190 protein-coding genes and 18 pseudogenes (1 of these 208 cut by a window edge) are annotated in these 230,686 nt (G+C 60.6%); 103 read left to right on the forward strand and 105 right to left on the reverse strand.

Going from position 1 to position 230,686, the window contains the following annotated elements; genetic code table 11:
- Positions 1–566: 566 nt before the first annotated feature.
- The 5 genes and pseudogenes from AC3A4Z_RS12570 to AC3A4Z_RS12590 form a co-directional block, all read right to left on the reverse strand.
- A pseudogene (locus AC3A4Z_RS12570) lies at positions 567–767 on the reverse strand (acetyl-CoA C-acyltransferase); the annotation flags it as partial.
- 190 nt (positions 768–957) lie between these two features.
- Entirely contained in the window at positions 958–2,574 is a 1,617-nt protein-coding gene (locus AC3A4Z_RS12575; protein ID WP_498711844.1) for an AMP-binding protein, read from the reverse strand.
- A gap of 9 nt (positions 2,575–2,583) precedes the next feature.
- Positions 2,584–3,765, reverse strand: a complete 1,182-nt coding sequence (locus AC3A4Z_RS12580; RefSeq protein ID WP_498711845.1) for an acyl-CoA dehydrogenase family protein — start codon at positions 3,763–3,765, stop codon at positions 2,584–2,586.
- A 34-nt stretch (positions 3,766–3,799) separates the two neighbouring features.
- Complete coding sequence (locus AC3A4Z_RS12585) at positions 3,800–4,033, reverse strand: hypothetical protein (protein WP_498711846.1); 234 nt, start codon at positions 4,031–4,033, stop codon at positions 3,800–3,802.
- Positions 4,034–4,121: 88 nt separating this feature from the next.
- Positions 4,122–4,880, reverse strand: coding sequence for an SDR family oxidoreductase (locus AC3A4Z_RS12590; RefSeq protein ID WP_498711847.1), 759 nt, complete (start codon positions 4,878–4,880; stop codon positions 4,122–4,124).
- Between the two features lie 324 nt (positions 4,881–5,204).
- Between AC3A4Z_RS12590 and AC3A4Z_RS12595 the strand changes: the two genes are divergently transcribed.
- From AC3A4Z_RS12595 to AC3A4Z_RS12615, 5 genes are all read left to right on the forward strand, one after another.
- Positions 5,205–6,704 (forward strand): CoA-acylating methylmalonate-semialdehyde dehydrogenase, encoded by a 1,500-nt coding sequence (locus AC3A4Z_RS12595; RefSeq protein WP_498711848.1) that lies wholly within the window; start codon positions 5,205–5,207, stop codon positions 6,702–6,704.
- Between the two features lie 2 nt (positions 6,705–6,706).
- Entirely contained in the window at positions 6,707–7,786 is a 1,080-nt protein-coding gene (locus AC3A4Z_RS12600) for an enoyl-CoA hydratase/isomerase family protein (RefSeq protein ID WP_498711850.1), read from the forward strand.
- On the forward strand, positions 7,779–8,726 hold the full coding sequence (gene mmsB, locus AC3A4Z_RS12605) for a 3-hydroxyisobutyrate dehydrogenase (RefSeq protein ID WP_498711851.1): 948 nt from the start codon (positions 7,779–7,781) through the stop codon (positions 8,724–8,726). Before AC3A4Z_RS12600 ends, mmsB begins: the two co-directional genes overlap by 8 nt.
- A gap of 61 nt (positions 8,727–8,787) precedes the next feature.
- Positions 8,788–9,567 carry an enoyl-CoA hydratase gene (locus AC3A4Z_RS12610; RefSeq protein ID WP_498711852.1) on the forward strand — a complete coding sequence of 260 codons (780 nt, stop codon included), beginning with the start codon at positions 8,788–8,790 and terminating at the stop codon, positions 9,565–9,567.
- A 426-nt stretch (positions 9,568–9,993) separates the two neighbouring features.
- The gene (locus tag AC3A4Z_RS12615) at positions 9,994–11,397 is read left to right on the forward strand and encodes an MFS transporter (protein WP_498711853.1); all 1,404 of its coding nucleotides are present in this window, start codon (positions 9,994–9,996) and stop codon (positions 11,395–11,397) included.
- Positions 11,398–11,453: 56 nt separating this feature from the next.
- On the opposite strand, the gene AC3A4Z_RS12620 is transcribed toward AC3A4Z_RS12615, so the two are convergent.
- The 3 genes from AC3A4Z_RS12620 to AC3A4Z_RS12630 form a co-directional block, all read right to left on the reverse strand.
- Entirely contained in the window at positions 11,454–12,308 is an 855-nt protein-coding gene (locus AC3A4Z_RS12620; RefSeq protein WP_498711854.1) for a LuxR C-terminal-related transcriptional regulator, read from the reverse strand.
- 83 nt (positions 12,309–12,391) lie between these two features.
- Positions 12,392–12,898, reverse strand: a complete 507-nt coding sequence (locus tag AC3A4Z_RS12625; RefSeq protein WP_498711855.1) for a MarR family winged helix-turn-helix transcriptional regulator — start codon at positions 12,896–12,898, stop codon at positions 12,392–12,394.
- Positions 12,899–12,939: 41 nt separating this feature from the next.
- A complete protein-coding gene (locus AC3A4Z_RS12630) occupies positions 12,940–14,664 on the reverse strand; it encodes an AMP-binding protein (RefSeq protein WP_498711856.1) in 1,725 nt (574 codons plus the stop codon).
- 304 nt (positions 14,665–14,968) lie between these two features.
- Between AC3A4Z_RS12630 and AC3A4Z_RS12635 the strand changes: the two genes are divergently transcribed.
- The 4 genes from AC3A4Z_RS12635 to AC3A4Z_RS12650 all read left to right on the forward strand — a co-directional run bounded on the left by AC3A4Z_RS12635 (position 14,969) and on the right by AC3A4Z_RS12650 (position 19,953).
- Entirely contained in the window at positions 14,969–16,102 is a 1,134-nt protein-coding gene (locus AC3A4Z_RS12635) for an acyl-CoA dehydrogenase family protein (protein ID WP_498712062.1), read from the forward strand.
- Positions 16,103–16,360: 258 nt separating this feature from the next.
- Complete coding sequence (locus tag AC3A4Z_RS12640) at positions 16,361–17,881, forward strand: MmgE/PrpD family protein (protein ID WP_498711857.1); 1,521 nt, start codon at positions 16,361–16,363, stop codon at positions 17,879–17,881.
- Positions 17,882–18,787 carry a methylisocitrate lyase gene (gene prpB / locus AC3A4Z_RS12645; RefSeq protein ID WP_498711858.1) on the forward strand — a complete coding sequence of 302 codons (906 nt, stop codon included), beginning with the start codon at positions 17,882–17,884 and terminating at the stop codon, positions 18,785–18,787.
- A 29-nt stretch (positions 18,788–18,816) separates the two neighbouring features.
- Complete coding sequence (locus tag AC3A4Z_RS12650; protein ID WP_498711859.1) at positions 18,817–19,953, forward strand: bifunctional 2-methylcitrate synthase/citrate synthase; 1,137 nt, start codon at positions 18,817–18,819, stop codon at positions 19,951–19,953.
- A 568-nt stretch (positions 19,954–20,521) separates the two neighbouring features.
- On the opposite strand, the gene AC3A4Z_RS12655 is transcribed toward AC3A4Z_RS12650, so the two are convergent.
- The 4 genes and pseudogenes from AC3A4Z_RS12655 to AC3A4Z_RS12670 all read right to left on the reverse strand — a co-directional run.
- Positions 20,522–22,108 (reverse strand): rhamnulokinase, encoded by a 1,587-nt coding sequence (locus AC3A4Z_RS12655; protein ID WP_498711860.1) that lies wholly within the window; start codon positions 22,106–22,108, stop codon positions 20,522–20,524.
- A complete protein-coding gene (locus AC3A4Z_RS12660) occupies positions 22,105–24,144 on the reverse strand; it encodes a bifunctional aldolase/short-chain dehydrogenase (protein WP_498711861.1) in 2,040 nt (679 codons plus the stop codon). Before AC3A4Z_RS12660 ends, AC3A4Z_RS12655 begins: the two co-directional genes overlap by 4 nt.
- A 4-nt stretch (positions 24,145–24,148) precedes the next feature.
- Positions 24,149–25,315 carry an L-rhamnose isomerase gene (gene rhaI / locus AC3A4Z_RS12665; protein ID WP_498711862.1) on the reverse strand — a complete coding sequence of 389 codons (1,167 nt, stop codon included), beginning with the start codon at positions 25,313–25,315 and terminating at the stop codon, positions 24,149–24,151.
- A 102-nt stretch (positions 25,316–25,417) separates the two neighbouring features.
- A pseudogene (locus tag AC3A4Z_RS12670) lies at positions 25,418–25,663 on the reverse strand (L-rhamnose mutarotase); the annotation flags it as partial.
- A 320-nt stretch (positions 25,664–25,983) separates the two neighbouring features.
- Between AC3A4Z_RS12670 and AC3A4Z_RS12675 the strand changes: the two are divergent.
- Entirely contained in the window at positions 25,984–27,933 is a 1,950-nt protein-coding gene (locus tag AC3A4Z_RS12675) for a CocE/NonD family hydrolase (RefSeq protein WP_498711863.1), read from the forward strand.
- Positions 27,934–28,219: 286 nt separating this feature from the next.
- On the opposite strand, the gene AC3A4Z_RS12680 is transcribed toward AC3A4Z_RS12675, so the two are convergent.
- Positions 28,220–28,801 carry a TetR/AcrR family transcriptional regulator gene (locus tag AC3A4Z_RS12680; RefSeq protein ID WP_498711864.1) on the reverse strand — a complete coding sequence of 194 codons (582 nt, stop codon included), beginning with the start codon at positions 28,799–28,801 and terminating at the stop codon, positions 28,220–28,222.
- Positions 28,802–28,990: 189 nt separating this feature from the next.
- On the opposite strand from AC3A4Z_RS12680, the gene AC3A4Z_RS12685 reads away from it, so the two are divergent.
- Positions 28,991–30,136 (forward strand): alpha/beta hydrolase, encoded by a 1,146-nt coding sequence (locus AC3A4Z_RS12685; protein ID WP_498711865.1) that lies wholly within the window; start codon positions 28,991–28,993, stop codon positions 30,134–30,136.
- Positions 30,137–30,511: 375 nt separating this feature from the next.
- Positions 30,512–31,801, forward strand: coding sequence for an MFS transporter (locus AC3A4Z_RS12690; protein ID WP_498711866.1), 1,290 nt, complete (start codon positions 30,512–30,514; stop codon positions 31,799–31,801).
- Between the two features lie 848 nt (positions 31,802–32,649).
- Here AC3A4Z_RS12690 and AC3A4Z_RS12695 read toward each other — a convergent pair.
- The 3 genes from AC3A4Z_RS12695 to AC3A4Z_RS12705 form a co-directional block, all read right to left on the reverse strand.
- Complete coding sequence (locus AC3A4Z_RS12695; RefSeq protein ID WP_498711867.1) at positions 32,650–33,906, reverse strand: lipase family protein; 1,257 nt, start codon at positions 33,904–33,906, stop codon at positions 32,650–32,652.
- A gap of 9 nt (positions 33,907–33,915) precedes the next feature.
- On the reverse strand, positions 33,916–36,282 hold the full coding sequence (locus AC3A4Z_RS12700; RefSeq protein WP_498711868.1) for an alpha-L-rhamnosidase: 2,367 nt from the start codon (positions 36,280–36,282) through the stop codon (positions 33,916–33,918).
- A gap of 408 nt (positions 36,283–36,690) precedes the next feature.
- On the reverse strand, positions 36,691–38,952 hold the full coding sequence (locus tag AC3A4Z_RS12705; protein ID WP_498711869.1) for a glycoside hydrolase family 3 C-terminal domain-containing protein: 2,262 nt from the start codon (positions 38,950–38,952) through the stop codon (positions 36,691–36,693).
- 169 nt (positions 38,953–39,121) lie between these two features.
- On the opposite strand from AC3A4Z_RS12705, the gene AC3A4Z_RS12710 reads away from it, so the two are divergent.
- The 3 genes from AC3A4Z_RS12710 to AC3A4Z_RS12720 all read left to right on the forward strand — a co-directional run bounded on the left by AC3A4Z_RS12710 (position 39,122) and on the right by AC3A4Z_RS12720 (position 42,178).
- Positions 39,122–40,078, forward strand: coding sequence for an alpha/beta hydrolase (locus tag AC3A4Z_RS12710; RefSeq protein WP_498711870.1), 957 nt, complete (start codon positions 39,122–39,124; stop codon positions 40,076–40,078).
- Positions 40,075–41,001 (forward strand): alpha/beta hydrolase, encoded by a 927-nt coding sequence (locus tag AC3A4Z_RS12715; protein ID WP_498711871.1) that lies wholly within the window; start codon positions 40,075–40,077, stop codon positions 40,999–41,001. Before AC3A4Z_RS12710 ends, AC3A4Z_RS12715 begins: the two co-directional genes overlap by 4 nt.
- Before the next feature lie 175 nt (positions 41,002–41,176).
- Positions 41,177–42,178 carry a LacI family DNA-binding transcriptional regulator gene (locus tag AC3A4Z_RS12720; protein WP_498711872.1) on the forward strand — a complete coding sequence of 334 codons (1,002 nt, stop codon included), beginning with the start codon at positions 41,177–41,179 and terminating at the stop codon, positions 42,176–42,178.
- 477 nt (positions 42,179–42,655) lie between these two features.
- Here AC3A4Z_RS12720 and AC3A4Z_RS12725 read toward each other — a convergent pair whose 3' ends face one another.
- The 6 genes from AC3A4Z_RS12725 to AC3A4Z_RS12750 form a co-directional block, all read right to left on the reverse strand.
- Entirely contained in the window at positions 42,656–44,278 is a 1,623-nt protein-coding gene (locus AC3A4Z_RS12725) for a long-chain-fatty-acid--CoA ligase (protein WP_498711873.1), read from the reverse strand.
- A gap of 20 nt (positions 44,279–44,298) precedes the next feature.
- A complete protein-coding gene (locus tag AC3A4Z_RS12730) occupies positions 44,299–45,492 on the reverse strand; it encodes an acetyl-CoA C-acetyltransferase (protein WP_498711874.1) in 1,194 nt (397 codons plus the stop codon).
- Between the two features lie 88 nt (positions 45,493–45,580).
- A complete protein-coding gene (locus AC3A4Z_RS12735) occupies positions 45,581–47,218 on the reverse strand; it encodes a GMC family oxidoreductase (RefSeq protein WP_498711875.1) in 1,638 nt (545 codons plus the stop codon).
- 80 nt (positions 47,219–47,298) lie between these two features.
- Positions 47,299–49,374 carry a 3-hydroxyacyl-CoA dehydrogenase NAD-binding domain-containing protein gene (locus AC3A4Z_RS12740; RefSeq protein ID WP_498711876.1) on the reverse strand — a complete coding sequence of 692 codons (2,076 nt, stop codon included), beginning with the start codon at positions 49,372–49,374 and terminating at the stop codon, positions 47,299–47,301.
- A gap of 109 nt (positions 49,375–49,483) precedes the next feature.
- On the reverse strand, positions 49,484–50,671 hold the full coding sequence (locus AC3A4Z_RS12745; RefSeq protein ID WP_498712064.1) for an acyl-CoA dehydrogenase family protein: 1,188 nt from the start codon (positions 50,669–50,671) through the stop codon (positions 49,484–49,486).
- Positions 50,672–50,788: 117 nt separating this feature from the next.
- Entirely contained in the window at positions 50,789–52,672 is a 1,884-nt protein-coding gene (locus AC3A4Z_RS12750; protein WP_498711877.1) for an aldehyde dehydrogenase family protein, read from the reverse strand.
- Between the two features lie 234 nt (positions 52,673–52,906).
- On the opposite strand from AC3A4Z_RS12750, the gene AC3A4Z_RS12755 reads away from it, so the two are divergent.
- The 6 genes from AC3A4Z_RS12755 to AC3A4Z_RS12780 all read left to right on the forward strand — a co-directional run bounded on the left by AC3A4Z_RS12755 (position 52,907) and on the right by AC3A4Z_RS12780 (position 60,740).
- Positions 52,907–53,830 carry an alpha/beta hydrolase gene (locus AC3A4Z_RS12755; protein WP_498711878.1) on the forward strand — a complete coding sequence of 308 codons (924 nt, stop codon included), beginning with the start codon at positions 52,907–52,909 and terminating at the stop codon, positions 53,828–53,830.
- Positions 53,831–54,481: 651 nt separating this feature from the next.
- Positions 54,482–55,771: an ABC transporter substrate-binding protein gene (locus tag AC3A4Z_RS12760; RefSeq protein WP_498711879.1), complete on the forward strand. Its 1,290-nt coding sequence runs from the start codon at positions 54,482–54,484 to the stop codon at positions 55,769–55,771.
- A complete protein-coding gene (locus tag AC3A4Z_RS12765; RefSeq protein ID WP_498711880.1) occupies positions 55,765–56,706 on the forward strand; it encodes a carbohydrate ABC transporter permease in 942 nt (313 codons plus the stop codon). Before AC3A4Z_RS12760 ends, AC3A4Z_RS12765 begins: the two co-directional genes overlap by 7 nt.
- Complete coding sequence (locus AC3A4Z_RS12770) at positions 56,703–57,614, forward strand: carbohydrate ABC transporter permease (protein ID WP_498711881.1); 912 nt, start codon at positions 56,703–56,705, stop codon at positions 57,612–57,614. The genes AC3A4Z_RS12765 and AC3A4Z_RS12770 overlap by 4 nt, the downstream gene beginning before the upstream one ends.
- A 701-nt stretch (positions 57,615–58,315) precedes the next feature.
- Complete coding sequence (locus AC3A4Z_RS12775; RefSeq protein ID WP_498711882.1) at positions 58,316–59,434, forward strand: Pycsar system effector family protein; 1,119 nt, start codon at positions 58,316–58,318, stop codon at positions 59,432–59,434.
- A gap of 406 nt (positions 59,435–59,840) precedes the next feature.
- Positions 59,841–60,740, forward strand: a complete 900-nt coding sequence (locus AC3A4Z_RS12780) for an inositol monophosphatase family protein (RefSeq protein ID WP_498711883.1) — start codon at positions 59,841–59,843, stop codon at positions 60,738–60,740.
- A 172-nt stretch (positions 60,741–60,912) separates the two neighbouring features.
- On the opposite strand, the gene AC3A4Z_RS12785 is transcribed toward AC3A4Z_RS12780, so the two are convergent.
- The 7 genes from AC3A4Z_RS12785 to AC3A4Z_RS12815 form a co-directional block, all read right to left on the reverse strand.
- A complete protein-coding gene (locus tag AC3A4Z_RS12785; protein WP_498711884.1) occupies positions 60,913–61,602 on the reverse strand; it encodes a class I SAM-dependent methyltransferase in 690 nt (229 codons plus the stop codon).
- Between the two features lie 24 nt (positions 61,603–61,626).
- A complete protein-coding gene (locus tag AC3A4Z_RS12790; RefSeq protein ID WP_498711885.1) occupies positions 61,627–62,664 on the reverse strand; it encodes a Gfo/Idh/MocA family protein in 1,038 nt (345 codons plus the stop codon).
- The gene (locus tag AC3A4Z_RS12795; RefSeq protein ID WP_498711886.1) at positions 62,615–63,592 is read right to left on the reverse strand and encodes a class I SAM-dependent methyltransferase; all 978 of its coding nucleotides are present in this window, start codon (positions 63,590–63,592) and stop codon (positions 62,615–62,617) included. The genes AC3A4Z_RS12790 and AC3A4Z_RS12795 overlap by 50 nt, the downstream gene beginning before the upstream one ends.
- Positions 63,589–64,872, reverse strand: a complete 1,284-nt coding sequence (locus AC3A4Z_RS12800; RefSeq protein WP_498711887.1) for an aminotransferase class III-fold pyridoxal phosphate-dependent enzyme — start codon at positions 64,870–64,872, stop codon at positions 63,589–63,591. The genes AC3A4Z_RS12795 and AC3A4Z_RS12800 overlap by 4 nt, the downstream gene beginning before the upstream one ends.
- Positions 64,869–65,990: a thiamine-phosphate kinase gene (locus tag AC3A4Z_RS12805; RefSeq protein ID WP_498711888.1), complete on the reverse strand. Its 1,122-nt coding sequence runs from the start codon at positions 65,988–65,990 to the stop codon at positions 64,869–64,871. Before AC3A4Z_RS12805 ends, AC3A4Z_RS12800 begins: the two co-directional genes overlap by 4 nt.
- Before the next feature lie 661 nt (positions 65,991–66,651).
- Positions 66,652–67,290 (reverse strand): metallophosphoesterase, encoded by a 639-nt coding sequence (locus AC3A4Z_RS12810; RefSeq protein ID WP_498711889.1) that lies wholly within the window; start codon positions 67,288–67,290, stop codon positions 66,652–66,654.
- Between the two features lie 112 nt (positions 67,291–67,402).
- Entirely contained in the window at positions 67,403–67,972 is a 570-nt protein-coding gene (locus AC3A4Z_RS12815; protein WP_498711890.1) for an NUDIX domain-containing protein, read from the reverse strand.
- 843 nt (positions 67,973–68,815) lie between these two features.
- Between AC3A4Z_RS12815 and AC3A4Z_RS12820 the strand changes: the two genes are divergently transcribed.
- Positions 68,816–69,148, forward strand: coding sequence for a histone-like nucleoid-structuring protein Lsr2 (locus AC3A4Z_RS12820; RefSeq protein ID WP_498711891.1), 333 nt, complete (start codon positions 68,816–68,818; stop codon positions 69,146–69,148).
- Between the two features lie 89 nt (positions 69,149–69,237).
- Here AC3A4Z_RS12820 and AC3A4Z_RS12825 read toward each other — a convergent pair whose 3' ends face one another.
- Genes AC3A4Z_RS12825 through AC3A4Z_RS12875 form a run of 11 tightly spaced genes read right to left on the reverse strand, consistent with a single transcriptional unit; the run spans position 69,238 to position 80,577 of the window.
- Positions 69,238–69,675, reverse strand: coding sequence for a DUF4913 domain-containing protein (locus tag AC3A4Z_RS12825; protein ID WP_498711892.1), 438 nt, complete (start codon positions 69,673–69,675; stop codon positions 69,238–69,240).
- A gap of 14 nt (positions 69,676–69,689) precedes the next feature.
- Complete coding sequence (locus AC3A4Z_RS12830; protein WP_498711893.1) at positions 69,690–71,459, reverse strand: type IV secretory system conjugative DNA transfer family protein; 1,770 nt, start codon at positions 71,457–71,459, stop codon at positions 69,690–69,692.
- Positions 71,456–73,018, reverse strand: a complete 1,563-nt coding sequence (locus AC3A4Z_RS12835; RefSeq protein WP_498711894.1) for a helicase HerA domain-containing protein — start codon at positions 73,016–73,018, stop codon at positions 71,456–71,458. The genes AC3A4Z_RS12830 and AC3A4Z_RS12835 overlap by 4 nt, the downstream gene beginning before the upstream one ends.
- A 44-nt stretch (positions 73,019–73,062) precedes the next feature.
- Positions 73,063–74,571 (reverse strand): SCO6880 family protein, encoded by a 1,509-nt coding sequence (locus AC3A4Z_RS12840; protein ID WP_498711895.1) that lies wholly within the window; start codon positions 74,569–74,571, stop codon positions 73,063–73,065.
- The gene (locus AC3A4Z_RS12845; RefSeq protein WP_498711896.1) at positions 74,558–75,820 is read right to left on the reverse strand and encodes a TrbL/VirB6 family protein; all 1,263 of its coding nucleotides are present in this window, start codon (positions 75,818–75,820) and stop codon (positions 74,558–74,560) included. The genes AC3A4Z_RS12840 and AC3A4Z_RS12845 overlap by 14 nt, the downstream gene beginning before the upstream one ends.
- Positions 75,817–76,554: a DUF8175 domain-containg protein gene (locus AC3A4Z_RS12850; RefSeq protein ID WP_498711897.1), complete on the reverse strand. Its 738-nt coding sequence runs from the start codon at positions 76,552–76,554 to the stop codon at positions 75,817–75,819. Before AC3A4Z_RS12850 ends, AC3A4Z_RS12845 begins: the two co-directional genes overlap by 4 nt.
- A gap of 27 nt (positions 76,555–76,581) precedes the next feature.
- Complete coding sequence (locus tag AC3A4Z_RS12855; protein WP_498711898.1) at positions 76,582–76,851, reverse strand: hypothetical protein; 270 nt, start codon at positions 76,849–76,851, stop codon at positions 76,582–76,584.
- Positions 76,852–76,862: 11 nt separating this feature from the next.
- Positions 76,863–77,465 carry a DUF6668 family protein gene (locus AC3A4Z_RS12860; RefSeq protein ID WP_498711899.1) on the reverse strand — a complete coding sequence of 201 codons (603 nt, stop codon included), beginning with the start codon at positions 77,463–77,465 and terminating at the stop codon, positions 76,863–76,865.
- Positions 77,466–77,500: 35 nt separating this feature from the next.
- The gene (locus AC3A4Z_RS12865) at positions 77,501–78,961 is read right to left on the reverse strand and encodes a MinD/ParA family ATP-binding protein (RefSeq protein WP_498711900.1); all 1,461 of its coding nucleotides are present in this window, start codon (positions 78,959–78,961) and stop codon (positions 77,501–77,503) included.
- 39 nt (positions 78,962–79,000) lie between these two features.
- Positions 79,001–79,510 carry a hypothetical protein gene (locus AC3A4Z_RS12870; protein ID WP_498711901.1) on the reverse strand — a complete coding sequence of 170 codons (510 nt, stop codon included), beginning with the start codon at positions 79,508–79,510 and terminating at the stop codon, positions 79,001–79,003.
- Positions 79,510–80,577 (reverse strand): CHAP domain-containing protein, encoded by a 1,068-nt coding sequence (locus AC3A4Z_RS12875; RefSeq protein WP_498711902.1) that lies wholly within the window; start codon positions 80,575–80,577, stop codon positions 79,510–79,512. Before AC3A4Z_RS12875 ends, AC3A4Z_RS12870 begins: the two co-directional genes overlap by 1 nt.
- Positions 80,578–80,861: 284 nt before the next feature.
- Between AC3A4Z_RS12875 and AC3A4Z_RS12880 the strand changes: the two genes are divergently transcribed.
- Positions 80,862–81,119 carry an ArsR/SmtB family transcription factor gene (locus tag AC3A4Z_RS12880; protein ID WP_498712066.1) on the forward strand — a complete coding sequence of 86 codons (258 nt, stop codon included), beginning with the start codon at positions 80,862–80,864 and terminating at the stop codon, positions 81,117–81,119.
- Between the two features lie 205 nt (positions 81,120–81,324).
- On the opposite strand, the gene AC3A4Z_RS12885 is transcribed toward AC3A4Z_RS12880, so the two are convergent.
- On the reverse strand, positions 81,325–81,771 hold the full coding sequence (locus AC3A4Z_RS12885; RefSeq protein ID WP_498711903.1) for a hypothetical protein: 447 nt from the start codon (positions 81,769–81,771) through the stop codon (positions 81,325–81,327).
- A gap of 522 nt (positions 81,772–82,293) precedes the next feature.
- Positions 82,294–83,295, reverse strand: coding sequence for a hypothetical protein (locus AC3A4Z_RS12890; protein WP_498711904.1), 1,002 nt, complete (start codon positions 83,293–83,295; stop codon positions 82,294–82,296).
- 987 nt (positions 83,296–84,282) lie between these two features.
- Between AC3A4Z_RS12890 and AC3A4Z_RS12895 the strand changes: the two genes are divergently transcribed.
- Together AC3A4Z_RS12895 and AC3A4Z_RS12900 are read left to right on the forward strand one after the other, a co-directional pair.
- The gene (locus AC3A4Z_RS12895; protein ID WP_028272859.1) at positions 84,283–84,519 is read left to right on the forward strand and encodes a hypothetical protein; all 237 of its coding nucleotides are present in this window, start codon (positions 84,283–84,285) and stop codon (positions 84,517–84,519) included.
- A gap of 120 nt (positions 84,520–84,639) precedes the next feature.
- Positions 84,640–86,565, forward strand: a complete 1,926-nt coding sequence (locus AC3A4Z_RS12900; RefSeq protein ID WP_498711905.1) for a MarR family transcriptional regulator — start codon at positions 84,640–84,642, stop codon at positions 86,563–86,565.
- A gap of 184 nt (positions 86,566–86,749) precedes the next feature.
- Here the strand turns inward: AC3A4Z_RS12900 and AC3A4Z_RS12905 are convergent, their stop codons facing one another.
- From AC3A4Z_RS12905 to AC3A4Z_RS12925, 5 genes and pseudogenes are all read right to left on the reverse strand, one after another.
- Positions 86,750–87,325, reverse strand: a complete 576-nt coding sequence (locus AC3A4Z_RS12905) for a hypothetical protein (RefSeq protein ID WP_498711906.1) — start codon at positions 87,323–87,325, stop codon at positions 86,750–86,752.
- A 158-nt stretch (positions 87,326–87,483) separates the two neighbouring features.
- Positions 87,484–88,425, reverse strand: coding sequence for a ParA family protein (locus tag AC3A4Z_RS12910; protein WP_108598292.1), 942 nt, complete (start codon positions 88,423–88,425; stop codon positions 87,484–87,486).
- Between the two features lie 581 nt (positions 88,426–89,006).
- Positions 89,007–89,330, reverse strand: a pseudogene (locus tag AC3A4Z_RS12915) (recombinase family protein); the annotation flags it as partial.
- Between the two features lie 719 nt (positions 89,331–90,049).
- Positions 90,050–90,745: a uracil-DNA glycosylase gene (locus tag AC3A4Z_RS12920; protein ID WP_498711908.1), complete on the reverse strand. Its 696-nt coding sequence runs from the start codon at positions 90,743–90,745 to the stop codon at positions 90,050–90,052.
- Positions 90,746–90,760: 15 nt separating this feature from the next.
- Entirely contained in the window at positions 90,761–92,281 is a 1,521-nt protein-coding gene (locus tag AC3A4Z_RS12925) for a competence protein CoiA (RefSeq protein ID WP_498711909.1), read from the reverse strand.
- Positions 92,282–92,516: 235 nt separating this feature from the next.
- Here AC3A4Z_RS12925 and AC3A4Z_RS12930 point away from each other — a divergent pair, with 235 nt between their 5' ends.
- The 3 genes from AC3A4Z_RS12930 to AC3A4Z_RS12940 all read left to right on the forward strand — a co-directional run bounded on the left by AC3A4Z_RS12930 (position 92,517) and on the right by AC3A4Z_RS12940 (position 95,698).
- Entirely contained in the window at positions 92,517–93,293 is a 777-nt protein-coding gene (locus AC3A4Z_RS12930) for a DUF4145 domain-containing protein (protein WP_498711910.1), read from the forward strand.
- Between the two features lie 116 nt (positions 93,294–93,409).
- Entirely contained in the window at positions 93,410–94,708 is a 1,299-nt protein-coding gene (locus tag AC3A4Z_RS12935; protein ID WP_498711911.1) for a hypothetical protein, read from the forward strand.
- 429 nt (positions 94,709–95,137) lie between these two features.
- Positions 95,138–95,698 carry a recombinase family protein gene (locus AC3A4Z_RS12940; RefSeq protein ID WP_498711912.1) on the forward strand — a complete coding sequence of 187 codons (561 nt, stop codon included), beginning with the start codon at positions 95,138–95,140 and terminating at the stop codon, positions 95,696–95,698.
- A gap of 687 nt (positions 95,699–96,385) precedes the next feature.
- Here the strand turns inward: AC3A4Z_RS12940 and AC3A4Z_RS12945 are convergent.
- From AC3A4Z_RS12945 to AC3A4Z_RS12975, 7 genes and pseudogenes are all read right to left on the reverse strand, one after another.
- Entirely contained in the window at positions 96,386–98,794 is a 2,409-nt protein-coding gene (locus AC3A4Z_RS12945) for an N-6 DNA methylase (protein ID WP_498711913.1), read from the reverse strand.
- Positions 98,795–98,878: 84 nt separating this feature from the next.
- Positions 98,879–99,193 carry a hypothetical protein gene (locus tag AC3A4Z_RS12950; RefSeq protein WP_498711914.1) on the reverse strand — a complete coding sequence of 105 codons (315 nt, stop codon included), beginning with the start codon at positions 99,191–99,193 and terminating at the stop codon, positions 98,879–98,881.
- A 36-nt stretch (positions 99,194–99,229) separates the two neighbouring features.
- A pseudogene (locus AC3A4Z_RS12955) lies at positions 99,230–100,526 on the reverse strand (Y-family DNA polymerase).
- Between the two features lie 9 nt (positions 100,527–100,535).
- A complete protein-coding gene (locus AC3A4Z_RS12960; protein WP_498711915.1) occupies positions 100,536–100,967 on the reverse strand; it encodes a LexA family protein in 432 nt (143 codons plus the stop codon).
- Between the two features lie 261 nt (positions 100,968–101,228).
- Positions 101,229–101,372, reverse strand: a complete 144-nt coding sequence (locus AC3A4Z_RS12965) for a hypothetical protein (RefSeq protein WP_237430637.1) — start codon at positions 101,370–101,372, stop codon at positions 101,229–101,231.
- Positions 101,373–101,451: 79 nt separating this feature from the next.
- The gene (locus AC3A4Z_RS12970) at positions 101,452–102,120 is read right to left on the reverse strand and encodes a helicase associated domain-containing protein (RefSeq protein WP_498711916.1); all 669 of its coding nucleotides are present in this window, start codon (positions 102,118–102,120) and stop codon (positions 101,452–101,454) included.
- On the reverse strand, positions 102,117–102,287 hold the full coding sequence (locus AC3A4Z_RS12975) for a hypothetical protein (RefSeq protein ID WP_498711917.1): 171 nt from the start codon (positions 102,285–102,287) through the stop codon (positions 102,117–102,119). Before AC3A4Z_RS12975 ends, AC3A4Z_RS12970 begins: the two co-directional genes overlap by 4 nt.
- A 708-nt stretch (positions 102,288–102,995) precedes the next feature.
- Between AC3A4Z_RS12975 and AC3A4Z_RS12980 the strand changes: the two are divergent.
- Positions 102,996–104,039 (forward strand): annotated as a pseudogene (locus AC3A4Z_RS12980) (IS110 family RNA-guided transposase); the annotation flags it as partial.
- 90 nt (positions 104,040–104,129) lie between these two features.
- Here the strand turns inward: AC3A4Z_RS12980 and AC3A4Z_RS12985 are convergent.
- From AC3A4Z_RS12985 to AC3A4Z_RS13005, 5 genes are all read right to left on the reverse strand, one after another.
- The gene (locus AC3A4Z_RS12985) at positions 104,130–104,411 is read right to left on the reverse strand and encodes a winged helix-turn-helix transcriptional regulator (RefSeq protein ID WP_498711918.1); all 282 of its coding nucleotides are present in this window, start codon (positions 104,409–104,411) and stop codon (positions 104,130–104,132) included.
- Positions 104,408–104,812, reverse strand: a complete 405-nt coding sequence (locus AC3A4Z_RS12990) for a VOC family protein (protein ID WP_493969087.1) — start codon at positions 104,810–104,812, stop codon at positions 104,408–104,410. Before AC3A4Z_RS12990 ends, AC3A4Z_RS12985 begins: the two co-directional genes overlap by 4 nt.
- Positions 104,813–104,970: 158 nt before the next feature.
- On the reverse strand, positions 104,971–105,903 hold the full coding sequence (locus tag AC3A4Z_RS12995) for a hypothetical protein (protein ID WP_498711919.1): 933 nt from the start codon (positions 105,901–105,903) through the stop codon (positions 104,971–104,973).
- Between the two features lie 72 nt (positions 105,904–105,975).
- Positions 105,976–107,022, reverse strand: a complete 1,047-nt coding sequence (locus tag AC3A4Z_RS13000) for a LysM peptidoglycan-binding domain-containing protein (RefSeq protein WP_498711920.1) — start codon at positions 107,020–107,022, stop codon at positions 105,976–105,978.
- A gap of 436 nt (positions 107,023–107,458) precedes the next feature.
- Positions 107,459–107,605, reverse strand: a complete 147-nt coding sequence (locus AC3A4Z_RS13005; RefSeq protein WP_498711922.1) for a hypothetical protein — start codon at positions 107,603–107,605, stop codon at positions 107,459–107,461.
- 110 nt (positions 107,606–107,715) lie between these two features.
- On the opposite strand from AC3A4Z_RS13005, the gene AC3A4Z_RS13010 reads away from it, so the two are divergent.
- The 3 genes from AC3A4Z_RS13010 (at position 107,716) to AC3A4Z_RS13020 (ending at position 110,228) form a co-directional block, all read left to right on the forward strand.
- Complete coding sequence (locus tag AC3A4Z_RS13010; RefSeq protein ID WP_498711923.1) at positions 107,716–108,561, forward strand: hypothetical protein; 846 nt, start codon at positions 107,716–107,718, stop codon at positions 108,559–108,561.
- Between the two features lie 174 nt (positions 108,562–108,735).
- The gene (locus AC3A4Z_RS13015) at positions 108,736–109,425 is read left to right on the forward strand and encodes a hypothetical protein (protein ID WP_498711924.1); all 690 of its coding nucleotides are present in this window, start codon (positions 108,736–108,738) and stop codon (positions 109,423–109,425) included.
- Positions 109,426–109,781: 356 nt separating this feature from the next.
- Positions 109,782–110,228, forward strand: a complete 447-nt coding sequence (locus AC3A4Z_RS13020) for a hypothetical protein (RefSeq protein WP_498711925.1) — start codon at positions 109,782–109,784, stop codon at positions 110,226–110,228.
- A 357-nt stretch (positions 110,229–110,585) separates the two neighbouring features.
- Here the strand turns inward: AC3A4Z_RS13020 and AC3A4Z_RS13025 are convergent, their stop codons facing one another.
- Both AC3A4Z_RS13025 and AC3A4Z_RS13030 read right to left on the reverse strand, forming a co-directional pair.
- Positions 110,586–110,873 carry a hypothetical protein gene (locus AC3A4Z_RS13025; RefSeq protein ID WP_498711926.1) on the reverse strand — a complete coding sequence of 96 codons (288 nt, stop codon included), beginning with the start codon at positions 110,871–110,873 and terminating at the stop codon, positions 110,586–110,588.
- A 353-nt stretch (positions 110,874–111,226) separates the two neighbouring features.
- A complete protein-coding gene (locus tag AC3A4Z_RS13030; protein ID WP_498711927.1) occupies positions 111,227–112,078 on the reverse strand; it encodes a glycoside hydrolase family 25 domain-containing protein in 852 nt (283 codons plus the stop codon).
- 483 nt (positions 112,079–112,561) lie between these two features.
- Here AC3A4Z_RS13030 and AC3A4Z_RS13035 point away from each other — a divergent pair, with 483 nt between their 5' ends.
- Both AC3A4Z_RS13035 and AC3A4Z_RS13040 read left to right on the forward strand, forming a co-directional pair.
- Positions 112,562–113,350 (forward strand): DUF2382 domain-containing protein, encoded by a 789-nt coding sequence (locus tag AC3A4Z_RS13035; protein WP_498711928.1) that lies wholly within the window; start codon positions 112,562–112,564, stop codon positions 113,348–113,350.
- A 360-nt stretch (positions 113,351–113,710) separates the two neighbouring features.
- Positions 113,711–114,115 carry a response regulator transcription factor gene (locus AC3A4Z_RS13040; RefSeq protein ID WP_498711929.1) on the forward strand — a complete coding sequence of 135 codons (405 nt, stop codon included), beginning with the start codon at positions 113,711–113,713 and terminating at the stop codon, positions 114,113–114,115.
- A gap of 61 nt (positions 114,116–114,176) precedes the next feature.
- On the opposite strand, the gene AC3A4Z_RS13045 is transcribed toward AC3A4Z_RS13040, so the two are convergent.
- A complete protein-coding gene (locus AC3A4Z_RS13045; protein ID WP_498711930.1) occupies positions 114,177–114,614 on the reverse strand; it encodes a hypothetical protein in 438 nt (145 codons plus the stop codon).
- 1,103 nt (positions 114,615–115,717) lie between these two features.
- Between AC3A4Z_RS13045 and AC3A4Z_RS13050 the strand changes: the two genes are divergently transcribed.
- The 4 genes from AC3A4Z_RS13050 to AC3A4Z_RS13065 all read left to right on the forward strand — a co-directional run bounded on the left by AC3A4Z_RS13050 (position 115,718) and on the right by AC3A4Z_RS13065 (position 119,565).
- A complete protein-coding gene (locus tag AC3A4Z_RS13050; protein WP_498711931.1) occupies positions 115,718–116,314 on the forward strand; it encodes a recombinase family protein in 597 nt (198 codons plus the stop codon).
- Positions 116,315–116,727: 413 nt separating this feature from the next.
- Positions 116,728–117,636: a DNA-processing protein DprA gene (dprA, locus tag AC3A4Z_RS13055; protein ID WP_498711932.1), complete on the forward strand. Its 909-nt coding sequence runs from the start codon at positions 116,728–116,730 to the stop codon at positions 117,634–117,636.
- 564 nt (positions 117,637–118,200) lie between these two features.
- Positions 118,201–119,226 carry a DUF4192 domain-containing protein gene (locus AC3A4Z_RS13060; protein WP_498711933.1) on the forward strand — a complete coding sequence of 342 codons (1,026 nt, stop codon included), beginning with the start codon at positions 118,201–118,203 and terminating at the stop codon, positions 119,224–119,226.
- A gap of 186 nt (positions 119,227–119,412) precedes the next feature.
- A complete protein-coding gene (locus tag AC3A4Z_RS13065; RefSeq protein WP_498711934.1) occupies positions 119,413–119,565 on the forward strand; it encodes a hypothetical protein in 153 nt (50 codons plus the stop codon).
- Between the two features lie 163 nt (positions 119,566–119,728).
- Here AC3A4Z_RS13065 and AC3A4Z_RS13070 read toward each other — a convergent pair whose 3' ends face one another.
- Positions 119,729–119,899, reverse strand: coding sequence for a hypothetical protein (locus AC3A4Z_RS13070; RefSeq protein ID WP_498711935.1), 171 nt, complete (start codon positions 119,897–119,899; stop codon positions 119,729–119,731).
- A gap of 753 nt (positions 119,900–120,652) precedes the next feature.
- Here AC3A4Z_RS13070 and AC3A4Z_RS13075 point away from each other — a divergent pair.
- Complete coding sequence (locus tag AC3A4Z_RS13075) at positions 120,653–121,999, forward strand: ParB/RepB/Spo0J family partition protein (protein WP_498711936.1); 1,347 nt, start codon at positions 120,653–120,655, stop codon at positions 121,997–121,999.
- Between the two features lie 342 nt (positions 122,000–122,341).
- On the opposite strand, the gene AC3A4Z_RS13080 is transcribed toward AC3A4Z_RS13075, so the two are convergent.
- Positions 122,342–122,569, reverse strand: coding sequence for a DUF2188 domain-containing protein (locus AC3A4Z_RS13080; RefSeq protein WP_498711937.1), 228 nt, complete (start codon positions 122,567–122,569; stop codon positions 122,342–122,344).
- A gap of 230 nt (positions 122,570–122,799) precedes the next feature.
- On the opposite strand from AC3A4Z_RS13080, the gene AC3A4Z_RS13085 reads away from it, so the two are divergent.
- The 6 genes from AC3A4Z_RS13085 (at position 122,800) to AC3A4Z_RS13110 (ending at position 125,868) form a co-directional block, all read left to right on the forward strand.
- Positions 122,800–123,186: a hypothetical protein gene (locus tag AC3A4Z_RS13085; RefSeq protein ID WP_498711938.1), complete on the forward strand. Its 387-nt coding sequence runs from the start codon at positions 122,800–122,802 to the stop codon at positions 123,184–123,186.
- Between the two features lie 395 nt (positions 123,187–123,581).
- A complete protein-coding gene (locus AC3A4Z_RS13090) occupies positions 123,582–123,848 on the forward strand; it encodes a glutaredoxin family protein (RefSeq protein WP_498711939.1) in 267 nt (88 codons plus the stop codon).
- A 5-nt stretch (positions 123,849–123,853) separates the two neighbouring features.
- A complete protein-coding gene (locus AC3A4Z_RS13095) occupies positions 123,854–124,756 on the forward strand; it encodes a single-stranded DNA-binding protein (RefSeq protein ID WP_498711940.1) in 903 nt (300 codons plus the stop codon).
- Between the two features lie 84 nt (positions 124,757–124,840).
- Positions 124,841–125,293 (forward strand): P-loop NTPase family protein, encoded by a 453-nt coding sequence (locus AC3A4Z_RS13100; protein WP_498711941.1) that lies wholly within the window; start codon positions 124,841–124,843, stop codon positions 125,291–125,293.
- 15 nt (positions 125,294–125,308) lie between these two features.
- Positions 125,309–125,578 (forward strand): ParB family protein, encoded by a 270-nt coding sequence (locus AC3A4Z_RS13105; RefSeq protein ID WP_498712068.1) that lies wholly within the window; start codon positions 125,309–125,311, stop codon positions 125,576–125,578.
- A 23-nt stretch (positions 125,579–125,601) separates the two neighbouring features.
- Positions 125,602–125,868: a helix-turn-helix domain-containing protein gene (locus AC3A4Z_RS13110; RefSeq protein ID WP_498711942.1), complete on the forward strand. Its 267-nt coding sequence runs from the start codon at positions 125,602–125,604 to the stop codon at positions 125,866–125,868.
- A gap of 531 nt (positions 125,869–126,399) precedes the next feature.
- On the opposite strand, the gene AC3A4Z_RS13115 is transcribed toward AC3A4Z_RS13110, so the two are convergent.
- Positions 126,400–126,714, reverse strand: coding sequence for a hypothetical protein (locus tag AC3A4Z_RS13115; protein ID WP_498711943.1), 315 nt, complete (start codon positions 126,712–126,714; stop codon positions 126,400–126,402).
- A gap of 30 nt (positions 126,715–126,744) precedes the next feature.
- Positions 126,745–127,458, reverse strand: coding sequence for a hypothetical protein (locus AC3A4Z_RS13120; protein WP_498711944.1), 714 nt, complete (start codon positions 127,456–127,458; stop codon positions 126,745–126,747).
- A 227-nt stretch (positions 127,459–127,685) separates the two neighbouring features.
- Here AC3A4Z_RS13120 and AC3A4Z_RS13125 point away from each other — a divergent pair, with 227 nt between their 5' ends.
- From AC3A4Z_RS13125 to AC3A4Z_RS13150, 6 genes are all read left to right on the forward strand, one after another.
- Positions 127,686–128,111, forward strand: coding sequence for a MobC family plasmid mobilization relaxosome protein (locus AC3A4Z_RS13125; protein WP_498711945.1), 426 nt, complete (start codon positions 127,686–127,688; stop codon positions 128,109–128,111).
- Between the two features lie 2 nt (positions 128,112–128,113).
- Positions 128,114–129,745 (forward strand): relaxase/mobilization nuclease domain-containing protein, encoded by a 1,632-nt coding sequence (locus AC3A4Z_RS13130; protein ID WP_498711946.1) that lies wholly within the window; start codon positions 128,114–128,116, stop codon positions 129,743–129,745.
- A gap of 30 nt (positions 129,746–129,775) precedes the next feature.
- Positions 129,776–131,008 (forward strand): hypothetical protein, encoded by a 1,233-nt coding sequence (locus AC3A4Z_RS13135; protein WP_498711947.1) that lies wholly within the window; start codon positions 129,776–129,778, stop codon positions 131,006–131,008.
- 57 nt (positions 131,009–131,065) lie between these two features.
- Entirely contained in the window at positions 131,066–132,133 is a 1,068-nt protein-coding gene (locus AC3A4Z_RS13140; RefSeq protein WP_498711948.1) for a PDDEXK nuclease domain-containing protein, read from the forward strand.
- 195 nt (positions 132,134–132,328) lie between these two features.
- The gene (locus AC3A4Z_RS13145) at positions 132,329–134,710 is read left to right on the forward strand and encodes an SEL1-like repeat protein (protein WP_498711949.1); all 2,382 of its coding nucleotides are present in this window, start codon (positions 132,329–132,331) and stop codon (positions 134,708–134,710) included.
- A gap of 17 nt (positions 134,711–134,727) precedes the next feature.
- Entirely contained in the window at positions 134,728–135,918 is a 1,191-nt protein-coding gene (locus AC3A4Z_RS13150; RefSeq protein WP_498711950.1) for a hypothetical protein, read from the forward strand.
- Positions 135,919–136,241: 323 nt separating this feature from the next.
- Here AC3A4Z_RS13150 and AC3A4Z_RS13155 read toward each other — a convergent pair whose 3' ends face one another.
- From AC3A4Z_RS13155 to AC3A4Z_RS13170, 4 genes and pseudogenes are all read right to left on the reverse strand, one after another.
- The gene (locus AC3A4Z_RS13155; protein ID WP_498711951.1) at positions 136,242–136,655 is read right to left on the reverse strand and encodes a DUF6069 family protein; all 414 of its coding nucleotides are present in this window, start codon (positions 136,653–136,655) and stop codon (positions 136,242–136,244) included.
- Positions 136,656–136,710: 55 nt separating this feature from the next.
- A pseudogene (locus tag AC3A4Z_RS13160) lies at positions 136,711–137,307 on the reverse strand (NADPH-dependent F420 reductase); the annotation flags it as partial.
- On the reverse strand, positions 137,294–137,419 hold the full coding sequence (locus AC3A4Z_RS13165) for a hypothetical protein (protein ID WP_498711952.1): 126 nt from the start codon (positions 137,417–137,419) through the stop codon (positions 137,294–137,296). The gene AC3A4Z_RS13165 and the pseudogene AC3A4Z_RS13160, both read right to left, overlap by 14 nt.
- A 213-nt stretch (positions 137,420–137,632) precedes the next feature.
- Positions 137,633–138,483 (reverse strand): annotated as a pseudogene (locus AC3A4Z_RS13170) (VOC family protein).
- A gap of 242 nt (positions 138,484–138,725) precedes the next feature.
- On the opposite strand from AC3A4Z_RS13170, the gene AC3A4Z_RS13175 reads away from it, so the two are divergent.
- A complete protein-coding gene (locus AC3A4Z_RS13175; protein WP_498711953.1) occupies positions 138,726–139,253 on the forward strand; it encodes a MarR family winged helix-turn-helix transcriptional regulator in 528 nt (175 codons plus the stop codon).
- Positions 139,254–140,396: 1,143 nt separating this feature from the next.
- On the opposite strand, the gene AC3A4Z_RS13180 is transcribed toward AC3A4Z_RS13175, so the two are convergent.
- From AC3A4Z_RS13180 to AC3A4Z_RS13195, 4 genes are all read right to left on the reverse strand, one after another.
- Positions 140,397–141,494, reverse strand: coding sequence for an alcohol dehydrogenase catalytic domain-containing protein (locus AC3A4Z_RS13180; protein WP_498711954.1), 1,098 nt, complete (start codon positions 141,492–141,494; stop codon positions 140,397–140,399).
- Between the two features lie 46 nt (positions 141,495–141,540).
- The gene (gene purU / locus AC3A4Z_RS13185) at positions 141,541–142,458 is read right to left on the reverse strand and encodes a formyltetrahydrofolate deformylase (protein WP_498711955.1); all 918 of its coding nucleotides are present in this window, start codon (positions 142,456–142,458) and stop codon (positions 141,541–141,543) included.
- Between the two features lie 262 nt (positions 142,459–142,720).
- Entirely contained in the window at positions 142,721–143,953 is a 1,233-nt protein-coding gene (locus AC3A4Z_RS13190; protein WP_498711956.1) for an acyl-CoA dehydrogenase family protein, read from the reverse strand.
- Positions 143,954–143,981: 28 nt separating this feature from the next.
- The gene (locus AC3A4Z_RS13195) at positions 143,982–145,274 is read right to left on the reverse strand and encodes a hypothetical protein (RefSeq protein ID WP_498711957.1); all 1,293 of its coding nucleotides are present in this window, start codon (positions 145,272–145,274) and stop codon (positions 143,982–143,984) included.
- A gap of 262 nt (positions 145,275–145,536) precedes the next feature.
- On the opposite strand from AC3A4Z_RS13195, the pseudogene AC3A4Z_RS13200 reads away from it, so the two are divergent.
- Together AC3A4Z_RS13200 and AC3A4Z_RS13205 are read left to right on the forward strand one after the other, a co-directional pair.
- A pseudogene (locus tag AC3A4Z_RS13200) lies at positions 145,537–145,662 on the forward strand (AAA family ATPase); the annotation flags it as partial.
- Between the two features lie 591 nt (positions 145,663–146,253).
- Positions 146,254–147,705 carry a LuxR C-terminal-related transcriptional regulator gene (locus tag AC3A4Z_RS13205; RefSeq protein WP_498712070.1) on the forward strand — a complete coding sequence of 484 codons (1,452 nt, stop codon included), beginning with the start codon at positions 146,254–146,256 and terminating at the stop codon, positions 147,703–147,705.
- 219 nt (positions 147,706–147,924) lie between these two features.
- On the opposite strand, the gene AC3A4Z_RS13210 is transcribed toward AC3A4Z_RS13205, so the two are convergent.
- The 7 genes and pseudogenes from AC3A4Z_RS13210 to AC3A4Z_RS13240 all read right to left on the reverse strand — a co-directional run bounded on the left by AC3A4Z_RS13210 (position 147,925) and on the right by AC3A4Z_RS13240 (position 155,261).
- The gene (locus AC3A4Z_RS13210; protein ID WP_498711958.1) at positions 147,925–148,647 is read right to left on the reverse strand and encodes a GntR family transcriptional regulator; all 723 of its coding nucleotides are present in this window, start codon (positions 148,645–148,647) and stop codon (positions 147,925–147,927) included.
- A gap of 47 nt (positions 148,648–148,694) precedes the next feature.
- Positions 148,695–150,191, reverse strand: a pseudogene (locus AC3A4Z_RS13215) (molybdopterin dinucleotide binding domain-containing protein); the annotation flags it as partial.
- Positions 150,191–151,088 (reverse strand): annotated as a pseudogene (locus AC3A4Z_RS13220) (bifunctional methylenetetrahydrofolate dehydrogenase/methenyltetrahydrofolate cyclohydrolase). The pseudogenes AC3A4Z_RS13220 and AC3A4Z_RS13215, both read right to left, overlap by 1 nt.
- A 188-nt stretch (positions 151,089–151,276) precedes the next feature.
- A complete protein-coding gene (locus AC3A4Z_RS13225; RefSeq protein WP_498711959.1) occupies positions 151,277–152,182 on the reverse strand; it encodes a dioxygenase family protein in 906 nt (301 codons plus the stop codon).
- Between the two features lie 10 nt (positions 152,183–152,192).
- Positions 152,193–153,269 carry a maleylacetate reductase gene (locus tag AC3A4Z_RS13230; RefSeq protein ID WP_498711960.1) on the reverse strand — a complete coding sequence of 359 codons (1,077 nt, stop codon included), beginning with the start codon at positions 153,267–153,269 and terminating at the stop codon, positions 152,193–152,195.
- A gap of 75 nt (positions 153,270–153,344) precedes the next feature.
- Positions 153,345–154,025: an alpha/beta hydrolase gene (locus AC3A4Z_RS13235; protein ID WP_498711961.1), complete on the reverse strand. Its 681-nt coding sequence runs from the start codon at positions 154,023–154,025 to the stop codon at positions 153,345–153,347.
- Positions 154,026–154,106: 81 nt separating this feature from the next.
- Positions 154,107–155,261 carry a flavin reductase gene (locus AC3A4Z_RS13240; protein WP_498711962.1) on the reverse strand — a complete coding sequence of 385 codons (1,155 nt, stop codon included), beginning with the start codon at positions 155,259–155,261 and terminating at the stop codon, positions 154,107–154,109.
- 236 nt (positions 155,262–155,497) lie between these two features.
- Between AC3A4Z_RS13240 and AC3A4Z_RS13245 the strand changes: the two genes are divergently transcribed.
- The 4 genes from AC3A4Z_RS13245 to AC3A4Z_RS13260 all read left to right on the forward strand — a co-directional run bounded on the left by AC3A4Z_RS13245 (position 155,498) and on the right by AC3A4Z_RS13260 (position 161,092).
- Entirely contained in the window at positions 155,498–155,797 is a 300-nt protein-coding gene (locus tag AC3A4Z_RS13245; protein ID WP_498711963.1) for a hypothetical protein, read from the forward strand.
- Positions 155,784–157,820 carry a hydantoinase/oxoprolinase family protein gene (locus tag AC3A4Z_RS13250; protein ID WP_498711965.1) on the forward strand — a complete coding sequence of 679 codons (2,037 nt, stop codon included), beginning with the start codon at positions 155,784–155,786 and terminating at the stop codon, positions 157,818–157,820. Before AC3A4Z_RS13245 ends, AC3A4Z_RS13250 begins: the two co-directional genes overlap by 14 nt.
- The gene (locus AC3A4Z_RS13255) at positions 157,817–159,772 is read left to right on the forward strand and encodes a hydantoinase B/oxoprolinase family protein (RefSeq protein WP_498711966.1); all 1,956 of its coding nucleotides are present in this window, start codon (positions 157,817–157,819) and stop codon (positions 159,770–159,772) included. Before AC3A4Z_RS13250 ends, AC3A4Z_RS13255 begins: the two co-directional genes overlap by 4 nt.
- Before the next feature lie 69 nt (positions 159,773–159,841).
- Complete coding sequence (locus tag AC3A4Z_RS13260; protein WP_498711967.1) at positions 159,842–161,092, forward strand: acyl-CoA dehydrogenase family protein; 1,251 nt, start codon at positions 159,842–159,844, stop codon at positions 161,090–161,092.
- A 529-nt stretch (positions 161,093–161,621) separates the two neighbouring features.
- Here the strand turns inward: AC3A4Z_RS13260 and AC3A4Z_RS13265 are convergent.
- Positions 161,622–162,110, reverse strand: a complete 489-nt coding sequence (locus tag AC3A4Z_RS13265; RefSeq protein WP_498712072.1) for a DMT family transporter — start codon at positions 162,108–162,110, stop codon at positions 161,622–161,624.
- Positions 162,111–162,119: 9 nt separating this feature from the next.
- Positions 162,120–162,599: pseudogene (locus AC3A4Z_RS13270) on the reverse strand (DMT family transporter); the annotation flags it as partial.
- Positions 162,600–162,916: 317 nt separating this feature from the next.
- On the opposite strand from AC3A4Z_RS13270, the gene AC3A4Z_RS13275 reads away from it, so the two are divergent.
- The 16 genes and pseudogenes from AC3A4Z_RS13275 (at position 162,917) to AC3A4Z_RS13350 (ending at position 175,021) form a co-directional block, all read left to right on the forward strand.
- Positions 162,917–164,197 (forward strand): hypothetical protein, encoded by a 1,281-nt coding sequence (locus AC3A4Z_RS13275; protein WP_498711968.1) that lies wholly within the window; start codon positions 162,917–162,919, stop codon positions 164,195–164,197.
- A 97-nt stretch (positions 164,198–164,294) separates the two neighbouring features.
- Positions 164,295–165,179, forward strand: a complete 885-nt coding sequence (gene purU / locus AC3A4Z_RS13280) for a formyltetrahydrofolate deformylase (RefSeq protein WP_498712074.1) — start codon at positions 164,295–164,297, stop codon at positions 165,177–165,179.
- Between the two features lie 135 nt (positions 165,180–165,314).
- Positions 165,315–166,400, forward strand: a complete 1,086-nt coding sequence (locus tag AC3A4Z_RS13285; RefSeq protein ID WP_498711969.1) for a zinc-binding dehydrogenase — start codon at positions 165,315–165,317, stop codon at positions 166,398–166,400.
- Between the two features lie 84 nt (positions 166,401–166,484).
- Positions 166,485–167,510: an ABC transporter substrate-binding protein gene (locus AC3A4Z_RS13290; protein ID WP_498711970.1), complete on the forward strand. Its 1,026-nt coding sequence runs from the start codon at positions 166,485–166,487 to the stop codon at positions 167,508–167,510.
- 39 nt (positions 167,511–167,549) lie between these two features.
- Positions 167,550–168,425 (forward strand): ABC transporter permease, encoded by an 876-nt coding sequence (locus tag AC3A4Z_RS13295; protein WP_498711971.1) that lies wholly within the window; start codon positions 167,550–167,552, stop codon positions 168,423–168,425.
- A gap of 3 nt (positions 168,426–168,428) precedes the next feature.
- Positions 168,429–169,271 (forward strand): ABC transporter permease, encoded by an 843-nt coding sequence (locus AC3A4Z_RS13300; protein WP_498711972.1) that lies wholly within the window; start codon positions 168,429–168,431, stop codon positions 169,269–169,271.
- Between the two features lie 12 nt (positions 169,272–169,283).
- On the forward strand, positions 169,284–170,123 hold the full coding sequence (locus tag AC3A4Z_RS13305; RefSeq protein ID WP_498711973.1) for an ABC transporter ATP-binding protein: 840 nt from the start codon (positions 169,284–169,286) through the stop codon (positions 170,121–170,123).
- A 300-nt stretch (positions 170,124–170,423) separates the two neighbouring features.
- Positions 170,424–171,644 carry a thiolase family protein gene (locus AC3A4Z_RS13310; protein WP_498711974.1) on the forward strand — a complete coding sequence of 407 codons (1,221 nt, stop codon included), beginning with the start codon at positions 170,424–170,426 and terminating at the stop codon, positions 171,642–171,644.
- Positions 171,645–171,648: 4 nt separating this feature from the next.
- Positions 171,649–172,347 (forward strand): 3-oxoacid CoA-transferase subunit A, encoded by a 699-nt coding sequence (locus AC3A4Z_RS13315; RefSeq protein WP_498711975.1) that lies wholly within the window; start codon positions 171,649–171,651, stop codon positions 172,345–172,347.
- A 1-nt stretch (position 172,348) separates the two neighbouring features.
- Positions 172,349–173,032 (forward strand): 3-oxoacid CoA-transferase subunit B, encoded by a 684-nt coding sequence (locus AC3A4Z_RS13320; protein WP_498711976.1) that lies wholly within the window; start codon positions 172,349–172,351, stop codon positions 173,030–173,032.
- 490 nt (positions 173,033–173,522) lie between these two features.
- Positions 173,523–173,759, forward strand: coding sequence for a helix-turn-helix domain-containing protein (locus AC3A4Z_RS13325; RefSeq protein ID WP_498712076.1), 237 nt, complete (start codon positions 173,523–173,525; stop codon positions 173,757–173,759).
- Positions 173,669–174,010: pseudogene (locus tag AC3A4Z_RS13330) on the forward strand (IclR family transcriptional regulator domain-containing protein); the annotation flags it as partial. The gene AC3A4Z_RS13325 and the pseudogene AC3A4Z_RS13330, both read left to right, overlap by 91 nt.
- A 19-nt stretch (positions 174,011–174,029) precedes the next feature.
- Positions 174,030–174,212: a hypothetical protein gene (locus tag AC3A4Z_RS13335; protein ID WP_498712080.1), complete on the forward strand. Its 183-nt coding sequence runs from the start codon at positions 174,030–174,032 to the stop codon at positions 174,210–174,212.
- Positions 174,205–174,612, forward strand: a complete 408-nt coding sequence (locus AC3A4Z_RS13340) for a helix-turn-helix domain-containing protein (RefSeq protein WP_498711977.1) — start codon at positions 174,205–174,207, stop codon at positions 174,610–174,612. The genes AC3A4Z_RS13335 and AC3A4Z_RS13340 overlap by 8 nt, the downstream gene beginning before the upstream one ends.
- Positions 174,594–174,830: a hypothetical protein gene (locus AC3A4Z_RS13345; RefSeq protein WP_498711978.1), complete on the forward strand. Its 237-nt coding sequence runs from the start codon at positions 174,594–174,596 to the stop codon at positions 174,828–174,830. The genes AC3A4Z_RS13340 and AC3A4Z_RS13345 overlap by 19 nt, the downstream gene beginning before the upstream one ends.
- Entirely contained in the window at positions 174,770–175,021 is a 252-nt protein-coding gene (locus tag AC3A4Z_RS13350) for an IclR family transcriptional regulator domain-containing protein (protein ID WP_498712078.1), read from the forward strand. The genes AC3A4Z_RS13345 and AC3A4Z_RS13350 overlap by 61 nt, the downstream gene beginning before the upstream one ends.
- A gap of 217 nt (positions 175,022–175,238) precedes the next feature.
- Here AC3A4Z_RS13350 and AC3A4Z_RS13355 read toward each other — a convergent pair whose 3' ends face one another.
- Positions 175,239–176,084, reverse strand: coding sequence for an SDR family NAD(P)-dependent oxidoreductase (locus AC3A4Z_RS13355; RefSeq protein WP_498711979.1), 846 nt, complete (start codon positions 176,082–176,084; stop codon positions 175,239–175,241).
- A 954-nt stretch (positions 176,085–177,038) separates the two neighbouring features.
- Here AC3A4Z_RS13355 and AC3A4Z_RS13360 point away from each other — a divergent pair.
- From AC3A4Z_RS13360 to AC3A4Z_RS13420, 13 genes and pseudogenes are all read left to right on the forward strand, one after another.
- Positions 177,039–177,656, forward strand: a pseudogene (locus AC3A4Z_RS13360) (MFS transporter); the annotation flags it as partial.
- Between the two features lie 34 nt (positions 177,657–177,690).
- Positions 177,691–178,137: pseudogene (locus AC3A4Z_RS13365) on the forward strand (hypothetical protein); the annotation flags it as partial.
- A gap of 8 nt (positions 178,138–178,145) precedes the next feature.
- Complete coding sequence (locus AC3A4Z_RS13370; RefSeq protein WP_498711980.1) at positions 178,146–178,964, forward strand: N-acyl homoserine lactonase family protein; 819 nt, start codon at positions 178,146–178,148, stop codon at positions 178,962–178,964.
- 353 nt (positions 178,965–179,317) lie between these two features.
- Positions 179,318–180,241, forward strand: coding sequence for an NAD(P)-dependent oxidoreductase (locus AC3A4Z_RS13375; RefSeq protein WP_498711981.1), 924 nt, complete (start codon positions 179,318–179,320; stop codon positions 180,239–180,241).
- Entirely contained in the window at positions 180,238–180,642 is a 405-nt protein-coding gene (locus tag AC3A4Z_RS13380; RefSeq protein ID WP_498711982.1) for a cupin domain-containing protein, read from the forward strand. The genes AC3A4Z_RS13375 and AC3A4Z_RS13380 overlap by 4 nt, the downstream gene beginning before the upstream one ends.
- 2 nt (positions 180,643–180,644) lie before the next feature.
- A complete protein-coding gene (locus AC3A4Z_RS13385) occupies positions 180,645–181,049 on the forward strand; it encodes a carboxymuconolactone decarboxylase family protein (RefSeq protein WP_498711983.1) in 405 nt (134 codons plus the stop codon).
- Positions 181,046–181,936 (forward strand): NAD(P)-dependent oxidoreductase, encoded by an 891-nt coding sequence (locus AC3A4Z_RS13390; RefSeq protein WP_498711984.1) that lies wholly within the window; start codon positions 181,046–181,048, stop codon positions 181,934–181,936. The genes AC3A4Z_RS13385 and AC3A4Z_RS13390 overlap by 4 nt, the downstream gene beginning before the upstream one ends.
- 33 nt (positions 181,937–181,969) lie before the next feature.
- Entirely contained in the window at positions 181,970–182,392 is a 423-nt protein-coding gene (locus tag AC3A4Z_RS13395; protein ID WP_498711985.1) for a GntR family transcriptional regulator, read from the forward strand.
- A 61-nt stretch (positions 182,393–182,453) separates the two neighbouring features.
- The gene (locus tag AC3A4Z_RS13400) at positions 182,454–182,585 is read left to right on the forward strand and encodes a hypothetical protein (RefSeq protein ID WP_498711986.1); all 132 of its coding nucleotides are present in this window, start codon (positions 182,454–182,456) and stop codon (positions 182,583–182,585) included.
- Positions 182,586–182,702: 117 nt separating this feature from the next.
- Positions 182,703–183,473, forward strand: a complete 771-nt coding sequence (locus AC3A4Z_RS13405) for a carboxymuconolactone decarboxylase family protein (protein WP_498711987.1) — start codon at positions 182,703–182,705, stop codon at positions 183,471–183,473.
- Positions 183,470–184,984: an NAD-dependent succinate-semialdehyde dehydrogenase gene (locus tag AC3A4Z_RS13410; protein ID WP_498711988.1), complete on the forward strand. Its 1,515-nt coding sequence runs from the start codon at positions 183,470–183,472 to the stop codon at positions 184,982–184,984. The genes AC3A4Z_RS13405 and AC3A4Z_RS13410 overlap by 4 nt, the downstream gene beginning before the upstream one ends.
- 780 nt (positions 184,985–185,764) lie before the next feature.
- Entirely contained in the window at positions 185,765–186,718 is a 954-nt protein-coding gene (locus AC3A4Z_RS13415; RefSeq protein WP_498711989.1) for a VOC family protein, read from the forward strand.
- Between the two features lie 382 nt (positions 186,719–187,100).
- The gene (locus tag AC3A4Z_RS13420; protein WP_498711990.1) at positions 187,101–187,853 is read left to right on the forward strand and encodes an SDR family NAD(P)-dependent oxidoreductase; all 753 of its coding nucleotides are present in this window, start codon (positions 187,101–187,103) and stop codon (positions 187,851–187,853) included.
- A gap of 581 nt (positions 187,854–188,434) precedes the next feature.
- On the opposite strand, the pseudogene AC3A4Z_RS13425 reads toward AC3A4Z_RS13420, so the two are convergent.
- Positions 188,435–189,114, reverse strand: a pseudogene (locus tag AC3A4Z_RS13425) (DDE-type integrase/transposase/recombinase); the annotation flags it as partial.
- 243 nt (positions 189,115–189,357) lie between these two features.
- Here AC3A4Z_RS13425 and AC3A4Z_RS13430 point away from each other — a divergent pair.
- Positions 189,358–190,479 (forward strand): annotated as a pseudogene (locus tag AC3A4Z_RS13430) (IS30 family transposase).
- Positions 190,480–190,568: 89 nt separating this feature from the next.
- On the opposite strand, the gene AC3A4Z_RS13435 reads toward AC3A4Z_RS13430, so the two are convergent.
- Positions 190,569–191,495 (reverse strand): LysR substrate-binding domain-containing protein, encoded by a 927-nt coding sequence (locus tag AC3A4Z_RS13435; protein WP_498711992.1) that lies wholly within the window; start codon positions 191,493–191,495, stop codon positions 190,569–190,571.
- Positions 191,496–191,631: 136 nt separating this feature from the next.
- Between AC3A4Z_RS13435 and AC3A4Z_RS13440 the strand changes: the two genes are divergently transcribed.
- A complete protein-coding gene (locus AC3A4Z_RS13440; RefSeq protein WP_498711993.1) occupies positions 191,632–193,812 on the forward strand; it encodes a cytochrome P450/oxidoreductase in 2,181 nt (726 codons plus the stop codon).
- A 403-nt stretch (positions 193,813–194,215) separates the two neighbouring features.
- On the forward strand, positions 194,216–195,088 hold the full coding sequence (locus AC3A4Z_RS13445; protein WP_498711994.1) for an SDR family NAD(P)-dependent oxidoreductase: 873 nt from the start codon (positions 194,216–194,218) through the stop codon (positions 195,086–195,088).
- Between the two features lie 532 nt (positions 195,089–195,620).
- Here the strand turns inward: AC3A4Z_RS13445 and AC3A4Z_RS13450 are convergent.
- From AC3A4Z_RS13450 to AC3A4Z_RS13460, 3 genes and pseudogenes are all read right to left on the reverse strand, one after another.
- Positions 195,621–195,869 carry a hypothetical protein gene (locus AC3A4Z_RS13450; protein ID WP_498711996.1) on the reverse strand — a complete coding sequence of 83 codons (249 nt, stop codon included), beginning with the start codon at positions 195,867–195,869 and terminating at the stop codon, positions 195,621–195,623.
- A gap of 31 nt (positions 195,870–195,900) precedes the next feature.
- The gene (locus AC3A4Z_RS13455) at positions 195,901–196,338 is read right to left on the reverse strand and encodes a hypothetical protein (protein WP_498711997.1); all 438 of its coding nucleotides are present in this window, start codon (positions 196,336–196,338) and stop codon (positions 195,901–195,903) included.
- Between the two features lie 302 nt (positions 196,339–196,640).
- Positions 196,641–197,390: pseudogene (locus AC3A4Z_RS13460) on the reverse strand (NAD(P)-dependent oxidoreductase); the annotation flags it as partial.
- Positions 197,391–197,986: 596 nt separating this feature from the next.
- On the opposite strand from AC3A4Z_RS13460, the gene AC3A4Z_RS13465 reads away from it, so the two are divergent.
- The 3 genes from AC3A4Z_RS13465 (at position 197,987) to AC3A4Z_RS13475 (ending at position 199,874) form a co-directional block, all read left to right on the forward strand.
- Positions 197,987–198,844 (forward strand): alpha/beta hydrolase fold domain-containing protein, encoded by an 858-nt coding sequence (locus AC3A4Z_RS13465; RefSeq protein WP_498711998.1) that lies wholly within the window; start codon positions 197,987–197,989, stop codon positions 198,842–198,844.
- Positions 198,841–199,173 carry a hypothetical protein gene (locus AC3A4Z_RS13470; protein WP_498711999.1) on the forward strand — a complete coding sequence of 111 codons (333 nt, stop codon included), beginning with the start codon at positions 198,841–198,843 and terminating at the stop codon, positions 199,171–199,173. Before AC3A4Z_RS13465 ends, AC3A4Z_RS13470 begins: the two co-directional genes overlap by 4 nt.
- A gap of 530 nt (positions 199,174–199,703) precedes the next feature.
- A complete protein-coding gene (locus AC3A4Z_RS13475; protein WP_498712000.1) occupies positions 199,704–199,874 on the forward strand; it encodes a hypothetical protein in 171 nt (56 codons plus the stop codon).
- 720 nt (positions 199,875–200,594) lie between these two features.
- Here AC3A4Z_RS13475 and AC3A4Z_RS13480 read toward each other — a convergent pair.
- Positions 200,595–201,338, reverse strand: coding sequence for a hypothetical protein (locus AC3A4Z_RS13480; RefSeq protein WP_498712001.1), 744 nt, complete (start codon positions 201,336–201,338; stop codon positions 200,595–200,597).
- A gap of 128 nt (positions 201,339–201,466) precedes the next feature.
- Here AC3A4Z_RS13480 and AC3A4Z_RS13485 point away from each other — a divergent pair, with 128 nt between their 5' ends.
- From AC3A4Z_RS13485 to cspE, 3 genes are all read left to right on the forward strand, one after another.
- Complete coding sequence (locus AC3A4Z_RS13485; RefSeq protein ID WP_498712002.1) at positions 201,467–202,552, forward strand: DUF8462 domain-containing protein; 1,086 nt, start codon at positions 201,467–201,469, stop codon at positions 202,550–202,552.
- Positions 202,553–202,907: 355 nt separating this feature from the next.
- The gene (locus tag AC3A4Z_RS13490; protein WP_498712003.1) at positions 202,908–204,269 is read left to right on the forward strand and encodes a plasmid pRiA4b ORF-3 family protein; all 1,362 of its coding nucleotides are present in this window, start codon (positions 202,908–202,910) and stop codon (positions 204,267–204,269) included.
- Positions 204,270–204,654: 385 nt separating this feature from the next.
- Entirely contained in the window at positions 204,655–204,858 is a 204-nt protein-coding gene (gene cspE / locus AC3A4Z_RS13495; RefSeq protein WP_104046164.1) for a transcription antiterminator/RNA stability regulator CspE, read from the forward strand.
- Positions 204,859–205,055: 197 nt separating this feature from the next.
- On the opposite strand, the gene AC3A4Z_RS13500 is transcribed toward cspE, so the two are convergent.
- The 3 genes from AC3A4Z_RS13500 to AC3A4Z_RS13510 all read right to left on the reverse strand — a co-directional run bounded on the left by AC3A4Z_RS13500 (position 205,056) and on the right by AC3A4Z_RS13510 (position 207,604).
- Positions 205,056–205,607 carry a DUF6036 family nucleotidyltransferase gene (locus AC3A4Z_RS13500; protein ID WP_498712004.1) on the reverse strand — a complete coding sequence of 184 codons (552 nt, stop codon included), beginning with the start codon at positions 205,605–205,607 and terminating at the stop codon, positions 205,056–205,058.
- The gene (locus tag AC3A4Z_RS13505) at positions 205,604–206,335 is read right to left on the reverse strand and encodes a helix-turn-helix transcriptional regulator (RefSeq protein ID WP_498712005.1); all 732 of its coding nucleotides are present in this window, start codon (positions 206,333–206,335) and stop codon (positions 205,604–205,606) included. The genes AC3A4Z_RS13500 and AC3A4Z_RS13505 overlap by 4 nt, the downstream gene beginning before the upstream one ends.
- A 135-nt stretch (positions 206,336–206,470) precedes the next feature.
- Positions 206,471–207,604: a tyrosine-type recombinase/integrase gene (locus tag AC3A4Z_RS13510; RefSeq protein WP_498712006.1), complete on the reverse strand. Its 1,134-nt coding sequence runs from the start codon at positions 207,602–207,604 to the stop codon at positions 206,471–206,473.
- 60 nt (positions 207,605–207,664) lie between these two features.
- Between AC3A4Z_RS13510 and AC3A4Z_RS13515 the strand changes: the two genes are divergently transcribed.
- Positions 207,665–207,859: a hypothetical protein gene (locus AC3A4Z_RS13515; protein ID WP_498712007.1), complete on the forward strand. Its 195-nt coding sequence runs from the start codon at positions 207,665–207,667 to the stop codon at positions 207,857–207,859.
- A 660-nt stretch (positions 207,860–208,519) separates the two neighbouring features.
- Here AC3A4Z_RS13515 and AC3A4Z_RS13520 read toward each other — a convergent pair.
- The 6 genes from AC3A4Z_RS13520 to AC3A4Z_RS13545 form a co-directional block, all read right to left on the reverse strand.
- A complete protein-coding gene (locus AC3A4Z_RS13520) occupies positions 208,520–208,798 on the reverse strand; it encodes a hypothetical protein (protein WP_498712008.1) in 279 nt (92 codons plus the stop codon).
- An 814-nt stretch (positions 208,799–209,612) separates the two neighbouring features.
- Positions 209,613–210,338, reverse strand: a complete 726-nt coding sequence (locus AC3A4Z_RS13525; RefSeq protein WP_498712009.1) for a GntR family transcriptional regulator — start codon at positions 210,336–210,338, stop codon at positions 209,613–209,615.
- Between the two features lie 94 nt (positions 210,339–210,432).
- Entirely contained in the window at positions 210,433–211,878 is a 1,446-nt protein-coding gene (locus tag AC3A4Z_RS13530; RefSeq protein ID WP_498712010.1) for an aldehyde dehydrogenase family protein, read from the reverse strand.
- A gap of 9 nt (positions 211,879–211,887) precedes the next feature.
- Entirely contained in the window at positions 211,888–213,522 is a 1,635-nt protein-coding gene (locus AC3A4Z_RS13535) for a thiamine pyrophosphate-binding protein (RefSeq protein ID WP_498712011.1), read from the reverse strand.
- Positions 213,523–213,542: 20 nt separating this feature from the next.
- Positions 213,543–214,949: a CitMHS family transporter gene (locus tag AC3A4Z_RS13540; RefSeq protein ID WP_498712012.1), complete on the reverse strand. Its 1,407-nt coding sequence runs from the start codon at positions 214,947–214,949 to the stop codon at positions 213,543–213,545.
- 58 nt (positions 214,950–215,007) lie between these two features.
- Positions 215,008–216,108 (reverse strand): Ldh family oxidoreductase, encoded by a 1,101-nt coding sequence (locus AC3A4Z_RS13545; protein ID WP_498712013.1) that lies wholly within the window; start codon positions 216,106–216,108, stop codon positions 215,008–215,010.
- Positions 216,109–216,844: 736 nt separating this feature from the next.
- Between AC3A4Z_RS13545 and AC3A4Z_RS13550 the strand changes: the two genes are divergently transcribed.
- The 5 genes from AC3A4Z_RS13550 (at position 216,845) to AC3A4Z_RS13570 (ending at position 222,277) form a co-directional block, all read left to right on the forward strand.
- Positions 216,845–218,200: an ABC transporter substrate-binding protein gene (locus AC3A4Z_RS13550; protein ID WP_498712014.1), complete on the forward strand. Its 1,356-nt coding sequence runs from the start codon at positions 216,845–216,847 to the stop codon at positions 218,198–218,200.
- 6 nt (positions 218,201–218,206) lie between these two features.
- Positions 218,207–219,160 carry an ABC transporter permease gene (locus AC3A4Z_RS13555; RefSeq protein ID WP_498712016.1) on the forward strand — a complete coding sequence of 318 codons (954 nt, stop codon included), beginning with the start codon at positions 218,207–218,209 and terminating at the stop codon, positions 219,158–219,160.
- A gap of 66 nt (positions 219,161–219,226) precedes the next feature.
- Positions 219,227–220,255 carry an ABC transporter permease gene (locus AC3A4Z_RS13560; protein WP_498712017.1) on the forward strand — a complete coding sequence of 343 codons (1,029 nt, stop codon included), beginning with the start codon at positions 219,227–219,229 and terminating at the stop codon, positions 220,253–220,255.
- Entirely contained in the window at positions 220,255–221,250 is a 996-nt protein-coding gene (locus tag AC3A4Z_RS13565; RefSeq protein WP_498712018.1) for an ABC transporter ATP-binding protein, read from the forward strand. The genes AC3A4Z_RS13560 and AC3A4Z_RS13565 overlap by 1 nt, the downstream gene beginning before the upstream one ends.
- Complete coding sequence (locus tag AC3A4Z_RS13570) at positions 221,243–222,277, forward strand: ABC transporter ATP-binding protein (RefSeq protein ID WP_498712019.1); 1,035 nt, start codon at positions 221,243–221,245, stop codon at positions 222,275–222,277. Before AC3A4Z_RS13565 ends, AC3A4Z_RS13570 begins: the two co-directional genes overlap by 8 nt.
- A gap of 161 nt (positions 222,278–222,438) precedes the next feature.
- On the opposite strand, the gene AC3A4Z_RS13575 is transcribed toward AC3A4Z_RS13570, so the two are convergent.
- The 4 genes and pseudogenes from AC3A4Z_RS13575 to AC3A4Z_RS13590 all read right to left on the reverse strand — a co-directional run bounded on the left by AC3A4Z_RS13575 (position 222,439) and on the right by AC3A4Z_RS13590 (position 227,717).
- Positions 222,439–223,182, reverse strand: a complete 744-nt coding sequence (locus AC3A4Z_RS13575; RefSeq protein WP_498712022.1) for an IclR family transcriptional regulator — start codon at positions 223,180–223,182, stop codon at positions 222,439–222,441.
- A gap of 226 nt (positions 223,183–223,408) precedes the next feature.
- The gene (locus AC3A4Z_RS13580) at positions 223,409–224,659 is read right to left on the reverse strand and encodes an MFS transporter (RefSeq protein WP_498712024.1); all 1,251 of its coding nucleotides are present in this window, start codon (positions 224,657–224,659) and stop codon (positions 223,409–223,411) included.
- A 1,127-nt stretch (positions 224,660–225,786) separates the two neighbouring features.
- Positions 225,787–226,352 (reverse strand): annotated as a pseudogene (locus AC3A4Z_RS13585) (recombinase family protein).
- A gap of 414 nt (positions 226,353–226,766) precedes the next feature.
- Complete coding sequence (locus tag AC3A4Z_RS13590) at positions 226,767–227,717, reverse strand: LysR family transcriptional regulator (RefSeq protein WP_498712026.1); 951 nt, start codon at positions 227,715–227,717, stop codon at positions 226,767–226,769.
- 136 nt (positions 227,718–227,853) lie between these two features.
- Between AC3A4Z_RS13590 and AC3A4Z_RS13595 the strand changes: the two genes are divergently transcribed.
- The gene (locus AC3A4Z_RS13595; RefSeq protein ID WP_498712027.1) at positions 227,854–228,375 is read left to right on the forward strand and encodes an SRPBCC family protein; all 522 of its coding nucleotides are present in this window, start codon (positions 227,854–227,856) and stop codon (positions 228,373–228,375) included.
- Between the two features lie 156 nt (positions 228,376–228,531).
- On the opposite strand, the gene AC3A4Z_RS13600 is transcribed toward AC3A4Z_RS13595, so the two are convergent.
- Both AC3A4Z_RS13600 and AC3A4Z_RS13605 read right to left on the reverse strand, forming a co-directional pair.
- Entirely contained in the window at positions 228,532–228,855 is a 324-nt protein-coding gene (locus tag AC3A4Z_RS13600; protein WP_498712029.1) for a hypothetical protein, read from the reverse strand.
- Between the two features lie 878 nt (positions 228,856–229,733).
- A protein-coding gene (locus tag AC3A4Z_RS13605) for an MFS transporter (protein ID WP_498712032.1) crosses the window boundary here: on the reverse strand, positions 229,734–230,686 show its 3' portion. It continues 373 nt past the right edge of the window; only the last 953 of its 1,326 coding nucleotides appear in the window; the start codon falls outside the window, past its right edge — the gene reads right to left on this strand; the stop codon is at positions 229,734–229,736.

Raw genomic sequence — 230,686 nt, forward strand, 5'->3', positions numbered from 1 at the left:
ATTGCAGAACGTCCTGCGTTCCGCGGCGAAAATTGTGATCCGCAGACTTTGTCCCGCGCCACAGGTTGACGGAATCTCCATTATCGGCGAACAGTAAATAGGCGGGGGAGGGCCTGCAAAAAGGGCTGGTCCGCCCATTGTTCGTGGTGGTTTTTACCTCATTCCAGCAGTCGGAAGTGCGGACAATGCCGCCTTCGGCAAGCGGGCTTCACTTCTTTAGGCCCCTGTGACAGCTGGTCAAGCCCCGGCGATGGCGGTTTTCGAATAATCTCATGGCCTCCACACGTAACAGGGGCCCTGCTGAGGCAGCGCCAAGCGGAAAACCGCACTCCTCATGCATGACAAAAGAACAGATGGGGAAGTTGCCTTCCTCCCGCCTCAGGCGAACGGTTGCGACGGTGGCCCTACCGACCCGAGCCGCCATTTGCTGACTGCGGCAGGAGGACTGCCACAAAATCTTGGTGATTCCCCGACTCGGTTCGGTAGGACACTTTGACCTCGCTATATGGGCAGGGCAGTACCCAGAAGCAGCCACCCATTGTTTCCACTGTAGGAAGGTCGCCCCTCTATAGTGACCGGAGTACGACGGCGCTCCCTTGCCCGCCCCCGCCGCAGATCCCAGCTGCGCCGAGAGTTCCTGGGCCCTGTTCGGCCAGTTGCCGGGCCAAGGTTCCGACGATACGGGCTCCGGAGGCTCCGATCGGGTGGCCAAGTGCGATCGCCCCGCCACGGGTATTCACCCGGTCGCCGTCCACGCCGAGAGCGCGAAGCGCACGCTGGTTGGATCGTAGCCCGCCACGGTAAACAGTTCTAGAGCCGCTACGGCAACGTCGGAGCGAAAGTCAGCCATGGATGCCATCCCGGTACCTTAGCAGCGGATTACTTCCGTGCCTGCGCAGTCGCGGTCGATAAGGCACATCGCTGCCCCTGCGTTGAGTTTTCCACCTTTTTGCCAATTCAAGAGCGTTCGCTTATATCAATGGAGCGCAATTCCGCCTTGAGTATCTTGCCAGTGGAGTTATGTGGGAGTTCCTCTGCGAACAGGATTTTGTCGGGGATTTTGAATCCGGCGATCTGGCCTTTGATGTGGGAGCGGATTGCCTCAGCTGTCAGCGCGCTGTTGGTGCTGCGGACGACAAAGGCAACAGGACGCTCGCCCCACTTTTCGTGCGGGACGCCGATTACCGCCACGTCCGTCACGTCAGGATGGCTGAAGATTGCCTGCTCCACCTCGATAGTGGAGATGTTTTCGCCGCCGGAGATGATGATGTCCTTCGCACGATCCTTCAGTTGAATGTAACCGTCGGGGTGCATCACCCCGAGGTCGCCCGTGTGGAACCAGCCACCGCGGAAGGCTTCGGCCGTTGCCTCATCATTCTTGAAGTAGCCAATCATGACGTTGTTGCCGCGCAGCACGATTTCACCCATGGTCTTGCCGTCGGCAGGGACGTCAATCATGTCCGGATCGACAATGCGAGCCGATTCCGCCTGAAGCATTCCTACGCCCTGCCGGGAAATCTTGCGGGCCCTGTCCTGGGGGGCAAGTTCATCCCATTCGGTTTGGTATTCACAAATGGTGTACGGCCCGTACACCTCGGTGAGGCCGTAGACGTGCGTCACGCGGATGCCGAAGGATTCCATGGCCGAAATGATGGCAGGTGATGGAGGGGAACCGGCGGTCGTGACTTGCAGGGGTCGTTCCAGTTTGTGGGCCTGCGGCGCATCAGCGATCACACTGCAGACTGTGGGTGCACCACAGAGATGGGTTACACCTTGGGTATCAATGGCACTCCAGACGCTCTCCGGGCGTACCGCACGCAGGCAGAGATGGACACCGGCGACAGCTGTGATCGCCCAGGTGGTGCACCAGCCGTTGCAGTGGAACATCGGCAGGGTCCAGAGGTAGCGGGTCTCCGCGTTGAACTGATTGTGGATGGTTTCCCCGAGCGCATTGAGGTAGGCGCCCCGGTGGGAGTAGAGTACGCCCTTCGGTTTGCCTGTAGTGCCAGAGGTGTAGTTGAGCGCGATCGGGGCCCGTTCGTCATGGACAAGCCAGGGAAGATCAGCGTCATCGGATGCCTTGTCGGCAATGAAGTCGCCGTATTGCAGCGTGGCCACGCCAACGACGGGCTTGGCCACGGTGTTGGTGCTGTCCGGGATTTCAATGATGTCCTGCAGCTGAGCCAGCTGCTCCCGATCTATTCCTTCCACTGAGCCCAGCAGTTCGGAATCAACAAACAGCAGCCTGGACTCGGAATGCTCCAGTATGTACTGCAGTTCCCTGGCGGTGAGGCGCGTGTTTAGTGCCACGAGGACCCCGCCGGCTAGCGGGACTGCGAAATGGGCGATGAGCAGTTCGGGGACATTAGGGCTTAGGAACGCGACGCGGTCTCCGGGCCGGATGCGGCTTTTGATCACCTTGGCGAGGCGCTGGGTTTCGGTCGCGAACTGCTGGTAGCTGTAGGAGCGGGTGCCGTGGATTATTGCCGTTTTGTGCCCGAATACTTCGGCCGAGCGCTGCAGGAACCGCAGTGGGCTCAGGGGTGTGTCGTTGGCGAAATCAGTTGTGGTCATGATGAGTCCTTAAGCGAAGGCGCTTTGCCCGGTGATGTCGCGCCCGATGAGTAGAGCCTGGATACTTTGGGTGCCTTCGTAGGTGTGAATGGATTCGATGTCCAGCAGGTGGCGGATGACGTGGTTTTCGAGCAGGATTCCATTTCCGCCCAGCATGTCCCGGGCGATGGATGCCAGTTCCCGGGCCTTGCGGGTGTTGTGGTATTTCGCCATCGAGGCCTGGGTGGGTTGCAACTGGCCGGCAGCATCCAGTGCCGCAAGGTGAACGCAGTGCAACTGCATGCTGGTCAGTTCAGCTAGCATGTACGCGAGTCGGTCCTGAACCAGCTGGAATTTGGCGAGCGGCTTGCCGAACTGCGTCCGCTGTGTGGCGTAGTTCAGTGCGGCTTCATATACCGCTGTGGCGTGGCCCAGGGCGGACCAGGCTACGCCCAGTCGGGTGGCGACCAGCACCTTGGAGGTGTCCTTGAAGGTTTGGGTGCCGGGAAGGACGTTTGCGGCTGGAATGCGGACGTTGTTGAGGCGGATGCGGGCTTGATGCATGGCTCGGAGGGAGGCTTTCCCCTGAATTGGTTCGGCTTCATAACCCTCCCGGTCCTGTTCGACCAGAAAGCCTCGGACGTTTTCCGCTTCGTCGCGGGCCCAGACGACCGTTATGTCTCCCCCGCAGCCATTGCCAATCCACTTCTTCTCACCGTTGAGTACATACTCGTCCCCCTCACGCCTGGCGCTCGTCTCCAGCGCGACGGAGTCGGACCCGTGCGCCGGCTCAGTGAGGGCAAAAGCGCCAAGCTTTTCACCGCGGGCCAGCGGGCCCAGCCACGTGCGGCGCTGCTCAGGGGAACCGTAAAGGGCTATTGACCGCATCGTCAGTCCACCTTGAACCGCAATGATAGTGCCCAAAGAACCATCGCCCCGCGAGACCTCCATGTTGACCAGGCCCGCCGCCAGCGGCGACAAGGGCTCAACGCCATCTATTTCGAGGCCGTCCGAGAGTAGATTCATCTCCCCCATCACTTTGACCAGATGGGCCGGAAATTCGCCGCGTTCCCAGTAGTCGTTCATTTGTGCCGCATTTTGCTCGACAAAGCTCCGGGCCCGGGCCCAGGCCGCGCGGTCCGCTTCGGGCATGTCTGCCAGTGCGGAATAGTAGTCCGTGTCGAGTGCTTCAGTAATGTCGTAGTCCACCATTGGGTAGTGTTCCTTAGAGAGGGTTTGTCAGAAGTTAGGTTGTGAAGGTCAGCATCTGGGCGGCGTCAGTTTCGGGCTCTTCCCTGAAGCTGAGTGTGGGATGAAAATTCTTTCCCCACGCTTTTTGTGATGCGCCCGTCAGGTCAAGCAGCGGCGTAAGGCCGCCTTGATGCTGAGGGAAGTTGGCGCCAAGGATAATGCAGAGATCAATCTCTGCAGGACTGTCCACTACTCCTTCAGCCAAGATCAAACCGACTTCTTCAGCCAAAGCGCTGAGGACTTTCGCCGTGATCTGCCGGGCCTACATAGGCGCGCTGAACACGCCTACTTCCTTTTTAGGGCTCCGTCTGCTGCGGTCACTGCGGCGCCATGCGAAGGGCACCATCCATGCGTATCGTCTCGCCATTTAGGTAGTCATGCTCAGCGAGCATAATCACGAGCTGTGCGTATTCGTTGGGCTGTGCCAAGCGCTTAGGGAAGGGGATGTTTTGCGCCAGGGCTTTGGTGACCTCTGTGCCCAGTGAAGCGAGCATCGGCGTATCAACGATTCCGGGGGCAATGGTATTGACGCGGATTCCTGACCTGGCCAAGTCCCTTGCTGCCGGTATGGTCATGGCGACGACGCCGCCCTTTGAGGCCGCATACGCGATTTGGCCGATTTGTCCTTCATACGCCGCGACTGATGCCGTGTTGATAATGAGTCCGCGTTGCCCGTTCTCGTCTGCTGCCTGCTTTGAGATCAGCTCCGAGGAAAGTCGCAGGACATTGAAGGTCCCCAGGAGGTTTACTTCAAGAGTCTTGCGGAAGATTCCCAGGTCATGGGTCCCCCGCGAAGAGAGAACGCGCGCAGCCGGAGCGATGCCCGCACAATTGACCACAAGCCGTAACGGCGGCTCGATAGCGCTGATAGTGCCCAAGGCGCTGCGGATCTGACTCTCATCCGTGACATCGGCTGCCACATAACGGACATTGTGCACCTCTGCGGCTTTTTCGATGGATGAAGCCAAATCAATACCCAGGACCGAAACGCCCTCGCCGGTCAAGGCGGCAGCGGTCGCAGCGCCTAATCCCGATGCGGCCCCGGTAACTAATGCCGTAATTCCATTGAGGTCCATGGTGCTCCTTTTGCGTGATGGCCGCCCCTCCGGTCTAGAGCGGCGGTACTTACATGTGTTCAGTCGTACTGACGGCGGTTACCACGTGTCTCGGGCCAGCAATCTGCACAAGCATGCTGCTGCTCGGACCGGCCGAAAGGGGCTGTACCGAACTCCGGTCAACGCCAACCAGTCGGTCTCCCAAGCGCTGGGCAGACCCGAACAGCCCCAACGCTCTAGAATTTACTAGGAAGTCCGAGTATATTCGGTTCGGAAGAAACTGTCGCGGCTCATCGCGGCCGAGTTACGACTTCAAAATCGCACGGTGCAAAGGAGCATTCCATTATGGTTCAAGAGCTATCCCATTACATTGACGGACAGCACGTTCAGGGCACCTCGGGACGCTTCAGCGATGTCTACGATCCATGCACCGGCAAGGTCCAGGCTAGGGTGCCGCTGGCCAGCACCGAGGAAGTCCGCAACGTTGTTTCTAACGCGGAGAAGGGCCAGCTGGAATGGGCGGCCATGAACCCTCAGCGCCGAGGGCGAATCCTGCTGAAATTCGTTGACCTGGTCAACCAGAATTTGGATGAACTCGCTACCTTGTTGTCCTCGGAACACGGCAAGACCTTCCTGGACGCGAAGGGGGACATCCAGCGCGGTATCGAAGTCGTGGAATTCGCCGCGGGCGCCCCGCACCTGCTCAAAGGCGAATTCTCGGACAACGCCGGGACTGGCATTGATGTCCACTCGCTCCGCCAGCCGCTCGGCGTCGTCGCCGGAATCACGCCCTTCAATTTTCCCGCCATGATCCCCCTGTGGAAGTCCGGCCCGGCACTGGCCGCGGGCAACTCCTTCGTACTCAAACCCTCCGAACGGGACCCGTCCGTGCCGTTGCGCCTGGCCGAACTCTTTACCGAGGCCGGCCTGCCTGACGGCGTCTTCAACGTCGTCAATGGCGATAAGGAAGCGGTGGATGCCCTGTTGGAGGATCCTCGTGTCCAAGCCATCGGCTTTGTCGGCTCCACGCCCATCGCGCAGTACATCTATGCCACCGCCGCCGCAAACGGCAAGCGCGCCCAATGCTTCGGCGGAGCCAAAAACCACATGGTCATCATGCCCGACGCTGACCTGGACATGGCAGCGGATGCCCTGATGGGTGCCGGCTTCGGCTCCGCCGGGGAACGCTGTATGGCTATCTCGGTGGCTGTGCCGGTCGGTAAAGCCACCGGTGACGCCCTCGTCGCCAAGCTCGAGGAACGCATCGCTGAACTCAAGGTTGGCCACAGTCTTGCCAAGGACTCGGACTTCGGCCCGGTTGTAGCGGCTTCGGCCAAGGAACGGATCGAAGGCTACATTCAGGCCGGTGTAGACGAGGGAGCGACCCTGTTGACAGACGGCCGCGGCCTCCAGGTAGAGGGCTACGAAGGTGGCTTCTGGGTCGGGCCCACCCTTTTCGACAACGTCACCAAGGACATGACGATTTACAAGGAAGAGATTTTCGGCCCGGTACTCAGCGTGCTCCGGGCCGATGACTACGATGAGGCCCTGCGTCTATGCAGCGAGCACGAGTTTGGCAACGGCGTGGCAATCTTCACCCGCGACGGTGACTCCGCCCGCGACTTCGCAAGCCGGGTCCAGGTGGGCATGGTCGGCATCAACGTCCCCATCCCTGTGCCCATCGCCTACTACACCTTTGGGGGCTGGAAGGCCTCCGGCTTCGGGGACCTTAACCAGCACGGTACCGACGCCTTCCGCTTCTATACCAAGACCAAGACGGTCACCACCCGGTGGCCCTCCGGGATACGCACCGGTGCCAGCTTTGTGATGCCGGAAGGCAGCTGACGATGGTGGAACACTCCATCGAGTCCCCATCAGCGGAGGTCTTGTTCGAACGGCGCGGCCGTCTCGGTGTCGTAACGCTCAACCGGCCCCGGGCCGTCAATGCGCTCAGCGCGGGAATGGCCTCGGCCATGCTGGCGCAACTCAGAGTCTGGGCTGATGACGATGCCGTTGCTGCCGTGCTTGTCCGCGGTGCCGGTGACCGCGGGTTATGCGCAGGTGGAGACATAGTCGCTATCTACCGGGACATACTCGAGGGCGGTAAGGCAACACCTGCCTTCTGGGCTGAGGAATATGAAATGAACTCCCTCATCTCGAACTACCCCAAGCCATATGTGGCCTTCATGGATGGGCTGGTCCTCGGCGGCGGAGTGGGTATCTCCGCGCACGGCTCGGTCCGAATTGTCACCGAACGCACCCGGATGGGCATGCCCGAAACCACCATAGGTTTCGTGCCCGACGTGGGCGGGACACTGCTGCTCTCCCGCGCTCCCGGGGAATTCGGCACCCACGCCGCGCTGACAGGCGCGCATGTGAGCGGTGCCGACGCCTTGTTCTTGGGGCTCGCAGACCACTTCGTTCCATCCGCGAAGCTGGCAGACCTTGCCCAGGCCCTTGAGAGCGAGCCGGCTGACGCCGCCGTCGCCCGCTTCGCCGAGCAGGCCCCGCCCTCCGAACTCGCACGGCAGGAATGGATCAACGCCTGCTACTCCAGCGATGACGCAGAGGAAATCGTGCGTCGACTGCGGGCCGTTGACGGAGAGACAGTACGGGAAGCAGCTAAGACTGCCGAGACAATAGAAGCCAAGTCACCGACCGCAGTGAAAGTGGCACTGGAATCGTTGCGCCGGGCCAGGGGGCTAAGCCTGGAAGAAGCCTTGGAGCAGGAATACCGGGTAGGACTACGGCTCCTCGCCGGACCCGACTTCAGGGAGGGCATCCGGGCCCAGGTGGTCGATAAGGACCGCAACCCGCGCTGGAAGCCCGCCACATTGGCAGAGGTCGGTAGCGACGACGTCGATGCCTACTTTGCCTCCCTGGGTGACCGTGAACTGCTGCTTGCAAAGGAGCGAAATAATGTCTGAAACAGCAACTTCAGAGCTGAATCAACCCACGCGGACCGCCCCGGTAGCCTTCCTGGGCCTGGGTCACATGGGCGGACCGATGGCTATCAACCTTGTGAAAGCCGGCTACACCGTGACCGGCTTCGATGTCATGCCAGCCGCACTTGAAACTGCTCAAGCGCACGGTATAGCCACCGCGGACAGCGCCACCAATGCTGTGGCTGACGCCGCCATAGTCCTCACGATGTTGCCCAGCGGCAAACACCTGCTCGATGCATACCGAGGCACCGACGGCCAGCCGGGCCTGCTCGCGACCGCCGCACCGGGCACCCTCTTCCTGGACTGCTCTACCATCAACGTAGATGAAGCCAGGGAAGCTGCCGAACTTGCCGTAGCCGCCGGCCACCGGGCCTTGGACGCCCCCGTTTCCGGCGGCGTCATAGGTGCTGAGGCGGGCACTCTGACATTCATGGTCGGGGCACGTTCCGAGGACTTCGAGGCGGTCAAGCCGCTGCTGGAGGTCATGGGCAAGCGCGTTGTTCGTTGCGGGGAAAACGGTGCAGGTCAGGCCGCGAAGATCTGCAACAACATGATTCTCGGCATCTCGATGATCGCCGTCAGCGAAGCCTTTGTCCTGGGGGAAAAGCTGGGCCTGACCCATCAGTCGCTGTTCGACGTCGCCTCTGCCGCCTCGGGTCAGTGCTGGGCGCTGACCACAAATTGTCCCGTGCCGGGACCAGTGCCGGCAAGCCCCGCCAACCGCGACTATCAGCCCGGTTTCGCCGGGGCCCTGATGGCGAAGGACCTGAAGCTGGCACTGAACGCAATCGAGAGTACCGGCGTTGCCTCCAAGCTGGGTCCGCTCGCATCCGAAATCTACCAAAGCTTCGTTACGGACGGCGGAGCCGCCCGGGACTTCTCCGGCATCATCACCAACATTCGGGACAACTCGAAATTCTAACCGAAGAACCAACAGCGACCAGCGGATTTCAACTGGAGCAACAGTAACCGAAGGCAGACACATGGCGGAGCAGTACACAAACATACTGGTGGAGTGCCGGGAGCGCGTTGGGCTCGTCACACTCAACCGGCCCGAGGCGCTGAACGCGCTTAACGAGGCCACTATGGAGGAAATTTACGCGGCAGTCGCGCAGATGGATGCTGACCCGGGGACAGGCGCGGTCGTAATCACCGGCTCTGCCAAGGCTTTCGCTGCGGGGGCAGACATCAAGGAAATGCAGTCAAAGGGCTACATGGACATGTATGCGGCGGACTGGTTCCGTCGCTGGGAAGACCTCGCGCGGCTCCGGACCCCCCTGGTCGCTGCCGTCTCCGGCTTCGCCCTGGGTGGTGGCTGCGAACTGGCGATGATGTGCGACTTCATCATCGCCGGGGACAACGCCAAATTCGGCCAACCGGAAATCAACCTCGGCGTGCTTCCCGGCATGGGCGGCTCCCAACGCCTAACCCGCGCCGTAGGCAAATCCAAGGCGATGGACATGATCCTAACGGGGCGCTATATGGACGCCCAGGAAGCCGAACGCGCAGGGCTCGTCTCACGAGTGGTGCCGGCCGCGGACGTGATAAACGAAGCGCTGCAGACCGCCGCGGTTATTGCCTCCAAATCCAAGCCAGCAGCGATGATGGCCAAGGAAGCAGTGAACGCCGCGTTCGAGACAGGGCTGTCCCAGGGGGTGCTGTTTGAACGGAGACTGTTCCATTCGCTGTTCGCCACCGAAGACCAAAAGGAAGGCATGTCAGCCTTCGCAGAAAAACGCCAGCCGGACTTCACACACCGCTGAACGGGAACCTCCAACACTTCCTGCAAGCGGCCTGCCCGGGCATGCGGAAAGTCCTTCCGCGAGGCAGTACTCCGTGGCCGCAGGCACCGGATGCGTTGACGCCACATTCTTGCCGCGCCGCGCACCCACGCGCCAACTAACATTCCTGTGCCAGTTGGCTGCCAGTCACCATGGGCTCTTCCATGTCCCATACCGAACATAGAGGCAACACCACGCGGACGTGGCGCTTCGTACCGCCAGACCCACGCCGCCGCGAACATTTGACCCCCAGAATATTTGGCCGGATCTCTGAGCAGGGATTGGAACAGGCAGCATGAACCATCGCAGAACTACCTCCTTTCGGAGGTAGTTGGACGTCCATGCTTTTTGCTACGGTGATCTGCATCACCCCCATACCAGCCGAGGCTCACTTCAAAGGAAATCGTCATGACCTCAAATCCGCGGATTCCGCCCGCAGCACTGCAAGCGCCACCCAGCCCCAAAACTTTGCGCAAGGTCGCCTTCGCAAGCGCCGCCGGTACAACAATTGAGTTTTACGACTTCTTCATATACGGCACCGCCGCCGCCCTGGTCTTCCCCGTCGTCTTCTTTCCAGCCCTCGGCACCGCGGCCGGCACCGTTGCCTCCTTCGGCACGTTCGCCGTCGCCTTCCTTGCCCGTCCCATCGGGGCGATAATCTTCGGCCACTTCGGAGACCGGCTCGGACGGAAAAAAACCCTCATCACCACACTGCTGATGATGGGCATCGCCACGGTGATGATTGGTCTCATTCCTGACGCCAGCACCATCGGCGTGATCGCTCCTATCCTGCTGGTCGCTTTGCGCTTCGTCCAAGGCCTCGCCGTTGGCGGTGAATGGGCCGGGGCTACGCTCCTCGTGGCCGAATACGCCCCCACGGGAAAGCGTGGATTGTTCGGGTCCTTCCCGCAGCTCGGTCCGTCCGTCGCCTTCGCCTTGGCTAGCGGCACATTCCTCATCACCAACCTGACACTGGGGGACAAGTCCGAAGCCTTCATCACGCTGGGCTGGAGGATCCCGTTCATTCTCAGCGCTGTGCTCGTACTCGTAGGCCTGTGGGTGCGATTGAGCATCGAGGAAACCCCAGTTTTCAAAAATGCAGCCAAGGACGCCGATACCAGCACCAAGCTGCCGATCCTTGAATCGATTAAGCGCCAACCGCGCGAAATCCTCCTCGCCGGCGGATCCTTGACGCTCCTTTTCGCATTTTTCTACCTTGGCACCGCCTTCCTCACCAGCTACGCCACCAGCTCCACAGGTATGCAGTTGAGCCGGGTGGAAGTGTTGAGCACCGGCATTGTCGCCTCCTTGTTTGTCGCTGCCGCAACCCTGGCCTCAGGTGTGCTCTCCGACCGCTACGGCCGGAAAAAGGTCATCGCCATCTCGTGCATCCTGGCCGTACCCTGGTCCCTCGTGCTGTTCCCGATCCTTAGCGCCAACACCGTATTCGCGTTTGGTCTCGGCCTCACCGGCACCCTGGTCATTTTCGCCATCGCCTACGGCCCGGCCGGCGCGCTGCTTCCGGAGCTCTTCGACACCCGGTACCGCTACACAGGCGCCGGAATGGGCTACAACCTGGCCGGCGTCATCGGTGGAGGTATTGTCCCGCTCGTGGCGGCACAGCTGGCCGGCACGTCCGGTGCGTGGTCGATAGGGTTACTGCTCGCCGGGATCGGCGTGTTCAGTGTGCTTTGCACGCTGGCGCTGCCGAACAAGGAAAAGCAGGGCCTGGAAAAGGGCGAACCGAACAGCGGGACCAAGCCCCGGCTGGCCGAAGAGTCACCGATCACGGCTCCTGATCCTACACAATAACCCACTGCAGCGAAGACAAATAGGCGGGGCCGTCGGACGAATCCGGCGGCCCCACCCTAGGGAATCAATCCCAGCCGGCGGGCCACTGACACCGCTTCGAGCCGATTGTGCGCCGACAGCTTCACCATCGCGTTCTGCAAATAGCTCTTCACCGTCACCGCTTTCAGACCAAGGCGCTCTGCCGTTTCCTGATAAGAACACCCAAGCGCCACGTGGGCCAGCACATCCAGTTCACGACGGGCCAACCGGACTGTCTGATCCATGCCGACAGGGGAAGCCGGTGCCAGATGACTGCCAATAATCTCCAACTGCTCAGCCAAATGCGGGTCAGACACCCTGCCGGCCAGCGACCGCAGCTCAGCGTGGGCTTCGCGCACGTGCTCGAGCCAGCTCCGCTCCAGTACCAGGGCAGGTTCGACTGCTGCGGCATCGATCATCGCGACCCGCAGATCGACTTCGTCCCGAATCCGCAGTTCCTCAGAGATACCCGCAGCGGCCGCCGTAGCCTCCCGAACAGCCATTTCGCCCATCAGGACGCCTTCCCTGCCCGCGACATACAGCACCGCCCGCGGCCTGCCCTGGACCATCACAGGCACCGCCGCCATCGAGGTCAAACCTTCCCGTCGTACGGCGAGATCATATTCGTGCGTGATGCCTTCGGAACCGATGTAATCCGCGACGAGGAACGGCCTCTGCTCTCTTATGACGCGGCCACCCAGGCCAGCGCCGGAAACGACCACGACCTGGTCCAGGCTTGAGGTGACCGTCCCAAGAAACTCCGTCAACTGCAGCAATTCGCCGTTGCCCAGTCCGGCAAAGATCACCGCGGGCCGGAACCTGTTGGAGAGCAGGCGCAGGGAGGCGCGGAGCAGCTCCCGGTCATCCGGACGGGAATAGGCGTTCGGCTGCATGAGGGGTCTCCTAGTGCCGTGGAACACACCTCACGGCGCTGCGACGGAAAGTTAGTGGAGGACGGGCTTTCGGGTGCCCAGGATCAACCGCTGAAATCGCCGGCATTACGGCGGAAGGAGCCGAGAATGCGGTTCAGCTGGTCAACATCCTCCTCCCCGAATCCAGACTGTGCGAACACCTCTGAGTTCAGCGCCCCAGTCGCCCGCTTGGCCAATGTCCGCCCGTCCGTGGTGAGCTCAATCAGAGTTGTGCGCCCGTCGGTAGGATGCGGCGAGCGGATTACCAGGCCCGCGTCCTGCAGGCGGTCGACGGCGTTCGTCACCGAGGTGGGGTGCACCTGCAGCAGCGCGCTGGCTTTGTTCATAGGCAGCGCGCCGCTGCGGGCAAAACTCAACAAAGCGAGGAGTTCGTACCGGGCAAAGGTCAGCCCGAACGGCTTCAAGACCCCCTCGATCCGGGACAGCAGGATCTGTTGGGTGCGCATGATGGCGGTGATGGCAGCCATCGGCGCGGCGACATCGGACCAGCCGTGCCGTTCCCAATTCAGCCGGGCGTCCGCAATCGGATCACGTGGCAGCGGCGTTCCCACGGCACCCCCGGCTTCCCATCCTGAATCTCATAGGCTCAAGCCTAGCTTTTCAAGCCCGGAAAGTCGGCTTCGGAGTACTCCTTGCGAAGGCCGTCCGGAACCGTCCCGCCACCGTGGCGCAGTTCTTCACTGCGCCGCAGCTCCACGCGCCGGATTTTTCCGGAAATGGTTTTCGGCAGTTCGGCGAATTCCAGTCGGCGGATCCGCTTGAACGGTGCCAGGTGGTTGCGGCAATAAAGCAGAATGTCCTCAGCCAGTTCAGGGCTGGCCTCGTGGCCAGCGGCAAGTACCACAAATGCCTTGGGTACGGACAGCTTAATCGGGTCCGGGGACGGGACAACGGCGGCCTCTGCCACGGCCGGGTGCTCGATCAGTACGCTTTCCAGTTCGAACGGTGACAACCGGTAGTCCGAGGACTTGAAAACGTCATCGCCACGGCCCACGTAGGTGATGATGCCGCGCTCGTCCCGGCTTGCCATGTCGCCGGTGTGATAGTAGCCGTCACGGAACGCTGCTGCAGTCTTTTCAGGATCACCGTAGTACGCCTTCATCAGTCCGACCGGGCGGGGGTCAAGACGCAGGCAGAGTTCGCCGTCGGATCCCTCCTCGCCGGTTGCCGGATCCACGAGCACGACATCGTACCCAGGCAGAGGCTTGCCCATGGCGCCGATCGTGATCGGCTGCCCGGGGGTGTTGGCGATCTGCACAGTACTTTCGGTTTGGCCGAAACCGTCCCGGATGGTCTGTCCCCAGGCACGCTGGACCTGGTCGATCACCTCAGCGTTCAACGGTTCGCCAGCGGAGACCACCTTGGAGGGTGGATTCCTAAGCAGGGTCAGGTCAGCCTGGATGAGCATGCGCCAGACTGTCGGAGGGGCACAGAAACTCGTGACAGATTCACGGTCCATCTGCTCCATGAGCGCCTTGGCATCGAAACGCTCGTAGTTGTAAACAAATACGCATGCCTCAGCGATCCAGGGGGTGAACACGTTTGACCAAGCGTGCTTGGCCCAGCCGGGAGAGGCCACATTGAGATGTACGTCCCCGGGCTCCATCCCAATCCAGAACATGGTGGACAGATGGCCCACCGGGTATGAAGTGTGGGTGTGCTCGACGAGCTTGGCCCTGGAGGTGGTACCGGAGGTGAAGTAGAGCAGCAGAGTTTCATCAGCCCGGGTCGGCGCGTCCGGGACGAAGTCCTGACCCGCGCCGGCGGACTCAACGTACTGCAGGGCCTGCGGACTAACGGCGGTGCCATCTCCGCCAACTTCGATCAGGGTGTAGTCACCCCCGACCTCATCGAACTTCCCGATATTGGTACTGCCGGCCACGACCCAGCTCACCCCGCCGCGCTCCACCCGGTCGTTGAGGTCCGCGGACCCCATCAGAGTCGTGGTGGGAATCATGACGACACCGAGCTTGATTCCAGCGAGCATCAGTTCCCACAGTTCCACCTGATTGCCGAGCATGATGATCATGCGGTCACCGCGCCCCACGCCCTGTCCCCGCAACCAGTTGGCCACCTGGGCTGAGCGAAGGGACAGGTCACGGAAGCTGCGGCGTGTGGCAGTTCCGTCCTGCTCAACAATGACAAGGGCGGGGTTGTCCGCTTTGGCCGGGTCTGCCGCAATCTGGTCGAACCAGTCCAGTGCGAAGTTGAAGTGCTCAAAGCGAGGCCACTGGAATTCGCTGCGCGCAGCGTCATAATCCTTGCGGAGGTCAAGCAGACGATCGCGTGCCGCGCGGAATTCCTCAGTGACTGTCATAGTGCACCTCTCAATTGGATGGCGCCGCCGTTGAGGCCCGGCGCCTTGGCCGAAAAATTCGGTGGGATGGTGATCCCTATCACCATGCAATATACTAGGACATCCAAGGGTTTGGAAGAGCCGATCCTGTTCGTACCGGATCACTACGAAGGGATGCTTGCCCGTGCAGCCACATAGACGTGCCACCGGTCAAAACCTCGCAGAAGAAATTATCGAGGGGAAACCGGAAGGCAAAACAGGGGCCATAACAGGTTCACCGAACGCGGCCGACGTGGCCGCCCCGCCTTTCCCCGACGCCGATCTCATGTACATCGTTGACCTGCTTTCCCCTGAGGAGCAGTCCCGCTACCAAGAGACTCGTGACTTCCTTCAGTCAAGGATTCGGGCGGCATCAATCGACTACTGGAACCGTGAGGAGTTCCCCTTCGGGCTACTTGCCGAGCTCGGGAAGTATGGGCTTGGCGCCTTGGAGACGGATGGAACTTCGAGGCTGTTTAAAGGCCTTATGTATACGGAAGTGGCACGGGCGGATGTATCCCTTTCTGCCCTCGTCGGGATCCACAACGAGCTGATCGTCGGCATGATTGATGCGCTCGGATCTGAGGAGCAGAAGTCCCGCTGGCTCCCGGGGCTTACTGCGCTGACGCAGCTCGGAGCCTTTGCCCTTACGGAGCCAGACCATGGGTCAGACATAGCGGGCGGATTGGCCACCACCGCACGGCTGGAGCGTGGCGAATGGGTGATTAATGGCGCGAAGCGCTGGATCGGTGCCGGAACCATTGCGGACTTTGCCCTTGTCTGGGCCCGCGACACCGCAGACGACCAGATCAAAGCCTTCATCGTTGAAACCGACCGCCCCGGCTACACCGCCACAAAAATTGCCAACAAAATCGGGCTGCGCATCATGCAAAACGCCGACATCGTGCTCGACGAGATCCGCATCCCCGAATCCAACCTGCTGCCCGGAGCCACCGACTTCTCCAAGGCCAACACGCTACTGCGCAATTCCCGCGCCTGGGTTGGCTGGCAAGCAGCCGGCATCCAGCTGGCAGCGTTTGATATCGCACGTTCCTACGCCCTGGAGCGAAAACAGTTCGGCAAGGAACTGGCGCGCTTTCAACTCATCGCGCAGCAGCTGGCTGAAATCCTGGGCAACGCTTCCACCTCGCTGGCACTGATGGCACAACTGGCCCGTGTCCAGGAAGAGGGCAAGTTTGAAATGGTCCAGGCAGCTATGGCCAAGTCCACCACCACCCGGTTGGCCCGCGGCTCTGTAGCAATGGGCCGGTCACTCATGGGAGGCAACGGGATCAGCAGCGACTACGAAATGGGCAAACTCTTCGGCGACGCCGAAATCCTCTACACCTACGAAGGCAGCTACGAGATCAATTCATTGATCGTAGCTCGGGCTGTCACCGGCAAGTCGGCGTTCGTTTAGCGGGCAGCCGGGTAGACCGGCGCTCCGTGGAGGCGTCTGAGTCGCTGGGATCAGCAAATCCATCACGTTGATGTGGCGGCCCAACACGTGCCTCAGCTTTTACTGCCACATCCACTCCTTAAAACCCTGCAGCCGCAGAACATGAGGCGATTGCTGAATCCATAGCAGACACCAAGCCGAGCCTCGCAGAAGCTGCCTCTGCCCGTGCATGCACCGCAGTCCGTCCCTATCTCAAGGCCACACCCAGAAAGGAACCACATGGTTAAGGAACACCACGTCCGGGTATACAAAAGCGAGGAAAACCTCGCCCGCGAGGACCAGCTGGCCCACCGAATTGCCGAAGTGGCGGCCGACCCGGTCGCCGTCACGGACGACGTCACCGAGATGGTCATCAACCGCATCATCGACAACGCCTCCGTGGCTATCGCCTCTCTTAACCGCGCCCCGATCGTAGCTGCCCGTGCCCAAGCCCTCGCCCACAGGCCTTCCACCGGAGGCCAGGGCGCGAAGGTGTTTGGCGTCGATGAGCGCGTCTCCCCGGAATGGGTTGCGTGGGCCAACGGCGTGGCGGTGCGTGAGCTGGACTACCACGACACGTTCCTGGCTGCCGATTACTCCCACCCTGGCGATAACATTCCGCCGATTCTCGCTGTGGGCCAGCATGTGGGGTCTACCGGCCGGGACCTGGTTCGGGCGATCGCCACGGGGTATGAGATTCAGGTGAATTTGGTGAAGGCGATTTGCCTGCACAAGCACAAGATCGACCACGTGGCGCACCTTGGCCCCTCCGCGGCGGCGGGCATCGGCACCCTGCTGGGGCTCGACGTCGAGACCATTTTCCAGTCGGTCGGCCAGGCGCTGCACACCACGACCGCAACGAGGCAGTCCCGCAAGGGCGAAATTTCCACCTGGAAGGCGCACGCCCCGGCGTTTGCGGGGAAGATGGCCGTTGAGGCCGCGGACCGGGCCATGCGCGGACAGACGTCCCCCGTGCCCATCTACGAAGGTGAAGACGGTGTCATTGCCTGGATGCTGGACGGCCCGGACGCCTCCTATCTGGTCCCGCTGCCGGAGGCCGGGGAAGCCAAGCGCGCCATCCTGGACACCTACACGAAGGAACATTCCGCCGAGTACCAGGCGCAGGCCTGGATTGACCTGGCCCGGAAACTCAGCCGTGAGCACCCCGAAGCCACGGACGCGGCCAACGTGAAATCGGTCCTCATCAAGACCAGCCACCACACGCACTACGTCATCGGCTCCGGCGCCAACGACCCCCAGAAGTATGATCCCAAGGCCAGCCGGGAGACGCTGGACCACTCCATCCCGTACATCTTCACGGTGGCCCTGCAGGACGGGGCCTGGCACCATGTGGACTCCTACTCCCCTGCCCGGGCAGCAAGACCGGACACTGCGGACCTGTGGCAGAAGGTCAGCACGGAGGAGGATCCCGAGTGGACCCGCCGCTACCATTCCCTGGACATCGCGGAGAAAGCCTTCGGCGGTTCAGTGGAGATCACCCTGACGGACGGCACCGTGATCACGGACCAGATTGCCGTGGCCGACGCCCACCCGCTGGGCGCCCGTCCCTTCGGACGCGAGCAGTACATCAACAAGTTCCGCACCCTGGCCGCCGGTCTCGTTGAAGAGGCTGAAATCGAAAGGTTCCTGTCCGCCGTCGAACGCCTCCCGGAACTGGCCGCCGGCGAGCTGGACCAGCTGAACATCACCGCCGCCCCCGGCGTCATCGACCTGGGTGCTGCACCGAAGGGGCTCTTCTAGATGCTGTACTCCAAGACCACACCCGAGCAGAAACGGCTCCGGTTCCGGGAGCTCCTGGCATCCGGCACCGTCCAGCAGTTCCCCGGCGCCTTCAACCCGCTCTCGGCCCGGCTCATCGAGGAAAAGGGGTTCGCAGGGGTCTACATCTCCGGAGCAGTGCTGGCGAACGACCTCGGGCTGCCGGACATCGGCCTGACCACCCTCACCGAGGTGGCCACCCGGGCCGGGCAGATCGCCCGCATGACGGACCTGCCCGCCATCGTCGACGCCGACACCGGCTTCGGCGAACCGATGAACGTGGCCCGTACCGTCCAGGAGATCGAGAACGCCGGCCTGGCCGGGCTGCATATCGAGGACCAGTTCAACCCCAAGCGCTGCGGCCATCTGGACGGCAAGAACGTGGTGGACCTGGACACCGCCACCAAGCGCATCCGTGCGGCCGCGGATGCGCGCCGCGACCCGAACTTCCTGATCATGGCCCGCACCGACATCCGCGCGACCGACGGACTGGCAGCGGCGCAGGACCGGGCCAAGGCACTGGTGGAGGCCGGCGCGGACGCCATCTTCCCCGAGGCGATGGCCACCCTGGACGAGTTCCAGGCCATCCGCGACGCCGTGGACGTGCCCATCCTGGCCAACATGACAGAGTTCGGAAAGAGCGACCTCTTCACGGTGGACCAGCTCCAGTCAGTAGGCGTGAACATGGTGATCTACCCCGTCACCCTCCTCCGAAGTGCCATGGGAGCTGCTGAACGGGTCCTGGACACGCTCAAAAGCCTGGGAACCCAGCAGGTACGCGTGCCCGAAATGCTCACCCGCGCCCGCCTTTATGACCTCGTGGACTACGAGGCCTACAACAAATTTGATTCCGGCATCTTCAACTTCCAGATCCCCCCCACCCGCTAGTACAAGGAACTGCAACGAAGGAGTTCAGCATGGCTGACACAGAAATCAAAAAGGGCCTCGCCGGCGTCGTGGTGGACTACACCGCCGTCTCCAAGGTCAACCCCGACACGAACTCGCTTCTGTACCGGGGGTACCCGGTCCAGGAACTGGCAGCACGGTGCAGCTTCGAGGAAGTCGCCTACCTGCTCTGGAACGGCGAACTCCCCAACCCCGAGGAACTGGCCGCATTTACCGAGCAGGAGCGGGCCGGCCGCGCCCTGGACCCCGCGGTGAAACAAGTGGTGGACGCCCTGCCACTCACGGCACACCCCATGGACGTATGCCGGACTGCAGCCTCGGTTATGGGCGCACGACACCCGCTGGCCGAAGACTCCACCCCCGAGGCCAACATGGCCAAGGCAATCGACCTGTTCGCGGCTATGCCCGCCGTCGTCGCCTACGATCAGCGCCGCCGGCGGGGGCAGAACCTGGTGGAGCCCCGCGCTGACCTTGGCTACTCCGCTAACTTCCTGTGGATGTCCTTCGGTGAAGAAGCCGCACCCGAGGTTGTCGAGGCCTTCAACGTCTCGATGATCCTTTACGCCGAGCACTCCTTCAACGCCTCCACCTTCACGGCTCGAGTGGTGACGTCAACGTTGTCCGACCTTCATTCAGCCGTGACGGCGGCCATTGGCGCGCTCAAGGGTCCCCTTCACGGCGGCGCCAACGAAGCCGTCATGCACACCTTCGATGAAATCGGCATCCGCCCGGAGGAATCCCTCGAAGAAGCCGCCACCCGCGCCCGTGCCTGGATGGAAGACGCTCTGGCCCAGAAGAAGAAGGTCATGGGCTTCGGACACCGCGTCTACAAGCACGGCGACTCACGGGTACCCACGATGAAAGCTGCCCTGGACAAAATGATCGCCCACTACGGCCGGCCCGAACTGCTGGGACTCTACAACGGGCTGGAGGCCGCGATGGACGAGGCCAAAGCCATCAAAGCGAACCTCGACTACCCCGCCGGACCCACGTACCATCTCATGGGCTTCGACACCCAAATGTTCACCCCCATCTTCGTTGCCAGCCGCATCACAGGCTGGACCGCACACATCATGGAACAGGCCGCATCCAACTCCCTGATCCGGCCGCTGAGCGCCTACAACGGCGTAGAGCAGCGATCCCTTTAGCCGGCAATCCTGCTGGCCCTAAAGCTGCGGTGAGGCGCCCGATGGTCATCCGGTTCATCAACTATCGCAACGTTTTCGCACCTCACCGCTTCACCACCAGTACTTTCGGCGATACCGAAACGACAGGAAATCCGTGTGGATCTTCACTTCCAGCCAGACTGGCAGCGCAAATTGGGGCAATATCTGGAAGTGCGACGTCACGGTGACGTCGTTCGAACAGGAACGGTTGTGGCCGTTATGCCAGACATTCCATACTTCGGACCTCAGCAGATGGAGTATCCCCGCTCCAGATGGTGGAGAGAGTCGAGGGATACCAGATCTACTCCCGCTACCCGCGGGACCCAGCGCCTCCCCCGCAGCCGTTGACTATCGCCACACGACCCCACGGGGCGGCCTATTGGTTGGCGAAACGTCAATTATCGGCGTTCAAAGCGTGGGAGCGGGTGACGGCGACGAGAATTCAAGTTCTTGTACTGTCATGTCGGGTCCAGGGCTGTGAGGACGGCGTCCATTGTGAGTGGGGATACCGGCCCGGAGCCAGGTGCGGTGTTGCTTTTCAGTGCCGGTTTCAAACGCCGTGATTCAGTAAGCCGTTCGATTCAGCACTCGTGGCGCGACGGCTGGTTTGATTTGCGCCGGGCAAGTACGTTTCCAGTCTGGTGCCGGCTGCAACCAACTTTCGTAGGTCGCAGAGCCCACCGGTGACTGATCCTGCTGCCAGGGCCTGGACGAGGACGTTGCCCAGGGCTGTGGCTTCCACAGGTCCGGCGATGACGGGTTTGCCGGTGGCGTCGGCGGTGAGCTGGCAGAGCAGCTTGTTCTGGGAGCCGCCGCCTACGATGTGAACCTTTTTCACCGTGTGGCCGGAGAGGTTTCCGGCGGCGCTAATGGCTTTCGCGTAGCCGGCGGCGAGGCTGTCCATGATGCAGCGGGTGATGGCGGCAGGATCGTTGGGCAGTACGTCTCCGGTGCGTCGGACCGCACCCCGGATACGTTCGGGCATGTTGTCCGGAGCGATGAAGTAGGGGTCATCCGCGTTGATCTGCGGCCCGCCCGGAGGCAGGGCGGCCGCCGCGGTGAGCAGGGCGGGAAGCTCGGGCCGGAACCCTTCCTGCGCCCAGCTCCGCTGGCATTCGCTCAGCAGCCAGAGGCCGCCCATGTTGCGGAGGTAGCGGATGGTGCCGTCCACGCCGCGTTCGTTGGTGAAGTTCGCCTCGCGGCTGGCCTCGGTGAGGACCGGATGCTTGAGTTCGAGCCCCACCAGGGACCAGGTGCCGGAGGAGATGTAGGCAAAGTCCTCTTCCTGTGCCGGGACAGCGGCGACGGCCGAGGCGGTGTCGTGCGAGCCGACGGCCACCACCTTGGTGCCCTGGGGCAGTCCCACCTGCGAGGCGATGGTGGGCAGGAGGGTGCCGACGGTTTCGCCGGGCTGGACCAGCGGCGGAAACAGGTCCTTCCGCAGGCCCAGGGCGGTGAGGAATTCTGTTGCCCACTCCCCCGCCACGGCGTCGAAGAGCCCGGTGGTGGAGGCGTTGGTGGCCTCCGTCCGGCGCTGCCCGGTGAGGAGGAATGCGATTAGGTCCGGGATCAGGAGCGCCTGCACACCGTCCAGGTCCGGCTCGGCAGCGAGCTGGTAGATGGTGTTGAACTGCAGGAACTGCAGGCCCGTGGTCCCGTACAGGCGCGCGGGGTCCAGTTTCCGGTGGACGGGCTCGATGGCGGGGCGGCTGCGGTCGTCCCGGTAGCTGAACGGCTGGGCGGTCAGCTCGCCAGCGGCGTTGACCAGTCCGTAGTCCACGGCCCAGGTGTCGATGCCGATACTGGCCACCTGTTCGCCCTGCAAGGCGGCGGCGGTGGCCGCCGCCGAAAGTCCCGTGAGCACCTCTGTGAAGAGGGCGTTGAAGTCCCAGCGGAGGCCGCCGTTGATCTCCACCACTCCGTTCGGGAAGCGGTGCACCACTTCCAGCGCGACGCTGTTTCCGCCGCCGGTCCCGGCGACGGTTTCGTCGGCGGTGACCCGGCCCAGGATGACCCGGCCGGAGGAGGCGCCGATATCGACAGCGGCGAAAACACTGCCGGCGAAGACCTTGGAGGGCCCTGCGGAAACTGCCCCGGCCTGGGCCGGGGCAGTTTCGTTGGTGCGTTCGGTGCTCATCGGAGGAAGGCTGCGGCCACTCCGGCGTCCACGGGGATGTGCAGGCCGGTGGTGTGGGACAGTTCGTTGCTGGTGAGGACCGCGGCGGCGTTGGCCACGTGCTCGGGCAGGACTTCGCGCTTGAGCAGGGTCCGCTGGGCGTAGTACTCGCCCAGCTTTTCCTCGTCCACCCCGTACACGGCGGCGCGTTTGGCGCCCCAGCCGCCGGCGAAGATGCCGGAGCCGCGGACCACGCCGTCGGGGTTGATGCCGTTGACGCGGATGCCGTGCTCACCCAGTTCCGCGGCCAGCAGGCGCACCTGGTGCGCCTGGTCTGCCTTGGTGGCGGAGTAGGCGATGTTGTTCGGGCCGGCGAACACAGAGTTCTTCGAAGAGATGTAGATGATGTCCCCGCCCAGGCCCTGGGCGATCATGACCTTCGCCGCGGCCTTGGCCACCAGGAACGAGCCCTTGGCCATGACGTTGTGCTGCAGGTCCCAGTCCTTTTCGGTGGTTTCCAGCAGCGGCTTGGAGATGGACAGGCCGGCGTTGTTGACTACCAGGTCCACGCCGCCGAATGCCAGGACGGCGGCGTCGATGGCGGCCGCGACCTGGGTCTCGTCCGTGACGTCAGCCTGCACACCGATGGCAACATCCGGGCCGCCGAGCTCCGTGGCGACCTTTTCGGCGTTTTCCAGGTTCAGGTCAGCGATCACCACGCACGCGCCCTCGGCGGCGAGGCGGGTGGCGATGGCCTTGCCGATGCCGGACGCTGCGCCGGTGACCAGGGCGATGCGGGTGGCGTGGGACTTGGGCTTGGGCATGCGTGCCAGCTTGGCTTCCTCCAGTGCCCAGTACTCGATGCGGAACTTCTCGGATTCCTCGATCGGGGCGTAGGTGGAAATCGCCTCGGCCCCACGCATCACGTTGATCGCGTTGATGTAGAACTCCCCGGCAACCCGGGCGGTCTGCTTGTTCGCGCCGTAGGAGAACATGCCCACGCCCGGGATCAGCACGATGGCCGGGTCAGCGCCGCGCAGCGCCGGGGACTCAGCGTCTGCGTGGCGGTCGTAGTAGGCCTGGTAGTCCTCGCGGTAGGCAGTGTGGAGTTCAGTGAGCCGTGAGATCGAGTCCTCGACCGAAGCGTCGGCGGGCAGGTCCAGGATCAGCGGCTTGACCTTGGTGCGCAGGAAGTGGTCCGGGCAGGAGGTGCCCAGGGCGCCCAGGCGCGGGTGTTCTGCGACTTCGAGGAAGTCCAGGACGACGGCGTCATCGCTGAAGTGCCCCAGCTGCGGCTTGTCCGTGGAGGCCAGGCCGCGGATCACGGGTGCCAGGGCGGCGGCCTTGGCTTTCCGCTCTGCCTCCGGCAGGGCTGCGTAGCCGGGGAGCTTGCGTCCGAAGGGCTCGGCTTTGCCGTTGTCCTTGATGTACTTCTCGGCCTGCTCAATGATCCACAGCGAGTTCTGCTCGGCTTCTTCGGACGTGGCGCCCCAGGCGGTGATGCCGTGCCCGCCCAGGATGGTGCCGATGGCCTGCGGGTTGGCGTCCTTGATCGCGGCGATGTCCAGGCCAAGCTGGAAACCGGGCCGGCGCCAGGGAACCCAGAGGACCTTGTTGCCAAAGATCTTGGTGGTCAGCGCCTCGCCGTCCACCGCAGTCGCGATCGCGATGCCGGAATCCGGGTGCAGGTGGTCAACGTGCGCCGCGTCCACCAGGCCGTGCATGGCGGTGTCGATCGAGGGAGCCGCGCCGCCCTTGCCATGCAGACAGTAATCGAACGCAGCCACCATCTCGTCTTCACGCTCAACACCGGGGTAGACATTCTTCAGCGCGTTCAGCCGGTCCAGGCGCAGCACCGCGAGATTCTCCGCCTTCAGCGTGCCCAGGTCCCCGCCGGAACCCTTGACCCACAACAGCTGGACGTCCTCACCCGTCACCGGGTCCTTCTCGGTGCCCTTCGCGGAGGTGTTGCCGCCGGCGAAATTGGTGTTCCGCTTGTCCGCGCCCAGGCGGTTGGAACGCGAAATCAGGTCTTCAACAGTCTTATTCGTGCTCATGCTCTCAGGCGCCCCATCCGGCTTGCTGGCCGCCCACGCGGTCCTCGTTGATCTTCTTCTGGTAGCCGCTGGCCTTGTACGCGGCCATCGGGTCCGCGGGCAGGCCGCGGGATTCACGCCACTCGGCCAGGACCGGGCGGACATCGGTGTAGAAGGCATCGTTGAAGATGCCGTTGGCGGCCAGCACATCGCCGGTGCGCTGGGCTTCGGCCAGGGCTGCGGTGTCGATCAGCAGGGCGCGGGCGGTCATTTCCTGGACGTTCAGGACCGAGCGGATCTGGCCCGGGATTTTTTCCTCCAGGTTGTGGCACTGGTCAAGCATCAGCGCGACGCCGGAATCCTTGCCGTAGCCGCCGCCACGGATCACCTCAAACATGATACGGAACAGCTGGAACGGGTCCGCCGCGCCAACGATCAGGTCATCATCGGCGTAGAAGCGGGAGTTGAAGTCGAAGGAGCCGAGCTTGCCCAGGCGCAGCAGCTGCATCACGATGAACTCGATGTTGGTGCCCGGGGCGTGGTGGCCGGTGTCCAGGCAGACAAACGCCTTCTCGCCCAGCGCAAGGGTCTGGGCGTAGGAGGTACCCCAGTCCGGAACATCGGTGTGGTAGAAAGCCGGTTCGAAGAACTTGTACTCGAGCACCAGGCGCTGCTCATCCCCCAGGGCGGCGTAGATCTCCTGCAGGGACTCGGCCAGGCGGTCCTGGCGTCCGCGGATGTCGTCCTGGCCAGGGTAGTTCGTGCCGTCAGCGAGCCAGATCTTCAGGTCCTTTGACCCGGTGGCGTGCATGATCTCGATGCAGTCCAGGTGGTGCTCGATCGCCCGGCGGCGGACAGCCTCGTTGGAGGACGTCAGCGAACCGAACTTGTACTCATCATCCTGGAAGGTGTTGGAGTTGATGGTGCCCAGGCCCACGCCCAGACCCGCGGCGTATTCCTTCAAAGCGGCGTAGTCATCCACCTTGTCCCACGGAATGTGCAGCGCAACGGTGGGAGCCAGGCCGGTCAGCTCGTGGACCTTCGCCGCATCCGCAAGCTTCTCCTGCACGGTGCGCGGGGTGCCGGGCGTGCCGAACACCTTGAACCGCGTACCCGAATTTCCATAAGCCCACGAAGGGACCTCGATGGCAAGCTCCCCGAGCCTGCCCAGCGCCGTTGCTACGTCATTCATGATGGTGGTTCTTTCCGGTGTCTTGTCTTGCTGTGGTCTGGTTGGTGTTGCAGTGTCCGGTGTGGCCCCGCTGCTTGAGCGCACGGTGCCTGGCCTGCACTGTCAGCTTGCAGCGGATTCTGCCGCCTCGAACTGGCTGTCGAGGTTGAAGACTTCCTCGAGTACCTGGAACCCCTCGTCGGGCGCCTGGTCCGTGTCTTCGAAAAGCTTGGCCATTTCCGCCTGCCAGCGGGCGTTGACGTCCGCGAGGGCCATGCGCGCCCGGGCTGCGTCGAAGTCGTCGCATTCCAGGTAACCGTTCAGCAGCCCGTCCCCGCCGAGGAAAAGGGAGTAGTTGTTCCAGCCGGCGAGGTTCAGGTCCGAGTCTCCATTTTCACGGTTTGAATCAATTCATCGCTACCACTTAAATTCCATGGCCTTGAACTAACGGGCCACGGCTTGGGTCCGGGCCATCTGGTTATCAAATGGCAATGCCTCCTCGCCCTTTCATCATCGGGCTACTGAATCGATTAAGTAAGTTAGCAGTAACTTCTTGCATTGACAAGGGCCGGCACTCGTGAAGAACGTCTGCCATGCGGGGCAGCTTCCTCTGCCTTGGCTTCTCTGGTGAGCCGATCCGGCGGGCTGGGTCCCTAGGATGCCGTTGACTTCGCGAAGCCACGGTGACTATGGTGACCGAACGAGAATGGATTCGATTCAGTGAATCGAATCACCCGCTTGGCGGCGAGCAGATCAAGGAAGATTGCATGCGCAAATTATCGAAGACGCGAGGCGGAGCGGATCAGATTCGTCCACCGGCAAAGCGAGGGCTACTACGGGTCGGTGGCATTGTCGCCGCCGCTCTCGTTGCGGTCACCGGTGGAGGGCTGCCGGCTTCCCCCGCCCAGGCCGCCGGTGGCTACACCATGCAGACGCTTCACTTCAAGGTGGCGGTGGGCCCGGACGGCGGAACTGAGTGCGACATCGTAGGGGACCTTTACCTGCCCGTGGAAGCGAGCCCTGTTGAACGTGTGCCGGCTTTGCTGACGACGCATGGATGGGGTGCGACGAAGGATGAGCCCGCTGGCTTGGCTAAGGGATTTGCTGAGCGGGGATACGCGGTGCTCAGCTACTCAGGGCTCGGCTTCGGAGGCTCAAGTTGTAATGTCACCATCGATGACCGCGAGTACGACGGAAAAGCGGCGAGCCAACTGATCAGCTTCCTCGGGGGCGCTGAGGGCATCGCCTACACGGACGCGACGCACAGTACCGCAGTGCCACCGCTGGACGTGATCGTGCGGGACAAGAAGGATCACGACGGGATCGCGCGGGCGAATGACCCCCGGGTCGGTATGTTCGGAGGTTCCTATGGAGGCGGCATCCAATTTGCCGCGGCAAGTGTTGACCACCGGCTCGACACGATCATCCCCATGGTCACGTGGAATGATTTCAGCCAGGCGCTTGCACCCAATGACGGAACGCAGTCGTCCGTAACGGGAAGTACGCCAGGCGTGGCAAAAACCGTTTGGCTCAGTGCTCTCCTCGCCCTCCAGGCGAAGGCGTGGGCCACGAATCCCATCGATCCCCAGACCTTGGAGGGCTGTCCCGGATTGGAGGACTACTTCTGCCAAGCCGTCCTCTCAGGATTGACCACCGGACATTTCACGCCCCAACAGATTGATGAGCTACGGAAGGATTCGGTCGCGACCTACATCGGCACGATCAAGGTGCCGGTGCTGCTCAGCCACGGGCAACGGGACACTCCGTTCCACCTTAACCAGGCTGTCGCTACCTATGAGGCTCTCAAGCAGCAGGGGACCCCCGTCAAGATGATCTGGCATGAATGGGGCCACGACTCGGGAGCCGTTCCGGGTGAACTGAATTATGAAAACCCGGACTTCGCTAACGAGTATTTGCCGCAGCGGTACCTGAACTGGTTTGACTACTACCTCAAGGGAAAGCAGGTGAGCACGGGAGCCGGGTTCGAGTACTTCCGGGACTGGGTCAGCTATACCGGCTCGGCCGAGCCGGCCTATGTCCGCGCACCGTCCTACCCCGTGGTTAGCTCGACCAAGAAGCTGTACCTGTCCGGAGCGGGAGATCTGGTCGAGTCGCCCATTGGGGTCGCCCCGGGAGTCCAAGCACTGGTCACACCCGGAGCGGGCTTGCCGACATCAATCGAGCCGATCCACGCGCTTGCGCCGCTGTACCCCATTTCGCCGACGCCCGACGTTGACGCTCCGGGGACCGCCGTCGCCTGGTCCTCGGCACAATTGGACCGCCCAGTGGACGTGGTGGGTATCCCCCGCGCCGCCCTGAAGGTTGACGCTCCGTCAGCTCTACTCACCCAGGGTACCGGGCCGGACGGTCAGCTTGTGCTGTTCGTCAAGCTCATGGACGTCGCACCGGACGGCTCCGCCACCCTCATCAACGGTCTAGTCAGTCCTGTGCGGATCGCGAATGTTGCCGAGCCCGTCGAGGTGACTTTGCCAGGGATGGTGCATCGGTTCGCGCCAGGACATCAGATCCGGCTCGTCGTCGCGGGCGGATCCGTGAACTATCGGGGCGGTCTCCTGCCCACGCCCGTGACCGTTTCGTCCGGCATCACACAGACGCTGACGCTTCCCGTCGTGCCATAACTGGCTTCGGCAAGGAACCGCGCTGACCCTGCTCGTGCACCTGTCGCCGGGAAGCCTGGACGGGGTCCCTGGGGCCTGCCTACTCATGCAAGCCGAGTAGGCAGGCCCTTGCCCAGCTCCGCCTGCAGCTCCGGTGAAGAACGAGCATCCCTTTATATCCGTCCTCATCCTTTGGTCCCAGTGGGATGCAGTACGAAGAATGCCATCATTGGCTAGATCAGGCTTCCTCGCCGTTGCAAGAGGAAGCGAGGGTCAGTGGCAGGTTGGTCCTGATGACTAGGTCGATTCAGCCTGTGCGGGTGGGAGCTGCTAGTGGAGCGCCAGCTATCCGGGCGATGTGCTGGCGCGCTGTGGCTTGATCCGTGAATGCGTTGTAGTTCAAGACCAAGATCGAAAGAGCAGCTAACGCGCCTGTCACTGAGAGGCCGCGCTCTACGTCCATCGGAGCAGGCGGCGTCGGCAAATCGAACATCTGAAAAAGCGCATCACCGATGGGGCGGAGCATGACATCAAGTGCCTCGTCATGAAGGGTCGTCACACTCGCTACGACGAGGGAAATGAAGCCCGGCCGCGCCAGCCCGATATTAGTCAAAGCTTCAACGGCGAGGCGATCGCGTTCTGAGCCCGTCTCTGCCGTTTTGGCGACGGCCAGCGCCTGCTGACCAAGGGACACGCAGTGTTCGATTACGAGCGAGATCAAAAGATCCTTGGTTCCAAAGCGGGCAAACATTGCAGCTTTCGAATATCCAGTTGCTGCGGCCAGGGTTTGCATTGACGTGCCCCTAATCCCGTGACTGGCGAGGAGGCCGGCGGCCACATCAAGAATTTCCTCATGGGTCTCGTCTTTCGACTTCCGGATCGCGCGCATATTGGAATTTTACTGCACTGATCGGTTCGGTCTACAATTGACCGTATCGGTCAAGCTTACGCTTGTATCCTGCCCACGAAAGAGACGACGATGGTCGGAGAAATGACACCAGGAAGTACTAAGGCAGCCCAGCGTTCACCTGGGGAACGGAAAACCGCGACAAGGCTTGCCTGGCTGGCAGTCTTGTCGATGACGATACTGCTGGCCACGACCCTCGCAGTGACGGGCCTGGCCTCCCTGTTGCCGGGGCTGGGACTGCTCAGCATGGCCGCTGCCCTACTGGCTCCGACGGTCGCTCCGGTACTGGCGGTGCTCAGCCTGGCGCTAGTGGTCATCGGCCTCTTTGCGCTGCAAGGTGGCATGCGGCGCAGCGGAACAGCTGCTATCGTCCTCGGCGGCATTGGCACTATTGCGCACGCCGTGGTTACCGCAAGCCTAGTCGTCGCAGTCGTCACAGCCGGCGGCTCGGTCAACCTTCTCACGGCCACATTCGGGCTTTCTGCGATGGGGGCCGCTAAGCCGGATAGGACAGAGGCTTTTGATGCGACCAGTTCCGGGGAGCAGCTCTCCCTGTCAATCTACGAGCCCAATGGGGCGACTGGTTCTGCCCCTACAATCATGTTCGTTCATGGGGGCGGCTGGATCTCCGGAGAGCCGGACACGCTCAGCACCGAACTCCGCAGCCTCGCCGACGACGGCTATCTCGTCGTTTCGGTTGAATACGAACTCGCCACGCAGGCCAACCCGACATGGCAAAGCGCGCCGGCACAAGTTGCCTGCGCCGCGAGCTGGATAAGGGAACACGCCGACTCCATCGGAGCAGACCTGAACCGACTCGCGTTCTGGGGGGAGAGCGCTGGCGGCAACCTGGTCATCAATACCGCAGGCGCCGCGGCGCAAGGCATTGCCGTTTCCTCGTGCGGCGGCACGGTCCCCGTTCCCGCAGCGGTCGTAACCGACTTCCCTGCCGTAAACGTTACAAGCGTCTTTGACAACCCCTTTGACGTGGCAGGCATCAGCACCAGAAATTTCGCCACGAGTTTCACCGGCGGGTCCCCGGCACAGTACCCCGACCGTTACTCTGCTGCCAACTCCGCGACTTACCTCAGCGCCAAGACGCCGAAGACGCTAGTGATGACCCCCACCCGGGACGATCTCATCATCCCTGAAGACCAGTACGACTGGGCAGAATCGGCACGTGAACTGGGTGTCAGTGTGGAGGTAGTCGAAATCCCCTTCGCAAACCACGCCTACCCCCAGTTTGCAAAGAACTCCCTTGGGAGCCAAGGGCATCTCAGCATCGCCAAGGCCTACCTCGCCAAACAGCTCAAATAGCTCACCACTACCGGAGTCCACCTTGGCTGGAGTTCTTCGGTTCACAGATCCCAACCGGCAGCGGCTGCACCCTTGTGTGGCCGCTGCCGTTCCGCCGAGGGCAACTGTTCGAGGTCAACCCGCCAGGAAACGAAGAGCCCATCGATATGTACAGCTCCAAGGAGTGGCCGCAAGTATCTAGCAGTAATCGTTTGCTGACTTAATGCCACCCCCCACCCCGTTGTTGACGGTCATTCATCTGGACCTACTGCCTCTCCTACTCCGATACCTGCCGAGCTTGCGCTGCTAAGAAATGTCCCTTGACGACCAGCTAGTTATCTGCTTCACTGATTCGAGTCACTGATACGAATCAGTATCCACGTCGAAGAGGACATCATGTCACAAACAACCGCTCGTAAAGCGCCTCACATTTGGTACATCGCCATTGTGTGCGGCATGGCATCGTACTTGGATGCCGCTGCTCTCGTCTCAAGTGGTCTGGCCCTGGTGATCTACCAGCAAACAATTGGCATCACGGCGGATCAGATTGGGCTTTTGACCGCGCTTTTGACCTTCTTTGCGGCAGCCGGTGCAGCTACCGGGGGCCGCTTGGGAGACCGTTTTGGCCGCCGGCCGGTTTTCACAATCACCATGCTTTTTGTTATCGCCGGCGCTTCGCTGATGGCTTTCACCGATTCATTTGCTCTGTTGATCGCCGGGATCATCGTCCTCGGCTTTGGTGTGGGGGCGGATCTTCCCGTGGCCCTCGCTACCGTCTCGGAGGCATCTGCCAACGAGAATCGCGGGGGCACCGTCGTCCTTTCCCACGTGCTCTGGACTGTCGGCATCCTCGCGGCCTTGGCGATCTCGGTGGCGGTCGGTGGCATCGGCCGGATGGGTGCAACGATCCTGTTCGGCCAGGTAGCCGTGATCGGCCTAATCGTCCTCCTGCTGCGGCTGCGGATTCCCGAGTCAGATTTGTGGCTCAAGGCCCGGACCGAGCGGGCACAGGGCATCACTACGATCCGCGCCGACAGGGTCAAGTTCAAGGATCTCTTGCGCACCCCGTATGCCCTGCCGCTCGTGGTTCTGGGCGTTTCATACTCGCTGTTGGCTCTTGGGGCGAGCACCTTCGGGGGATTCGGTGCTTTTATCGCGGTGAACCTGGCGAACGTTGACGTGCCGACCTTCTCCCTCGTAGCCCTGGGGCTCACTGTCCTCAGCATCGGCGCAACCGTCTGGTTCATGAAGGCTGTTGACACCCGCTGGCGGATGACCTTCTTCGCTGTTGGTGCAGTCATGATCGTGGCAGGATACGGCGTCATTGCGGCGTTCGGCTTCAGCCTCATCACATTGGCGATCGGCATGTTCCTCAGCAACATCGGGATGTGCTTTGCCTTCGAGACCATTATCAAAGTCTGGATGCAGGAGTCGTTCCCAACCTTGCTGCGGACAAGCGCCCAGGGCACGATTATGGCGTTCGCCCGGTTGCTTCCCGTCCCCGTCCAGGCGGTGACACCGGCGCTGCTGCTGGCGAACGGACACCTGTTCTTTGCCGGTCTCGCCTTGGCGGCCGCAATTGCAGGGGCGCTGCTGTGGTTTACTTTCCGCAATAGGGCACGCAACCAGTTCGAGGTGGAAACGCAGAACGATCCGGAAGTTGCCGTGGCTGCTGCACCGCGCTGAACGGATCCACCTTTCACCTACGCACGAACCGTCATTGGTGCTGCAATAGGGCTGGGCGGGCGTCTTCGACGCCCGCCCAGCCCTATTTAAGGCGACACCTGCAGGCGGCCTCCTGTTTCGCGGGGACCGTTCGTCCAGACTGGTGCAGCAGCAAGGGGAAGACTAGAACGCAGGACTCCCGGCCAACTCAACCCCCGGCAGCCGCGGGTCTGCGGCCCCCGAGTCAGCCTCCCGTCCGGAGAAGAGTGCCGCAGGTCGGCGGCTCGGCGGCGGGACCACGGGAGGGGACTCTCCGCAGCAGCTGAGCATGTCTCTCGTCGCCTTTGGAGCGGTAACGGCGCCCGGATCGCCTGGCGAGAAGGGGAAGTTAAGCGCTTCGGTTTATGGGTGACCCTTCCCTCTGCAGGTGCTCGGACGGTCGGCGGCACCACCCATCGGCAGGGCGGTTCTATGCGAATGAGGTCCGCAGGTTTCGGCAGGATCCTGTGGCCAGCCCCTGGGTCTTGACGGAGGTGGACGCTCCGGCTCAATCGGGGGTCAGGTTAAGGGAAGTCCGCGCTTCTCAACGCCACCATAGCGAACAGCCGTGACGGGGCACTGTAGGAGCTGAGCCCTCAGCCGGTGCGTTGGGCCCAGCAGCCGTGCATCTACTACTTGCTGCGGATGCTGGTGATGGCTAATGCCGCAGGTAGGGCGGCTGGGATAAGAGCATGAAGCCGAAACAGATTCCCTTAACAAAAAGGGTTCCTGGATCTCGTGGTGAGATCCAAGAACCCGAGCCATTTAGCAAGGCTGGCTCAGCCTATGACTATGAACTTACGGGGCGTGTGGCTGCCCGCGCCTTCAGCTCAGAGCAAACATTGCCCGGCGACTGGGGCACCCGAAAGAACGTCCTTGAGCCACTGAGCAGCTACTGCCTCCGCCGAGTTGTCGGCGGTGACGTGTTCACCAGGGTACATATCTAGCCGTGTTGTCACGCCGCGGGCACACCAGCTCTTATGCAGGTCAATGCCTTGGGTGACGGGGACGACCTCATCAGCCAGTCCGTGGTACTGCAACACGGGCACCCTGGGCGCTGTTTGCCGTTGGAGCTGGTTCTGGTCTAGGACTGTTGTGACGCTGGGCTGTTGCAGGAATTGTGTAAGGGACAGGCCTGGCTTGAAGTAGCTGTCCAGGTTTCGAAGAGCGAAGGCGGGGAGCATGTCATCCCGGCATAGTTGCTTAATGCTGGCCACTGCGGCGAGTCCCTCCTCGTTCAGCGACTGGGTCAGGGGCACTTCTGCCGGGTACGCCTGCTCCAAGCCAACCAGGGCCGCTAACGCGAATGACGCACCGGCGCCGCCATTGAGGAACTGGATGAGCGCGTTGAGATCGGAAGGGATTCCGCCTGAAGCATCTGCCAGCACTTTCAGTTCGGGCGCGTATGTTGGCTGGACGGAGGTAGCCCAGCCTGAAGCGCGGCCACCCTGGGAGTAGCCCCAGATGACGAAGGGTGTTTCCGGCGTAATTCCTGATTCCGGAAGTTGTCGGGCGGTACGGGCAGCGTCGAGGGCGGCGTAGGCCATATCCTGGCCAACCAGGTAGCTTGGGGTGGCGTCCTTGGTGTAGCCGGCGTAGTCGGTGACGATGACTCCCCAGTTGTTCTGCAATGCCTTGGTGATCTTGCCGGCCTCGTTCAGTGTGCCCGCAACGATCTGCCGCGAAGGCGAGCAGTCTTGTCCCAGTCCCTGAGTTCCCACGGTGAGAATCACGAACGGTCGGGGTCCCCCGCCGGTCCAGCTGGTGGTTGGTGTCAGCACGGTGCCGGTTACGGGCACATCCTGTTGCCGTACGTTGCGTGAGTGGTACATCACGGTCCAGGCTTTCGCCGCAGGAGCCCCAAGGCCCAGTGCTGCGTTTGCCTCGGCGTACCGGATCAGTTTTCCGGGCGCTCCCTTCTGCAGGGGGCTGGGTGGACGGTAGAAGTCAAAATCTGCGGCAGGCGGGGCAGCTGCAGCCTTCTGGGGAGTTGGAGTCACGACGCCTCCGACGACGAGCAAGGCTGTCAGGAACGCGATCGGCCAGCGCAAAAGGTGCGCAGGCAGGGTCATTCTGGGTATCTTCATTGATTCTCCTTAGCGAACTGCTTTCCTTGTGGTGCTTTCATGTTTGGTGCCGGTCCCCGACGGCACGCCGGCGTCATAGCTGGGAGTGTGTCCTGTCGTTTCCTGCCATACCGGTGCCGTTGTTGTAAAAGTGTGGGTACCTCCTTGGATGGTTTGCGTGGGTGTTGACCGCAGGTCAATGTCGGCGCTCACGCCGTCCGGTACCGTGACGGTAAGTATCAGCTCCCCCTCCGGAGCCAGGTGCCATTCGCTTGCCACGATGCCGTGGGCAGTGGCGAGGGAGGTCTTGGCCCAGCTGATTCCGGGACCCGGCCGGGGTGCGAACAGGACCTTGGCGTAGCCGGGTTCGAGGGGCCGGATGCCGCCGACAACTTTGTGGAGCCAGTCGGCCACGGCGCCCAGGGCGTAGTGGTTGAAGCTGGTCATCTCACCTGGATTGATCGTTCCGTCGGGCAGCATCGAGTCCCAGCGTTCCCAGACGGTGGTTGCCCCCATGGCTACGGGGTAGAGCCAGGACGGGCACTGTTCTTCGAGGAGCAGCCGGTAGGCGTCCTCGATGTGCCCGGATTCGGAGAGCGCCCAGGTGATAAAGGGAGTTCCGGCAAATCCGGTGGACACCCGGTAGCCGTTCCTGGCGACGAGTTCGGCCAGGCGGTTCCCGGCAAATGCCCGCTTCTCCTCGTCGTCGAGGACCTCGAAGGCAAGTGCCAGGGCGTAGACGGTGGTGCAGTCGCTCAGGATGGTCCCGTCCGGGCCGATGTAATGGGCGTTGAACGCGGCACGGACGCGTCCGGCGAGGTCCCCGAAGTGGCGGGCATCATCGTCGTGGCCCAGGAGTGAGGCGGTTTGGGCTGTGATGCGAGCGGTGCGGTAGAGGCAGGCGGTGGCCACCACGCCCTTGTCGGCCTTTGAGTTCCACGGCTGGTCAGGGTCGGCATCCGGGTCCAGCCAGTCCCCGAACTGGAAGCCCTGGTCCCACAACCCGGTGTCGGAGAGCAGGCCCTCGACGCGCCGGGTGTGTTGTGCCATGGATTCGTATTGCCGTGCCAGTACGTCCTTGTCGCCGTAGGCTTCCCAGAGCGCCCAGGGGACCCAGACCGCGGCCTCGCTCCACAGCGCGGTGGATTCCGGGGCGGGAAATTCCTCTGGGTGCTCCTCATATTTGAGGATGTCCGGCACGGTGAAGGGCACCAGTCCATTAGCGGCTTTCTGCTCGGCCGCCAGGTCCTGGAGCCAGTCCTGCAGGAAGTCCTTGACGTCATACAGGTACGCGGCCGTGGGCGCGAAGACGGAGATGTCCCCGGTCCAGCCGAGCCGTTCATTGCGCTGCGGGCAGTCAGTGGGCAGGTCGAGGAAGTTGCCTTTCAGGCCCCAGACGATGTTCCGGTGCAGCTGGTTGACCGGCTCGCTGGAGCACTCGAAGTGTCCGGTGCGTTCCAGGGCTGAATGGACGACGACGGCCTCGAGGGCGTCCGCCGTCAAGTCACCGGGCCAGCCGGTCACCTCCGCGTAGCGGAAGCCGTGGAAGGTGAAGGTGGGTTCAAAGAAATCCTGGCCGCCGGAGAGGACGAGGGTGTCGGTGGCCTGTGCGGTGCGCAGTGGCCGGACGCCAAGTTCGCCGTGCTCGAGGACTTCTGCATGGCGAAGGGTAATGACATCCCCGCGTTGTCCCTGCACGCTGAAGCGGAGCCAGCCGACCAGGTTCTGGCCAAAATCCACGATGGTCCTGCCGCTGGGCGACGTGTGGATACTGACGGGTTTGGCCACGTCGTTCCGGACCACGGGCGGGCCGATCGGCTCCACGAGCCGAGACGTGTCGAACTCCAACGGATGGACTCCCGCCCAGGACCGCGCGTTGTAGCCGGGGCTTACCCATCCGCCATCAGCGCGGCGGGCGTCGATGGTTTGCCCGTTGTAGATGTCGTTCCGGGTGGTTGCCGAAGGGCCGGATTCCCACGACGAATCGGTGCTGACGGTCTGAACGAAGCCGTCCTCGAACTCGATGTCCAGCTGCCCGAAGAAGCCAAGCTCGTTCCCGTAAAACGCTGAATTGCCGTTCCAGGACAGGTTGCCCCGGTACCAGCCGTTCCCCAGTGCGGCGCCAACGGTGTTGGTCGGCTGCAGCAGTGCGGTCACGTCGTAGGTGCGGTACCGCAGCCGCCATTCGTACGCGCTCCAGCCCGGGCTCAGCACGTCATCCCCTACCCGCTGGCCGTTGAGGAAGGCTTCGAAGACGCCGAAGGATGTTGCGCGGAGGGTGGCCCTCTCCGTGGCTCCGTGACCGTCCGCCAGTGAGAACTGTTTGCGCAGCAGCGGTGCACCGTCGAAGTCCTCGTCGGGTCCGATCATCGTTGCGGACCAGGGCACTACTCTCATATGTCTTCTCTTCTGGGATAAGCGATGAGGCGGGGGCAGACTCAGCGGTAGCCGGCGGTGGGCTGACAATGCCGGCACGGACGCGTTGCTGTCATATACGCCTTACATCTCGTTTGGCCTTAGTAGCCATGGCATCCCCTTAGGTGAGCGCTGATTCGAATCAGTGAGTCGAATAAGTAGTCTATACGTGCTGCGGGTGTTGAGCAATGCTTTTCTGCCGGCGAAAGCCGTTAGGGGGGATTCGGTGGCCTACGCCTTTCGCCGGGGTCAGGGAGAAGCAGCACACGGCCAGACGACCTTCAGCTTCAGGCCGGTTTTTGTGTTGCCGCCTGCTGCAGAGACGGCCTGGACACCCGCATCCCCTCTGCCAAGTGCAATCCCTGTTGTGGGGCAGTACCGTAAATTCGGTCAGCGGATGGGCTGGTGACGCAGTTCGTCCGATGACCCGTGTACCTGCTCAAGGAGTTGGGCAACCACTACGCGTCCGTCGGCTCCGCCTGCCATGGACAGGAGGTTCGGCAGCGGCATCGACTCGATCAGCTTGATGGTGTCGGGGTTCATCAGGGGAGCGGCCGCGTCCCCCAGGCCATCCAAGAGTGTCTGAACAACGTGACTGCCCACAGGGTGGGCGGACCATTCTCGGAAGGTCGAATCATGCTGCAGCATGGGGGCCGGGGCCGGCACATTGAACGTGGCCAGGGTGCGCTGGCGTATGTCCCGGGATGAGGCACCGATTTCGATGCCGAATTCGCCTGGGTTGACGGTCCATCCTCCACGGCCCCAGTAGGCGAAAGCTCTCTCGTCCAGCTCGAAGGTTACGCGCCGGGATTCACCTGGACCAAGGTGCACTTTTTCGAATCCCTTCAATTCGCGCAGTGGCCGGTCGATCTCGGAGGCCGGATCGGAGATGTAGAGCTGAACCACCTCGGATCCGCTCCGGGGGCCGGTGTTGGTCACCGTCACCTCGACCGTGGCGGCGGCAACCGATGTGTCCGGGACACTAACGCCGAGATCGGTGTACTCGAAGTCTGTGTAGGTGAGCCCGAACCCGAAGGGAAAGAGGACTTCCCGCTCGGTTGCGTCATACCAGCGGTAGCCGACGTAGATCCGCTCGCCGTACAGCACCCGGCCGTCGTGGCCTGGCCAGTTGGTATGAGCGGGGGTGTCGCTGAGCTTGAACGGGATGGTTTCGGCAAGACGGCCGCCTGGCGCTGCGTGGCCGAACAGCAGGTCCGCGGCGGCACTGCCACAGGCCTGGCCGCCAAGCCACATTTCCAGGATCGCCGGGACACGGCCGGCCATCCGTGAGAGTGACACCACTCCCCCGTTGCTGAGCAGGACAACGACACATGCGTTGACCTCGAGCAGGGCGTCGAGGAGGTGAAGCTGCGCGTCCGGCAACTCCATGGTGTTCCGGTCAAAACCCTCGGATTCCTCTTCGGGAGGCAGGCCGAGGAAGGCGATGACAACATCGGCGCCGCGCGCTGCTTCGACGGCTGCTGTCTGCAGCGCGGAATCTGCACCGTCGAAGGTGAAGCCCGGCTCGAAAACTATCTCTCTGTCTGTGGCACCGCGGAGGGCCGAAAGCGCATCGTCCAGACGGGTGGGGTTGATGTGCGAACTGCCGGCACCTTGGTAGCGCGGAGTGCGCGCGAACTCCCCAATGACTGCGATCCGGCCTCCGGTGCCGGCATCCAGCGGCAGGAGGTGCCGGTCGTTGGCGAGCAGCACAGAGCCCTCGGCTGCCGCGCGCCGCGCAAGCTGATGGTGCGCATCGAAGTCCACAGGCCTGGCCTCTTCGCGGGAGGCGCGGATACGGTCGTGGGTCGAGATGAGGCGTGACACGGCGGTGTCCAGGTGCGATTCGTCCAGTGTTCCTTGGCGCACGGCGTCCGCCAGCAGGACCGGGCTGCGGTCCCCGGAGGAAGGCATTTCCAGATCCAGTCCGGCCCTGACGGCGGCGACGGGATCGACGACGGCACCCCAGTCTGAGACAACGTAGCCGTTGAAGCCCCAGTCATCCCGCAGTACCTCCGTGAGGAGCCAGCGGTTCTGTGCGGCATATGTTCCATTGATGCGGTTGTACGAGCACATCACCGTTGCCGGCATGGCCTCTTTCACCACAGCCTCAAATGCCGGGAGATAGATCTCGCGCAGGGTCCTCTCATCGACCTCGGTGCTCACCCGCATCCGGTCGGTTTCCTGGTTATTGGCCGCGAAGTGCTTTACCGATACGCCCACGCCCTGGGCCTGCACCCCGCGCGTCCACGCAACACCCAGCGCCCCCGAGAGGACCGGGTCCTCGGAGAAGTATTCAAAGTTGCGCCCGCACAGCGGGGACCGCTTGATGTTGACACCAGGCCCGAGCAGGACATCGACCCCGAGCTCGCGAGCTTCCGCACCAAGAGCCCACCCAACCTCCTCAATGAGCCTCCGGTCCCAGGACGAACCCAGCGTCGAGGCCGTGGGGAAAGAGGTGGAGGGCAGACTCGCGTTGATGCCCAGATGGTCCGCGGCCTCGGGCTGCATCCGCACCCCATGCGGCCCGTCAGTGAGAGTGACGGCTTCAATCCCAAGACGTTCAACCGATCGCGTCTTCCAAAAGGACGCACCAGACACCAGCCGGGCCTTCTCCTCAAGCGTGAGCAAGGAAACGAGTGGATGGATCATAGAGTTCTCCTTCTGGCGGCATGCTGGGTGGCCCAACGTTCGCAATGGTTGACCACCCAAGGCGGTCGCCGTAAGCTACTGATACGGGTCAGTGACTCGATTAAGTAAAATTAGCACATGCAGTGCCTGACCCGCCAGAATTCTTCGGTGCGCACAAGGAGAGGTTGATATGCCCTTGGATCCGATCCTCGAGCCGTTGCTGCGGGATTACCCGGAGACGCCACGTGTCATCGAGGACTACGACGCTCACCGCGCGGCTGCCCGGGAGAGCACGGACGCAATTCTCCCCGCGGTTGCCGAGCCCGGGCCTGATGTCTTCAGCGTTGAAGATTTCGCGATCCCGGTCGAGGGTGGAACTGTCGGGGTGCGCGTGTACCGCCCGTTCGCAGACGAACCCCGACCGGTTCATATCTATTTCCACGGCGGCGGATGGACGAGCGGTTCGGCTTTTGAACTGGTCACCGACATCACCTGCCGTGAGCGAGCCGCGATGGCTGGCCACGTCATTGTGTCTGTGGACTATCGAAAAGCGCCGGAACACAAATTTCCTGTCGCTTTGGAGGACGCGTACGCTTCGTTGCTCTGGGTGAAGGAACATGCGGACGAGGTTGGTGTACGTCCGGATATCATCACCGTCGGTGGAGCCTCGGCCGGTGGCAATATCGCGGCGGCCCTGGCGCTGAAAGCACGGGACGAGGGCGGCCCTTCGATCGCATTTCAGATTCTTGAGGTCCCCGCCCTCGATCTGACCTGCACGCTCCGCTCCCACGGCTTGTACGGTGCGGGCTACGCGTTGTCGACATGGGATATGGAGGCCGCCCGACGCAACTACCTCCGGTCCGCAGATGACCAGCTGCACCCGTACGCATCGCCGCTGCTGGCCCCTGACCTCCACGGCCTGCCTTCGGCGCTGATTATCGCCGCCGAATACGACATCCTGCGGGACGACGCCGCCGCCTATGCCGAACGGCTTGTCGCCGCAGGCGTACCAGCCCGGCTCTCGCTTAAGGCGGGCCAGGTGCACTTCTCAAACGTGATCACCAAGATCTCGCCGACGGCACGGGCCTGGCGGGACGAGGTCATCGGCGCCCTGAAGACTGTTGCCAGCACAGGTGTTGTGCGATGACCGCCGGCACGAAGCTCCGGACCCGGAACCTGCTCTTCAGCTATGTCCTCAAGCGCTTCCTTTCACCCAGGGTCGAACTCAGGTCCGCCGCCTACACTGACGTCCCGGTACGCGAACCCCGGGTCGTCAAGGTACCGACACGCCACGGCCTCGTCCGCTGTTACATCTACGATGCACATCCAGGGGCTCCTTTGGCCTTGGACGGGACTCCCCCGGTTCACGTCAACATCCACGGGGGTGCCTTCATCCTCACCAACCCCCGGCAGGATGACCACCTGTGCCAATTCATCGCCGCCGAGGTCGGCGCAACTGTGGTCAACATCGACTACAGCACCGCCCCGGAAGTCCGCTTCCCCGTCGCGGAAGAACAATGCTACGACGTGCTGAAATGGGTTTCGGTATCCGGCCATGGAATGGGCTGGGACAGTTCCCGGATCAGCCTTTCCGGTGGCAGCGCCGGCGCCAAGCTCGTCTTTTCGGCCCTCCATTTAGCCCACCAGGCTTTACGGCCCTCCGTCAGGGCAGCGGTAAGCATCGTTCCCGTCGTGGACCTGACGCTCGCACCCGAGACATACACCTCCACGCTTGATAAGCCCCTGGTCTCCCCGTGGCTCATCCGGCTTATGCAGGAGACCTACTTCGTGGAAGCTGAACGGTGGAAAGAACCCCTCGCTTCACCGGCGTTCGATGAACAGCTTGCCCGGTACACGCCCCCGCTTCTGATCATCGGGGGCGGTTACGACAGCCTCACCCCACAGATCGACCGCTTCGTCGAGCAACTGAAGGCACAGGGCGCCCCGGTCACGTACCGCAGCTTCAACGACCACGACCATAATTTCGTCGAAGCGGAGTCGACAGCGGATGATGTCATCGCAGAGTACCTTGACCTCGTCCGGGCGCACCTGCTGAAGCACCTGCGCTGACAATGGCCACGGCAGCCGGACGCTTCCAGTGACCCCAGCAGCCGTTTCCCATTCTCAAGCACCTAGGTCTGAGCGCGTGGCCAGCGGGGCGCACACAATGATACTTATCCGAATCAGTACAATGGGGAAGATGAGTACCCAGTGCTCGGCATCTAAGCAAAGGAGTGCCTCGTAGATGGCAAGTAAGGGTGGCCGCGTAACGGCTCTTGACGTCGCACGGGCGGCGAAAGTATCCAAGACGACAGTTAGCTACGTTCTCAATGACACCCCGCACCAGTCGATTCCGGAGGAAACCCGCCAACGGGTGCTCCAGGCCGTCAAGGAACTGAGCTACACGCCGCTTGCGACCGCCCGCGCACTGCGACGGGGCCACAACGACACGGTTCTCCTGGTGATGCCGGAATGGCCGCTGGGCCGTGTGCTCTCGCTCATCCTTGATGACCTCACGGGGGAACTTGCCAATCTTGGCCTGGCGCTGTTGATGCGGCGCATCCGGAAAGGGCAATCGCTGGCCGAGATCTGCCGGGAGGTGGCACCGGCGGCGGTGATCGCTCTGGGCCAAGTGGACGAGGCCGACCAGCAGGAAGTCCGCGGGGCCGGTATTTTCCTTTCGACAGCGGTCCTGAGCTACCCGTCCTCCACCCAGAATTCGGTCTCGATTCCGCAGGAGTTGATTGGCGCTCTTCAGGTTCAGCATCTGGCGGCCCGCGGGCACCGCCGCCTTGGCTATGCGGGACCGGCCGATTCCAGGTTCGAGATCTTCCGGGATCTTCGCGTTGCAGGCGTCCGCCAAGCCTGCCAGGAACTTGGGATTGATGACCCAGACGTGCTCAAATTTGATCTCACTCTTGAAGCCGCAACGGACGCTGTCCGTCACTGGCGCAACCACACTGCCCCGGTGACGGCCATCATGGCCTACAACGACGAGTTCGCGGCCGCCATCCTCGCAGCCATGCGGGCGGACGGACTCTCCGCACCGGAGGACCTTGCGGTGATCGGTGTGGACAACGAACCGCTTGCCAAGTTCACCGTCCCAGCGTTGACCACCATTGACCAGAAACCTGACGTAGTCGCAGCCCATTTGGCCCAAGTGGTTAAGAACGGAATTTCCGGCAAAGCAGCACCCAAAGCGCCCCGTACCGATGCCCTGGAGCTTGTTATCCGAGGATCGGCCTGAGCCCAACTTGGAGGACAGAGGAGTTTCCTCTTTTGAAACTGGCTGCGTGCTCTGAAATCCGGGTGTTTACCGTTCCGGCACAATCCTGGCGGACCGGCCCGGTAGGCGCTCCCAGAGACGTCGGGGATCCGCGCCTTCCTGTGCCAGCCAGAGGATTTGTCCATCACCCGTCGTCACCTCGACCCGACCACGGTCAACGAGTCTTCCGCGTTCATGTAGTTCAATCTTCTCGCCAGCGAGGCTGGTCCAGTCGTTGACCGGGTTCCAGGAATCTGGTGGTCGAGAAGTATCGGCATCCGTCTGGGACGAATTCATTAGGGACCTCCGGCGGTGGCATGGCAGTGTAGAAAGTCGTACCCAATACCCGGCATCCGCCTGCAAACCAGGGGTGCTGTTTGCGGATGCCGGGTGTTTTTTCAACGGCGGCGCTCTGCGGGGCAGGCGTCGGGATCATCAGTCCGGAGCGTGATGTGTTCTCTACCTCTCAGCCGCGGAAGTAAGCAGATCCGCTCTGCCGGGGCTGGTGTCCGGGCCGGCCGGGTGGGCGGTGGCCTGAAGTTCGCGCTTGAGGACCTTCCCGCTTGGCCCCAGCGGGAGGGTCGGGACGATTTGGATGAGGCGGGGATATTTGTACGCGGCCAAGCGCTGCTTGCCGTACTCGAGCAAGGCATCGGCGGTCGTGGCTGATCCCTCGTTGAGGACGATGGCGGCCGCAATTTCCTGTCCCAGCACCTCGTGCGGAACCCCGTAGACTGCGGCGCTGGAAATATCAGGGTGGTTTGCCAGGACTTCTTCAACTTCTCTGGGGTAGACGTTGTAGCCGTTTCGGATGATCATGTCTTTTTTGCGGTCAAGGATCCGCAGGTACCCGTCCTTGTCTTTGGTTCCCAGGTCCCCGGTCCGGAACCAGCCATCGACGATCGCTTCGGCGGTGGCCTCTGGCCGGTTGAGGTACCCCTTCATGAGCAGGTGTCCCCGGATGACGAGTTCGCCCAGTTCCCCGACCGGCAAAAGTTCTATCCGCTCGGTGACCTCCGGACGGGCGATCTCCACGTCCACACCCCAGATGGCGGTACCGATCGTGCCGGCGCGCGGCGGTACCCCCACATGGTTGAACGCGGCCACCGGGGAGGTTTCGGTCAGTCCGTACCCTTCGTAGATCTCTGCTCCGAAGACGTCGCGGAACCGAGACAGCACGGCAAGGGGCAGGGCTGCTCCCCCGGATATGCCATAGCGCAGGGCGGCGGGACGGGTGTCCAGTGTTTTTGCGGTTTCCAGCAGCGCCATGTACATGCTTGGCACACCCATGAAGACCGTGACGTCATGGGCGGCCATGAGTGTCAGTGCGGCCTGGCCGCTGAACCGCGGCAGCAGGACGATGGACGCTCCGGCCCGCAGACCGGTATTGAGGACTGCGGTCTGCCCGAACGTATGGAACAGCGGCAGCCCTCCGAACAGGACGTCGCCGCGGCTAAGGTCGAAGGTGTCCGTGAGCAGGACGCTGGTCTGCTCGACCAGGGCAAAGTGGGTCCCGAGCGCACCTTTGGGCTTACCGGTGGTGCCCGAGGTATAGAGGATGGTCGCAGTGTCTTCCGGCCGCATGGGCAGGTATGTCTGGACGGGTTCGGCAGAGGCTGCTTCGTCTTCAAGCCGGGGCAGCCGGCCCTGATCTGCCGGGGTAAGGACGGTGATGGCGGGGATACCTGCCTCAGATGCTGCCGGCGCTCCCTGTTCCAGCAAGGGGCCCGCGCAAATGAGTGCCTTGGCGCCGCTGTCGGCTAGGACATATTCGATTTCGTGCGCTTTGAGGAGGGCGTGGACCGGGACGACGACGCCGCCGAGGGCCAGGATGGCGTAGTAGACCCGGACGAAATCGGGGACGTTGGGGATCAGGACGGCTACCGGGTCCCCCGGGCCGATACCCCTGGCCCGGAGGGCACCGGCGTAGGCACGGGTCTGCGCCCACAACTCCGTGTAAGTGATCGTCTCCTGATCGATGATGAGGGCTGTGGAGTCCGGGTACCGTGCGGCTGATTCGGCAAGGATCGCTGCGACGGATACCGTTCCGAAGCCGCCGGGCTGCTCGTTGTTGGTAATCATGGTGTTATTCCCTGGGGTCGTTAAGCGCTGAGGATGAGTGCGTCGCCCTGGCCGCCGCCGCCGCACAGCGCGACAACGCCTGTGCCGCCGCCGCGCCGGTCCAGGGCTAAAGCCTGGTGGAGGACCAGCCGGGCCCCGGAAGCTCCGACCGGGTGGCCGAGAGCGATCGCTCCGCCGTCGGTGTTAATGGTGTCGATGTCGATGCCAAGGTCCCGGGCTGACTGGATGACAACGGAGGCGAACGCTTCGTTGATTTCGATCAGGTCCAGGTCCCCTGCGGTGATGCCTTCGCGTTTGAGGGCTTGTTCGATGGCGCGGGAGGGCTGTGAATGCAGCGATCCGTCCGGGCCGGCTGTCTGCCCGTGGGAGCGGATTTCGGCAAGCCATGTCAGTCCGGCCGCTACCGCGGCGCCCTTACTGGCGATGACGAGGGCAGCTGCGCCGTCGGAGAGGGGGGATGAAGAACCTGCTGTGACGGTAGCGGAACCGTCCTCGGAGAACACTGGACGGAGCCGGGAGAGGGCATCCAATGTGCTGTCCGGCCGGATTCCCTCATCAGCGCCGACAATAACGGCCGCTCCTTTGCGTTGCGGGACAGCCACGGGGACGATCTCCTCGGCGAGGATCCCTCCGGTCCGTGCGGCATCTGCGAGTCGGTGGGATCGGGCAGCTGTTTCGTCCTGTTCCTGTCGAGAGATGCCCAGGCGCTGGTTTCCCTCGTCCGTTGCGGTACCCATGAGCTTGCCGCTGACCGGGTCCTGGAGCCCGTCATGGTTCAGCGAGTCAATCAGGGACCCGTCTCCCATGGGCATCCCTGCCCGGAACCCCGGGACAAGGTGCGGGGCGTTCGTCATGGATTCCTGACCCCCGGCAACGACGAAGTCAGCCTCGCCGGCCCTGATCAGGCGGGCCGCGTCAATGACTGCCGTCAGTCCGGACAGGCACAGTTTGTTAATGGTCACGGTGGGGACGTCCCAGCCGATACCGGCCGCGAGGCTTGCCTGGCGGGCGGGCCCCTGTTTGGCGCCCGCCTGGATGACTTGGCCCATGATCACGGCTTCGATCTGTTCAGGCAGAACTCCTGAACAGCTCAGCGCGCCACGGATGGCGTGTGCGCCCAGTTCGGCGGCGGAGAAGGAGGCCAGGCCCCCACGGAAGCGGCCAAATGGCGTGCGGGCTCCGCCGATGATGACGGGGGTACGGTCGTGGCTCACTGGGGGCCTTTCTCATTCAGGTGGCGGAGGTGTCGGTGGCCGCTAGTTGGGCATTCTCGGACTGGAGCCAAGGGTTCCATGGCATGGCTCATCGGTGTGCTCCGGCTGCAGCAGTGCCACCGGCGCGCCGGGAAGAGTCAGTTGCCAACAGATCGGCTGCTTTTTCGCCGATCACGATGGATGGCGCGTTGGTGTGCCCCCGGATGATTTCAGGCATGACGGATGCGTCTGCGATGCGCAGGCCCTCCACACCGCGGACGCGGAGTTCGGGGTCAACCACGGAGCCTTCGTCCTGGCCCATTCGGGCGGTGCTTGTGGGGTGGTACAGGGTGTGGGCGTGGCGCAGGATGGTCTGCAGGTCCCGCTCGCCCGGCGCCATGGCTTCCCCGCCAGCGGGGGCGAGGTAGCGGCCGGTCAGGAGTTCGCGCAGCGGCCCGGTGGAAAGAATCTTTTCGCACGTGGCGAGCCCGGACAGCAATGCTGCCTGATCGTCCGGGTGGCTCAGGTAGCGGGGGTCGATGATGGGCTTGTCCGTCGGGTCGGCCGAGGCCAGGGTGATCGTGCCGTGGCTCTGCGGTTTCAGCAGGATCGTGCCGAGAGTAATGCCGTGGCCGGGTGTGGGGACCAGTCCTTCCCCGACGTAGGCGGCCGGGGCAAAGAGAAGTTCCAGGTCGGGTTCGGCCAGCGATGGGTCTGACCGGATAAAACCGTAGGCTTCGGCGACGTTGGAGGTGAGCATGCCCCGCCTGCGGAGGAGATAGTTCAGAACTTCCTTGGCTTTGGTTGCGGTGTACAGGGTTCCGCCCATAGCCTCGGGTACCAGACCCGCGATGAGGTGGTCGCGGAGGTTGAGGCCGACTTCCCTTGACGGGGCCACCACGTCGATCCCGAATTTCTTCAGCTCCTCCGGATCCCCGATCCCGGAAAGCTTGAGCAGCTGGGGGGTGTTGACCGCCCCGCCGCACAGGACGATTTCACGCCGCGCGGTAACGGTCGCGGGTATCCCGTCCCTGAGGTAGTCGACGGCGACTGCCCGGCGCCCTTCGAACAGCACCTTCCGGGCCAGGGCGTCGGTCCGGACTATGAGGTTTGACCGGCGCGCGGCGGGTGCCAGGTATGCGGTCGAGGTGCTGGCGCGGGCACCCTTCTTCTGCGTAACCATGGTCTGGGAAAAGCCGTCGGGCTGACGCGTGTTGGCTGGCTCGATCCGGTTCCCCGTGGCCTGGACAGAGCGGAGGAAGGCATCGGTGTGCGGCCGCGGATGCCGCTGGGGCTCGACGCTCATGGGTCCTGCTGTGCCATGGTCAGGGTCCGTGCTGTCCATGGTCCGCTCGATCCGCCGGAAGATAGGGAGCAGGGACTCCCAAGACCACCCATTTCCGGCAAGTTCCGCCCAGCGGTCATAGTCGGAGGCGAACCCCCGGACCCACATCATGGCGTTCATCGACGAACTCCCGCCAAGGGTCTTACCCCGGGGCCAGTAGACGGTGCGGCCGCCAAGTCCGGGCTGCGGCGTGGTTTCGTAATTCCAGTCCCGCTCCGATTTGAACAGCTGGGAAAAGGCTGCGGGAATCGAAACGGCCTGGTTTTTATCCGACGGGCCTGCCTCCAACAGAAGCACCGTGTGGGGGCCCGATGCGCTGAGCCGTCCGGCGAGGGCAGCCCCGGCCGAGCCTGCTCCGACGATGATGTAGTCGTAGGACTCGGGTGTTGGGTCGGTCTTCATAATGATCTCCTTTGATTCATCAGGGGATGGCTAAATCTTCGACTGGGAACTTAGCGGGGGGCGGGGACCCGGCATTGCCGTCAGGGGTGGAAGAGTGTCCCGGCGGCCCGTTCGGAGGATCCGGAGTAATCCAGCAGCGGGGTTAAGCCGCCCAAATAGAGGGGGTAGTTTGCCCCCAGAATCATGCAGAGATCTATGTCAGAGACGCCGCCCACGACCCCCTCGTCCAGCATTATTCGCGTTTCCTGTGTGAGGGCGTCGAGCACGTTCTCGGTCAGCGAGAGGGGCACCGGCAATGGCTGCTCGTGATTGGTCCGGGACCGGACGGCCATAAGAAGATCGCGTGCTTCTCCTGTCAGGGTGCCATCTGCGGACAGCACTCCCAGGAGTCCTTGGTCGACCACTGACCGGAGCCAGGCCGGGACTCCGAAGCGTTCCGGGTAGGCTGCGTGCATCGTTTCGCAGACGTGGAGCTGGACCGCGGGCCCAACAAAATCGAGCAGCCGCAGCGGACTCATGGGCAGCCCCAGACTGTCCAGGCACCGATCCGCATCTTCAGGTTCAGTTCCGGCGTCGATCGCATGAAGGATTACATCGAACATCCGGGTGAGCAGTCGGTTCACGGCAAAGCCTGGTTTGTCAGCGACCCGGACCGGGACGCGGTCAAGTTCGGCCGCGAATGACAGGGCACGATCGAGGGTTCCGGGATGTGTCACGTCGCCCGGGATGATTTCGACCAATCGGACGATTCCGACGGGATTGAAGACGTGGAATCCCACGACCCGCTCTGGGTGGCGGAGCCCGGATGCGATCTCGGAAATGGACAGGGAACTGGTATTAGTGGCCAGGACAGCCGTCGGGGAGATTACGTCCTCCAGATCGGCGAAGACGCGTCTCTTCACATCCAGTTTTTCGAAGACTGCTTCGATGATGAAGTCGCATTCCGCCAGATCGGACAGGTGCGGGGCCGCTGTAATCAGGGACGTCCACCGTTCGGCTTCTGCAGCCGTGATCGTTCCCTTACGCGCCTGGGCGGTAAACCCCGCGTGCACGCGGCTGACCCCCGCAGCCAGTCGCTCCTCGTTAATGTCGGTCAATCGGACAGGGATTCCGGCCTGGGCAGCGATCAGGGAGGCAAGCTGACCGGCCATGAGCCCTGCACCGATAACCGCCGCTGACTTGAACACACGTGGTGCCGCTGCGCCGCTCGCAGCGCGGGTTCTTTTCGTCGTTCCGGCGAGCAGTTCATGGGCGTAGAGCGAAGCGCAGGCCTGAGCGCTGATCGTCACCTTGCCAAAAGCCTTGACAGCAGCCTCCATGGCCTCTTCCGGGGTTGATTTCCCGGCCGCTTCGACGAGATCGATAGCTGCCAAAGGTGCAGGTGCTGCGCCGTGGAAGTATCGGTCGGCCTTCTGGCGGGCCTCCTTCACTGCGACAGCCCAGTCCGCGGCGGAGTCAACGCGCTGCCTGGCGGCTGGACCCTCCAGTCGCTCGGCTACCCAGGCGGGCCAGCGCTCGTCCCATGCCTCCGCGGCGATTACGTCGTCCACGATACCCAGGTCCCGGGCTTCGTACGGTGTGAGTGTCCGGCCGCCGCGAAGCGGGTCCAGGGCGATAATCTTTAGCGCTGTGGATGGGCCTATGAGGTGCGGCAGCAGGTACGTCCCGCCCCACCCAGGGACCAGTCCGAGCCTGGTTTCGGGAAGCCCGAGGGCTTTTGCATCGGCACGTGCGAGGCGGTGGCTGGCGTGGAGGGCAAGCTCGAGTCCCCCGCCCAGCGCTGTTCCGGTGATGAGCGCAAATGAGGGGATGGCGGAAGTGGAGACCTTGTTGAAGATTCGGTATCCATAACGGGCGAGATCTTCTGCTTCGGATGCGGTCATGGCGGCACGGACTGCGTCAAGGTCAGCTCCTGCCCCGAACGACGTATCCGAACCGATAAGGATCAGCGCCTCGGCATCCTGGGGATTCACACGATCCAGCGCCTCTTCAAGAGCGGCGAGCTCCGGGATACCCCAGATGACCGGCCTTTGGGGTTTTGCCGGAGCGAAGCTGATGACCGCGGCGGGCCGGCCACGTCCGGGCAAGGTTGGTGTCGTTACCTCGACCTTGACAGCGGAGGTGCGCATCTGGGCGGTGGCGGCGGTCGGGGTCATGGCAACTCCAAAATGAAGGCATCGGCTACAGGTTGGGCGGGAACTGCGCGGGTGTCCTGCCGGGCGGTCCGGAGCGCCCATATGCGGGTGCAGGCGTGGGTCTCGGAGGTCATGCGAACGCTGACACGCCTGTGATGGCACGGCCAATGATGAGGGCCTGCATGGTTTCGGTGCCCTCGTAGGTGTGGATGGCTTCGATATCTGCGAAGTGGCGGGCGACGCGGTTGGTCAGCAGGATGCCGTTGCCGCCCAGCAGGTCCCGGGCGTTGGCGGCGATGCTTCTGGCGGTGCGCGTGCAGGTGTATTTTGCGATGGACGCCTGTTCGGGGGTGAGGGTTCCGGCTTCTTCCAGGCGGGTCATCTGGACGACCAGGAGCTGCATTGTCCCGAGTTCGGTGTACATCCGGGCGAGGCGCTCCTGCACGATCTGGGAATGTGACAGCGGGCGGCCGAACTGGATCCGTTGCTGGGTGTACTGCACTGCGGTCTCGTAGCACGCTGTCGCGTGGCCGACGGCGGACCATGCGACGCCGAGGCGGGTGGCGAGCAGGACCCGGGCGGTGTCCTTGAATGTGCGGGCGCCCGGGAGTACGTTCTCTTGGGGAACGTGGACGTTTTCCAGACGGATGTGCGCCTGCCAGATGGCGCGCAGCGCGAGTTTTCCTTCGATCGTCGTGGCGTCATATCCGGGGGAGTCCTGGGGCACAATGTAGCCGTGGACCTGTGAGTCTTCCCCCCTGGCCCACACCACAGTGACGCCGCCGACCGAGCCGTTGCCGATCCATTTCTTCTCACCGTTGAGCAGGTATCCGTCATGCGTCCCTGTCGCTGTTGTTTCCAGCGCAACGGAATCTGAGCCGTGGGCGGGTTCGGTCAGGGCGAACGCAGCAAACTCTTCTCCCCTGGCAAGTACGGGCAGCCATTGCTGCTTCTGTTCCTCCGAACCGCATTCGGCTATGGAGCGCAGGGCCAGTCCTCCCTGAACGCCGATCATGGTGGCGACGGACCCATCGCCACGGCTGACCTCCATGGTCACGAGGCCGGCCGCCATCTTGCTCATGGGTTCGAAACCGGGGATGCCGACGCCGTCGCGCAGCAGGTCCAGGTCCCCCAAACGTTTGATGAGGTGTACCGGGTATTCCGAACGGTCCCAGCAACCATCGATCACAGGAAGTACTTCGTCCTGAACAAAGGAGCGTGCACGTTCCCAGTAGGCACGGTCCTCAGCATTGATGGAAGTGAAGATGCCTGCGGGGTCAGGGTCGAGGGGTTCGCTCAGCGTATAAGTGGGCTCCATCGTGCCTGAGGGGAAAGCCGGTACTGCGTCATTGGTGGCAGCGGGCGCTAGGTCGGATGCTGTGGTCGAGGTTGTGAGCATAAGATTTCCTGTGTTTTTAGCCGGAGATGGGTTGCGTCACGCGCGGAACGCAGACCAGAAGATCCGAGGCATTTTCAGCCATGACGGCGAGGCCGCGTAGGCGGCCAAGAGTTTGCCGGTTTCGGCCGCGCTGCGGGCACTGACGAACCACGGAGGCTTGGGGAACAGCGATAGTTCGCCATGGACTATTGATCGTGGGAAAGGCCGGAAGGGCCCGGTGACGACGGTGCGTTCCGGGTTCTCGATCAGCAACGCGTTATGTACAACACCGACGCCGCTCTCGACCGCCTCGGGCGTGTGGCCAGGAAAGGCACCCCACGAAGCTGTCGCAGTCAGGAAGCCAAGGCCGGTCCACGCATTAATAGCGACGGTTCCGTACCGTAGATCAGCGACCGCTTCATTGAAGGCCGCGCCCATCGCGCGGCGGTCCTTGGGATCGACGATGATGTTGGCCCCCAGGGTTCCCGTCAGTTCTGCGTTGGCAACTGACACAGCCTTGGTCATGAATTCCGAACCGGTGCCATCAATCTCAAGCACACCCAGGACCGGTCCGAAGCATTCCGTCTGAAGAAGATGCGTTGCCTCAGTAACCGAAGCCAGTTCAACGATGAGGTGCTCACCCGTCGGTCCCGCCTTGCTGGCATTCGGGTACGCATCGGCCGCGGAGCTGAGACGTTCTGTACTCCCGGGATACCACACTGGCCGTGCAGGTGAATGCCTGAAGGCCCTGTGGAGTTCTTGCAGGAAGGCGTCCTTCTGCTTCCAATCACGGCTAATCATGACCACCTGTGTAGCAACACAATTGTGGCCGGCATTGTGCAGGCGTTGGGTAGCAATATGCTCCGCCTGGAAGCGGAGGTCCCTTTTGGTCCATGCCCCCGGGACGACAATGGTCGGGGAAACGCCCCCAAGTTCACTCGTGATCGGTTTATCCAGCAAAGGAGTTCCCGCAACCTTCCGAGCGGCGCCCTCCTCACCCGTCCCGAACACAATCGCATCGTGAGTGGCCGAGCTGCCCGTCACGTGCACATGATCGATTCCGGGGTGATTCGCCAGGTATCCTCCCGTGGCCGCATCACCTTGTACGATGCGGACTACCCCGAAACGCACCAGAGGGTCCAAAGCATCCTGATAGACAGTGAGCATGGCCGACATGACCGGATTCAACTTAAGGAGTACCGCCCGGTTATTGGCAACGAGCTCATAGAGGACATCGAGCGGTGCGATTGAGGTGATGTTTCCGGCACCCAGAACGAGTCCCACCCCGCCGGACCTATTGCCCTTTGCGGCGAGACCCGCCCCCGCCCGAATCCCTGCCTCGTCTTCCCCGGGGGCCATCCAGACCTCGGCCCTGAACCCATGGAGCAGCACACGCTGCTGCAGATTGGCAGGGAACACCGGAACAACCTGCCTGCCTCCGGGAGCCGTCCCAAACTGAATGGAATCCAACGGACTACCTCCGCTGGCAATTTTCGCTAGTGTGTGCGCTAAAGCGCCGGCACCGGCCAGTGTCGCATAAGGTCCGGTAATCCACTCCTCACCAACAAGAGGTGAAGTCGGCGATACTCCCTTGATGTCTGAGGCGGTGCGTACCCACCGTGCAGACTGCCGATCAATGGCATCAACAACGTCGCCGAGCAAGCCCGCGCGATCCGCCGCGGTGGCGGCCGCCCATTTAGCCGAGCCGCCTAGCAATTCTTGAACAGCCTGATCGAGGGGTTGCCGTTCGATCGTGGCAATCAGGGGTGCAGCAGGAATCATTTCTCCTCGCTTCATGTAGTGATCCGAGTCACTGACTCGATTAAGCAACTTAGCAGTAACTTTCATCACTGACAAGGGGGTGAGTTCTTTTTGCTGTGACCGTCGCGGTTTGTTTTGGCCGTTTTCGTCGTTGACGACGTCGGCCCTTTCATGGTTCACTGAATCGATTCAGCTGGTCGGCTAAGTTGAGCCTTTAGTCCTCCAATAAACGGGAACCTGCGAAAGCCGTGATGCGAAAGCAGCCAAGTCGTCCCTGCGGCCCCTCCTCGACCGGCCGCTGTTCTAAGAGGTGCGGGCAGTCGGGCCGGTGGGCCTCAATTACCGGGCGCTCAATACTCGCTACTTAGGCTTGATTTGAGAACCTTCCCCAATTACTTCAGAGAGTAATCAACCATGACAGACAACACAGTCCACACCGAGAACCGTCGGCTCCCTGGGCCGCACGGGGAAATTCCGATCCGGATCTACACGCCATCTGCGTCCCTGTCCGAGCCGGTCGGCCTGGTGTGGTGCCACGGCGGAGCGTACGTCTACGGCGACCTCGACACGGCCGAAAGCGATTGGGTCGCCACCAGCTTGGCGGAGGCCGGGATCACTGTCGTCGCTGTCGACTACCGACTCGCCCCGGTTCCACAGTGGGCCATAAACCTTGGCGCCGAACCCGGGGTCGGAAACTCCTACTACCCCGTAGCGATCAACGAAATCGAGGCTGTTCTCGCTTGGGCAAACACAGAACTTCACTCGCAGAGTCCCGCCGGCTGGGCATTGGGCGGGGCAAGCGCAGGGGGAACCCTCACTGCAGGGTTGACTCATCGTCTGCGCGATCAGGGTCTCACCATGCCCTCCAGGCTGCTGCTCGCCTACCCGCTCCTGCACCCGAAATTGCCTCAGTTCAGCAGCGAACTGGCAACCAAGCTCGCCGCAATGAACCCGGGCCCTGGCATTCCTCTCACGCCGCAGGTCGTGGAGGGCCTGACCCTCAACTACGTAAATGGAGATCCCCAGCAGTTGGAGGACCCTCACGCGTTCCCTGGCGGGCATGATCTTTCCGGGTTTCCACCCACGTTCATTCTCAATTCCGATGTTGACACAATCCGCGCATCCGGTGACGCGTTTGCCGACGAACTCGCCACTGCGGGCGTCGACTTATTGGCGGTCAGGGAAGATGGCACAGTGCACGGACACCTGAGCGAACCGACAACAACCGGTGCCCAGCGCAGCATCCACCGCATGATCCAGTGGCTGACCTCACCGTTGGCCCACGGTCGTCGTTCCGCCGATAGCTCATCACCGGGCATAGGGGTGCCAGTACAGTGACCCACCGCCGCTGACCCGCTGAACCCTCGCTGAGAAACAAGCCCGGTGTCAGCGAGGGTCCAAAAGTGAGCCATTTCGCGGGCCGTCGCAAGGTTTCACTTGTCGACCGTCACCGATACTCGGCTTCACCGGTACGGGTAGACAGCCATCGTCAGCATCTTGAATGAACAGTGTTTGTTTCCAGTGCCGGTCATGCAACACGCCACGCAGCGCAGAAGCGGGTCTCAAGGTGCTTCCTGACGAACTGGACTACCTGTTTGCAGTGACGCCAGAAAAGCCTCCCGAGGCGCTCGTAAAGGCCAGCCCCGTTGTCCCCCCTCCTCGCAGCCAGCAGCTCCCACTGCCGCAGATGGGTAGCCATAAAACCCCTTCGCTTACCTCACCAGTCAGGTAACAATGGCGGTGATGGCAGCCATGGGTGCACCGCCAGGACCAGCCGTGCAGTTCAGGACGAACCCAGCGTCGAGGCCGTCGGAAGCTCTCCTTTGTGCGGCCGAATCTGAGTGGGCAACCTGGGCAATAATTGACCGCGCAACGCCCCGGCCGTAAACTGCTGAAACGAGTCAGTGACTCGATTAAGCGATTCTTTCTGAGAACCGTCTAGCTGATGTTTTTTCATCCCAAACCCAATGGATCCCAATGGAGCGTCCCATGAAATCACCCCGCCTTCTTGCGGCCTTGGCCATCGGCCTGGCAGCTGCGACAGTAGTCTCCGGCTGTTCTGCCCCAGAAGGTGGTAGCGGCAACGCAACCACCTTGACGATGTGGAACAACACGGCCGATTCACCGGCAATCCTTCAGCTCTACAAGGATTTCGAAGCCGAGACCGGCATCAAGATCGAACTCACCGGCATTCCGGCGGACGCGTTTGAGTCCACCGTCCTGACAAAGTTCGCCACCGGCGACCGTCCTGACCTCATGGAGTGGCACCCCACCCTTGCCGCGATGCTGCCGTTGAACCCCAAGGCCACCATGCAGGATCTCACTGACATGGAGTTCGTGAAGCACTCGGGAGATATCTACGAGTCAATGGGCACTGTCGACGGCAGGGTCTACGGGGCGATGACCGGCTTCCCGACAGTTTTCGGGATGTTCTACAACAAGAAAGTCCTGGCCGATAACGGGATTGAAGCACCCAAGACGTTCAGCGATCTCACGTCGCTGTGCACGAAACTGAAGCCAACCGGTGTTGCACCGATTTGGGAGTCCGGAGGCAGCGTCTGGCCGACGCAGGTTCTTCCAATGATGTACGTCTCCGAGGCCAACAAGGGCAACGAGTATGGGGCTGCGGTCAGCGAGAACAAGGACAAGCTCACCGATCCAGATGGTGCGTTCCTGAAGGGCCTGGAGGCGTATCAAACGCTCGGAACGGACGGCTGCTTTAATGCCAACGCCACGTCAGCAACATTCGAGGACGGACTGAGGGCGGTCTACGACGGCACCGCCGCCATGACGGCACTTCACTCGGATACGTATGCTGCTCTCCTGGCCGATGCCGGCGGAGATGCCGAACTCCTCGCCAAGACCGTAGGCTTCGTCCCGGTCTCTGCCAAGGCCCCGATTGGCGGCTGGGCTGGTGGACCATTGGGGACCTACTACGCGCCGAAGACAGGAGATTCGGAAAAGGAAGCAGCCGCGCGGAAGTTCATTGAGTACACCACCGGCGCCGGATACCAGAAACTCATTGACTCCGCCAAGGCATACCCCCTGATTGATACGGCTAAAACCCCTGAAGGCTTTACCGAACTGCAGTTGAGCTTCCAGTCCGCGTACCGGAACGATTCAGTGGTGGCATTCAACTCCAACATTGCCGGATTCACTGCCTTCGCAACCGAGACCTCGAAGCTGCTGGCCGGTCAGACATCTCCGAAAGACGCCGCAGCCACGATGCAGACTCAGGTCGAGCAGGCTTCCAAAGCTGCAGGAGTGCCCGGGTGGTAATTGACACCACCCAGGCTGCGAATGCTAAGAATGCTCCCCGGCGTGCAGGTGCACGCCGGGGGGCCGCCCCCCGGAGCTGGCGTTCCAGTTGGCTCTGGTTCGCCCTGCCATCAATCGTCCTCGTCACCGTCTTCTTCATCGTTCCGTTCCTACTGAACATCCCGTTCGCGTTCTCCTCCTGGAGCGGCTACTCGACCGACATCAAGTTCATCGGGGTCGACAACTGGAAACTGCTCTGGGAAGCTGGCATCCTCGGCCCGGCAGTCCTCGTAACGCTGATTTACGCCATCATCGCGATGGTCGTGCAGAATGTCGTGGCGCTCACCCTGGCCACGGCGCTGAGGGACACCACCCGGCTCAACAGCTTCTTCCGGTCGCTGTTCTTCCTCCCGGTGCTGATCTCCCCGCTGGCTGCCGGTTATATCTGGCGGGCCATCGTTGCCCCCAATGGTGTGCTGAACGGGTTCATCGGAATCTTCGCCCCCGGCTTTGACTTCGCCTGGCTGGGTGATCCGGTCTGGGCACTGGTCACGGTGGCATTCGTCGACGCATGGAAATGGTCCGGCATTGCCACACTCGTTTACATTGCAGGGCTCAACAGCATTCCCCGGTCGCTGAACGAAGCTGCCGCGCTCGATGGGGCAAATGCCTGGGCCCGGTTCTGGCGTGTCAACTTCCCGCTGCTGGCCCCCGCGTTCACCTTCAATGTGGTCACCACTCTTATCGGCGCGCTCAGCGCGTTCGACATCATCGCATCGACCACCGCAGGCGGGCCCGGTGTCGCGACCAGGGTGCTCAACGTTGCTATGCAGCAGCAATTCGGCCAGTCCTATTTCGGAACAGCCAGCGCCCTGAGCCTCACCGTCACCATCCTCGTTGTGGTCTTCGCCGTACCGCTGGTCGCCTGGCTTCGAAAGCGAGAGGTCGCATCATGAGCACCCCCGAAACCATCGTGGTCCCCGGCTCCACCGCTGGCCGCATACATAACAGGAAACGGCAACCGACGGGACGCTCCTGGCGTCGTCCGCTGACGGTCCTGAAATATGCAGCCATCGCGCTCTTTGCCCTTCCCTGGGCCGTCATTCCCGTCTGGCTGATGGTCGTCAATTCATTCAAGACTGTTGGTGAAGCCGCCGAGCTTTCACTGGGCCTGCCTGAGCAGTGGTCGCTCCTTGAGAACTACCGGGCGGTTTTCGTCACCGGCAATTACCTCACCGGGTTGAAAAACAGTGCCCTCATCGCGATCCCCACGATCATCGTCGTGCTCCTTTTCGGGGCAATGGCAGCCTGGGCCTACGCGCGCAGCACCAAAAAGTCGTTCCAGTTCTTCTTCTACCTGACTGCCCTGTCCATCCTGATTCCGCCCGCAGTCATCCCCACGGTCTACCTGCTGACAACGCTCAACCTTGATGGCTCTGTCGCCGGGTATGCACTGATGATGATGGGAACCAGGCTTGGGCTGATCGTTTTTCTGACCACAGGCTTTGTCCGGGGCCTGCCGCTAGAACTCGAAGAGGCAGCAGCAATCGATGGCGCGCACCGCACTCGCATCTTCTTCTCCATCATGCTCCCGCTGCTGCGGCCTACACTGTTCGTCGGCGCGGTCCTGCTGATCATTGGTGTGTGGAATGACTTCTTCTACGCATTGCTGCTCCTGAAAACCTCCGCGAACGCGACCTTGCCACTCACGCTCTACGCCTTCGCATCGGCTTCCACCACGTCCCTGAACTGGAACTTGGTCTTCGCACACGTGGTCATGACCAGCCTGCCGCTGGTCATCGTATACCTGATCGCCCAGCGCCGTGTGCTAGCCGGACTCACCGAAGGTGGCCTGAAGGGATGATCCTCACCCACCCGGTCTCCCGGCCATCCCCTGTCCGCTTCGAACAACTCGGGACCAACGTCCTTGGCATCGGAGAATCCACTCCGCGCCTGTCATGGACCCTCGCATTCGGCACGCCTGCGCCAATTGGGTACGACTGCGCATCCGGATCAATGGTCACGAACGCACCGAGCGGCGCCTCAGCACCGGGAACACTTACCAGCCATGGCGATTTCGCCGGCGCTCAAGCTCCACTCGACAGCGAGCTGGGGCATGCCAACACGAAAGCTAGGACCGTGCAGAGTCGAAAAGGTGGACGATCCGCTGATGACGCGGATCAGGGTCAGGCGCCCGGTGACTGGCTTTGCAGGCTACGGGACCGAGGCAGAGCTCCCTTAGCGAAAGAAACTTGCTCTACATATTCCCGGCTGGACTACACCCCAACCTGACGTCGAGCAGCAAGGAATGGAGCGTCAGAATAGCGTCCGAAAGGCTGTTCCTGCACATGCTCAGCGCACAGCCTTAGATTCAAACCTGACAGCTGGGCCCGCAGAGGAGCCGCGGAAGCATCCTTCAGCAATTGCGCAACGGCCTGTTGGGACTACCCTCGGTCCTGTTGGCTCCTTGACCTAGCGTTCATTCGCGGACGGCCAACATTTAGGACTGTCAGTGGGGGTTAGTAAGGTTGAACCTTCACTGGATCAAGGATTGGGGCATTGGTCATGACGCTCAAGGCAGACGTCGATCAAGCGGTAGACGAACTAACGAGGACGTGGTCGACAACGCAGTGGGGAGTGACACGAAAGGACGTTCCTGATCCGGACGGTATGGGGTATTCGGACGGAAAGCTAGTAAATGCCACGTTCCTCTACGCAGACATGGTGAACTCATCTGGGCTTGTGGCCGCCACGAAAAACAAAGAAGTGGTAGCTAGCGTGGTCTCCGCTTTCCTAAAGACGTGCGTGCGGATTATCAGGTCCCACGATGGCCACATACGAAGCTTCGACGGTGACCGTGTTATGGGTGTTTTTAGCGGCCCGAGTAAGGAAACGCGCGCTGCTGTAGCTGCTCTCCAGATCCACCACGCCGTTACGTTTCTTCTTGACCCCAAGATCCAGAGCAGTTTTGCAGATATCAAGGCAGCTGGCTGGCACCTTTCGCATGCTTCTGGAATCGCGACTAGCCCGACGTTGATGGTGAGGTCCGGTATCAGGAACAACAGCGACCTCGTGTCCATTGGAGTCGGCCCAAACCTGGCTGCCAAGCTGAGTGACATCCGAACGAGCAAGTACAAGACATACATAGGCGCTGGAACATACAGCGAATTGGAAGAACGAGCGCTAATCGGCTCTGACAAGTTGAACATGTGGACAGGACCGCACAGTCTTTCCATGGGTGGGGGAAGCTACTCCTATTACTCGTCTTCTGCCTTCGCCGTGGAGTCGGCCATCATTGCAACCACCGTGGCGCTCTCGGCTGACGGACGACTCTTCTCAGATCTCAAGGGCTGGCTTGACGTCCTGTTTTACTGGATCGGCATACTGTCGTTGATGGCAGGAGCCTTCTTTGCTATTGTCGTCGTCACACCGCGCCTTAAAGCCGCTATCGTCAAGAAAATGGCAGGTGACAACTTCATCTACTTCGGCCACGCCCAGTATTGGGAAAGTGATGACCTGGCTACGGCACTCAGGGAACGGGACATCCTCCCCGTGATCACGCGGCAGATCGTCGTGATGGCTGATATCGCGTGGCAGAAGCACAGGTGGGTGCAGTTGTCGATGACACTAGGTGGCGTAGGCGGCGCGCTACTCGTGGCGTGTGGGCTGATTCAAAACTTCTAGATGCCGGGAGTATCTGGATCGTCTTTAGGGAACTGTCGCTCAAAACGACTGATTTCTTCATCGTCAGGATTGCGGAGCTGTCCCCGTTTAATATCGTCCGCGATTCGGTGCACGAAGTCCACGAGGACATCGTAGTCAGGATCCTCTTAGTACCCAACCGATAACAGCGTGGGCCTCAACCGGTATCGGCGGGGGCCTACGCTACGTTCACTTAGTCTTGTGATTTTTTTCGAAGCGGTCTGCCGCGGGTTCATAGGAACGGGGGTGCCCGGGTGAGGTAGCGAAAGCACTCCTTGCTCCCATGCGGCCCGCCAGATGGCCGCCACTTAGGGCCGGATTAGTTGAAGTAAAGAGAGAACAAGCCGCCCGTAACAACGAAGTAAGGAGCACTTGCTACTCTGAAGATATGAATGAAGGTAATGGCAACTCCGCGGTATCGTCCGATGATCTGCATCGCTATAATTTTGCCTTAGCTGCGATTCGACAATTAGGTGACTATGCGGTTACAACTTTTCGCAGTGGAAAAGTACATGTTCAGATCAAGCCCGATGGTACGCCAGTCACCAATATCGACAGGGACATCGAAGAGAAGTTCATCCAGCTCGTAGAAAAAGAATATGGCGATGAAGACGTGGTTCTTGGCGAAGAGCTATCAAACCCGGAAGATGGAGTGCCCGAGGACAAACGCATCTGGAAGCTCGACCCGCTCGACGGAACTGGATGGGTGCAGCGCCTCCTAGAGTCCGGAAGCGCGGACCATGGCGAGCTCCGCGCGCTGATACTCGCCGCACACTTCAGGCATCAAGAAAAGATTCCAGTTTTTGGAATATGTCATAGTCCATTCTTCAGCAATAGACCTACAACGCTGTCGGCGATCGATAATGGAACCTATTATCAGACTGTAAATCGAGCGCCTACTCGTCTCATCAGCGCCGCCTTAGGCGCGCCCACTGATGTCCGTCTCGTGACGCGCTACGAGAAAAACGGCCTCAACGCTGCCACTCAAGATGTGAGCGAAGAAGAGTTGAAAAAGCTTATGCCCAAGGCTAGGCGAGTCAAGGCACCTTTATTCATGGGTAATATTCCACTGAATAAAGTAGAAGTTTCTATCTTCCCTGGCCCTTCCCAGCCGCATGACGTTGCCGCGGGTGCACTAGCCGTCATCAATGCAGGGGGTGTAGTGAAGGACTTCGACGGTAACAGTTACAACGATATCGACTGGAGGCGTTACCCGATAAATGGTGTCATAGGAGGAGTCAATGAGAAGTTAGTCGATCAGATCATTGCACATTACAAGCGTCAATAGCGGCCCTTCAAACTGTTGACGCCTTTGTGGGTGCACGATCTCCTGTCACATTGCTGCTTGCCGTTACCTCTGTGAAGAACGGCGCCGTGAGGTAGGAAGGAGTTGGCACGGTCACTCGAAACACAGGTTCCCGACGATGTGTTGGTTTTCAGAGGACATGAGCCAGGTCTTGCTACTTAGCGACCCACTGCTCTAAGAGTGCCTTCGGTCGCTCAACTGTGGACGAACCCGAAAAGTGCCAAGCATTCTGTCGCCAGAATCCCGCCGTGTCAGCCAAAGTTTGGAGCTCGCGGGAAGATGGAATGTGCGTGAGATAAGAGCTCAGAGAAATCTCCCCTTGGCTCGCGGCCCCGGTTATCCGGAGGTCACCAAACTCCGCTCGGCCCAAGTTCTGTACAAAATATGTGAATTGCTCACGCAAGCGGTAATTTCTTCTAACATGATGACTAATAAACAACAATCCTCCGTCGCGTAACACTCGCCTGGCTTCGCGAAGCGTGTCGAGCCTTCGCCTTCGTGGAAGAATCGCTTCAATAACATGGAATGAAAGCATTGCGACGTCGGCGGAAGAATCCTCCCATGGAAGCTGGCAGGCATCTGCCACGGAGACGTCGGCTTCGGGGTGTCTCTTTCTAAAGGCGTGAATTTGTCCGGGGGCTATGTCGCTCCCCCTATACTCGGCTCCGGTTGCCAGAACTGATTCGTAGAGCCTTCCAGAACCGCACCCTATGTCGACTACCATCGGACCTTCCGATTGTCGAAGCTTAGCCAAAATGGCGTCTTCGCCCTCGAAAACCGGAAGTCCGGCCAACCAGTCGGCCGTTTCTTTTTGATTGTAAAATTCCAAGTTGTTTTCGCTCATGCAAATCTTTCTTTTGATCGGAGTTCAGTAAACTGTTATTTGTTCATAAGTATCAAATATGGCCATATGCGTGGCCTTTGTGCCTTCCAAATCGGTTCTGTACTTCGTAGCACTGTGATCTAGGAGGGATTCGACTACGTCCCTTAGAAGTTCGGCGTGACCGGGACCGTACTGGTCAGGAAGTCTGGAGAGCCGCGCGATTTCCCCTTCAATATCATCCGTGACCACTGACCATGAAGGACGCTCAGAACCTACGACTAGCAGGGTCTTATCGATCAGATCGATACGAATAATTTGGCGTTCCTCGATTGACGCATTCGTGGTTGCGGTGACTCGAAGGACGCGGTCAGTATCCGTTCGGAAGGCAGCAGTAAGATAGTCCTCAACCCCCAGGGAGCGGCTATCAATTCCCTTGGCGTCTACGAGGCGCAATTTGAAATCGGTCAGGAATATAGCCAAGTCGATGGCATGAATCGCCTGGTTTACTCCTACTCCTCCGCCGCAATGCTCCCGCGACCCTTTCCATGAGTCATAGTAGTCTCGGTCACGTCGTAAACTTTGAAAGCAATGCACTTGTTGGACGTTCTCGCGTTCGGATACCAAGTACTGTCGGCAAAGTTCCATGTCATTGTTGCATCGCTGTGTAAAGCCGCAAAAGACGCGACCTCCTGTAACGGCGGCTACCTGCGTTATCCGCTGCCAGTCCAGCCGCGTCAGTACGAGCGGCTTGTCACAGACGACATCGGCGCCGGATTTGAGAGCGCGGATAATCTGTGAAGCATGTTGATCATGCGGTGTGGCTAAAAGTACTAGGTCAGGCTTCAGCGCAATCCAGTCAGCGGCCTCGTCCATGGCGGCGGCATCATGCTGGGCAGCAAGATTGTTTGCAGTTGTCCCCTCCTTGGAGACGACGGCGGCTATTTCGAGTCCAGGGAGCTGCATTGCGGCCTCCGAGAATAGGCGCCCGGCCTTTCCTGCCCCGATAAGCACAGCCCGAAGCAAAGGGCGAGGCTCACGCATCTGGCAGAAAACACTTGAACGCAAGGCCTTGGGCAACCTCATTGCCGTGGAACTGTTCGACGGTGTATACCTTCTCGAATCCCTCAGCCTTTAAAAGGGTTCGTAGACCTGCGTCATCGTAAGCTCTCAGGTGTTCTTCATGATGGCCAATGTCGCTATGTCCCCAGTCACCATCTGCGTGTGGCACCGACCCGACGAGCAATCCACCGGGCTTCAGGACCCGAGCGACTTCCTGCAATACGACGCTGGGTTCGAGTACGTGCTCCAACAATTCCGCGCATATAGCCGCATCAAATGAGTTGCTTGCAAAGGGAAGATCCTCCGCGAATCCGTGCAGAGCATCCACCCCCCGGGACTTCGCTACTGCAACGAGCTCGTGGGAAAGATCGATCCCGGCAACTGCGCAACCCTTCTTTATAAGGGCGGCGCCGAACGCCCCGCTGTTGCACCCCACATCAACGACCTTCGACGCCTCGGGTATCCACGCAACGATAGTTTCCAGCCTGTCCAGATCTGGACTGTCTGCATCAAAATGTCCCTGAGCATCCATGTCCGTGTATGTCGAATAGAAGTCCGCCATTTCCTCTAGTGACGCAGGCAGAATAGCTACGCCGGCAGGCACTGCCACCCCCATAGGTTCAGCAAACCCTTCTAGACCGCAGACGTGTAGGACGTTCGTCTCACTTACATGCTCAACGCCTCGATTTTCTCTAAGCCACGTGGTCACATCGGATAAAGCAGGCTTATCAACGCGCCAGTATCCTTTAAAGTCGATGACCTCAAACGTAAGCGATTCTCCATCAACACGGATGAAAGCTTTCACAAAGCGATGCCGTGTGAGGACATTCTTCTTCTTGTAGTACACCCCAACCGGCGTTTTTTCAATTTCGCTTACCGTCAAGTACTTGTGATCGATTCCGGCGTCAGGAGATGCCAGAAGGAAGTCAGATACCTCAATCTTTCCCGTCACTGTTCCTCCAGTACGTCTGCGATGATGCTGGTTACTTCTTCCGCCTCGGCAGAGGTGATAGTTAGTGGGGGCTTAATTTTGAGCACATTAGGGTCGTAACCGCCTAGGCCCAGCAATAAGCCGCGTTTCAGCGCGCGTTGGCGCATAGACGCGGCTATAGTGGTGGACGGGTTATCGCCTGGGGAAAATTCAATTCCTATATGAAGTCCAACCTGCCTCACATCGAGGATATAGGAGTGGTTTGTCTGCAGGTTACCGAGGGTAGTTTTGATCTGATGCCCACGGTGATTCGCGTTTGCTAGTAGGTTGTCTCTTCGCACTATTTCGATCAACTTGCTCCCAACGCTGTGAGCTAGTGCCGAGGTGGCAAAGGTGTGCAGGTCATAAACACCACCGGGAGGAAATGGGCGTTGGTCAGACCTCAGTAGCACAGCACCGGCCGCAAACCCGCCGCACAAGCCTTTACCCAAAACGATGAAATGCGGGCGGAGCTCGTCCGCCCAGGTAAAATACCTTCCCGCGCGCATGTACGTCTGGATCTCGTCAAAGATGACAAAAAATCCGTCCCGATCAGCGCGCTGGCAGAGGTGGCGCATCCACCATTTCGGCAGGATTCGCTGGCCGCCAGACCCTTGGATCGGCTCGACAATAACGGCCAGTAAGTCGTTTGACAGTTCATCTATTTCTGCGTCTAAGAGGTCGATGTGTTTGCGCATGTCATCGTCAGCGTTAGCACCCTCGCCGTCAGTCGCGGTTGCTGGGAACGTCAGAGTGGCATAGGTGCCACCACGACCGCGGAACGAAGATAGCGTGCGCCGGGCGGGTGATACGTCAGAATTGGCCGGCCAAGACGCTTGAGCAGTCCCAAGTGTCGTACCGTGAAACCCGCCAGTTAGTCGGGCAATCGTGTTGCGGTTGGTGCCTTGGAGGATACACAACTTGATAGCTGTTTCGATCGCCAGTGCACTAGTCGCGGTGTAAGCGACGCGATTGTAGAAGTCCCTGTTCGCATTGTCCGGAACGAGATCTAACAAGTCTGCAGCAAAGGTTTCACGTTCTTGTGTGGCAAACCCTTGATGGACATGCCAGAGTCGATCCATCGTCGCCGACGCGTGCTGGCGGAGTTCCTCATTCGAATGGCCCAGGTACAAAGCCCAACTCTGCGAGGTGCAGTCCATATAGCGATTGCCTGAGGAATCCCAAACGTACAATCCCTCCCCTCGCGAAATGTCAATTGCGGGAGTACCGCCTCCAAGGGTTACGGCTGAGGGATGGGTCATGAGATCACCGGCCGCACGTGGCCCCCATGGTCCGAGGCGACTGAGGTTGTCCCCAATCTTCGTCCAGCAGGAGGAAACTCTTTGAGTGCCAGGAGCCGCGATGATGAGAAACTCGAGCCGTAGATGGCGGTGGGTCTCTTGCCCGCCCCCTTGTCGGGTTCACTTCCTCCGCCGAACTCGACATGACCGTCAGCATCCGTCACGTCTCCGAGCCGCGACGGGTAAACGCCATTCATCGCGAGCTTATGCAGCGTTGCTTCTAGCTCCGAGGAAGCGATCGTAAACAGCAACCGGTCGTCACCCGCGATTCCGTTCAGTGCAAATTCTGCTGGATCCGTATCCAGATATCTGCCGGCGATGAGAGCTGACTCATCCAACGGAATCGATGATGTATCGATCGTGAGACCGACACCTGACGAACTTGCGAGGTCTTTGCAAGATTTGGGGAGACAATCATTTGCATCGATGCATGAGGTAACGGAACCGCTCTGCCTTAGAAGCGCTCCGACGGACAGTTCGGGTCGGTAGTCAAGGAACGATTTGCATAAGACCTCCCACTCAGTCGAGTCGAGTTCGTCCGCGACCCCAGAATTGAGGATCGCCAAGGCAGCATCCCAGCCTCCTACAGGCCCGCTGACGAACAATACGTCCCCCGGTTTCGCGGTGCTGCGGCGCATGGCAGTACCTCGAGGAACCACACCAACTGCTGTCGTGGAAACACCAAATTCACCTCGGGACATATTCGAGGCCTGCAAAAGAAGTCCGCCGTTACTCAGAAGTACATCGCCTACTCCTTGGCCAATTGCATCAAAGTCCGCAAGATCGAAGTCGTCGGGCGCCCGTACATCGATCTGGACGCCGTATAAGGTAGCCCCAGCGGCGGCGATGTCACTGACGGCTTCATTGACTCCACGGCGGACTAACGACCTGATATCCTCACCAGGAAACGCTTGACGCTCATTTATTTGATCTGACGTAATCACAACTTGTTCATCCGGTCCTGCGTCGATCAGGCACGCGTCTTCGGCACCCGGTTCCCAAGCCGCTACTCCTTGGCGAATAGCGTCAATGGCCGACGATTCATCCCAAGCTGCCGGGTTTGCCTCAAAAAGCGTCATGTTAGGACCTTTCCTAGAATTAGCTCAGAATGGCATAAGAGTGCCAGCGATGGCGGGATCCCCAGGAAACTTTGATGAAAGTTTTGAATTGTTACGAAATGTGGGGCACGAGACGACTGAAGTGCACTTTTCGATAGACGCCCGCTGGCATTTATAGATTAAAAGTAAGAGCAAGTGTCCACATCTTCGAACATCGCTAACGAGGCCTAGGGCGTGCGACAGAAGAGCGCATTGCTGCAGGCCTTTCCCTTCGCCTTGGGCTAAGCACGGCATGCAAGGCTGGTAACCTGCGGACAGCTTGGTCAAGCTCAACTCTGTATGTCTTTTACCCTTTCAGAGGACACACAGGCTGGGATACCAAAGAAGGACCTTCAGGAAGTCCTGCTCGCGGTGGCGAGTACAATTTCGGTCTTCGAGACTTCGCCGCACCCCGCGCCAGATTGATCATCTCGATGGCTCGGCCAACTCCTCAATAAGCTCTTCTTTGCTCATCTCGTACAGAGTAGAGAACTCACCAATCGGTACCACGGAGCTTAAGATGCGGTCGGGGTAGACGTGGACCAGGTTGAATGCTTGAGCACCATTCTGGCCCCGTATCTCGCCCTTGGGGACATTCAAATCTTGGGTATAACAGGTCGCGGAGGCCACGGTAACGGGAACGCTAGCGAATGTGGAGAAGCAAGAATAGTGCAAGTGACCGCCTAGGATTCCCGCGCACGTCGGTTCCTTCGATGACCTTAGCCAATAGATCCTGATCGCGGAGCTCTACCGCAGCCATGACATCCAGCGGACTTGGGACCGGCGGGTGGTGCAAAGCCAGAAGCGTACCGTGAGGGGCTGGTGTAGCGAGGACGTCGTCGAGCCATGACAGCTGCTCTTCGGTTATCTCCCCATAGTGTTTGCCGGGGACAGTGGTATCTAACGCGATCACGCGAAGCCCGTTAATATCGTGCACTATGTCCACGGATTCTTGGTTGGCCTCAGAATCTAAGAGACCAGCCCTGAAGGCGGAGCGTTCATCATGATTGCCCATGACCCAAATGATCGTGGCTCCGAGTTCTTCTGCCATGGGCTCGACAATATTCCGTAGGCGGACATACGCTTCCAGGGAGCCGGTTTCGGCTAGGTCTCCGGTAAACACCATGGCCTCGGGCGTGATCTGGGCCTTCACGAGGACGCGGAAAATCTGGCGAAGCTTTTCGTCGGTATCCACCGTTCCGTATAGGAGTTCGCCGTCAGTAACGAAGTGAGTGTCGCTTATGTGCAGGATGAAGTGCTGTAGTTGGGGCTGCTGTGTCATTGATACTCGCTTTCACCGATATGAGCTGAGTCGTGGCTTGGTAGGGCTCGCGGAGCGGCGACGGGAGCCTGTCATAAATCACCAAGCAAGGCCATTCACATAGAGGATGACCCTACTCATGCTCACACCGTCCTGCGTTCTTGTTGCCGCCCGAAGCCGTGCGCGGTCCGTTCGAAATTTGCTTATCCTTTGCCCAATCGAACGCTTCCATAGCAAGATGAGCTCCGGAAGGCCTCATATCAATAGAGGGCAACTCGTCCAAACCGATGAAGGCGATCTCGCTGAGTTCACCGTCCCACGTCGAAACCCTGGCATCAACGATTTCGCAATGAAACAAGCTAACTACGAAAGCGGCCTGATCGCCATTAATATATGTCACTTTAAACTGGGGACCGCCATAACAGCCGATTAACGATCTAGCGGCAACCTTCAGTCCGGTTTCTTCTGCGATCTCTCTAGCAACAGCTACGGCCGGGCTTTCATCCAACTCAATGCAGCCACCTACCAAATCCCAGAGCCCATCGTCGCGCTGCTTGCCAAGCAGTAACCTGCCGCGATCATCAAAAACTGCACCTGCTGCCGCCGGCAGCAACGCAAGCCTGTTTCCAATGACCTCCCGCAGCCGGGCGACATAACCAATCGACATATCCCCCCCATGTCCTGACGCTCCCACGATTTGCATGCTCCTTTCTGGGCTAACTCTAAGTGGAGGGCATAAACATGACGCTGTTTCAGCCGAATTGGACACCTTGGCCGTAGAGGCACCCGCAGCGATCCACCGGCTACCGGCCGCGGCGGCCGGTTCGTCGCCGGGTCATGTGCGGTGATGGAGCGCGCACCGCTTCAGCCTGTGGACCGTTCATCCAAGGCACGTCTGCGGCAGTGCGGCTGGGGCTCCGGAGGCGAACATGATGGCTTGGCCGCGGGGGAATGCGGCCAGGCGCGAGACCGTCCAGCGTGCGTTCCTTGCGGTCGTCGTCTTTGCTGCATGAAGTGCCCTTTTTGGAGCGCTTCTGGTCATGTTGGATTGGCGGTACTCACCCACCAGTTGTGCAAGCTCGTTCAGGAACGCGGCTCGGCAACGCCCCCGCCGCCGTAGACCTTGATGGTGGATGCGCTCCAGAGCTTTCGCATGCCGTCGCGGACCCCAGTTCTTCGGAGGCCTCGACTGTGCCATGGTCAGCGCCGCCACCAGCGGGCCTGCAGGGCCCTTTGTCTTCCTTGGAAAGGCTGTACAGCGTCCCCTTGGAGTGCACGATCTTGCCGGATCGAACTGGGGACCGCTGATCGTCGTCGCCTGAGGCGTCACCAGCGGGCCACCTGGGGGTTGATGGGCAGGAGGCCATCTGCAGTGCCGTGCAGCCGTACACGCCGCCGCTTTGTTTCTCGGGACTGTTCAGTTCTCTTCGTTCCGTTACGACCGTGCCGATTTTCCTCATGACCATTCAATTCGAGTACTGAAGGTCGGGTGCAGATTTTGATACTCGTGGGATGCGCTTTTGCAATAGGCTGCTAGCCTTATTTCATGGCAAAAAAGACAGTTGTTCTGCTAGAAGATGATATTGACGGCTCGGAGGCTAGCGAAACGATATTTTTCGCCCTCGACGGTAGTGAATACGAGATTGACCTCAATGAGGGACACGCTAGCGAACTGCGTGAAGCACTGGCGCGCTTTACCAGCGCTGGACGCAAAGTTGCTGGCGGACGTGGCCGTCCGGCAGCTCGCACCAAGTCCTCCCCCCACGGCGGCCCGGACGCCAAAGCAGTACGGATGTGGGCTGCTGAGAACGGCATACCAGTAAATACGCGTGGTCGTATCCAAGCCGAAGTTGTAGAGAAGTACGAAGCGGCTCACTAGAATCACCAGAAACAAAATCAGGGTTTGAATTCATTACGGATTCCGGCCCTGATTTTTATTTTCCCGTATATAGGACCGCATCTAATCTTTTAGGCAGAGATAGTCCTTACGTCGGGAAACCAACCCGTTGGGGCCTTTTTGGGTTCGAGATGTTCGGGGTCGCGGTGTTCTTTCATGTCGCAGTTGTAGAACGGTCCTTGTGGGTCGAGGAGGACTTTCATGTGGTGGTCTGCGTGGTCGCGCCACCAGACGCTCATGCCGGTGGCGGGGTTGAGGCGCAGGTGTTCCCAGGCGCGCCACATGGCCGCTACGCGTGAGACGGCTTCGGGGTGGAAGTACCATTCGATGCACCATTTTGCGGATTTTCCGGTGACGCTGCGGACGTAGGTGGGCAGGAGCTGCTCGTGCAGGAATTCTTCGGCTGAGCCGTAGACGAGTTCAGGGGTCTTCTCGGTCTTTCCGTCTTCGTTTTGGGCTGAGCCAGGTGCGGGAGTGTCTGTGTCGAAGAGTTCGAAATCATCTGTCATGGGTTGCTGCTTCCTTACCCTGTGACCCACGGGTTGGCCGTTGGTGCGGCTGCAACGGGGACTGGTTCTGCTTCCGGCTGCGGGCTGTACTTCTTGATGGAGGCTTCCACGGATTCTGTGTGTGGGCCGGTGTACCAGGGCTCGGTTCGGACGAGCGTGGCGGGTGCGCCGGAGGCGAGGATGACGGCGCGGCCGCGGTCCAGTTCAGCGAGGTTGGAGACATCGAAGATGCGTTCCTTGGCTTCCTGGCGTGAGCGGCTGGACCCGGACTTGCCGGAGGAGATGGAGATATTGGTGTAGCTGTAGTCCCCGATCAGGTCCGAGAGTGCGCGGAGGAACCCTTCTTCGGCCACGCCGCCGCCGTAGACCTTGACGTTCGCGGCGGACCAGATCTTCCGCATGTTCGCTTCGCCCCAGAGCTCCACGCCTTGGGACCAGGACTGCAGGATGCCCATGACGATCAGGCCCTTGGAGCCGTAGTGGCTGAACTGGTCCGGCAGGCCGGCCCAGCGGACGACGTTGGCCAGCTCGTCGAGGGCGAACAGTGCGGGCTTGGGAAGGCGGCCGCCGCTGCGCTCGGCTCGTTCTTCCATGGCCTCAGCGATGGCTACCGTCAGTGCGGTGGTGAGCGGGGCGGCTGAGCCTGCCCCTTCTTTGGAGAGGATGTAGATCGTCTCTTGGGAGGCGGCGAAGGCGTGCGGGTTGAACTGCCGGCGGGCATCACTGGCGACGCTCGCGCCGCCCGTGGGGGCGACCCAGCGCAGGGTGTTCCGGCTTTTGAGGCACTGGATCATTTTCTCGGCTGTGCCGAAGATTCCGTCGCGCTGTTTGTCGGCCAGTTCCAGTGTGGATTCCAGGCCTTTGTACTGCAGCTCGTAGTCGTGTGATTTGAGGATGTTGATGGGTTCGCGGTTCACCTGTTCGGTCACCCACAGGTACACCTGCGTGATGGGCAGCCCGCCGAGTGCGGCCGCGAGGAAGTACGAGGACAAAATGTCTTCGGCCTTGGGATCGAAATAGGCGTCCGGCTTGGATCCAGGGACCCGGGAGCCGACTGAGAAGTGCTGGGTGAGCTTGTACGCCTTCTCTTCGTCGGTGACATAGGACAGGGGGTTCCACCACCAGTCAGGTTCTTCCTGGGCGATCTTCTGCGGATCGAAGACCCACACCGGGGCCAGGTTCTCGCGGACGCCGCGGGTGCCGTCCACGACGTCGCGCTTGTTAGAGGTCGAGACAACGGCGCCGGGTGCGTCCAGGATGGCGGGCATCACCCGGGAGGTGGACTTTCCCGTTCGGGGTCCCCAGATGTCGAGGCTGAGGTCTTCCCAGGACTGGATGAACTTCTGACCGGTGGAGACAACCTTGCCGACGACGATGCCGGGGTTGTCCTTGATACCGAGGCGTTCGGCTTTGGCCTGTGCGCCCTTTTCGGAGAATGCGTCGAGGGATTTGCCTCGGCCCAGGTAGCGGGCGGCCTTGTCGACCCGGGCGCGTTTGGATGCGCCTTTCCGCCAGGCCATGAGTACGACGATGGCCAGCGCCAGGATCAGGCCGGTCATGACGCAGACGACGATGGTGGACTGGGTTGGCCAGGGCACCCTGCCTTTGATGAGCCCGGCGATGAGGTCGATCGGGTGGGTCGGGGGCGCGGCGATGCCGGCCATCCAGGACCCGAGGTGGACGGCAGCGTAGGTGCCGCCGCCGAAGATGACGATGGCGCCGATGGCCAGCCAGACCAGCAGGGCATCTTCGAGGCCCATTCCTTTGCGGTTTGGTGCGCTCACAGCGTGCCTCCTTCTGTGGGCAGCGCTGGTGCTGCCGGGTCCATGAGCGTTTTTGCCGGTGCGTGCCACCGGGTGTCGGTGTCGTTCAGTCCGTCGTTCTTCTCGATCGAGGTCAGGCCGATCTGGACGGGGATACCGGGCCGGCCGCCGACCTTGATGAGGAACTTGCCCCGGCCCGGGGGTTCGACGTCGAGGCCGCGTGAGTCCCAGGCGGGCGGGTCCTGCCAGGAGGTGAGCTTTTGCTGCTCCTTCCGGGAGAGGGGAATCGCGGAGGTCAGTAGCGGCATTTCCGAGGCGGGGAGGCCGCCGCAGATCACCATGCCGGAGCGTTCGACGAAGCCGCGGGCCTTCATCCGGTCTTCTTTTGCCGGCAGTGCCAGCAGGTCGGACATGGTGTGGGAGATCATGATCTGCCCGACACCGACGGACCGGTTCAGACGGGTGAGGGCGTCCACCCGGTCGACCATGCCCTTGCCGGAGCGCAATGCCCGCCAGAGCTCGTCCAGGACCACGAAGTAGTTCCGCCGCGGTTCCAGGCCCGCGTCCGAGAGAGCGTTGGCGACGTTCACGGTTCCGAAGCCGTAGGACCAGCAGGCCAGCAGTACGGCGGCTTGGAGGTCGGTTTCGGTTTCGTCGATGCTGGAGACGTCGAAGACGACGGCGCGGTCCCGTTTCATAGGGTTGGTGGTCTGGCGGGAGAAGATTTCTCCCAGCTTCCCTCCCCCGGTCAGGCCCAGCAGCGTTGCTTCCAGGGCACGGGTTTCCTGCAGGTAGACGTTCATGTCGCCACGGTCCAGCGCGACCTGCCGCAGCTCATCCGGTGCGGAAACGATGACATCCAGGAGGTCCTTCAGGACCGGGATGCCGTCGAACCGGTCATCGAGGACCCGCAGGGCCCGGTCGAGGATGGTTTGTTCCTGGTCGGTGGGCGGGTTGTTCCGGCTGATGGTGATGAGGGAGACGACTATGTTCAGCCGGCGGCCGTGCGCGTCGGCGCGGACCCGGGTGGCGGCTTCGTGGTGGCCGTGTTCCTCGAGGAGCTGGGCGACCTCGACGGCCTGGCCCGGATCGAGAATGTTCAGGTACCCGACGCCGCGGCCGAGCTTGATGACCTGCCCGCCGAGGGCTCCGACGGCTTTGACGTGCTCGCCCTTTAGGTCCCCGAGGACCAGGGGGTTGACGCCCTGTGCGGCGAGGCCCAGGAACATGCGCCGGACCAGGGTGGACTTGCCCAATCCGGGTTTGCCGAGGATGAAGGCGGAAGGGTTGGAGATGAGGCGGGCGCGCTGGAACCAGCTGATCGGGTCACAGCAGACCGTGGCCTGAGTTTCCTCATGCCGGCCCAGCGGGACACCGATCATCGGTGAGGAAGCGCCGGAGGAAAACGGCCACAGGCCGCAGACTTGGACGGTGGTTCCCCGGTACTCCTTCACGGACGGGACGAGCTGGGCCATGCCGCCGCCGCGTCCCGACCAGCCACGGGCACCGGGCCCTGCTTCGCGCAGCTGCTGCTTCCCGGACTTGCCGGCTTTGTCCTTTGGCGCGCCTTTTGCTGGCATTACTGTCTTTACTGTCATTGACTGTAAAAGGTCTTTGAGGGCCATTAGAGTGCGTCCTTGATCTCGGAGGGGACCATGCTGTGCTTGGGCAGGACCAGGCCCAGTGGCAGTGAGGCGGCGAAGGCGGTGTCCTGCGCGCCGTAGGCGCGGCGCAGGAGCACTCGGGCCGTGCCGGAAGTCTGTTCGATGGCAGCCACAGCATCAGGCAGCCGTTCCCTGATGGTCACTGTCGCGGTGACGACCATCCCGAAGTTCACCAGTCCGGCGCCGCGGGCTTCTTCCTGGGCGGTCTGCACGGCCGAACGGGCATCGACCAATGCCCGGGCGCTGGGCCGGGTTCCGGAAGTGATGCGGACGTTCGCGTTGTTCTGGTCCCGCTCGACCACAGTGGCGGCCTTCGCCGAATCCATCGGACGGTAGAGCAGGGATACCCGTTTGCGGTCAATGTCCCCGTGCGGGGCAAGCAGCCGGGACAGGACCGAGGAATTAACCGATCCGCGCGGTGCACCCGTCATCGTCCAGGAGACAGAGAACGCGGAATCGTGGCGGTAGGCATCCCAGTTCGCCTGCGTCGCAGTGGGGCCAACCTCACCCCAAGCCAAGGCAACGGGGGAACCGGCAGCGTGGGCCTCAGCAATGATCAGCGCTGCAGGCGGATCATAGGCGATGCGGACGACTTCGCAGAGTTCCTGCGCGGACATGGGTCGGGCGATACCGGCGCCGGTGGACTGCAGCCGGGCTGACAGGCCGGGGATCCGGGAGGCGAGGTCCCGGGCTACATCTTCGGGGGTGCGCTTCTTCGAGCCGGACCGAAGGGAGGCGTTGAAGGTCAGGGACACCCAGGCACGGACCGTCGCTGATCCCTCGGGGTAGGTGTCAACGACCTCGCGCAGAATCGCCTGGGCGAATTCCGGTGCGTTCGGGTCGATGTTCATCTCGACTTCGTTCCGCAGCCGGTACCCGGAATCGGGGGCGGTCTCCACGGTGACGGCCGCGGCGTCCAGTCCGGCTTCGTCGGCAAGGCCGGCGAGCCAGCCGCCCCAGTTAGCGACCCATGCGTCAACCTGCTCAGGGTCCACCAGCGAGGCTCCATCGGGTTCGGTGGAGAAGATGACAGTGAAGTGGCTGGTGGCCGGCATGTGCAGCATGGCGAACGGGCGCTTGTAGGAGTCGGTGAACTCATACAGGGTCGACTTCGCCGCCAGACCGGGAAGCTGATACATGCCCCACTCGGTGACGCCCAGCGGGCCGGAACGGTAGAGATTCGTTCCGGACGACTTGGAGAGCCGGAAGCTCATGCGGGTGCCGAAACGATCTACAACGGACTGGCCGTGCTTGTCCTTGACCGTGAGTAACAGGGCACTGGCCCCGGCAACGGCAAGGACAGCCAGGCCCGGGAACAAGCCCCAGATAGCGAAGGTGGTGATGCCCAGCAAAAGCCCGGCCATGACAATCCCGGTGCCAATGGCACCGAGGTCGCCCAGACCAGCCGAGCGCGGTACCCGCCAGTTGCCGTAGGACGGTTCCTTGTATTCGGTGTTAACTGCTGCCACTGGGGCCCTCCCCGGTTGAATCCTGCGCGGTCTTCTCGATTGCCTGCGACGTCTTGGTAGCCACCTGTGCCCCGGCGGCTAGAGCCATGCCAGCCGGCCCAGCTGCTGCTGCCTCGCCGCTTGCCCCAGCCGCTGCTCCGGCGGTACCTGCCTTGCCCGCGGTTGCTGCGCCAGCGGCTCCGCCCGGACCCGTAACACCGGGGGTGGGCTGGCCTCCCCCGCCCCGAGTACCAGGCGCGCCGTCACTGCCCTTCGGCGAAGCAACGGCGGAAGCGCTCTGCGTACTGGCCGTAGTGCTTGTTGAAGCGGGGATTGGCGCGGCATTGCCTCGTCCGCTGCCGCCACGGCCCAGGGACACAGCGCCCGTAGCCATTGCACCAACGGCAGCCCCGGCTGCTGCTCCGCTGCCCGAGGCGACAGCTCCAACCATCGGCGTGACGAACCGCATCAATGCCGGGAGAGCGAAGAGGGCAACGATCATCAACGTGAAGCCTGTGATCGAGCCGACCAGGGCGTCCTGCCCGCTGGTGTTGCCCATCAAGAGGAACGCGACCGAGTAAACAATGGCTGCCGCAGGCTTGTAGAGAATGAACGCAATGGTCCAGCCAACGGCCTTCTGGAACCACTGCCTGCCCATCTCCGTGTTCGTGAACGCGGCCGTGGTGGGCAGAATGCCCGCCAGGATTACCAACATGCCGCTCCGTACCACCATCAGGACTATCTGAACGAGGGAAGCTATCAACCCGATTAGCCCCAGGACAATGAGGATGAACACACCGACACCCGTCTGTCCGGTCACGACGAGGATGTTCATCGCCTCTGCGAATCCCTTCCCGTCCGTGGAGCGGTCAATTATGGCGGCCGAGAATGCATCGGCAGCGATTACAAGAATTGAGATGACACCCAAGCCCAACCCCGATACGAGGGTCAGCGTGATGAGCGAGCGTAAGAGGTCTTTTAACGGTGCCCCGCGCTGTTCCCAGATCATTCGGATCCCGCCGAGGATAACGGCGAGGACTGCCAGGGTCACTGTCCAGGCCATCAATTCGTCGTTCACCATGGAGACGATAGGACTTGCTATTGTTCCGTCCTCGCTGGTCAGGTTCACCGTGGGTGTGGAGACCCAGAAGGTAGAAAGGGTTGTGACCATCTGGCTCATGCCCTCAAGAATGGCTTTCGCCATGTTGCCCATGGCGTCATCGGCGAGTCCTGAGAACCAGTCTCCGACGATGTTCCAAGTCGGCTTCATGCCCCGCTCCACAAGATGAACCCTGAAAGGTCACGGATTTGGCGTGGTTCTTCCAAGGGTTTGCCGCTGTCGGCAACCACGCCCTTCCAGTCACCGTCCTGCCAGAGCAACGTTGTGCGCACCGAGGCAAGCCCTCCGTTGTTCGCCTTGAATGCCAGTTCTACGACGGCGTGGTTGGCCGTGTATGACACGTTGAATCCCGCTACTTGGACCTTCAGGGTTGAGGATGGGGCCGATGTGGGAGGCGCCTTCATTCCGGCATCACGTCCAGGTCCTTTAGCTGCAAGCTGTTCGGCAATTGCTGGTTCTTTGGAGGGGTCGGTGCCCAGCGCCCAGAGGTTGACTGCCGCGTACAGTGCGCCAGTTGGTGTATGGGCGAAGCAGGACCGGATGCCCTGATCGTCTGTCATACCGGGACCAACCTTGAGGTCAGTCGGGGCGGCCATGGTTCCTACCAGTTCCCATTTCGTTTCCGGCGCAGTTCCCAAAGCCGTCTCCGACGTAGCTGGTAGCCCGCAGATGCTCTCGCCAGCAGCTGAAGCACTGGGACCGGCCTCGGCTGTGCTGCTGGATTCCGCCAGGGCAGGGGCGGGCTGAGCGTTGCCCTGTCCTTTGGGGAGAAGGAAGATCACGATGGTTGCTGCGATCAGCGCGACCACCAGCGCGGCCGCAATGATGAAACCGGGTTTGGTGAACGGATTGCTTTCGGTGGTGCTATCAGTTGACTGGCTCACGGTGAACCTCCCGTTCTTGGTGCTGGCTTAGACGAAGGCGCGGACGATGCCGGCGGCACCGGTGATGATGATGCAGCCCAGGAGAACCCAGCCGAGCTTGCCGATGGCTTGTGCGCCTTCGCCGCGCTGGAGCTGGATGACCATGCCGATGCCGACGATGATGACGCCGAGCACGCCGAGGACCAGGCCAATACCGGAGGCCCAGTTCAGAACCAGGAGCAGCCCGTCAGCCTCTGCAGGGATGGTCGGAGTGGGGTTGGGAATGACGCCGGTTGCAAGTGCGGAGAAGTAGCTCATGGTGAGACCTTTCAGTTGGTTGTTAATGTTGTGCCAGTGGTCAGTGCGGCCATGTCAGTAATGAAGCGTTGGTATTCGCGGGACGGCTGCGCGGTGGTGTCCCCGTGCCGCCAGGCTTCTACCCAAGGCAGGGTCCAGAGCCGGGGCGCTCCCCCGCCAACGATGGCGGTGAAGTCCCGGAGGGCTTTGGGAGTTTTCCCCGGTGCGTCAGCAAGAATCGCGAGGCCGAGCAGGTCAGCTTTCGGTGCGGCTCCTGACACCCATTGGGTCAGCGCACTCCGGGCGGCTGTCAGGCCCCGCATGTCCGCACGGCAAACCAACAGGGACCGTGGCTCGCTTCCGTCAGGGAGGACGGGCCAGCAGTGATCGGTGGCTCGTCCGCCGAGGAGGTCAGCGATTCTGCTCTCTCCCGCTCCCCCATGTGCGCCAATGATCCACAAGGCTGCGGAACCGGTCATAGTGCTGCTGGCTAGCCGGTCGGCTGCGTCGGGTTCAACCATGCCCTTTAGCGGGGCACTGATGACAGCCGCCGGGGGCAGGTACGCATCCAGTGTTTCCTCCCCCGGCGTTTCGGTGCCGGGGCTGGTGATCCAAGGGTTCAGGGACTGTTGCATGGCTCCTCCTTTCGAAAGTCCGGATTGGGCCGGGTTTAGAAGCCCTTGGCGACGGCGGCCGCGGCCGCCAGCCATGCCCGCTGAGTGGCGGGCTGCAGGGCTTCATAGCGGATGGGGCCATTGACCAGGGCAGGATCGTAGGGAATCCTCACGACGGCTCGGACGAACGGTTCAAAACCGTCAGCAATCCGCTGGGCCTCGTCTTTGGCCCGCTTCAACGCGTCCCCAGACATCGCGCGCTTGGCGTCAGTGGATTCAGAGACGATGACAACGGCGTTGCGGGCCAGCTCGGCATCGTGGCCACCACGGGATTCGAGGGTCTGCAGCGTCAGCCGGGCGGCTTCAGCGCGGTCCTCGATGGCCGTTACGGGAACGACGAGCTGGTTGGTGTGATGGATCATCCGGCGCCAGTTCGCCGCCCGGGCGGTGTTGCCCGAGTCCATGACCACCAACCGGTAGTACCGGGTGAGGACCTGGTGGGCGATGTCCACTTCCTCAGCGGTGACTTCGTGGTCGCCTTCTTCGTTCTCATCCGAGCGCAGGACGTCGAACTTGTCGGCGGTCTGGTGGTGAACGAACTTGGCAATCTCGGCAGCGTTCGTTGCCGGGGAAAGCAGTTCAGTCGAGGAATCGATCAGGTCCAAGACGCTCCGGTCATGGGCGCCCTTTTCCGTCCGCCAGCCCAGGGTGCCTTGGGACTCGTTGTTGTCCCAGGCGACGGTAGCTGCCCCGCTGTAGCGGGCAAGGATGGCCGAGAGCATCACGACCGTGGGGGTCTTGTTCGCACCACCCTTGCGGTTGACCACGGCAATGGTCCGCGGGCCGGGCCAGTGCTGGCTGACCGTGCGGACATCCTCCCGCTCGGAGAGTTCTTCCGCGGACGCGTCCATCCGGAAGCCAAGGCGCGTGAGCGCACCCCGCCAGCCCTGCGTGGCCGGCTCCAGGACCGGCGCGCTGACCAGGAAGGAAGTTTCCTTCAAGCTGCGCCGCGTCGTCGGCGCTTCCGCCGCGGCCACTGCCGTCTCCGGCACCGAAGTGGCCGGCATGTCCGTCGTCTCTGACGACGCGGGATTCGGCGGCCACGGCTGGCGGTCCACGGCAGCTACGGCGGCAGCAGTCGCCTCCGCCGGAGCCGGCTCAGGCGCAGGGGCCTGGATGATGTCAATGACGGCGGGAGCTGCGCTCTCCTGCGCGGGTTCCGGTGCCCGGCGTCGGGCGGGGCGGGCCTCGTAGGAGACAGATTCGATCTTGTTGTCGGGGTGCACGATCAGTTCACCGTGTCCTTCGGGATCCTCGATCTGGACCCTGACGGGACGGTTCAGCGTCTGTGCCTCGCCCACGACGAGGGCCAGGGCGTTGTTGCGGAGATCCTGCAGGGATTCCCCGGCTGGGACGATGCGGGAGTTACCCGCGACGACGACCTCAGCGGTTCCGTTGTCACGGACGATGGCCCTGATGTTTGGAAAGGCCAGGACCTCGGTTGATGTGGTGCTCATGAGCTTCTTCCTTACGTGTGTGAGATGGAGGGTTCCGGCTTAGGACGAGGGAGGTGTGAAGCGGTTAACCTTCCACGGGGCTTCCTTGCCCGTGCGGAGCAGCTGCACCGTGTAGGTCCCGGCGTTGGTCGGAACCGCCGCCCTGACCCCGTAGCCGTTGGCTTCATCGACGCTCAGCGCGGCCGGGCCCGTGACACGGCCTGCAGGGATGTTGGCCGGGTCCACGGCCGAGTAATCAGCAGTGGCCTGTGGCGTCAGCCAGCGGGCAAGATCGTTGGCCCATTGCTTTTCCTCCACACCGGGGCGGGAAAAGTCCGCCATAGCCTTCTCAGCGACGTCCACCGCCGCATCCTTGCTTGCCTCGTCCCAGGCAATGCCGGTTGTGGCCGGGACCGTGCCCCCTGGAGCCTGCGGGCCGCTGCTGGCGCTCAGCGACACCGGCGCGGAAGGCGTGGCGGTCGATTCTGCCGGTGCAGGCGTGGTGTTTGCTGCCGGTGCGCACGCGGCGCAGAGCAGGGCCACTGCGATGAGGGCCCGGGGCTTCTCCATTACTTCTCCTCTTGGGTGGGCAGGTACAGGAACGCTGAAGGGACATCGCTGCTGACTGTGCGGGTGTAGTAGTTGTGGTCATCCGGTGGCGGGTTGCCGTTGTAGCCCTCTTCGACGTACGTGCCGTTGTCCTTGACTTCCTTGACCACGGCGACGTGACCGTAGGTTGGGTCCGCTCCCCCGGCCCCGGGCGCGTACCAGACAACGGCACCAACGCGGGGAACGGAACCGGTGGACCAGCCTTTGGCGTCCCAGCCGGCCTTCCAGGTAAGGGCAGAACCGAGACCTTGTCCGTCGGGGCGGAAGGTGCCGTTGAGGAATTTGAACGGTGCGTCGGTGGACCCCATCTGTTGGTTCACCCGCCACAGGGCGAAGTCCACGCATTCGCGGTAGAACATGCCAAGAGGTGACGCCGCCGCCGGTCCGGCCTGCATCCAGGTCGGTGAGTTTTTCCACGGGTAGTCATCCCCGGCGCCGGACTGCCCTGGAATCGCGCAGCCGCTGCCTTCCAGCGAGAACTTGCCGTCAGAGAGTGCCTGGAAGAGTTTCACTGCCTCGGGCCAATACCGCTGGTAGTGGTACGGGTCAGCATTCCGCTGGACCTTGTTACCGGCAATGGTTGGCTCCAGCAGCTCCCAGCCGTCCACCTTCTGCAGGGCCTTGATGAAGTTCGTGGCACTGATGGTCGGGTCCATCCGGTCCGCGTACGAGCCCCACGCACCGTTCCCGCGCTGCTGGAACAAGCCTCGGGAATCCTGGCCGGCACCATCGCCGTGGTCGAGAACACGCAGCCCCGACTCCCCCAGGGCAACCATGACGCTGATCATCTGGCCCTTCACGGGCAGATTCAGCGCCTTGCCGGCACCTAGGATCGCCGCAGCATTCTTCAACTGCTCCTGAGAATAGCCATCGACCTTGGTGTCGCCGTTGATAGCCACTGAGACGGCAGGTCCGCAGGTGGCCGCAGCAGGCTTCGCAGGGATGAGCAGGAGCATACTAAATATCAGGCCAAGGAACAGTGCCGAGGTGGCGACGAGCGCGACTAGAGCAAATGACCTGCCCTGCATCAGCGCAACTCCCCGTCCTGTCCAACAGACGAGAGGGCGTCGGCGTGTGTCTCCGTCGCCGCGTCCACAGACGAAGCGCAAAAGGTGTCGGCGATGAGGCTAAGACGCCGCGAGCAGCAGCCGCCACGACTCCCCGTAGAGGGTGCCCTGGCGCCAGCTCTATTATTTAGCAATAGAGCAAAACAAAGAGATTCGCCATGACTCAAGGGAAAGTTCAGGATAGAGGCATGCCCAGACTGATCCGACCGAATCTTCCTCCAGAAGTCGAAGCCGCAGTGAGGTTCATGGGTAACAGGGCTCAAGCGGACATCCTGCGGCAATTGGCCATTCTCGGCCCCTCTACGATCGGGCAACTTCAGGCTAGGCTCGAAATAGGCAGGCCTAGCCTGAACCGGCATCTCGAAACCCTTGCGGATGATGGTTTGATCGAAACGGATCCTCCGCGCGGTGTGCGCCAAGGCAGGGATGTCACTTATGCGGTGCAACCAAAAAGGATTAGAAGCCTGGCTCGCGCGTACCTTGAATACGTCGAGGGGCGCTAAGGCTGATGCTTGGAGAAGCGGCAAGAGGATTTCTCTGCTTCTGCCGATCAATGCCACGATCACCGATCATCATTCCGTCCACTTGATAGCTTTCACGCGTAAGTCACGCATGAGTCACGCATGAGTGAATACACAAAAGACGATAGCAGTGTGACGATGCTTGTCAAACCTCCCGATGGCTACCCAAAGGAGAGGGCCCGGGAAGTTAGGCGCCCTCATCCAGTATTTTTGCGATGGCCTTCAACGTCTCGGGATCAACTGGGCCGAGTGCTCGGGTGGCGAAATTGCGAACTTCGGCACGCCTCATGCTTCGGATAAGTTCCAACTCTGCCTCGACTCGTTCCGGAAGTTTTCCCTCCTCTTGGAGGAGGTATTCGGGATCCACATCGAATACGGCGGCTATTGCCCGTAGGGCTTCGTCCGTAACGACTTGTTCCTTCCCAGCCTTCAGCAGTGTCCATCGTGTCCGCGACAGGTAGTAGCCGGCCTTTTGGGCTCCGTCGCGCACGGCGGCATAGTCGAGAGGTTTGCCAGTGTCAGAGACGAGCACGTCAAGTAGGAGATTGATCTTCCGGGCGAGCGTTTCCGCCCGCAAGGCCCCGGCCGCGCGCTGCGGCGAAAGATCAAAATCACTCAACTGATCCAGCTCCAATTTTTAGCTCCAACGAAACAGCAATAAGTGACGATGCCCACCAATACCCCGGCCGCTGCCTCTCGCCACGTGTGCTCCCTCAGCGTCGTTCGGCTCAGCATCATTATCGGTGATAGTACCAACAGCCAAATAAAAGCGGTTCCAAAAACGTCCGTTACCCAAAGTACGGCAAAGGTTGTGATCGATACGTGTGCCGAAGCGTTCATCCAGCGTCTAAGCAGTGCCAGCAGACCATTTCCTGCTACGAGGCCCAACACTGTCGAGGGAACTGGCGCCGGCACCTTGAGAAGAACACAGGCTAAAGCTCCGGCGATAGTGAGTGTTGTGACAGCCATCATTCTCCCGCGCCTCGGCAAGCCGAACATGAGGGTAATCACGGCGAATTTCTTGTACGCCAATCCGGGAAGGATGACAACGCCTGCGGCTAAGACTGCAACGCCCCAAAAGCTCAAGCCGGCTTTGACACCTGCCAGGACTATGACCACCAGCAGGACCCCTGCTGGCGCAAGAAGTTTTGAGAAGTTAGCCGCCAGCGGAAGAAGAGCGGTGGGCGCGGTTCGGGCCTTTGCGTGCAAGTCCTGCCTCAATATTGTCTAGTACCTCAATGTCTTGAACCGACAAAAGCTCCGGATTCTCAACACGAACATCGTCTACAAAAATTACCCAGCGGTAGAGCTGATCTTGGGAAAAGCGCCGCGGGAGGCTTATCGCTGCAGCCTCGCGGGCTCGTTCGCCGGCATCGGTTAGAAGAAGCCTCTCCACAATCGGCTGAAGGCTAAGCAGCGAGTCCCGACGCGCCTTCCAGTCAACCCATTGTTGAAGGCCACGGGTGAACGCAGGAAGTGCAAAGCCCACGGCAAAACCAAGCAAAGTAACAGCGATAAGCCCGCGATAGATCAGATAGGCGACTTCCGTAGACTGGCTTTCTACTCCCTGGGCTTCTTGAAACACCAAATGCAGTTTGGTAATCACCGCCATAACTCCGGACAGGCAAGCCCCTGCGATGATGTCAAAACCAACACGGAATGAAGCCGTTTCCCCTGTTCGTTTCCTTTGCATGCATTCGTACCCTGTGTAGGCCGTGATGATGCCAATCCAGGCAAAAAAGAGCCCTTGGTACCAGGCAATAGCGGGAATACCGGCAAATACGTCCGTGAAGTTGGTCGCCGATCCAGGTGTCGTTGTCGAAAACAGCAGGGCTGCCTGAGCACCTGCGAGGCCAAGACCTACCGTGACGAGAAGACGCCAGCGTGCGGTGGATGCATCGGTGGCGGCAACAACCAACCTACTTAGTTCCGTCATGCCAAGACCCAAGACGATATGGACTACCAGATTCAGCAGATTGCGGTCACCAATCCACGCATCAACGGTTATGTAGACAGGATCGACGTTCAGCGTTGTGCCTATCGAAACGAGGAGCATCGCCCTGAGGATGCCCTGTTTCCACCCGAACCTTAGCCCTACAAGCCTTACCAATACGACGGACCAGAGGATCAGGGCTGGCAGTAGCTGTAGAAGTTTCATCCAAAGACCTTTTCGAAGTCACTGGCTGGCACTGACGGCTTTTCCCGTGTAGCGGACGAAAGCAGGTAGGCAACTTCCTCGGCAGCCTTTTCCACGTCGCTCCACTGCGGTGATCGCGCAAGCACCCGTCTAAAGCCTTGTGTCTGGCCGACATGATGGAAAACTGAGGGCATAGAGGCAGCCAGTCCTTCGCAGCCTTGGTGCCGAAGAATGATATGGCCAAACTCGTGGCAGATCACATGCATCCTGTGTAGCTCTGAGAGGCCGCTTCGCACGAGCACGAGGGATCGTTGAGCAGATTCGACCCAAAGCCCTGACACGCCGGACAGAACGGAGCCAGGAACCTCGCGAATGGATATCGGCTTGCCGTGAGCCGAAGATACCGCTTGAAGAAGGGTTTCGAAGGCTACGTGTCCTGGTAAGGCCAGCATGGAGACGGCATTCCGAGGTGTTACGCGACCGCTCCCGTTTGCACTGCGCCCAATCATGATCGGTGTCATTTTCTCCCAAATTACCCAAAACTCACGCGTGAGTCACGCATGCGTCACGCATGTGTGACTAGACTGTGTTCTATCGTTGCTCCCCCAAGTTCCTACTAAAAGATGGCATGACGGGTGGCTCTAGCATCAAATCGACAGGGGCGCCTGTCATAGGAGAGGACTTAGTGGAGTGCTCAAAACAATGAAAGGCCTCATCGGTTCCGGCCGGTATAAGACCGGGTCAGCCTTGGGCGACACCCGCAATTGCCCGGCTCCTTTGTGCAACGCGGCCACAGCCAGACTCTCGTTCCTCTTCCGGGTCGAAACCGAGGTCAAAGTCACAAACGCGACACGCCGCCGTTTTCTGAAAACAAATCCCCGCCCCTTCAATTGGCCGGTGATAGCTTCAGAGCAGTCGCAATGACAACCCAGTCAGTTTCAGCGGCAGGCAATACAACGATGAAGCTGTAACCGCTCCAGCGGGTACAAAATTCAAAGGACACAGCACATGACGGCAGTAGCAGTAAATCGAGGCGGCGGGCGCCCCAGTAAAGGCCTGCGTAAGTTCATTGGTTTCCGCACACAGGAACACACCGCTGACGGGATTGCCAAGGTGGCCGCCCACAAGGGTCTGACCGTCACTGAATACGTTCTGTCCGTTGTAGAGCCGAAGCTGCAAGAGGATCTAGCCGCACTCGACCAGGATGACTACCAGCAGGAGCTGCCCATCCGCATCGCCTCATAACAAAAGAGAAGGCCCGCACTAGGCGGGCCTTCGAAGCTTGAGACTTACCCTCTGGATTGCTTGCCGGCGGATCAGATTGTAAGTCGTGGAGAGCCTAAACAGGCCATCCTTTGTGTTGCTATGAAACCGATCTGGCAGGATCGGCCCTTTTTTCGTACCTCAATCCCCGAAAGGATTACCCACATCGTACATCAGCACGTCTCCGTGCTGCCAGCACGCCCCGCTGTTGGCGTGTCAACGCAGCCAGACGACCCTGCAACCGTTTGGGCAGCTCTAGCTCCCTTGCTAGCCGGCCAGCCCAGAATGCGCCTCTCTCGTGATGCAGGTAAAACGTACCCGCAGAAGCACGAACGGAACCTGACCGAAGCACTCCCCTCGCTGCCCGCGGCCGTGAAAATTTTCGGTAAAGACGGAACCTGCGCGGCAATCTTTCTCGACTTTGACTCCTCAGTGGCCGGACTCGATTGGGCACAGGCCGACGTCCGCGCGGTCCAGTCCTGGCTGCACTCGGTTGGGGCCCGCTGGATTGAGGACTACTCCCCCAACGGCGGTCGCCACGTCTACATCCCCCTCGCACGGCGGGTCACCTTTTCAGAAGCACGTGACCTCGTCGAGGCGCTGGGCACCCGCTACCGGACCCTGGATAAGACCCCACACCAGAACCTGCTTCATGGATGCATGCGAACTCCCGGTTCGCCGCACAAACGCGGCGGGCACCAGGAACTGGCAATGAGCCTGTCGGTGGCCTACGACATCGCCCGCCGTCCCAACAGGGCCGCGGTCTGGGATGCCATGACCAAGGACCTGGCTGCAGAGATCAAGGCGGTTCGGGCGCTGCGCCAGGAAGAAACCTTTACGCCTGCCACCTCGGACGCACCCATAATCGACCAGCCGGTTGGGCGCATGTCCCGCGCGATGCAGGTGCTGGCCCAGACCGGGATGTACGACACCAATCGCTACGCCTCTGACTCCGAGGCTCGCCAGGCGGTCATCCTCAGTGCCGCGGCTGCCGGCTTGAAGCTGCTGGATGTGGAGCGTCGGATTCTGCAGGGAACCTGGCCTGGACTTGCCTCCTTCTACGCCCGCTACGCCGCCCGCCACCGCCTCCCGTCACTGCGCCGGGACTGGTCAAATGCCCTCAGCTACCTCAGTAAAAATCAGGCAAAAGGAACCGAGAAAAACAATGTCCGCAGATCCCCCACAAGCCAGCCAACTACACAGGCGGCAGGGATAAAGGGATCTTCTTCAACTTCAAATCCCGATGCAGAGCATCGGTACATCCGGACGTGGCGCAGTGCGCTCAGGATCCGGGAGGTGAACTACCAGCAAACTAGGACCGGGATGGGGCGACGAATGGTGCTCAGGGCACTGGGGGAGGCAGCCCACATGACAGGGTCCCGCTTTGTTGAATTCGGAGTCCGTTCCATTGCCGTGGCTACAGGTCTTGATCACACCACTGTTGGGCTGCATCTGAGGCAGCTGCGTGAGGAGAAGGACCCCCTAATCACCCTCGTTGAGGAAGCCAGGGGAACTAAAGGCGATCTCTACATGCTCACCGTTCCCGAAGAGCTGAGAAGTGTTGCCGAGGATGCTACTTGGCAGAAAGGGAAAATCCACGCGTTGCGGCCTGTTTTCCGGGAACTGGGTCTACCGGCCGCGTTCGTCTACGAAGCGCTGGAGCACTCCCCCGGGATGCCCATCTCCGAGATTGTGCGGGTGGCGAGGCTTTCCAGATCTGCAGTGCACGAAGCCTTGGAGGTCCTCGCTGCATGGAACCTGGCTGTCCGCAGTCCTAGCAGGGCTTGGTCAGTTGTGGCCGGGACATCACTGAAACAGCTGGCCGAACAATTTGGGGTCCTCGAAGCGGTGGCAGCCCAGTTACAGCGCTACCGCAACGACCGGATCATTTGGCGGGAATGGCTCGCCAAAAACGTCAATACCGTCTCGGAGCTGCTCTCCCCCGACGAAGACTATCCTTGGGAAATGTTCGAGGGGCCACCCGATGAATGGCTACTGTCCGACATGGCCTTCAACAGAACAGGATGAGGGTCAGCGCCAAGGCGTGTCAGTTGTGACCTATGCCCGGACTGTACACCTTGACGGGTGCCGATGGGCCGGCCGCCGCCTCCACTCCCCCGGTGTAGCTTTCGCACACTCTTTTTCATGCCATAAGCCATGCCATAGGCACTACGGGAAGACTAGCCATGCTTGTCCCCAGGGAGCTCCTGGATCACTCTCCCGCAGTCGATCCCGCGTGAATATGAAGCTTGAGGACGGCCGAGACGAGCGCGCTGCGTGACGGTGCGTCGAACTCGGCGACCTTCTCATCCAGCCAAGCGACCTGAAGCCCGTCGAGGCGCAGCTGGATCTGGATGCCGGCTTCGCCCCGTTTTCGCGGTGCACGGCGGGGCATGCCGGATCTGGTCAGCGTGGTTTGGGGAGTGAACTCCTTGGTGATCTGACTGTCGTCGACGGCTTCGAAGGCATCAATTAACAGGTCCGCGTACGTGGTCCGTTCCTGGTAGACGGCATCCTTCACTTGCGCCAGGAGCGCCGGCGGGAGGTAGACCCCGACGTTGCGCAGCGCCCCGGGAACCAGCTCGGAGACTTTGGTTGCGTTAGCTGTATTCCTGGCAACAGGTTGATGCCGTGTGGTGGCCTTTGGGGCCTTGACGACTGTCGGCGCGGGCTCTTCCTGGGCCACCTCAAGGGGTGCCTTCTCAACAGGTGCCTGCTCAGCTGGGCGTATATCGGCCTGCCGCTGCTCAATAGGTACCGGTGCGGGTTCGGGTGCTGCTGGCTGCACCTGGATAAGTTCAGGGGCCGTTGTCTCTACGGACTCTCCGGTTTTGGGGTCCGGTGCAGGAGCGCCCCTCCCCCGCTTCGGAGCCAGCAACCCTTGAAGTGCTGCACCCCGGGCAGGCGCTACAGGTGCGAATGCGCCGGCAAGGTTCTGTCGGCCGCTCATGCTTCGTTCCCGCTTTCGATCTCGTTTAGTCGGGCGAGGATCTCGCCGGTCAGCTGCTCGTACTCTTCAGCGAGTCCCCCGGCATTTCGCGAGAAGAAGCCGTCCGTCGGCTTCTCCCCCGCCCGGAGCGCCTTCAGGCGGTTCTTCTGAGCGTCAGTAACGGCACCTTCAAGTTCGTGGAAGAGCAGGCCCTTTCGGCGGGCGTCGGCGCTTGCGCTCTCGAGGTTCCTGATGCGGGTGGCGAAGACCGGGGCGACGGTGCCGAGCATTTCTTCCAAGGTGTCTCGGACGCTGCGTTCGAGGCGCATGGAGCGCGGTCCTACACCGAACAAGACGATGCCTGCCAACTGCAGGGACGGGTTCCGGTCACGTACGGCCATGAAGCGGCGTGCAATGCGTTCGACACCGTCGATGCTCGCATCATCGGACCGGGTAGGAATGACGACTGCACTGGAGATGGCGAAGGCACCTTCTACGAGGATCCGCTCCCCCGGCGGGGTGTCGATCAGGATCAAGTCGTACTCGTCTGCCAACGGCGCCAATACGGCGTAGAGCATGTCACCGAAATCGCCGGCGCCGGAGCGGCTGGAGCGGGACACCATTAGGCCCTGGATGTCTTCAAGGTCTTGGCCGCCCGGGATTACGTCAAGGTTTTCCCGAACATTGCGGAGGATCATCGGCGGCGTGCCGGCGATCAGGGCTTGAAAGAATTCCCTCCCTGTCTGCCGCTCATATCCGAGGTCGCGGGCCAGATCGCCCTGCGGGTCAAGGTCGATCAGCAGCACACGCGAGCCGGCCAGCGCCACGTACCCGCCAACGTTGGCTGCAGTGGTCGTCTTACCGACTCCGCCTTTGCCGTTCGCCAGAGATACGACACGGTCAAGGGCGCGTGTTGCTTGGAGTTTCGGGGGTACGGGGGTTTCCAGCGATCGTGCCATCGGCCGACGACTCTCCTACTTGGTGGGGTGCATGTTGTCCTGCTGTCAACGCTATGTGGACTCCTTTAGGAATGTTGGCAGTGACACGCGTAAGAGTAGTAACTGTTCGTAGAGCAGGGTGACACACGGTGCGCCACATCATAGACATGGCGGGACGTGATGTCTGTATCCCTACCTGATCTCAAGCGGAGTCACGCATTGGCGCGTCTATTGAGGCCCATACTGTGGTTCAAGCCGTTGGGGCTGTGGGCACTTACATTGTCTTACCCACGATTTCTACTGTTGCATTCCACGCCTGTGGGCCTGCTTGTCGTCACCCCTGAGTGCAAACATAGTGAATCGCTGAGTTTCCTATTGGCGGGACGGCGGGACTGAAAGCCTTGCGCCGGGCAGGTTTCATAGCGCCGAGTCCAAGTGTTCTTTCAGTTGATCGTCCAACAGGAGATATGGCATGACTTATGGCATGAAACATTGTTGGTCCCGAAATGGACTTTATAACCTCTAGCGGAACAAGGACCATGGCTGGCCGCCTAGGGGCCTGCCCAATGTTAATCGAGCGCCTGCGCAGGGGCTCGCAGGTATCACCCGGGGAAAATTAACACACTTGCGCTATTAACCGAGCCGGGATTCCGGCTGGCGCTAGGGGGAGAGGGTGGGGGAGGCTGACCCGTACCAGGAGGCAAGGCCTGCCGGTCGGGCCATGGATCAGCTCTTCTGGTGCGGCAGCGGAGAACAACTTCGTTCAGTTGACGTCCTTGAACAACCTCGTCAACGTCCTGCATATGATCGAGCATCTTGTCCCGTGCTGGTCGACTGGCCCTGGAGCCACTCACACCAGGGTGGGAAAAGAACCTGTGACAGCCCGCAGCGTTCAACGCGGCATGCTGCAGTTCCGTGTTCCGATCAACGGTGCTGACCTTGGCTTATCCAATAATCCCCAAAGCGACTTCAATGGCTCATCAAAGGCCGCTCTCCCGTTGTTGAGAATGGATCAGTTGAGACAGATTGTTGAGACGACGCACGGTTCGCTGGAACCGCTGGAAGGCAGGGCTTCGAAAATAGTTGACGACGAACTCGCCCGGTCTTGGGAAAAGGATCCTTTGCTGAGATCGATCCGGCGGGGCTTTGATGAACGCAAGGCAGTACAGAAGGTGACCGGCAGGGGACCCCTTCACGCCGTCGCTGGTTGCCCAGGACATACTCGAGGCAACGCGAACTCCCGGACCTACGCTGTTCCCCCTCCACTACGGGTCGTTGAACAAAAGCCTTACGACCAGTCCCGTAGGGTTATCGTCTGTGATCTTGCTCGAACTTATTTGGGGGGAAAAATGTCATCGAACCATACGCCTCTGTCCCGCCTTTGCGACAAAGTACATCAGCTTCGCTACTAAGGCTTCAGACCAGGTAGTCACCACCCCGATCATGGACAGCATCGTCGCGGGATGGTTCAGGAACCACTGCAAAGAGATCGGGCCCTGTGGCTTACTTGGTACAGCGCCGGCAGCTACCGCAAGTACACGGCTTGTATGACCGAATGGGCACAAGTCCTCAGCATTGAACTCGAGCAGGTAGAACAGCTGATCTTCAGGGGGCACTGACCGCGGTGGGGATTTGGCCCCCGTCCTCACACAGCGTTCGTTTGGGACACCGCTGTCACCCGAGCGAAGGCTTCCTGTAGCAGTGCTCTGTTGGGTTTGCCTGTGAGCGCATCGGTCTTGTTATAAGCGAGCGGACTCGGGTGCGGCGCCGCAATAATCGGGAGCCCCTTGAGCTCAGGAGGAGCCCCTAGCAGCAGCTGGGACCAGGCTTCCTGTGCTTGCTTGCCGAGAAGGAGAACCACCTTCGGGCGGGCCGCTAACAAGTCCATCAACTCCGCCAGTAGGGGAGCAGCCCTGCGCGCTTCAGCAGCCAAACTCCGTGGTGCAAAGGCCGGATTCGCGACCCACCAAGGGACCACATTCCAGTGCAGCGACCTGGAGTAGGGGAGGCCGCCGGCTTCAGCGGCGAGTGTGGAGTTATGTGCCGTTGGGTCATTGTTGTCCCGGCTGATGAATCCCGAACCCAGTTGCGCTTCCCCTGACGGGTCCTGGAGTAGAACCAGCACATCGGCTCCCTCCGTTGCCGCCCGCGGATCAAAGTAAGGGACGCTTTCCTGTGTGGAAACCCGGATGTGGTCGACCCACCTATTGAGTGGGCCAACAACGCCTTCGTATCTTGTCTCCTGCCGGTGCTGAAGGACGTGGGGGAGGTGATGCCGGCTAAGTAAGGTTCCTGCGTTGTAGGCATGCTTGTTCCATATAACGGTGGATCTGTCTTTCACGCTGCCTGCCGTTCTCTATTTGACGCCACCGGTCCGGCTGCGTGGAATCGGCACGCACCGATCAAGCAGTCGCTTCATTATCGCCGTGCCCTCATCTTCAGGGGTCCTTCCCCTGGAGATGCCCTCATAAAAATTGTCCGAATAATGCCGATAGCCAGGGCTTACTTTTGCTTTCGCCCTGAGCTGGCGCCAAAGGCACTCATATTGAGGGTGGGGCTGTCTGCCGCACCAGTCACAGGAGATGGTTTCGGCTGGTTGCGGTTTTTCCTTCTTGCACGTTGAGGACCAGGAGCCGGACGTTAATCCGCCGTAGTCCGGATACCGGTGCCCGGTCATGATGGCCACAGCGTCTCTTGCGGAGATCTCCATTCCCACCAGCGCAACGTCTGCTGCGTCTCCGCGTGGTGGATGCCGGCGCTGGTGTGGGCTGGATATGTAGCCGTCAAACGTTGCCTGTTGGCTCTCTAACGGCTCTTGGCTGCATGGCCCGAAGCCCTTGTCCGCACACAGATGGACCTGCGTGAGGATTCCATCAGCCAGGGGGATTCGGGCTGTCACCGGTATGGTCACTGACTTCCAGAGGGTCTCCAGCTCCAGGAAGCCATCCCCGAAAAAGCCTGCCCTGCAATGTGCACACCCGTAGGCCAGGTAGATCTTGTCTGCCTTCTTTGAATGGTGCATCCGCAATGGAGCCAGCGGCGGACGGCTGCCTTTGCCAAGAACCGCTGCGACATCGCCGGCGATCAGAGCCTCGATGCGTTCGGTTGGCCACAAAGGATGGTCTGTCCGGGCGGCGTCGGTCGTCTCCTGGCAGCGGGACTGCAGGGACGCTGCACTGATCCTCCAAATTGTGGATGGCCGTTTGCAGGCCCAGCAGTTATCGCTCATGTACTGAATCGTCACCGAGGTGATCCGCGCTTGGATCCGGTCAAGGTACAGCCCCAGCAGGAAAGCGGTTACATGGGCGTGCAGACTGGTCGATGTTGCTGGCTGGAACGCTTTTTCCGCTAGGATATCAAACGGAGCATCGTCGCCCTCGAAGACGACGTGGGGCACGCCGGAGCGCCTGGCCTCATCCCTGTTTCGCCGGTGAACGTACCAGAAGCACTCCACGCCGTCAGCGGCATAACGATCCTGCCTGCGTCTGAACTCTCCGGCGTCCTGGCGCGACCATTGAACCTCCAACGCCAGGCGCCTGCCATCGCGCTCTGCCAAGACGTCCGCTGTCCACGCCCGTCCCTCTGTGCTCCACTCGACGTTTACATGCCAGCCTGCATCTTGGGCCGCCTGGGCGATCAGCGTTTTGAGCATGCGATGTTGAGGTGACTCGTTCCAGCAATCGATGAGACCGCATTGCACGCCGGCCTTGTGGGCAAAGTGTTTGAGGCCACGCCTGGACGTGCGAGGGATTCCAGGAACCCCGCAGCGCATGAGCAGGGACCTGCTCTTGTATACGCTTTTCACCTGATCCCAGCGCTCATCCGTGGCTCGGTTCGATTCGATTCGTTCCCCGTCAAGAAACGCCACCAGCGGCATTGGCCCCCCTTTTTTTGCAGCCCGCGGGCTTTTGATTCACCCTAGCCACCGGCACTGACAAAAGCTGCACCCGCCACCGGTTCTGACGATGGGTGGCCCGCTATAACGCCCTCAAGCCCAATTACAGGTGGACCGGCTTACGGGCGGCGTACGTGTCCGTGGCTTTAACTTCTCTTCCACGAATATGCTGTCATCGACGGGGTGGCTGCCCCTGTAACCGTTAAACAGGGAAGAGATGATGGTCAACACCCACCTCCGGGTCCTTCAAAGGTTCGATGAAGAGATCGAGCAGGGCATGCCATGGCCGCGCCCGCATTGTCGGACTTGCGGAGAAGGCTATGTTTCTTGGGACAAGCCTGTAACGGCTCGAAACGAGCAATCCATGAAGGACATGGATTGCCCTGGCTGGGAGCCCGAATGGATCACCGGGACGATGCATGTAATCGGGCAATGCGACTCCCGCGAATGCAAGCAGACGGTAATCGGGGTGGGGACGTTCAGAGTCGACTACGCCACTTCGAGCTCAGGCAGCGAGTATCAGGGAATCCCTTACGCGGAGTTCTACAAGATTGATTATTTCAATCCGCCGCTGCCGCTACTCTCGTTGCCTGAGGCTGTGCCGCAGGATGTGCGCAATGCCATCGACCGGGCCGCGCCAATCATTTTTGTTGATCCTAGTTCAGCCGCAACGGTGCTTCGCGCTTCGATAGAGCTGTTCCTCAGCAACTGGGGAATAGCCGCATACGACAAAAACGACAAACGAATAAATCTTCACAAACGAATTGAGCTCTGGGAAGCAGAAACAGGCAACCAGCAAGTGGGGGAACAGCTTCTTGCCATCAAATGGATCGGAAACTCCGGCTCTCACGAAGGGGAACCGCTCAGTGTTCGTGCTGTTGCCGACGGGTTGGAGTTTTTTGAAGCCGCATTCAATGAACTGATAGTGGCCCCTGAACTCAAAGAGCGTGTGCGAGCCGTGAACGAAGCCAAGGGGCGAATATATGCAAAGTGATGGCGGTCACCTGGTAGCAGCAATAGCTCATAAGCACGAAGCCACCGCTCGGGTTAGGCAGGACATTGCCACCATGGCCGGAAAAGAAGACTGCATAAGTCAAAGGAAAACTAGCGATGGTGAACGAATCAGCACCGTCTGGCTCGATGGTTGGGGGCAGACCATCCAGTAGCCCCGTCGGGTCGACGGAGCAATACAGCACGTCGGCTACAGTCAACCCCAAAACACCGCGCCGAGTGCCGAAGTTTTACCCTGACTCGGGGCGACCGGAGATGAACCGGCTGCAGAAATCGTTCTACCGCCGCACATTCCTCCCGTCGCTGCTCGCAGGGGAGCCGGTCGATGTACAGGGACAAACCGGGTATGGGTCAGTGTTGCTTTACGAGTTGTTGGACGAGCGGCGGACGAATCCGCTGGAGGCCAGGCGCACCCTAGGGAATTTGCTAAGTGCTTATCGAAGTAGAGACCTACCGTCGTATGCGGAATCTGCATTAGCGGACTTCTACTTTCTTGAGGGAGATTTCGCCGCCGGATACGCCGCGCTCGGCATCTGGGCCAGTCCGTCACACCATCTGACGCTCGGGGCCCATCTCAACCACCCGCCGTTGACAGCGATGCAAGTCCTCCGATGGGGGGAGTGGAGGATCACAAGGAAGGGTATTGGGCACCTCGATGAGATCGTGCCCGCGCTTCAGGCACGACTCGATGACTTCCATGTCCATCATGGTTTGAGCGTTCTAGAGGACTTCTGGCGCCGCATTACGGCCGATAAACCAGTGAATGAAGTGGCAGCCAGCATCGAAGATGACGTTCAGTTGCGCTACACCAGAGAAGAGGTGCGGTATTTCCTCACAGAGGCACGGAAGGAGAGCACTGCCCAGGAACCGCCCAAAGCCTTTGAAGACTGGCCTGGATACGAAGAACCGTTGGATTGGCCCTGCCCCTGGGTTCCGTGGACCCTTCACTATGCCCTTGTTTCTGGGTTCTGGCCAACGCTCATACGGCAGGCCGAAAACACGGCCCGAGAGGGGGCTGGGATTCCACGAGTCGGAGAGGGATGGGTGTCAGAGATGACGCTGCTGCGTCAGGTGCAGGCCGCGTTCCCAGGGGAACGAGTGTTGCACCAAGCCCGCCCAGGTTGGCTCGCGCCACAGAGCCTCGACATTTATCTCCCTGATTACAACGTCGGGATTGAGTATCAGGGTGCCCAGCACATGAAGCCCGTCGAGTACTTCGGCGGCGCAAAAGCGTTCGAGGTGCAGCAGGAACGAGACGCACGAAAGCTGGATATCTGCGGACAGTATGGCTGCACGCTCGTTGAAGTGTATCCGGGCTACCAGCTTGAACAAGTAGTAGCCCGGGTGAGGAGTGCTATTGAGGACGCGGGCCGTGGACCTACGTCAGCCTTCAAATGACGAACCCTCACGGCACTCACGCGCTCCCCTTTGGGGAACCGTCGTCGGGACCGGATTACGGGCGTGGGGCTCCGCGGATTCAGACTTAGGGGAGAGGCCTGTTGACGGTGTCCCGGTTCCAAGGAAGTGGGACACCGTCAGTCCTTTGGTGCCTGGCGGGCTGCAGCTGGGGACCTTCATCGGGCAATAAAACGAGCGGAGCATACGTGCACTCGACACCAGCGCTGACGCCGGCAAAGTGTTGGAATCTTTGTGTCCGTTAGTCGACCGGCTTACGGGCGGCAATCTAAGCGTTAGGGCTCTCTTCCGTTCGACGGGAAGCACCTATTAAGGCCTATGAAGGTGTCAGACTGAAGCGCTGATATTTATTGACACCTGTTGGTCCGGGGCTCTAAATTTCGACCTGACACTCTTCGTTAGGACTCGCTTATGGCCGGACGACGTATTGGGTACATCAGGGTCAGCAGCATGGACCCGAACACTCAGCACCAGCTCGATTGTGTTGAGGTGCAAAAGATCTTTCTTGACGAAGCTTCAAGTGATGATGCTGAGCGCCCCCAACTTGATAGGCTACTGGGCCTAGTCCGAGACGGCGACACCTTAGTCGTGCAAAGCATGGACAGACTGGCCAGGAACCTGGAGGATCTCCGATCCCTGTTGCAGAAGCTTGCGAAGAAAGGTGTCCGGATTGAGTTCATTAAGGAGAATCTCACGTTCGCCGGTGAGGACTCATCTGTCACCGATTTGATGTTCTCTATCATGGGCGCCGTCATTGAATTTGAACGAGCACTGATTGGTGAACGCCAGCGTGAAGGCATATCCCTAGCAAAGGCTCGGGGAGCCTACCGAGGGCGTATTAGAGCCCTGTCTCCGGACAAAGCGAGCGAACTCCGTGAGCGAGCCGCTGCAGGGGAACAAAAAGCCGGGCTGGCCCGCGAGTACGGCATTAGTCGTGAAACGCTATACCAGTACCTCAGAAAGGGACCCTGACGACCGAATGGTGTTGCCGTTTCAGCGGCAAAGCGGGCAGCCCAGCATTATACTAACCATCGATAGAACAGGGCCTGTTTGACGGGGTGAGGAACACGGACACCAACGGTAAGAAGCTTTCGAAAAGACGACCCCGAAATCAGCTCACGTCCGCAATCCGCGAGTATCTTCGAGGTGTTGAGGGCATGACGGCTTCGACTTCCGAGATTCGTGCGGGCACAGTAGAAATTCTGGGTGAGGCACCCCAGTCCTCGTACCGCAGTGCGCTGCAAAATGAGCGCTATTTCGTCCGGATCAGACCGGGCGTTTTTCGTTTGAAGGACATTGGCAGCACCGACTGACGTACAACGCCGCCGATTTTGTCATCCAGCGGGCAGTCCCTTCCCCTATAGATCGATTCGTTTTGTGCCGTTACTGTTCATTCACTGTTCGCGGTAGTAGGCCGCATCCTAGCTTGAGGAGTTATACGCCAACCAAGCTTTCCGCGGATGGAAGGGACAGCCGCGCCGCCTTCCGCCCGCGTGGACGCTCAGACGTCCAGGAGAAGATAGTCCTCATCTGCGGCTAAGCCTGACAAGTCATTGGCGTCTACGAACGCGGAGTACCGCAGAGTAGACATGTATCGCGTGATAAGTACCCAATCGGGCTTTCCCGCCTTGTCCACTGGAAGCCTGAGCTTCGACTCGGTCATACGATCCATATCCATTTGCGGCTGTAGCTGTAGCGCTCTCCCTCCTTGCGTATGAGGGCACAGACGAACAGTTTCGCCAGATCCGGGATCTCGTCAACTCGTGGTGTTAGTACATGAACGTCGTCGCACGCATAAAAGGACTGTGTTTGAAGGAAGGCATGCCCGATGCTTCCGTTGTAAGGGACTGTGATGCAACCCGCGCCAAAGTTGGGTTCGACGTCCATATACCCAGTAATCCCGTTGTTTGCCTCAGATGCTCCAATGTAGGGGGTGTCCCCGGGCTCCTGTCGGGTCGCCACGATTCGGCGACCCTTCTCAAGCACAAAAAGGTCGGTGAGTTTGAATTCAATCCATTCAGATGTATCTGGCAACTCCACATTGTCGGCGAGAAGCGGTTCAGACTGGAGGGCTATGCGGTTGATGTCCTTCATAATCAGATCAAGTTCGTTTAGTCCCATGCGGCCCCGAGTGAGCGTGAACACTGCATGCTCACGCAAGGGGGCTTCAAAGTCGTCACTGCTCATGTGTGAGTAGTCCGTTTCCATATATGCTTCGGCTAGCCACTCATCTGTAGCTTCTACATGTCGAGAAACGCAATAGCCCGGGGTGTCATGCTCACGATTGAGGAAATCTGACACCCACTTGTCGCGAATAGTTGACCACTTGTTCCTTAGGTCTTTACGCCCGCGAAGAGTAATAAATCCATCATCAGCCCAACGTGCGAACCACGTCTTTTTGTTCGCGCTATGCGGGCGATGCGCGGTAAATACCATGATCACAGTCTGTACGCCTACTCCGAAGAAAAGCTCCCGCGGGGTTGTCATCACAGCCTCGAGTGTGTGCTTGGAGAGCACTTTGGCGCGCAATCCATCTTGCCCTGTTGCGCAGGAAGTGGGGACGATGGCGATTCCAGTCCCACCCGGTGAGAGCATGTCCAGCATGTTGTCGATGAAAACCATCTCGTGAAGGTCTTTGTCCTTTTTGCCCTGAGCAAATGGAGGGTTCATCATCCCAACGTTGGGACGAGGCATCGTTTTTCTCGTGTTCTCCCGGCCGCCAGTGATAACCTGCTGCCGAATGTCTTCGCTGAAGCAGGAGCCTTGGAACATGTTGGCCTTGCCATCTCCCCTAAGGATCATGTTGGAGGCGGCCAGTGCAAACATTCCTGGCATCTGCTCTATTCCGATAAGGCCTTCTTCCTTGATCCGATCCTTGGCCAAGTCATCTAAGGCAATGCCGCCCCGCTCCGGAGGACTGGACATATATGACATGGCAGAGACCAAGAATCCGCCGGTCCCGGTGCAGGGGTCAAGAACTACGTCGGTTGGCCCTAGATCAGCCAAGCGACAAAAGAGGTCTGTTATGTGCGGCGGAGTGAGCACAATGCCCAACCCCTTCTTGTCCCCTGCTGTGTAGCGGAGAAACTCTCCGTAGAAAGCCCCCACGAGGTCGAAGCCTTGGTGCAGATCGATGGCGGGAGCTACTTCAGAGTCGAGCTTGTCAAGAATCGCACAAAGCACGGAGCGAGCGTCCGTCTTTCCGCGTTTGTCCTTGAGGTTGTGCTGGGTGAGAGTGGGTGAGGAACGAACTGCTGAGCGGAAAGCGCCAATGACAGTTTCGGATTTGCTCATTGGTATTTCGGCTCGTTCGAAGACGCGCTCGATAGCGTCCCCCCACTCCTTGGCTAAAACATTTCCGTCGCGGCTAGTATCGGGCCTCGCGTCGTATCGGTTATACGACTTATCTCCAGCAGGCGCTTCCCGCTCACAAAATGCCGGGTCGGTCAGAGCTATTAACGAACCAGCCACGACGAGGGGCTTTTCCGACTCGGACAAGGAGGCATAGTTGCGAAGAAAAACGTGCAAGTCCACAGCGGCTCTATGTAACTGCGCGGCGGTAATGCTCCTTTTTGCATGGCCTGACGCAGCATCCAACATCCTGTTCGGAGCCAGGATGTCGGCGATTTCAGCCCGATCTGCGTCGACCAAGGTCTGGGGCCCCGCATCGCCTCGACTATGGAGGAAGGAGGAGATCCGATGCTCTCCTTCTGTGCCTGATGCTGCCACTGCAATGACGTTGTAGCTGGACGCTAAAAACCGGGCGTAGTGGAGTACTCCGTCAACGGCTTTTCCTGCGATGTCCTCATGTGGAACCTCAAGGTCCGGGTTTCCATGATGGGCTACATCCGCCTTGCATTCGATTACCATAAGCGTGTCCGAACGGCCTGGAAAGCGAACTATGAATTCCGGGCGGCCAATGCCACCCTTACCTGTTTTGGATGCCCTCGAAAGCAATGCGTCGATCCTCTTGACGGATGAGGCCTGCTCTTCGACCTTGCCCATGTCGTAGCCTGCAGCGCGCAGCTTCTCTCGCACAAGGATTTCGGTCACGCGTTCGTTGGGCATCGTTAAACTCTTTCAAGACTGGTAGGGGACCCGTCCACCCTATCGGCAACTCCGCTGATGAATATTGTCTGTCCGCCGCCCGGCTCAGTTGTCAGTGATGGCTTCCAGCAGCCATTGTTCAGCGAGGGGTTCGCGGCGCAGTTCAAAGGTCCGCAGCGGCGAGTCCGACCCGCCGAGGCGAACTTGAACACGCCAGTGTTCGATATCGACGACGTTCCCGACGCCTACGGGGACGCTTTGGCGGGTTTCCCACCAGGAGTCCCTGGTGAACCAGTGGACGGGTTCTTCGGTGATGGCCCAGATGCGTCCGTCGTGGCGGACGGCCAGGGGAGTGCCGGTCTTGGTGAAGCGGACGTCCACGGGGGTGTTCAGGGTGGGGGCTTCTGGGGTGATGGTCATTAAGATTCGTTCCTTGGTGGTGCTGGGGTGTGGTGGTTAGGCGGCTTTGACGAGGGGGAGTTCGTCCCAGTGGGTCGTGTATCTGGGGGAGAGCATGTCGCGTTTCATAGTCCAGTCCGGCCCACCCCGGATCCCGCCGTGGCCCAGGCCGATGGACCCGCGGCCGTACCGGCGGGTGACGTCCTCCAGCAGGGTTCCGATGTGGCGTTCCTCGTGCGGGTTCTCGAACAGGGACAGGGGTGCCTGGTTGCCGGTGGGGCGCAGGTCGGTGACCATGATGCCCGCCCGGGCGTACCGGACGCCCTCAACAATCCGGGGCAGGAGTGCGTGGCCGGCTTTGGTCAGGATCACCGGGTCAGCGGTGGGCATCGGCAACGGCACACACACCGACGGGTACGAGGTGTCGTTGGGGTTGAAGTGCGAGGTTCCGGCGAACGCGGTGAGGACTTTGGCCTGCAGCCCGTGTTTGGCCAACCGCGCCGATGCCTGCTGCCCGTACACGGACATGACCTGCCGGATCCCCGCGACCGTGGTGATGGGTTTGGCGAAGGACCGGGAGAAGATCAGCTGGTCCCGCCCGATGCGTTCTTCTTCCATGGGGATGCAGGGGGTTCCCTGCAGTTCCAGGACGGTGCGCATCACGACGACATTGAACTTGTCCCGGATCGCCACGGGGTCGGCCCGGACCAGGTCGGCGATGGTGAAGATGCCCATCACGTTCAGCCGCCTGGTCAGCCTGCCTGCGATGCCCCACACCTCTTCGACGGGCAGCCGGCCCAGCAGCGCCTCGCGCTCCAGGGCGGGGACGGAGTCCCAGTGGCACACCCCGCCGAAGGCCTTGTTGTTCTTCGCCCACTTGTTGGCCAGCTTCGCCAGTGTCTTCGTCGGCGATCCCGACGCAGACCGGCACGCCGACGTTCCGCCGGACGGCCGCTTTCATGGCCCGGCCCATCGCCAAAAGCTCGGCGGGGGTGCCTTTGACGCCGAGGAACGCCTCATCGATGCTGTAGACCTCCAGCCAGGCAGAGTACCGGCCTAACAGTTCCATCACCCGCGCGCTGATGTCCCCGTACAGCTCGTAGTTGCTCGAGAGCGCGACCAGGCCCCATTCCTTCGCCCGTGGTGCGAGCTTGAACCATGGCTCACCCATGGCAATGCCGAGGGCTTTGGCTTCGGGGGAGCGGGTGACCGCGCAGCCGTCGTTGTTGGACAGCACGATCACCGGCCTGCCTTCCAGGGAGGGGTTGAACGCCCGCTCCGCGGAGGCGTAGAAGCAGTTCACATCCACGTGCGCGATCTGGGGCATGTGCCGCATCAGAGCCGGCTTAGACATCACGGGCCCTCAGACGTGGTGCAGGCAGCGGATAGCGGTACCCCAGATGGTCAGGTCCGATAGGGCCGGCACCACGATGTCCGGATACGCCGGGTTTTCCGCCTGCAGCACCACCCCGGTCGGGGTGATCCGCAGCCGCTTGATCGTCAGCTCCCCGTCCAGCACAGCCACGACCACGGACCCGTCGTGCGGTTCCAGCGCCCGGTTCACGATCAGCTCGTCCCCGTCGCTGATGCCCGCACCTTCCATCGATTCCCCGGACACCCGCACCACATAGGTGCTGGTGACGTCTTTGATCAGGTGGGCGTTCAGGTCGATCCGGCCATCAAAGTAGTCCTGCGCCGGCGACGGAAAGCCCGCGGCAATCGTCACCGGAGAGAACAGCACCGACAACAAAGAAACGCCCGCGTCTATCACACGGGTACCGAGAATAACGCCCACGACACACCTTTTTTCGAAAATATGTTCGAGTAGTTACTGAGTGTACTCCGGGGGCCGGACATTCGTGCATGACGGGTTTCGGGAGGCTAAGCCGGGGCGGGTTGTACACAATGGGGACAGCTTTGAGTTGGGCGGAGGGCTCCACCTGCCCGCCAGTGTGCACAACCCGCCGCACCGGACATGGAGTCTGGTCACCTGGGTGCCCGGTCTTATCCCCGAAGGGGGATTGCCTGCTGGTGTGCTCAGCAGCCGCGGGTGATGTCAGGAGAGGCGGCGGAATTCGCCGGGGCGGATCTGTACGAGGATGGGCAGGGCCATCTGGAGGGGTTCGGCTCCGATCGGCTCGTCGAGCAGGTCGTTGACCGATGTTTGCCCTTCCAGCTCTCCGGACGAATCCCGCTCCATGGTCATGACCCTAGGCGGATCTCACCGCCGGCATCCCGTTCGACACGCGCCCGGTCCCTGTCGCCGCGCCCTCGGGCATCTACGGCGAGGAATGGGTCTTGCGTCGGCCGCCGCGGTGGCCCCTGCCTTCCCGCCAGCCGGGCAGGAGGGTGTTCAGCTGCTGTTCTTTGGCCGGGTCCATCCTTCCGGCGCGGTAGTCGATCCGTTGCCCGTGCAGCCACACCCCAAGGGTCCGCTCTGCCTGATCGCCTGTTTTTTGATGTCGGGGCCAGTCACCGCCGGCGGCCCTTATCCTGTGGAGTTCCTCCAGCCGCTGGTGCCACCGTTTCTCGTCCTCGGCCTTGCGGGTTGAAGGCTTATCCCATCCAGGAATCACTGCGAGTGCATACCGGTAGGTGGGGGAGAGGGTCCCCTCGGCCGCGTCCCGGCAGCGGTTTGCCAGCCAAGAGGCCAAGGCACGCTCCCGTGCTGCCTTCGCGTGGCTGACCGGCAGCCGGCCATGCGATTCGTGGAAGGCAAGGATGTCGGCTAGGTTCCGCAGGCCCGCCTCGGATTTCCGCCTGGCAGGGGGCTGGGCGGCTTTGTGTTCGTCCCTGATGCCCGGGTCTGCCTTCGCGGCGATCTGCAGGTGGTACCGGACGGTGGTTTCGGCGACGCCGGCCGCGGCGGCGATCGTCGATGTCGGCGTACCTTGCCGGTACTGCCGGACAAAGTCGGGGTGGGGCGATGGGCGCCGGGCCTCTGTCATGGTCGTCTCGAGGGTCCCTTCGGCGGGACGGTCCGCTTCAATTCAGCGATCCGTAGCCGGAAAAAAGTGATGACCAGGATCAGGACGTAGATCGCCAGACCGATCAGTACTGCCATCACGACGATGTAGAGCACCGCGAGGATGCCGAAGCTTGGACTGACGTTCATTGATTCCCCCAAAATTTGTTTAGGCCGTAGCCTACGCCCGACCCCAACATTGCTGCGCAGGACACAGGGCAGGCTCGCGGGGCTCGCCCTGGTTTGCGCTGCGCTTCAACCAGTTGATGGGCGTCCGCTGGCGCGGCCGGCTGTTGGGTCCAGTGCCGGCTCCGCAGGGCTCCGCCGTCCCTGGCCCTGGTGTGTCTACGACGTTTTTTGGCTGCTGTCCTTCGGATTGTACGTGCCCGTTCCGGCCCCTCTAGCCCCTGTCGTTCCTCCCGGGGCCTGCGGCCCGGGAAAGTCTTCTCCGGCGCTCCTTCGTCGCTTATTTCCTTTCGAAGATTTCCCGGGTCTTGCCCTGGCGGGTAGACGGGACTCCACGGGCACAGCTACGCAAGCTTCGCCAGCAGCCAAAAAACAACTGTGAGTCTTTACGTGGCTGGTCTGGGACTAGCTGGCAGTGTTGATGCCGGTCGTTCTGCCCGGCGCGTGACTCGAAAAAACAATTGCCCTTGAGGGTGCGTTTCCCCCGATTTGTCCGCGCTCGGTGGAGCGGTCGGCGTTGATCTGTCCCACGTCGGTGGCTTGATTAGAAGCTTGCCCAGCCTCTGAGGTTGTGGCTCATCACAGTTTTGCCTCGAAGTGACTCTTCCCAGGTCCGGCGCCGGTCGTGCTGCGACTTGTCTTGTCCATTCGAAAGGAAGGAGGGTGGCCGCGTTGACTATCGTTGCGCAGACCCGCCCGTTCGTCATCGGCGTGGACTGTCACGCCCGCACCCATACTTACGCCATCATCGAGGCCAGCACCAAGCGACAGGTCGCGTGTGAGCAGTTCCCGACCACCTCGGCAGGGATTTCACGCGCACTCGCTTGGGTAGGCCGAAGGACAGACGGCGACATGGGGTGTCTGTGGGCTGTTGAGGGTATCGGCTCGTATGGAGCCCGTCTGGCCAGGGCAATAACCGACGCCGGTTACAACGTCGCCGAAGCTCCACGTATGAACGCCCGAGGCCGTCGAGGGCTGGGCAAATCGGACCCATTGGACGCCACAGCCATCGGAGCCGCTGTCCTGGGCTTGGAGGAGTCCCAACTACGGGTTCCGCGACGGGATGAAGGAACCCGTGCCGGGCTCAGGATCCTGAGTGCTGCCCGGGATCAACTGACGCGGGAACGAACAATGAATGTCAATGCACTTATTGCCCTCCTCCGGGCACATGATCTTGGAATCGATGCCCGTAAACCTCTGGTCCCCGCCCAGATCAACACGATCACCAGATGGCGGGAAAGGCAGGAGCAGATGGAACTAGCGATTGCGCGGGAGGAAGCGATTCGGTTGGCGCGCCGCGTTCTCGAAGTGACCACTCAGCTGGCTGCTAATCAGAAACGCATGACTGAGCTGATACAGCAAAGTCCCGCCGCCCCGCTGCTGGAGATGGTGGGCGCCGGGACCGTTTCAGTCGCTGCCGTCCTGACAGCTTGGTCGCATCCAGGAAGGGTTCGCAGCGAAGCTGCCTTCGCGTCATTGGCAGGGGTGAATCCCCTGCCGGCCTCAAGTGGTAACACTGTCCGGCACAGGCTCAACAGAGGCGGTGACAGGCGACTCAATCGTGCCCTGCACATCATCACCATGACGAGAATGATCCACCATCCCGAAACGCGGGAGTACGTTGCCAAACGCACTCAAGAAGGCCGTGGCTACCGGGAAATTCGAAGATCCCTCAAGCGCTACCTTGCCCGAATCCTCTACCGTCAGCTCAACACCCTTTACGCCTCTATAGATCCAGCCCACCAAAATGTTGCAGCGGCAGAGCCCAGCCAACTCGTCGGAGCGTATCGCGATTCCGCGCCACGCCTAGGCCTCATTGCTGCCCCAGCGTCCTAGCGTGATGATCGCCTCACGCAAGGCGAGCCCGCGATCGGTCAGCGCGTAGGCCCGGGTGTTGTGCCGGAGGGGCAGGCGGGACAGTACACCGGCGGTCTCAAGCTCGCGCAGACGGGTCGCGAGTATGTTCGTCGGCACTCCGAGGTCGCGCTGCAGATCGCCGTAGCGCTGCGGCCCGTTGAGCAGCCGCTCCACGATGAGCAAGGCCCACCGCGCTCCAACGATATCGAGGGCCGCGGCGAGATCGCTCACTCGGTCGGATCGTCGTCCGGCTTCATCCAAAACGGCGAGTAGTGGTAGCCGTCGGGGTCGTCGAACTGGCGCTGGTACATGAAGGGGTAATCATCGGTATCACCGATCCGCCCGCCCGCGGCACCGGCGCGATCGACGAGCTCGTCGACCGCCTGACGGCTGCCGAGGTCGAATGAAACCGTGACCTTCGAGGGGGTGTCGGGTCCGCCGACGAGCTCCTCGGCGCCGCCGACGCTCGCATACATTTCGCGGCTGCCGAGCATGACGTACTGCTCGGGCGCGATCGCGAAGCATGACACGTTGTGATCGGACATTTCCGGGTTGAGGGTCCAGCCGAGGGCGGTGTAGAAGGCGGTCGCGCGCTCAACGCTCTCGACCGGGCAGGTGATGAAAAGGCTCATGCGGCTCATACTTGCAAAATGCAAGTGCGACGTCAAGATCTAGTTAATTGGCTCGTATCCCTAGGGATTCGAGGCGTTGAGTTTATGAGACACAGGAATTCAGCTGTCCCGTAAGGGGACCTGTGCGCGCGTGCCGTACCGGACCCTTTCTGCAGCCGCTAACTGTCGGCAGTTACCGATTCCAGGACAGCCTGAAAGGCTGGACTGATATGGACCGCCAGGCCGCCGTCCTCGCGGAAGTAGGTAAGTTGTTCGTAGCTTGTACCGTTCCACCAGAAGACGTGCGGACTTACCGGTCCGGCAGCATCGGCGAATCCCAGAGCCGTAAAGCGGGCCATTCCATTGACCGCATTGATGACGGCGTTGTCTTCAATGATGTGCCAGACAACTTGGTGCCGGTTCGGGATGCTCATAAGCCACCCGAACTGCTCTTGAGCGCGTTGACCTGTGAGTTCTACTGCCAAGGAAGGAAGAAGCAGGGCCCGGCTCGCAGTGTAAACAGACTCACCTAGGAGGGCATTGAAGGTACCCCCTCCGGGTGCGGGGAGGATTTCTAGCTGTTCGGGCTCCAACCCGCGGAGGTTTTCGAGGCCCTGCCTTTCGAGGGCTTCCCATCCTCCGAACTTGTTCGCATTGTCATGGTTGAAAACGGCAACGGTCTCGGGGAGGTCCAAGGCAAGCATCTGGACGATGCCGGGCGCGATCTCCCTGTGTGGGTAGCTTTCGATCCCTGGGATGCTCGCCTCGTCGTAGAGGCGCGCGAAGGTCCGCTTCAATACCTCTGAGGGCGTCATGACGTCGAAGGGATCGGGTGCTTCGAAGCTGGCCAGGACACGTTGAAGGTGGTCGCGGATTACGTCTCGCCACGTGGACTGCGGCTGCTCATTACAAGCGGCAGCTACGTTCCAGAAGCCAAACTCCCGTCCCGAGTCATCGACAGCATGACCAGCGTGGACATGGACCTCGAGTCCCATTTCGGCGAAGACTTCGCGCGCGATGGCCCGGAATTCATTTGCCTTGGAACCCGTGAAGAACGTCAGCTCGGAATCATTCATCTTTGCTTCCGAAGATTTTCTCTTGAAGATACCCACAAGTTCGCTTTCGTAGGGACGGTCGATGGACGCCAGTCGGCTTCGAAAAGGTTCGTCGGCCGTTTCTTGGGCTCATTGGTGTATAGGTTTGGTCAGGTTCAGGCTGATGGTCTGGCCCGGCGCCAGCTCTCCGGAGGGGAGGTCGGCGAAGTCGTACCAGACGCGGTCTGTGCCGGTGAGTGGCCGGTTCGCCGATTCCAAATCCGCAATCTCCGGCACTCCGAATCGGAAGGCGATCTGACGCTCTGTGTCCCCGGTTGCCGTGGTGTAGGTCAAGGGAATGCCGTCGGCGTCGGTGGTGAAAGCGCCATGCGAGCCATCGATTGTAACGTCGCCGGGCATGAGCCTAACCTTGGTGCCTACGGGGATAGGCTGACCAGCGGTCAGGGTCGGATTCCACCGGAGCAACTGGTCGGTAGTGAACCGGAATTTGTATCCGAGGCTGTCGAATGAGTCGCCTTCGCCCGTGGTGTAGAAGACCGTCTGGCCGAAGGAGTTGTTGACCGAGGCGCCCGAGCCGGACCTGCTGTCCACCGGCTTCTTCTGCAGCTGGATGACCTGGCCCGCCCGGATGAAGTAGACATTGCCCTTCTCGTACGTGAACGCGACCTTGTTCGCTTCCGCCAACTGCTCATCGGTCAGGTTGAACCGGTAGGTGATGGCGGCCAGGCTGTCGTCGGGCTCTATTGTGTAAGCCGTTGGAACGCCGTTTGCGTCAACCGTGGCAGCGCCCTTGGCGCCGGGCATGGGACCGTCTGGGATCAGCCGTAGCCGTGTGAAAGGAGTGAGGGGAGCTCCGGGCTGGAGTCCGTTGAACCCAGCGACCTTCGCCTCGGATAGCTTGTACGCCGCCGCAACGGCCGAGAGGGTGTCTCCCGGAACGGTGGTGTAGAAGTCCGCGTTGCCAAACGAGTCCCGCACGGTTTCTCCACTGAGGGCCGGCTTCGCGGTGGAAGACGCAACTGCTGTGTGGGTGGTCTGGACGGCAGCCGGTTCCGCCTGGGTTGGAGCACCCTCGTGAGTGCACCCCGCCAGTCCCAGCGACAGCACAACAACCAGTGCTGGCCGGGCCAGGGACAGGCCCATCGCTTTCTTTGATGTCCTGCTAGTTCCCACCATGGATGCGCCCCCCAATAAGTCCGGCGTAGCCGGGTCAAGGCCCACAAGGGACCAAAAGCGAGCCTAGTGGATAAGGCAAGCCCAGCACCAAACTCAGCGAACTCTGCACCGGACTCGGCATCACCGGCCAAACCCTCAACCGTCACGTCTCCCCCATAGGAAGCTGCGCCCTGCGGGTGAAAAACCGATCAGCAGCGGTTCCATGCTGGCGAATCGTCCCGCCCGTAACCCGGTCCCTCACTGCGACGACCCAGCTTTGACCTGCTGGTGTCGTTTTCAAGTCGACTGCACAGGCACCCGCGGAATTGCGGGATAGTGCAGACGAGTATGGACACTGAAATGTCAGAACTGCCCTGGACGGAAATGCATTCTGCTCAATAGTCCTCTGCACCAAACAGTCTTTTTTCAGAAGTCGCCTGCACCAAACCAGCAGGAACTACTTCTTTGGTGCCTCGGTCGCGCCTGTTGCCGGGACCCATCGGTAACGGGTGGGCGCGGAGACTCCAAGGGTGTCGGCGACCTCCCGGGGAGTTGTTCCCTGGTTGAGGAGCTTTCGGGCTGAACGGATCTTGGCATCCGTCATGATGCGTTTGCGTCCGCCGACCGTCCTTGTTCGCGTGCGGCCTGCAGTCCGTGCCTAGCCCTTGTGGCCGTTGACGGCTGGGCGTAACGTGCCCAGCACAAAGTTCGCCCTTGGAGGCCTCCATGTCCGTGCTGCTACGTCGCGCTATAGCCTCGGCATTGATCGTGTCAGTCGGACTACTCGGGCCAGTCGGCCTAGCGGCGTGCACCTACGAGGAGCCCTCCCCCGCACCAACTACGGGGGCGCCCTCCCCCGCACCAACTACGGAGGAGCCCTCTCCCACACCAACTACGGAGGCTGGCACGGTCGCACCGCTGCCGTGTAGCGGCGACGTCGGCCCCGGCTGCGACTTCGACGCCGGCACGTACCTCGTCACCAGCTTCGCGGAGCCTTTCGAGATCACCGTCCCGGACGGCTGGTCTGGCGGCGGCAGGGGCGTGGGCAAGTACGACCTGGATCACCTGGATGAAGGGGCGGTCTTCGTGGGTTGGTGGCCCGCCGACTACGTGCCGATGGACGCATGCGCGTGGCAGGACGCGCTCGTTAAGCTCGATCCGTCGGCTGAGGCCTTCGTCGAGGCGCTGACGGCGCAGACGTCAACGGCGAGCACCCCTCCCGTTAAGGTCGTGGTGGGCGATTACTCCGGCTTCGAGTTCGACCACTTCGTCGAGGGCGACGTGGACATCAAAGCCTGCGACCGCGACAGGTTCTGTATCCACTCAGAATTCTCAAACGAATGCACGCGCTGGTACTCGTCTCAGGATGAACGCGAAACCTACCGGGTGGTCGACCTGAACGGCCAGCGCGCTGTGTTCTGGGTGGCCCAATACCACCCACTCATCAGTCCGGAGCTGACGAGAGAGGCTTGGGTGGCCTTCCACCCACCCATCAATCCGGAGCTGACGAGAGAGGCACGCGCCGTCTTCGACTCGATCGTGTTCAAGTCCGACAAGTGACCGGGATGCGAAAGGCGATCCCGCCCGCGGGTGCAGACCCCTTCTCTGAACCCACCTGGGGTGTCTCATAGCCTCAGTGTCACGAAACGCATGCGATACAAGACGACTCAAGGCCAAGGCTGAGCCATGTTTGAGCGTATAGACCCGCTCCGCGAGACGGGTGTACTTTGAGCTGTGGAAGGCTTCGGGCACTCTTCGGACGCCGACCGTGAGTTTTATGAGCTCCGCAGGCGGGCATACGGTCCGGATCCAGACATAAGTGTCGACCCTCCGGGCCTAGCGAGGTTGCGCGAACTTGAGGCGGCGGACCGCGCTGACGTCAATTCTCTGCCGGTTGCCCTGGCGAGCGAGAGTGTGCCAGATTCGGAGGCCCCCGCGGACGCTGCCTCGGTGGAACATCCGGTGCCGAGGTGGAGTCGCTTGTACTGGGCCGGTGCCGCACTGGTCCTCGCGGGAGGGATCGTTACGACGACCCTGCTGTTGTCCGCGCCGCGTCCTGATGCCACTCTTCATCCGAGCGGGGCCGCGGTCGATAACCGGCTTCCCGGACTGCTGCTTAGGGGAGCACCCCTGTTGAAGATCGAGGTTTCAACCCTCCGCGGATACGGGTCGTATCTCGGTCTCGAGATCTATTCCGGGGTGAACGCGTTTGACTCGCCGTGTCTGGTGGCACTGCACCGGGCGAGCGGTAATCTCTCAGACGTTCGCTGTGCTCCGGCTCCAGCAGATCTCATGATGGACGTCGCCTCATCCCGGGATGGGTTTGAAGGATTCGAAGGACGCGCCGGCGACGGCATCATCCGATTCGTACTTCGTGACGACACGGTGGATGCTTACGTCTACCTCATCCCGGAGGCGGGCTGATGGACCCATCTTCACCCCGGTCCGACGCTCAGCGGGAGCTGGACGAGCTCCGCAGGAGGGCATACGGTCCGCATCCGGATATCGAGTCCGACCCCGCGGCACAGGTAAGACTGGCGGAACTGGAGGCGGCACGCGCCGCGAGTCCCCGCGCCCTCACCGACACCGACGTCAGAACACCCGCTGCAGCCCCGGATTCCGGTTCAGTTGCTCACCCCACCAGGACCAGGTTCATTGACGAAGTGCCGGACCCCGCAAACAGTATTGCGCCCGTGGCGGAGTCCAGGATTGGATCGATGTGGTCGACTTGGCGTCGTTTGACGGCGACACGAGTACGCCGTTACTCATTTATAGCCGGCGTGCTGGCAGTCTTGCTTGCCGCTGTGTTCACCGTGGCATCGATCCTCAGGCCGCATCCCGATGCCACATTGCATCCGATCGCAGACGAGGCTGACAGCGATGTTCTCACAATGCTGGAATTCCTCTCAATGCTGGAATTCCCTTGGGGGGAAGCTGCCGGCCAATCCAGCTTCCGCGGCTATCAACAGTATCGGGGATTCGAACCCTGGTTCTTCGTGGACGGACGGGGCTACCGGTGCTTCATGCTCATCGATCGTTCCGGCCCTTTTGTAGACGGCGCCAATTGTGTGCCGCCCGGGGTCGATCTTTTTGCAGACGTCGGCGGGCAAACCCATTCGGGTGATGATGCCGTGATGGGCCTCCCGAAGGGGAGCGTCGTTCGGTTCCACTACCGCGGCGACTCCGTAGACGTCTTCCTCTACCCCGCATCGTCGGAGGCAGAATGAGGCCCGGGCCCGGAGAGACGGGCGCCAGCTCAAATGCCCTGAACAGAAGAGCGCCAAAAATCTCCGAAGATCAGACCGGTTATCGCACCGTTTCCCGCGACTGGTGTGACCGACCGCGCGGTTCCGAAGGTTCCGGATTCCCACTAGATCGCCCGAAATATTGCCCGGTGATGGTGCCATAAACGATGCGGCAGCTTGTATGCAAAAACGACCGTTTTTGACAGTTGGTCGGCAAGCCTTCCGTTCCGGTGTGAATCGCGGCGATAAGTGGCGGCTTTTTCGCGGCGCTTAATGTCGCACTCTGGACCTGCCAGCCTGTTCCTAACGGGCGTCAGAAACATGAGGGTGTCCGCGGGCTCAGAGATTCCGGCGGAGGCTCTCTTCGACCCCTGTCTGGTACGAAAAGATGGTGCTTCGTTCCGGTTTGAAGGTATCCAAGTTTTGGTAGAGGGCGTCCAGCATCATGGTCAGCTCTATGTCGGACAGGCTGGACATGGTCAATTCCGGTCCTCTGGGGTCGGTGAGGATCGAGAGTAGTTCTGGGCCCGTCATTGCCACATGTTCGGGTTTCGCGGCCGTCGCTGCCCTTAGCCAGGTTATTGCTGCTGCCAGGAAGACAACATTGAAAGCCGACAACGGACGCATGGCGCCAGTCTAAGACAGGGCAGTGGGGTGGGTTGCCCCTGCTCGTTGCTGGTCGAACTAACCCGACAGGCTAAGTGACCGGCGTCGGCTGGGGGAGGGCCCCGGATTTCTCGACAGGACCCACACGACGCCGGCCACACCAGGTCGGACCCCAGACCCGAAACTCGCGCGTACTCCTGAACCCATAGTAGGGCTGCCCCCGTCCGGGGACTAGGCGTCCCGGTACCTAATACACCCACCCCATCAAGTTCGATTCGCCGTGCATTCGAAGAAAGGTCTAAGGGACGGATAACAGGAAGCCTCCGAATTACTGGGAAGCGCCCGCTGGAGAGTGGGGGACGAAGGGCCGCTGCCTATTTGACGGGGCAGACGTAGTCGTAGTCGAGCCCGGCTGACACGTACTGGGTCAGTTTTACCTGGCTGCCAGGGGTGAGCCCAGGCAAAGAACAATTCGACTTCGCTCCCCGCAGCGTTTTGGCACCTGCAAGCCAGCTTGGCAGTCCCTCGAGGGAGCTGCCGAACGGTACGGTCCCGGCGATGGTTCCCCACTGCGAGCTTGTCGAGTAAATCCCGACACCGGCGGTAACTTTCTTGAAGTAATAGACCATCCCTTCGAGGGTCGCCCGGTTCAGGGCTGTGCTGTCAGTCTCCCCGGTCTGCCAGCTGTTGCCCGTCTCCACATCAAGCCACCAGAAATAGCTGCCCGGGTAATCCACGCCTCGCTCCCATGCGTCCTGATAAGCCCTCACGTAGCCGTACACGTATGAGCAGGCGAGGTCGACTGCGCCCGCGCAGGTCTTATAGTGATCTGGGACCGGAACCACTACGTCTTCTCCATAAACGTTTTTATAAACGTTGGACGTTGGCCACCAGGAGCCCTCGTGTCCTGGGTTGGCAGTGTTCACGTATAAAGAAACTTTGGGCTGGGTAGGGTGGAGCCCGGTGGTCTTTGTCTTAGCCCATTCGATCTGCTTAGCGAAGCAAGGGTTGTTGTTACTGGCCAGTCCACCGTTCACGCCCACGATAGCGAATGCCTGATCAGCGGGAAGGGTAGTCATCTTGTCGCACTGGGGCCAGGAGATGTCGACGCCCACCAGGTCCTTATTCTGGGACGGCGGCCCCGCTGCCACCGGAGCTATTCCTGTGGCTAATAGCCCGATAAGGACCAGGAACGCGCCCGCCATTCTCATCCCGAAACCGGTCATGTCCAAGGCTCCCGTCACCCATGTGTCTGATACGTCGAGGTGGTAAAACTTTACGCTCGGGCGGCAAGGGGAGACACTGCAAGAACCCCCTATTACGGCCGCCAATAGAAGTAAGTAGTGGGACTAAGTCCGACTGCATCTCGTACTGCGCCGGGCACCCTCAGGGGTCCCCGTTACTAGTGACACACCCAAATGCGGGCCCACGATGCCCGTGAACCGGTCGATCACCGTGCTTTGGAAGCCCTAGTCGCCATTAGCCCAACTCTGTGACTTTCGGCCGCTATTTGGCGGCGTTTCTGATCGAATAAGTGGCGCGTAGAACCACCACGGGCGAGGCCCTGCCTGGTCCCACCGTCTCGTATCTCTGGGTTCGTGACAGGACGCTTTACACCCCCTGCTCCTCTTGCCATCGAAATGGTAAGTGTGCTTAGTATTGTTCCTGGGGGAAGCCAAAAGGCCGTAACACCAATCCAAGGAGACAGTATGGTTGCCAAGGAAAACATTGACGCCCTGCTCAACGCCGGCGGAAACGTTCTGAGCGCTGATGGGGACAAGATCGGTTCCATCGGCCAGGTCTACGCGGACGATGAGACGGGTCAGCCCACCTTCGTTACCGTGAAAACCGGGCTTTTCGGCACGTCCGAGTCGTTTGTCCCGCTTGAGGGGGCGCGGACCGAGGGGAACGACATCGTCGTCCCCTACGGCAAGGACCAGGTTAAGGACGCGCCGCGCGTCGCCGAAGATGGTCACCTTGAACCGGCTGAGGAAGAGCGGCTGTACGCGCACTACAACCTCGGCGGCGGCACCTCCTACACCGATACGACTGCCAGGACCGGCACCGCCGACGCGGGCGAACGCCGCGGCACGGTCGGCCATGACACCTCCGGCCCCACGACCGATGATGCGATGACCCGCTCCGAAGAACAGCTGCGCGTCGGCACCGAGAAGCAGGCCGCCGGCCGGGCCCGGCTGCGGAAGTACGTTGTTACCGAGAACGTCACCAAGACCGTCCCGGTGCAGCGTGAAGAAGTCCGGATCGAACGCGAACCCATCACCGACGCCAACCGCGGTGCGGCTACCAGCGGTCCCGACATCAGCGAAGAAGAACACGAAGTCATCCTCCACGAGGAGCGGCCGGTGGTGGAAAAGGAAACCGTACCGGTTGAGCGGGTCCGCCTGGACAAAGACACCGTGACCGAAAACGTCACCGTCAACGAAGAAGTCCGTAAGGAAAATATCGAAACGGACGGAATCGACGACACCCGCCGCTAAACGATCAGCTGCCAGAGGGCCCTGGCCACGCCCGGGCCCTTTCGCACGTCTTCCCCTCGCACGGGCCCCTTTCCTGCACCACGAACTCTTAGATGCCTTGCGCCAAGGCAACTGCTGTTGAAAGTCCCGAGGAGCAGAAGCGATGATAGGTCTGCCCGTGAAGCAGATGCGGTGCAAAAGCCTGTCCAATAAACTTCTGTAGCAGACCGGAAGCACTCGGACCCCAGGTGGTCCGCCGCCGGCCGCGCTAAAGCAGGACGCTGGCGGCGGACTCCGCCGCTTCAACGACCGGGGCAGCCACCCATCGCCCACGACCTGTCACCTGTAAAGTGGACGTAACCGAGAAGGCCGGGGGCTCGAATGGATAAAGGGCGCGTTTGCCTTGTCGTAGAAGATGACGACGACATCAGGTCACTGATCAGTATCGTGCTGACCCGCGCGGGTTTCGAAGTGCGGGCCGTCCGCACAGGCGCCGAAGGCATCGCCGCAGCAGCCGATCCTGCCGTTTCCCTAATTACTCTGGATATGGGCCTGCCTGACATGGACGGGCACGTCGTTGCCCGCGCCATGCGTGCGCTGAACAACGCCCCGCTACTGTTCCTGACCGCCAGGGCCGAAGATGATGACGTTATTGCAGGGATGGCCTCAGGCGCAGCTGCTTACCTTACGAAACCCTTCCGCCCCAAGGAGCTGGCCCAAAAAGCCAGTGACCTCTGCCCCGCTCCTATGGAACGCACCGTAGCCGAGGCACAACACACCGCATAAAGGGACCCTGCCTGCCAGCTCCTGCAAACCCTGCAGAACCAGAACATCCGGATGTCGTAACTCAGTTCGCCCTTCTGCGGCTTTCTTCAACGCCTATCTCGTACCAGAAGATCGCATCCGGTTCCGGCGCACGAGTATCAAGGTTTCGATAAAGAGCATCCAGAAGTCGGGATAGTTCTTCATCCGACAAAGCGGAAGTAACCTCGGCCGGCCCTCTGGAATCGCCCATGATCTTCAAAAGTTGCCTGTCCGTCATCGCGCCGACGATTCCAGCCGGCAGTCGACTCCGTGTCGCTGGCGACCGCCTCGATCCATTCCAGAACCTCGGAAAGCTGAGGGCCGTCCGCTGATTCGCCAGCCCACCACGCAGGATCGACCGTACCGCCCGTAAACGCAGGGATGTTGGACTAACAGGCGGCCGCAGCGGCTGACCTTGGTGCTCGATGAGCCAGGTGCGGGTTCCCGACTGGAGCATTGGCCACCACTTGGAGATGCTCATTACTGCAGTGTCGCACCGAAGAAGCCGGGGGCATACAGCTTCCCAATGGCGGGAGCTGACTCCCCCACTCGGTCTTTACACCGCAGCCAGCTCCCGGGCGGATGTTCCCCCATCAAATGTTCAAGAACACCGCCACGCAAATCCTCCGGCAGGAGCGGACTCCCCGTCAATGCAAGCACCTGCGGCCGCATGGTGCGGTTACCACCGTTTGACCTGAGGTTATGTCCCCAGTCGCATTAGGATCGTGGAAGAACGAACCTAGGGGAAAAGTCTGTGGAACCGATCGTGGTCAATGGCGGCAAAGGCGCCGTGTCACGTTCTTGATTTCTCGAACACTAAGGCTTCAACCCTGATTGCTCTCAGCGATTGCTCTCGGCTGCCGTTCAATCCTATGGATTGGCTGCGGGGCAGTCTGAACCATTGATCAGGCTAATCATTCGAACCTGTAAATTAGAGATTCAGCATCGCATCTGTATCGGGGGAAAATTTGGGCACAAAGAATTGGACTTACACTCTGAGGCTCGCTGTGGCCGTTGTGGTATGTGTTGGAGCGGGCATACTTTGCAGGTGGTTACTTGGTGCCGGTTGGGCTAATTTTTTCGGTGCCCTCTTCGTTGCTGTGGGCGGTTTTCTCCTCGTTGTGGAAAGGGATCGGAAATCAGCGTCCCCCGGTGTGGTGGGACTCGCATTTGTCACCTTTGGCGGAGCTCTGATTGCCGTCGCCGCCGTGCCGCTCAATTGACAGGAAGGCCCAGATTGGCAGGAAACTCATTATTAGGGAATGCAGCCCAGACCTGCCCGTAAGCCGGTCCCTTAGCGCGACAACCTGGATCTGACTTGCGGTTTTGCAGAGGTGGAGTTTGAGGTGTCCCGTATACCCTGCCCGCAAAACTGCCCTAAACGCTACACACCCAAACGTCTCAAAACCCTTGGGATACGAGACGTCTCGTATCCCAAGGGTTCCGGCGCGTCCTTGAGGGTCCGGTTTCCTGTGAAGACACGCGGCTTTCGCAGCACCCGGCCATTCTCATAACTATGTCTCGAAACCCTCTGCTCGAATCGGCATACTAGCTATTAGTTACGAGAAACACTCGGAGGCAGGCATGTCGAAGCTTATTGGCTATGCACGCGTTTCGACACGGCAGCAGTCCACGGACCGGCAGCGTGTGGATCTGCTGGCGGCAGGCGTTCGACGCGATGACCTGTACATCGACCATGGGTTCTCCGAAGCGCGCGCATCTCGACCACAGTTTGATCGAGCACTGGACGCGCTCATGGAAGGTGACACCCTCGTCATCACGACTTTGGACCGGCTCGGGCGATCCACGCAGAACATGCTCGCCCTCGCCGATGAACTCCGCAGCAGGGGAGCGGGTCTGCGCGTGCTGAACCTGGGAGGAGGTGACGTCGACACCTCAACGCCGATGGGCTCAATATTGTTCACGATCATGGCCGCCCTCGCGCAAATGGAACACGAGATCAAGCGCGAACGAATTACGGACTCCATCAACAAGCGACGCGAGGCTGGCTCGGGCCTTGGCGGCCGGCCCCGCAAAGTCACTGATAGCCAGATTCAAAATGCTGTCCGATTGGTACAAGATGGAGAGCCCGCCGCGCAGGTCGCCAGAGACCTGGGAATGTCGCGGGCAACCTTCTACAGGCGGTCACGAGCCCTTGGCGGCCAGCAGGCTGCCATTTAGCAAGACAATGCCGGCCCTATCGCGCTGGTGCCTTTCCTCAGCCGAATTCCGAGCGCTCGGCAAACTTCGGCGAATCACAGCGCTGGGCGCTGTGTAATGGTCCTCGCTTCGCTCGGGCTGTAGAAGCGTTCTTCTTGTCTTGGCTGCTGTCCCAAGGGATTGTACGTACCCGCTCCGGCCCGTCTAGCCCCTCCGTGAACTCCGGGGCCCGCGTGCCGGGATTTTCCCTCCGGCGCTCCTTCGTCGCTGATTTCCTCCGGGAATTTCCCGGCCCTTGCCCAGGGGTAGACAGGCCTCCTCGGGCACAGCTCCGCAAGCTTCGCCAGCAGCCAAAACAACGGGGGAGAGGGGAAGCTGGCCGGTCACCTAAGCCGCCCCGCCCGCCGGATCCTCAGCAAAGGACGAGAGAACCCATGAACGATCGCATTGCACGCGCAGCCCTGACCCGACTCTTCGAACCCGTCGACCGTGTCGGGCAGGCCCTCGTGGGCAGGCTCGGTGCGTACGCAGCGTTGAGGCTTGCCACCGGCGCGCAGCCCGTACACGCCATTCCGGAGGCCACAGTCGAAGAACTGTCAGAGGCCTTGAAGCGCTGGGCGCCGCGGGTTCCCGAGCTCGACCCGGAGGAGGACCTGGCCAGGATCGAACGCCTGGGCGGCGGGTTCCTCATCCCAGGAGATGAACACTGGCCGGAGGGCTTGGACGATCTGCCTGACGCCCCGTACGGGCTTTGGTACCGGGGCAACATCGACAACGGCATCCCGGCGCCGTCGAAGTGTGTGGCCCTGACCGGATCCCGGGACGCGACCAGCTACGGCGCCTCCGTGACAGGGGACATGGCGTACGGGTTGGCCCAACGTGGAATTTGCGTGATCTCAGGGCTGGCCTACGGCATTGATGCGCACGCGCACCGGGCCGCGTTGGCCGGGAGCCAGGGGGAGGGACCCGCAACCCTCGCGGTTCTGGCCGGAGGCTTGGACCGGGACTACCCGTCGGGTAACGCTGATCTTGCGGCCGCTATCCGCGGCAACGGCCTGACGCTCTCGGAGCTCCCGCCCGGTTCCGCCCCGACTCGGTACAGGTTCTTGCAGAGGAACCGCATCATTGCTGCCCTCGCAGGGGTGACGTGTGTCGTGGAGGCTCGCTGGCGCTCAGGGGCGCTGAACACCGCACATCACGCGGAGACGATCGCCCGGCACGTGGCCGCCGTCCCCGGAAGCATTCACAGCGCCAACTCCGCAGGATGCCACCGGCTGCTGAAAGAAGGCGGAGCCGTGCTGGTCTCCGATGCAGCCGAGCTAGCCGAGCTGCTCGCCAGCTAAGACTCCCCAGGTGGCCGGTCCTTCCCGGGCCGGTCACCCGCGGGCGGTCCGCCGCCTGTTGGCGGCTTAAGCGTTGGGTCACCGGCGGCGGACCGCCGTTCGCAAAACCAGGCACCGGTTCTGCTGCCGTCCGCGCCCCATCACCGTGCCGGCTCACTTTGTAGATCCGTGGCCCGGGGAAGGCCTGTTCGCAGAGCTCACAGGAACGGGCGTCCGCTTCGCGGCCGGCTGTTGGGGCCAGGGCGTTCCGTCGCAGAGCTCCGGACCCCCTGGCCCTGTCTTGTCTACGACGTTTTGGCTGCTGTCCTGACGGATTGTACGTGTCCGCTCCGGCCCGTCTAGCCCCTCCTTCGTCGGGGCCTGCGGTGCAGGAAATGTCCCTGCGGCGCTCCTTCGTCGCTGATTTCCTCCGGGAATTTCCCGCCCCTTGCCCAAGGTAGACAGGCCTCCGTCGGCCACAGCTCCGCAAGCTTCGCCAGCAGCCAAAACAACGGGAGGAAGGGGAAGCTGGCCGGTCACCACGAGCCGCCCCACCCACCGGATCCTCAGCAAAGGACTTTCATCATGAACGATGCCATCCGCATCTCCAGCCCCGCCGACATTCTCGGTTTCATCCCGCACTCCCTGGGGTTCGTACCGCGGGAATCCTTCGTGTTCCTGACCATGCGGGGCAAAAAGCTGGGCGCGACACTGCGCGTCGACGCCCCCGGGTTCGCCGAACCCGCCGGTTTCGCCCGCTCCATGGCCGACTACCTCGCACTTGATACTCAGGCCACGGCGGTGCTGCTGGCCATCTACACTGCCAACACCCCCGCCCTCGGACAGCCACGCCCCTTCCACGACCACGTCGAGGCCGTCATCGAGATGCTGGAGGGCGCAGGTACCCCGCTGCAGGACGCATGGCTGGTCACCCCGTCACACTGGCAAAACCTGCTGTGCGACAGCGACGCCGGGTGCTGCCCGCCCGAATCACTGGAGACCATCACTGACGGGCAGCTGAACGCTGAACTGGTGTTCCGTGGCAGCAGCTACCAAAAGACCCCGGGCACCACTTACCCGCCGTTCACCGGACCGGCGGATGCCATCGACCGAATCCGTGAGGCCGTCTTCGGGGTGTTCGCCGGAGAGCTGCACACCGGCCGGGAGCTGTGGGCGGACGCCCTGACCCGAGACGGATGGACCGACCCGGACACCGCGGTCGAACTGGTGGCCTGCTTCCAGCGTCCGGACCTGCGCGACACGTTGCTCTGCAATGTCATCGACCCCGAACGGCCCGACGCCGAGGACAGTGGAGACCTGCTGATCGGGCAGGGCATCACGCCTGACTGGGACCGGGTCGACCGGGCACAGCAGCTGGCACGGGACCTGATGAAAACGGCCCCCGACGGCTACCGGGCACCGTTGCTGACCCTGATCGGCTGGTTGTCCTATCTCAAGGGACAGTCATCACTGGCCGCGGAGCACTTCACCCTCGCGATCGAGGACAGCCCCGGCTACCGGCTCGCTGGGCTGCTGGAACAGCTGGTGAGCCGGGGGACCGTCGCCCCGGTCGCAAAGAACCAGGCAACCGCCTACAAGCGGCACCGCTAAGTACAAACAGGGGCCGGGCCGGGAAAAGGGTCCGGCCCCTTGGGTGCGTCGGCGGCCTCCCCCGCATGCGCTCCTCCGGCCGCCGATAAACGCTGCCGCGGGCGCAGCACCACAAGCGGCAACGGGCCGGACGCCGGGCTACAGTGGAAAAGGAACGCGAACCACTAAGAGCCTGGGGGCCAGCAGATGAGCCACGAGTACATCCTGACGGATGATGATGCCGCACCCGACGATGCCACCCATTCCCAGGACGTTCTCGAACTCTCGATGTTGACCATGCCGCAGCCAGGTGCCCCCATCGTTGATATCTCCTGGGAGAAATCCCCGCTGGACCTGTAAGTTCCGCAGCGATCACGCTGCACCGCAAGTTTCCTTTTGCTGAGGGAAAAACTGAGGCCGGCCCCAGGGGCCGGCCTCAGCCTTTTAACCGCTGAAAAGGACCTCGCTTCGCTCGGGCTGTAGTAGCGCTTTTCTGTTTTGGCTGCTGTCCTGACGGATTCTTTTAGGCGCGCCGACTTGCAGAGGCCATCCACCAGCAAGCGGCGGCCAGAGCACTGTTAAGCACCGCAATATAGATATCGCCGGCAGCAGGCCGACCAACGATCAGGTCCACGGCCACCAACACCACCGACGCGACCGCGGCAACACTGAACACCACAGCCAAGATCTTCATGGACCTCCCGGGCGGCGGCCGCCAATGGTGGCATGTTTAGCTGCCATTAATCCGCGATCTACTGCTGAGGCCGGTTTCCAGGTTGCAATACTCGGGCAGATGCCCGCAGGGATAAAACCGCTCGAGCTGCGAAAGCCGCTCCCGCGAGAAGAAGGATGACTGCCGAAACGACGGAGTACCAAGCTCCGTTGAAACTCAATGCGATGTATACGCCGATGAGAGAGAAAACAACTGCCCCCAGCGACCAAACGAGCGTTGCTCTTCTGGTGTTGTTCATGGCCCAAGCCTAAGGGACCAAAAGATCAGATCGGGCGTCCGCTTCGCGGCCGGCTGTTGGGGCCAGGGCGTTCCGTCGCAGAGCTCCGGACCCCCTGGCCCTGTCTTGTCTACGACGTTTTGGCTGCTGTCCTGACGGATTGTACGTGTCCGCTCCGGCCCGTCTAGCCCCTCCTTCGTCGGGGCCTGCGGTGCAGGAAATGTCCCTGCGGCGCTCCTTCGTCGCTGATTTCCTCCGGGAATTTCCCGCCCCTTGCCCAAGGTAGACAGGCCTCCGTCGGCCACAGCTCCGCAAGCTTCGCCAGCAGCCAAAACAACCGGGGGGAAGGGGAAGCTGGCCGGTTACCACGAGCCGCGTCCGCACCCGTTTCCACCCGCTTGACAGACATAGAAGCGTCGGGGGGAGAGGGGAAGCTGGCCGGTCACCTTTGGTCGCCCCACACACCCAAACTTCTCGGCAAGAAGGAGCAACACCACATGAACGCAGCACCCACGCTTGAAATGCTCGACCCGGCAACCCTGACCGTGGACATTAACGTCCGCAAGGACGCCGCCCTGACCGCTGACTTCATCGCCAGCATCAAGGAACACGGCGTGATGGAACCCGTCATTGCCCACCGCAAGGAGGATGGCGTCGTGCACGTCCTGATGGGCCAGCGCCGCACCCGCGCGGCCGTCGAAGCCGAGCGGACCCTCATCCCGGTCCTGCTCATCGACTCGCCCGAGGAAGCCGAGCGCATCGTGACCCAGGTCGTGGAGAACATCCAGCGCGCCGAACTGACCGAAGCGGACGCCTACCACCAGCTGTCCCTGATCGGCGTCTCGGCGGCCGCGATCGCCAAGAAGACCGGCCGGACGAAAGACAAAGTGGAAAACGCCCTCAAAGCCAAGGCATCCACCACCGGGAGCAAGGCCCTCGAGAGCGGCTACACCCTCGACATGGCCCTCGTGCTGACCGAGTTCGAAGGAGACCAGGACGCCATCGAGGAACTTGAATCAGTCATCCGCGACGAGCCGCAGTATTTTGACCACATTGCCCAGAAGCTTCGGGACGACCGGGAATCCAAGGCTCAGCTTGCCGCGCTGATCGAGGAACTCATTGCCCAGGGCAAGGCGATCGTCGAGGACGCCGGGCACTACGCCGACGAGGAGAACCTGTACGTCTCAGCGGCCAACCGGGCGGACGGGGAACCGGCCACCGACGAGGACGCCAACGCCTACGTGATCAACACCAACTACCGGGGTGAACACAGGGCCGAGCCTGTCATCTCTGACTGGAAGGAACTGGGCTTCACCCCGAAGTACGAACGCTATAACGGCGGCGGGACGCAGGCACAGAAGGGCCCGATGACTGAGGACCAGAAGACAGAGCGGAAAACCCTGATCGCCAACAACAAGGCCATGGAATCGGCCACCAAAGTCCGGCGCGAATGGGTCAAGACCCTGCTGGCCAGGAAGCAGGCACCCAAGGGCTGGCAGTACTTCACCGTCCACGCCATCACCCACCACTCCGAAACCGCCAGCGGCTACGACGGGAAAGTTGCCGCCGAAATGATTGGTGCCAAGGTTGAAGAGACCGACCGGTGGGGATGGAACCCGCTCCGGGACCACGTCGCCAAAACCGAAGCACGGCCCGAGTTCTCCCTGATCGCACTGGTCTGCGCAGGGTATGAGAAAACCATCGCCAAGGACTCGTGGCGATCACCAAGCCAGACGCACCGGGACTACCTGAACCAGCTGGTCACGTGGGGATACACCCCCAGCGAGGTGGAGAACATCATCCTCGACGGCCCCGAGCCTGCCGAGGACGACGCGGCCGCATAAACACCCTTGCCGGGCGGAAACCCCGCCCGGCAAGACCCCGGCCACTCACCACGTAGGGGGCCGGGAACCTTTCAGAAGTCGGGCGGTCCGCCGCCCAGGGCGAACCACAGCAGCCACTCACCAGCGGCGGACCGCCGATCCACGCACCTTTTCCCTCGCGTCACCAGGTGCCGCGCTCCAGGGACAACGATGTTCACCCGGCAGCGGCAGGCACCATCGAGAACATTCAGCTAGGCTGAATCCGTTGATTTCCTTTGCCGAGGAGAACGTAGAAGGGCCGGCTCATTTGAGCCGGCCCTTCTTGTGTCCCCAGGCGCTGGAGCGCCAGGGGTGGCTTAGCGATCAGCCCGGGACGTTCCGGGGATCGTTGCCGTAGCTGTTCTTGGATCCGATCTGCCCGTCCTGGTTCTTGATGACGTGCTCGACCTTGTCAGCCTGGGCCGCGTCCCGGCCGACAGCTGCCGCTTCATCTTTGGTGCCGTAGCCGGCGCCGAACGCGCGGTCAGCGCCCTCGCGCTTGTTCTTCCACGAACCGTCTTCGTAGTACGTCTCGATATCGCCCTGAGCCATTGCACACTCCCTCTGCCGTTCCGAATCCTGCATTTGCTGCCCACATGTGGATAGCGAAAAGCCCCGCAGCACGAGTCGTAAAGCGGGGCCTCCCTGGCAACCACTCCGCCTGATGGGGGACAGGCGGAGAAGCTGACACCAACCTAATAGCAAGCATGCTTATCTTTCAAGTTGGCACGCCCGGCGCCACCGTAAGCTATGCACAAAAAGAGAACTCATTGGGGGAGAGTATGGACCAGTCGATCGACACTGACCAGAAAAAGAAATTAGCGGCCTGGAACAAACGCTGCGGAATCCTATGGCTCAAATACTTCGCCATCGTGCTTGTCCCGATATTTCTGCTGATGTTCCCGTTCGTCCAGGTGCTCAATTACTTTCTGGACGTAACCCGCCCCCTGGTCACCGGGGAGCTGGTCTACGGCCAGCCCGGATACTACGAGTACCAGGCCGCAAAGGACCAGGCACTGATTATCCTGGCCGGCCTCCTTGTCCTCGCCGCAGCCCACTATTACCTCTGCAACCGCTGGTGCAAGAAAGCAATCCGCACCCTCGGGCTGCCGCCCGGAAACACCACCAGATGGAACCGCTGGGTATTAGGAAAGGCGAAGGACTCTTAGAGACAGGCCCGGGAACGTTTCCCATGGTCCACACCATGCGCTGCCGACGCACATCCGCTGTGGTCGTTCTTCCTTCAGCAGGGACGACACCTATTCACTACTCCCACTCCAGCCGGGTGCGCACACCCCACCTCCGGGGGGACTTCTCAGGCACAGGGGGGTGGACATTAGGGAACCTGCGGGGATGACCACAGTCGCCGGCGGCGCCCACCCACCGTTCGTCTCCGTGGTTCAGGCCCGCACGAAATTGCATATTTCCTGAAACAAAAGCGCTCCTAAAAACCTCTGGTATAAGCGGTAAAAGCCCTATTCATTCAGTTGAATGATTGCTAGAATTGAGGTAGCAAGTCAACCAGACGAACGAAACTCATTTGATACGAAACCAGGTGCTGATAATGACTGCAACACCGACCGCTTTCACGGTTTACACCAAGCCGGACTGCCCCAACTGCGAGAAGACGAAGGACTACTTCGACTACAAGGGCATCACCTACACGGCCGTGGACATCACCGAAGTGCCCGCCGCACTGGAGTACATCACCGCCGAACTCGGCTACTCCCAGGCGCCCGTCGTCGTGAACAACTCCGATGACCAGGACCGCTGGTCCGGGCTGCGCCGCGACAAGCTTGTCCAGGCGGCCATGAGTCACAAGGCAGCGTGAGGACCGTGACCACCCCGCGCCCGGTCGTCGGGTACAAACTCAGCCCACGGATCCCGTTGGAGGTGGACCTGTTCCGGCAGGTCAACCCCAGCGGCAGGATCTACCCCGACGTTGTGGAACCCTACGTTGTGAAACCCGCCATTGTGGAACCACTCAACGTGGACCTGTACGACGGCTACGCCGTCCCAGACGAGGGAGGGGACGATCGGTACCTTGAGGCGATCAACCGCGCCCCGCTCGGGGAGGGCGGTGTCTGGGATGCGCACACTGCGAACCAGTACCAACCCAACGACCTCACCCACGAAGAACCGGGTGGGACCCAACCTCAGAACGAACCCACAACACACACCGAGAACATCACCAGCACACGAGGAAAAGGAACCATCATGGCCGGCGAAACCACGATTACTGTCATTGGAAACCTGACATCAGATCCAGAGCTGCGCTTCACTCCGAGTGGGTCGGCCGTAGCGAACTTCACCATTGCCTCAACGCCCAGGACCTTCGACCGGCAGTCCAACGAGTGGAAGGACGGGGAGACGCTTTTCCTCCGGGCCAGTGTCTGGCGGGAAGCGGCTGAGAACGTGGCCGAGTCCCTGACCAAGGGCACGCGCGTGATCGTCAGCGGTCGGCTGAAGTCCCGCTCCTACGAAACCAAGGAAGGCGAGAAGCGTACCGTGATCGAGCTCGAAGTCGACGAGATCGGCCCGTCCCTGCGGTACGCGAACGCCAAGGTCAACCGCACCCAGCGCAGCAACCAGCAGGGCGGACAGACCGGTGGTGGTTTCGGCAACCAGGGGAGTGGCAACCAGGGCTCAGCCTCGCAGGATGACCCGTGGGGCATCCCGGCTACCAGCAACGCCGGCAGCGGCTGGGGCAACGGCCCCGACTCCGAACCTCCGTTCTAAACCCTTACGTACCTGTCGGGGTCAGCCGATACGCTGGCCCCGACAGGCGCACCACCGGTAGACCACGAGCAAAGGAACCACACCATGACGCACGCAGATGACCTCCGCGCCTGGGCAAGGGGCATGTACACGATAGAGGCGGCCACCGAGCTGCTGATTCGGGGCTTCGGTGGGAAGTTCGCTGCTCCCGGCAATCCATGGGTGCACACGAGCACCGAACCGCAAGGGCCCGGCCAGGTGAGTGCGTGGATCGACTTCGCCTCCATCCCCGAAGAGGCTGGCGTGCTCTCCGGTGGCGAGCGTCGTTTCCTGCTGCTGGCCGCGTCACTAGCCGAGGACGTTCCGGTCACCCTGGGTGACCTCGTATCAGGGCTGGACCGGGAGAACTTGGACTTGGTCCTTGCCGCGATCGCGCATGCCGGCGGCAGCCATCAGCACTCCGATATCCGCACCAACGCGGACGGTTCCATGTCACTGGGGAAGGGCTATTTGGACAGCCTGCACCCGTGGCCGCACGTGCTGCGTGCGGTCAAGTAACCCCGGGGTGTGGTGATGGCGATGGCCAGGAAGATTGCGGCGTTCACGCCCTACTACACCGAGGAGCAGGCCGATCAAGTCCGTGCCGCTTTCGTGAATGCTGGCCAGCCCGAAGAGGGTGACGCGAGCGTTTCGGACTTCATTGTTCGGGCCAGCCTGCGTGAGGCGAAGCGCCTTCAGCGCAAGTACAACGGAGGCAAGCCATGGCCTCCAGTGAAGGCCGGTGAGCTGCGCCGCGGGCAGAGAACGATGGATGAGATGCAGCACCGGAACGAGGACGTGTAGGAATGGGTCAGTGGACTGAGGAAATGAACCACGTGAAGGTCCCGGCGCCGCTGCCGCTGCCCAGGATGCTGTCCCTTGAGCAGGTCCAGGAAATCCTGAACCTGGGCATGCCGTCGATTTATGCGCTGGTGAAAAGCGGGGAGCTGCGTGCGGCGCAGTTCGGCGGCCGAAACGTTTGGCGGGTGCGTGAGGATGATCTCGCAGCCTTCATCGAAACTGCCTATGAGAAGACCGCAGAGCGCATCGCGTCCGGGCAGATCCCGAGCGACGAGAGCCCCGGCGGCAGCTAATCAAATCAGTTCCCCAAGCAGCAAGATGGCCGGCGCCCAGTGGGTGCCGGCCATCGTCGTCGTGGTGAGCGTTCGTGATGCCCGGGGTGCGTGGTTGGTGCCATTGCTTGGATCACGCGGGCCTGCGGTACTTGGTGGTGGTGAGCGCCGCCCTGCAGCTTGTGGTTGTCACCGCTCGTTACCGGGCTGAAGCCCCCCGAGCGCCTTAGAACCCTGCCACTGATGACGGTTCCGTCGCTGCCCGACCTCACCCCGCCTGGACGGTGTGTGTCGTCCCTGCTGAAAGAAACCTGACCCCTGCGATAGGTGGGCCGGTGACGCCGGTCTTGGTCCATGGGAAAGGGCTCCGTTGGATACCTCAGCGTTCCCCGGCTGTGCACATTGGCCGGTCCCGGTAGTGACGTGCCCGCTGGTGGTGTCCTGGCGTTTGTGTGCAGCCGGTTAGGTGGGTCCCGTCGTCCAAATGTGTGCGGGAAAAGCCCGTAGGTTATAGCTTTTGCCGTGCCCATGTGGGCGAGGGGCTTAGTTCTCCTAAACGGTTTCCGGCTCGGCTGAGTCGGTGCCTGCCGCGTCGTCGGCGGGGGCGCCAGTGGCCTTGGCTTGGGCTTTGCGTCGGCGGCCTGCGGCCGCTGGTTCGAGGCCGAGTTTTTTGAGTTCGTCGGGGCTCCAGCCGTCGCGGGTGGCTTTGACGTAGGCGCGTTTGTCGTCGCGTTCAGCGGCGGCGAGCTGGTCTTTGAGGTCGGTCACGCGCTGGCGTGCCTGGACGAGTTCTTCGACGGATTTGATGCGTGAGTTGAGCAGGGCTCGGGCTTGGTTTTTGGTCTCTTCGATGTTGATGGAAGCCATGGTGTTCGGTGCCTTTCGTGGTGTTGCTGTTTAGCGTTCGAGGTCGGGGGCGCTGAGGTACGCGCGGGGCGCGCCTCCAGGTCCCGGGGAGGTGCCGCCCGCGCTGCTGTGGAGTGCGGCGCTGGGGTGTTGTGGGAAGGAGAGTTCGGCGAGTCTTATCGACGCTGGCAGGGGCGCCTGGTCGCTGCCCATCCTGCGTTCGTGGTGCTCGATGACTTCTGCGAGTGTTACCCGGTCGCTGGAGCGGATCACGTCTGCTGGTGAAGGGAGCTCCGCGGCGACCATCATGGCCAGCGTTTCGGTGTGATGGCGTTCATGCGCGGGAAGGACGGATTCGATGCTTCGGGTCAGTTCTGGAAGTACGGATTGCTGGTCTGCTGTCAGCGGGGATTCAACATCTCTGCCGGTGTCAGATGCGGCACGGTGTTTGGGATCTTCCCGGGTCCCGGGGACGTCCATCTGGATAGTGAGGGCGTAGCCGTCTTCGATGATGCGGGTCTTTGTCCCGGTCAGGTCCTGCAGGTGGCGGGTGGCGACGTTGTCGATGCTCCCGCAGACCTGGTCGGTGCCGCCGATGAGACGTTCTTCGGCAGCTCGCAGACGTGCAAGGTTTGCAGGGTTGAGGTCCCGGTCGACGCGGAGTTCAAGAAGGACGTGCGCCGGACGTGAGGCGGTTGCCTGGTGGTAAGTGGAGATCTCGACTCGGGATGCTGTTTCGTCGAGGTAGTTGTGTTCTGTGAGCATGTGTCCCCCCAAGGTTGGCTGTCCAGACGGTGCCAGCGTACCGGCGCCGGAGTGCTGCCCGGAGGAGGTGGCTCGGCGTGCCGCGAAAGCAGAGCAAGCTATACATTTACACGGGTGTAAATGGCGTGTCGCTCACGGCCCTGTGGTTGTTTGCTTGGCACACTGGTCGTGTGGTCCCCGGTTTCGGGGTCGCTGCGCTGGGCCGTTTGAAGGGATTGGGGGAGTGCGTGTCTGAAGAGCAGGAGAAGCCGCGTTCCCGCTTTTCAGTACGCAGCCGTGCGAATGCGACGGCAGGAACGAAGAAGCGCCGAGAGAATGCTCCGGCCGGGACCAAGAAGCGGCGCGATGTCTGGGTGACCGCGAATGAGGAAGCGGCCCTGATTGCGAAGGCTGCCCGGCAAAACGTGACCGTCCCGAACCTGCTGCTCACTTCGGCCTTGTCTGAGACTTCCGATACGCCGATCGAGCGCAGGGCGGCGATGGCAGAACTGATGGCGATCCATACGTTGTTGGCTCGGGTGTCGAACAACGTGAACCAGATCGCCCGGCACGCCAATGCCGGCGACGAATTTCCCCAGGACGCGAAGGCGGCACTGGCGTATGTGCGCGAGGTTGCGATGAGGATTGACCGGACGATCGAGGGGCTGATGTAGGGATGATTCCGAACATCACGCGCGGGTCCCGGATGACCGGGCTGATGCTTTACCTCGCATCCACGGACAAGGATAAGACGAAGAACGCGCACACTGACCCGCACCTCGTTGCAGGGGACGCGGCGATCATGGCCTGGTACGACGACGGCGTCCTGGACAAGGACGACGCGATGGCGATCGCGAAGCATCTGGACCAGCCCCGAAAGGCCTTCGGCGTCGAGGTCCTGCAGAAAGATTTCCGCTGGGACCCGGTCAAGAAGGAACGCGTACCGAACGGACACAAGCACGCCGACGTGTGGCACTGCTCGTTGAGTCTCCGCGCTGAAGAAGGGGCCCTGACTGATCAGCAGTGGGGTGACATCGCGAACGACTTCGTCGACGCCATGGGCTTCACCGAAGCCAGCGGAAAAGCCCAGTGCCGGTGGGTAGCAATCAACCACGGCACCAGCGAAAACGGCAACCACCACATCCACATCGCCGTGTCCCTCGTCCGCGAAGACGGCACCAAAGCTTCCACCCACGGCGACTACAAACGAGCACAACAGACCTGCCGGGAACTGGAAACCAAGTACGGTCTCGAAGAGCTCTCTAGCGTGCACGCCACCCGCGGCTACGACCGCGCCGAAAAGGCCACCGCGGTCCGGGACGAACGCGAAATGCACCGTGCCTCCCTCGCCCGCAAGGTGCGCGCCAGCGCAAGCGCCTCAGCCACCGAAGCGGAATTCGTTCGGCGGGCCCGTGACACCGGACTGCTGGTCCGCCCGCGTTACGCGAAGAACACCACCGACGTCATCGTCGGGTACTCGGTAGCGGAGAGGCCGAAGCCGGGGGAGCGGCCTATCTGGTTCGGCGGCGGGACGCTCGCGTCAGACCTGAAGCTCGGTACGTTGCGTGAGGAATGGATGGACTCCCCGCACCTGGCTACCGAAGCCGCAGCGGAATGGAACGCAGCGGCACGCAACAAGCGCAAGGTCTCCAGGACCGGTCCGGAGAACGCCACCCCTTCGGCAGATGTGTGGGTGGAATACACCCGCAATGCAACAGCGCTGGTTGAAAAGCTGCGCGTCCTGCCCAGGGATGACCACGCCACCTGGGCGAAGGCAGCGCGGGAAGTATCAGGGGCATTCGCTGCCTGGTCACATCGCCTGGAACCTACGCCCGGACCATTGGCAGCGACCGCTGCCGAGTTGTCTCGCACGGCGCAGTTGCGCGCACCACTCCAGCACAGCAAACCCGTGGCGCTCCCGTCGATTGCCGGGACGGCCATGTTGTTCATGGCGGCATCGAGCAAGAACAAGACCGCTGCCCAGTCGGCTCTCATGCTGCAGCTGGTGAACACCGCTTTTGCCATCCACGAGATGCACCAACAATCCGGACGAACAAGGGAAGCGCAGCGGATCCGCGCCGTGGTGACCGAACAACTGAAACCCTTCGCAGCGACCATGCCCAGACCGGCCACTGTGGGAGCCGCGGAACAAACCGCACCAGGACAGACACCTGTACCGAAGTCGGTGGAACTTGGCCTGCGCGGTATGGCTCCCATCCGCCCAGGTTCGGCAGTACCCACCACGCCGGTGCCGGCCAAAACCCACCAGCACACGGGGCGCGAAACCGGCCCTGTGCTCGACCGATAACGAATCACACCAAGTGCAAGGGGGAACACCATGAGTGAATCAGATGGAATCGACGACGTCCTGGACGGCGGGATACGGCAGTCGCTGCAGATCGCCTCGCGCATTGCCGAAACCCTGGCGCGCCGACGGCAGGAACTGATGCGGCAGCGGGAACAGCAGGACGCCCAGGCAGCGCACGAAGCGCAGGCACAACTGGCGGCCCAACGCAGCGCTGCACGCGCCGCGCTCTCGCCGGTGGAGAAGGATCAGTGGTGGAACAAAGCGCAGCCCGGCGATATTGCCACTGCCCACGCCGTAGCAGAGGCATGGAAAGACCATGACCCGGCAGCCTTGGCGGCCGCGGACCGGATCAGGCACGAGGTCATGACCCGCTACGGGATCGACACCCACGACGTCGGCTCGGACACCGCCTACCTGGAGTCGGGCATCCAGACCATCACGACCGAAAGGGCCCGGCTGGAAGCGCTGGCACTCAGCCAGGAAGAGACGCGCAAGGCGGCCGCTGAACAGGAGAAGGCCATGCAGCTGCTCGCAGCGGCCCGCGCTGAAGAACTGCGCGCACAGGCGGAGAAGCTGGCGCCCGAAATGGAACGACACCAGGTTCCGGTTGAGTACTTGGCCAACCCCGAGCTGGCACAGGCGCTGCAGCGGGCACACAACGCCAAAACCCCAGCGGCAGCTGAAGCTGCCGACGTGGACATCAAGGAACGCATGTTCCTGATCGGCAAGGACGGTGTTAACGGTCCGGACCTTGACCAGCTGCGCAAGGAAACAACAGCGAACGTCAACGGTGCCAACGAGTCCCACTTCAAGGATCCCGAGTTCGTCAGAGCGGCCAAGGATATGCACGAAGCCAGGCTCCTGGCAGAAAGCGGCTTCAAGGGCTCCCAGTTCTCCTCCCTTGAGCAGCGGTACGAGCGGGCCGAGAAGGAACTCTTCGCCCGCCTCGAAGGCGTCGGCCGGGAGATCGAGAACCGTGTCACCGGCAATAACAGCAGCCGACTAAGAGACCAGGGCCTGAAGGCCGAAAGCGTGTCCGCCGCGGACTATGGCTCAGCAGAACGCCAAGAAGCATTCGCCGCGTCCCTGGCAACGACGGGCGCCAACGAAACCCAAGTCAAAGGGCGGGCCGCGGCGGAACGCAGCGAGGGCACACACCCCAGTGCAGCCGTGACCATGGGCAAAGGCGCAGCTAAAGCCAGAAAGACCCGCACGGGAGCATCTCTGGGGGCAGAACGAGGTAAAGGCGGCCCCGGCCGCTAAGCCGGCTCTGAGAGGGGACGGCCGGGCCATGTCGGTGCCCTCGATAGGATCGAACCCATGACTGAAGCCCGCGACCTCGCTCTGCCCAACGGCTACACCGACCTCCTCAGCGAGCTCAAGAATCGGGTGCGGGCTGCCCGTACCCGGGCGATCCGGACCGTCAACACCCAGCTCATTGCACTGTATTGGTCCATCGGGAAAACGATCCTTGAGCGGCAAGCTGTTGAAGCGTGGGGGAGTGGGGTAATCGGCAGACTGGCCGAAGACCTGGGAGCTGAGTTTCCCGACATGAAGGGCCTGTCACGGTCGAACCTGCAGTACATGCGCAGCTTCGCCGACGCTTGGCCGGCATTCGACCCAAATGTCCCACAGCCTGTGGGACATTTGCCGTGGGGCCACATCCGCACCATCCTCGACAAACGGCTCGACGAAGAGGCAAGGGACTCGTACGCCGCCGCTGCCGTGCAGCACGGCTGGTCCCGCAACGTCCTCATGAACATGATCATGAACAAGACTCTGGAACGCACAGGTGCCGCGCCCTCAAACTTTGTCCAACACCTCGATGCACCGGACTCAGAGCTCGCCCAGCAGGTAGCCAAGGACCCCTACAACTTCGAATTCCTCGGGCTCTCAGGCGAAGTCGCCGAGCGGGAACTTGAAAACGCCCTCACCAGCAGAATCACCGAAACCCTCCGCGAACTGGGCCCCGGCTTCGCCTTCGTCGGCCGCCAGGTCCACTTCGACGTCGACGGTGACGACTTCTACGTCGACCTGCTCTTCTTCCATATCGAACAATCGCGCTACGTCGTGATCGAACTCAAGACCGGCAAGTTCCAGCCCGAATACGCCGGCAAACTCAACTTCTACGTCGCATTGGTCGACGACGTCCTCCGCCGCGACCATCACAACGAAACAATCGGCATCCTGATCTGCGGCACAAAAAACGACCGGAGCGTCCGGTACAGCCTCGGCCGCTCCACGTCGCCCATGGCTGTAGCGGCCTACACCTATGACAGGCTTCCGGCAGCAGAGCAGCGGGCACTTCCTGATGAAGGACATATCGTCGCAGCCCTCGAATGGGCCGAGTCGGAGTTGAAGGAGGAGGGGGACGTCCCGAGAGCTTGACGTCTGGTGGTCCAATAGTGCCCCTCACAAGGAGTCATGCTTCCGACTCTTGAGTAGCCCGATATCAATTGAAGCCCTGAAATTACGTCTATCCTGCTAGGAACGACCGGCAGAACAAGAAGCCGGCATATTCTGCGAGGGATTTTGGATTCATTTTGGCGGCGAAGAAAGCGTCATGAGCTTTCGTGGGGGATTGTGGCCTTCGCGGCGCTGTTCGCCGCAGGAACTGTTTTCATTGCGCGAGTAGGGTGGCCGGGCTGGCTGCTCGGTCTGTTGGGCATTGCATGCGTAGTTGGTGGCATCGCGATGCAGGCAGCGAAGGACCGCGCTAAGAGCAAGGACACGAGCGCTGCCACTCGAATCCAATCGATGAGAACCAAAGGGAGTGAAAGCCCAGGAGGCCTTCTGCCTTCGGATATCTCTCCGAGAATGTGGGGAATTCACGAAGCCCTCCTAGACCTGCCGTACATCGAACGCGACGCTCAAGGCGCAGTTATTGATGCTCTTGCTGACAGCGAACCCGTGTTAATTCTCGGCCCTTCTATGGTCGGCAAGACGAGAATGGCCTCGCATCTCATTCAGGACCTCTATTCGAGCCGTCCGGTCATTATCCCCGACGTTCCAAATGGTGTTGCGATACTGATGAATGCCGGCGAGGTACCCGCCGAGTCTGTAATTTGGCTAGATGACCTCGAAAGGTACCTCGCAGATTCCAAGGATCTGAAAGCCCGATGGCTGGACGAACTCCAGGAAACCGGCAATGTCATCGTGGCAACGATGCGGGAAACGTCCTACGAACAGTTTCAGCCAAATGACGCTAATCCCCGGACTCAGTGGGAGACCTTGCGGTGTTTCAGAGTCATAAGACTGAGAAATAAAGACGAAGAACGGACGAAGCTTGCACTACAAGTTCAAGACCATCGAACCCGCCAGGGCATATTGAAGTATGGTCTTGGAACATACGTAGGTGGCGGCTTCCTAGCTCTGGAGCGGCTGGATACAGGGCGCACCACAAACCCTGTCGGCGTGGCACTCGTTTTAGCCGCTATTGATTGGCAGCGTTCAGGCATCGGCGATGCGATTCCAGAAGCCGTAGCCCTCCCGCTTGTGGCTAACTACCTTGAAGAAGCAGACACCTCATTGGGCCCTGCGGACCTTGCTACGGGACTTGCTTGGGCGACGAATAGAACTATTGGAGGTGGAGCCTTCGGTCTCCTTGTCTCCACAACCGATGGGTCTTTACGTCCCTTCGACTATTTGGTTGATCATATTGCTAGTTCTGGTGCACCCATTCCTCTTCCTCTCTGGGAGGCGGTGGCACGGGCCGACGTTCCAGACGGTTTGCTGAACAACGCTGGAGTAATAGCTAGCTACTCTGGAAAAAGCCTCGTTGCCATGCAGTTGTTCAAAAGGGCATCAGCTATGGGGAATGCAGAGGCCACAGCCAACCTCGGGACGTGGCTGGAGCGTCAGGACCGCGAATCTGAAGCGGAGGAGCATCATAGACTCGCCGCTGAAACAGGAAATCCTCGCGGCATGACCGGTCTTGGCGTCCAGTTGCTTCGGAAAGGACAGCTGGAAGAGGCAGAACACTGGTTCCTAAAAGCGGCCAGCGCAGGAGACGGCGACGCGATGGCAAACTTGGGCGTCATTTTCTTTCGACGTGGAGAAAAAGTCCAAGCTGTCGAGTGGTATAGGCGTTCAGCGATGGCGGGCAGTGGCTTCGGCATGACCAACTATGGGATGCAGTTGGAGGCCACAGGAAAAATAGATAAGGCCGAGCGGCTCTACCGTGCGGCGGCAGAGCGACGCAACGGTGCCGGCATGTTTCAACTCGCCCAGCTCCTATTCCGGCGGGGGCAGGCTATGGAAGCAGAAGGATGGCTGCGCAACGCGGTACAGAACGGAAATCCAGCGGCGATGTCTGGGTTGGGCCTCGTACTGGATGCCAAGGGACTGCACGATGAGGCGAATGAGCTATACAGGCGCGCGGCCGCGAAGGACGACGAGCTTGGACTAGCTATCGTCGGCAAAAAGTTTTTGGATGAAGGCGACGTTGAGCAGGCGGAAGGGATGCTTGACCGTGCTGCCGAACGAGGACTCGCCGCCGGAATCCTGTATTTGGGGGTTCTGTATGAACGAACTGGGCGCAAGGACCAAGCCAAGGCACAATTCTTGGCGGCGGCCAAAACCCAATCCTTCGACGATGTGGACACGCTCGTCTCCTTAGCGGACCGTCTGGAAGGAGAAGTCGCCCACGGCCTTTATCGCAAAGCAGCAGACGCAGGGTCTGCCTACGCCATGAACCGATTGGCAGCCGCCTTACGGGAACTAGGAGATCACACACAAGCCAACGTCCTACTCGACAAAGCTAAAGCAGCAGAAGCTGCGTTAGCCGAGGACGTCGAGTCAGGAGACACTGATGCCATGATCGAATTGGGATCCATAGAAGCAGCACGAGGTAACTATCAGGAGGCCCAACGGCACTTTATCGCTGCAGTAGAACGGGGCGATACTATGGCTGCTGAGTGCCTGGCTGTTCTCTTGGCGGAACACCCGGAATTGGGCTCCTCATGATCAATGAGCCCATGCCCATGGCCGAATACGAACCCAGATTAGGTAACCTGACGCTGTCGGAAACACAAGAGGGATCGATCAGAACGGCACCCTTGCAGTCAGCAGCTGACCTGGCCGAGCTCTACCGCTTGGGGAGAGATAAGTTCTGCTTTCTTTGCGGAACTCAAGTTATCGCTGGTGATGACCTCTCGGCAGAACACATTATTCCGCAGTGGTTGATCCGGCAGGCTGGTCTCACCACGGGCGGCATCCAGCTTCCAAACTTCGAAAGAGGATCTTCATTACGGAGCTACCTTAGGTCCAAAGTTGATTGCTGCTTGGGTTGCAATAATGCATTGTCTAGAAGTCTGGAACCTGACGTGAAAAACGTTGTCAATGTGGACCGTCAGGGGAATCTTCGCACGGAGCATAGACGTCTAATGCTCCTTTGGCTGGCCAAGATTTACTATGCCAATTCTTTTGCCGGGATGTCGTTCGCTGAAGAACCGAGTCTCATGAAGGATCCCGACCATGCGAAGCTCACGCACCGGGCCGACCACATCTCCATACTGAGCAACATTCAGTCGCATCTATTCAGTTTTGTTGAAGGTCCAAGCTTTGTCCGGACCGAAGGTCTGGGATCTATTTTCACCTTTAGATGTGTATCCACGCCTGAGCCGGACTTCTACTACAGTGATGGGCACCAGAATCTGCCTGTTGTAGTCTTCCGATACAGGTCCCTAGGAGTAGTTGCATACTTCGCGGGAGGAGATAGAGCAGAGAACATGTTTGACCGGCGCACGCTGGCTTGGCTTCATGGGTCAAACCCTTACGAACTAGACGTCGACCACCTCAGATGTGCAAAAAGAGTGCGACTCATCAATGAACAGCTGCTGGATATCGCTTCGATCATCGCCCAAGTCGGTACGGCGTACTTTGAAGTGCCTGGCCCTAAAGTTCCTGGTTTCAGTTACTCCCGGTCCTTTAATAGGGAGTCGTCGTTTGGCGGTGAAATTCTAATCCCATATAGGCGCTATTATCTCCGCTCACTTCTTAGCGGAAATAGTGAGTGGTACGAACGCTGGCTTGCCAATGACCAATCGTTGCTTGTTCACAGGTCGACTGGGGTCCCCATCACCTTTTCCCATGTGAAAGGTCCTGTGGAGGGGGGACTAACGATGTCCCACGTTCGGTATGGCAACAGAACTCCAAGGGTCAAGAAGGGGTAGCCCTTCTCCACGGTAGATGCAGCTGAGCTTGCCAGTTCTAGTTCAGGGTCTGATTACGCCCCTTCTCCCTGCTAGGTCTACAGAGGCGCTGCTATCAGACTCATAGGCGCAATACTCCGGGCGCCGAGTCGGCAGCCTCCAGCACAAGCGTGACTGGCTGCCCTATCGCTGCTTTTGTCAGATTGGGATCTGAGGCTGTTTCCCCCGGGCGTACAGGAAACCCCGTTGGGGCCCTAGTCTGACGATGTGCGAGAGGCTACCTGACGTCAGATTGGGGTGTGGCACAGACGGACGCTGCGTCTGGTTCAGAGTTTTTGGCTGCGTCAGCTTTTGGTGGGTCGTAGTGCGATGGTGATGGCGAGGGCCACGATGACGTGCATTAGAGCCAGGGCGATGAAGCCGAGGGTGTCGAAGCCGGTGGTCGCGGTCATAGCGATGGTCAGCAGGGCAAGGGCTACGCCGGTCCATTTGCCGATTTTGATGAAGTGTGGCCAGCGCAGGGAGATGAGTGCCACAACGCCGAGGCCGAACACGAGCGGGACGATGGTCATGATGAGGACATTGGTCAGGCCAACCGGCATGCCTGCGATGTTCTGGTACGTCGCGCCGGCGGCTTGGAACACCAGGAAGAGTGCGACGTTGACTATGGCGGTGCCGATGATGCTTGCCACTAGGAGGGGGCCGCGGCTGAAGGCTTTTGGTTTTGTTGGAGCGAGGGGGGAGGTGGTCTGAGTCATGGGGTGTCTTTCCTATGTGATGCCGTGGAGGGCCCTGTGTGAGGTCCGAGGCCGGCTATGTGAAGGGCGTCTGAGGCTGAAGGGCATGTGGGTTTGATGGGTGCAGGGGAGACGCAGGCCTTTGGGTTGGGAGGCTGCGTTCCCCCGCAAGGTGGGACCGAGTCTTAGGTGCCGATCGGAAAGGGTTTATTTGGCGACGGCGAAGCCGCCGGTCCAAGCAACCTTTTCGGTTGCGGCGAGGGTGATCTGCGGGAAGCCGAGCGCTTCGAGTTCGCGGGCGCGCGCACAGGGAGCCTGCATCGAGGGCCTGCAGACCGCCGGGGGTGATGATGCCGGCGAGCCCGGTTTTAGCGTTGGGGTCATCGCCTGCGATCAGGACGGTGGTGGGCTGGCCACCGAACTTACCGGTGGCCAGGGTCGGGCCGAGGGTGGTGTTGAAGGCTTTCAGGACCTTGGATTCCGGCAGCGCGGCGGCGAGTCCGGCGGCGGCGGAGGAATCCGCGGGGACGGTGAGGGAATCAAAGGTCTGGAAGTTCACCGTGTTGGTGATGTCAACAACGGTGCGGCCTGCGAGCTGGTCGGCACGCTGGGCGAGGATTTCGGTGATGGCAAGGTAGGGAACGGCAAGGATAACAATGTCACCTGTCACTGCCTGGTCTGTGTCCTTGCTGCCAAGGGCCTGAACGGTGTTGCCGCCCTTTTTCGGCGATCGCTGCGATGGCCTGGCCCATGTTGCCGGTTCCGAGGCTGCTGATGCTGGTCATAACAATCTCCTTAAGTGTGTGCACCGGTGGTGCGGTTGGCTTGGTGTGGTTGTGTGGTGCCGGTTGCGGCTCTTTCCGCTCCCGGTCCGTGATGGTCTAGGGGTTCCTGGAGGAGCGGTTAGGCGACTTGGAGGGAGCATAGGGAGTTACCGAAATTCATCCGGCTTGCTCCTGGGGCCCGCCGGCCGCGCTTTGCAAGCGTCCTTCGGACTTTCAGTCACGGATTGAGGTGACTTCGATTTCGTTTGCCCAGGGGTCGGTGAATCGCAGGGCTCGGCCATCGTGGCGCGTGGGAAGAGAAGAGGCGCGCAGTCGCTCCTCGAGGACTGAGAGATCGTCCGTATTGGGCAGGATGATTCGTACGAGTCCGAGGCCGAGGGTGAGCTGGCGTGGACCTGCACCACGGCTGTTCCAGGTGTTCATGGCCATGTGGTGGTGGTACCCGCCGGCGCTGACAAACAGCGCGGTGCCGAGGTCACCGACGACCTCGAATCCCAACTTGTGCACGTAGAACTGCTTGGCGGTCGGTATGTCGCCGACAGATAAGTGCACGTGACCAACTTTCGCGGGACGCTGGTCACTGCGGCTGAGTGCCTCTTCGTTGAGGTTGTACTGAAGGAATGTGTTCGGGTCGAGGGGGTCGCCCCCCCCATCTCCGGAATCCCGTTTATGTAGTTCCATTCGCTCCGGGGACGGTCCCAGTACAGTTCGACGCCGTTTCCCTCGGGGTCGTTGAAGTAGAAGGCGTTGCTGACGAGGTGGTCCGATGACCCCGTGAATGAGTGCGGTGTCTGGCGGGCGGTCGAGTAGACGGCAGCGGCAAGATCCGCCTTCGTGTCGAACAGCACGGCCGTGTGATACAGGCCCGCCTGGCTGGGCGACGCGTGCTTGAGGGCGGTGGAGTGTTCGAGAGTCACGATGGGAAGACCGAGGCGGCCGAGGGTGATCTGTGCTCCGTGGGTGGAGGTGCCTGTTTTGTGGGAGAGCACGCTCAGCCGGACGGCGTCTCGGTAGTAGCGGGTCATCAGGTCGAGGTCAGCGACACGGAGCGTTACCGCCCCCATCTCCGTGTCCGGGGCGAGAAGTTCCTCCTCGGGGCGGTTGCTAAGTCTCGAAGTTGATGTCGTGTTTTTGGGCGAGATCATGGGTAACTTTCCGTTCCTGAGGTGGCGTGTTCTGCAGCGGCCAGACTTCCGCGGTCCCTTCAATCTTGAACTAAATATTACACTCAATTACTTCACCATGCAAGTAAACAAGAAAAAGCTTTACTTCAAGTCTGAATTTTTGGGCTGGTATGCTGGTAACTATGGACGCCACAGTCACTGACGAGATAGCGGTTGCCAACAGGGGGCAATATCTTCAGGATGAGGCGCGGTGGCTGAGTGATGAAGAACGGGCCGCGTGGCTGTCCTTCGCCAGCGTGCTGTTCCGCTTGCCAGTTGCCCTTGATAAGCAGCTGCAGCGTGACGCGGGCGTTAGTCACTTCGAGTACACCGTGATGTCCGCCCTGTCAGAGGCGCGGGATCGCACGCTGCGGATGAGCAACCTCGCGGCCATGGCCGAATCAGGCCTTCCCCGCCTCTCCCAGGTCGTCGGCAGGCTGGAAAAGCGCGGCTGGATCACCCGCGCCGCTGACCCCGACGACGGCCGGTCCACCCTTGCCACTCTCACCGAACAGGGCTGGAACAAAGTCGTTAAAACAGCACCCGGGCACGTCGAAGAAGTACGTCGGCTCGTCTTTGACCCTCTTACCAAGGCCCAACAAAAGCGCCTTCACGAGATCAGCCGCCGCATCATGAACACCATCGACCCGGAAGACCGCTGCCTCCGCTGACAGCTCCGTCCCGGGTGCTTCTGACTGCGAATCGCAGGCTCTGTTTGGCACTGAAGGCACAGCGTTTAGTGGCCGGTGATTAGGGTTGGCCTCGCAACGTCGACGTCTTCAGGCGGAGTGAAGGACGCGGGCAGTTGAATGTCGACCAGACGTAGTTTCAGTCACGAGGGCTGCATATGACGGAGTCCTACTTCAGCATTTCTGACAACTTCTATCCGACAATCTGTCTTGTCGTCATCCGATAGTTCAGGTTTCCCGAGAGTTCCTGTTGGGTGACCCAGAGCTGGTGGCCTTGGCAGGCTCCGAAGATCGACGCGGGCCAATAGGCGACCGGCGGCGATCACAAGGTCGAGGAGTCGGGCATGGCGTCCTCAACGACACCCTTTCGATGGTTTGGCCGTTCTGGCGGATTTCCAAAGTCGCTCACCAGCCGGCTCTATTGAAATGACGCAGGGGTGTTGCTTCGCTTATTCCTTCCGTCAAGCTATGGCAGCCGCGGATGCGGCATACCCAGGCGCCGGCCAGGGGAGGAATGGGCCACAAGGCGTGTCAAAATATCCGTGAGGCTTCCGGGCGCCACCAATTTCATCCGCGCCCTGGACACCGACTTCCTACCGCCGCTGGGATCTCTTCAACGAGCGCGCAAATACGGCCGTCTTCAACCGGGGTGATGCGGGCCCTTAACTGCATCTCCACCTCCGGATAGTTCTTCGGCTTCAGACCCAGCCTCGTCCCACCGAGACTCCGAAAAAACTTACAACACCACAAGCAGACCAAGATGAACACTGGAACCGACACGCCCTAGTGCATGTCACCATGCCACTAGTTGTTGCGTAATGCCGTACGGAACGGCAGCATTGAGGGTCACACTAAATTGCCCAGGCGCCTCATGAGTGATGAGGATTCCACAGCAAGGATTTGTCATAGCCGTGCGTTGAGTCAGAGCAACTGCTTCGCTAAGTTTCCGCTCAAGTGACTCGGCGTCAGACGCTGTAACCGTAAGGTGTAGTAACGATACTGGTCTATTCATTATCTCAAACACCTTTTTTGTTCAGACGGCATGCCGTCCAACGGCGAGACGACGGCGACCTCCGGAAACGGTTTGATCCAACCCACGTATCTGGCCTAGTATTCCTGTTTTCACTAGAAAGTAATGACACCAGTAATGACCTCTCGTGCTTTGGCGGCCGCATAGGCTTCATTGATACGGTCCAGTTCGAAAACGCGAGAGATTATGGGCTCCGGCGTGAATGTTCCGTTCTCCAAGAGTCGGGCAAATCTCGGTATATCACGTCTAATTTTGCCACCTCCACTTTGGGAACTGCGGATTTGCTTCGCTGAGACGCCCAAGGGCATGGCTGGAAGAGCAACTTCGTCAGCCAGTCCGGCCATGGAAGTTGTAATCAAAATGCCTGCCCCTCTGGTCATTTGGTAGCCTTGAAAGGTGCCCTCGACCGTGCCCCCTGCTTCAAAGGCATAGTCAACTCCGCGGTTTTGTGTAAGTTCCTTGACCTGTTCCACGGGGTCTGCTTCGACCGGATCAATAGCGTCAGTAGCTCCCATAGTTACCGCAAGTGAGCGCCGGTTCGAGTCGGTCTCGATACTGATGATGCGTTCAGCGCCAGCAAACCGAGCTGCCTGGATAATCCATAGTCCTAAATGGCCCGCCCCAATGACAGCAACTGTTGCGCCAGGTTCCACGTTAGCCACGTTAAGTACTGCACCTAAGCCGCTCACAACGCCGCAGCCCAGGGTAGCGGCGACTGTAGGTGGAATTTCTGCGTCGTACTTTGCGAGCACAGATTCCCGCAACAACATGGTTTCTGAAAAGACACCGCAGCCAAGATCCCCGGATATCTGGGATCCGTCAGAGCGGTTGCCTACAATGAAGGGCGGCTGCATACCGGCCATAATTTCATCGCATGCGGAGGGAGTGCCTCGCAAGCATGCGTAGCACGTCCCGCATTCAGCCGATCCGGTCACAGAAACCCTGTCACCTGGTGTTAGATAACGAGCCCCAGGCCCGACTTCCACCACCACTCCCGCAGCTGAATGGCCGGGAATATAGGGCGGGGGCGCGAGAGTGAGTCCGCCGTGCGATAACACATCGGTGGTGCACACCGCTGCGGCGTGTATTTGCACTAAGACTTCGCCAGGTCCCGGTTGACGCATATGGATCTCTTCAACGACAAGCGGTTGGCCATGCTCCAGGACCAGCGCCGCTCGTGTATTGCCGCTCATGCCTTGTCCTTTATAAAACTTTGAGGGTTTATCGGTCACGTCAACCTCAGAAAACAACAGTCGTGTTGCCGTGCTGCACAACCCGGTCCTCGCAGTGAGCTTTGACCGCTCGAGTCAGAACTTTACGTTCGACATCTGCGCCGAGAGCTGTTAGCTCCGCTACCGAGTGGCGATGGGAGACGTGTACTACGTCTTGATCAATGATCGGGCCCTCATCGAGGTCCTTGGTGACGTAGTGCGCTGTGGCGCCGACGAGCTTCACTCCACGCTCATACGCCCGCCGGTAAGGTCCTGCACCGACGAAGGCAGGCAAGAAAGAGTGATGGATGTTTATTACTTGGCAGCCAACGCTTTCCAAGAAACTTTCACTGATGATCTGCATGTATCGCGCCAGAACGACGAGATCAAAATTTCCCGCTAGAAGTGCAAGCTGACGGCTTTCCGCGTCCGCTTTGGAATCTTTGGTGACCGGAATGTAGACGAATGGGATTCCGAATGACCGGACAGCGTCTGCCATTTGAGAATGGTTTCCTATGACCAAACCGATCGAGGCGTTGAGCTCGCCACGACGATGCCGCCACAAGAGGTCCAGCAGGCAATGGTCAAGTTTCGAAACCATTATCGCTACACGCTTTGGCTCATGAGCGGCGGTAACTTGCCAATCCATGTTGTATCGTTCCGCTATGGCGGAAAAATTCTGTTCAAATTCATTCCGATGGACACTGAGATTGGGCAGAGTAAATACAGTACGTTGGAAGAACCTCGCCGTGCCTCCAGCAGCGACACCTTCCTTGATGGAGTCCTGATCGAGTGACACAATATTGGCCCCTGCCTTCAAGAGGCATGAACTGACTGCTGAGACTATTCCGGCTTGATCGTCGCAGGTAATGATGAGCCTGGCTGTGTCGTGCGGGCCTGGGCTCAAACTATTGTTTTGGACCGCGGCGGGGCTGGTGATGGTCATATGCTCTTATCTCCTGATGATCGTGATGGTACTTGGGGACGCCATACCTGCCGTTTGGCCGAAGTACTTGTCGCTGCCCGCCACGCTGCAGGCTGGGTGTCAAGTGGCCGGGCGATTTCGTTGGCGTCGGCGCGCAGAGGCTCTAATTTTCGAACCCTTAGCACCTGCCGGCAGGCGTCCTGAAGGGTTCCCGCCGACGCCCGTAGCAGTCAGGTTGCCTCTCTGTTGGTGCCGTGCCCTCGTTGCCTGTAGTTCTTAACTACTAGTACGTCGCCTTGTCTGGCAGGGTTTGCGAACCATAGAGCTCACCCAATTCGTCAAAACGCAGGGAGACTTGATGACCGTGTGCCATAGTCATGTCCCGCCAGATCCGTTCAAGCCGCTGACCGCGAGCCGCTGCGCTGGACCCGGCTGTCCGAACGACGATTCCCTCCATCGCTTCCCATGCGATGAGATGGGCCTTGATGCCTAGTCGGCAAAGGGACGCATCTTCGGCGAGGCTGAAGGGTGCGCCTCCAGCAGCCTGGCGACGGGAATAGTCCAAGTACAAATCGCTGGCGCGGTCGATAATCGCTTCGGCCGCTTGGACCGCCGTGAACAGGTCCGCGTAGTAGGTCTGGAACCGGGGATCCTCTGAGCGCTTGTGAAACGGAGGATGCATGACCGGGCGTTTCCGGAGTGTGTTGCCGTACTCTTCGAGCGCGCCTTTTGCACCCCCCACAGCGAGGTTGGCGATTTCTAGGCCTAGGGTTGCCAGGACAGGACCTCCGTAGACCGGGTTGTCGTGAAGAACGACGCCCGGGTTCTGGGCACCCGGGCCGTAGTGACTCCGTCCGACTAGCACCCAGTCGCTAGGGACATGGGCCTGAACGAACTCTAGTGTGTGTGAACCGCTGCCCCGAAGGCCAAGGGTGCGGCCCCAGTCGTCCCGTACACTCCATTCACTTCGCTGTACGACAAAGGTTGAAGTATTGCGGCTGCCGTCGGGATCAAGAACGTCAGCATGACCGATGAAGTGTGTGGAGTAAGGGCCGCCCGAGGCATAGCCGAACGTCCCGTTTAGGATCCATCCGTCTTCCACTCTTTCCAGGGTTGCACCCGGGGCCGATGTCATCGGGGCGGCCACGTATGCGTTTTTGAATATTTCTTCCTGGACGTTCTCCGGCCACCAGGCGGCGATCTGGTGATTGTGAAAGGAAGCCAGGCACAGGCACCAAGCGGTTGACATGTCCGCGCTGGCCAGCTCCCGCATGACGTGCAAGAAGTCGCGAAGGGAGAACTCGTAACCGCCGTATCGTCGGGGGCGCATTAGATGGTAGAAGCCTGCCTCCACGAATGCCACGTGGAGTTTTTCGGAGTGGAAGTTGCGTTCTTCGGTCTCACCGGCTGCGGCGAGCACAAGCGGTTTGAGGCGTTCCACGGCTTCAAGGGCTTCCTCCAGAGAAAGCGTGGCTGGTGCGGTGGAAGATATGACATCGGGGGAGGGAATGGGCATGATGTACTTTGGCTTTCTTCTGGGTAAGTCAGAGTGACGCTAGTTGCGGCTCAACGTTGGACAAATCAATACGCCGGTTATCTGTTTTGTAGGGTGCCGTCGCTACGGTGGCTCTGATAAGTTTCTGGGGCGTTCCTGGGTTTCCCCAGAGCACATTTACTTTAGTTCCTGGTTCTGCATAGGCAGGCTCCAAAAAGGCGAGCGTCAGGATTTTACGGAAGTGGAGACTGTATCCCGGGGGAGTGGATATGCCGATACGTTCCCCGTCAGTGTTTCGCACTTCATCGGCATGAAACACCCAACGCTGAGGGTGCGGCATATCAATGTGAGCGTAGGGCAAACCTTCTTCAAACAGCGACGCGTAGATCGCGATAACGTCTTCTTTGTCAAATTCAAGCGTTACTCGCCGGTGCAGCGGAGCTTCCAATTCCCGTTCGAGGGCAGCGCGGCCCACGAAATCATGATCGAGCTTGATGGATTTAGCCCAGCCAAGTGAAACCGGCGAAAGCATGTAGTCATCCAGATTATCGCTCTCGAAGCTCCCGTCCACGGCGACGCCGAGGCCATACATGTCGAAAGCCTTATGAGCGTGCTCGACAAAGCCGTCTTCGAAATTGCCCAAGAAGTGCCAGTTGCCGGTGGGGAATGCCGCCTCAAGATGGTTGATCATCGCAGTGCGTCTGCCCAAGCGGCGGATGCCGTATCTTTCGCCGACCCGCAGGACCTCATTCCAGACCTCGTCATGCATTTCAAATGGCCCGTGCAGCTCGAAACCTACCTCGCCTGCCATTCCCATCCTCAAAGCAAGTACATCAATGCCTGCAATTGTTGCCGGAACGAACCGCATGAACTTCACGTCGCGAAGGTATTGGCCGGTGACCTCCTCGACTACCGCCAGAGCATTAGGACCGGAGACCTGGAACTTGAACCGGCGGGCGCGGGTAGCTGTGACGTCGTATCCTCCCTTGCTGATTAGAAAGGAGGTATAAAGTGCAGTAGTCGACTGCGTAGCGAAGGATTCTTCGCCCAGGCGGAGGAGGACACCTTCGGCGTTGATCTTGCCCTGTTCGTTGCACTGGATTAGATGCTTGCCGGCCCCTACTGGAAACTTTGCGTAGCTATTAACTGAACTTTCCGAAAAGAGGCGCATCGCATCTGGGCCGTCAACCTGCAAGTCCCAAAGGAAGCTCCAGTCTCCGATGTAGCAGGTCGATTTCCAGGACTGCTGCTCGTCTTGCCAAGAGGTGTATTCAGGCCCTCCCCACCCGGGGTGATAGGTCCTAGGTACCTGGCGGAGGAATTCAATCATCGGATGGCTCATGATAGTTGGTCCTTTCTAGACACCGTCGTCGACAGTGACGTGGGTCATGTGTCGTGGTTAACTATGCAGAGGACCATTGCCTATAAAAACGGGGAAACTACCTATCCCCTACGCGTATTTGCGCGTACACGTACCGGAGGAGGCCAGGGTGGAACATGAGCTGACGCCCGGGCCTAGCACGGGAATTGTCGTTACCCCCTTTGTTGACAGGGCAGACGAGCTCGCGACGGTGAAGCGGCTGCTCAGCGATTACAGGTGTGTGGTGCTCGTTGGTCCACCGGGTATAGGCAAAACGCGTCTAGCAATTGCAGTTGCATCCGCAGTACGACGCAACTTTGATGCCTGGTACGTTGCTTTAGAGCATGGCACTACCGGCAACGGCATCATTTGGAGTCCACTCCTCTCTCCCGAGGACGGGAGCCTAGCGATGGTTCCACCGGGCTCATCCTCCGGTCGGCTCACCTTGGCACTCGTTGATGGGGCTGACGGCAGCCCCGATGCAAGCGCCCGTCTGGTGTCGAGTTGGCTGGCAGAACCAGGCGGTGTTTCAGTTCTCGTTACAAGTCGGGTGCAGCTGAAGATTTCCGGCGCTGTTCACTACAGAGTTCCCGGCTTTGGGGGACCCCAGAAAATTGATGCCCAAACCTTGGACTCCGGAGAAATCGGAGGGGGCCTACGCTTGTTCGTCCAGAGGGCGGTAGAATCCCGACCGGACTTCAGCTTGACCCCCCGGAACGCCTCTGCAGTAATGCAGTTAGTGCAGCAGTCCGGCGGTTCTCCTTTGTACCTCGAGGCAGCGGCTGCGCGGATGCGCGCGCTTTCGCCACATGACCTGATGAGGCTCGACCCGGCCACGATGGGGCAGGACCCGCGGGTAGATTTGGTGTGGGCGTCGGTGTGGGATTCGCTGGGACCCGAGGTACGGAGGTACTGGTGCCTCTGCTCCGCCTTTGATGCACCTGCGTCTATCCCTGATCTAATGCAGCTTGCCATGTTGGATGGAGATGACGAAGACGCCGTAACGACTGCAGCAGTAGCTGACGCGATTACGGTTCTCGTGGACTACTCTGTAGTCGACTACGCCCTAGGACCGGAAGGTTCCGAATACCAGCTGACGCCCAGCGCCCTCCAATGGCTTCGCCGCCGTCAGCCGGAAATGCAAGAAAGCCGGGATGAGCTACGCCGACGCTGGGTGCTGGAGGCCAGCCGATCCTTTTTACCCTTTTGGATGGGGGAAGCAGGTCGAGCCTCAGCCGAACAGGTCCTTCGCCACCATTCTGATTTCGTGAGCGCGTTGGATGGCTTCTTAAGAGCCGGCGAGGCGGGCATCCGATGCGGGTTAGAGATTTCTACCCGACTCAGGATTCATTGGATGTCAGCCGACCGGCTTGAAGAAGGAATTGCTTGGCTGCAGCGGCTGCTCGCCCTCCACCCGAGAGAGGACGAGACGCGTGCGGATGCCTTGGCTGCCGAGGCGTACCTTCAGACTGTCCTGGGCAGTCACAAGCACGCTGCCAAGCTTATTTCAGCGTGCCGTGATATCGCTGCCAGACTCGAACTACCAATTATGGACTGTCATTGCGACTATGTGATGGGGTTGAGCCACTGGGCTAATAACGACCTTCAGACAGCCCGCGAATTGCTGCAGTCCTCGGCCAGCCACTATGAGCGCCTTGGCTTAACCGGGCGTCGTCGCGAAGCCCTCTTCGTCCTTGGCATGACGTATATAAGGGCCGACAGTAGCAGTGATGAAATCCTCAATGAGGAGCTTGCGTTTCTAGCGACCGACGACAACTGGTGGAGCCGCAGCTATCTTCATTGGATACTTGCGTTCACGGCTCGGAATCGGGGGGATATTGATGGTTGCGAAAGTCACCTCCTCACCGCACTGCAGATCATGCAGGGGCAACGCGATATGGCCATCCTGGAGTGGTGCATTGCGCTCTACGCCACAATAGCCGCTGAAAGGGGCCATTTCCGTCTTGCTGCCCGCTTGTTGGGAGCCGGAACCAGCCGTGGCCCACGGATGCTCCATGAGCTCAATAAACCCGACCATGAAGCAGTCCTAGCCTCATGCCGACGGGCCCTCGGCCAATCCCGGCTGGACGCCGAACTGAGCCAGGGCGCTCTTCTCGGTGTGGACGCCGCTGTAAAGCTCGTCACGTCAAGAGCCGCCACGCCCTCTGCGCCAGAAATCGGAGAAGTTGAACCCCTAACAACTCGGGAACGACAGGTGGCAGCCCTTGTGGCCGAGGGCTGTTCCAATAAGGAGATTGGTGAACGTCTATATATATCAGCACGCACCGTCGAGGGGCATATTCAACGCATACTCGCAAAGCGCGGGTACCGTTCCCGCACCCAGATCGTGCGTGACCTCGTCCAGGAAGAGACCGGTGAAGCAGATGGCCCTCAGCGCTACGAGAACTTGTAACCAGGGATAAGGCAAGCGTTCGAGAGGACGAGCATTTACTCAGTCGGGAGTGGAGGCACTCTCTTGTGCACGGTGGCCAGCTACAAGATGGAACCTGGGATAGTGATACCCAACTACCAAGGAGTTGGGCGTCCCCCGTTTATCAAGGCCGAGAATCCTAAGGATTTTAGAGGGCATCTTCACGTAGGAGCCGGCGCAAGCAATGAGGACGGAAGTTCTTCAGGCGCTGCGATCGATATCGCTGTCCCCCGAGGCCTCGAGGCTGCGCAGTGCGTTCTCAGCATTCCGCCGGATGTGCTTTGCATACAGCCGTGAAGCGCGGTCACCGTCTCCATCTTTGATGCAGTCGGTGATGGCCCGCAACTCCTCCACGGCAGCAGAATGTCCCTCTGGTGCCATGGCAACCACGCGCAAAATCTGAACCCGCGCCTGCACGCCTTCGGTTAACTGCTTCAAAACGTCGCTGCCGGCTCCCTCAGTAAGGACGCCATAAAACTCGTCCTTGGCAGCAAGGATTAGACCTGGATCCCCAGATGCGGCAGCTTCTGCGAAGCTTTCAGCGGCCGCTCCTAATCTCATAATCTGTGATTTTGAAGCCCGTTCGGCGAAGCGCTTTACCACCACTGCCTCGAGGACAGCCCTAGCTTCGTAAAGATCCCGGGCCTCATCAGGGGTTGGCGCGGCGACGATGGCGCCCTTTTGCGGAACGACAGTCACAAGACCTTCAGAGGTCAACTCCCGCAATGCCTCGCGAACAGTAGTCCGGGAGACTCCGAGTTGTTCGATCAGTTCACGCTCTACCAGCCTCTGGCCAGGCTTAAGTCTGAAGTCTAGAATCGCGGACCTCAGTGCACTTATTACCTGCTCACGAAGGGGCGCAGCAATTCTGCCAACAGGGCTCGAGGTCCAAGCGTCCGCCAGGGAATTCGTTGATGTTGCCATTTTCACCTCTAATCGTCACCTGCATTGATCCTGGTCATACAATCATCTCACGCTAAGGCTCTAAGGCTCGAAGACTGGTTATGGGTCCCTCTCGCACGTCGAACTTCGCGTTCGATGTGGGGCGTGAAGCGGACGAACATGGCTTTGAAGCCGGGGGTGTTGGATTCGCGGGCGACGTTTTCTTTGTGGACCAGGGCGTTGGCTTCGGGGAAGTAGGCGGCGGCGCAGCCCTTGGCGGTGGGGTAGGCCACGAGCCGGAACTTGTCCGCTGTCCGGTCGTGCCCGCGGAAGGTGCTGACCACGTCCACGAGGTCGCGGTCCTCGAAACCGAGCTCGGTCAGGTCTTCGGGGTGGATGAGGATCACGCGCCGGCCGCCGGAGATGCCGCGGTACCGGTCGTCCAGCCCGTAGTAGGTGGTGTTGTACTGGTCGTGGCTGCGGATGGTCTGGAGCACCAGGTGTCCGTCGGGCGGGGTGAGGTATTCCAGCGGGCTGACGGTGAACCGGCCGCGGCCGATGTCCGTCTTGAAGGACCGGGTGTCGCGCGGCGGGTTGGGCAGCACAAACCCGTTTTTGGTCCGGACCCGGGCGTTGAAGTCCACGAAGCCGGGCAGGACGCGTTCGATGTGGTCGCGGATCACGTCGTAGTCCTCCGCCATGGCTTTCCAGTCCACGGAGTGGTCGGGGCCGAAGGTAGCCTCGGCCATGCGGGCCACGATGACCGGTTCGGCGAGCAGGTGTTCGGAGACCGGTGTGAGGCGGCCTTGGGTGGAGTGGACCACGGACATGGAGTCCTCCACGGAGAGGAACTGGGCGCCCTTGGGGTGCTTGTCGTCCTTGTCGGTCCGGCCCAGGGTGGGCAGGATCAGCGAGGTGCGGCCGTGGACGATGTGGGAGCGGTTCGGTTTGGTGGAGATGTGCACGGTCAGGCCGATCCGCTGCATCCCGGCTTCGAGGGTCTCGGTGTCCGAGCAGGCCAGCGAGAAGTTGCCGCCCATCGAGACGAACACGTCCACGTCGTCGCGTTCGAACGCTTCCATGGCTTCGACGGCGTCGTAGCCGTGGTGCCGGGGGGAGGTGATGCCGAACTCGGTGTCCAGGGCCTGGAGGAGCCATTCCTTGGGTTTTTCCCAGATGCCCATGGTCCGGTCGCCCTGGACGTTGGAGTGCCCGCGGACCGGGCAGGTGCCGGCGCCGGGCTTGCCGAAGTTGCCCTGCAGGAGCAGGACGTTGACCATTTCCTTGATGGTGTCCACCGAGTGCGGCTGCTGCGTCACGCCCAGCGCCCAGCAGAAGATGGACGCCTTGGACTTGATGAGCATCCCGGCCACAGTCTCGATCTGTTCCCGGGTCAGGCCGGTGGCCTTTTCGGTCCCGGCCCAGTCCAGCGTGGCGCGGGCCTGGCGGTAGGCGTCGAACCCGTCGGTCTGGGCGTCGATGAAGGAATGGTCAACGACAGAACCCGGGTTCCGTTCCTCCTCGGCCAGGAGCAGGTGGCCCAGGGCCTGGAACAGGGCCAGGTCCCCGCCCACCTTGATCTGCATTAGACAAGGCCGGAGTTACGTTCCGCGATTTCTACTCCGTTGGAGAGCAGCATGACGCGGGTCATTGGCCCCACACCTCCGGGGTTGGGGGAGAACCAGGCGGCGACGTACGCAGCGGCCGGGTGCACGTCTCCGGTGACAACGCCCTTGCCGTCACCGTTGTCAACGCGGCTCACGCCGACGTCCAGCACAATGGCGCCCGGCTTGAGGTCCTCTGCCTTGACGATATGAGGGACACCTGCCGCAGCAATCACCACATCGGCCTTCCGCAGCTCAGCGGGTAGATCCACAGTGCCCGTATGCGCCAAGACTACGGTAGCGTTGACGTCCCTGCGAGTTAACAGCAAACCCGCGGGTCGGCCGATGGTGACGCCGCGGCCCACCACCAACACGCGCTTGCCCTCGAGGGTAATACCGTGGCGGGTCAGCAGTTCCACGCAGCCTTTAGGAGTGCATGGCAGCGGCGACCGCATGGGCCGAGAGACGTTGACCACCAGGCGCCCCAAATTCACCGGGTGCAGGCCGTCCGCGTCCCTTTCAGGATCCATGGCCTCAAGAACGGCGTCCGTATCGATATGTTGAGGCAGCGGAAGCTGAATAATGTAGCCGGTGCATTCGGCGTTGTCGTTCAGCCCGCGAACCACATCGAGGAGTTCATCCTGAGTTGTTTCCTCGGGAAGATCACGGGGGATGGACATGATCCACACTTCGGAGCAGTCCTTAATTTGCCGCCCACATACCAGGCACTCCCGGGATCAGAACGACCAGGATAGTGCCCAGCCCCGGAGTGATGCCCTTGGCACGAAGCGCGGCTACGCGTTCAGTCAGCTCGGCCTTGATGACAGCAGCGGTAGCCTTACCGTCAAGAATTTGCGCGGTTTTGGTTTCGGCCCTCATCGGTCCTATCTCCTCATGCTGGGGTTGATTGACAATCCGCAGTCAGTTGTTCCACGCGCACTCGTAATAGCTGGACCCGCAGGCTTCAAGTGAGGTGCTCAGCTTGTAACAACGCTGCATCTCACTGCTCCGGCTTGGACTGTATTCAAGAATTGCGGAGATTTCGTGCAGACAGTAGGTGTTTGCGTCTAATTGCTTGCTGGCGCTAGGACGATGTCGAAGCGCGTACGGGCCCAGCTTTTCCCCTCCAGATTCCGGCCGTCCGGTGTGGCGGTGCCTACGGGCTGCTCCTCAAAGGTCTTTACCAGCGAGTCTTTGACTCCAAAGACAGAGTCTCCGATCTCGAGTTGGTGATCACCTTCGACAAAGATGTGGGTTACAAGGGTGCGCAGCCCAGGGGCGGTGACCATGAAGTGCAGGTGAGACGCGCGAACCGGGGAGCGGTGGGTTGCTTCCAACATTTTTCCCACAGGGCCGTCGTGGGGGATAGGGTACGGGGTTGGGGTCAGGCCCCAAAAAGAGTAGTTTCCATTCGCATCCGAAAAGAGGTGGGCACGACCAGCGGTGCGGCCGTCGTTGTATTGGACGTCGTAAAATCCGTCTTCATCGGCTTCCCAAACTTCAATGCGCGCTCCAGGAACCCGGTTGCCGTCGGTATCTGTGACGGTACCCTCGACCCAGCAGGGTTGGCCATGGGCATGGCCTGCGATATCTCCCCCGTTAGGGATTTTCGGCGCGTCTTCGGTGAAGAACGGTCCAAATACGGTCGACTCAGTGGCCGTCCCGACAGCTTGATTGTTGACGGCAATGGTCTGCATGGAGGCACCGAGGACGTCGGAGAGAAGGACGAACTCCTGGCGCTTGTCATCGGTGATATGACCGGCTTCAGTGAGAAAACGGATCGCAGTATTCCATTCCTCTTCCGTGAGGCGAACTTCCCTAATAAAGGCGTGAAGGTGCCGGGTCAGCACCTGCATCAGGTTCTTCAGCCGGGGGTCAGGAGTGCCTGCGAAGGAGGAGACGACTTCGTCAACAAGCTTTTGTTCAATCTCCTGTTGTTCCTGCGAAATGCCTTCAAGAGCGGTCTCTGTCATCGTCTGTTCCTTACAGGTTGGTGAGTGTTTTGGGGTCATCGCCTACGGTGGCGGCAGTCAGTAGGGAGGTTAGATTCGCACGGCTGACTTCACGGGGGTTGCTGGCCGGGATGGCAGGCAGGGCAATTTCCACCGCTTCAGCAATGTCCTCGAGTTTGAAGCCAAAGTCGCTCAGCGCTTTAGGTGCATCCAGGACCTCGCGGAGTCGGTTCAGGCCTGTCAGGGCATCGTCTGCATCGAAGGCAGCCGCGATTCTTTCGGAAGCTTCGGGGGCATGTGTAGCATTAAACGCCAAAACATATGGGAGTACCGTGGCATGGGTCTGTGCATGGGGCAGGTTGAATGTGCCGCCGAGGGTATGGCAGATTTTGTGATGAATGCCTGATCCAGCCGATGCAAACGCTACTGCAGCCAAGTAGCATCCATAGAGGGTCTGCTCCCGGCCGGCCAGTTCAAAGGGGGCCGCCTTCACTCGTGGCAGGCCTTGACTTAGCGCCCTGATCCCTTCCGCGGCCAGGGCAGCGTTGATCGGGTCCGCTCGGGGCGCCCAGAGCGAGTCGATGCAGTGTGCCATACCGTTTAGCCCGGATGCTGCAGACATATCAACGGGGAGCGAGAGAGTTAGTTCCGCATCGTAGATTACTGAAACCGGCAGCACCCGGTCGTCTACTCCTGTGGTTTTTCGTGCGGCCTCGGTAATCCCCCAAACGTTCGTCGCCTCGGATCCGGCATAGGTGGTGGGGACGGCTACAATGGGAATCCCTTTATCCAGCGCGATAGCCTTGGCCAGTCCCGTGGTCGATCCCCCGCCGATGGATACCAGCAGATCGACCCCGTTGTCTGACGCCGCCGCACGGGCGGCTCTTGCGTTTTCAATCGGAACGTGCATCACAACGTCATCCCAGAGCAGATGGGTCTGGATTCCGGCGGTGACCCTTTTCAGAAGCTTCTCTTCATGCTCCGATGCGACCACCATAACCTTGTGGGCGTCCAGCCGGGACACCTCTGCAGCAACGTGCTCGCCAGCTTTACCGGAACCGAACAGCACTCGCTGCCCTAGCGTCACGTGCTCAAAAACCAATGCCAATTTGTGTGTCCTATCTGTATTTACGGAAGCGCCGAGCCCGCTGCTACATCTCTCGATAACTTGCTTCGCCGAGCTTTAAGCGGGGGAAAGCCGGTCCAGAAGCAGATCGGCCGCCGTAATCGCCTCGTCCGTGATGATGTGGCCATTTCCAGGGACCACGCGCAAATCGGTGTCTGCTCCCGCGGCCCGCAAGTTCCAGGCGGTTTGCATCACCCGGTAGCCCGGTACCCAGGGGTCGTTCTCCACGCTGCGTATAACGGCTGGCATGGACTTAAGCGGTGTGCCAGGAAGAATAGGCAAGGCGTCTGGCCCAAGGTATCCGCCTGTAAAGAGAACGATTCCTGCGTACTTGGCTGGGCTGGTGAGGATGAATTGAGAAAGCAGGCACGCTCCTTGCGAGAAGCCCCAGAGCACTATCTGGTTTCTGCTGAATCCATCCGCTTCGACTGCTGCTATGTGTGCCCTGAGGGCCTCAAGAGCGTGGTCGAGATGAGGTTGGTTTAGGTTGAGTGGTTCAAGGAAGGGCTTTGGGTACCAGCTGTTGCCGGCTGCAGCCGGCGCATAAAAACGCAGTCCCTGCGAGCTAAGTCGCTCAGCTTGTTCCCGCATGAAGGTCGGGTCTTGGCCTCTACCATGAACTGCCAGAACTGCGGCACGGGCATCAGCGGGAGCATCCCCCCACGTTGTTAGGGGGCGAAACAAGTGCTCGTTCCGATCCACCGGTTCGATCCTTTCATAGTCCCATCTTGGAGACACGTTGTTGCTTGACGCCGACGTACATAAACAAGGTGCGGCCGTATCGGCGCTAGACGTCTATGCATCTGTGATGGAGCAGGGCTAGCTCACTTCGGAAAGGTTTCGTTCCCTCGTACGCATCTCTCTAGGCCGATCGGCGTGCAGACGCAGGACTTCGATGGCGGCAGCAAGGTCGGCTGCTTCGTATGCTTGAACCAACTTTCGGTGATCGTCCAAAAGTTCGGTGGTCGCGTAAGTGGATGCGCTGATCGTGCGTGCGTTCAGTCCGGGAAGACCGAGGCGGCGGTAGGTGTCCAGCAGAACCTTTGATCCTGCCATTTCGACCATGTACTCGTGAAAGCGTTCGTTCGCGGCAATCCATCCTTCAGCGTCCGTGAAATGATCGTCCTTGATGAATTCGCAGGTCTCTTCCATGTACTCGCGCAGGCGAGACACCTGTTGTTTGCTCACCCGACCAACAGTGCTTTCTGCCACACCCAGCTCGATGGCGAGTTTGGCGGCAAAGGACTCGTAGATGATGGACTCCGGGACCGGCGCGATAACGAACTGACCCCCCTTGCGTTGGACAAGGCCCTCGTCAAGTAATGCGGCAAGCGCACGATGGACGTGGCTTACATCAAACCCAAGCTCATCTGACCAGCAGTCCACATCGATCACCTGATCAACATCGCTGACGGTGCTGATGATGCGTGAGCGCACCTCCTGCAGAACAGAGGCTTCCGGTGCCATTTGCATTCGACCGAATCCTCCACGGAAGTAAGCAAGCGGGTGGCCAGGATATGCGATCGCTTCTTGGACGTTGGCGAGGAATACGTAGTGCGTTCCCGCTTCGACGTGCTCACTGACCTGACAGACCAGGTGTGCGATGGCTCCCACCAGCAGGGGTGTGCCCATCCTAGCCCGTTCGATGGAGACTCCCTCGAACTTATCCGGGAGCTTGGATGCAAACCGTCCGGCCAGCTGGACGTGGTCCTCAGCAAGCACGTTGACGGCGAAGGTACCGCTCTCCAGAATTGCGTGTGCGCTGGATGATGACTTGTTGAGGCAGATAAGCAGCATTGGTGGATTGTCGCTGAGCGAACTGACGGCGCTTGCGGTAGACCCGAAATCCTTGTCACCATTCCGAGTTGTGATCACCGTGACGCCGCTGGCGAACCTGCCCATGACGTCTCGGAAAGCCTGTGAGGTCAGCTGCACGGAGGCTGGATCGGAATTGCCGGTGGCTATGACAGACATAGCTTCGCTCCTTGTATGGGGCCGTTATTGATTTAGGCCGGGTTCAACATACCGTAGCACGATCATACAATTCGTGTAAGACTGGGTGTGGCCTTCGTTACATCAGGCAAAATCATAGGCGCCCTTGTAATCGCGGGCACATGCGCGGCTGTTCGCCTCGTATGTCGAATATTTTTCAGACAAGCGAATCGAAAGGTGTTCCATAGTGTGCACCTCGGTATCCAAGGAGTGTAGGGATGCACAATTTCACCCGGCCTAAGGAGCTACGGCTCCATACCCACAAGGAAAAGCAAGACACCACCTGCCCCAGCTGCGGTGCTGGCGACGTTGCCGCTTACCGCGTACTCAGCGAGGGCGGCTGGTGGGACGTGGTGAAGTGCCAGAATTGCCTGACTTCATTGACCCGCACGCAGGCCCCGCGGCTCGGCCTGTTCCAGCCTCTGGTTGGAAACTCCATTTTTTCCAGCGGGCAGCAGAAGGAAAGCACTGCACGCGAGGAGCAGAACCACAAGGAGGATACAGATGTTCGGGGTTGATGTCGGCGGCACGTTCACTGATGTTGTCGCAGTACGCGACGGCGCTATTTCCGTTACCAAAGTCCCTAGCAGCAGAGTGAACCCGGCAGCACCAGTGGTGGAGGGTGCACGTCGGCTGAACATCGCTGGAAGTTCGACCTTCAACCACGCCAGCACCATGGGCCTCAATGCTGTTATTGAGCGTCGCCTTCCGAAGGTTGCATACCTCACGACAGAGGGGTTCCGTGATGTCCTCGACAGGGGGACGGTCCACCGGCCCTTGGATGCCCAAACGGACCCAGCTTGGCGGCGTTCGTTCGGTGACGCCAATAGGCCGCTCGTACCGAGATACTTACGACGGGGAGTCAAGGAACGGATCAAAGCTGACGGCGAAGTGCTGGTGCCGCTTGATGAGGACCAGGCACGTCAGCAGTTGGCGGTGCTGCGAAAATGCCAGGTTGGGGGCATCGCTATCTGTACGATCAACGGCTATGTCAATCCCGCTCACGAGATTCGGCTGAGAGAGTTGGTCTGCGAGGAGTTTGGCGAGGATTTTCCGGTGTCAATATCCTCTCAGACATCACCGCTCGCGAAGGAGTATGCGCGGGCTTCCACCACAGTCATCGACGTGATGATGAAACTCCTCTTCACCGATTACTCCAACCAGTTGGATCGGGAATTGCGGCAGCTCGGCTTCGATGGCGAACTGAATTTCGCAGATTGCGCGGCTACTCTTCTGCCGTGGCAAGAAGCACTTAATAAACCTTTCCGCATCGTGTTTGCCGGGCCGGCCGCAGGCACTATCTCCAGCGCCCGACTCGGTGAAGCCATAGGCGAACTAAATCTCCTGTGCGCTGACGTCGGTGGTACATCCACTGACGTCTCACTGATTGTCGAAGGCAAACCATTTATTCAAAACACCTTCGAACTCGAACATGACCTGGTCATTAATGCTCTTTCCACCGAGGTTTCAAGCGTCGGCGCCGGCGGTGGCAGCTTGGTCACCGTTTCCACGGCGGGCGGAATTCAGGTTGGGCCTGGTTCTGCAGGGGCTGAACCCGGTCCTGCTTGCTACGGCCGTGGTGGAACTGTCCCGGCGGTGACGGACGCATGCCTTTTGATGGGCATTCTGGACAGCGAATCATTTGCCGGCGGCGAGATGAAGCTGGACAAGGAAGCTTCACGTCGGGCATTCGAAGCCCTTGATACAACCGTGGGCTTCGAAGAACGGATTCGGTCTTCCTATCGACTGGCCGTTGCGCATATGGCCGAGGAGATCCTCAATGTCGCGGTGCGTCACGGCGTCGACATTAGGGACTTCTCGTTGATGTCCTACGGCGCCGCCGGGCCAATGCTTCTGCCGGCAGTTCTCGATGTCTTGCCCTTGAAGAACGCGATCGTCCCACCGTACCCCGGCCTGTTTTCTGCACTCGGCCTCCTGTCCACAGACCAGGTTTTCTACGACTCCCGCAGTGCTTATGTGGTGCTAAGTCCGGAGAGCTCGGATGAAATTGCCACTGTTTTCGCTGAGATGGAAGAGTCACTTCGAAGCCGGGTAGGTGCAGTAGCCGAGGGCCTTGCCGTTCGCCGCAGTTTCGACGGACGCTTGTACGGGCAGAGCTGGGAGACGCCCTTTATCCAGATCCCCGATGGCGACATCACTGCCGAAACCATCGACGACATGGTCAGCGCTTTCCACAACACTTATGAGGAACGTAACGGCAACCGGTTCGATCAGATTCCCGTCGAGGGCGTCACCTACAGGGTTGAATTGGTAGTTCCGGCAGACAAAGTCGAGTACATCCCGGCAGAAGCCGCAGCGCCGTTTGCTCCCGAACCGGAACGTCTATTCACACTGGACTATGTGGCGGACGGGCCTGTGCAGGCCCGGGAGTACCTTCGGGAAAAACTCACAGTAGGGGCTACCGTCCAAGGACCGGCGGTGATCCGGGAGGAACTTTCCACGACGTACGTACTTCCGGGGCAGCAAGGACGAGTTGGGCGCTGCTCTGAGATCGTAATTGAAAGGATTGAACAGAAATGACTCTCACCATAGGCCAACGGCCGGACGCTGAAACGCTCATACGCGATCTGAACGAGGACCAGTTCTTCGTCCGCTACGGGTGTGACCGCTACACCGCAACGGTACTGGCCAACCGGCTGGATTATTTGGTTGAGCACATGAGTGTTCGGTTGCTTACAGGGGCATTTTCCCCGGTATTGCGTGATTTTTACGATTTGGCTTGCACCATTAGTGGCCCGCCCGAACTGGGCTACCAGGTTCCAGCTGCGAGTAACGGGATTGTCCTGATGGCCGGCACCACCATCGACGCCGTGGCCAACACAGTTGAGGAGTACGGACCGGGCAACTTGGCACCAGGTGACGTCCTGATAGCTAACGACCCGTACAGAACCGGCAATCACAACAACGACCTTCTGTTCGTCCGGCCGATCTTCCGTGACGGGAAGATTGCGGCCTTCGTAAATCTCAATGCGCACCAACTGGATATGGGCGGCACGGTCCCGGGGGGATTCAGCGCATCCAAACACAATGTTTATGAGAACGGTCTTGTTCTGTCACCACGTCTCCTGATGCGCGCCGGTCAGCCCGTGGCTGAGTCCTGGAATGTCATCTTTGACAACGTCAGGATGGCCGAAATTCTCTACCCGGACATGCAAACCATCTGTTCAAGCCTGGAGTTGGGTGAGCGCCTGGTTCATGACTCGATCGACCGATATGGACTCGGCGCGTTGCACGGAACTATGGAGTACGTCTGTGATCTTGGCGCGGAACGCATGGCGAACGCTTTGGCGGCATTGCCTGACGGAGACTGGAATGGCTCAGAACTAATTGACTGCGATGGTGTGGACGATAGTGAGGAGTACATCATCGAAGTTGCCGTCCACAAACGTGGGGCACGGATCGAAGTAGACTTCTCAGGCACTTCCCGGCAGGCGCGAAGCTCTATTAATGCAACGTCATGGGATACCAAGACCAGTGTAGGCATAGCGCTGAAATACCTCTTTGACCCCCACGGACGTTTCAACTCCGGGTTGTATCGGGATGTGGACATCGTCCTCCCAGAAGGAACTCTGCTTTCGGCGCTTCCTCCAGACGGTTGCGTGTTTATGTACTTCGAGCAGTCCACGGCAGCCATGAGCGCTTTGTTGCGAGCTCTCTCGGCGGCTCTTGGACCCGCCGCCCTTGCGGGTGACCGGGGCAGCACGGACATCCACACGGCCTTTGGCGCCTACGATGACGGGAGCCCCTGGGTTTCAGCTTTGCAGTGCGGCGGGGAAATCGGCCCTTTCGGTGCAAATCAGTACGGCGACGCCGATACTCAATGCATGAGCTACCTGGCGAACGGTGTTGCGCCTGCGATTGAGGCTATCGAAAAAGACAGCCCCGCCGTGATCCTTCGCCATGAGCCGTTGATCGACTCGGCTGGCCCAGGTCACTTCCGCGGGGGCGCCAGCATGATCCGCGACACCCTGTGGCTCCGGGATGCCAGCCATTCGTTGACGGAGCTTCGATACAAGGCTACAGCCGGTTTCGGCGTGCACGGCGGTGACGACGGACGACAGGGTGGCATATGGCTTTTTGAACCCGGCAAAGACGGCTCATTCCAGACTCCTGAGGCCACGGCCGAATCCTTCCGACGAGGCGAAGCATGGGCTGGGGTGATCGATGCTGATACCAACTTGCCGTCTGCAACGGGGCAGTTCATCTATCCTTTTCAGGACGCCAACCGATCCCGTCCACGTTCTGTTCTCCGCTACCTGACTAATGCAGGCGGCGGCTGGGGAGATCCCATGACACGCGACGCGGAGAAGGTTTTGGTGGACGTTCGGGACGGTTACGTCTCCATCGAGGGGGCAGTCCAGGATTACGGTGTCGTGGTGCTCGGAGATCCGGAGACCGATCCCGAGGGGCTGACGGTTGACGAGGACGCCACCGCTAAACTCCGTGCATCAACGGGAGACCCCACATCATGAAGTCTAGTATCGCCCGCCCAAGCGTTGTACGATCGTCATACAATCTTCTGATGCATCGAGGAGTTTATTATGACGACTAGCCTTTTTACCCCGGGTACCAACCAGTACGCGTCCGCGAGGCAGGACCCTAGTCCAGACGAACTAGTGGCTCGAGCCGCGGAACTTCGACCCCGTCTGCGCGCTATGCAATCCGAGCATGAACGACTGGGAGGATACTCTAGGGAGATTCACCAGGAGTTTGTCGACTCAGGCTTTTACCGCATATTGCAGCCCAGTCGGTATGGCGGCCTGGAGTTGGGAATCGATGATTTCATGCGAGTGGGCATAGAGATTTCACGAGGTGATCCTGGCGTCGGGTGGTCCTTTGTCCTTGGTGCCGGGCATGCGTTCCATGTAGGTTCTTACTTTGGAGAACGGGGACAGCAGGAGCTATTTGGCGAAGGAACCTTCATCGCCCCCGGTCGCACCGTTCCGTCCGGTCGGGCGGTCGAAGTTCACGACGGATACCGCCTCGAGGGTGCTTGGGACTATTGTTCTGGATCGATGTGGAGCACTCATGTGCTCGTGGTCGCCCCGACTTTTAATCAGAATGGGGACGCACGCGGTCTCAGGATGTTCGCCCTTCCCCGTACTGACTACAAGGTGTTGGATGATTGGGGTGGGGATAAGACGATCGGCATGCGTGCCTCCAGTTCCAATTCCATCAGCGTCCAAGACAAGTTCGTTCCCGACTACCTGACCGTGGAGTACAACTTCCGTGAACATGTGCTTGGGACTGAGGGCACGCTGGGCTACCAACTGCACAAGAACCCTATGTACCTCGGCAGGACAATGACCTACTTCAACGCCGAACTGGTCTCGACTCAAATAGGAGCCGCCTGGGCGGCCTTGGATGAGTTTGAAAGGCTGATGGAAGCGCGGCCAGCTAGTTTTCCGCCGCGCCAACCCCGGCTGGAAGCACCGGAATATCATCGCTGGTTCGGGAAGTTGCTCGCTTTATCCGACTCCGCTGAAACCCTATTACTGGCGGGCGTGCGGCAGTATGCAGAACTCGGGCGGCGCTGGGAAGCCACAGGGGAGGACTTTACTCCCGAGCAGGATGCCCGATTGCGCGCTGTGGTGCAGCAGGCAGCACGTTTAGCAAATGAAGTGGTAGAGCTAGCCTTTACCACCGCTGGTTCTAGTGCCGCTAAGCAAGGTTCGCCAATGGAGAAGTACTACCGCGACGTGGCAATGTATAAAACGCATATCGCCGCACAGTGGGATGTCACCTACGGTTCAGTTTCGCGCTTTCACTTCGGCCAGCCATTGACGTTTTAGTCTCATTGAAAGGGCAGTCGCCGTAGATCCAGAGGATCGACGGCGACTGCTCCTTTGGTTGAGACAGCCGATTGCCGCAGCCCCTCAACAGAATGACTCATACAAGGTCAATAGTAGTGAACTTCACGGATGCACCGCGTCCGCTGGTCGATCCGCCTATGCTGCCGGTTTGCTTCTTCCTCCAAGCCATCGCAACCGTCAGCGATGGATGAGAGTGAGCCGTTTCGCGGGCTGAAAAGAGAGCTACTTTGACGCTGCCTATTCTGCCGTGTGTTCCGGTCTTGTCGAGGACTGCGAGGCGACTTGAGTGTGTTTGAGGCGGTAAGTCAAGCCTTTCGGGCTAATGGCTTCGGCGTGGTAGACAGGGTCGATCATGGCCGAGGTTACCCCCGCCTGATCTCCGAAGACCTCTCCTCAGTGGGCGAAGGGCAGGTCTGAAGTCAGGACAAGCGAGGCGTGCTCGTAGCAGGATAAGACCAAATGGAAGAACCGGTTTCACGGCGTCCTGCTCGAAGGGGAATGTAGCCGACTAAACAGGGAATCGGAATCGGGAACTGCGGGATGTACCACTTGCAAGAAACGCGGCAACGGAGGTGAGAATGACTCCGCCGACGGTGCCGAGGGTGACAGGTTGGCCTGGCCGCGGTGCGATGCCGTCGATGATAAGGCCCATCACACTCTGCCCTGCAACTAAACAGAGAGAAAGTCTCAGGACGCCAATGTTCCGAGCTTGCATTGCACCGGTGATGGCGATACCTGCGCCCAACAGTCCTCCCACCCATGCCCACGGTGGTATTGGACCCGATACAACAACGCCAGGCGAGGCAAATACAAGCAAGATGGAAAGGGCTGCGGCGCCAACGATGAAATTCACGACTCCCATCGCCATCGGCTCCCCTGACACGTGCACCAGCTGCGCATTGCCTGCCTGCTGAACGGCAACAAGAACCCCGACGGCCGCGAGAAACACTAGTAGCGCGGGCGGAAATTGCCCCTGCACCCCAACTGAACCGACCATCACTCCTGCCAGCGCACAGCCGGCGCCTACTACTCGTAGCGCCGTCGGTGGCTGTCGTCCAACCGGACTGAGACCAATCGCATCAGTGACCAGGCTGCCGATCAACTTCCCAGAGGTCATTGCCACGGCCAGAAGCGCAGTACCCAAAATGGGCGCCGACAGGGCCGCGGCATAGACGGCCGTAGCTCCTATGATCCCACCGAGGAACCACCAGGCCTGCAGCCGGTGGCGCCCTGAACGAAGCTCACGCCACGCCCTGGGTAACGCTCCACTCCACACGGCCAGACAAAGGACAACCAAAAGTGCTGTCCCGTTGTTGACTGCTGCCGCGGTTGCTACGGATCCTAGCGCTTGACCGAGGTGTCCGTTCGCATAGGACTGCACAGACACAGCTGCTCCTGCAGCCAGCGACAGGGCCGTGCCGGTCCACGCGCCCCCGCTGGAGTTAGACGACGAGGCCTGTTCCAGAAAAGCTTTACTATCCTCCACTTACAACGCCCTTGCCTCTTAGAAGTCGCCATACAATATGACGATTCTAGCCAGCATGGCATCCCGTCCAATTTTGGAGGGTTTCCGGCCCTGACAGCTAGTCGCTTTTGTCATACAATAGTTGTAATGGCTCGGCGGCATGTTGAGGATGCTGCGGGGGAGAGGTCTAGCTACTGACTGACTGTACTCACGACCGTGTCTGATTTTGCGTTTCCCCCATCCGACCCAAAAGCCCAGCGAAACAGTAAAGGCTAAACACCTAGCGGCATGCTGGACCGCTTTTTTCTGAAACCCTACGTGACACATCGGAGCAAGCAATGGCGCACCCCAAAATCGAGGCATACCGCTCAGAACATGGCACTAACCACCCGGGCTGGGGTGGCCCGGAGTTCTCCAATTGGCAGGATGAACAGATGTCCTGGAAAACCACTTGCTACGTAGGCGACTGGTCTTTTCTCTGGGACGTGGTCGTAGAAGGACCGGACGCCCTAAAGGTATTCAAGGATTCAGGCATCAACAGCTTTGAGAAGTTCGCCATCGGACAGGCCAAGCACCTGGTTCAATGCGATGAGAACGGCAAAGTCATGTGCGACGGGGTCCTGATGCGGTTGGCCGATGACCGTTTTGCGACACAAGGAGCGACTGCCCACTACTCTGCGTGGCTTGCGGAGCAGGGAGGTTATGACGCTACTTGGCGGGAACAAAAGACGTTCCAGTTCCAAGTGTCGGGCCCGTCTGCTTTGGCCCTGTGTCAAAAGCTCACGGGGAATGAGCTGACGGACATAAAGTTCATGCACTTCCAAGAGGTACGCATCGCTGGTGCGACGGTGAAGGCGGTGCGCCAGGGCATGGCTGGGGAAATCGGGTTCGAATTCCACGGAAGTGCTGAGGACAGTCAACAGGTGCTGGAGGCGATTCTGGAATGCGGGCAGGAGTTCGGGATTCGTAGGCTGGGCCGTCGAACAGCGATGATCAACCACCTTGAAGCCGCCTTCCCCACAGGCGGGTGGCATTACCTTAAGGCTCCGGGCCCCGAGGAATTCCAAGAATGGATTGGAAAGCACTTCGACCGATATGGACTTCTGGGCGCAGTCCGCGGCAGCTTCGAAAGCGATGATCTTAACGACTATCTCCAATCACCGGTTTCGTTGGGCTGGGGTAGATCCATTAAATTTGACCATGAGTTCACTGGCAGGGCTGCGCTCGAGAAAGAGGTAGCTGACCCGCGGACAGTTCGCGTTACCTTGGAATTCAACAGCGAAGATGTCATCGACATTTACGCATCCCTCTTCGAAGAGGGGGAGCCGCATGCCTTTCTGGATGTGCCCCATCAGCAGCGGTGGTTTGCCTGGGCAGACGCCGTCAAAAACGATGTCGGAGAGGGAGTCGGAATTTCCACAACTCCCGGCTACAGCTACTACTTCCGCAAAGTGCTGACGCTTGCCTACGTTCACCCAAGCTATGCAGAGCCGGGAACGAAGCTGGAAGTTCTGTGGGGAGAACCAGGAAGCCGCCAGAAAACGATTCACGTCACCGTTGCACCGGCTCCCTACAAACAAGACAACCGTAGGAACGAGCTGGGCCGGGCAGCCTCCTAAGGGCGCCTTCCGTTTCAATCCATTAGACATCCCCAACTTTAGACCAGGAGAAATTGTGACTCTCGACACCGGGCAAGCCAGAGCAGAAAAGTCATCCATTCCTGCACCGACAAGGCCTGCGTCCCCTAAACATGATGTGGGTCGGCTCTTGGTCCGTTGTCCGGACCAGCCGGGCATCGTGGCCGCTGTGGGACAACTGTTGGCAGATCATGGCGCAAACATCGTGTCACTTGATCAGTATTCGACTGATCCGGAAAGCGGTGAATTTTTCCAAAGGACGGTTTTCCATTTGGCTGGCCTTACCGCAGCCATACCCGAGCTGGAACAGGACTTGCAAGGGCGCATCGCCACCCCCTTTGGCGCCGCTTGGAAACTTTCCGAAGCATCCAAGCCCAAAAGAATCGTGATTATGGCGTCTAAAACTGATCACTGTCTGCTGGATCTGCTTTGGCGACAGCGGCGAGGTGAGATAGCCGCCGAAATCGCTATGGTCATTTCCAACCACACTGAGCTGGCCGACCAAGTGCGGCCCTTCGGTATTCCATTTGTTCACATCCCGGTGACGAAGGACACTAAGGCCGAGGCTGAAAAAAGACAGCTCGAGCTACTCAAGGGCAATGTCGATCTGGTCGTATTGGCACGTTACATGCAGGTACTGTCCGGAGACTTCTTGGACGACTTGGGGTGCCCGGTCATTAACATCCATCATTCGTTCCTCCCGGCCTTTATCGGTTCTGCTCCGTATCAGAAAGCCAAGGGAAGAGGGGTGAAATTGATCGGCGCAACCGCCCATTACGTGACTCGGGACTTGGATGAGGGGCCCATCATCGAGCAGGACGTAGTGCGCGTGACCCACGCACTTTCAACACCTGATCTCGTCCTGCGGGGAGCAGATGTGGAGCGGCAGGTTCTCTCCCGCGCTGTGGCCTGGCACTGTGAGGACCGTATCGCACGGCATGGAAACAGCACGGTCGTCTTTTAGGGGCCGCCCGTGACGGCCGGCAGAAGATGGCAACCGGCTTTCTACTGATCAAGACCGAAGCATGGTTCCGGGTGTCCTGTACGCATATGACAAGACACCCGCTGACGCCAGTGCTAGCAATCGAAAGAGGTAAACATGCGTGCCGCAGTACTCCGAAAGTTTAACGTGCCTATTCAGGTAGAGGAAATCGGATTGCTGGAATTGGATCCGGATCGCGTTTTGGTTCAAACCAAGGCCAGCCCGTTCTGCTCCACCGATGTCACCAGCTTTCACGGCAACCTGGGCAAGGTACCCCCGACTATTCTGGGCCACGCTTCCGCCGGCGAGGTGATAGAGGTCGGCAGCAGGGTTACAGGGATGAGCCCGGGCCAACGAGTCATCGTGCCCGGAACGCCCGAATGTGGGCAATGCTATTACTGTGCCATTGGCCGTCCGGACCAGTGCTCAGAGCTCTTTGACATCGGCGGAATCTACCCGGATATCGCCAGGACCGCCGAAGGGCAGCTCGTCTCCGCGGCTGGAAACGTGGGCGGCTATGCCGAGATTATGAATGTCTCCAAGAATCAAGTTTTCCCTGTAGTGACGGATCTGCCTTACGATGTCCTATCGCTGCTGGGCTGCGGGATCACAACAGGAGTGGGCTCCGTCTTCAACGTGGCAAAGGTACAGCCGGGGGAATCCGTCGCTGTCGTCGGCTGCGGGCACCTCGGGCTATGGGTTGTACAGGCAGCCAAGCTAGCCGGAGCTTCGCGCGTCATTGCAGTTGAGCCACACACAGCTCGTCGGCACATTGCGGGCGAACTCGGTGCGAACGACCTAATCGACCCCTCTGCCGTGGATGCGGTGGAGGCCGTAAAGTCGCTCACCGGCGGACGGGGCGCAGACGTTGTGATTGAGGCGGCGGGTTCCGCGGAAGCCCAGCGGCTCGCTTTGTCGTTATCACGGCGAGCCGGAACGGTAGTTTATAGCGGTTTGGACAAAGCAGGGGAGGAGGTCATCCTGCCGCAGATTCCCTTGGCAGTACAGAGTCGGCAGGTCCTGAGCACGCAGAACGGAAACGTCAGGATGCGCAGGGATTTGCCTCGCTACATCGATTTGCTCGAACGAGGTCTGCTGAGCAGTGAAGCAATAATCACTTCCCGCTACTCGTTGGACGACATCAACGTCGCGTTGAAAAAGTCTGAAGACCTGGAGGACATCTCCGGCGTTTTCATTTTTTAGTCACGTTTTTTGTGATTGTCTTCACACAGCTTCGACCATACCGTAGTATCGTCATACAAAAAGTTCTCAATGGAGAGGAACCCCATGCGCATTTCAAAGGATCCCGTTCGCAGCCGTCGGACCACTGGGGTGTTCGCCGCCCTAGCCGCCGCTTCAGCCTTGGTGCTTTCAGGCTGCGCCGGCGGAACCACTCCCTCAGGGGCTCAATCGGGGAAAGAGGCAGATCCGCATGCACCAGAAGTTGCGACACTGACCGGGCTTTCTTTCCGGGCATCCATCGCCGCAGGCTTCCTTCAGACCCAGAAGGGCGGTGCGGCCGCTGACTATGGGCTGTCCTTGAACACCAAGTGGATTGAAAGCAGCGCCACAGCGGTCTCGCAGGTAGTGGCCGGAGATGTCCAAGTCGCCCAATCCAGTTACTTCGGTGTCATTGACGCCGCCCGGCAAGGAATTGATGTCGTGATTGTCAGCGAAAGCTACGCAAGCAATCCAAAAGTGGCGACGCTGGAAACCATGCCCAGTTCAGGTATTAAAGAGCTCAAGGACTTGATCGGAAAGAAAGTCGCGGTGGTATCGCTGAACAGCAGCCACGCGGTGAAAATCAAGGACTCCATGATCGAGCAGGGACTCGATCCCAATAAGGTCCAGTTTGTGGAGCTCCCGTATGGAGAAGTGCCGGCTGCACTTCAGCAGGGTACGGTCGATGCTTCGAGTGCCCAAGGCGCCGTCCTGGCCCAAGTGAAGAAGACCCTGCAAACCGTAACCGTGTTTGACTATGGAGCCGGTAAGTATGAAGGGATGGCAGAATCCGGGTGGATCATGAAGAAATCCTTTGCGGATAAGAATCCCAACACGGTTGCCGCCCTGCAGTGTGCGTTGCTCAAGGGCACTGAAGAGGTAAAAGACGAAGCGACGTACAAAGGAATCCTGAAAACAGAGCTGCAGTTAAATGAGGAGGCGATTCAGGCTGATATCGCCCCTAGGTTCGGCGCCGAGATCCGTCAGCAGCCCTTGCAGATGAACGCCGATATGCTCCATGCAATCGGGGCAACGGACGAGAAGTTTGATATGTCCACCATTACAATACCGACTCCCGCCAACTGCAACTAAGCGCATCTGAGAATTGAGTCTGGAGTAACGAGAAAAGTTATGACTTTGTCCACTGAACGGCTCTCCAAGGTCAGCCGCGGAGCCCGGGGCTCAGGTGCACCCAAAGGTGCTGGAGAAAACAATCTGTGGCGCGCCCACAGAAACCGGCGACGGAACCGGTCGTTGGCGGGCGTCGGGGGGGTTATCGGCCTCGCCGTAATCATGGAAGTTGTTTCCAGGGCGGGTCTTGTGCACTCTGACTTTCTGCCTCCGTTTTCGCTTGTGCTGTGGGAATCGGTTCTGATATGGGGCCGTGCGGATTTCCGTGCGGATGTTGTGTCCACCCTCGTTTCATACCTTCTAGGGCTTGGCCTTTCAGCCCTCATCGCCGTTCCGCTGGGGGTACTCTTTGGGCTCTCAGACAGAGCCTACAAAGCATCCCGGGCTGTTGTGGAACTGATCCGCCCGGTTCCCCCGGTTGCGCTGATCCCATTAGTGGTACTGGTGCTCGGCAATAGCCTGCAGATGAAACTTGCGCTTGTCATGTTCGCAGCCCTCTGGCCAATTCTGTTCAACACGATGTATGGCGTCCACGATGTCGACAAGCAGGGTAAAGAGATGGCCCGAAGCTTTGGGATTAACAGGGCGGGCGTAATCCGGAGAGTTGTTCTACCAGGCGCGGCACCCTTCATTGCTACTGGTATCCGAGTCTCCTCCTCAATCGCCCTGATCGTGGTCATCACAGTGGAGCTGATGGCAGGAGGGGCGGAGGGTGTTGGTGCATTCATAGCCCGTTCCCGCGCCTCGGGAAACGAAGTCGAACTCGTGTATGCAGGAACGCTGATGGCAGGCTTGCTGGGCTTGGTGATGAACATGCTCATGAATGCGGCCGAACGCCGTTGGTTCGCTTGGCAAACCACCACGAAGGGGGCCTGATCCATGATGACAATCAAAGATCTGCGCGATAAAGCCACTACTCCCCGAGTCTTCAGAACCGCAGGGCGGCTAGGCTCGCGTCTTTCTTATACTTTTGGACTGCTTCTTGTACTGCTGGGTCTCTGGCAGCTGGGCACATCACTTAACCCTTCGCCGTTCTTCCCCACTCCATTGAAAATCGGCACGCACGCTTGGAAGATGTTCTTTGGCTCCGCCAGCGGCGGTCCAATGACAGAAGCTATGACGATTCATACCTTCCAAACCCTTGGCCGGGTTTTGACCGGGTTCATTCTCGGATCGATTGTAGGTATCCTGCTGGGCACGGCAATCGGTTTGTACCGAATACTCCGTGATGTGACTGATCCAGTGGTGGAATTCCTGCGCTCTGTTCCTGCCACCGCGACTCTGCCACTCTTTATCGTGCTGCTCGGCGGTGAGGACAGTATGCGCGTGGCCTTCATCGCCTACGGCATCTCATGGTACGTCCTGATAAATACCGCCAACGGCGTGGGCTCCATTCACCCAACGCAATTGTCTATGGGCGAGGCATTCCGCCTTTCCTACCGTCGAAGACTGACCGGCATCATCTTGCCTGCCGCACTGCCGAAAATCTTCGCCGGCATTCGCCTGGCGCTCACAGGGGCCCTGATGTTCGCCATCGTCTCTGAATTCATCTTGGCAACGAACGGAATTGGCTTCCAGCTCCTGCAGTCTCAAGCCCGATTTCACGTGCTGGATATGTGGTCGTGGATGTTGTTGCTAGCCGTCCTCGGCTTGCTGTTGAACACCCTCCTAGAAATCGTTGAAAATCGTCTTCTGGCATGGCACCGCTTGGCCAGAAGCTAAGGGATAGAGATCATGAACACCAATTCCTCAAATGACCCTGGTGCAGCTTTAATCAACAACGCCACCAAAGTGGGACCGTTGCTCACCGTCAACCGGGTAACGCACACGTACGGCTCAGGCCCAACCGCACATACGGCCCTTAAAGACCTGTCCTTCGAGATTTATCCTCAGGAGTTTGTCTCCATTGTCGGTCCCTCCGGTGCGGGCAAGACCACTCTCCTCCGAACGCTGTCCGGACTAATGGTTCCAACCAGTGGCACGGTCAGCATCGGGGGTAAGACCGTTACCGGGGTCCCGGAGGGAATGGCCATGGTATTCCAGGATTACAGCCGATCCCTCTTGCCGTGGCTGACAGTGGAAAAGAACGTGGCGTTTCCGCTGACAAAGGATGCTGGCACACCGGCTGAACGTAAGGCCCTGATTCGTGAAAGTCTTGAGGCCGTTGGCCTGCAGGGCTTCCCCGATCACTATCCCTGGCAGCTTTCTGGCGGTATGCAGCAGCGGGTGGCCATCGCGAGAGCCTTGGCCTACCGCCCGCGCCTTCTTCTCATGGATGAGCCGTTTGCCTCGTTGGATGCGCAGACCCGTGCGGAGCTAGAAGACTTGGTCCTCACCCTTCGAGGGCGGTACGGCATCACAGTACTTTTTGTTACCCATGACATCGATGAGAGCGTTTATCTCGCCGACAGGGTGTTGGTGCTGTCCAAGGCACCTGCGCGCCTTGTGGAAGACATCCCCGTGGCGCTGCCCGTTCCCAGGGACCAAATCTCGACCAAAGAGAATGAAACGTTCGTGCATCTCCGGGGGCATGTTGCACGACTCATCCGCAGCGGGGGGAACTGGCGCAGTTGAATTGACGCGGACCCGGACCTTACTGCCGCCACGGAAAAGACTCACGTCATCTGTGGCATACAACTTGAGAAGAACCAACCTGACCCGCACTAATCATTAGCTTGATGAGTCGCGGCCAGACAGAAGTTTACGCAAGAACATAGGCATCGCCGGGCCCTGGCGAATCATCACGTGCAGCTCTGGAATTCGGGGCTGGTCTGTACCTTTGACAGCCTTCGCTCGGCCGGAAGCGCGTCGGATAATCAGCACTTGCCGGGTTCAACCGGCGCCGCTGGGAAACGTAGGAGAAACAAAGGAACCATGAACCAGGCTTTTGTGTACGACGCCGTGCGCACCCCGTTCGGCAAGTTCGGTTCCGGCCTTGCCGCAGTGCGTCCGGATGATCTTGCCGCGCACGTGATCAGGGAGTCCGTGAAGCGCGCCCCCGGGTTGGATCCGGAGCGGATTGATGAGGTGGTGTTCGGCAACGCCAACGGCGCCGGCGAGGAGAACCGGAACATCGCCCGGATGGGCACACTGCTCGCGGGACTGCCGGTGTCCATTCCGGGGACCACGGTGAACCGGCTTTGCGGCTCGTCGCTGGACGCGGCGATCATCGCTTCGCGGCAGATCAACGCCGGCGACGCGGACCTGGTCCTGGTGGGCGGTGCCGAGTCGATGTCCCGTGCGCCGTGGGTGCTGCCCAAGACCGAGAAGCCCTACCCGGCCGGGGATATGACCCTGGTGTCGACCACCCTGGGGTGGCGGCTGGTGAACAAGGCGATGCCGAAGGACTGGACCATTTCCCTGGGGGAGGCCACCGAACGTTTGCGCGAAAAGTACGGCGTGACCCGCGAGGCTCAGGACGAGTTCGCCGCCAACTCCCACAACCTCTCCGCGGCAGCATGGGACGAGGGCTTCTACGACAATCTTGTTACGCCCGTCCCGGGTACTGATTTGGTGCGGGATGAGGGGATCCGCCCCGGTTCGACCGCGGAGAAACTGGCGGCGTTGAAGACGGTATTCCGGAATGAGCCCGAGGGGGCCGAGGTGGGCGGCACCGTCACCGCCGGTAACGCGTCGCCGTTGTCCGACGGCGCTTCCGCGGCCTGGGTGGGGTCCGAGGGTGCCGCCGGGCTGCTGGGGCTGGACCCCCTGGCGCGGATCGCCGGGCGCGGCGCGCACGCCAATGACCCGCAGTACTTCGGCTTCGCACCGGTGGAGGCGGCGAATAAGGCCCTCGCGAAGGCGGGCATCGGCTGGGAGCAGGTGGGCGCCGTCGAACTTAACGAAGCGTTCGCTGCGCAGTCCCTGGCCTGCATCAGCGCTTGGGGCATTGATCCGGCGATCGTGAACCGGCATGGCGGGGCGATCGCGATGGGCCACCCGCTGGGTGCATCGGGGACCCGGATCCTGGGCACCCTGGCCCGGTCCCTGCAGGCCTCCGGTGAACGCTGGGGTGTCGCGGCGATCTGCATCGGTGTGGGGCAGGGCCTGGCCGTGGTCCTCGAAAACGTGACCGCTTCCAACGGAAAGGCGTAGGCGAATGTTGAGTTTTGTTGATTCGGTCCAGGAGGCCGTGGCCGGCATCAAGGACGGCTCCACCGTGATGATCGGCGGGTTCGGCAACGCCGGGCAGCCGTTCGAACTGATCGACGCGCTGATGGACTGCGGCGCCAAGGACCTGACGGTAGTGAACAACAACGCCGGCCAGGGCGACCAGGGCCTGGCACTGCTGATCAAGGAAGGCCGGGTGAAGAAGATGATCTGTTCCTTCCCGCGGCAGTCCGACTCCTGGCACTTCGACGCCAAGTACAAGGCCGGCGAGATCGAACTCGAACTTGTCCCGCAGGGCAACCTCGCCGAGCGCATCCGCGCTGCCGGGGCCGGGATCGGTGGCTTCTTCACCCCCACCGGGTACGGCACCATGCTGGCCGAGGGCAAGGAGACCCGGATCATCGACGGCCGCGGCCAGGTCTTTGAAACGCCGATCCACGCCGACGTGGCCCTGATCAAAGCCCTCAAGGCCGACGGCAAGGGCAACCTGGTGTACCGCAAGACCGCCCGGAACTTCGGCCCTATCATGGCGGCTGCCGCGAAGCAGACCATCGTCCAGGTCTCCGAGGTCGTTCCCACGGGTTCCCTGGACCCGGAGAACGTGGTCACGCCCGGTCTCTACGTCAATACGGTGGTCAGCGTGGCGGCCTCCGGCAGCACTGCCGGCACGAGCGAGAAGGTGGCCTGAGATGAGCGTCCAGTCCAACGAAACATCCATCCAGACCTCCGCCACACCGCTGGGCCGGGATGACCTGGCCCGCCTCGTGGCCAGGGACATCGCCCCGGGATCGTTTGTGAACCTGGGCATTGGCCAGCCCACCCTGGTGTCCAACTACCTCACCGAGGACCAGGACATCACCCTCCACACGGAGAACGGGATGCTCGGCATGGGCCCCGCCGCCGAAGGGGAGCAAATCGACGGCGACCTCATCAACGCCGGCAAAATTCCCGTGACTGAACTCCCCGGGGCGTCCTACTTCCACCACGCCGATTCGTTCGCGATCATGCGCGGCGGGCACCTGGACATCTGCGTCCTGGGCGCGTTCCAGGTCTCGGCTACCGGTGACCTGGCGAACTGGCACACCGGGGCACCCGGGGCGATTCCCGCCGTTGGCGGTGCCATGGACCTCGCCACCGGGGCCAAGGACGTGTTCGTGATGATGACGCTCCTGACGAAACAGGGCGCCTCCAAGATCGTGGAAACCTGCACCTACCCGCTCACCGGCGTCGGCTGCGTCACCCGCGTCTACACCGACAAAGCCGTCTTCCTCACCGGACCCGACGGCGTCACCGTCCGGGAAACCTTCGGCTGCACCCTCGAAGAACTCCAGGAACTGGTACCCGTCCCGCTCAAGTCCGCTTGCGTGCTTTGACTGGCAGCGAGAGGTGTTGATGCGGGACGAGTCCATTGCGCCAAGGATCATGTCGTGGGGGAGCAGAATGGGGACATGCCCACATATGATCAGTTGACGCACTGGGTGCGACACAGTCCCTAATCTCGAATACATGAAATTGGCCGGTGTGCCGACTTCGTCGCTCTCCCGCAGAAGCGCGCCAGTGGCAACCAAATCAAGGCAGCTGACTCATTAGCGAGATCAGCGGAGCACCGTCGACCGCGACCCACGTCGCGTCTACTGGACCGGATGTTCGGGCAATACAACCAGCGTGTTTGGCTGCGTAGAACGGTGCCCGGTTCAAAACCGCGTCTCCACAAGGCGCAGACCAGAGAGATGACGTCCTGCCCGGCTCCCTCGATTCACATCGCCTGTAGCCCGAGGCAGGCCGATTCGAGGGGTGCCACATGACGCAACCAGCCAAGCTGATTCAGCTGGTGACTAGAGCAAAACAATTGGTGGATGAAGCATCCGCCCTCGGCCCTCTACTCCGGCAGACCTGGCGAAAGCTGTCGACGAACCGCGGCCTTCCGTCTATAGGATCATCAGCTCGCTTGAACAGTCAGGGATTCTCCCCCGCACCGCGACGGGCTCGTTGAACTTGGCACTGGGATCTTGCGGCTGGCGGAGGCGGCAACCAATGCTCTCCTCGATCATGAAGCCCTTAAGACCCTGCTCGAGGGTATCCAGTCCGAGCTTGGCCTAACGGCCGCCCTCTGGATACCACGCAACGGGACTGCCGTCTGTCTGGAGCAGGTCGACTCGACGGAAGTTGATCTCCACAAGCTCTCGTCTGGACGGATCCTTCCACTCCACACCGGTGCCGCATCCCATGTGCTCCTGGCATGGCAAACCCCCGAAGTGCTTAACGAGCTCCTTGCCCAAGCCCCCTATGTGAAATGGGCGTCAAGGACGCCCATTGACGCCGAGACACTCCGCCAACCGGTCACAGACACCAAACGCGAGGGCTCGGAGAATGGAGTCCAACGAGGTTGTGGACGGGATCGCAGCCTTGGGATTTCCCGTATTCAACGTGGACGGCAGCATCTTCGGTGCGTTGACAGCAGCAGGTCTGGTCGACCAAGTCGTCGCACAGCAGGAACAAGCCAAGATTGTTCTCGCGGCTGCCGCGCAGACTCTGAACCGATCTCATGGCTGAATTCAAACCCGTCCCGGCCGCCAATGAGTTCAATCGCCCCGAATCCAGCGAATCGGTAACGGCCAAGGCAAGCTGCCTCATGGATGCGTTGGCTGTCGAACGCCTTTCGACCTCGGCGAGACTCGCCGGCCTCATAGGCGCACCCATCAGCTCCGTATACCGTATGTTGGGAACATTTGTTGTGACCGGTTGGATAGAACAGCTCGGCCACCGCGGTTCCTATCGAATCGGCAGCAAGATGATCTCCCTCGCGGGGAATCTGCTGAACCAATTCGATTTGCGGCGGACCGCGCTACCCGTGCTTCGCGAAATCCACGATGCAATCGGGGAGACGTCCTTCTGTGCATCAAAAGCGGTACCCGTGCTGTCTGCATCGAGCGCATGGACGGTAAGCGAGTAAACAGTCGCCGCTTGGCCCTTGGAAGCTCGTTGCCCTTGCATATCGGTGCCGCACCCCGGGCATTGTTGGCTTTCGACACCGTGCAGTCCTGGGAGGAGTACGCTGCGGTCATCGGCCAGAGCTCGGACTTTAGTTTCGGCGTGCGATCCCGAGCGGAATTCTTCGGAAAGCTCAAGAAATCCGCGATGCCGGCTTCGCCCTCAGCGACGACGAAGTAACCTCGGGAATTGCCGCCGTCGGTGCCCCAATTTTTGATCATCAGGGCCACGTAATGGCGTCCCTATCCGTCTGGGGCCTCCGAGATGCCATCCTCCACCAACCGGATTCCTCACCGAACATCATTGTCTTGGCCTTCGACGGGGCACGACGGCGGTCCACCTATTCTGGTGCCCCAAAATCCTGCATATAGCGGTCTACCCAGCCCAACGCAAAGGAAAATCCGAAGCTATCCCGTCCGTCGGACGGGGACTCTTGCAGCTAATCCACTCCCGTGCTGCAGGAGCCGACTATAGAGGTTTTGTATGGCTGGTCAGCCTGGTGTTCTGATTCCTGATCTCGTTGCGGTCGGTTGGGTTCCAACTGGAATTTGGTGTTGGATGCCGATCTTATGGTCAACCGGAGTCTGCTTAGGAGGGGTGCTCAGTCTTTTGGTGCATTTGCAGAATGTTTTCATCAATGGCGTTAACGTCCCACAGCCCTGCACCACCGGCGTTGCGATTAGTGTTCTGAATGTTTGCGCCCCCGTCTATCGACAGAACCTCCCCGGTAATGTAGCTGGCATCATCACTGAAGAGAAAGGCCACGGAACCGGCAATTTCTTCTGCCTTTCCCGCCCGGCGCAGCGGTGAGGTGCCGGCGCGACGAATCATATCTGCTTGGCCGGCCTCACCGAAGATTGCGGTAGGCACGATGCCCGGGGCTATAGCGTTCACTCGCACGCCTATAGGACCACCGTAGACGGCAGCACCGTGCACCAACCCAATGGCGCCATGTTTTGATGTCGTATAAGCCAGCAGATCATTGCTGCCCCGCAGTCCCGCAATGGAGGCCGTTATCACGATGGAACCGGTAGTCCCGGACCTGAAGTACTCACGGAAGGCAGCCCGAACGCCAATAAAGGGGCCACGTAAGTTTACGGCCATGACCCTATCCCATTCTTCAACTGTGACGTCGGTGAGTTCGGCGAGCGAACCAGCGATGCCCGCGTTCAGGAAGTGGAAGTCAACGCGGCCGAAAGCCGCAATGGCTTCTTGCATGTATCGCTCAACGCCTGCTTCCGTCGACACGTCAGCGCCGACTCCTATGGCTTCCGTGGACAGTTCGCTTGCAGTCCTCTTGGCCGCCTCTGCATCCAGATCAACGGCAACCACTTTTACGCCTTCCGCAGCCAGGCGGTGGACGGCAGCCGTGCCGAGCCCGCCGGCCGCGCCGGTGACCACTGCAACCTTCTCCCATAGTCCTGCATGTGCCATGTATTTTCCTCTTTTCTAATTGGAATCGGAGGCACTGCCCCTAATACAGAAGGGATCAGTAGCTCCTGCCGACAGCTCCCCTGGTCTGCGGCGTCTACCAGTACAGCTTCTGAAAATTTCAATGAACCGAACGAATGGTGCGGCTTCGTCTGCGCGAGGACTTCTCATTAGACAAACAGGCGATGGGTCGGGATGCGACTATTCCCTATCCCGGTGGGCAGAAGATTTCATAGGAATCCATCTTCAATAACATGCGTCGGGGAACGGATTCGTCGGCAAGAACCCATAGCGCCGAGCCGTCGAAGGTGACTCCATCTACGTTGCCCGCGCAGACGTTGGTCCCGTTCCTCCACACCTGAATGTATGCCCCGTCTAGGGTTCGCCAGTCTTCAATGCGCTGATAATGGCTTGGGGGACCCGGCTTCCGGCTGGTTTCCCGAGCGTGCTCCACCGCCAATTGCACCTCCTTGCTTATCGGCCCTGCACCCACCGGACTCAGACATGGGTGACGTGATACGTGCGTCCATTAGGTATTGTCATACGATATGCCAAAGCTTGCAAGGTCACGCTTCTAGCCGGGTGGTTTCCCGCAAATCCAGATTGAGGTAGTCCGTCAATTGTGGGGCCAAGCCCCTCGCCCTGCACAGCAACCGCTGCCGCGCATCTATCAGGCGGGGAGGAATTTACGAAAACGAGCAGGCTTAAGGGCTGGCGTCCGGCCTCATCCCGATTTCCGTAGGTTTGGGCCCTAACTCTGCGTGGTGAGTTGCTGCCTGCAAGGTTCAGAACCTGCCTGCGTACGCCTTTCAAAGATGGATTGACTGCTTCCTAGTTTGTCGTACACTCTTAGTAGATTGTCATACGATCAGGCCGTACCACATTCCAGCCTCAGGCTGTCATTCAATGAGAGTTACGAGGAAGTAGCCCATGAGTACTAGCAACGATGACGCGAGTATGCAGCACAAGAAATTAGGCCAAGCCGCTTTCGCGGTTGGTGTTGGAAATTTCATGGAGTGGTTCGACTTTGCCGTCTATGGCTTCTTCGCTGTCATCATCGGCCAACTGTTCCTTGCGGACCAGAGCCCTGTTGTCTCACTACTGTCGTCGCTGGGAGTCTTCGCTGTCGGCTTCCTGATGCGGCCACTCGGCGGCTTCATCCTCGGGCCCATCGGGGACAAGTATGGCCGCCGGGCGGCTCTAAGTTTTTCGGTCCTGGCGATGGGTCTGGCGACGACAATGATCGGGTTCATCCCGACCTATGCCGTCATCGGAGTCGCTGCCCCGCTCCTGCTCGTGCTTCTGCGATGCATACAGGGGCTTTCAACCGGCGGTGAATGGACCGGATCCGCTGCCTTTCTCATCGAAGGAGCCCCGCGGCCTCGCCGCGCCACTTATGCCAGCGTGATTTCGGCAACCGCAGCCCTCGCCACTGTGGCCGGCAGTGGTTTCGCGCTTTGGCTGAACAACGTCCTCACTAAGGACCAGCTGATGGACTTTGGCTGGCGAGTTCCCTTCTGGGCCGCCGCCCCACTGGCCATGATCGGACTCTTCGTGCGGTTGCGGCTGGACGACACCCCGGTCTTCAAGGACATGATACGGGCGGCGGGTCCCCAATCTGATCGGAACCGTAGGCTACGTCCTCCTGCCTATCCCCGTGTTCGTGCTCATGAGCACGGGGAATCCAGCGATCATTATCTTCGGCCTCATCCTTCTCGGCGCAACGCAGTGCCTGGTGTCGGTCACTACAGTCGTGATGCTCGTGGAACTCTTCCCGGCTTCCACGCGGGCAACCGGCAGCGCAATCGGCTTCAACATCGCCCTAACATTCATTGTCGGTCCCGGCCCGTACATCGGTGCGTTCCTTGCCTCCAACACCGGCAGCCCGATCGCCCCTGCATTTTACCAGGTCTTCATCGCCCTGGTCGCGTTCATGATTCTGCTCAAGTGGCCGCCCGAAGGCAGCAAACAGGACATCTTCAGCGATGAGATCCATTGGCATGCCAAGAGTTCCGACGCGGGTGAACTGCCAAATCGACAGCGTAAGCGAGGGTAAGCACCAACATGACTAACCACGAGACCTATCAAATCAGCATTGTGAAGTTCGGGACCCGGTCGACGGTCAAAAGTGACGTTTATCTGAATTTCCACATCTACAACGCTGCTGACGAGCCGGTGGAGATGGACTACTTCTTCTGGGTGATCCGGAACGCGCAACGTACCGTCCTCGTAGACACAGGCTTCTCTCGGCACGGCGGAGAGGTGCGTAACCGAACCTTCCTGATCGAGCCCGCCGTCGCATTTGGAGCGCTCGGAGTGGACCCGATGGCCGCGCCCCAAGTTGTGGTCACGCATGCCCACTATGACCACATCGGAAACCTGGATCTGTTCCCGGACTCCGAAATCGTTATAGCCCGGGCGGAGCTGGACTTCTGGCTCAGCAGCTACGCCGCGCGCAAGCAGTTCAAGCATTCGGTTGAGAGCGACGAACTCGACTACCTGCGGCGGGCGGCGGAAGAGGGCAGGGTTACGACCTTCGACGACGAGCTCACCCTCGTCCCCGGAATCCAGGTCTCCCGTGTCGGCGGCCACACCCCCGGCCAATCCATCGTCACCGTGGATACCAATGAAGGCCAGGTTGTCCTTGCCTCCGATGCAATTCACTACTACGAAGAATACGAGCAGGACCTTCCCTTCATGTTCGTAAATGACGTGCAGGAGATGTACGCCGGCTTCGACAGGATCCGGCAATTGATGGAAACCACTGCCACCCACCTAGTGACCGGTCACGACCCCTCCACGTTGGAGCGTTTCACTCCTGTCTCCCGCGGCCCCCTGGCCGGTCTGGCGGCCACCATCGGCAGAGAGAAAGGACGCCCATGATTTGCCAGCGACCAGACGGCAAAGTTTTCCTGCGTGGCAGGTGCAGCCGGAAGTCCGCGACGGGCGTCCGGCCAAGGGACCGCCGACACGCGGTCCCAAGTGGTCCTGATTGACTTCGACCCCGACTCCTCAGCTGCAGTTGCCCGATCAAAGTGCAGCAGGTCCAGCATTGCCGACAACCTCTCCAGCGATTTCGACGTATGGAACTACCTGCACCCGGGCATGGAGGCATTACTCGCTGCCAACGGCGGTGCCTCGATCTCTATTACCGTAGGCGCTCACGTCGGTAGGGGATGGGAAACCGCCCGACTAGACGAAGCCGCCTACAACCATCATTCTCAAAGGACAGCATCATGAGCGAACTCCGCATCGGGTTTATCGGCCTTGGCAACATGGGCGGCCGCATGGCAACCTGCATCACAAAGGCCGGACGTGAGGTGCTCGGCCACGATCCCGTTTCGGTCAATATTTCCGCAGCCGGTGCGACACCGGCCGGGAGCGCCGCAGCCGTAGTGGAAGGCTCCGACATCCTCCTTCTGTCGTTGCCCAAGAGTGCCGTCGTTGAGGCCGTTATGCTCGGCGATGACGGCGTGCTGGCCCACCTCCGTGGCGGTCAGATCGTCGTCGACCTCAGCACCTCGGCCCCAGCGTCCACCCGCATGATCGCCGAAAAGGTCGCGGCTTCCGGTGCCAGTTATTTGGATGCCGGCATCTCCGGAGGAGCGGCGGCCGCGGAAAAGGGGGCCTTGGTGCTGATGGTAGGCGGTGACGCGGCAGTCCTTGAAAAGGCCCGTCCGACACTCGAATTTTTCGCAAGCAAGATCTTCTACACTGGCGGTTCCGGGGCGGGGCACACCACCAAACTCATCAACAACTTCTTAAATGCCATCACCTTGTCTGCCACGGCCGAAGCCATGGTGGCTGGCAAGAAAGCTGGCCTTGACCTGGAAGTGCTGCTCGATGTCATCAATAACAGCTCGGGTGTCAGCTTTGCGTCGCTCAACCGCTTCCCGAAGATCATCAAAGGCGATTATCTGCAGGGTGGACTCACCAATGCACTGATGATGAAAGACGTTCTGGCCTACGTTGAGCTGGCAGGGGATCTGGGAGTTGCAAGCCCAAATTCTGCAGGCCCGCTCGCCAGCTTCGGTCTGGCCAATGCCATGGGATACGCCGAAAAGATCAGTAATACGGTAGTGGACGCGCTCGGCGACGTGTCCGGTGGCGTAAGGCTATTCGAAGCCGCTACCTCCGACCCCGCAATGGAACAGCAATGAGGATCATCAACGGCCCGGCGCAGGACGGTACAGCCGGCAAGGCTGGCTCTCAGTTCACCGGCACCGCGTACCCCTACCTGACAATGGCCGCTACTGACGGTGTCACGATCAACACCGTCAATTTCACGCCCGGAGCCCGAACATTCTGGCACCGTCACGAGAACGGCCAGATCCTGCAGGTCATCGCGGGGCGGGGACTGATTCAAGCCGACGGCGAGGACTCTCCCCGAGTGCTCAACGCCGGAGACACCGTGTGGTGTCCGCCTGGCGAGAGACATTGGCATGGGGCCGCAGCAGATTCTTTTATGACGCACACCGCGATTTCCCTTGGGGTGACCGAATGGGCGGAGCCCGTCGGGGAATCGGACTATACCAAGACCGCAGAACTCCGGAAGGAATAATCATGGACAGCAACGACAGCCACTCACAGACTTACGACGACGGGCTCGTGATCCGCAAAGAAGTCCTGGGTGTCAGCCACGTCGAACGGTCGCTAGGCCAGGTCTCCGAGTTCAGTCGACCGATCCAGGAACTCGTCACAGAGTACTGCTGGGGCGCAGTATGGACGCGGGAGGGCTTGGACCGGCGCAGCCGCAGCCTCATCAACTTGGCGATGCTCACGGCGCTCAACCGCTCGCACGAACTCGGCGTCCATGTCCGCGGCGCGATCAACAACGGGGTGACAGAGCAGGAGATCCAGGAAGTTCTCATGCAAACAGCCATATATGTGGGGGTTCCGGCGGCGCTCGAATCGTTCCGGGTGGCTGAAAAGGTCCTCAACGAACTCAAGGTCAGTGAGACTCCATGACGACTGTTGCCTTTATCGGGCTCGGAAATATGGGCTCTCCCATGGCCCGGCGCCTCGTCGCCCGGGGCCACACCGTGCGCGGCTTCGACCTCTCCGAAGACGCCCGTAAGGGACTGTCAGCCGTTGGAGGGGAGACATTCGAAAGCCCAGGCGCGGCCGTGGCCGGTGCCGGCCTAGTCATCCTGATGCTGCCCAGCTCCGCGGTCGTAGAGTCCGTCCTCGGCAGCCCCGATGTCACCCACGCCCTTACCGCTGGCACCTTGGTAATTGACATGAGCTCCAGTGAGCCGCTGCGCAGCAGGGAACTCGAACAGCGGCTGGGCCGTCAGGGCGTCCGCTTTGTAGACGCACCGGTCTCGGGCGGAGTCAAAGGCGCGGAGGACGGCAGACTGACTGTCATGGCCGGCGGGAGCGATGACGACCTGGCCCTGGCTGAGCCGCTCCTTGAAGTTTTCGGGACAGTCCGCCGGGCAGGACATGTCGGGGCGGGGCACGCGGCGAAGGCCCTGAACAACCTCATGTCCGCGACGCACCTACTCGTCAGCAGCGAGGCAATCCTGGTCGGGCAACGTTTCGGAATCGATCCTGAACTGCTCCTTCAGATCGTCAACGGCTCCAGCGGGAAGAGCGGCTCCACTGAGAACAAGTGGCCCAACTTCATCCTTCCGGGAACGTACAACTCCGGATTCGCCTTGAAGCTGATGCTCAAGGACATGAAGATTGCTGTGGATCTTGCTGATCAGCTCAACGCATCAGCCACGCTCAGCCACGCGGCAGTCCAACTCTGGCAGGAAGCGGCAGAACAACTATCCGACGACGCTGACCACACTGAAATTGCACGTTGGGTGGCTGCAGCGTCAGAGGAGTCTGCAATCGACCGCCGGTAGGACTGCACGGATCGTTCTGGAAGAAGAAACACGATGATTGGGACCAACTCCTTGGCTCAAGGGGTGGACCGGCAGCCGCCGGGTCGATCGGCAGTTCCGGTGCGAGAACAAGTAGCAGACAGGCTGCGATCCGCGATCATAGGACTCCACCTCAAGCCAGGGCAGCGTCTCGTCGAGCGGGAACTGATGGAACAACTGGGAGTTTCCAGGACCACCCGTTCAGAAGCCAGGGACCTCTACGGAATACGTGCCTGTCTGGAACCGCTCATCGTGCAAAGGTTCATTGAAGGCGCAACCGGTGCTGAGATTGCGGAGCTCCAAGCCGCCATCGCCGATTACCGTTCCAAAACGCCGAAACAACTCCGGGACATGCAGTCGGTACTCACCGCAAAGGACGGCATCTACGGGGTCCTGATCGCTGGGGCCCGGAGCGAACCACTCCGCCAGTTTCAATGAACAGATCCAGGCGCGGGTGCACGTCTTGCGGGCCGCCTCCCTTTCCCACCCCGGCTGAGCCATGGAAGCGGTCGAAGAAATGGAAGCGATCGCCGCTGCAGTGCCCAGCCGTGACGCCCCACTCGCCACCAAGCTTTATGCCGCCCACGTCCAACGTGCCGCATTCACCGCACTCGCCGATTTCGACGACTGACACCTCACTGTATTAACAACCGACGCGACGAGAGTCGCCACCCGTTCTGCCAAAAACGAGCCGCTCCGAATCGTTTCGTTGCCGTGCTCCGTCTTGGGTTTTCTAGGAAGGAAAATTGTGGAACTGACAGATCGACAGCAACAAATCAAGCAAGACTTTATCAACATACGCGGAACCTGGAGCGACTCTTGGGAGGCGATCTTGGCACTCAGCCCGGAGTTCTTGGCCGGGTACCTCTCCATGTCTTCAGTGCCGTGGAAAAAGAACAAGCTCGAGGACAAGGTCAAGGAATTCATCTATATTGCCGTCGACAGCGCCGCCACTCACATGTACCTTCCCGGGGTCCGCCAGCATGTACGTGCCGCCCTCCGCTTGGGTGCCACCTCTGCGGAAATCATGGAAGTAGTGGAACTGACCAGCACCCTCGGGGTCCACGCGATGAACGTGGGTATTCCCATCCTGTGCGAGGTTCTGGACGAAGCTGGATTGCGGAAAGAAGAGCCTCTTAGCGATTATCAGTTGCAGGTCAAGCAGGAATTCACTGAGAACCGTGGGTACTGGAACAAGACGTGGGATGACATCCTCGCGCTAGACCCCGAATACCTCGAGGCGTACACAGAGTTCTCCTCGGCCTCATGGAAGTACGGTCCGCTGGAGCCAAAGGTTAAAGAATTCATCTATATCGCCTTCGACATCGCGGCGACCCATCTCTACGAGAGGGGCACTAAACTCCATATAGAGAATGCCCTTCGCTACGGGGCGACCATAGGGGAAATCGTCGAAGTGCTTGAAATAGCGAGCGTTATCGGCATCCATGCAGCCACAGCGGCTGCCCCGATCATCCTCGAAGAAATCGCCGCATTCGAAGCAGAGCAGGCTCCATCATGACCAGCCAAACCATGACTTCGAACGCTTTGCCTACTGCCTCCGCGAAGGGGGAAATCGCCCTTTTGGCCTCTGTTCCCACCGGCCTGCTTATCAATGGTGAGTGGCGGGCTGCCGCTTCCGGCAAGACCTTCGACGTCGAAGATCCGGCCACGGGCAAGGTGCTGTTGAGCATTGCCGACGCCGGGCCTGAAGATGGTGCCGCGGCCCTGGACGCCGCCGCTGCCGCGCAGGAGTCCTGGGCGAAGGTCCCACCACGTGAACGCGGTGAAATCCTGCGCCGCGCCTTTGACCTGGTCACCGAACGGGCCGAGGACTTCGCGCTGCTGATGACCATGGAGATGGGCAAGCCCCTGGCCGAAGCGCGGGGTGAGGTGACCTATGGTGCCGAGTTCCTGCGCTGGTTCTCCGAAGAGGCTGTCCGTGCTTTCGGCCGCTACTCGGTCTCCCCGGACGGCAAGTCCCGGCTGCTGGTCACGAAGAAGCCTGTGGGCCCGTGCCTGCTGATCACCCCGTGGAACTTCCCGCTGGCCATGGCCACCCGCAAGATCGCCCCCGCAGTCGCCGCCGGCTGCACCATGGTGCTGAAGTCCGCGAACCTCACGCCGCTGACCTCCCAGCTGTTCGCCGCCGTCATGATGGAAGCCGGCCTGCCCGCCGGTGTCCTGAACGTCATCCCCACCTCCACGGCCGGCGCCACCACGGGCCCGCTGATCAAGGACTCCCGGCTCCGCAAGCTCTCCTTCACCGGCTCCACGGAGGTGGGCCGCCGCCTGCTCTCCGACGCCTCCGAGACAGTGCTGCGCACCTCCATGGAGCTCGGTGGCAACGCCCCGTTCGTCGTCTTTGAAGACGCCGACCTGGACGCCGCCGTCGCCGGCGCCATGCTCGCCAAACTGCGGAACATGGGCGAGGCCTGCACCGCGGCCAACCGGTTCATCGTGCACGAATCGGTCGCTGCCGAGTTCGCGGAGAAGTTCGCCGCGAAGATGCGGGAGATGACCACGGCCCGGGGCACCGAGCCGGAATCCAAGGTGGGTCCGCTGATCGATGCCAAGAGCCGGGACAAGGTCCACGAACTGGTCTCCGACGCCGTTGCGTCCGGCGCCACGGCCGTTGTGGGCGGCGGACCGGTGGAGGGCCCGGGCTACTTCTACCAGCCCACCATTCTCTCCGGCGTCACCGAGGGCACCCGGATCCTGTCCGAGGAAATCTTCGGCCCCGTCGCCCCGATCACCACCTTCAGCAGCGAAGACGACGCCGTACGGCTGGCCAACAACACCGAATACGGGCTCGTGGCCTACGTCTTCACCAAGGACCTGAACCGCGGCATCCGGATGGGCGAAAAACTCGAAACCGGCATGCTGGGCCTGAACGCCGGCGTTATCTCCAACGCCGCCGCACCCTTCGGCGGCGTCAAGCAGTCCGGCCTGGGCCGCGAAGGCGGCCTCGAAGGCATCGAGGAATACCTCTACACCCAGTACATCGGCATCGCCGACCCCTACACCGGGTAGCTATCGACCTGACTGCCTGGAAGAACACATTTCTACTCCCCTCGGGCCAGTTCGAAGGCACTGGCGGCTCTTCAAAGCTCGCGTCACTGCGGCCAGGCCGCCTCCAACGTGGCCGTATTGATGAGCCAATATGAGCTTGGCTCACCCGTGCCCCGCGACTTAAGTAACTGCTGCAGGAAGGCGGATCCTCTCACCCCCGGCACGGGGTTCACAGCCCGTACGGGCACGTGCCGAGCATTGCTGGCTAGTCCGCCTGAGCTGCTAGAACGTCCGAAGTCCTCGGAGGCGGGCGTTCTCGCAGCTAACCGCAACTTTTTGCTCCGGGTGCATCTCGTGTGTAGCGAGCGCTGCTCCGGCGCAGAGTATCTCGGCAGAGTTCTCTCACCACACCCGGACCGGCAGGTAGTGCTACTTAGAGCCTGCTCCAAGGGAGCTTTGCTAGGAGACCGACCGACCAGGCATCAGTCATTCCATTGTTGCCACTCTCAAATTCTTTGACATTCAAAAGTTCGTCCAGGCCTAGGAAGCTGAACATGCGTCCTCTCCATCACCCTCCTGAGGCCTCATGCCGGGAGCCCCAGCGATGGTCCGGCAAGCTGGTCCTTGCCGCTCCGGGCGCAACCAATCGGTCGTCACTCGCCGAAATCACTTGACCTGGTCTGGGCATACAATAAGATTGTGTGACGATCTGACGTAGATTCAAGCCTTGACTTCACCCGTGCTGAACTTCATCACGGCCCATATTGTCGCTGGCATTCATTGATACCAAAGGAGATAGCAATGGCTTACGTTATTGGTTCCCACCATGTAACGCTTTCGGTCGGACACGCCCAAGAGGACGTAGACTTTCACACCAAAGTCCTAGGAATGCGATTCATCAAGAAGACAGTCCTGTACGACGGAACGACCCCGATTTACCACCTCTACTACTCCAACGCCAATGGCGATCCTTCTTCAGTTGTAACAACGTTCCCGTGGGCTCAGGCTGGCGTTTACGGATCACGAGGCACTAATCAGGCTCGTGAGGTCTTCCTCTCTGTCCCCTCAGGCTCACTGGACTTTTGGGACGAGCGTCTTCAGCAGCACGACTTTGAGACTCAGAACACGGAGGTCTTTGGTGAAAGGCGGGTCAACTTCCGCCACCCATCCGGCATCGAATACGTTCTCATCGGTAATGAAGGAGACCCCCGCCAAGGCTTCACGGGCAACGGTGTCTCTGCTGAAAATGCGATTCACGGCATTCACGGCACCGGCGTTCACGTCTACGACCATGACCGTATGATCGATTTCGCAAAAGACGTGTTCTCTGCAAAGGGAAACATTCAGGAAGAAGGCGACCGTGTACGCTTCCAAATTGGCGACGATCAATTTGGAAACTATGTGGAGCTGACGGGAAACCGAACTGATGACCAAGGTACGTGGCGATATGGAGCCGGAACTTACCACCACTTCGCCTGGAATCTAGACAACCTCGAAAACCAGAATGAGATCAAGGTCGAAATTGAAGGTGCCGGGTATACCGATATCTCCGAACTGAAGAACCGTACCTACTTCAAATCCCACTACGTGCGGACGCCTGGCGGTGCGCTCTTTGAGCTTGCAGTCACTCACAACGAGGGTGGCTGGGACTGCGACGAGTCCCCAGAAGAACTGGGCAAGTCTTTCATGCTCCCGCCGCACTTCGAGGACCAGCGCGCATCGATCATGGCACAGCTGGAACCGATCAAGAGCTGAGCGGTATGGGCGAAAGCGGTCGACTTAACCAATAATCTGTCGCCCAAGGCGCCACCAAACGCGAACTGTACGCACAGTTGAAGTCCTGCAGCACCGGAAACTCTCGAAGGATCACACCCTGCACCTACACCTGCCTCCGGCGAACCAACAACACAACCATAGGATCGTCTTCAGGGCATGCGCAGCCGTCAAAGGACATGTTGCTAATCGGGTAGCAGGCTCTGCGTATCGCTGCCACCTTTCGTTTGTTGAACACAACAGTCAAGATCGACTTTCAGCGACAAATGACATTACTCACTCATGGTCTACGACCCGCTTCATCCAGTGCCGCCCATAGGGCACTGCTTCCCACCATGAAGCTACGCTAACAACTGAGGACAGAATGACTTTAGAATACAGCGGCCGCGTGGCCCTGGTTACAGGTGCAGGTTCGGGTATCGGCGCTTCCGTTGCGCATGTTCTATCCGCGCGGGGCGCATACGTTGTCGTTGGGGACATTGACCCCGATCGTGCAGAGATGACCGTAACTGATATCAACGCCAACGGGGGCACCGCGCTTGCGGTTCGTTCGGACATATCCCGTCTTGAAGACGCCCAGCATCTCGTTAAGACTGCGCTTGATAACTATGGGCGACTTGACTGGGCGGTTAATAACGCCGGCGTAACTGGAGAATACGCGCCTATCGTATCCAGCGACCCCGCCCATTGGCGGCATGTAATAGATGTAAATCTCATGGGCACCTACTACGGTCTGCGCAGCCAGCTCGCACAGATGACCGAACAGGGATTCGGTGCCATCGTCAACATGGGCTCGATTACTTCGATCAATGGGCAAGCGATGACGTCAGGCTATAACGCAAGTAAGCATGGTGTCGCGGCGTTAACGAAGACTGCTGCTCTCGAGGTAGGCGCTTCAGGAATACGCGTTAACGCTGTTGCACCTGGTTATGTGCGGACTCCGCTCCTTGACATGTTGAGCGAAGAGGACTGGGACCCTATCGTTCGGCTTCACCCGATCGGACGTGTGGCGAAACCTGATGAAGTAGCCGAGCTAATCGCCTTCCTGCTTTCTGACAAGGCCTCTTTCATTACAGGCAGCGTACATCTGGTTGATGGCGGCTTCTCAGCCCAGTAGCTGCCGTCACCACCGTCCAACGCCCTGCTGAAGATCACGGGTAAGTCCTGTTGAAAAGCACAGTACTCATCAGCATCTCCTGAATGCCACACCACCATCGAGCACGTAGGACATGTTGCGGGCGGTCGATTGTGAAGACCCTGGTCCTCAATCACCTAGTTCCGGCCGATTGGCGGAAGCACCTCTGGAAGCCCGTGCGAAAGGCCACTCCGACAGGTGCTCGTCGGAGATGACTTTGAGTGATCAATCTTTGAGTGCCTCCCGCTTGGGCCGCACGACATTCTTGACAAAACAGTGGCCACCTGCTCGCTAGGAGTGGGCGACCACTGTTCCATGTCGGCAAGGGGTTGAATGGGGCAGTCGGCGAATGAAAACTTTAAGATCTGTGTTCATACGTTGGCTCGCAAGTTCGGTCTGACCTGAATTTGCCGTTGCTGCTAGATTCCCTGCTAGTTCGCAACGCCCTGCCAGGTGACCATAAAGATTTCGCCAACGTGATTAGCTCGGCCAAGCTGGCCGTGGTGACTCTATTCCGTCCACGGCTGAGGTCAATTCGGGTTATCGACGGCTGAAAGGAGGAGCGGTTTGCGCCGGGTCGCCCGGTGCTCACGGTTGTTCACCTCAGTCATGAACTCCTCGCACGCGGCCTCGAGCTCGGCGAAGGAGGCGTAGCCGGTCCGGAGATTGGTGTTGGTAGGAACGAGGTCTGCCTTGGCCAGTTTCACGCTGGCTTCAACCCCTCCCTTCGTGGCAGGGTCACCAGGCTGGCAGGTCAGAACCGCATCCCGTAGTGGCGGGCGAAGTCCAGGGTCCGCTGGTTTCGCACCGGGACCCCGGCAACATGGGCCGTGGTCACGGTCTTCTCGTTATCGGTTAGGACATAGGTCGGTGCGCCGCCCAGGATCCGGAAGCAGCGGTCCAGCGCGGCGAACACGCTCGGCGCGGTTCGGTCCCGCAACGGGATCACGATCCGGAACCTTGAGAAGGCCAGCCACGCCACAAACAAGATGGTTTTCATTCCGCCGATCCGTGGCCCGTCGCCGAAGTCGAACTGCAACCACATCCCGATTAGCTCTTCATGGGCCTTGTCGGCCCGGATCCGTCCCTTGGACGCCTCGATCCATTCCACAATCTGGGGCAGGTAGGCGTCCGTAACCCGGGGCCGCGGCGCAGGCTCGGCGATAGGCCGGCCGGCGTCCCGCGGGGCGACATGCCTGCCAACCGTGTGATGCGAACAGCCCGTGAGCTCCGCGGTAGCGCGGCAACGATCCGGTCAATCCCGGGGAGAGGCCCCCGCCGCTTAAGACGCGGCAGGTTCAGTAAGGAAGTGGGCAGATCTCATGACCACCGATGGGCAGTTCTACTGGCCGTCAGCGGGCAATTCGGTGGACGCCTACGGGCAGTTTTTCATGGCCGCTTACAGATGAAAAGGCGGAGGAGGTCCCGGGGAGCGCCTCCGAAGAACGCTGCGCGTGCTCATTATGATCAGCTGATGAAACAGGGAATGGGCAATTCCGAAGCCTGCCGGATCGTGGGAATCAGCCGTAGTTCGGGTACCCGATGGCGGCACGGCCACACCGTCGTTCTCAAGTCCGGAGACATCAGGAAGTACGCTCCTATCTCGCTCCGGAGGCCGACGGTCATCTCCGCCCGGTTTCTCTCGGAGTTGGAACGGATCACGGTCGCAGACCTGTTGCATAGCGGCCGGAGCATCTGTGCCATTGCCAGGGAGCTCGGACGGAGTCCATCGACGGTAAGCCGGGAGATTCGCCGGAACACTCATGAGCCCTCGGGTAGTTACCGTCCGCGGACGGCTCAGCGGAGTGCCGAGCGCAGACGGAGCCGGCAGCGCACCGGAAAAATCGCCGGCAACCCGGTCCTGCGCGAGTTTATTAAGGAACACTTGGAGCAACGCTGGAGTCCCCGCCAGATAAGCAACCGTTTACGCGCTGAATTCCCGGGACAAACGGAGATGCACGTGGTGCCTGAGACCGTGTATCAGGCATTGTACGGGCGCGGAAGCCTGGATCTGGCGGTGGATCCGGCTATCACACTCCGAAGCGGGCGGACCGGTCGCCGGCCTCGCCGCCGGAAGGAGCACCGGACGAAGCGTTTTCCCGACGTGGTCATGATCCGGACAGGCCAGCCGAAGGGACCAGCAGATTAGTACCTGGGCATTGGGAGGGGGACTTAATCATTGGAAAAGGTGGCCGATCTGCCATCGGTACGTTAGTCGAACGGACAACGCGCTTTATTGTCCTCGTGCATCTGGCAGGCAACCGCGGTGCCGAAAATCTCCGCGACCGGCTGGCAACCACAATGGGTTCACTTCCGGCCCATCTCCGCCGTTCCCTGACGTGGGACCAGGGCACCGAAATGGCCTGCCATCAAGATTTCACCCGGCGCACACTCATTCCCGTCTACTTCTGCGACCCCGCCAGTCCATGGCAGCGAGGTTCGAACGAGAACACCAATGGCCTGCTGCGGCAGTACTTCCCGAAAGGCACTGACTTGAGTGTCCACAGTCCAGAACACCTCACTCAACCGGCGCCCACGCGAGATCCTAAGCTGGCAGAGTCCTCTGGAACGTCTGGCTAGACTGTCTTCACCCGCAGTAGAACCATAAATTGTTGCAACGACTGCTGGAATCCTCCGCCCACGAAATGGCTCACTTTTCGACCACCATCGCTGACACCAGCGCCGTTAACCCCCTGATCATGGGCTTGTGTCACCCGTAGTGTGTGGGGCAAATTGCCTCACGGCGCAGTCGACTACGGCCAGGGACCGATGCGATGGTTGTATGGCCTCAGCCCAGCAAATGCTAACGGCCTCGTTGTAGCGTGCTGGCCGTAATGGACGGATAGCGAGGGGCAGGCCCTCGTAGGTCCGGTCACCGTGAGGGCGCTGGACTTGCAGGGTATAGCCAAAGCCGCGCCCTACAAGGGAGCGTACGAGTTCGAAATTGTCAGACTTTATTGCGATAAGAGGTCTCTCGCCGATCTCATCGAATATCTGGAGGACGTTCTTAGTACTTTCAGGAACGTCCAGCAAGACCATTGGTTCAGTGACCAAGTCCAGAACAGTTAGCGCCGACCTTTCGGCAAGCTGGTGGGCTGAAGGAAGGACGACCTGTACCGGGGCGTCATAGAGTCTGCGTGACTTTACCCCATCCAACTCGTCCCCTTCTGGGCTAATGACTAAGTCGAGCCGGCCGCCGAGGAGCAACGGGAGCAGCTCCGTCCGGTAGCCCAGCTTGAAGGTCACCTCGATGCCAGGGTGTCGGTTACGCACTTCGGCAAAAATAGGGGGCAGCACTGTAGGTGCCAAGCCGTGCGGGCACCCGATGGAGACCGGGCCAACGAGGGTTGCGGCGGACCCCTCCGCCTCCTGCTGCAATGCGGCGGCCTGCCGCAGGAGCGCAGAGGCCCTCTCCACAAAGTGGCGTCCGCTCGGGGTCAACACGACGCCATGCGCCTTCTTCCTCACGAACAGCTGAGTTTTTAGCGCTTTCTCCAGCTGATCCAGAGACGTAGACAGAGCAGATTCAGAGACGTGAAGGCGACGTGCCGCCTGCCGTATCGTGGACGCCTCGGCGATGGCGACGAAAGCAGATAGTTGCTTGAACGTGTAGACAGGGTGCATACCTCGAAATTATAGGGATTGTAAGCCTGAATAAAGTGCTTTTCGAATGAATGCGCACGAGAGAGACTGGAATACGGCAAGCCCGCGACAGAGTTCAGGGACCGCTAGTTAAACCTCGCAAAAAAAGGATTCCCGTATGCGTCCCCACCAACAATCGACGCCCGTCGCCGACTGGGTCACTCTTGAAGCACTGCAGAACGACCCCTATCCCGTCTTCGAACGCCTTCGTTCGGAAATGCCCGTCGCCTGGGTTCCCGCCGTCAGCCGGTACTTGGTGTCCGACTTCGAAAATTGCCAGTTTATAGAGTTGTCGCCCCACCTGTTCTCGGCGACCGAAGAAGGCCATCGCATGAATCGTGCCATGGGGACCACGATGCTCAGAAAAGACGATCCTGAACACGCGGTCGAGCGACGTGCGATCAATCCCACCCTGCGGGTCAGGGCTGCGAAGGAGGTTTGGAAACCAGTCTTCCAAGCCCTTGCTCAGGACCAATTGGAGGCGTTTGTACTCAAGGGTCCCGGCGCGGACCTAAATGCTGACTTTGCTGAGCCCTATGCTGCTCGCGTATTGGCCTCCCTTGCCGGTCTACCAGTTGACCGATGGCCAGATATCCAAAGGTGGTCCCAAGCGTTTATCGACGCAACCGCCAACGCAGCCAACGATCCCGCAATCTGGCGCCGAACAGAAGACGCCAACCGCGAATTTAACGAACTCCTCGATGAGCTGCTGCCCGAGTTACGCAGCACCCCCAACCAGTCGATCCTCGCTGCCATGGTCCAGGCCGGCCTTCCGGAAGAGGCCATTAGGGCCAATGTAAAGCTTGCTGTCGCAGGCGGGATTAACGAACCACAGCACTTGCTCACCAGCGGAATTTGGGCTTTCACACGCCACCCCAAACAACTCCGGGATCTCATAGCCGATCCTTCTCTTTTTCCATCCGCCTTCAACGAGATCGCCCGCTGGCTCTCCCCGGTTGGCGCCATCTCCCGTATCACTACCCGCGATGTCACCCTTGGAGGAGTCCTTATCCCTGGGGGCAGTCTGGTCAGCGCGAGCATCCAGTCCGCCAATCGGGACGGCAGTCGCTTTCCAAAGGCGGACGAGATGGACATCTACCGTCAGGACCAAACGCATTTCGCGTTCGGCGCCGGCACTCACATGTGTGCCGGCCGTTGGGTAGCCGAAACCGCGGTCGCTGACGTCGCTTGGCCTTTGCTGTACTCCCGGCTAGAGGGACTGCGTGCAGCCGACCCTGCCAATGCGCGTTTCACCGGTTGGACCTTCCGTGGGCTCGGTGAACTAAATGTGGTCTGGGACTCTGAACGGTTGTCACGGCCGACACAAAAGGCTGATTGTCCTGGCACGGGGCCTAGGTCAGGGGCCCTCACGCTTACAGTGTCAGACCGCTGGAAAGCCACGGAGGACGTAGTGGTTTTGGAGCTGGAAAGTTCTGATGGGCAACCGCTCCCGACCTGGACGCCCGGAGCTCATCTACCCCTCCGCTTCGGGGAGGGATTCGAACGCCACTACTCCCTCTGCGGCCCTCTAAACGGGCCCGCAGACCGGTACCGAGTAGCGGTTCTCCGTACCAGTGCCAGCCGCGGCGGGTCGCTTGCGTTGCACGATAGCATTCAACGCGGCGACGTTCTTGAGGCCAGCCCACCCGCCAACAACTTCAGACTCCGCCCGGCAGACCGCTACGTCTTCATTGCCGGTGGTATCGGCATAACGCCTATCCTGCCAATGATAGAGGCCGCTGCGATTGCAGGCTCCGACTGGTCACTGCTCTATCTCGGCTCAAGTCGTCGGCGGATGGCCTTTTTGGATGAACTGGTGCCATACGGAGCACGGGTCACTATATGGGCTCACGACGAGTTGGGCACGGCGGATCTGGCCGAGCTGATCAGAGTGCCCACCCCAGGCACTAGTGTCTACGCATGTGGTCCGGACAGGCTCCTAAGAGGCTTGGAACTACTCGCTGACGGGTGGCCAAAGGCCTCCTTACAAATCGAGCGCTTCGCAGCGAAAACGCAGCAACCGATGAAAACGCAGGCCTTCGTCGTGAAGCTGGCACGGAGCGGAAGGGAGTTGTCGGTGCCTGCCAATTCGTCCATTCTCGATGTGCTACAGGATGCCGGAATCCCTGCGCCTAGTTCTTGCCACGAAGGTGTATGCGGAACCTGCGAGACCACGGTAATTGCTGGCCGTCCCTGCCATCGGGACTCCGTTCTGGATGTTGATGAACGCGCAACCAACTCTCGCATGATGATCTGCGTTTCCCGGGCACAGACACCGTCCCTGACGCTCGACCTTTGAGGACGAGGCAAGGCCCAAGATCGATTTGGATGGTGGCCGTTCACCTGTGACTCGTCCTTACTGGGCCGGCGCCAAGTCCTGGCCCGCGTGCGAGAGCAACGGTCAATGAACCGCCGCGCGAAGGCTAGGTGCCCTGAGCCTGGCCGTCGGAGTAGGGATGGCCTCAGCTTCCTCCCATGAGACCCGCCGATGTAGGGGTTGGAGGTCGCCGCGTTGAGCTCCTAGCAGCGGAGGTTCTCCGACATGGATAGCCTCGTAATGCCTGAGAAGGGAAGTTTTCCGTCGGACATCATCGGTCTCACTGACAGCGTCGAGCACGTTGCTGCTGTCGAAAAGAGTGACCTGACCGTCTTACGCGGGAACTTGCATGGAGACTTACGGCCGTCGTCATCCTAAAAATGTCATGTACGAGAATTCGAGAAGGGAAAAGAGGATGCTCTTGGAAAAGCTAAAAGATCGAGTAGCAGTTGTAACCGGCGGTGCTAGCGGAATCGGATTTGCGGTAGCACGCCAATTCCTGCTTTCAGGAATGAAAGTGGCCATTGCCGACATAGAGCAGTCCGCGCTCAATGAAAGCGTCAAAGAATTAGAGCCTCTTGGAGACGTAATTGGCGTTCAGTGCGATGTTTCTGACGCGAGTTCAGTGCAAAGCCTTGCGGACGTGGCGATTAAGACCTTCGGATCCGTGGACGTGCTTTGCAACAATGCAGGCGTCGAGAGCGGGGGACGTATCGAGGACCTTTCTCCGGAGACGTGGCGTTGGGTTCTTGGAGTCAATTTTGGCGGGGTCCTGAACGGCTGCAACGTCTTTCTGCCGCTCATGAGGGCACAGGGGAGTGGACATATCATTAACACCTCCTCATTGTCTGGACTCATCGGAGCGTCCCCAACCATGGGACCGTACGCAGTCTCAAAATCTTCGATCCTTATATTTACAGAGACCCTCGACGCGGAGCTACGAGCTGAGGGGTCGTCCCTCCGAGCATCAGTACTCGTTCCTGGGCCGGTCCATACACATATGGGAGCGTCGGAACGGAACCGCCCTGGAGATGTTCCACCTACTGCAGGCAGCCAGCTCAGGGAAGAAGTAATGGCGGAGTTGGTCAAACGCCAGGCTTCAACATCCATAGACCCAGACCAAGTTGCTTTGGACGTGATCAACGCTCTTCTTGACGAGCGTCTCTATATACTTACCCACCCAGAGATTACCTCCGCCGTTGTGCACGGGCGTGCAGAGGTGATAGTCGAGGAGGCCCAGAAGAGGGCAAGACGATGACCGATAACAGCAATCATTTTGCGGCCCGCGTTCGCTTCCGACGTCCGGTATCAACAACACGAAGAGTTTGGCCGTTGCGTGGAAACGCTTGGATAGGAATTATTCGTGATTTATGTGTGGAAGCACTTGGCTGCCCTGATGGACCCCAGTGGCTGCGACAAGCCGGAGGGGGAAATAACATTCCCCTCCCCAAATGTCAAGCTTACATCCGGGGCGTGGATTGGCTGGTACGAGGAAGAAATCTGAAGCGAACCAGCACCGCAGTACCACTACCAACCCTCATAGTTGGAGTTACGCAAGATGGAGTTAACGGCATTAATCGTGATTCTGTAGGCAGGACAGGCTCCGTGTGGTGCTCCGCTTCCTGATCTCGTTCGGGTTGGTTGTATTCCAGCATCAGTCTCACTTCGGACGCCAGCCTTTCCGGTGCGGATATGATCGCGAGGAGTATCGGAACGGACGGGGGTCTTATGGCAGGTGCAGCAGGACGACTGGCTTTCAGCAACGACATCAGCCGCCCAGGGAACTGCCGCTAAGGAGTGGTGCCCGTCTCCGGCTGGGCTCGCGTTTCCTGGCAGACAGTACGAACCTCCCAACCGTCCCGTCGGCGGTACGTTCGTCTACCTCTTCCATAGGAGAGCTTGAGTCGAATGATGCCTTGATCCAAAGAAAGGTATTCAACTTCTCCTCGTGCAATGACCAGACCATCATCGAGCACTTCAATCTCATGACCCGGTCTGAGCCCTTTCCAATCGAAGATTTCGAAGGACAGTGGCGTCATGGAGTCATCCTTGATTCCTTCTCCGCGGACATCACTCAAGGAGAGTTTGAGTAGTGCCTGAAAGTGATGGCAGCTGAGATCTGGTGGCCACCCGCGTTTTCGCTAAAGAAAGCAACGTCAGATCGCGGGCGACAGCTTTCTGGGCCTCCGCACGATTTTCGTACCTTGTGCCCTTGTATTTTTTTCCATACTTCAAGGCGGGGGAAGCCTCGTCACCATGTCGCTGGGAAGTGAGCGGATCGTAAAAGACAACATCCGCGCTTTGCCGAGGGTTGTCTAAGCCAAGAGATGGAAGTGCCAGATCAAGGTGGGTGGCAGCGTCGACAGGCTGGGGGAGAACACTTGGATACATCACGCCAAGGACCACCACAACAATTTCTGACGGGAAGTGCTGCGGCGGCCCAAGGCAAGGGAGAAGGAAGCGCTTGTCCTCGCCCGCGAGCTGCCGTCGTTGAGTACTGGGTTTCATTGTTCTGCTCCTGAACCATGCTTCCCAGCCTGATCGGATGGGACGTTTACTTCCTCAGCACGGAGCCGCTTTCTTCGCTACCCCAGGCGCTGAGTGGGAGGGTCGTCACCCTTCGCATAAGCAGCAGTGGGTAAGGACTTCCCTTAGCCACCTGCATCATGATGCAGGTGGCTACCCGGAAGGAATCTGTTTCGTCCGGTTGGGTGTGGTTCAACCCGACCTGAGTAAGCGCGCTTTGAACAGATCCTGGAGGCAGGGTAAGAAGCGGCGCCTTGGATACGGATGCAGCAATTGAGGCAGCATCAGAAAGGGCCGCGCTGCACGAGGTTTGTTGGGGTTTCACCTTTTGCCAGCGCCTGGAGCTGTTCTTTCAGAAGTTTTACGATCCTGGGTTCGAAGGCGGATGCGTTGCCACCGATGTGGGGGGGGTAACGAGGGCATTGGGGGCCGTCCATAGTGGGTGCTCTTCGGGGAGCGGTTCGGGATCTATGACGTCCAGGGCACATTGAAGGCGCCCGGAAAGTACCTCTTTGGTTAGGGCAGCAGTATCGACCACGGCTCCTCTGCCTACGTTCACGACAAGCGCGTCATCGGGCAGTGCGGCGAGGACTTCTTCACCCAGGAGGTGGTGTGGTGTGGTCGTTGAGTGGCAGGACGGCGATGAGGACGTCGTGTGTAGGTGCCAGCTCAGGCAGGGCGGCCGGCGCGTGGATTTTTCCGTGCCCGTCAGTTCGTTCGCTGCTGCCCACGCGGGTGATGTGGACTTCGAAGGGTTCAAGCCGCCGAGCTATCTCCTGGCCGATGCCGCCGACGCCCACGAGCAATATTCTGCGGTCAGCGAGTGACTTGCGGCGCTCGGGGCGCCAGCGTTTCGTCAATTGGTCCTTGGCGGCTTGGTCGATGCCACGTAGTTTCGCGAGTACCAGACCAATGGCAAGTTCCGCTGTTGCCGCAGCGTGCACTCCTGACGCCGTTGCAACGGCAGCTGCAGGTCCGGCAGCGCTGATGACTCCGTCGTAGCCGGTGGACTGTGTTTGGACGAACTTCAGATTCTCGGCCTGGCTGAGGGCGCCCACGGTGTCACATACGTAAATGATGAGCGGCTCCATCAACACTGAGACTCTTTGCAGGTTGGCCCATCGACTTCGACAACACCGCCTTGGAAACCGACCTGATCGCCTTCGAGACAGAACTTTCAAAACAGAAAGCCTCCGTAGCTCGCTAAGGCCCCCTGGAGGGTCGGAGAACAGATTAACCAGACCTACAAGGAACTTCTGCCCTGCGCACACGTATGACGATCCCCGAACGCCGGTCCGCCCACTCGGGAGAGGAGGGATGGGAATGTGAGCCAGGTCTTACACGCTCCACGTGAGGTCATCCGTGATCGATACCCACCTCAAGGCCGACTGGTGGGTGGAGTGAGATCGACACGGTGGCACGATCCGCACGAGACAAATACTCACACTTTCCCCATGCCGGGGTGACCGCTGGCAGATCTGATCAAAGGAAAGGCTTAACCGCCATCACCCATACCTCACCCGTAGAATGCGCAGAGCTTAAGGACTGACTTGCCTCCGGCCCCGAGGCATGCCCCCAACCAGCCCGTCGGATTCGCCTCCAAAACACCTCTTAGATGGGAATTTAGCCAGTGAAAACTTATGACATCGTCTCGCCGATCCATGTCCGTGATTCCATCATGCCGGGACCTTATGGAGACCTCCCTGTCCGGTTTTACGCGCCGGAGGGCGACCAGGTCAGCCACGGCATCGTCTGGGTCCACGGAGGCGGCTTCGCGTCCGGCGACATTGACATGCCCGAAAGTGACTGGGTCGCCCGGGAACTGGCCCACAACGGTCTCTGCGCCGTCACGGTGGATTACCGGCTCGCTCCCGCCATGGATGGCGTAATATCCCGTGCACCAAGGAACCCGTCGGCAGAGGGCTTCTGCTTCCCCGTCGCGTCCGAGGAGATCTCCGCATGCCTGAACTGGGTAACCCGCGCCCCGGACACCGAGCATCTCACCTGGGCACTGGGCGGTGCCAGCGCTGGCGCCAACCTTGCGGCGGGCGCCACCCTCCGACAGCGGGATAGCCAGGAAACTTCGCCGTCCCGGCTAGCACTGGTCTACCCGCTACTGCATAAAACGCTCCCCGCGACGTCGGCTGGACTGCGGGCAAAAGTAGACGCACTTCCTCCTCGGCCGAAGACTCCTCAGGAAATCATCGAGCTGATCATCAACAACTATGCCCCTGGGCCGGGTGGCGACAGCCCTTACGCATTCCCTGGAGGCCACGACCTGACGAACCTGCCAGCGACACTCATCATCAACGCCGACAGCGATCTTTTGCGCACTTCCGGGGAACACTTCGCCGCCGAGCTGGCTCTTGCTGGCAACCATGTGGCTATGCTGCGGGAGCCAAACACTGTTCATGGCTACTTGAACCATCCCGAGGTACCAGGGGCATCAAGAACGGTGGCGAGCATACTGGCCTGGGTCAACGAGTGAGTAACGACGTACTGACGGTAGGACGTCCCTTTGGGGGATCGAATGGTGCTCCAGCGCCAGAAACAGATCCGCATCTGGGCCACAGGCGAGCCCGGCCGCCCAGTGAAGGCCAGCTGGAGGAGAAGGACTACTCGCGGTTCGGCTTCTGGCGGCCGTGCACCCGAGAGGACCTGCCCTACTTCTCCGCCCCGGCCTATTACTTCCCGGCCGAGCTGCAGCGCTCCCTCGGCGTCCCGGTGGGTATCGTCGGCTGCAACTGGGGCGGCACCCGCGTGCGCGTGAACGGGGGAAGAGTACCTGGAGGACAACGAGGGGCGGGTATGGCTTGAGGAGTACCGTTCGAGTCTGGACGGGCTCGATCTCGATCGCCTTGCCGCGGAGTTCCGGGCTGAAGCACGTGGCACTGTACACGGCCCGCGGCGTGATCTGGTACCAGGGCGAAGTCGGACGTGCCCAACGCGACGAAGGCATCCCACGTGGGGTGCCGCGCCCTGACCTGAGGCCGCGCGCCAGCATGCGAGGTTTGGAAACGGGTTTGCTCCAAGTCCACACCGAAAGGCCCGACTCAACAGGTTGACCCTCCTGTCCGCCTGCTCATCCCTTCACCCCCGTCCCGACCCGGCTTCTGGCCAACTGGACCAACGGCCGGACTTAAGAACCGCGGGAGTACACCCTTCGCTTGGGCACCTCCGTCACCGAACTGCCTCAAGCCGTGACGGCCCGCCTCGTCTAAAAGTACAAGAACCCCAAAACAGGAATGGCATTGATGGACGTCACAGACAGGAAAACACCAATCAAGCTTCCATCCGGCTCTGACCACGGAAGAGGGGAGCGACTGCCGGGAATGGTGGAAGTGAACGTGACAACGGCTAAGGAGGTGGACAAGGCCTTGGAAGAGGCCATAGCTGTCATTACTAAGACTGCGGCGCACCACCGTATGGGTGTCCTGGTGACACGGACTGGTGCCGGCAGCTACATTGTCCGGGCACACCCGGCCGTTCCCTACGGCCTCATCCGGCAACAGCATTGATGAGCGCCATTCTGCGGGCAACTCCCATGAATCGAGGCTGCTCCCATCCTGCCAGACCGAGTCGGACGGAATGAGAAAGCGGTGGAGACGCTGGAGAAGCCGCTGCATGCAGGTGTACTGATCACTGGAGAACCAGCGGAGCGGCACCCGCGTTTAGGAACTAGCCTCTCGGGAGGCTAATTCCTCACGTATAGGAGCGCGCCCCAAAGGGCCCGGTTTCCAAGGTTCCTTTGGGTTTCGGTCATGCCGCCCACGTCGCTCAGGATCCATAGAAGAGCCCTTTTGCAGGCACTACCCCTGCCTGTATCAGACTGGCAGCGGGACGTGTTGATGTGGGACGAGTTGGCCGTTCATGCTGGCGTTTTCTCGGCACGTTATCCTGTTAAGGCTGCTCTTCCGGGCGCCGTCCCGCCGCCGGCCGAAAGAACTCTTATCGGGAGGTAAAGGAGAGCGCTTTTGGGAGCCTCTCCCCCGGGCGTTTTAAAGAGCCGATAGTGAATCTTATGTAAAGCTGGCGCTGAGAGGGGCTCCCCCGGAGCCCTCCGGCGACGCCCTCGGACTGCCCTCGGGACCTGGTAAACAGCAGCCATTCGCCAAGTGTTCGGCCCGTCTGTCCGGAATTGGCGAAGCTCCAATCAAATAGCGGTTGACCGGAGCTTCGGTCCATTATGTGCCGGTGAACCTGAGGATTACCTGTGAAGCGGGAGAGACGAAATCAGGTTATCGCCGTTTCAGCCGTGGCAGACGGCGGGGGTTTGAGCGCACGTAGGGCGGGACGGAGGCGTCGTTGAAGGGCTCGAACCAGTCCTCGATTTTCATGGGTGCTAAGCCCAGTTGCATGTTCAGTCCGATGTCGCCTTCGAAGCCGTCCATCGCATTTTGGTAGAGCATCTCACTGTCAGTGTCTTCGAGCATGTTCTCTTCCAGCATGCCCCGCCAGTCATCCGGAAGGTCCAGGTCGTAAAGATCCTGGATGACCTCGACCTGGTCAAAAAGGCAGCGGAGCGCCAGTTCCTGGGCCACGCAGGACGGGCGAGTCCATCCGCGGCTCAGTGCCCCGGTCATGTCCGCGGCGATGACGAGGAACTGTTGAGTGAACCGGACATCGTATTTATCGGCCTGCCGGGGTGGAAGTCCGGACAGGACGAAGGTATTGGCGATGTCCTGCCGGTCGATCCGGTCAAGCCTCAGCAGGCCGTTGAGATCCTCGAAGAGCTGGTCGATCAGGACGGCCGAGGCCTCCCACAGGGCGCCGGCCAGCAGATTTGCCTGGAACAGGCTCGGGTCGCGCTGCTCCGGCGAGATCGAACTCATCCATTCGAGGTCCTCAGCGTCCAACCGGTTCCGCTGGTCCTCTGCCAGGTCCTCCAGCCGGGGTTCGAAACCCAGCTGCTCCAGGCTGAGGCCGGTCAACTCCTCGCCAACGTGGAGCGCGTGCTCGATGTAGTTCTCTTCCCCGGTCATGGCCCCCGATGCTACCGCCTCCCCCTGGCCCGCCTTGCTTCTGGTCGAGAGGCTGGCCTATCGTGGCAGGAGTTTCACCACTTTCACCAGTTTCACCTAGTTTCACCTACTTGTACCCAGGAGGTGCGGTGCAGAATCCCTTCAAGCCGACGGCCGGAGCGACGCCCCCCGAGCTGGTGGGGCGGGCCGGGCTGCTGGACGAGTTCGAGTACGGTCTCCAGCAGGGTTCCGGCGCGCCCGGGCTCTTGACCATCATCACCGGCTCCAGGGGCATCGGCAAGACGGTTATGTTGAGCGAAGCCGAAGGCATCGCCCGGAATCACGGGTGGGCCGTGATCTCCCGGACAGCCACGCCAGGCTTCCTCGCCGGGGTGGGCGATGACATGCTCCGCCTCCTCGACGAACTCGGTGATGGGCCTCCATCCCGGAAGATCACCGCTTTTTCAGCCGCAGGGTTCGGACTGACAACCCAACTCCCTCCGGAACGGGCCCTGGACTGGCGCCGGACCGGGAACGAACTGCTCCGCCTGCTGGACGCGAAGGGCACAGGACTGATCATCACCATTGATGAGATCCATGCCGTCGACAGGGCGGAAGTCGCCCAGCTGGCTGCCGACGTCCAGCACTTCATCCGCGACGGGCTGCCCATCGGGCTGATCTTCGCCGGCCTGCCATCGGCCGTGTCCGACCTGCTGAACGAAGGCGTTGCTACCTTCCTGCGGCGGGCTGACAGGATCAATCTCCATGAAGCCGCCATCGCGGAAGTCACCGCATCGTACAGCGAGCTCTTCGGCCAGGGAGGCATTAGCATCTCCCCCGACCTCGTCACCAAGGCCGCCGAAACCACGGAAGGGTATCCGTTCCTGATCCAACTGGTGGGCTACTACCTATGGCTGGAAGCCGACAAGGCAGGATGGAAACTGGATCAGGCCAGCGTTCAGCGTGGAATCGCTGCCGCCCAACGACGGAACACCTTAGTGGTCGTCGAGTCAGCCCTGTCGGACATCTCGGACAGAGATCGCGAGTTCCTCGATGCGATGGCCGCCCAGGATGGGCCCTCTGCAGCAGGCCAGATCGGCGCCATCCTCAAAGCCAAGCCCAACGTCGTTTCGAAATACCGGAACAGGCTCATCGCCGCGGGCCTGATCGAGTCCGCCGGTTACGGCAAAGTGGATTTCGCAATCCCCGGACTCCGCCAGTACCTCCGCGAGTAGATTGACAGGCGAGTCCATCCGTTCGTGACGTTTTCCCGAAGGTAGAACTGCCCAGCCGTGCCCGGTTCACGACGGGGATGTTCAGGAAAGCAGGGTCTAAAGGCGTATCGGAGCAGGTTAGGTCGGCCACCCATGCCGAGTGGTCGGCGTGATCAGGATGTGACAGGTCAGCTTGCAACAGCCACTCAAGTCACTGAGCAGCACGCCAAGCAAGCCCGGCAACACCTGGGCCACCGACGCGTCGTACCGGCGCTGGCAGAGAGGACGCGGCGAGCCGGAACAGGTCTCGCCCGAACACTGGGACTGGCAGGATAGTGTTGTGACGATACGAGCTGCAGATGAAAGACCCGGGTCGATGTTGCTGCAGCTAAGGGTCTCGATCGTGGGCAGTGAGCCGGCCATCTGGCGGCTCCTTGAAATCGCCCCTTTCCTGACTCTGGACAGGGTGCACGAGGTCATCCAAACGGCGGTCGGCTGGCGGGATTCACACCTGCACTCCTTCACGGACACGGACCCCTATGTTCGTCTGCGCCCCGTGAACGGGATCGTTCGCGAACCCCGGCGTTGGGTCCCGCTCGATTTGCTGGAAGACTCCGACGAGGACCTGCCCGAGACGGACTGGACCCTGGGCCAGGTACTCACGCCGGAATCCGGTCCTCTGTTCTATGAATATGACTTCGGGGACGGCTGGATCCACCGCCTCGAACTCACCGGGACCCTCCCCATGCCAGCTAACGCCCCGAGGGCGCGGCTCGTGGACGGCGCACGGCGGGCGCCGCTGGAAGATTCCGGCGGCATCTATGGCTACCACGACCTGCTCGACGCCCTCGCGGACCCTGGCCACGAAAAGCACAGCGACCTTCAGGCCTGGGTCGCATGGACAGCCGGCCCATGGCAGGAATTCGACCCGGGACAGCTGGACATCGCTGCCATAAACAAGGAACTGGCCCTGCTGTTCCCTGCTCCCACTGCCACCGAACACGGCCCCGGAAGCGAATCACTGACCGAGGAACTCACCAACCGGATGCCTCCCGGACTACGACGCGAATTCCGTTCATACCTGCATGCCGCCGGCCTCGACGGCCCTGCAACGGTCGAAGCAGACGTCGCCGCGGCGATGACCGTCCCGTATCTCTGGCTCACCCGCCGCATCGGGTCCGAGGGTCTGTCCCTCACCGCTGCCGGCTGGCTACCGCCGGCCGTGGTCCGCGAGGCAATGACCGAGCTCAACTGGGCCAAGGACTGGATCGGCAAAATCAACCGCGAGGATCAGACCCTGCCCGTCCTTCAGCTGCGTGAAAGTGCCCAGCGACTCGGTCTGATCCGCAAGATCAAAGGCAGGCTCGTCCTCACACCCGCCGCCAAGCGGCTGCTCGATGATCCGGCAGGCCTGTGGCTCTTCCTGGCACGCGCCATTGCCCACCGGCACCGTCACGACTCCGAGCGTGACGCGACGCTGTTACTCCTGCTCGAGGTCGCGGCAGGGAAACGAACCGGCTGGGCTGACTACCTTGAAGCCGTCTCATTCGGTCTCGGCACACTCGGCTGGAGGACCCACACCGGAGCCGAACTGGAACCGAACACCGTCCGAGCACTCCTCGTCAACTCCCGAGAAGTCCTGCTGAACCTCGGCATCTTCGACGACCGCTTTGGACTCGAAACCAACACCATCAAGGCGCCAGGGCAAGCCTTCGCCCGCGCAGCCCTTCACGCATAGCCACTCGAGACCCCGCAAATTACCGACGCCGCAACGGACCCACATCCTCCCGGGCAGAGTTGAGCACTTGAAGCAGTGGTATCCGCAAGTTCCTAATACATCGGATCACCAGCAATTACCGAAAAACACGCCCGACAGGACTGCCTTCCTGGAGGTTTTTTCGGTGAGGCCACAGGCCAGTTGTGTCGTCTCCCCCGCAGGGCACTGTGCGCCTGCTGGATGCACTCGAAGTCAGGCTGCCGGAACTTCGCATGGCCGTCCTGGGAGTCCAGCCCTTGACCCTTCTCTTGCCCGCCCCACTGCGGCCACATAGGCTCATGATGTGAGTGGCGGGGACGGCAATCCGAAAAGCGGACCCGGCCCGCGACCCGTGAAGGAAACAAGCATGGCAACAGGTACAGTCAAGTGGTTCAACGCCGAAAAGGGCTTCGGTTTCATCGCCCCCGACGACGGAAGCGCTGACGTGTTCGCACACTTTTCGGCAATCGCATCCAGCGGTTACCGCTCCCTCGACGAGAACCAGAAGGTTCAGTTCGACGTCACCCAGGGCCCTAAGGGTCCGCAGGCGGAGAACATCCAGCCGCTCTAAGCGGTTTCAAAAAGCTGACCGGCACAAGCCGGTCAGCTTTTTTGTTCCCACGAATGCCCTTGCCATAGACATGCCCAACATGACCGCGATAAGGCCCGCCGACAAAGCTGATCACGCAGTCTGACATCTGCCGCTCCGACACTCCCCCGGGGTCGACACCGTTCACTGATAGCCGACGTTCCGTCAAGCTGCGCGCCTCAGTTGCTGGTGCTGTCCAGGGCCTCTTGGGCGATCAGGAGCAAGTCGTCGCGGTTACTGAGTTGCATTGAGTGCTCACCGTAAATCTCGACTGCAACATCTACGGCCGCTTGGGCGGTCCTTATATCCAGGGCGCGACAGAGAACCGCGATGTCGGGGATGTCCCGGTCCCGGCCGGCCGCGAGCTTCATGGCTAATAGGAACCTTGGTGAGGCGACGCGCAGCACGAGGTTGTCTGCGATTGTCACTTCTGCCGCTTCCGTGTCCTGTCCGTCCGGGATGTAGGCCCGTGCGGCGTTGTTCAGCCACCGCGGGTCCAGGCCCATTTCTTGTGCCATGTCCGTGGCTACGTCCTGCACCGTCTGGTCCGGGTGGTACACGGCATCGATGTCCGTCGTGGACCGCCGGGAGTCGAACTCGATGGCGATCGCCGCTCCGCCGACGAGATAGATATCTGCGCCGGCACCCACGGCGTGGAGCCGGCGGGACAACTCTACGAGAAGCTCCCGTATGTCATCCGATCTGTAGGAGGCGCGGCGTCCAGTTCTCATGCTGCGGCCAGGTTCGCGGCATCGAAGACGATGTTCGCTTCGGCGAATTCAACGGGCGTTCGTTCTGCCATTCGTTGTTTCCAGGCAGGCGAGACATGTTTGCGGGGGGTGGCATACCATTTCGACTCCAGCGGGGGAGTGCTCGTCCAGTCCGGCTCTTTAAGTCCGTGCTGATGGCATTTGTAGGCGAAGGTCCTGGCCAGCAGGGCGTCCCAGCGCTTCCGTCCAGTCGACGCGGGCCGAGCGCGGAGGAATCGTCGGCGGCCAGCTGGATCGAGATCGTCGAAATAACTGGCGGCCATGGAAAGCACGCGCATGGCGAAATCCGGATCGCTATTGCGCAGCTCCCGCTTGATCTCACGGGCTGCCATTTCCGCGGTCCAGTAGAGTTCCGGTTCCCGAGGGGTCCCTTCGATGGCCAGCCCGGTGCCCAGCTGGGAAAGAACCTTCAGGGCGGTGCTGATGGAGACGTTCCTGCCCTGCTCGAGATCAATGAGGGTTGAACGGCTGATACCGGTTGAACGGGCAAGTGCCTCCTGGGACAGGCCAGCATGGAGCCGGTGGCTTTTCACCTGCTCGCCCAGTTCCCGCGCGTCCTGGATTTTATTCAAAGCAATCACACTTCCATGTCGGATATATCCATCATAGTGTGCAAATGAGGCAGTCCACCCGCGCCAACAGCGTCTTTGGCACGAGGAAAAAATCGGGGCCTGACGGCTGGGCGCCATCTCGGAGGAACTCCCACCCGGGGTACCCGAGGCTGGAGCGGGCTTGGCCGCCGTGTGGGGGTCGCCTCGGCGGAGTCGCCTAAGACAGTGAACGGTGCCGGGCTCCACTAGAGAAGACTGGAAATGGGACCCAAGCTATAGCATGAGGCCTCTGACGGACCGTTCGGTCGCGTCGGCGCCATCCTGCAGCGCTTGGGCCATGAGGTGTCCGTACACCTGCTCGGTAGTCCGAACGGATGCATGGCCCAAGCGTCGTGATAACGCGAAGAGGGAAAGCCCACCGTCTTGGATGAGCCAGGAGGCATGTGTGTGCCGCAGGTCGTGGATGCGTGGTGTCTTTGTTAGGCCCTGCGCTTGTGCGGTATGGACAGCTGGCACCCAGTGGTGTTGCCAGAAGGGCTTGTGGGCGATGCGCTGGCCGTCGGGCGTTGTGAACAGCAGTTCGCTGCCGGGCCGCCTTGCGACTAGGGGGATGAGCAGGTCTACCAGGGCGGGGTTGAGCCCGATGGTGCGCTTTCCTGCCCTGGTTTTGGTCGGCCCGATGTAGTACTGGGATTGCCCGTCACGTTTCCACGCTTTGCTGATTCGAGCGGTCGGCGGTTTGGAGAGCAGATCGATATCGGCGACCTTGAGGGCGGTTGCCTCGCCGAACCTGGCCCCGGTCATGACCAGGAATTGCGCCAAAGTCTTGTATTGCGTCTGCAAGCCCTCGATGAGCAAGCTGAACTCGGCATGAGTGAGGAACAGGGCGTCGTCCTCTGCGCTTTCAACCGTGGGGAGCGGGACGCCGCGGCAGGGGTTGCGGGAGATGTACCCGAGCAACTCGGCGGTCTTCAGTGCAGCCGACAGCAGCCCGTGCAGGTTGTGAATGCTTTTAGGTGCGAGACCGTGGACGGAGAGGCCCTTTATCCAGCGCATGACGTCCCGGTACCCGAACTCGTCGACTGGTATGTGACCGATGGTGTTTCTAATTTGCCGGTCGAGCATCCGCTGGTACGTGCCGATGGTCCCGGGGGAGGGCCGAACCTGCAGGTCGATGTGTTCCTGGACTACTTCCGCGAGGGTGGGAACGCCCTGTTTCCCGGAATGGCCGGCAGGCTGCGACAACTCAGGCATCTGCCCGTTGTCATTCAGGTACGGCAGAAGGGTGAGGGCTTCCTGCTCTGACCTTAGGGTCAGACGGTGTTGATGACCGGTCCTGTAGTCCCGCCACCGCACCGAGACGGCGGTAGTCCCATCCCAACGGGCGCGGGTAACTATGCTGGCCACGATGACAGGCTACGCCCAAGCGAAACCATAGTCAGCAGAAAAGCTGACCTACCATGGGGTATGGCCACGAAGCGTCCTGATCCGGCACCAGAAGGCCCGGATCACTCACGGCAACAGCCCGGCAAAGAGCACAGCAAGGACAACGATCTTTGCCCCGGAAGTCAGAACGTGGCGCGGCGTCAAACTATCTACGAGGGGCTCAAGTACGTCCTGGTCCAGGACGCTGAACTTCTGGTCCGTCTCGCGGACGCCTAACGAACGGAACCCCGGCAGGGCGGATACCCCTTCGAAGCGTAGAACCACCTGTTGCAACAAACGAGGCAGAAACAGGTTATGGCTGGCTCCTAACAGAGCGGATGCCGGTCAGCCGCCAGCCGCGCTGGGGATGAACTGTGCCGTCTAGCAATACCGCGGTGCTTCCTCCTCTGCTCAGGACGCCCCTCGCCATCCAATTGACGCGTCAAAGCATGCCTGGCATTCGCGCTTCTATTTCACGGCGTCAGAATGATGTTAGTTTCCGCATTATTGACACCTGCTCATGCAGTTCTCAGATCCCACCCTGACAGTCGGAGGGCAAGGAAACCACGGCAGGTGTCCCGAGAAACGTCGAATAATCCGGGGATTCTGGGCTCATTGCAATCCGATTCGGGCGCGCGGTGGCGATATCGCGTGCTGTGACTCGATAACTCCGGAGAACAAGCCGGAGCTCCAACGCATAGCGACATTTGCCCTTATCAGGAGCGTTGACGTCAGGTTAGGGTGTGCCTCATAGAGCTATCGGAATCTTCTGCTGAGCGGGTAGGTAGTTTAGGGAATCTATTCAGAGAGCAGCCGGCATTAAGAACGGAAATTTGTCCTCGCTTTATTGACGACGCGCAACCAAGTTGTCATGTCCTCTAGTTACCTTCGCGCGATCTATTCGCGGCACTCCCGAGTTGTGCCGCAGGGCACTTCGTGGTCAACGCGAACGGTGTACTTGCCGTAATCGCGTTGTATGACCAAGATTCCCTGCCTGCGTTCAAGGGCGGCGGGTATGAGTGTGCTGATGGCACGGTTTAGCTTCTCGTCTCTGCTCTGGAGCTCCCCCAAAACGATGACTTCAAGGGAAAGAGGAAGCCCCGGGCTTGGGAATAGGCCGCTGCCCGTTAACCAGAAGCCAGCGCTGGCTTCCGGTTCATCCAACTTGTAAGACACAAGTCCTCCTTTACTAGTCAACTGCATATGAGATTGAGTCCTGGGTTCGGTCCTGCAAGGAATACAAGGACGGCCGAGGGAGTCAGCTGGGGGGGTGTGGCCCAAAGTGGACGAATCCCGATCCGGAGGCAAGCTTCCCTACAGCCTGCAGTGCGGAACATCTTCGGACTGATGGGACCTATGGGGGAAGTGTGCCGCCGAGAAACGCCGCACCCCCCTCGGCGGAAGATTTGGAGTCAGGAATCTGAACAGCAATAGGAAACGGTTGGAGGCCTGCAATGTTGGCGAAGCCGGCGGCATTGCCATTTAGCCGCGGATGGAGGCGCACATCTCCTTGGCGTTCTGAAGGACCCAGGGAAGGGCAGGGTTCCCGATTTCGTAGGCGGACCCAAGAGTTCGCGCCAGGCCCCGGCCGAGCTGGGCCAGGTCGGGTTCAGTCGGTTTCGGGGCAGCCGCAATAGAAGCAGTTCTCGTCATCGCAGTCATCCGTGACAGTGACGAGTTTTGAGGTGGAGGCTGCGAGAGTTTCGTCGAGCGCGGACGTCATACGTGGTGCCTAACTCTTAGTTCGTTGGTGTCCTGGCAGGGGCCGTTGCGAGTACCCCTGCCAGGAGTTATGGGACCGAAGGCGGGATTGGCCGCCCGTCTGGAAACATATTGGCCCAAATTTCTTTTGGTCCGGCTGAAGTTTGTTTGTCGTGAGTGTCCCAGACAGCCGTCGGGCTGATGCTGAGGCATCTTGGTGTTCATTCCAGTGGCTGCATGACCGTTCTGGGAACGGTCATGCGTCCCGTATTCTGGTAATGCTCTGGGATTATCTGGTGACGGCCAGAGGGGTAAGGGAAATATCCGGCAGGCCTGCCACGCCTTCGCGCATCAGACCTTCCAAAATGGTGCGAAGCGATCTATGCAGGTGGTCTTCTGCAAGTTTGTATGCTTCGTCCGCGTTGCCTCCGATGACGGCTTCGCAGATCGCGATGTGCTCGGCGAGCGATGTCGAGAAGCGGTTCGGGTCAGCGTGCGAAATGCCCCGCAGTCTTGCCGTCAAGCCTCGCTGCGCGGCGATGGTGGCGGACAGCCTGGTGTTGTGGCAGAGGCGGATGACTGCCTGGTCGAACTCTTCGGCGAGACTGTAGAAATCATCGGCAAGCTGATCGTCACGGCCTGCAGCGGCCCGGGCGTCTATGGACCGAAGGCTCTGCAGGATCTGAATAAAGTCATTGAGGAGCTTCGAGTTGTTGGCCGAGTCGACAGTGATCATTCGGATCGCGGCCGGTTCCAGAACCAGGCGGAACTCGAACAATGTGCGTACCTCGGCAAGCGAGATGGGCGCCACCTGGGCCACGGTGCCTGGGGCTACGGTTACCAAACCTTCAACTGTCAGCCGGCGGATCGCCTCCCGGACCGGAGTCCGGGAGGCGCCGAGGCGTTCGCCGAGAGCGACTTCAGACAGACGTTCGCCGGGAGGCAGCGCCAGGGACTCTATGTCGGCCTTGAGCCGCTGGTAGACAGCTTCTGCCTTACCTGTAGTGAGTGCCATTTTCTTGTTGCCCCTGTCACGCCGCGCCTATCCAGTTTCACCAGAATACGCTGTATCCATTCCTGCATTCTTTGTGCCGAACTCTGGATTTTCGTTAGAGGCCTGACGCTCCAAGAGTGATCAGGCGCTCCACGGACATCTCCTTAACTGCGTAGGCCGGCCCTTCCAGCCCGGTTCCGCTGGCCTTGACACCCCCGAACGGCATCAGGTCCACACGCGTGGATGACGTTTCGTTCACGTGGAGAGTGCCAACTTCCAGGTGCTCGGCAGCCCACAGTGCTGCATCCACGTTTGAGGTGAAAATGCCTGCGGAAAGTCCGTAGGGTGTGTCGTTTGCTTCCGTGACTGCTTCGGCAAGATTGTCAAAGGGCCGCAGCACAATGACGGGTCCGAATATTTCCTGGTCCATTACCTTCATTCCGCGCGTGACGTCGCTGAGGATTGTTGGGGCCAGGACGCTGCCGTTCAGCTCACCGCCAACTACTCGGCGGGCTCCGCCTTCAAGGGCTTCGTCGATCCACGTGCTGACGCGGGTTGCGGCAGCCTTGTCGATCAGGGGCCCAACGAATGCTCCTTCTGCGCGTGGATCGCCCACGACGCGTCCTGACAGAGACTCTGCCAGGGCGGCAGAAAATTCCTCGATGACCGGTCGCTGGACGTAGAGACGCTGCACGGACGTGCAGACCTGACCTGCCTTGCGGAAACCCGCGTTGACGACGAGGGGAGCGGCAACAGCGAGGTTCGCGTCAGCGCAGACGATGGTGCTTGAAAGGCTGCCGAGTTCCAACTGGGCTTTGCGGATGCCGATCTCCCGGCGGATGTGCAAGCCCACAGACGTGCTGCCGGTAAAGGCGTAGAAAGAGGGGACGGGGCTTTCCAGCAACCACTGTCCGACGGTCGATCCGCTGCCATGCAGCAGACCAATCAGCCCTTCGGGAAGTCCGGCTTCGAGAAGCAGTTCCACCAGTAGGGTCGCGGTGACGGGTGTGTTACCAGCGGGCTTAAGGAGCACGGCGTTGCCTGCTGCCAGGGCAGGACCAACTTTGTGGCAGACGGTGCTAAGGGGTGAATTGAAGGGTGTGATCGCACAGATGACGCCCAACGGGTGCCGGGTGGTGAAGGCTAAGCGCCCTGCACCTCCGGGGGCACCATCGAACGGCACGGTTCGTCCGGTGAGCCGGGCTGCTTCTTCACCGCTGATCCGCAGGGTCTCGACTGCCCGGACGGCTTCACGGTCCGCATCGGCGCGGGTGAACCCTGTATCTTTCACGATCGCTTCAACGAGGTCGGCGCGGCGTCCTGCCACGAGCTGAGAGGCGCGGGAAAGTACCCGGAAACGCTCGTAGCCGGTCAGCGAAACCTCGGAGACTGCCTTCTTCAAAGACTCCAGGGCTTTGTCGGTCTGCTCACGGTCGGGAACCTGGACGGTCGCTACCGGGTCGCCGGTGTAGGTGTCGTTGTAGGTGTAGCTTGATTCTCCGTCGACCCATTTGCCAGCGATAAACAACTGGATGTTCTGCATGCTTTTCTCCCTAGTCATCGCTGCTCTTTAGTACTGGGCCAGGTACTGGGCCGGGTCGATGACGGCGTGGATGACCATAGGCCGTGTCAGGCTGGTCAGATCCGTCGTGGCCTTTTCAAGCTCGGCTACCGTTTCGACGCGAACCCCGTCACAGTCCAGAGCCTCGGCGAGCTTCGGGATGTCCATGTGATCGATACGGGTGGCGGTGCTCGGGTATTGGAGCTTGATCTGCTTCAGTTCGATCCGGTTCAGGCTTTGGTCGCCGAAGACGACGACGGCCAGCGGCGCTCCGAGCTGGGCTGCTACCTGCAGCTCGGTCGCGACCATGGCGAAGCCACCGTCGCCAAGCAGTGCGACGACAGGCCGTTCGGGCATGGCGATCTTCGCACCGATGGCGGCCGGCAGGCCGAAGCCCATCGAGGACAATCCGTTGGTCATCAGCACCCCGCGGGGCTGGGTAGTGGTCCAGCCTTGGCCTACGAGCATTTTGTGTGATCCGACGTCGCAAGTGGCGATGGTGTCCGCGGGCATGGCCGCCCGGACGACGTCGAGGACATCGGTGGGGTTCATGGCGTGCGAGACACGGCCTGAGTAGTACTCGTCGCGCAGGGCCTTCCGGTGGGCCGCGACGTCGGCTTCACTCCAGCGCGGAGCACCCTTGAACTCTTCGGCGAACCAATTGAGGATCGAGGGGATGTGCCCGATCACTTCGTGGTCCGAAGCGATGATCTGGTCGGTGTTCGCGAAGGAATCCACATGAATTACCTTGGCCGACAGGGTCCAGGACTTGGAGAGCTCGATGGCGTCGAAACCGGCGGTGATGACGACGTCCGCACCGCGAAGCATGTCCCAGATGACCGCGCCTGAGGCCATTTCGATGACGCCGCCGAAGTAGGGGTGCTCTTCTGAGATGACACCCTTGGCCATTCCGCCGACCACGACGGGTGCGCCGAGGACTTCAGCGAGCTTGGTCAGGGCAGGCGTCGCGTTCGCGCGTACGGCACTGATTCCAGCGAGGATGACCGGACGCTTGGCACCGCGGATTACGTCGAGGGGGCTGGTGGTGATGCCTGGGGCGCGAACAACTGCGGCCGTTCCGGCGGCAGCCTCAGTGGGAGTGACAGTGTCGGCCGGCAAGCGGACCCTTGCGCCCTCCGCATCTGCTTTCAGAACGTCAGCGCCGACGCTGAGGTGAACGGCGCCGGGCCGGTCAGCTGCGGCTGTCCGCAGTGCCTTGCGCATCGTTGGTTCGATGGCGCCGCGCTCCACGCGCCCGGCCCACTTAGTTACGGGGCCGAAGAGGTCGCGGTGGTCTACCACCTGGTGGGTGAACCACTGTTCTCGTTCAGTCTCAATCTGGCCGGAAATTGCGAGCATCGGGACGCGGTCCAAGGTTGCAGCTGCAACGCCGTTGAGCAGGGCGGTAGAACCAGGTCCAAGGGTGGAGACGCAGGCGCCGATGTTGCCCGTCGCCTGGGAATATCCCTCCGCCATAAAGGCTGCCGAACCCTCACGGCGGGCCAGGACAACTTCGGTGCCCGTACGCTGGACTTGTTCAAGGAGTTCAATGGTGGGGTCGCCAGGGTAAGCAAAGACCTTGGGAATGCCGGCTTCGGAGATATAGCCGGCGATGACTGCTGCGTTGTTGCGGTCGGTACTCATATTTTGATTGATCCTTACGTCTAGGAATTGGCGATGAAGGGGAATGCAGTCAGGGAACCGACTGCGAGGACGACGAGGCAGACGACCACAGCGCGCCAGATGCCGCGTTTGAGATGGTCACCGAGACTGACATCGGTCAGTCCGATGAGAAGCAGGAAGGAAGCGACCAAGGGGCTGGATTGGTGCAGGGCCTGTCCGACGATGGAAGCCCGGGCCGCTTCGACAGGGTCGATCCCATGGAAGGCTGCCGTCTCACTCAGGATCGGCAGCAGGCCGAGGAAGAAGGCATCGTTGGAGAGGAAGAAGGTGAACGGGATGCTGAGCAGCCCGATGATCACCGCCATCAGGGGGCCGATGCTGTCGGGAATGATGGCCACCAGCCATTCGGCCATGGCTTTGACCATCCCGGTGCCGCCCATGACGCCGGTCAGCATTGCCGCAGCAAAAACCATCCCAACAACCGACACGACGCTGCTGGCATGTGCCTTGATCTGCTCTGCCTGTTCGCTGACCTTAGGGAAGTTGATAACCAGGGCCACTGCAGTTGCGATCATGAACACGAGTGGCGCAGCCAGCACGTTGGTGAGAAGCACTGTCATCGTCGCGATGGTCAGAATGAAGTTGACCCAGACCAGTCTGGGACGGGCTCGGGGCCTGTCGAAGACACCACTCTCAGCGATCGGAGCTGCGAAGTCCGGTTCGATCGTGAGGGTTGCCTGAGGCGTGGTCACGGCAGAAGATCCGCTGGAGGAACCACCAGCGCGCCCACCGGGGCGGGACGTCTCACCACGTGTCGGTGCCCTCAATAGACCGGGAGAGGTGTCGCTGAGCTGCAGCATGCCGATCCGCTTCTTTTCACCAATGCCCATGAAGACAGCAATGATCATCAGGGCGATGAAGCCGGCTCCGACGGCGGGTAGCATCGGGACGGAGATGTCGATGGGGGAGACGCCGAGAGCGGCCGAAGCCCTGACGGCTGGCCCTGCCCAGGGCATGGTGTTCATCAGGCCGTTGCCGATCGCGGCGATGACCGTGAGGGTTACGGGGCTCATGCCCAGCCTCAAATAAAGCGGCAGCAGTGACGAGGCGACGATGATGAACGTTGTCGAGCCGTCGCCGTCGAGGGATACCACCGAGGTTAGCAGGGCCGTTCCCACTGCCAGCCTGATCGGATCGTTGCGTACAAAGCGGAGGATGGCGCGGATCAGCGGGTCGAAAAGACCGACGTCGATCATTGTCCCGAAGAAGATAATGGTGAAAAACAGCAGTGCTGCCGTGGGCGCAAGAGCGACCAGCGCTTTGAGCACCATATCGTTGAGCCCTGCAGCGGCCCCTGCGAAGAGGCCGAACACTACGGGCACGAGAATGAGGGTCGCGATGGGAGTTGCCCGTTTGCTCATGACCAGATACATGAACACGGCAATCATCAGGAAACCGAATAGGACGAGCATCATTGGCCTTCCAAATTACTGGGGAGGTTGAGGCCTAGGCCCGCAGCGAGATTCCGGGTGTGAGGTGCGTTGCGTCAACGGCAGTCTCTGCCAGAGTCCACTCAACGCCTGAGGACGCTGCCAGTTCGCGCAGGCTGTCCAGAGTACGGTCCGGAATGGCAAGACCGGATCGGCGATTTTCTATATTGTTGCGTGCCTCGATCTCCCCAGGGAAGAAGACTTCGGCGATCCCCTCGGCCGGGGTGGAGGCCTTGATGCGGTCGAGAAGGTCTTCCATCCGCTGCTCGAATTCTGCCCTCGGCATGAGTCGTTTGATGTCGATTGTCAGGAGCAGGTGGCCGCAGCCGCTCCTGGCCTCGGGCTGGTAGGGGCCGGCCACGTCGGTGCCGTAGGAGCTGCCCGTGAGCACGCCGGCGAGGATATCGAGCATGAACGAGATGACGTAACCCTTGTGCCCGCCCATAGGCAGGATAAGACCGTCGATTGCGGCGCTGGGATCTGTCGTGGGGACGCCCATGCTGTCGGCGGCCCATCCTTCGGGGATGCTCTGACCACGTTCGCGTGCGAGGTAGATTTTTCCGCGGGCAACGGCCGTATTGGCAATGTCCATGACTACGGTGCCGTAGCGACCCGCGGGTACAGCGATTGACCAGGGGTTGTTCCCGACCATCTTTTGTCGGCCGCCCCAGGGGGCCATTGCAGGACTGGCATTTGTCGCTAGGATGCCGACCATGCCTTCATCTGCGCAGCGGCGGGTGAAGTAGGCGGCGGTTCCAAAGTGGTTGGAGTTTCTTACCGCGACGCCGGAAATGCCGTGCTCCGTGGCTTTCGCGATGCCGGTCGTCACTGCCTGGGTGGCGATGACCTGACCGATTCCTTCCTGTCCATCCAACACGGTCAGAGAACCGGTATCCGACACGGTCTGCACGTCGGTGACTGCTTGCATCGCACCTGACCGCAGGCGCGCCACATACCAGGGCAGACGCAGCATTCCGTGCGATGAGTGGCCCCACAGCTCGGCCTGGACCAGACTGTCGGCCAAAAGTTCAGCATCGGCAGGGGGAACCGATTGTGCTTCCAAGATGGCGGTTGCAAGGCGGGTCAGTTCGTCGGCGTCGACGGATGTGATCATCATTACTCCTTAGTTCTATTCATGTATACAGGTACGGATGCAGGTTAAGCAAGAGGTGGTCCGGAGCTGAATTTACGCAGTCGATTCAGTGCGGCTGGGACCGTCAATTGCCTGCTGGACAGCTAGATTAGGGCACTCTCAGGCATCGCGGGAAGGGTCATAGTCCTCGCGCAGCCTTGCTGGATCGCCTTGAATGACGACCTTTCCCCTGTTAGTCCGGCTCTACCTTGCGAAATAAACCTAGCGGCCTGTCCCAAAATCGCCGTGACGGTATACAGGCATGGATTCATTTTCGGCAAAAGCCTTGCATAGTTCGTAGTGCGAAACTAAAGTTCATTTCAGTCCAGCGACCCCGTGCCCTAAGTCACACCTCTCGGAGGTCACTGCTTGACCGTCAGAGCGACGGCCATCACATCTCGCAGAAGGCCAAGAACTACCTGTCGGAACAACCCGGGATGTAAAAGTTGGCAACCCTGAAGCCGGTTCATACGCAACCGACCGCAAGGGACTCTCGAGTTCGCAAGCCCACTATGTCGGAGGAACGATGACGTTTTTTTCGGGTACAAATTCCCGCGCGGTTACTACCGCCGGGGTACTGACCGCGCTACTGCTGACTTCTTGTTCAGTAGCCAATTCCCCAGAGAGCTCCTCAACGCAGGACACCGTACGCATTGTCCTGCCCGTCGAGCCCCCAACGCTCGAGCCCTGCCACGCCGCATCGACGGCCACCGGCGTCGTCGTGCGATCCAACATCACTGAACCTCTCATTGAACGTGATCCCTCGTCCGTCGAATTGAAGCCCCTGCTGGCAACGTCTTGGGAGGCGACAGGTGAGAAGGAATGGACCTTTAGACTCCGCGAGGGTGTCACCTTCCAGGACGGCACCCCTTTCAACGCCGAGGCGGCCGCGCATTCAATCAACCGGGTCCTGACTTCCAGCTTGTCCTGCACGGCCAAGACCCAGATGTTCGGCAACGCCAAGGTGCAGGCCCAGGCCTTTGACGACAAGACCGTAAAAGTCACCTCCGACCAGGCGGACCCACTTTTGCCGCTGCGCATTTCCTACGTGGAAATCGTGCCGACTGCCACCGCCGTAGACACAGCAGTGGTTCAGCCCGTGGGGACAGGTCCCTACAAAATCAAGCAATGGGACGCCGGTACCCGGCTCGTGCTTGAACGCAACGACAAGTACTGGGGCAGCGCGCCGACATATGCCACCGCCGAATACCAATGGCGTGCCGAGTCCACAGTTCGCGCGGCCATGATCACCAGCGGTGAAGCCGACATCGCCATGGCGCTGAGCCCTGCCGACGGGCTTGGAGAGCTGGGCATCGCCTACCCGAACAACGAAACGGTGGCTTTGCGACTCGGTGGCGAGATCGCACCGCTGACCGACATCCGCGTTCGGCAGGCCATTTCCTACGCCATCGACAGGGACGGCATCGCCAAGTCCCTCTACCCTGGCATCGGCGACCCCGCAGCGGACCTCATTCCACCAGGAACAGTTGGCTCCAACCCCGATAAGACACCATTCCCCTTTGACCGCGACAAAGCCAAGCAGCTTGTGGCAGCAGCCAAGGCCGACGGTGTCCCGGTGGACCAGCCCATCACAATCGTTGGGCGCAACGCACAATTCCCGAAGGTCTCGGAACTGGCCCAGGTACTCCGCGACGAACTCGCACAGATCGGACTCAATGTTCAGCTAAGGATGGTTGAAACAGCGACCCACCAGCAATACCAGCGCAGGCCCGGTGTCACCGACCAAGGGGCCATCGCACTGCTGGTCCAGCACGGCAACCAGTCTGGTGATGCTTCCTTCACGACGAACTCGAACTTCACCACCACGGCAGTGAACGGCGCCATGGGAACTGCAGAGTTCGACGCCATGATCCAGGCAGCCGCTGCCAAGTCGGGGGCCGAGCGTCAGAAGGCCTACGAGGAAATCTTCAAATTCCACGACGAGAAGATCAACCAGTTCGCCCCCGTCATGCATATGAGCAGCATCATCGGTAAGGCAGCACAAGTTGACTACACACCGAACGCGGCATCGGGAGACGAACTGCATGTCGCGGACATAAAGCCTTCCGGGAAGTAGACGGAGATGCTCGTATACCTCAGGAAAAGAATTATCAGCAGCGCCATACCCGTGCTGGTGGTGATCCTCGGAGTCTTCTTCCTTTCGAGGCTGACCGGAAACCCGACAGCCCTGTACCTTCCAGCCAACGCCACACAAGAGGCGTACGATGCCTTCTCCGAAGCCCACGGCTTCAACGACCCCATTCTGGTACAGATGGTCAACTACTTCACTGGAGTCCTCCGACTGGACTTCGGCGAATCCCTTCGCACGGGCGGGTCCGCGGCGGCGTTGGCGCTGCGGGCCTTCCCGGCCACACTCCAATTGGCAGCAATGACAATGATGCTGGCGATCATTGCCGCCCTCATCGTCGGCAGTATCGCAGCATTGAAACCTAACGGCATCGCTGACAGAATCTCAAGCCTGTTCGCAATGGCGGCAGCGAGTGTTCCCAACTTCTGGCTGGCCATCATGGGAATCTGGGTCTTCGCCATCCTGCTTGATTGGCTACCTACGTCAGGGACCCAGGCCGGCGCCGCATCGTGGGTGCTGCCGATCGCGACCCTCTTCCTGCACGCGTTCGGAGTCCTGGTCCAGATTGTGCGGGGATCCATGGTGTCAGCCCTATCTGAGCCCTACATCAAGCTGGCCCGGAGCAAGGGGGCCACTGAATCGCGCATCATTATCCGCCACGCCCTGCGCAATGCCGCTGCTCCCGCGTTGACCGTAGCTGGTGATCTGACCGTCAGCCTCGTCAACGGAGCCGTCGTCGTTGAATCCATCTTCGGGTGGCCCGGCATCGGCAAACTCATCATCGATTCCGTTCTGCAGCGTGACTTCGCCGTCCTGCAGGCGGCGGTGCTGCTCACCGCAGTCGCCATTTTTGCCCTGAACATCCTGATTGACCTCGGCTATGCGGCACTGGACCCTCGGGTCCGGACAACAGCCAAAGCCAAAGTCCGCAAGCTGACTGCCAGATAGTCCGCTGTGTCCTCAGGAAATGACATCAGGAACGCCACTTACCCCGTGATAGGAACTGGAGACACGATGCCCCTCCTACGAGGTGCTGCCCAGCAAACAGCCGTTGACGCCGGCTTGCCCGCGGACCCCGCCGGCGTTGCACAGAAGCCCACAGCACCGAAAACACCGAAAGCCCGGAACGGCCGACCAGATCACAAGATCAGCCTGCTGAGCCTGCTGTTCAAGGACGGCTTCGCCGTCGTGGCAGCCGTGATCCTTCTGCTGACCGCCCTAATCGGACTCATCGGCCCGTGGCTGATGACCGACTTGGCCAACCAACAGAATCTGCAGGCCACCAACCGCCCACCGTTCAGCGTCTCCGACGGCTGGGAGTTCATTCTGGGCAGCGACTCGCTGGGACGAAGCATGCTTGCCCGCCTCGTCATCGCCACGCAGACCACTTTGTCAGTGGCCCTGCCAGCGGTGGCCATTTCACTTGTGGTGGGATCCTTGTGGGGCATCTGGGCCGGTTTCCACCGTGGCTGGCGGGAACTCCTGTCGATGCGCATTGCCGATATCATCATGAGCTTTCCTTCGCTGCTCCTGGCCGTCGTCGTCCTGTTCGTCATGTCCCCAAGCGCGGCCAACATCATCCTGGTGCTGGCCATCACCCGTATCCCGATCTATCTAAGGACCGCACGGGCCGAGTCAGCCGAACTCCAAAGCCGCACGTTCGTCGACGCGGCGCGGACCTTCGGCGCCAGGGGCAACTCGATCATTCGACGCCACGTCATCCCGGTCGTGGCACCAACGCTGCTGACCCTGGCAACCCTGGAGTTCTCCTACGTGATGCTGGCAGAAGCCGCACTGAGCTTCCTCGGCATCGGCATCCAACCCCCGGACGTTACCTGGGGGCTCATGGTGGCCCAAGGACGCGGATATCTGCAGTCCGCATGGTGGCTGTCATTCTTCCCGGGCCTGGCCATCCTGATCGTCACGATCTCGGCAAACATCCTTGCCGCCTGGCTCCGCATCGCCACAGACCCGGCACAACGCTGGCGCCTGACACTTCCCAAGCGCCGCGTCGTAAAGACCCGAGTCAAAGGACTGAACTAATGAGCACCCAAACAACCAAGGACGTGGTCCTGAAGGTGTCCGGACTTGACGTCGATATCCGTACCCGCCGAGGGACCGTCCGGGCGGTCAACAATGTCACTTTCGAAGCGAAGTCCGGCCAAACACTGGCACTGCTGGGAGAGTCGGGCTGCGGAAAGTCCATGACGGCCAAAGCCATCACAGGGCTTCTGGACTCGGTCGCGGACGTCACCGGCGGTGAAATGCTGTTCGAGGGTACTGACCTGATCAAACTCAAACCCCGTGAGCGCCGCAAGATCGCGGGACCTGGGCTGGGAATTGTGTTCCAGGATGCGCTCACCGCGCTCAATCCGGTCTATACAGTGGGAACCCAACTGGGGGAAGCCTTCCGCATCCACCGCGGCCTTTCCGCCCGGGCCGCCAAGGACGAAGCCATAAAACTGATGGAGCGCGTAGGCATCCCACACCCGGAATTACGGGCCAACGCTTACCCACACCAATTCTCCGGAGGCATGCGCCAGCGCGTCCTCATCGCCATGGCGGTCGCCCTGAGCCCAAAACTTCTCATAGCGGATGAACCCACCACCGCACTGGACGTCACTGTACAGGCGCAAATCATGGACCTGCTGCGTGACCTCCGCGCCGAAAAACAAATGGCCGTGGTACTCATTACCCACGATTTGGCCGTCGTGGCTGAAGAAGCGGACACCGTAGCGGTGATGTACGCCGGCAACGTCGTCGAGACCGGCCCCGTGACAGAAGTTTTCACAAACCCAAAACACCCCTACACCAAAGGCTTGCTGGATTCCGTCCCCGCAAACCTGGAACGTGGCCAAGGGCTCAAATCTATACCCGGCACACCGCCCGAACTGCACGCCATCCCCTCCGGCTGCGTCTACCAATCACGATGCCCGCTGGTCCAGGACATCTGCCGCGCCCAGCGCCCGGCCCTTGAACCAATCGGAACCGGACGAAGCTCCGCCTGCCACTTCTCCGAGGAACTGAACAATGACTGACACACTCCTGGACGTCCAATCCCTCACCAAAACCTTCCATGTCGCCGCAAGCAAGACCGGCAACAACGAACTGAAGGCACTGGACGGAATCGACTTGTACGTCCGCCGCGGCGAAACCCTGGGCCTCGTGGGCGAATCCGGTTGCGGAAAATCAACCCTTGCCCGCACACTGCTCATGCTCGAACACCCCGACGGGGGAACCATCCGCTTTGGCGGCGTGGATCCCCTCGGCCTCAAAGGCAAAGAACTGCTCATCTGGCGCCGCCGCGTCCAGATGGTCTTCCAAGACCCGTTCGCCTCGCTCAATTCCCGCATGACAGCCGGCGAGCTGATCTCCGAACCCTGGCGGACACACAAGGACCTCTACAAAACGGCACAGGAACGCCAGACGCGGCTGGGCGAACTGCTGGAGATGGTCGGGCTCCGGGAAAGCGACGCCGGCAAATACCCGCAAGAGTTCTCAGGCGGCCAACGCCAACGCATCGGCATCGCACGCGCCCTGGCCCTGAATCCCGACATCATCCTCCTGGACGAACCCGTCTCCGCCCTTGACCTGTCCGTACAAGCCCAGGTGCTCAACCTGCTGGACGACCTGCAGCGGCGGCTTGGCGTCGCCTACATCTTCATCTCCCACGACCTCTCAGTCGTCTCGCACGTGGCCGACCGCGTAGCGGTGATGTACCTCGGCCGGATCATCGAAACAGGCACAGCAGAGGACGTCTTCGCCAACCCCCGTCACCCCTACACGGCCGCGCTCCTGTCCGCCTCACCCCAACTCACATCTGCCGGCGACAAGAAGAACGAAAGGATCAAGCTCAGCGGCGAAATCCCCTCGCCTCTGAATCCTCCCTCCGGCTGCCGCTTCCGCACCCGCTGCTGGAAAGCCCAAGACATCTGTGCAACCCTCCCGCCCGTTCCAGAGAGAAGCCCCGACTCGCCCGGCCACTTCGCCGAATGCCATTTCCCCCTAGATGTGAGGCCCCGGGTCGGCGGTAGTGAACAGGCTGCCTCATCGCCACAAACCTGACCACCGGCAACGGCAGTCGGGGCGGCGGTACAGAACCAAAGACTCCAACCGCCCCGACGTCGTATCCGCACCTTGACACCCCGGTTCCGAAACGACGCCAGCGCCGGTAACGCCAGCACTTGAAGACAAGGTACAGCCCCGTCCCGGCAGCACCTCGTGCCTTACATGTAGGGGCTGTTGGAGCTCAGGGCTGCCGCCGCCCGGCGTAATTCGGGAACGGACTCCGCAAGTCTCTCCCGGGATATCCGCTCAGATGCCCCCGAGACCGATATGGCGCCAATGGCTGCACCGGACGGGTTCCGGATAACAGTGCTCGCGGCGGACACGCCAAGATCACGTTCGTCGACGGAAATGTAATACCCCATTCGGCGAATCTCTTCGAAATCGCGTGCCAGGTCCTCCGCAGTTACCGGGTCTCCTGTGGCAGTGACGGCCTTCTCACGCGCAGCGCGGGCAATGATTGCCTGCTGCTCCTCTGTCGTGAGATTCGCTGAAATGGGTTTTCCCGACCCCATGTAGAGGGGAAGCCACCGTCCCAGCGGCGCCTGGAAATAGAGCGGATCTGCCCCGTCGACGCGGACCGTGAGGACACGCTCGTATCCTTCCCGCACATGAAGGGAAGACGTCAGCTTCGTCGAAGCCGTCAGTTGCTGCAGAATGGGGCGGGCATCGCGGCTAAGGGAATCGGTTGTCAAGAAGCCGTAGGCCATGCGTATTGCAGCAACCCCGAGCTGGTACGTCTGGTTCTCGGCAACAACGAGCCCTCGGCGCTGCAATGGACCCAGCAAGCGCAACATGGTCGCTGTATGTAAACCGGTGGCCTTGCAGAGGTCGACCAGGCGCATAGGCGTTTCGCTTAGCTCCAACACCTTGAGGATATCCAAGGCACGCTCGACGCTCCGCACGGTGGGTTGCTCCGGAGCTACGCCTGAAACCAAGGAGGCTGCGGCCCCTGGGCTTGGAGAGGACACGACTACCGCCTTCCAGTTTGGGTGTCAACGCGTTTGAGGTCGAACCGATGCTAGGGCGCCTGCTTCAGCTGCAAGAAGGGGCACAGTTCGTCACACGAACAATATTCCCACAAGATGGAGTCAATCCGCGGACCCGCGCCAGCGGAGGGAAGTAGGACCGTCAATCGTCGGAATCGTCTTTCTTAGCGTTTGCTAATCCCGTATCCGACCCCGCGGTAACTGCAATGGCACCGACCAGCAAGGCCGCGTTGGCCCAGAAAATACCCAAGACCCCCAAAGGGGCGGCCAAGGAACCAACGGCAACCGGAAGCGAGATCTGCGCAAGTCGGTTAACCGCCATTCTTAGCCCCAGGACCGCTCCGTGGCTGGTCGCCGCGGTCAAAGAGACAACCCACGCCATCGTTATGGGCTGAGGGGTCCCTAGCCCGATCCCTAAGCCCACCATTACTGCTATAGCAGCGTAGGGGCCAACCAGCGGAAGCGCGGCCAGCGCAGATACCGCAACGGCAAGGGAAACGATAAGAATCGTCTTTCGTCCAAAGCGCCGAATGAGGCGGGTAAGGCCAATACGGCTAACCAACGATACCGCGGCGCGAAGTGCCAGAAGAAGGCCTACTACTGAGGCGCTGACATTCTGTTCTATCGCCCAGACCGGGACAAAAGCATACATAAGATCCAAAGACACCAGCACAGCGCCGCTCACTGCCAGTGACCTCCACAGGCCCCTGACCTGAAGAACCTTGAACACCTTTATCGGTGCAGCAGGATTTTCACTGATCGTCCTCCGTCGCACGTCGGCTCGGTAAACCAACAAAAACACCGGCATCGCCAAGACCGTCAAACCCAGACACACCAGCAGACCTAAGGTGGTATTTGGCTTGGTCGGATCAGCAGCAGCGGCGGCCATTGACGTCACGACCGTCACCGCCGGTGGCCCGACAAGCTGACCGACGGCAGCAGCTGCAGTCAAAGTGCCGAAAGCGCCATCAGTGGGCCCGCTCCTGTTGGCCCTGGCCACGAATGCCTGCTGCCCGACCAGCACCATCAGATTGCCGAGACCGATAGCAGCGCTGGACGCCAAGAGTGCGGGCAGCCCGCCGATGAAGAGCATGACGGTCGTCCCCGCCGCCGATATCAGCAATCCGAACAACGACACGGCCGCCCCGCCAATTCTGTCTGCGGCCCTACCCGTACTTAGGGCCAGGAGCAAGGCCGGAAGTGCGAAGCTGGACGCAAGTAACCCAAGGAATGCAGGGTCCGCGCCCTCGGCCAGAGCGCGGTAACCGATAATGAGCCTGACACCAACCCATGCGGCCTGGGACGTGGCAGCCTGAAAACTGATTGCCCAGCTCAGCATGCCCGTTGCGACCGTCGCTGAAGTGAGCCTGAGGTGCGCAGCAGAGCGTGGCATGCACCATCGCCATCCTCTGATCCCAGTCTTGGCTCCAAGGGCACGGCCGACCACGAACCCGAACCGTTCACCAACCGGGTTTGAACAAACAAACTCAAGCGTGCCTCCTTTGCCTGGTCCTCACCCTTCGAGGCGTCATCCGAGAAGGGCTCGAACCCGCTCGAGGCCGGGAACATCGTCATCTCCGTAGCGGAAAGGCAGCTCAAGCGGCAATCCCATTTAGTCTGATCGACCTTCAACGCTTCTATTCTACTGCATATGTTTCGTCAGGCGAACTTAATGTTTGTTGTACGAAGTAGTATGGATCTGTCAGAGCAAGCTGAGCATGCGTACTGCAACGTGCAGCCTGTTTCGCAGCGTAGGAGCGTACTTTCCACGCGATTGCCCCAGCCCCGCGTGCGTAAGGAAGGTGCGTCATCGAAGGAACCCCCATGACAGAAAACAGGCCAAGAACACACAGCGCGCTTCTATCCGTTCTGGTCATACACGATCAAGTGGTGGCCTATGACAGAAATGGCTCGAAGTGGTTAGGCGCAGTAGAACTGATCGCCCCATCCCTAGGAATGATTTGGATCCGGACGGACAAAGGCGAGCGAAAGGCACTCGATATCTATGACTTTGACATTAGAACTGCCTGACCCATCGAACTTGCCGAAGCAGCGCATGCGCAAAGCGGCTTGTTCCAACCGAGCAACACTTGGGGAGACAAATGAGTGGGTCCCAGCCGCCACCGTTGCTGCTCTTGACGAATCACTGAACTCAGCTGTTGAGGCGCACATCCCCGATGCCTTGGCGCTAAACCAGGGGCATCAGGGTAACGAGGCGAGGTTCGGGTGACTACAGAATCGAAACCACTCCCGATGTTCAATGCGGCTACACGGAGTACGGATCGCCAAATGCTTCCCGAGCCGGACGGCTTCTAGTGCTCTAACTGGAAACCGATATGCGGTTCCCTGAGAGGGATCACGAGCCCGTACGCATACCGTGCAAGCGAGCTGAGGTCAGGGCGGGGCCGCCATCACCTCGCATGCACTTCTACTAGTCCTACTTGAAAGCCGATAAAGGTGATTCCGTCAAGCTAGCGCCGCACAGGCTATTGCACATGGACGGCGCAGGCGGGGGAGGGCTTACGAGAGTTTGGCCTGGCGGAGGTACTGGTAGACCGTTTCCCGGCTGATCCCAAAATCACGGGCGAGGAGGGCCTTTGGAACACCGCTGCCGGCGCGATGGACGAGTTCGGCCGCCCGTTCCGGGGTGAGCGTCTTTTCCGTCCTTTGTAGGCGGCGCGCTGCTTGGCCAGCGCGATCCCTTCCCGCTGGCGTTTCCTAATGCGGGAGCGTTCGAATTCAGCAAAGGCTCCCATAACGGAGAGCATGAGGTTTGCCATGGGGGAGTCCTCGCCGGTGAAGACCAGGCTCTCTTTAGCGAACTCCACCCGCACACCTTTGCGCGTGAGGTTTTGGACCAGAGCACGCAGGTCATCGAGGCTACGGGCGAGCCGGTCCATGCTGTGGACCACCACGGTGTCCCCGTCTCGGGCGAACCGCAGCAACTCCGTAAGCTCTGGCCTCGCGGTGTCCCTGCCGGAGGCCTTGTCCGTGAAGACCCGGTCCAGAACCTGGCCTTCGAGCTGGCGTTTCTCGTTCTGATCCAGGGTGCTCACGCGCACGTACGCGATCCGCTGTCCGGCCACTGATTGCCTCCAACCTTGAACCCGTCAGGTTGAGTCCAAGGCTTCTCTCAGAAAGAAGATAAGACCAACCGCGAACTCGTCAGGTTGGGGTGTGCTCTAACTTGGCGAACTGCCTGTCCCTGCTGGGATCGCTTTACCGAACGGTCTGGAAGCCGTTGCGATAAAGCAGCATCTAGGTAGCTGCAACGGGCCGAAGCGACAATGTTCGTATTGCACCGGAGACCGCGCCTGAGACGTATCCCTGCCAGAAGACACCACCTTAGGTCCCCCTGGCTTAAGTCGACCGGCTGGGCATGTTGTGACATACCCGCGCGGGCAGTTACCTCGATGACGAGTTTCTGCATCTCCCGGTTGGGCTTGTACGCGTCGCTGAACTCGAACTGCCTTGGAGTCACTGCTCCTAGCTTGGTTGCCCTACCAGTTTTGGGCGGCTGTCTGGAGATAGCGGCTCACTGCTTCTACATGCGGGTTGGAGTTCGTTCCGGGTCGTTGGACCAGGAAGAGCGTGTTCAGCGGAGGCTCCACGGGGTCATGCAGCAGCACGAGCCGGCCCCGGGCGAGGTTGTCCTGAGAAAGGGAACGGGGAAGCACGCTGTAACCGGCGCCGGCGGTGACCGCAGACAAAACAGCGTACAAATTCGGAACGGTCACGGCCGTGCCGGTACCCAACTGCTTGCCGAACACGTTGCGCCAGTAGCGGCGAACGATGGGCAGATCTTCTGCATAGGAAATAAGGGGAACATGCCGAAGCTTTAACCAAAGGTCATCAGCGTCGGTCAGCTCTCCAAGGCGATCGGCCCAGTTGGGTGAGGTAACCAGGACGTAGTCCTCATCCGCCAGCGCGACCGAGGCCAGACGCTGGCCCCGCGGGCGCCGGGTTGTGATGACGAGGTCGTGTTGGCCTGCCCCCAGCTCCTCCATCAACGGCTCCATGAGCCCCTGGGTCACCCGCAGTTGCACGCCCTCGTCGGAAACGAGTGGGGCGAGGGCGGGCAAAACTCTCGTGCAGAGCAATTCGGACGGTCCCGCCAAATGCACGGGCCCATGTTGTCCCGCGAATAGGGCACTTCGGCCCTCGAAGGATGCGAGATCATCCAGCGGTCCTGAAACCCTTAGGGCGAGCTCGTTCGCATGTTGAGTCGGCACAACCCCGCGCGGCAGTCGAGTGAAGAGATCGCGGCCGCTTTGCTGTTCCAAGGCCCGGATCTGGGCGGTAACCGTGGGCTGCGACAACGCCAGCATGGGGGCTGCGGCGGTGAAGGACCCTGCCCTGTAGACGGCCAGAAAGGTGCGCAACTGGTTGAGGTCGAGGTGGCCGATCGTCTTAGCGATCGCTTCAGTGCCGTCGGCTGCCCGGGATGTCATGATCTAATAATAGGTCCGCGCCCAATAGGTCAGCCTATGAATGCTATTGGCCTAACTATTGGTTTATCTATTGCTCGAGGTTCTAGGCTGGTAATTGACTGCTTCATTCTGAAGCGGCAGTGAAAGGAAAAGCGCAATGACGGTCCAAAATGCAATCACTTGGCCAGAGGGCTACCTCCCCGGAACGGGGGACAACTTTGTCTCCAATGAGGTGATCGTCAGCGGCCTCACGGCAGGGCAAATTTGGCCGTTCCTTACCGACACCTCAACTTGGGAGTCGTATTACAACAACGTCTCGCAGATCACTTTTCCTAAAGGGGGAGGCCCCGAACTGTTCGATGGGATGCACTTCAGCTTCAGCACTTTTGGTTTCCCGCCGCTGGCCGCGCGTGTCGTGGATTTTCAAGTGCCTGCAGTGGATATTCCGGGACGTCTTTCCTGGACTGCCTCCCAGGACGGCGCACCCGAGGATCGGCTGGATGTTCTTCACGCTTGGCTGGTCGAGGACCTCCCCCTCGACCGCGTGCGTGTCCTGACCCAGGAAACGCAGATCGGCCAGCCGGCAGCGGAACTGGCGTTGCAGGATCCGAACCCCATGCTGAACGGCCACCAGGCCTGGCTGAACGGACTTGTCCGCGCCGCGAGCAGCCCGCGCTAAGAACCAGCGTCCGTGGGTGACTGAAAATAGAACGTTCGACGGGTGCCTCGCGGAAAAGAGCTGTAGAAGGCTAAATAGATCGAGATCGAACGTGCACGCATGCGGGTAGCCAATCAGTGTAAGCCGTCAGGTTCCGTGGTCTTCGAGCATTCGTGGCTAATTGGTCATGAGCAGCCCTGCAGTGAGGGCGAACAGGCATCCGCAGAGCAGGGCAAAGGATGCCGTCCAGCTGCCGCTGAGTTCGTGCAGGAGTCCGAACAGTAACGGTCCGAGGCCGGCCAGGGCATAGCCCACTCCTTGTGCGAATCCGGACAGTGCGCCTGAGCCGGCGGTGGTTCGAGTGCGCTTGTTGATCATCAGGAGTGCATAAGAGTACGTGCCCTGGCCAAGCCCGAACACAACAACCCACAAGGGTGCAATGGTGCTCGGCGTCAGGAGGAGCCCACAGTAACCGATGGCGAACATGAGGGCGAAGGCCATACCAATGGGAACGCTCTCGACCTCCGCGCGAGGATCAGCGGCACCACCAGGCTTGTGGGCAGGCCAACGATGGCATAAAGGGCGAGCATTAAGCCGGCTGCTGCTGGGGTGAAGCCGCGGTCAATAAGAACGGTTGGAAGCCAAGTGAAAATTGCAAAGGTACGATTCAGGGCAGCGCTGCTGCGATGCCCACGATGGACCAGATGCCAACTGCCATCCGCCAACCAGCAACCTCTGAGATCGGGACCGCTAACTGCGGTGCCGCCGCCGTGCTGACCGCGAAGAGGGTGACGTAGAGGGCGGTAAGCAGCCCGACCCTGTTCCCGGAAGTACTTCTTGACCAGCGGGGGCAGCATTATGTTCCCCAGGCCCAACCCGATCATGGTCAACAAAGACAACATCAGAGAAACGGGAACATTTGTCCCCAGTGCCCGGCCCAGCTGTCCGGCAACAGCCATCAGTATCGCGATGAACAACAGAGGCTCAAGTCGGACGCGGTATCAGTTGCGGGGTCAGGAACCCCATCACCGCAAACCCCAGGTCGGCAGCATCCCAAGTATGCCAATCGAAACTGCGTTGAACGTAAGGTCGATGTTCATGAGGGGGAGGATGGGTGAAACGCCCGCCACCGCCAGCCTCGCGCTTAAGGCCATGAGGAGAATGCCGAGGAACACCATCCACCGTCCGGCAGCCAGCGGACGCTTTCCCGCCTGCTGATGCCCGGCCTTTGCCCTGCCTTGCCCGGTACTCGTAGCTGCGATGACGCGACCTCATGTTTTTGGCCTGGCTGTGCCGGGTTCCCGGATTCGCGGAACTTGGGGTAAGGGAACCAGCCCTGCGTGTTCCCCTACCTTGGGCTGCTTCTGGTAGGGCTCGTACTAGGGGACCGGGTTGCCCAGTTCGCGGAGGGGCGTTTTGGATGTTTCTCTGGCCCAGAGTGCACCGGCGACGGCCAGCACGGAGGACGCTGCGACGATCCATGCGGCGGGTCCCCAGTTGGCCTTCTCGGCTCCGACGAGTGCGGTGGCGAGCAGTGGGGTGAAGCCGGCGCAGAGGATGCCGATTTGCAGGCCGATAGCCATGCCGGAGTAGCGGACCTTGACGTTGAAGAGCTCGGAGAACCAGGCGGGGTAGATGGAGTTTGATGCCGCGTAGGTTCCGGCCGTGATCAGGGTGCTGGTGAGGAAGATCATCGGGACGTTGCCCGTGGAAATGACGGAGAAGTAGACGAAGATCATCAGCCCCGATCCGAGGACACCGGCGATGAAGACTTTGCGCCTGCCCAGTTTGTCCGAGAGGCGCGCGAACAGTGGTTGGGACACGATCGCGATGATGTTGCCGACGATGCTGACCCAGAGCATGGTGGACGCGGGGACGCCGACGGAGACGGCGTAAGCGAGGCCGAAGGACTGCATGAAGGTGTTGGTCACGACTTGGAATGACATGAGCGCGACCTGCATGAATTGTGCCGGGTGTGTCTGCAGCATTTTGGCGAAGGGGAGTTTTACTAGTTCGCCGTGGTCATGCTTTTCCTCGAAGACTTCCGGTTCCGTTAGGGTTCGGCGAACGAGGTAGGCAACGATCAGTACGAGGATGGAGCCCCAGAAGGGAATCCTCCAGCCCCAGGACAGACGGTCCGCCTCGCTCATAGCCGCGACCGGCAGGAAAGCCAGTGAGGCCAGGACGATGCCGGCGGAAATGCCGCTCATGGCGAAGCTGGCGAAGAAGCCGCGGCGGCCCGTGGGCGCCTCTTCCGTGGAAAGAGCCGAGGCCCCTGCCGTCTCCGCACCGGCGGAGAGGCCCTGCATCAGGCGCAGCAACACCAGCAGGG

Source organism: Arthrobacter sp. Soil_C_49, assembly GCF_057656635.1.

What these genes read in the sequence shown, in the direction of transcription:
- AC3A4Z_RS12575 (WP_498711844.1), bottom strand. Translation starts at nt 2,574, where the DNA reads ATGACCACAACTGATTTCGCCAACGACACACCCCTGAGCCCACTGCGG.
- AC3A4Z_RS12660 (WP_498711861.1), bottom strand. Translation starts at nt 24,144, where the DNA reads ATGAGCACGAATAAGACTGTTGAAGACCTGATTTCGCGTTCCAACCGC.
- AC3A4Z_RS13395 (WP_498711985.1), top strand. Translation starts at nt 181,970, where the DNA reads ATGATTGGGACCAACTCCTTGGCTCAAGGGGTGGACCGGCAGCCGCCG.
- AC3A4Z_RS12655 (WP_498711860.1), bottom strand. Translation starts at nt 22,108, where the DNA reads ATGAGCACCGAACGCACCAACGAAACTGCCCCGGCCCAGGCCGGGGCA.
- AC3A4Z_RS13340 (WP_498711977.1), top strand. Translation starts at nt 174,205, where the DNA reads ATGGCTGAATTCAAACCCGTCCCGGCCGCCAATGAGTTCAATCGCCCC.
- AC3A4Z_RS13080 (WP_498711937.1), bottom strand. Translation starts at nt 122,569, where the DNA reads ATGGCTCAGGGCGATATCGAGACGTACTACGAAGACGGTTCGTGGAAG.
- AC3A4Z_RS13045 (WP_498711930.1), bottom strand. Translation starts at nt 114,614, where the DNA reads ATGAGCATCTCCAAGTGGTGGCCAATGCTCCAGTCGGGAACCCGCACC.
- AC3A4Z_RS13315 (WP_498711975.1), top strand. Translation starts at nt 171,649, where the DNA reads ATGTTGAGTTTTGTTGATTCGGTCCAGGAGGCCGTGGCCGGCATCAAG.
- AC3A4Z_RS13195 (WP_498711957.1), bottom strand. Translation starts at nt 145,274, where the DNA reads ATGAGCCATCCGATGATTGAATTCCTCCGCCAGGTACCTAGGACCTAT.
- AC3A4Z_RS12990 (WP_493969087.1), bottom strand. Translation starts at nt 104,812, where the DNA reads ATGAGCCTTTTCATCACCTGCCCGGTCGAGAGCGTTGAGCGCGCGACC.
- AC3A4Z_RS13120 (WP_498711944.1), bottom strand. Translation starts at nt 127,458, where the DNA reads ATGCTCACAGAACACAACTACCTCGACGAAACAGCATCCCGAGTCGAG.
- AC3A4Z_RS12650 (WP_498711859.1), top strand. Translation starts at nt 18,817, where the DNA reads ATGGCTGACACAGAAATCAAAAAGGGCCTCGCCGGCGTCGTGGTGGAC.
- AC3A4Z_RS12820 (WP_498711891.1), top strand. Translation starts at nt 68,816, where the DNA reads ATGGCAAAAAAGACAGTTGTTCTGCTAGAAGATGATATTGACGGCTCG.
- AC3A4Z_RS13370 (WP_498711980.1), top strand. Translation starts at nt 178,146, where the DNA reads ATGACTAACCACGAGACCTATCAAATCAGCATTGTGAAGTTCGGGACC.
- AC3A4Z_RS13560 (WP_498712017.1), top strand. Translation starts at nt 219,227, where the DNA reads ATGCCCCTCCTACGAGGTGCTGCCCAGCAAACAGCCGTTGACGCCGGC.
- AC3A4Z_RS13205 (WP_498712070.1), top strand. Translation starts at nt 146,254, where the DNA reads ATGCAGCTTGCCATGTTGGATGGAGATGACGAAGACGCCGTAACGACT.
- AC3A4Z_RS12810 (WP_498711889.1), bottom strand. Translation starts at nt 67,290, where the DNA reads ATGACACAGCAGCCCCAACTACAGCACTTCATCCTGCACATAAGCGAC.
- AC3A4Z_RS13530 (WP_498712010.1), bottom strand. Translation starts at nt 211,878, where the DNA reads ATGACTAGGGAGAAAAGCATGCAGAACATCCAGTTGTTTATCGCTGGC.
- AC3A4Z_RS13545 (WP_498712013.1), bottom strand. Translation starts at nt 216,108, where the DNA reads ATGATGATCACATCCGTCGACGCCGACGAACTGACCCGCCTTGCAACC.
- AC3A4Z_RS12875 (WP_498711902.1), bottom strand. Translation starts at nt 80,577, where the DNA reads ATGCAGGGCAGGTCATTTGCTCTAGTCGCGCTCGTCGCCACCTCGGCA.
- AC3A4Z_RS13025 (WP_498711926.1), bottom strand. Translation starts at nt 110,873, where the DNA reads ATGCGTCCGTTGTCGGCTTTCAATGTTGTCTTCCTGGCAGCAGCAATA.
- AC3A4Z_RS13100 (WP_498711941.1), top strand. Translation starts at nt 124,841, where the DNA reads ATGACGCACGCAGATGACCTCCGCGCCTGGGCAAGGGGCATGTACACG.
- AC3A4Z_RS13060 (WP_498711933.1), top strand. Translation starts at nt 118,201, where the DNA reads ATGAACGATGCCATCCGCATCTCCAGCCCCGCCGACATTCTCGGTTTC.
- cspE (WP_104046164.1), top strand. Translation starts at nt 204,655, where the DNA reads ATGGCAACAGGTACAGTCAAGTGGTTCAACGCCGAAAAGGGCTTCGGT.
- dprA (WP_498711932.1), top strand. Translation starts at nt 116,728, where the DNA reads ATGAACGATCGCATTGCACGCGCAGCCCTGACCCGACTCTTCGAACCC.
- AC3A4Z_RS13455 (WP_498711997.1), bottom strand. Translation starts at nt 196,338, where the DNA reads ATGAAACCCAGTACTCAACGACGGCAGCTCGCGGGCGAGGACAAGCGC.
- AC3A4Z_RS13085 (WP_498711938.1), top strand. Translation starts at nt 122,800, where the DNA reads ATGGACCAGTCGATCGACACTGACCAGAAAAAGAAATTAGCGGCCTGG.
- AC3A4Z_RS13255 (WP_498711966.1), top strand. Translation starts at nt 157,817, where the DNA reads ATGACTCTCACCATAGGCCAACGGCCGGACGCTGAAACGCTCATACGC.
- AC3A4Z_RS13400 (WP_498711986.1), top strand. Translation starts at nt 182,454, where the DNA reads ATGGAAGCGGTCGAAGAAATGGAAGCGATCGCCGCTGCAGTGCCCAGC.
- AC3A4Z_RS12635 (WP_498712062.1), top strand. Translation starts at nt 14,969, where the DNA reads ATGTACATCGTTGACCTGCTTTCCCCTGAGGAGCAGTCCCGCTACCAA.
- purU (WP_498711955.1), bottom strand. Translation starts at nt 142,458, where the DNA reads ATGACCATCACCAGCCCCGCCGCGGTCCAAAACAATAGTTTGAGCCCA.
- AC3A4Z_RS12640 (WP_498711857.1), top strand. Translation starts at nt 16,361, where the DNA reads ATGGTTAAGGAACACCACGTCCGGGTATACAAAAGCGAGGAAAACCTC.
- AC3A4Z_RS13540 (WP_498712012.1), bottom strand. Translation starts at nt 214,949, where the DNA reads ATGATTGCCGTGTTCATGTATCTGGTCATGAGCAAACGGGCAACTCCC.
- AC3A4Z_RS12825 (WP_498711892.1), bottom strand. Translation starts at nt 69,675, where the DNA reads ATGACAGATGATTTCGAACTCTTCGACACAGACACTCCCGCACCTGGC.
- AC3A4Z_RS13525 (WP_498712009.1), bottom strand. Translation starts at nt 210,338, where the DNA reads ATGGCACTCACTACAGGTAAGGCAGAAGCTGTCTACCAGCGGCTCAAG.
- mmsB (WP_498711851.1), top strand. Translation starts at nt 7,779, where the DNA reads ATGTCTGAAACAGCAACTTCAGAGCTGAATCAACCCACGCGGACCGCC.
- AC3A4Z_RS12735 (WP_498711875.1), bottom strand. Translation starts at nt 47,218, where the DNA reads ATGAAGACCGACCCAACACCCGAGTCCTACGACTACATCATCGTCGGA.
- AC3A4Z_RS12910 (WP_108598292.1), bottom strand. Translation starts at nt 88,425, where the DNA reads ATGGCACGATCGCTGGAAACCCCCGTACCCCCGAAACTCCAAGCAACA.
- AC3A4Z_RS12855 (WP_498711898.1), bottom strand. Translation starts at nt 76,851, where the DNA reads ATGAGCTACTTCTCCGCACTTGCAACCGGCGTCATTCCCAACCCCACT.
- AC3A4Z_RS12860 (WP_498711899.1), bottom strand. Translation starts at nt 77,465, where the DNA reads ATGCAACAGTCCCTGAACCCTTGGATCACCAGCCCCGGCACCGAAACG.
- AC3A4Z_RS12610 (WP_498711852.1), top strand. Translation starts at nt 8,788, where the DNA reads ATGGCGGAGCAGTACACAAACATACTGGTGGAGTGCCGGGAGCGCGTT.
- AC3A4Z_RS12775 (WP_498711882.1), top strand. Translation starts at nt 58,316, where the DNA reads ATGACGCTCAAGGCAGACGTCGATCAAGCGGTAGACGAACTAACGAGG.
- AC3A4Z_RS13075 (WP_498711936.1), top strand. Translation starts at nt 120,653, where the DNA reads ATGAACGCAGCACCCACGCTTGAAATGCTCGACCCGGCAACCCTGACC.
- AC3A4Z_RS13130 (WP_498711946.1), top strand. Translation starts at nt 128,114, where the DNA reads ATGATTCCGAACATCACGCGCGGGTCCCGGATGACCGGGCTGATGCTT.
- AC3A4Z_RS13535 (WP_498712011.1), bottom strand. Translation starts at nt 213,522, where the DNA reads ATGAGTACCGACCGCAACAACGCAGCAGTCATCGCCGGCTATATCTCC.
- AC3A4Z_RS12835 (WP_498711894.1), bottom strand. Translation starts at nt 73,018, where the DNA reads ATGCCAGCAAAAGGCGCGCCAAAGGACAAAGCCGGCAAGTCCGGGAAG.
- AC3A4Z_RS12890 (WP_498711904.1), bottom strand. Translation starts at nt 83,295, where the DNA reads ATGAAACTTCTACAGCTACTGCCAGCCCTGATCCTCTGGTCCGTCGTA.
- AC3A4Z_RS13445 (WP_498711994.1), top strand. Translation starts at nt 194,216, where the DNA reads ATGTACGAGAATTCGAGAAGGGAAAAGAGGATGCTCTTGGAAAAGCTA.
- AC3A4Z_RS12900 (WP_498711905.1), top strand. Translation starts at nt 84,640, where the DNA reads ATGAAACCGATCTGGCAGGATCGGCCCTTTTTTCGTACCTCAATCCCC.
- AC3A4Z_RS13335 (WP_498712080.1), top strand. Translation starts at nt 174,030, where the DNA reads ATGGAGTCCAACGAGGTTGTGGACGGGATCGCAGCCTTGGGATTTCCC.
- AC3A4Z_RS13180 (WP_498711954.1), bottom strand. Translation starts at nt 141,494, where the DNA reads ATGAGCGGCAATACACGAGCGGCGCTGGTCCTGGAGCATGGCCAACCG.
- AC3A4Z_RS12630 (WP_498711856.1), bottom strand. Translation starts at nt 14,664, where the DNA reads ATGACAGTCACTGAGGAATTCCGCGCGGCACGCGATCGTCTGCTTGAC.
- AC3A4Z_RS13290 (WP_498711970.1), top strand. Translation starts at nt 166,485, where the DNA reads ATGCGCATTTCAAAGGATCCCGTTCGCAGCCGTCGGACCACTGGGGTG.
- AC3A4Z_RS13555 (WP_498712016.1), top strand. Translation starts at nt 218,207, where the DNA reads ATGCTCGTATACCTCAGGAAAAGAATTATCAGCAGCGCCATACCCGTG.
- AC3A4Z_RS13310 (WP_498711974.1), top strand. Translation starts at nt 170,424, where the DNA reads ATGAACCAGGCTTTTGTGTACGACGCCGTGCGCACCCCGTTCGGCAAG.
- rhaI (WP_498711862.1), bottom strand. Translation starts at nt 25,315, where the DNA reads ATGAATGACGTAGCAACGGCGCTGGGCAGGCTCGGGGAGCTTGCCATC.
- AC3A4Z_RS13515 (WP_498712007.1), top strand. Translation starts at nt 207,665, where the DNA reads ATGGCCACGAAGCGTCCTGATCCGGCACCAGAAGGCCCGGATCACTCA.
- AC3A4Z_RS13240 (WP_498711962.1), bottom strand. Translation starts at nt 155,261, where the DNA reads ATGTCTGTCATAGCCACCGGCAATTCCGATCCAGCCTCCGTGCAGCTG.
- AC3A4Z_RS12815 (WP_498711890.1), bottom strand. Translation starts at nt 67,972, where the DNA reads ATGCAAATCGTGGGAGCGTCAGGACATGGGGGGGATATGTCGATTGGT.
- AC3A4Z_RS13030 (WP_498711927.1), bottom strand. Translation starts at nt 112,078, where the DNA reads ATGACCGGTTTCGGGATGAGAATGGCGGGCGCGTTCCTGGTCCTTATC.
- AC3A4Z_RS12805 (WP_498711888.1), bottom strand. Translation starts at nt 65,990, where the DNA reads ATGACGCTTTTTGAGGCAAACCCGGCAGCTTGGGATGAATCGTCGGCC.
- AC3A4Z_RS13190 (WP_498711956.1), bottom strand. Translation starts at nt 143,953, where the DNA reads ATGCCCATTCCCTCCCCCGATGTCATATCTTCCACCGCACCAGCCACG.
- AC3A4Z_RS12865 (WP_498711900.1), bottom strand. Translation starts at nt 78,961, where the DNA reads ATGAGCACCACATCAACCGAGGTCCTGGCCTTTCCAAACATCAGGGCC.
- AC3A4Z_RS13005 (WP_498711922.1), bottom strand. Translation starts at nt 107,605, where the DNA reads ATGACGGATGCCAAGATCCGTTCAGCCCGAAAGCTCCTCAACCAGGGA.
- AC3A4Z_RS13250 (WP_498711965.1), top strand. Translation starts at nt 155,784, where the DNA reads ATGTTCGGGGTTGATGTCGGCGGCACGTTCACTGATGTTGTCGCAGTA.
- AC3A4Z_RS12940 (WP_498711912.1), top strand. Translation starts at nt 95,138, where the DNA reads ATGGCCGGACGACGTATTGGGTACATCAGGGTCAGCAGCATGGACCCG.
- AC3A4Z_RS13105 (WP_498712068.1), top strand. Translation starts at nt 125,309, where the DNA reads ATGGCGATGGCCAGGAAGATTGCGGCGTTCACGCCCTACTACACCGAG.
- AC3A4Z_RS12935 (WP_498711911.1), top strand. Translation starts at nt 93,410, where the DNA reads ATGGTGAACGAATCAGCACCGTCTGGCTCGATGGTTGGGGGCAGACCA.
- AC3A4Z_RS13265 (WP_498712072.1), bottom strand. Translation starts at nt 162,110, where the DNA reads ATGGTCGGTTCAGTTGGGGTGCAGGGGCAATTTCCGCCCGCGCTACTA.
- AC3A4Z_RS13210 (WP_498711958.1), bottom strand. Translation starts at nt 148,647, where the DNA reads ATGGCAACATCAACGAATTCCCTGGCGGACGCTTGGACCTCGAGCCCT.
- AC3A4Z_RS13345 (WP_498711978.1), top strand. Translation starts at nt 174,594, where the DNA reads ATGGACGGTAAGCGAGTAAACAGTCGCCGCTTGGCCCTTGGAAGCTCG.
- AC3A4Z_RS13150 (WP_498711950.1), top strand. Translation starts at nt 134,728, where the DNA reads ATGGCCGAATACGAACCCAGATTAGGTAACCTGACGCTGTCGGAAACA.
- AC3A4Z_RS12725 (WP_498711873.1), bottom strand. Translation starts at nt 44,278, where the DNA reads ATGATTACCAACAACGAGCAGCCCGGCGGCTTCGGAACGGTATCCGTC.
- AC3A4Z_RS12970 (WP_498711916.1), bottom strand. Translation starts at nt 102,120, where the DNA reads ATGACAGAGGCCCGGCGCCCATCGCCCCACCCCGACTTTGTCCGGCAG.
- AC3A4Z_RS13380 (WP_498711982.1), top strand. Translation starts at nt 180,238, where the DNA reads ATGAGGATCATCAACGGCCCGGCGCAGGACGGTACAGCCGGCAAGGCT.
- AC3A4Z_RS13440 (WP_498711993.1), top strand. Translation starts at nt 191,632, where the DNA reads ATGCGTCCCCACCAACAATCGACGCCCGTCGCCGACTGGGTCACTCTT.
- AC3A4Z_RS12880 (WP_498712066.1), top strand. Translation starts at nt 80,862, where the DNA reads ATGGGTAACAGGGCTCAAGCGGACATCCTGCGGCAATTGGCCATTCTC.
- AC3A4Z_RS13600 (WP_498712029.1), bottom strand. Translation starts at nt 228,855, where the DNA reads ATGGCCTTCGCCCTCATGTTCGCCATCGGTTACTGTGGGCTCCTCCTG.
- AC3A4Z_RS12720 (WP_498711872.1), top strand. Translation starts at nt 41,177, where the DNA reads ATGGCAAGTAAGGGTGGCCGCGTAACGGCTCTTGACGTCGCACGGGCG.
- AC3A4Z_RS12870 (WP_498711901.1), bottom strand. Translation starts at nt 79,510, where the DNA reads ATGGAGAAGCCCCGGGCCCTCATCGCAGTGGCCCTGCTCTGCGCCGCG.
- AC3A4Z_RS12740 (WP_498711876.1), bottom strand. Translation starts at nt 49,374, where the DNA reads ATGACCCCGACCGCCGCCACCGCCCAGATGCGCACCTCCGCTGTCAAG.
- AC3A4Z_RS12950 (WP_498711914.1), bottom strand. Translation starts at nt 99,193, where the DNA reads ATGACCATCACCCCAGAAGCCCCCACCCTGAACACCCCCGTGGACGTC.
- AC3A4Z_RS13175 (WP_498711953.1), top strand. Translation starts at nt 138,726, where the DNA reads ATGGACGCCACAGTCACTGACGAGATAGCGGTTGCCAACAGGGGGCAA.
- AC3A4Z_RS13390 (WP_498711984.1), top strand. Translation starts at nt 181,046, where the DNA reads ATGACGACTGTTGCCTTTATCGGGCTCGGAAATATGGGCTCTCCCATG.
- AC3A4Z_RS12780 (WP_498711883.1), top strand. Translation starts at nt 59,841, where the DNA reads ATGAATGAAGGTAATGGCAACTCCGCGGTATCGTCCGATGATCTGCAT.
- AC3A4Z_RS12745 (WP_498712064.1), bottom strand. Translation starts at nt 50,671, where the DNA reads ATGGAGCCCACTTATACGCTGAGCGAACCCCTCGACCCTGACCCCGCA.
- AC3A4Z_RS12895 (WP_028272859.1), top strand. Translation starts at nt 84,283, where the DNA reads ATGACGGCAGTAGCAGTAAATCGAGGCGGCGGGCGCCCCAGTAAAGGC.
- AC3A4Z_RS12705 (WP_498711869.1), bottom strand. Translation starts at nt 38,952, where the DNA reads ATGATCCATCCACTCGTTTCCTTGCTCACGCTTGAGGAGAAGGCCCGG.
- AC3A4Z_RS13450 (WP_498711996.1), bottom strand. Translation starts at nt 195,869, where the DNA reads ATGACGCCACTGTCCTTCGAAATCTTCGATTGGAAAGGGCTCAGACCG.
- AC3A4Z_RS12620 (WP_498711854.1), bottom strand. Translation starts at nt 12,308, where the DNA reads ATGCAGCCGAACGCCTATTCCCGTCCGGATGACCGGGAGCTGCTCCGC.
- AC3A4Z_RS12675 (WP_498711863.1), top strand. Translation starts at nt 25,984, where the DNA reads ATGGTGACCGAACGAGAATGGATTCGATTCAGTGAATCGAATCACCCG.
- AC3A4Z_RS13070 (WP_498711935.1), bottom strand. Translation starts at nt 119,899, where the DNA reads ATGAAGATCTTGGCTGTGGTGTTCAGTGTTGCCGCGGTCGCGTCGGTG.
- AC3A4Z_RS13090 (WP_498711939.1), top strand. Translation starts at nt 123,582, where the DNA reads ATGACTGCAACACCGACCGCTTTCACGGTTTACACCAAGCCGGACTGC.
- prpB (WP_498711858.1), top strand. Translation starts at nt 17,882, where the DNA reads ATGCTGTACTCCAAGACCACACCCGAGCAGAAACGGCTCCGGTTCCGG.
- AC3A4Z_RS13225 (WP_498711959.1), bottom strand. Translation starts at nt 152,182, where the DNA reads ATGACAGAGACCGCTCTTGAAGGCATTTCGCAGGAACAACAGGAGATT.
- AC3A4Z_RS13065 (WP_498711934.1), top strand. Translation starts at nt 119,413, where the DNA reads ATGAGCCACGAGTACATCCTGACGGATGATGATGCCGCACCCGACGAT.
- AC3A4Z_RS12800 (WP_498711887.1), bottom strand. Translation starts at nt 64,872, where the DNA reads ATGACCCATCCCTCAGCCGTAACCCTTGGAGGCGGTACTCCCGCAATT.
- AC3A4Z_RS12945 (WP_498711913.1), bottom strand. Translation starts at nt 98,794, where the DNA reads ATGCCCAACGAACGCGTGACCGAAATCCTTGTGCGAGAGAAGCTGCGC.
- AC3A4Z_RS13305 (WP_498711973.1), top strand. Translation starts at nt 169,284, where the DNA reads ATGAACACCAATTCCTCAAATGACCCTGGTGCAGCTTTAATCAACAAC.
- AC3A4Z_RS12695 (WP_498711867.1), bottom strand. Translation starts at nt 33,906, where the DNA reads ATGAAGATACCCAGAATGACCCTGCCTGCGCACCTTTTGCGCTGGCCG.
- AC3A4Z_RS12785 (WP_498711884.1), bottom strand. Translation starts at nt 61,602, where the DNA reads ATGAGCGAAAACAACTTGGAATTTTACAATCAAAAAGAAACGGCCGAC.
- AC3A4Z_RS13115 (WP_498711943.1), bottom strand. Translation starts at nt 126,714, where the DNA reads ATGGCTTCCATCAACATCGAAGAGACCAAAAACCAAGCCCGAGCCCTG.
- AC3A4Z_RS12580 (WP_498711845.1), bottom strand. Translation starts at nt 3,765, where the DNA reads ATGGTGGACTACGACATTACTGAAGCACTCGACACGGACTACTATTCC.
- AC3A4Z_RS12710 (WP_498711870.1), top strand. Translation starts at nt 39,122, where the DNA reads ATGCCCTTGGATCCGATCCTCGAGCCGTTGCTGCGGGATTACCCGGAG.
- AC3A4Z_RS13285 (WP_498711969.1), top strand. Translation starts at nt 165,315, where the DNA reads ATGCGTGCCGCAGTACTCCGAAAGTTTAACGTGCCTATTCAGGTAGAG.
- AC3A4Z_RS13110 (WP_498711942.1), top strand. Translation starts at nt 125,602, where the DNA reads ATGAACCACGTGAAGGTCCCGGCGCCGCTGCCGCTGCCCAGGATGCTG.
- AC3A4Z_RS13595 (WP_498712027.1), top strand. Translation starts at nt 227,854, where the DNA reads ATGACGGTCCAAAATGCAATCACTTGGCCAGAGGGCTACCTCCCCGGA.
- AC3A4Z_RS12700 (WP_498711868.1), bottom strand. Translation starts at nt 36,282, where the DNA reads ATGAGAGTAGTGCCCTGGTCCGCAACGATGATCGGACCCGACGAGGAC.
- AC3A4Z_RS13580 (WP_498712024.1), bottom strand. Translation starts at nt 224,659, where the DNA reads ATGCCACGCTCTGCTGCGCACCTCAGGCTCACTTCAGCGACGGTCGCA.
- AC3A4Z_RS12690 (WP_498711866.1), top strand. Translation starts at nt 30,512, where the DNA reads ATGTCACAAACAACCGCTCGTAAAGCGCCTCACATTTGGTACATCGCC.
- AC3A4Z_RS13500 (WP_498712004.1), bottom strand. Translation starts at nt 205,607, where the DNA reads ATGAGAACTGGACGCCGCGCCTCCTACAGATCGGATGACATACGGGAG.
- AC3A4Z_RS12965 (WP_237430637.1), bottom strand. Translation starts at nt 101,372, where the DNA reads ATGGAGCGGGATTCGTCCGGAGAGCTGGAAGGGCAAACATCGGTCAAC.
- AC3A4Z_RS13355 (WP_498711979.1), bottom strand. Translation starts at nt 176,084, where the DNA reads ATGGCACATGCAGGACTATGGGAGAAGGTTGCAGTGGTCACCGGCGCG.
- AC3A4Z_RS13275 (WP_498711968.1), top strand. Translation starts at nt 162,917, where the DNA reads ATGGCGCACCCCAAAATCGAGGCATACCGCTCAGAACATGGCACTAAC.
- AC3A4Z_RS13135 (WP_498711947.1), top strand. Translation starts at nt 129,776, where the DNA reads ATGAGTGAATCAGATGGAATCGACGACGTCCTGGACGGCGGGATACGG.
- AC3A4Z_RS13375 (WP_498711981.1), top strand. Translation starts at nt 179,318, where the DNA reads ATGAGCGAACTCCGCATCGGGTTTATCGGCCTTGGCAACATGGGCGGC.
- AC3A4Z_RS12600 (WP_498711850.1), top strand. Translation starts at nt 6,707, where the DNA reads ATGGTGGAACACTCCATCGAGTCCCCATCAGCGGAGGTCTTGTTCGAA.
- AC3A4Z_RS13320 (WP_498711976.1), top strand. Translation starts at nt 172,349, where the DNA reads ATGAGCGTCCAGTCCAACGAAACATCCATCCAGACCTCCGCCACACCG.
- AC3A4Z_RS12790 (WP_498711885.1), bottom strand. Translation starts at nt 62,664, where the DNA reads ATGAGGTTGCCCAAGGCCTTGCGTTCAAGTGTTTTCTGCCAGATGCGT.
- AC3A4Z_RS13035 (WP_498711928.1), top strand. Translation starts at nt 112,562, where the DNA reads ATGGTTGCCAAGGAAAACATTGACGCCCTGCTCAACGCCGGCGGAAAC.
- AC3A4Z_RS13480 (WP_498712001.1), bottom strand. Translation starts at nt 201,338, where the DNA reads ATGACCGGGGAAGAGAACTACATCGAGCACGCGCTCCACGTTGGCGAG.
- AC3A4Z_RS13415 (WP_498711989.1), top strand. Translation starts at nt 185,765, where the DNA reads ATGGCTTACGTTATTGGTTCCCACCATGTAACGCTTTCGGTCGGACAC.
- AC3A4Z_RS12715 (WP_498711871.1), top strand. Translation starts at nt 40,075, where the DNA reads ATGACCGCCGGCACGAAGCTCCGGACCCGGAACCTGCTCTTCAGCTAT.
- AC3A4Z_RS12685 (WP_498711865.1), top strand. Translation starts at nt 28,991, where the DNA reads ATGACGATACTGCTGGCCACGACCCTCGCAGTGACGGGCCTGGCCTCC.
- AC3A4Z_RS12930 (WP_498711910.1), top strand. Translation starts at nt 92,517, where the DNA reads ATGATGGTCAACACCCACCTCCGGGTCCTTCAAAGGTTCGATGAAGAG.
- AC3A4Z_RS12975 (WP_498711917.1), bottom strand. Translation starts at nt 102,287, where the DNA reads ATGAACGTCAGTCCAAGCTTCGGCATCCTCGCGGTGCTCTACATCGTC.
- AC3A4Z_RS13295 (WP_498711971.1), top strand. Translation starts at nt 167,550, where the DNA reads ATGACTTTGTCCACTGAACGGCTCTCCAAGGTCAGCCGCGGAGCCCGG.
- AC3A4Z_RS13435 (WP_498711992.1), bottom strand. Translation starts at nt 191,495, where the DNA reads ATGCACCCTGTCTACACGTTCAAGCAACTATCTGCTTTCGTCGCCATC.
- AC3A4Z_RS12595 (WP_498711848.1), top strand. Translation starts at nt 5,205, where the DNA reads ATGGTTCAAGAGCTATCCCATTACATTGACGGACAGCACGTTCAGGGC.
- AC3A4Z_RS12590 (WP_498711847.1), bottom strand. Translation starts at nt 4,880, where the DNA reads ATGGACCTCAATGGAATTACGGCATTAGTTACCGGGGCCGCATCGGGA.
- AC3A4Z_RS13410 (WP_498711988.1), top strand. Translation starts at nt 183,470, where the DNA reads ATGACCAGCCAAACCATGACTTCGAACGCTTTGCCTACTGCCTCCGCG.
- AC3A4Z_RS13155 (WP_498711951.1), bottom strand. Translation starts at nt 136,655, where the DNA reads ATGACTCAGACCACCTCCCCCCTCGCTCCAACAAAACCAAAAGCCTTC.
- AC3A4Z_RS13165 (WP_498711952.1), bottom strand. Translation starts at nt 137,419, where the DNA reads ATGACCAGCATCAGCAGCCTCGGAACCGGCAACATGGGCCAGGCCATC.
- AC3A4Z_RS12760 (WP_498711879.1), top strand. Translation starts at nt 54,482, where the DNA reads ATGAAATCACCCCGCCTTCTTGCGGCCTTGGCCATCGGCCTGGCAGCT.
- AC3A4Z_RS12770 (WP_498711881.1), top strand. Translation starts at nt 56,703, where the DNA reads ATGAGCACCCCCGAAACCATCGTGGTCCCCGGCTCCACCGCTGGCCGC.
- AC3A4Z_RS12845 (WP_498711896.1), bottom strand. Translation starts at nt 75,820, where the DNA reads ATGAAGCCGACTTGGAACATCGTCGGAGACTGGTTCTCAGGACTCGCC.
- AC3A4Z_RS13300 (WP_498711972.1), top strand. Translation starts at nt 168,429, where the DNA reads ATGATGACAATCAAAGATCTGCGCGATAAAGCCACTACTCCCCGAGTC.
- AC3A4Z_RS12615 (WP_498711853.1), top strand. Translation starts at nt 9,994, where the DNA reads ATGACCTCAAATCCGCGGATTCCGCCCGCAGCACTGCAAGCGCCACCC.
- AC3A4Z_RS13420 (WP_498711990.1), top strand. Translation starts at nt 187,101, where the DNA reads ATGACTTTAGAATACAGCGGCCGCGTGGCCCTGGTTACAGGTGCAGGT.
- AC3A4Z_RS13565 (WP_498712018.1), top strand. Translation starts at nt 220,255, where the DNA reads ATGAGCACCCAAACAACCAAGGACGTGGTCCTGAAGGTGTCCGGACTT.
- AC3A4Z_RS12755 (WP_498711878.1), top strand. Translation starts at nt 52,907, where the DNA reads ATGACAGACAACACAGTCCACACCGAGAACCGTCGGCTCCCTGGGCCG.
- AC3A4Z_RS13050 (WP_498711931.1), top strand. Translation starts at nt 115,718, where the DNA reads ATGTCGAAGCTTATTGGCTATGCACGCGTTTCGACACGGCAGCAGTCC.
- AC3A4Z_RS13000 (WP_498711920.1), bottom strand. Translation starts at nt 107,022, where the DNA reads ATGGTGGGAACTAGCAGGACATCAAAGAAAGCGATGGGCCTGTCCCTG.
- AC3A4Z_RS13140 (WP_498711948.1), top strand. Translation starts at nt 131,066, where the DNA reads ATGACTGAAGCCCGCGACCTCGCTCTGCCCAACGGCTACACCGACCTC.
- AC3A4Z_RS13040 (WP_498711929.1), top strand. Translation starts at nt 113,711, where the DNA reads ATGGATAAAGGGCGCGTTTGCCTTGTCGTAGAAGATGACGACGACATC.
- AC3A4Z_RS13590 (WP_498712026.1), bottom strand. Translation starts at nt 227,717, where the DNA reads ATGACATCCCGGGCAGCCGACGGCACTGAAGCGATCGCTAAGACGATC.
- AC3A4Z_RS12925 (WP_498711909.1), bottom strand. Translation starts at nt 92,281, where the DNA reads ATGCCGCTGGTGGCGTTTCTTGACGGGGAACGAATCGAATCGAACCGA.
- AC3A4Z_RS13385 (WP_498711983.1), top strand. Translation starts at nt 180,645, where the DNA reads ATGGACAGCAACGACAGCCACTCACAGACTTACGACGACGGGCTCGTG.
- AC3A4Z_RS13505 (WP_498712005.1), bottom strand. Translation starts at nt 206,335, where the DNA reads ATGGCGCCCAGCCGTCAGGCCCCGATTTTTTCCTCGTGCCAAAGACGC.
- AC3A4Z_RS13260 (WP_498711967.1), top strand. Translation starts at nt 159,842, where the DNA reads ATGACGACTAGCCTTTTTACCCCGGGTACCAACCAGTACGCGTCCGCG.
- AC3A4Z_RS13570 (WP_498712019.1), top strand. Translation starts at nt 221,243, where the DNA reads ATGACTGACACACTCCTGGACGTCCAATCCCTCACCAAAACCTTCCAT.
- AC3A4Z_RS13490 (WP_498712003.1), top strand. Translation starts at nt 202,908, where the DNA reads ATGTTGCTGCAGCTAAGGGTCTCGATCGTGGGCAGTGAGCCGGCCATC.
- AC3A4Z_RS12680 (WP_498711864.1), bottom strand. Translation starts at nt 28,801, where the DNA reads ATGCGCGCGATCCGGAAGTCGAAAGACGAGACCCATGAGGAAATTCTT.
- AC3A4Z_RS13245 (WP_498711963.1), top strand. Translation starts at nt 155,498, where the DNA reads ATGCACAATTTCACCCGGCCTAAGGAGCTACGGCTCCATACCCACAAG.